At 57.0% G+C, this 230,686-nt stretch carries 187 protein-coding genes and 1 other RNA gene (1 of these 188 cut by a window edge); 113 read left to right on the top strand and 75 right to left on the bottom strand.

Going from position 1 to position 230,686, the window contains the following annotated elements; genetic code table 11:
- Positions 1-598 precede the first annotated feature (598 nt).
- Complete coding sequence (locus FEM03_RS09945; RefSeq protein WP_138086108.1) at positions 599-1,183, top strand: hypothetical protein; 585 nt, start codon at positions 599-601, stop codon at positions 1,181-1,183.
- A gap of 778 nt (positions 1,184-1,961) precedes the next feature.
- On the opposite strand, the gene FEM03_RS09950 is transcribed toward FEM03_RS09945, so the two are convergent.
- Complete coding sequence (locus FEM03_RS09950; RefSeq protein WP_138086109.1) at positions 1,962-2,879, bottom strand: PEP-CTERM sorting domain-containing protein; 918 nt, start codon at positions 2,877-2,879, stop codon at positions 1,962-1,964.
- Between the two features lie 679 nt (positions 2,880-3,558).
- Entirely contained in the window at positions 3,559-4,248 is a 690-nt protein-coding gene (locus FEM03_RS09955; RefSeq protein ID WP_138086110.1) for a hypothetical protein, read from the bottom strand.
- A 942-nt stretch (positions 4,249-5,190) separates the two neighbouring features.
- Here FEM03_RS09955 and FEM03_RS09960 point away from each other — a divergent pair.
- The 10 genes from FEM03_RS09960 to FEM03_RS10005 all read left to right on the top strand — a co-directional run bounded on the left by FEM03_RS09960 (position 5,191) and on the right by FEM03_RS10005 (position 17,834).
- The gene (locus FEM03_RS09960) at positions 5,191-5,937 is read left to right on the top strand and encodes a hypothetical protein (RefSeq protein ID WP_138086111.1); all 747 of its coding nucleotides are present in this window, start codon (positions 5,191-5,193) and stop codon (positions 5,935-5,937) included.
- Between the two features lie 128 nt (positions 5,938-6,065).
- Positions 6,066-6,359 carry a DUF7677 family protein gene (locus tag FEM03_RS09965; protein WP_138086112.1) on the top strand — a complete coding sequence of 98 codons (294 nt, stop codon included), beginning with the start codon at positions 6,066-6,068 and terminating at the stop codon, positions 6,357-6,359.
- Positions 6,360-6,479: 120 nt separating this feature from the next.
- Positions 6,480-6,962 (top strand): hypothetical protein, encoded by a 483-nt coding sequence (locus tag FEM03_RS09970; RefSeq protein ID WP_138086113.1) that lies wholly within the window; start codon positions 6,480-6,482, stop codon positions 6,960-6,962.
- Positions 6,963-7,019: 57 nt separating this feature from the next.
- Positions 7,020-7,529 carry a hypothetical protein gene (locus FEM03_RS09975; protein WP_138086114.1) on the top strand — a complete coding sequence of 170 codons (510 nt, stop codon included), beginning with the start codon at positions 7,020-7,022 and terminating at the stop codon, positions 7,527-7,529.
- 28 nt (positions 7,530-7,557) lie between these two features.
- On the top strand, positions 7,558-8,118 hold the full coding sequence (locus FEM03_RS09980; RefSeq protein WP_138086115.1) for a hypothetical protein: 561 nt from the start codon (positions 7,558-7,560) through the stop codon (positions 8,116-8,118).
- Positions 8,119-8,286: 168 nt separating this feature from the next.
- Positions 8,287-8,778, top strand: a complete 492-nt coding sequence (locus tag FEM03_RS09985; RefSeq protein WP_138086116.1) for a hypothetical protein — start codon at positions 8,287-8,289, stop codon at positions 8,776-8,778.
- Between the two features lie 660 nt (positions 8,779-9,438).
- Positions 9,439-9,813 carry an SMI1/KNR4 family protein gene (locus FEM03_RS09990; RefSeq protein WP_138086117.1) on the top strand — a complete coding sequence of 125 codons (375 nt, stop codon included), beginning with the start codon at positions 9,439-9,441 and terminating at the stop codon, positions 9,811-9,813.
- 1,075 nt (positions 9,814-10,888) lie between these two features.
- Positions 10,889-13,978 carry an excinuclease ABC subunit UvrA gene (locus FEM03_RS25145; RefSeq protein WP_138086118.1) on the top strand — a complete coding sequence of 1,030 codons (3,090 nt, stop codon included), beginning with the start codon at positions 10,889-10,891 and terminating at the stop codon, positions 13,976-13,978.
- A gap of 337 nt (positions 13,979-14,315) precedes the next feature.
- Complete coding sequence (locus tag FEM03_RS10000; RefSeq protein ID WP_166442755.1) at positions 14,316-16,874, top strand: tetratricopeptide repeat protein; 2,559 nt, start codon at positions 14,316-14,318, stop codon at positions 16,872-16,874.
- Positions 16,875-16,961: 87 nt separating this feature from the next.
- Positions 16,962-17,834, top strand: coding sequence for a histidinol-phosphatase (locus FEM03_RS10005; RefSeq protein WP_240772735.1), 873 nt, complete (start codon positions 16,962-16,964; stop codon positions 17,832-17,834).
- Here FEM03_RS10005 and FEM03_RS10010 read toward each other — a convergent pair.
- Complete coding sequence (locus FEM03_RS10010; protein ID WP_138086120.1) at positions 17,737-19,734, bottom strand: glycosyltransferase family 39 protein; 1,998 nt, start codon at positions 19,732-19,734, stop codon at positions 17,737-17,739. The two genes, FEM03_RS10005 and FEM03_RS10010, sit on opposite strands and share 98 nt — an antisense overlap.
- A gap of 87 nt (positions 19,735-19,821) precedes the next feature.
- On the opposite strand from FEM03_RS10010, the gene FEM03_RS24375 reads away from it, so the two are divergent.
- The 7 genes from FEM03_RS24375 to FEM03_RS10050 all read left to right on the top strand — a co-directional run bounded on the left by FEM03_RS24375 (position 19,822) and on the right by FEM03_RS10050 (position 25,460).
- Positions 19,822-20,355, top strand: coding sequence for a hypothetical protein (locus FEM03_RS24375; protein ID WP_166442756.1), 534 nt, complete (start codon positions 19,822-19,824; stop codon positions 20,353-20,355).
- 118 nt (positions 20,356-20,473) lie between these two features.
- Positions 20,474-21,325, top strand: coding sequence for a 3-deoxy-8-phosphooctulonate synthase (gene kdsA, locus FEM03_RS10025; protein WP_338089867.1), 852 nt, complete (start codon positions 20,474-20,476; stop codon positions 21,323-21,325).
- 7 nt (positions 21,326-21,332) lie between these two features.
- A complete protein-coding gene (locus FEM03_RS10030; protein WP_138086122.1) occupies positions 21,333-22,064 on the top strand; it encodes an LptA/OstA family protein in 732 nt (243 codons plus the stop codon).
- Positions 22,065-22,149: 85 nt separating this feature from the next.
- Positions 22,150-23,049: an LptA/OstA family protein gene (locus tag FEM03_RS10035; protein ID WP_166442757.1), complete on the top strand. Its 900-nt coding sequence runs from the start codon at positions 22,150-22,152 to the stop codon at positions 23,047-23,049.
- A 65-nt stretch (positions 23,050-23,114) separates the two neighbouring features.
- The gene (lptB, locus tag FEM03_RS10040) at positions 23,115-23,885 is read left to right on the top strand and encodes an LPS export ABC transporter ATP-binding protein (protein ID WP_166442799.1); all 771 of its coding nucleotides are present in this window, start codon (positions 23,115-23,117) and stop codon (positions 23,883-23,885) included.
- Positions 23,886-23,943: 58 nt separating this feature from the next.
- On the top strand, positions 23,944-24,540 hold the full coding sequence (hpf, locus tag FEM03_RS10045) for a ribosome hibernation-promoting factor, HPF/YfiA family (protein ID WP_138086125.1): 597 nt from the start codon (positions 23,944-23,946) through the stop codon (positions 24,538-24,540).
- 203 nt (positions 24,541-24,743) lie between these two features.
- Positions 24,744-25,460 (top strand): outer membrane beta-barrel protein, encoded by a 717-nt coding sequence (locus FEM03_RS10050; protein ID WP_138086126.1) that lies wholly within the window; start codon positions 24,744-24,746, stop codon positions 25,458-25,460.
- 142 nt (positions 25,461-25,602) lie between these two features.
- On the opposite strand, the gene FEM03_RS10055 is transcribed toward FEM03_RS10050, so the two are convergent.
- A complete protein-coding gene (locus tag FEM03_RS10055; protein ID WP_138086127.1) occupies positions 25,603-26,523 on the bottom strand; it encodes a hypothetical protein in 921 nt (306 codons plus the stop codon).
- Positions 26,520-27,032, bottom strand: coding sequence for a hypothetical protein (locus FEM03_RS10060; RefSeq protein WP_138086128.1), 513 nt, complete (start codon positions 27,030-27,032; stop codon positions 26,520-26,522). The genes FEM03_RS10055 and FEM03_RS10060 overlap by 4 nt, the downstream gene beginning before the upstream one ends.
- Positions 27,033-27,188: 156 nt before the next feature.
- Between FEM03_RS10060 and FEM03_RS10065 the strand changes: the two genes are divergently transcribed.
- From FEM03_RS10065 to FEM03_RS10085, 5 genes are all read left to right on the top strand, one after another.
- The gene (locus FEM03_RS10065; protein WP_138086129.1) at positions 27,189-27,911 is read left to right on the top strand and encodes an FkbM family methyltransferase; all 723 of its coding nucleotides are present in this window, start codon (positions 27,189-27,191) and stop codon (positions 27,909-27,911) included.
- 122 nt (positions 27,912-28,033) lie between these two features.
- A complete protein-coding gene (locus FEM03_RS10070; RefSeq protein ID WP_166442758.1) occupies positions 28,034-29,890 on the top strand; it encodes a GreA/GreB family elongation factor in 1,857 nt (618 codons plus the stop codon).
- Positions 29,891-29,934: 44 nt separating this feature from the next.
- The gene (gene eno, locus FEM03_RS10075; RefSeq protein WP_138086131.1) at positions 29,935-31,221 is read left to right on the top strand and encodes a phosphopyruvate hydratase; all 1,287 of its coding nucleotides are present in this window, start codon (positions 29,935-29,937) and stop codon (positions 31,219-31,221) included.
- Positions 31,222-31,270: 49 nt separating this feature from the next.
- Positions 31,271-31,618 carry an FtsB family cell division protein gene (locus FEM03_RS10080; RefSeq protein ID WP_138086132.1) on the top strand — a complete coding sequence of 116 codons (348 nt, stop codon included), beginning with the start codon at positions 31,271-31,273 and terminating at the stop codon, positions 31,616-31,618.
- A gap of 21 nt (positions 31,619-31,639) precedes the next feature.
- Entirely contained in the window at positions 31,640-32,785 is a 1,146-nt protein-coding gene (locus FEM03_RS10085) for an LptF/LptG family permease (protein WP_138086133.1), read from the top strand.
- Positions 32,786-32,860: 75 nt separating this feature from the next.
- Here the strand turns inward: FEM03_RS10085 and FEM03_RS10090 are convergent, their stop codons facing one another.
- The 3 genes from FEM03_RS10090 to ssrA all read right to left on the bottom strand — a co-directional run bounded on the left by FEM03_RS10090 (position 32,861) and on the right by ssrA (position 35,670).
- Positions 32,861-34,687 (bottom strand): hypothetical protein, encoded by a 1,827-nt coding sequence (locus FEM03_RS10090; protein ID WP_138086134.1) that lies wholly within the window; start codon positions 34,685-34,687, stop codon positions 32,861-32,863.
- Positions 34,688-34,702: 15 nt separating this feature from the next.
- The gene (locus FEM03_RS10095) at positions 34,703-35,119 is read right to left on the bottom strand and encodes a hypothetical protein (RefSeq protein ID WP_138086135.1); all 417 of its coding nucleotides are present in this window, start codon (positions 35,117-35,119) and stop codon (positions 34,703-34,705) included.
- Positions 35,120-35,315: 196 nt separating this feature from the next.
- Positions 35,316-35,670: a transfer-messenger RNA gene (gene ssrA / locus FEM03_RS10100) on the bottom strand.
- Between the two features lie 165 nt (positions 35,671-35,835).
- On the opposite strand from ssrA, the gene FEM03_RS10105 reads away from it, so the two are divergent.
- Both FEM03_RS10105 and FEM03_RS10115 read left to right on the top strand, forming a co-directional pair.
- Entirely contained in the window at positions 35,836-36,048 is a 213-nt protein-coding gene (locus tag FEM03_RS10105; RefSeq protein WP_206170953.1) for a hypothetical protein, read from the top strand.
- A 443-nt stretch (positions 36,049-36,491) separates the two neighbouring features.
- Positions 36,492-36,815 carry a hypothetical protein gene (locus tag FEM03_RS10115; protein ID WP_138086137.1) on the top strand — a complete coding sequence of 108 codons (324 nt, stop codon included), beginning with the start codon at positions 36,492-36,494 and terminating at the stop codon, positions 36,813-36,815.
- Between the two features lie 5 nt (positions 36,816-36,820).
- Here FEM03_RS10115 and FEM03_RS24380 read toward each other — a convergent pair whose 3' ends face one another.
- A complete protein-coding gene (locus FEM03_RS24380) occupies positions 36,821-37,234 on the bottom strand; it encodes an RrF2 family transcriptional regulator (RefSeq protein WP_166442759.1) in 414 nt (137 codons plus the stop codon).
- 112 nt (positions 37,235-37,346) lie between these two features.
- Between FEM03_RS24380 and FEM03_RS10125 the strand changes: the two genes are divergently transcribed.
- On the top strand, positions 37,347-38,702 hold the full coding sequence (locus tag FEM03_RS10125) for a replication-associated recombination protein A (RefSeq protein WP_138086139.1): 1,356 nt from the start codon (positions 37,347-37,349) through the stop codon (positions 38,700-38,702).
- 91 nt (positions 38,703-38,793) lie between these two features.
- Here the strand turns inward: FEM03_RS10125 and FEM03_RS10130 are convergent, their stop codons facing one another.
- Positions 38,794-39,600, bottom strand: coding sequence for a hypothetical protein (locus tag FEM03_RS10130; protein ID WP_138086140.1), 807 nt, complete (start codon positions 39,598-39,600; stop codon positions 38,794-38,796).
- A gap of 113 nt (positions 39,601-39,713) precedes the next feature.
- Here FEM03_RS10130 and FEM03_RS10135 point away from each other — a divergent pair, with 113 nt between their 5' ends.
- The 4 genes from FEM03_RS10135 to FEM03_RS10150 are packed head-to-tail and all read left to right on the top strand — an operon-like array spanning position 39,714 to position 43,338.
- Positions 39,714-40,499, top strand: a complete 786-nt coding sequence (locus FEM03_RS10135; RefSeq protein ID WP_138086141.1) for a YdjY domain-containing protein — start codon at positions 39,714-39,716, stop codon at positions 40,497-40,499.
- A gap of 33 nt (positions 40,500-40,532) precedes the next feature.
- A complete protein-coding gene (locus FEM03_RS10140) occupies positions 40,533-41,699 on the top strand; it encodes a prenyltransferase/squalene oxidase repeat-containing protein (protein ID WP_138086142.1) in 1,167 nt (388 codons plus the stop codon).
- 51 nt (positions 41,700-41,750) lie between these two features.
- On the top strand, positions 41,751-42,290 hold the full coding sequence (locus FEM03_RS10145) for a dTDP-4-dehydrorhamnose 3,5-epimerase family protein (RefSeq protein WP_206170954.1): 540 nt from the start codon (positions 41,751-41,753) through the stop codon (positions 42,288-42,290).
- Positions 42,291-42,294: 4 nt separating this feature from the next.
- On the top strand, positions 42,295-43,338 hold the full coding sequence (locus FEM03_RS10150) for a glycosyltransferase family 2 protein (RefSeq protein WP_138086143.1): 1,044 nt from the start codon (positions 42,295-42,297) through the stop codon (positions 43,336-43,338).
- 8 nt (positions 43,339-43,346) lie between these two features.
- Here FEM03_RS10150 and FEM03_RS10155 read toward each other — a convergent pair whose 3' ends face one another.
- Entirely contained in the window at positions 43,347-46,085 is a 2,739-nt protein-coding gene (locus tag FEM03_RS10155; RefSeq protein WP_138086144.1) for a helicase-related protein, read from the bottom strand.
- Between the two features lie 216 nt (positions 46,086-46,301).
- Between FEM03_RS10155 and FEM03_RS10160 the strand changes: the two genes are divergently transcribed.
- A complete protein-coding gene (locus FEM03_RS10160; protein WP_138086145.1) occupies positions 46,302-47,039 on the top strand; it encodes a PEP-CTERM sorting domain-containing protein in 738 nt (245 codons plus the stop codon).
- 26 nt (positions 47,040-47,065) lie between these two features.
- Here FEM03_RS10160 and FEM03_RS10165 read toward each other — a convergent pair whose 3' ends face one another.
- Entirely contained in the window at positions 47,066-47,947 is an 882-nt protein-coding gene (locus FEM03_RS10165; protein WP_138086146.1) for a phosphotransferase, read from the bottom strand.
- Positions 47,948-47,953: 6 nt separating this feature from the next.
- The gene (locus FEM03_RS10170; RefSeq protein ID WP_138086147.1) at positions 47,954-48,886 is read right to left on the bottom strand and encodes a hypothetical protein; all 933 of its coding nucleotides are present in this window, start codon (positions 48,884-48,886) and stop codon (positions 47,954-47,956) included.
- Between the two features lie 149 nt (positions 48,887-49,035).
- Here FEM03_RS10170 and FEM03_RS10175 point away from each other — a divergent pair, with 149 nt between their 5' ends.
- Entirely contained in the window at positions 49,036-50,106 is a 1,071-nt protein-coding gene (locus tag FEM03_RS10175; protein ID WP_138086148.1) for a YqhG/Tai3 family protein, read from the top strand.
- Positions 50,107-50,109: 3 nt separating this feature from the next.
- Here FEM03_RS10175 and tsaA read toward each other — a convergent pair whose 3' ends face one another.
- The 4 genes from tsaA to FEM03_RS10195 all read right to left on the bottom strand — a co-directional run bounded on the left by tsaA (position 50,110) and on the right by FEM03_RS10195 (position 54,120).
- Entirely contained in the window at positions 50,110-50,790 is a 681-nt protein-coding gene (gene tsaA, locus FEM03_RS10180; RefSeq protein ID WP_138086149.1) for a tRNA (N6-threonylcarbamoyladenosine(37)-N6)-methyltransferase TrmO, read from the bottom strand.
- Positions 50,791-50,796: 6 nt separating this feature from the next.
- Positions 50,797-51,393, bottom strand: coding sequence for a hypothetical protein (locus FEM03_RS10185; RefSeq protein WP_138086150.1), 597 nt, complete (start codon positions 51,391-51,393; stop codon positions 50,797-50,799).
- Between the two features lie 86 nt (positions 51,394-51,479).
- Entirely contained in the window at positions 51,480-52,571 is a 1,092-nt protein-coding gene (locus tag FEM03_RS10190; protein WP_166442760.1) for an amidohydrolase family protein, read from the bottom strand.
- Between the two features lie 448 nt (positions 52,572-53,019).
- On the bottom strand, positions 53,020-54,120 hold the full coding sequence (locus tag FEM03_RS10195) for a serine hydrolase domain-containing protein (protein ID WP_138086152.1): 1,101 nt from the start codon (positions 54,118-54,120) through the stop codon (positions 53,020-53,022).
- A gap of 122 nt (positions 54,121-54,242) precedes the next feature.
- Between FEM03_RS10195 and FEM03_RS10200 the strand changes: the two genes are divergently transcribed.
- Both FEM03_RS10200 and FEM03_RS10205 read left to right on the top strand, forming a co-directional pair.
- Positions 54,243-55,379: a hypothetical protein gene (locus FEM03_RS10200; RefSeq protein ID WP_138086153.1), complete on the top strand. Its 1,137-nt coding sequence runs from the start codon at positions 54,243-54,245 to the stop codon at positions 55,377-55,379.
- A gap of 166 nt (positions 55,380-55,545) precedes the next feature.
- Entirely contained in the window at positions 55,546-57,510 is a 1,965-nt protein-coding gene (locus FEM03_RS10205) for an FAD-dependent oxidoreductase (RefSeq protein ID WP_166442761.1), read from the top strand.
- 151 nt (positions 57,511-57,661) lie between these two features.
- On the opposite strand, the gene FEM03_RS10210 is transcribed toward FEM03_RS10205, so the two are convergent.
- Positions 57,662-57,847, bottom strand: coding sequence for an ATP-binding cassette domain-containing protein (locus FEM03_RS10210; protein ID WP_138086155.1), 186 nt, complete (start codon positions 57,845-57,847; stop codon positions 57,662-57,664).
- A 1-nt stretch (position 57,848) separates the two neighbouring features.
- Here FEM03_RS10210 and FEM03_RS24385 point away from each other — a divergent pair, with 1 nt between their 5' ends.
- The 13 genes from FEM03_RS24385 to FEM03_RS10270 all read left to right on the top strand — a co-directional run bounded on the left by FEM03_RS24385 (position 57,849) and on the right by FEM03_RS10270 (position 75,425).
- Complete coding sequence (locus FEM03_RS24385) at positions 57,849-58,007, top strand: hypothetical protein (RefSeq protein ID WP_166442762.1); 159 nt, start codon at positions 57,849-57,851, stop codon at positions 58,005-58,007.
- Positions 57,980-58,213, top strand: a complete 234-nt coding sequence (locus FEM03_RS10215) for a low molecular weight phosphatase family protein (protein WP_206170955.1) — start codon at positions 57,980-57,982, stop codon at positions 58,211-58,213. Before FEM03_RS24385 ends, FEM03_RS10215 begins: the two co-directional genes overlap by 28 nt.
- 107 nt (positions 58,214-58,320) lie before the next feature.
- A complete protein-coding gene (locus FEM03_RS10220) occupies positions 58,321-62,046 on the top strand; it encodes a DUF1553 domain-containing protein (RefSeq protein ID WP_138086156.1) in 3,726 nt (1,241 codons plus the stop codon).
- A 72-nt stretch (positions 62,047-62,118) separates the two neighbouring features.
- Entirely contained in the window at positions 62,119-63,378 is a 1,260-nt protein-coding gene (locus FEM03_RS10225; RefSeq protein WP_240772736.1) for a DUF1501 domain-containing protein, read from the top strand.
- Positions 63,379-63,395: 17 nt separating this feature from the next.
- Positions 63,396-65,486 carry a sensor histidine kinase gene (locus FEM03_RS10230; protein WP_240772737.1) on the top strand — a complete coding sequence of 697 codons (2,091 nt, stop codon included), beginning with the start codon at positions 63,396-63,398 and terminating at the stop codon, positions 65,484-65,486.
- A gap of 7 nt (positions 65,487-65,493) precedes the next feature.
- A complete protein-coding gene (locus FEM03_RS10235) occupies positions 65,494-66,117 on the top strand; it encodes a response regulator (protein ID WP_138086158.1) in 624 nt (207 codons plus the stop codon).
- 157 nt (positions 66,118-66,274) lie between these two features.
- Positions 66,275-67,216, top strand: coding sequence for a hypothetical protein (locus FEM03_RS10240; protein ID WP_138086159.1), 942 nt, complete (start codon positions 66,275-66,277; stop codon positions 67,214-67,216).
- Between the two features lie 107 nt (positions 67,217-67,323).
- Entirely contained in the window at positions 67,324-68,121 is a 798-nt protein-coding gene (locus FEM03_RS10245; protein WP_138086160.1) for a GntR family transcriptional regulator, read from the top strand.
- A 103-nt stretch (positions 68,122-68,224) separates the two neighbouring features.
- Positions 68,225-71,332, top strand: a complete 3,108-nt coding sequence (locus tag FEM03_RS10250; RefSeq protein WP_240772738.1) for a PSD1 and planctomycete cytochrome C domain-containing protein — start codon at positions 68,225-68,227, stop codon at positions 71,330-71,332.
- A 38-nt stretch (positions 71,333-71,370) separates the two neighbouring features.
- The gene (locus tag FEM03_RS10255) at positions 71,371-72,777 is read left to right on the top strand and encodes a DUF1501 domain-containing protein (protein WP_138086162.1); all 1,407 of its coding nucleotides are present in this window, start codon (positions 71,371-71,373) and stop codon (positions 72,775-72,777) included.
- A 24-nt stretch (positions 72,778-72,801) separates the two neighbouring features.
- Positions 72,802-73,677 carry an HpcH/HpaI aldolase family protein gene (locus FEM03_RS10260; RefSeq protein WP_138086163.1) on the top strand — a complete coding sequence of 292 codons (876 nt, stop codon included), beginning with the start codon at positions 72,802-72,804 and terminating at the stop codon, positions 73,675-73,677.
- Between the two features lie 106 nt (positions 73,678-73,783).
- Positions 73,784-74,713: a hypothetical protein gene (locus FEM03_RS10265; RefSeq protein WP_138086164.1), complete on the top strand. Its 930-nt coding sequence runs from the start codon at positions 73,784-73,786 to the stop codon at positions 74,711-74,713.
- A 31-nt stretch (positions 74,714-74,744) separates the two neighbouring features.
- Positions 74,745-75,425: a prepilin-type N-terminal cleavage/methylation domain-containing protein gene (locus FEM03_RS10270; protein WP_138086165.1), complete on the top strand. Its 681-nt coding sequence runs from the start codon at positions 74,745-74,747 to the stop codon at positions 75,423-75,425.
- Positions 75,426-75,447: 22 nt separating this feature from the next.
- Here FEM03_RS10270 and FEM03_RS24390 read toward each other — a convergent pair whose 3' ends face one another.
- Positions 75,448-75,600, bottom strand: coding sequence for a hypothetical protein (locus FEM03_RS24390; protein ID WP_166442763.1), 153 nt, complete (start codon positions 75,598-75,600; stop codon positions 75,448-75,450).
- On the opposite strand from FEM03_RS24390, the gene FEM03_RS10275 reads away from it, so the two are divergent.
- Genes FEM03_RS10275 through FEM03_RS10285 form a run of 3 tightly spaced genes read left to right on the top strand, consistent with a single transcriptional unit; the run spans position 75,599 to position 79,807 of the window.
- Positions 75,599-75,880, top strand: a complete 282-nt coding sequence (locus tag FEM03_RS10275) for a hypothetical protein (RefSeq protein ID WP_138086166.1) — start codon at positions 75,599-75,601, stop codon at positions 75,878-75,880. The genes FEM03_RS24390 and FEM03_RS10275 overlap by 2 nt on opposite strands.
- The gene (locus FEM03_RS10280) at positions 75,873-76,835 is read left to right on the top strand and encodes a PilW family protein (protein WP_138086167.1); all 963 of its coding nucleotides are present in this window, start codon (positions 75,873-75,875) and stop codon (positions 76,833-76,835) included. The genes FEM03_RS10275 and FEM03_RS10280 overlap by 8 nt, the downstream gene beginning before the upstream one ends.
- Positions 76,832-79,807 carry a hypothetical protein gene (locus tag FEM03_RS10285; RefSeq protein ID WP_138086168.1) on the top strand — a complete coding sequence of 992 codons (2,976 nt, stop codon included), beginning with the start codon at positions 76,832-76,834 and terminating at the stop codon, positions 79,805-79,807. Before FEM03_RS10280 ends, FEM03_RS10285 begins: the two co-directional genes overlap by 4 nt.
- A 48-nt stretch (positions 79,808-79,855) precedes the next feature.
- Here FEM03_RS10285 and pstB (FEM03_RS10290) read toward each other — a convergent pair whose 3' ends face one another.
- The 6 genes from pstB (FEM03_RS10290) to FEM03_RS10315 form a co-directional block, all read right to left on the bottom strand.
- Positions 79,856-80,695 (bottom strand): phosphate ABC transporter ATP-binding protein PstB, encoded by an 840-nt coding sequence (gene pstB / locus FEM03_RS10290; RefSeq protein WP_138086169.1) that lies wholly within the window; start codon positions 80,693-80,695, stop codon positions 79,856-79,858.
- A gap of 10 nt (positions 80,696-80,705) precedes the next feature.
- Positions 80,706-81,491 carry a phosphate ABC transporter ATP-binding protein PstB gene (gene pstB, locus FEM03_RS10295; RefSeq protein ID WP_166442764.1) on the bottom strand — a complete coding sequence of 262 codons (786 nt, stop codon included), beginning with the start codon at positions 81,489-81,491 and terminating at the stop codon, positions 80,706-80,708.
- 37 nt (positions 81,492-81,528) lie between these two features.
- Entirely contained in the window at positions 81,529-83,202 is a 1,674-nt protein-coding gene (pstA, locus tag FEM03_RS10300; protein ID WP_138086170.1) for a phosphate ABC transporter permease PstA, read from the bottom strand.
- Between the two features lie 57 nt (positions 83,203-83,259).
- Positions 83,260-85,584, bottom strand: a complete 2,325-nt coding sequence (locus tag FEM03_RS10305) for an ABC transporter permease subunit (RefSeq protein ID WP_166442765.1) — start codon at positions 85,582-85,584, stop codon at positions 83,260-83,262.
- Between the two features lie 129 nt (positions 85,585-85,713).
- Positions 85,714-86,673: a PstS family phosphate ABC transporter substrate-binding protein gene (locus FEM03_RS10310; protein WP_138086172.1), complete on the bottom strand. Its 960-nt coding sequence runs from the start codon at positions 86,671-86,673 to the stop codon at positions 85,714-85,716.
- Between the two features lie 297 nt (positions 86,674-86,970).
- A complete protein-coding gene (locus FEM03_RS10315; protein WP_138086173.1) occupies positions 86,971-88,167 on the bottom strand; it encodes an FG-GAP repeat domain-containing protein in 1,197 nt (398 codons plus the stop codon).
- A 91-nt stretch (positions 88,168-88,258) separates the two neighbouring features.
- Between FEM03_RS10315 and FEM03_RS10320 the strand changes: the two genes are divergently transcribed.
- Both FEM03_RS10320 and FEM03_RS10325 read left to right on the top strand, forming a co-directional pair.
- Positions 88,259-88,567 (top strand): Dabb family protein, encoded by a 309-nt coding sequence (locus FEM03_RS10320; RefSeq protein WP_138086174.1) that lies wholly within the window; start codon positions 88,259-88,261, stop codon positions 88,565-88,567.
- 226 nt (positions 88,568-88,793) lie between these two features.
- Positions 88,794-89,636, top strand: coding sequence for a YHYH protein (locus FEM03_RS10325; RefSeq protein WP_166442766.1), 843 nt, complete (start codon positions 88,794-88,796; stop codon positions 89,634-89,636).
- A gap of 70 nt (positions 89,637-89,706) precedes the next feature.
- Here FEM03_RS10325 and FEM03_RS10330 read toward each other — a convergent pair whose 3' ends face one another.
- Positions 89,707-90,156: a hypothetical protein gene (locus tag FEM03_RS10330; protein ID WP_138086176.1), complete on the bottom strand. Its 450-nt coding sequence runs from the start codon at positions 90,154-90,156 to the stop codon at positions 89,707-89,709.
- A gap of 149 nt (positions 90,157-90,305) precedes the next feature.
- Between FEM03_RS10330 and moaC the strand changes: the two genes are divergently transcribed.
- From moaC to FEM03_RS10350, 4 genes are read left to right on the top strand one after another with little or no spacing between them, the layout of a single operon-like run.
- Positions 90,306-90,758 (top strand): cyclic pyranopterin monophosphate synthase MoaC, encoded by a 453-nt coding sequence (gene moaC, locus FEM03_RS10335; RefSeq protein ID WP_138086177.1) that lies wholly within the window; start codon positions 90,306-90,308, stop codon positions 90,756-90,758.
- Between the two features lie 13 nt (positions 90,759-90,771).
- Positions 90,772-91,302, top strand: a complete 531-nt coding sequence (locus FEM03_RS10340) for a MogA/MoaB family molybdenum cofactor biosynthesis protein (protein ID WP_138086178.1) — start codon at positions 90,772-90,774, stop codon at positions 91,300-91,302.
- A gap of 21 nt (positions 91,303-91,323) precedes the next feature.
- Positions 91,324-91,743, top strand: a complete 420-nt coding sequence (locus tag FEM03_RS10345) for a secondary thiamine-phosphate synthase enzyme YjbQ (RefSeq protein ID WP_138086179.1) — start codon at positions 91,324-91,326, stop codon at positions 91,741-91,743.
- Positions 91,744-91,795: 52 nt separating this feature from the next.
- Positions 91,796-93,034: a Zn-dependent hydrolase gene (locus tag FEM03_RS10350; protein ID WP_138086180.1), complete on the top strand. Its 1,239-nt coding sequence runs from the start codon at positions 91,796-91,798 to the stop codon at positions 93,032-93,034.
- A gap of 9 nt (positions 93,035-93,043) precedes the next feature.
- Here the strand turns inward: FEM03_RS10350 and FEM03_RS10355 are convergent, their stop codons facing one another.
- The gene (locus tag FEM03_RS10355) at positions 93,044-93,358 is read right to left on the bottom strand and encodes a DUF3820 family protein (RefSeq protein ID WP_206170956.1); all 315 of its coding nucleotides are present in this window, start codon (positions 93,356-93,358) and stop codon (positions 93,044-93,046) included.
- 19 nt (positions 93,359-93,377) lie between these two features.
- Positions 93,378-94,598 (bottom strand): homoserine O-acetyltransferase MetX, encoded by a 1,221-nt coding sequence (gene metX, locus FEM03_RS10360; RefSeq protein WP_138086181.1) that lies wholly within the window; start codon positions 94,596-94,598, stop codon positions 93,378-93,380.
- Between the two features lie 146 nt (positions 94,599-94,744).
- Here metX and FEM03_RS24395 point away from each other — a divergent pair, with 146 nt between their 5' ends.
- Both FEM03_RS24395 and dnaA read left to right on the top strand, forming a co-directional pair.
- Complete coding sequence (locus tag FEM03_RS24395) at positions 94,745-94,963, top strand: hypothetical protein (protein WP_166442767.1); 219 nt, start codon at positions 94,745-94,747, stop codon at positions 94,961-94,963.
- 152 nt (positions 94,964-95,115) lie between these two features.
- On the top strand, positions 95,116-96,570 hold the full coding sequence (gene dnaA / locus FEM03_RS10365) for a chromosomal replication initiator protein DnaA (protein ID WP_138086182.1): 1,455 nt from the start codon (positions 95,116-95,118) through the stop codon (positions 96,568-96,570).
- A gap of 120 nt (positions 96,571-96,690) precedes the next feature.
- Here dnaA and FEM03_RS10370 read toward each other — a convergent pair whose 3' ends face one another.
- The 5 genes from FEM03_RS10370 to leuB form a co-directional block, all read right to left on the bottom strand.
- A complete protein-coding gene (locus FEM03_RS10370; RefSeq protein ID WP_138086183.1) occupies positions 96,691-99,186 on the bottom strand; it encodes a glycogen/starch/alpha-glucan phosphorylase in 2,496 nt (831 codons plus the stop codon).
- A gap of 75 nt (positions 99,187-99,261) precedes the next feature.
- On the bottom strand, positions 99,262-99,966 hold the full coding sequence (rsmI, locus tag FEM03_RS10375) for a 16S rRNA (cytidine(1402)-2'-O)-methyltransferase (protein ID WP_138086184.1): 705 nt from the start codon (positions 99,964-99,966) through the stop codon (positions 99,262-99,264).
- 117 nt (positions 99,967-100,083) lie between these two features.
- Positions 100,084-100,587: an LPS assembly lipoprotein LptE gene (gene lptE, locus FEM03_RS10380; RefSeq protein ID WP_166442768.1), complete on the bottom strand. Its 504-nt coding sequence runs from the start codon at positions 100,585-100,587 to the stop codon at positions 100,084-100,086.
- A gap of 98 nt (positions 100,588-100,685) precedes the next feature.
- A complete protein-coding gene (gene bamD / locus FEM03_RS10385; RefSeq protein WP_138086186.1) occupies positions 100,686-102,122 on the bottom strand; it encodes an outer membrane protein assembly factor BamD in 1,437 nt (478 codons plus the stop codon).
- 161 nt (positions 102,123-102,283) lie between these two features.
- Complete coding sequence (gene leuB / locus FEM03_RS10390; RefSeq protein WP_138086187.1) at positions 102,284-103,387, bottom strand: 3-isopropylmalate dehydrogenase; 1,104 nt, start codon at positions 103,385-103,387, stop codon at positions 102,284-102,286.
- Positions 103,388-103,510: 123 nt separating this feature from the next.
- Between leuB and FEM03_RS10395 the strand changes: the two genes are divergently transcribed.
- The 3 genes from FEM03_RS10395 to FEM03_RS10405 all read left to right on the top strand — a co-directional run bounded on the left by FEM03_RS10395 (position 103,511) and on the right by FEM03_RS10405 (position 105,813).
- Entirely contained in the window at positions 103,511-104,485 is a 975-nt protein-coding gene (locus FEM03_RS10395) for an MDR family NADPH-dependent oxidoreductase (RefSeq protein WP_206170957.1), read from the top strand.
- A 96-nt stretch (positions 104,486-104,581) separates the two neighbouring features.
- A complete protein-coding gene (locus FEM03_RS10400; protein WP_138086189.1) occupies positions 104,582-104,833 on the top strand; it encodes a Sec-independent protein translocase subunit TatA/TatB in 252 nt (83 codons plus the stop codon).
- A gap of 50 nt (positions 104,834-104,883) precedes the next feature.
- Positions 104,884-105,813, top strand: coding sequence for an endonuclease/exonuclease/phosphatase family protein (locus FEM03_RS10405; RefSeq protein ID WP_138086190.1), 930 nt, complete (start codon positions 104,884-104,886; stop codon positions 105,811-105,813).
- 28 nt (positions 105,814-105,841) lie between these two features.
- Here FEM03_RS10405 and FEM03_RS10410 read toward each other — a convergent pair whose 3' ends face one another.
- From FEM03_RS10410 to FEM03_RS10420, 3 genes are all read right to left on the bottom strand, one after another.
- A complete protein-coding gene (locus FEM03_RS10410; RefSeq protein ID WP_138086191.1) occupies positions 105,842-106,780 on the bottom strand; it encodes an N-acetylmuramoyl-L-alanine amidase-like domain-containing protein in 939 nt (312 codons plus the stop codon).
- 153 nt (positions 106,781-106,933) lie between these two features.
- Positions 106,934-108,355 (bottom strand): phytoene desaturase family protein, encoded by a 1,422-nt coding sequence (locus FEM03_RS10415; RefSeq protein WP_138086192.1) that lies wholly within the window; start codon positions 108,353-108,355, stop codon positions 106,934-106,936.
- 79 nt (positions 108,356-108,434) lie between these two features.
- On the bottom strand, positions 108,435-112,181 hold the full coding sequence (locus tag FEM03_RS10420) for an ABC transporter permease (RefSeq protein ID WP_138086193.1): 3,747 nt from the start codon (positions 112,179-112,181) through the stop codon (positions 108,435-108,437).
- Between the two features lie 65 nt (positions 112,182-112,246).
- On the opposite strand from FEM03_RS10420, the gene FEM03_RS10425 reads away from it, so the two are divergent.
- The 4 genes from FEM03_RS10425 to FEM03_RS10440 all read left to right on the top strand — a co-directional run bounded on the left by FEM03_RS10425 (position 112,247) and on the right by FEM03_RS10440 (position 120,973).
- On the top strand, positions 112,247-112,489 hold the full coding sequence (locus FEM03_RS10425) for a hypothetical protein (RefSeq protein ID WP_138086194.1): 243 nt from the start codon (positions 112,247-112,249) through the stop codon (positions 112,487-112,489).
- Between the two features lie 228 nt (positions 112,490-112,717).
- Positions 112,718-116,947, top strand: coding sequence for a protein kinase domain-containing protein (locus FEM03_RS10430; RefSeq protein ID WP_138086195.1), 4,230 nt, complete (start codon positions 112,718-112,720; stop codon positions 116,945-116,947).
- Between the two features lie 210 nt (positions 116,948-117,157).
- Positions 117,158-119,212, top strand: coding sequence for an ATP-dependent zinc metalloprotease FtsH (gene ftsH, locus FEM03_RS10435; RefSeq protein ID WP_138086196.1), 2,055 nt, complete (start codon positions 117,158-117,160; stop codon positions 119,210-119,212).
- 357 nt (positions 119,213-119,569) lie between these two features.
- Positions 119,570-120,973: a DUF1552 domain-containing protein gene (locus FEM03_RS10440; protein ID WP_138086197.1), complete on the top strand. Its 1,404-nt coding sequence runs from the start codon at positions 119,570-119,572 to the stop codon at positions 120,971-120,973.
- Positions 120,974-120,988: 15 nt separating this feature from the next.
- Here FEM03_RS10440 and dgt read toward each other — a convergent pair whose 3' ends face one another.
- Entirely contained in the window at positions 120,989-122,293 is a 1,305-nt protein-coding gene (gene dgt, locus FEM03_RS10445) for a dGTP triphosphohydrolase (protein ID WP_138086198.1), read from the bottom strand.
- 149 nt (positions 122,294-122,442) lie between these two features.
- Between dgt and FEM03_RS10450 the strand changes: the two genes are divergently transcribed.
- Positions 122,443-124,716 (top strand): heavy metal translocating P-type ATPase, encoded by a 2,274-nt coding sequence (locus tag FEM03_RS10450; RefSeq protein ID WP_138086199.1) that lies wholly within the window; start codon positions 122,443-122,445, stop codon positions 124,714-124,716.
- On the opposite strand, the gene FEM03_RS10455 is transcribed toward FEM03_RS10450, so the two are convergent.
- The 5 genes from FEM03_RS10455 to bcsA are packed head-to-tail and all read right to left on the bottom strand — an operon-like array spanning position 124,717 to position 134,190.
- Positions 124,717-126,078, bottom strand: coding sequence for a GGDEF domain-containing protein (locus FEM03_RS10455; RefSeq protein ID WP_138086200.1), 1,362 nt, complete (start codon positions 126,076-126,078; stop codon positions 124,717-124,719).
- Positions 126,079-126,138: 60 nt separating this feature from the next.
- The gene (locus tag FEM03_RS10460) at positions 126,139-128,676 is read right to left on the bottom strand and encodes a cellulose synthase subunit BcsC-related outer membrane protein (RefSeq protein WP_166442771.1); all 2,538 of its coding nucleotides are present in this window, start codon (positions 128,674-128,676) and stop codon (positions 126,139-126,141) included.
- A complete protein-coding gene (locus FEM03_RS10465; protein WP_166442772.1) occupies positions 128,673-129,782 on the bottom strand; it encodes a family 8 glycosyl hydrolase in 1,110 nt (369 codons plus the stop codon). Before FEM03_RS10465 ends, FEM03_RS10460 begins: the two co-directional genes overlap by 4 nt.
- 10 nt (positions 129,783-129,792) lie before the next feature.
- On the bottom strand, positions 129,793-131,940 hold the full coding sequence (locus tag FEM03_RS10470; protein WP_138086203.1) for a cellulose biosynthesis cyclic di-GMP-binding regulatory protein BcsB: 2,148 nt from the start codon (positions 131,938-131,940) through the stop codon (positions 129,793-129,795).
- A gap of 27 nt (positions 131,941-131,967) precedes the next feature.
- Complete coding sequence (gene bcsA / locus FEM03_RS10475) at positions 131,968-134,190, bottom strand: UDP-forming cellulose synthase catalytic subunit (RefSeq protein WP_138086204.1); 2,223 nt, start codon at positions 134,188-134,190, stop codon at positions 131,968-131,970.
- 406 nt (positions 134,191-134,596) lie between these two features.
- Here bcsA and FEM03_RS10480 point away from each other — a divergent pair, with 406 nt between their 5' ends.
- A complete protein-coding gene (locus tag FEM03_RS10480; RefSeq protein WP_138086205.1) occupies positions 134,597-135,259 on the top strand; it encodes a response regulator transcription factor in 663 nt (220 codons plus the stop codon).
- Between the two features lie 9 nt (positions 135,260-135,268).
- Here FEM03_RS10480 and FEM03_RS10485 read toward each other — a convergent pair whose 3' ends face one another.
- Positions 135,269-137,353: a sensor histidine kinase gene (locus FEM03_RS10485; protein WP_138086206.1), complete on the bottom strand. Its 2,085-nt coding sequence runs from the start codon at positions 137,351-137,353 to the stop codon at positions 135,269-135,271.
- A 502-nt stretch (positions 137,354-137,855) separates the two neighbouring features.
- Positions 137,856-138,635 carry a choice-of-anchor K domain-containing protein gene (locus FEM03_RS10490; protein WP_138086207.1) on the bottom strand — a complete coding sequence of 260 codons (780 nt, stop codon included), beginning with the start codon at positions 138,633-138,635 and terminating at the stop codon, positions 137,856-137,858.
- A 296-nt stretch (positions 138,636-138,931) separates the two neighbouring features.
- Here FEM03_RS10490 and FEM03_RS10495 point away from each other — a divergent pair, with 296 nt between their 5' ends.
- Positions 138,932-139,630 (top strand): response regulator transcription factor, encoded by a 699-nt coding sequence (locus FEM03_RS10495; protein ID WP_138086208.1) that lies wholly within the window; start codon positions 138,932-138,934, stop codon positions 139,628-139,630.
- Positions 139,631-140,176: 546 nt separating this feature from the next.
- On the opposite strand, the gene FEM03_RS10500 is transcribed toward FEM03_RS10495, so the two are convergent.
- Positions 140,177-141,193, bottom strand: coding sequence for a glutamine synthetase beta-grasp domain-containing protein (locus FEM03_RS10500; RefSeq protein ID WP_138086209.1), 1,017 nt, complete (start codon positions 141,191-141,193; stop codon positions 140,177-140,179).
- 197 nt (positions 141,194-141,390) lie between these two features.
- Between FEM03_RS10500 and FEM03_RS10505 the strand changes: the two genes are divergently transcribed.
- From FEM03_RS10505 to FEM03_RS10515, 3 genes are read left to right on the top strand one after another with little or no spacing between them, the layout of a single operon-like run.
- Positions 141,391-141,804 (top strand): protein kinase family protein, encoded by a 414-nt coding sequence (locus tag FEM03_RS10505; protein WP_138086210.1) that lies wholly within the window; start codon positions 141,391-141,393, stop codon positions 141,802-141,804.
- Positions 141,770-142,639, top strand: a complete 870-nt coding sequence (locus FEM03_RS10510) for a PP2C family protein-serine/threonine phosphatase (RefSeq protein ID WP_138086211.1) — start codon at positions 141,770-141,772, stop codon at positions 142,637-142,639. Before FEM03_RS10505 ends, FEM03_RS10510 begins: the two co-directional genes overlap by 35 nt.
- 50 nt (positions 142,640-142,689) lie before the next feature.
- The gene (locus FEM03_RS10515) at positions 142,690-143,130 is read left to right on the top strand and encodes a Fur family transcriptional regulator (protein WP_240772739.1); all 441 of its coding nucleotides are present in this window, start codon (positions 142,690-142,692) and stop codon (positions 143,128-143,130) included.
- Between the two features lie 291 nt (positions 143,131-143,421).
- Here FEM03_RS10515 and FEM03_RS10520 read toward each other — a convergent pair whose 3' ends face one another.
- Positions 143,422-143,898: a redoxin domain-containing protein gene (locus FEM03_RS10520; protein WP_138086212.1), complete on the bottom strand. Its 477-nt coding sequence runs from the start codon at positions 143,896-143,898 to the stop codon at positions 143,422-143,424.
- Positions 143,899-144,024: 126 nt separating this feature from the next.
- Between FEM03_RS10520 and FEM03_RS10525 the strand changes: the two genes are divergently transcribed.
- Together FEM03_RS10525 and FEM03_RS10530 are read left to right on the top strand one after the other, a co-directional pair.
- Positions 144,025-144,642 (top strand): nitroreductase family protein, encoded by a 618-nt coding sequence (locus FEM03_RS10525; RefSeq protein ID WP_138086213.1) that lies wholly within the window; start codon positions 144,025-144,027, stop codon positions 144,640-144,642.
- A gap of 38 nt (positions 144,643-144,680) precedes the next feature.
- The gene (locus FEM03_RS10530; protein WP_206170958.1) at positions 144,681-145,166 is read left to right on the top strand and encodes a DUF456 domain-containing protein; all 486 of its coding nucleotides are present in this window, start codon (positions 144,681-144,683) and stop codon (positions 145,164-145,166) included.
- Between the two features lie 71 nt (positions 145,167-145,237).
- Here FEM03_RS10530 and FEM03_RS10535 read toward each other — a convergent pair whose 3' ends face one another.
- A complete protein-coding gene (locus tag FEM03_RS10535) occupies positions 145,238-145,708 on the bottom strand; it encodes a Dps family protein (protein ID WP_206170959.1) in 471 nt (156 codons plus the stop codon).
- Here FEM03_RS10535 and FEM03_RS10540 point away from each other — a divergent pair.
- From FEM03_RS10540 to FEM03_RS10570, 7 genes are all read left to right on the top strand, one after another.
- Positions 145,707-145,991: a hypothetical protein gene (locus FEM03_RS10540; protein ID WP_206170960.1), complete on the top strand. Its 285-nt coding sequence runs from the start codon at positions 145,707-145,709 to the stop codon at positions 145,989-145,991. The genes FEM03_RS10535 and FEM03_RS10540 overlap by 2 nt on opposite strands.
- A 92-nt stretch (positions 145,992-146,083) precedes the next feature.
- A complete protein-coding gene (locus FEM03_RS10545) occupies positions 146,084-147,736 on the top strand; it encodes an ArnT family glycosyltransferase (protein ID WP_138086216.1) in 1,653 nt (550 codons plus the stop codon).
- 232 nt (positions 147,737-147,968) lie between these two features.
- Entirely contained in the window at positions 147,969-149,870 is a 1,902-nt protein-coding gene (locus FEM03_RS10550) for a hypothetical protein (RefSeq protein ID WP_138086217.1), read from the top strand.
- Between the two features lie 43 nt (positions 149,871-149,913).
- A complete protein-coding gene (locus FEM03_RS10555) occupies positions 149,914-150,945 on the top strand; it encodes an AAA family ATPase (protein WP_138086395.1) in 1,032 nt (343 codons plus the stop codon).
- A gap of 34 nt (positions 150,946-150,979) precedes the next feature.
- Entirely contained in the window at positions 150,980-151,891 is a 912-nt protein-coding gene (locus FEM03_RS10560) for a DUF58 domain-containing protein (RefSeq protein WP_138086218.1), read from the top strand.
- 166 nt (positions 151,892-152,057) lie between these two features.
- The gene (locus FEM03_RS10565; protein ID WP_166442774.1) at positions 152,058-153,917 is read left to right on the top strand and encodes a vWA domain-containing protein; all 1,860 of its coding nucleotides are present in this window, start codon (positions 152,058-152,060) and stop codon (positions 153,915-153,917) included.
- Entirely contained in the window at positions 153,917-156,535 is a 2,619-nt protein-coding gene (locus FEM03_RS10570) for a VWA domain-containing protein (protein ID WP_166442775.1), read from the top strand. The genes FEM03_RS10565 and FEM03_RS10570 overlap by 1 nt, the downstream gene beginning before the upstream one ends.
- A 9-nt stretch (positions 156,536-156,544) precedes the next feature.
- On the opposite strand, the gene FEM03_RS10575 is transcribed toward FEM03_RS10570, so the two are convergent.
- Together FEM03_RS10575 and FEM03_RS10580 are read right to left on the bottom strand one after the other, a co-directional pair.
- Positions 156,545-156,802 carry a hypothetical protein gene (locus FEM03_RS10575; protein WP_138086221.1) on the bottom strand — a complete coding sequence of 86 codons (258 nt, stop codon included), beginning with the start codon at positions 156,800-156,802 and terminating at the stop codon, positions 156,545-156,547.
- 80 nt (positions 156,803-156,882) lie between these two features.
- Positions 156,883-157,500 (bottom strand): YceI family protein, encoded by a 618-nt coding sequence (locus FEM03_RS10580; RefSeq protein WP_138086222.1) that lies wholly within the window; start codon positions 157,498-157,500, stop codon positions 156,883-156,885.
- A gap of 205 nt (positions 157,501-157,705) precedes the next feature.
- On the opposite strand from FEM03_RS10580, the gene glmS reads away from it, so the two are divergent.
- Together glmS and FEM03_RS10590 are read left to right on the top strand one after the other, a co-directional pair.
- The gene (gene glmS / locus FEM03_RS10585; RefSeq protein ID WP_138086223.1) at positions 157,706-159,556 is read left to right on the top strand and encodes a glutamine--fructose-6-phosphate transaminase (isomerizing); all 1,851 of its coding nucleotides are present in this window, start codon (positions 157,706-157,708) and stop codon (positions 159,554-159,556) included.
- Between the two features lie 3 nt (positions 159,557-159,559).
- A complete protein-coding gene (locus FEM03_RS10590; protein WP_138086224.1) occupies positions 159,560-160,399 on the top strand; it encodes a hypothetical protein in 840 nt (279 codons plus the stop codon).
- A gap of 200 nt (positions 160,400-160,599) precedes the next feature.
- Here the strand turns inward: FEM03_RS10590 and FEM03_RS10595 are convergent, their stop codons facing one another.
- The 3 genes from FEM03_RS10595 to hpt are packed head-to-tail and all read right to left on the bottom strand — an operon-like array spanning position 160,600 to position 162,496.
- Positions 160,600-161,652, bottom strand: coding sequence for a GNAT family N-acetyltransferase (locus FEM03_RS10595; protein WP_138086225.1), 1,053 nt, complete (start codon positions 161,650-161,652; stop codon positions 160,600-160,602).
- 41 nt (positions 161,653-161,693) lie between these two features.
- Entirely contained in the window at positions 161,694-161,939 is a 246-nt protein-coding gene (locus tag FEM03_RS10600) for a MoaD/ThiS family protein (RefSeq protein WP_166442776.1), read from the bottom strand.
- On the bottom strand, positions 161,936-162,496 hold the full coding sequence (gene hpt, locus FEM03_RS10605; protein WP_138086227.1) for a hypoxanthine phosphoribosyltransferase: 561 nt from the start codon (positions 162,494-162,496) through the stop codon (positions 161,936-161,938). The genes FEM03_RS10600 and hpt overlap by 4 nt, the downstream gene beginning before the upstream one ends.
- 33 nt (positions 162,497-162,529) lie before the next feature.
- Here hpt and pdxH point away from each other — a divergent pair, with 33 nt between their 5' ends.
- Positions 162,530-163,183, top strand: coding sequence for a pyridoxamine 5'-phosphate oxidase (gene pdxH, locus FEM03_RS10610; RefSeq protein WP_138086228.1), 654 nt, complete (start codon positions 162,530-162,532; stop codon positions 163,181-163,183).
- Positions 163,184-163,198: 15 nt separating this feature from the next.
- Here the strand turns inward: pdxH and FEM03_RS10615 are convergent, their stop codons facing one another.
- Together FEM03_RS10615 and FEM03_RS10620 are read right to left on the bottom strand one after the other, a co-directional pair.
- A complete protein-coding gene (locus FEM03_RS10615) occupies positions 163,199-164,167 on the bottom strand; it encodes a PEP-CTERM sorting domain-containing protein (protein ID WP_138086229.1) in 969 nt (322 codons plus the stop codon).
- A gap of 78 nt (positions 164,168-164,245) precedes the next feature.
- The gene (locus tag FEM03_RS10620; RefSeq protein WP_138086230.1) at positions 164,246-165,802 is read right to left on the bottom strand and encodes an SLC13 family permease; all 1,557 of its coding nucleotides are present in this window, start codon (positions 165,800-165,802) and stop codon (positions 164,246-164,248) included.
- Positions 165,803-165,952: 150 nt separating this feature from the next.
- On the opposite strand from FEM03_RS10620, the gene FEM03_RS10625 reads away from it, so the two are divergent.
- Positions 165,953-166,519: a right-handed parallel beta-helix repeat-containing protein gene (locus FEM03_RS10625; RefSeq protein WP_166442777.1), complete on the top strand. Its 567-nt coding sequence runs from the start codon at positions 165,953-165,955 to the stop codon at positions 166,517-166,519.
- Here the strand turns inward: FEM03_RS10625 and FEM03_RS10630 are convergent.
- Complete coding sequence (locus tag FEM03_RS10630) at positions 166,506-168,827, bottom strand: ComEC/Rec2 family competence protein (RefSeq protein WP_138086232.1); 2,322 nt, start codon at positions 168,825-168,827, stop codon at positions 166,506-166,508. The genes FEM03_RS10625 and FEM03_RS10630 overlap by 14 nt on opposite strands.
- A gap of 24 nt (positions 168,828-168,851) precedes the next feature.
- On the bottom strand, positions 168,852-169,505 hold the full coding sequence (locus FEM03_RS10635) for a tetratricopeptide repeat protein (protein ID WP_138086233.1): 654 nt from the start codon (positions 169,503-169,505) through the stop codon (positions 168,852-168,854).
- A 344-nt stretch (positions 169,506-169,849) separates the two neighbouring features.
- Here FEM03_RS10635 and FEM03_RS10640 point away from each other — a divergent pair, with 344 nt between their 5' ends.
- From FEM03_RS10640 to FEM03_RS10695, 12 genes are all read left to right on the top strand, one after another.
- A complete protein-coding gene (locus FEM03_RS10640; RefSeq protein WP_138086234.1) occupies positions 169,850-170,803 on the top strand; it encodes an ABC transporter ATP-binding protein in 954 nt (317 codons plus the stop codon).
- A 105-nt stretch (positions 170,804-170,908) separates the two neighbouring features.
- A complete protein-coding gene (locus tag FEM03_RS10645; protein ID WP_138086235.1) occupies positions 170,909-171,664 on the top strand; it encodes an ABC transporter permease subunit in 756 nt (251 codons plus the stop codon).
- A gap of 45 nt (positions 171,665-171,709) precedes the next feature.
- Complete coding sequence (locus tag FEM03_RS10650) at positions 171,710-173,854, top strand: Gldg family protein (RefSeq protein ID WP_138086236.1); 2,145 nt, start codon at positions 171,710-171,712, stop codon at positions 173,852-173,854.
- Between the two features lie 47 nt (positions 173,855-173,901).
- Positions 173,902-175,143 carry a DUF4340 domain-containing protein gene (locus FEM03_RS10655; RefSeq protein WP_138086237.1) on the top strand — a complete coding sequence of 414 codons (1,242 nt, stop codon included), beginning with the start codon at positions 173,902-173,904 and terminating at the stop codon, positions 175,141-175,143.
- Between the two features lie 88 nt (positions 175,144-175,231).
- Positions 175,232-177,010, top strand: a complete 1,779-nt coding sequence (locus FEM03_RS10660; RefSeq protein ID WP_138086238.1) for a PAS domain-containing protein — start codon at positions 175,232-175,234, stop codon at positions 177,008-177,010.
- 184 nt (positions 177,011-177,194) lie between these two features.
- The gene (locus FEM03_RS10665) at positions 177,195-177,866 is read left to right on the top strand and encodes a response regulator (RefSeq protein WP_138086239.1); all 672 of its coding nucleotides are present in this window, start codon (positions 177,195-177,197) and stop codon (positions 177,864-177,866) included.
- A 224-nt stretch (positions 177,867-178,090) separates the two neighbouring features.
- Positions 178,091-180,991: a PAS domain-containing protein gene (locus FEM03_RS10670; protein WP_138086240.1), complete on the top strand. Its 2,901-nt coding sequence runs from the start codon at positions 178,091-178,093 to the stop codon at positions 180,989-180,991.
- A 28-nt stretch (positions 180,992-181,019) separates the two neighbouring features.
- The gene (locus FEM03_RS10675; protein WP_138086241.1) at positions 181,020-181,415 is read left to right on the top strand and encodes a response regulator; all 396 of its coding nucleotides are present in this window, start codon (positions 181,020-181,022) and stop codon (positions 181,413-181,415) included.
- Between the two features lie 103 nt (positions 181,416-181,518).
- On the top strand, positions 181,519-184,134 hold the full coding sequence (locus FEM03_RS10680; RefSeq protein WP_138086242.1) for an FHA domain-containing protein: 2,616 nt from the start codon (positions 181,519-181,521) through the stop codon (positions 184,132-184,134).
- Positions 184,135-184,301: 167 nt separating this feature from the next.
- Positions 184,302-185,354, top strand: a complete 1,053-nt coding sequence (gmd, locus tag FEM03_RS10685) for a GDP-mannose 4,6-dehydratase (RefSeq protein ID WP_138086243.1) — start codon at positions 184,302-184,304, stop codon at positions 185,352-185,354.
- A 57-nt stretch (positions 185,355-185,411) separates the two neighbouring features.
- On the top strand, positions 185,412-185,954 hold the full coding sequence (locus FEM03_RS10690) for a sigma-70 family RNA polymerase sigma factor (RefSeq protein WP_138086244.1): 543 nt from the start codon (positions 185,412-185,414) through the stop codon (positions 185,952-185,954).
- Positions 185,938-187,371 carry a FecR domain-containing protein gene (locus tag FEM03_RS10695; RefSeq protein WP_138086245.1) on the top strand — a complete coding sequence of 478 codons (1,434 nt, stop codon included), beginning with the start codon at positions 185,938-185,940 and terminating at the stop codon, positions 187,369-187,371. Before FEM03_RS10690 ends, FEM03_RS10695 begins: the two co-directional genes overlap by 17 nt.
- 37 nt (positions 187,372-187,408) lie before the next feature.
- Here the strand turns inward: FEM03_RS10695 and ffh are convergent, their stop codons facing one another.
- Together ffh and FEM03_RS10705 are read right to left on the bottom strand one after the other, a co-directional pair.
- Entirely contained in the window at positions 187,409-188,809 is a 1,401-nt protein-coding gene (gene ffh, locus FEM03_RS10700) for a signal recognition particle protein (RefSeq protein WP_138086246.1), read from the bottom strand.
- Positions 188,810-188,851: 42 nt separating this feature from the next.
- Positions 188,852-190,132, bottom strand: coding sequence for a polysaccharide deacetylase family protein (locus tag FEM03_RS10705; protein WP_166442778.1), 1,281 nt, complete (start codon positions 190,130-190,132; stop codon positions 188,852-188,854).
- A gap of 309 nt (positions 190,133-190,441) precedes the next feature.
- Between FEM03_RS10705 and FEM03_RS10710 the strand changes: the two genes are divergently transcribed.
- The 5 genes from FEM03_RS10710 (at position 190,442) to FEM03_RS10730 (ending at position 195,975) form a co-directional block, all read left to right on the top strand.
- The gene (locus FEM03_RS10710; protein WP_138086248.1) at positions 190,442-191,092 is read left to right on the top strand and encodes a hypothetical protein; all 651 of its coding nucleotides are present in this window, start codon (positions 190,442-190,444) and stop codon (positions 191,090-191,092) included.
- 240 nt (positions 191,093-191,332) lie between these two features.
- On the top strand, positions 191,333-193,537 hold the full coding sequence (locus FEM03_RS10715) for a serine/threonine-protein kinase (protein ID WP_206170961.1): 2,205 nt from the start codon (positions 191,333-191,335) through the stop codon (positions 193,535-193,537).
- A gap of 93 nt (positions 193,538-193,630) precedes the next feature.
- Positions 193,631-194,092, top strand: a complete 462-nt coding sequence (locus tag FEM03_RS10720) for an acyl-CoA thioesterase (RefSeq protein WP_138086250.1) — start codon at positions 193,631-193,633, stop codon at positions 194,090-194,092.
- A 115-nt stretch (positions 194,093-194,207) separates the two neighbouring features.
- Positions 194,208-194,723: a hypothetical protein gene (locus FEM03_RS10725; protein ID WP_206170962.1), complete on the top strand. Its 516-nt coding sequence runs from the start codon at positions 194,208-194,210 to the stop codon at positions 194,721-194,723.
- Positions 194,724-194,742: 19 nt separating this feature from the next.
- Entirely contained in the window at positions 194,743-195,975 is a 1,233-nt protein-coding gene (locus FEM03_RS10730) for a phenylacetate--CoA ligase family protein (protein WP_138086251.1), read from the top strand.
- 88 nt (positions 195,976-196,063) lie between these two features.
- Here the strand turns inward: FEM03_RS10730 and FEM03_RS10735 are convergent, their stop codons facing one another.
- Entirely contained in the window at positions 196,064-200,788 is a 4,725-nt protein-coding gene (locus tag FEM03_RS10735; protein WP_138086252.1) for an inverse autotransporter beta domain-containing protein, read from the bottom strand.
- Between the two features lie 253 nt (positions 200,789-201,041).
- On the opposite strand from FEM03_RS10735, the gene FEM03_RS10740 reads away from it, so the two are divergent.
- Positions 201,042-201,731: an ABC transporter ATP-binding protein gene (locus tag FEM03_RS10740; RefSeq protein ID WP_138086253.1), complete on the top strand. Its 690-nt coding sequence runs from the start codon at positions 201,042-201,044 to the stop codon at positions 201,729-201,731.
- Between the two features lie 15 nt (positions 201,732-201,746).
- Positions 201,747-205,052 (top strand): FtsX-like permease family protein, encoded by a 3,306-nt coding sequence (locus FEM03_RS10745; protein WP_138086254.1) that lies wholly within the window; start codon positions 201,747-201,749, stop codon positions 205,050-205,052.
- 31 nt (positions 205,053-205,083) lie between these two features.
- On the opposite strand, the gene FEM03_RS10750 is transcribed toward FEM03_RS10745, so the two are convergent.
- Together FEM03_RS10750 and FEM03_RS10755 are read right to left on the bottom strand one after the other, a co-directional pair.
- Positions 205,084-206,046, bottom strand: coding sequence for an MJ1477/TM1410 family putative glycoside hydrolase (locus FEM03_RS10750; protein ID WP_166442779.1), 963 nt, complete (start codon positions 206,044-206,046; stop codon positions 205,084-205,086).
- 174 nt (positions 206,047-206,220) lie between these two features.
- Positions 206,221-207,597, bottom strand: coding sequence for a Gfo/Idh/MocA family protein (locus FEM03_RS10755; protein WP_138086256.1), 1,377 nt, complete (start codon positions 207,595-207,597; stop codon positions 206,221-206,223).
- A gap of 105 nt (positions 207,598-207,702) precedes the next feature.
- Here FEM03_RS10755 and FEM03_RS10760 point away from each other — a divergent pair, with 105 nt between their 5' ends.
- Positions 207,703-208,551, top strand: coding sequence for a hypothetical protein (locus FEM03_RS10760; protein WP_138086257.1), 849 nt, complete (start codon positions 207,703-207,705; stop codon positions 208,549-208,551).
- A 34-nt stretch (positions 208,552-208,585) separates the two neighbouring features.
- Here FEM03_RS10760 and FEM03_RS10765 read toward each other — a convergent pair whose 3' ends face one another.
- The 4 genes from FEM03_RS10765 to FEM03_RS10780 all read right to left on the bottom strand — a co-directional run bounded on the left by FEM03_RS10765 (position 208,586) and on the right by FEM03_RS10780 (position 212,621).
- A complete protein-coding gene (locus FEM03_RS10765) occupies positions 208,586-209,254 on the bottom strand; it encodes a hypothetical protein (RefSeq protein ID WP_138086258.1) in 669 nt (222 codons plus the stop codon).
- A gap of 103 nt (positions 209,255-209,357) precedes the next feature.
- A complete protein-coding gene (gene hemB, locus FEM03_RS10770) occupies positions 209,358-210,332 on the bottom strand; it encodes a porphobilinogen synthase (RefSeq protein WP_138086259.1) in 975 nt (324 codons plus the stop codon).
- A 42-nt stretch (positions 210,333-210,374) separates the two neighbouring features.
- Entirely contained in the window at positions 210,375-211,796 is a 1,422-nt protein-coding gene (cysS, locus tag FEM03_RS10775) for a cysteine--tRNA ligase (RefSeq protein ID WP_138086260.1), read from the bottom strand.
- A gap of 147 nt (positions 211,797-211,943) precedes the next feature.
- The gene (locus FEM03_RS10780; RefSeq protein ID WP_138086261.1) at positions 211,944-212,621 is read right to left on the bottom strand and encodes a hypothetical protein; all 678 of its coding nucleotides are present in this window, start codon (positions 212,619-212,621) and stop codon (positions 211,944-211,946) included.
- Positions 212,622-212,860: 239 nt separating this feature from the next.
- On the opposite strand from FEM03_RS10780, the gene FEM03_RS10785 reads away from it, so the two are divergent.
- From FEM03_RS10785 to FEM03_RS10820, 8 genes are all read left to right on the top strand, one after another.
- A complete protein-coding gene (locus FEM03_RS10785) occupies positions 212,861-214,132 on the top strand; it encodes an NAD(P)/FAD-dependent oxidoreductase (protein WP_138086262.1) in 1,272 nt (423 codons plus the stop codon).
- A gap of 649 nt (positions 214,133-214,781) precedes the next feature.
- Complete coding sequence (locus FEM03_RS10790) at positions 214,782-215,696, top strand: hypothetical protein (protein WP_138086263.1); 915 nt, start codon at positions 214,782-214,784, stop codon at positions 215,694-215,696.
- Positions 215,697-215,753: 57 nt separating this feature from the next.
- Positions 215,754-216,197: a hypothetical protein gene (locus FEM03_RS10795; RefSeq protein ID WP_206170964.1), complete on the top strand. Its 444-nt coding sequence runs from the start codon at positions 215,754-215,756 to the stop codon at positions 216,195-216,197.
- 142 nt (positions 216,198-216,339) lie between these two features.
- Positions 216,340-216,939: a hypothetical protein gene (locus FEM03_RS10800; protein ID WP_138086265.1), complete on the top strand. Its 600-nt coding sequence runs from the start codon at positions 216,340-216,342 to the stop codon at positions 216,937-216,939.
- 161 nt (positions 216,940-217,100) lie between these two features.
- Complete coding sequence (locus FEM03_RS10805) at positions 217,101-217,571, top strand: DUF4262 domain-containing protein (protein WP_138086266.1); 471 nt, start codon at positions 217,101-217,103, stop codon at positions 217,569-217,571.
- A gap of 86 nt (positions 217,572-217,657) precedes the next feature.
- The gene (locus tag FEM03_RS10810; protein ID WP_138086267.1) at positions 217,658-218,044 is read left to right on the top strand and encodes a hypothetical protein; all 387 of its coding nucleotides are present in this window, start codon (positions 217,658-217,660) and stop codon (positions 218,042-218,044) included.
- Positions 218,045-218,138: 94 nt separating this feature from the next.
- The gene (locus FEM03_RS10815; protein ID WP_138086268.1) at positions 218,139-218,366 is read left to right on the top strand and encodes a DUF433 domain-containing protein; all 228 of its coding nucleotides are present in this window, start codon (positions 218,139-218,141) and stop codon (positions 218,364-218,366) included.
- A gap of 58 nt (positions 218,367-218,424) precedes the next feature.
- The gene (locus tag FEM03_RS10820; protein WP_166442781.1) at positions 218,425-218,814 is read left to right on the top strand and encodes a hypothetical protein; all 390 of its coding nucleotides are present in this window, start codon (positions 218,425-218,427) and stop codon (positions 218,812-218,814) included.
- A gap of 114 nt (positions 218,815-218,928) precedes the next feature.
- On the opposite strand, the gene FEM03_RS10825 is transcribed toward FEM03_RS10820, so the two are convergent.
- The 3 genes from FEM03_RS10825 to FEM03_RS10835 are packed head-to-tail and all read right to left on the bottom strand — an operon-like array spanning position 218,929 to position 221,687.
- Positions 218,929-219,282: a VOC family protein gene (locus tag FEM03_RS10825; RefSeq protein ID WP_138086270.1), complete on the bottom strand. Its 354-nt coding sequence runs from the start codon at positions 219,280-219,282 to the stop codon at positions 218,929-218,931.
- Between the two features lie 18 nt (positions 219,283-219,300).
- On the bottom strand, positions 219,301-220,152 hold the full coding sequence (locus FEM03_RS10830; RefSeq protein ID WP_138086271.1) for a universal stress protein: 852 nt from the start codon (positions 220,150-220,152) through the stop codon (positions 219,301-219,303).
- 47 nt (positions 220,153-220,199) lie between these two features.
- Positions 220,200-221,687 (bottom strand): SulP family inorganic anion transporter, encoded by a 1,488-nt coding sequence (locus tag FEM03_RS10835; RefSeq protein WP_138086272.1) that lies wholly within the window; start codon positions 221,685-221,687, stop codon positions 220,200-220,202.
- Positions 221,688-222,095: 408 nt separating this feature from the next.
- On the opposite strand from FEM03_RS10835, the gene FEM03_RS10840 reads away from it, so the two are divergent.
- Positions 222,096-223,832: a hypothetical protein gene (locus FEM03_RS10840; RefSeq protein ID WP_138086273.1), complete on the top strand. Its 1,737-nt coding sequence runs from the start codon at positions 222,096-222,098 to the stop codon at positions 223,830-223,832.
- On the opposite strand, the gene FEM03_RS10845 is transcribed toward FEM03_RS10840, so the two are convergent.
- The 7 genes in view from FEM03_RS10845 to ccoN are tightly spaced (at most 39 nt apart) and all read right to left on the bottom strand, a layout consistent with a single transcriptional unit that may run on beyond the window.
- Entirely contained in the window at positions 223,824-226,244 is a 2,421-nt protein-coding gene (locus FEM03_RS10845; RefSeq protein WP_138086274.1) for a heavy metal translocating P-type ATPase, read from the bottom strand. The two genes, FEM03_RS10840 and FEM03_RS10845, sit on opposite strands and share 9 nt — an antisense overlap.
- A gap of 7 nt (positions 226,245-226,251) precedes the next feature.
- Complete coding sequence (locus FEM03_RS10850; RefSeq protein ID WP_138086275.1) at positions 226,252-226,971, bottom strand: sulfite exporter TauE/SafE family protein; 720 nt, start codon at positions 226,969-226,971, stop codon at positions 226,252-226,254.
- Entirely contained in the window at positions 226,952-227,122 is a 171-nt protein-coding gene (locus FEM03_RS24405; RefSeq protein WP_166442783.1) for a hypothetical protein, read from the bottom strand. The genes FEM03_RS10850 and FEM03_RS24405 overlap by 20 nt, the downstream gene beginning before the upstream one ends.
- Positions 227,088-228,524, bottom strand: a complete 1,437-nt coding sequence (ccoG, locus tag FEM03_RS10855; RefSeq protein WP_138086276.1) for a cytochrome c oxidase accessory protein CcoG — start codon at positions 228,522-228,524, stop codon at positions 227,088-227,090. The genes FEM03_RS24405 and ccoG overlap by 35 nt, the downstream gene beginning before the upstream one ends.
- A gap of 39 nt (positions 228,525-228,563) precedes the next feature.
- Positions 228,564-229,157: a cbb3-type cytochrome c oxidase N-terminal domain-containing protein gene (locus tag FEM03_RS10860; protein WP_138086277.1), complete on the bottom strand. Its 594-nt coding sequence runs from the start codon at positions 229,155-229,157 to the stop codon at positions 228,564-228,566.
- Between the two features lie 12 nt (positions 229,158-229,169).
- Complete coding sequence (locus FEM03_RS10865) at positions 229,170-229,367, bottom strand: hypothetical protein (protein ID WP_138086278.1); 198 nt, start codon at positions 229,365-229,367, stop codon at positions 229,170-229,172.
- Between the two features lie 12 nt (positions 229,368-229,379).
- A protein-coding gene (ccoN, locus tag FEM03_RS10870) for a cytochrome-c oxidase, cbb3-type subunit I (protein ID WP_138086279.1) crosses the window boundary here: on the bottom strand, positions 229,380-230,686 show its 3' portion. The gene runs 1,108 nt beyond the window's last position; the window shows 1,307 of its 2,415 coding nt (coding positions 1,109-2,415); the start codon falls outside the window, past its right edge; its stop codon occupies positions 229,380-229,382.

Here is a 230,686-nt window from a genome sequence, read left to right on the forward strand (position 1 = left end):
CCACAGTTGGACTGTTCGATTTCAAGTTTGGCCCAAGGCTCGATGTCATCGCTTCCGCTCATCTCCAGCTTATACCGGCAAAATCCCGGGCAGCCCAATTATTTAAGTTGTGTGTAACAACGAGGGCGTTGCCCCAGGCTGTCGTGGGGTCGCACCTTTGGTGCTCAAGAAAGATGCGGTAGGGATGCGACATGACGCTCTCGGCGTGATGTTTTACCCCGACGTGCCACATGGCCTACATGTGACTTTGCCCGATGGCTGATATTGGGAGCGCCGCCGTCCCGGGCGGCCTTTCATCCGACAATTCGAATCGAATTAGGCACGTGGTGCCAGGGATTAGGTAGCCGCCCGGGACGGCGGCGTTCCCGGGGGCGCCGTCTCCACCCAACGAGATAGGGCGTCAAGCAGGGTTGGCGGTGACGCCGAGGACGTTGCTCCATTCGAGGGTGGGCTGGTCGGAAAATCACAGCCAAACCTTTACCATGAGAGTGAAGTTGCAGTAATGTGCAGACGCATGAGGCTGTATTACTTGATGTTAACTTTGGCTTTTGCGGGTTGTGGATGGGTTCATTCATGTTTTGCAGACCCGCCAAAGCGGATGGTCGATCTTGAGGAGATCGCCAGGAAGGGGTTGCTTGAAGAAGGGCAAAAGGGGTTTTATGAGCTGTTCTATTTTGCGTCGGAAAACGAATATGCTCAGGAGACTCGTGTGGACATGAAAGAGATGTTTGAAGCGCATTTCAAATCCGGGATTGGAGAGGTGGAGGTTTGGTCGTTGAAGGAGAAGGATTTTCATGATTACGTGATGGGAAGTTTGACGATGGGAATTTTGAGAAGATCCCCGGGCATCCCGTTGGCGTTTATCAATATCAGTCCGAAGGATGAGAATGATCCGGAAGGGATGAGTTTGTGTTTCCTATTTGCCAAGGTGGATGATGGAGTCAGGGTCGTATTTGAGGAACCCACGGGGCGTGAGTCGCCATTTTTGGAGGATGGAGTTTCGGTTTGGAAGAAGAAGGATGGCGAATCGTTCCGTGGGAGATTCGTTCGGGTGTTGGATGGCAAAGCCTATTTCAGGAGCGACTTTATGGATGGGTTGGTGGTTCCAGTCGAGATGTTGGCGGCGGAGGATCGAAGCCGTGCGGAAGCGTTGGAACGGGCGGAGAAGAAGGGGAGTCGATGACGGTTTCGCGTCTGCGTTGGCCGGTGGCCGTCGGCGATGGGAGGGTGATAGAGCGGGCCTTCAGCCCTCATGGATGGTGGGTTGCCAATATACCTAGGGCGTTGCCCCAGGCTGTCGTGGGGGCGCACCTTTGGTGCTCAAGAAAGATGCGGTAGGGATGCGACATGACGCTCTCGGCGTGAATGTTTTACCCCGAGGTGCCACATGGCCTGCATGTGTCTTTGCCCGATGGCTGATATTGGGAGCGCCGCCGTCCCGGGCGGCCTTTCATCCGATGGCGAAGCGTGAAATCGAATGAGATTAGGCGCTGTTCCATTCGAGGGTGGGTTGGTCGGAGACGAGGCAACAGGCGCGGTATTCAAGGACTTGGGGCTGACCGGGGGTTTCGATGGAACGGGTGTCGGCGAAGGGGTTGAACATGCGGTGCCGAGGTCGGTCCAGAAAGCGGCGGCGGGGTTGCGGCTTTGCACTTTGATGCCTAGTCGAACAAAGGGCCGGACAATTGAATCGGAAAATCAGAACAAGACTTTGCGAGCGTTTTATGGGAACGCGGTATGGTTGGTTGGTCCGATGGATTTAATTTGGAGTGCTCGAATGGTCGAGGAGCTGATGCGAGACCATGGGGAGTGATGGTCGGTGGGGGGCTTGTATGGGTCGGGTAGTGACGGGATGGGGGTTTGTAAAGGAGGTTGCCTCTGCGACAGGAGGAAACCGAAGGATAACGCGTCAGTTCAAATCCGTTGATTTGCGGATTTGACGGCTGTGTCCGGGTGTCTTATCAGCGGGCGAAACCTGGCCTTCTTCTGCGGAGGAGAATGATCATGCCAGCCACGGCGGTGAAGAGGGCGCTTGAGGGCTCAGGAACGGCCGCGACGAAAGCATCGCTGAGGTCTCCCTGCAGGTCGAAGAGGGGATTGGTATTGTTTATAACCGAGACCACTGCGGTTGTCTGGTCGATCTCGAAGAACGAACCGTTGACTGCTCTAAAACCGTGGAGGGTATCGGTTAAAGGATCATAACCGAGTCCATTCATGAGGGAGGCTGCTGAGGAGGTGTTGAAATGGAATACTGTCGGGGCATTGCCGGCGATCGCTGCGGCGACGCTCGAATAGCGCAGGAGTGCTGTCTGGGTGATGTTGATGTTTGTTGCCGAGATCCAGAGGGCTCCGTTGCCGTCGATGCTAAGGTCTCCCAATTGGAGGCCTGACCAGCCGGTCGATCCTAAATTTAACGTCGTCTGACTGACAGCGTTGCCGCCATCAAGAGTCCAGGTGCTGAGAATGGAGGACGTTGTTACGATTCCCAGATACAAGCCGGAGCCACTGTTGTCGATGGTTGCTCCATAGACGGGGAAGGCGAGTTGATTGCCCAACGAGTTCAGAAGGATTCCTTCGTCCGTCAAAGAAGCCATCGGGTCAAGTGGATCGATCGAGTAAAAGCGTTGGCCAGCCGGATCTGTGGTGTCGATGACGTAAAAGCGCTGGTTTGCCTCACTCCACGCGAGTCCGTTGAGATTCATGCCTGTGCCGCTGTAGAAGGTCGAGGAGGCCCCTGTGGCGGTGTCAATCAGGGAAATGACATTGTCGGTGGCATGTCCGATGTAGGACTGAGCGGAAACAGACGATGCGGCGCAGAATATCCCAAACGCGGCGACCGAGCAGAAGTTGAAAACTTGTATTTTCATTGTGGTTGACATTTTCTATCGAGTGTTGGAGGGCAAGGACACAGGTGGCTCATAAGCGAAACGCCATGAGCTTGGAACTTCGACACGTGGGGAATGTCAGTCGTTTCTCATTGCATGGGGTTCGACATTTGATAAGATAAGCTAATACTTATGGCAAACAAAAAATGTGGTGCCAATGGAAAAAGTCGCACCGGCCAGGGCTGGGCACCCAAAAAATTTGGATTGCATTAGGCACAAATTTTCCAGCAGCCTGTTGGGCTCGTCAAAAGCGGCTTGAATTGGAGAGGCCATCTGAAATGGGGCGTCTCTTTGTTTGGGGTTGGGTTGGGTGGTGGCCCGGGTGGAGGGTGTGAGGATTTTTGGTATTATTACGGGTGTCGACGAAGGGATTGAGAACGGGGGATACTGAGGTCGATCCGGGCGACGGCGGGGGCGAGGGACGCCCTTGATGGTTATCTGAACAAGAGACGAATCCACTGTGAGGTGCGGAACTCTTTGTTCAGACTACGGGGACATTTGGCTATGGAGACGCTTCTAAGGCTTCCTTTGGGAGCGCCGTCCCGGGCGGCTCCTTGATCCGACGGCGAAGCGTGAATCCGGATTAGATTACGCGCGTTGTGCCGGGGATTTGGTAGCCGCCCGGGACGGCGGCGCTCCCGGGGCTGCCGTCGGTCACGTGGCGGTTCCCATCTCACGAAGGGCTGACGGTCACGACGAGGACGCTGCTCCATTCGAGGGTGGGTTGGTCGGAGATGAGGTAGCAGGCGCGGTATTCGAGGACCTGGGGCTGACCGGGGGTTTCGATGGGACGGGTGTCGACGAAGGGGCTGAACATGTCGGTGCCGAGGTCGGTCCACGAGGCGGCGGCGGGGTTGCGGCTTTGCACTTTGATGCCCGACCAGCCGGATTTGTTCCAGCGGATGATGACGTTGCCGGCGGTGGCTTTTTCAAGGGTCAAGGTGGGGGCGGTGGGTTTGGTGCCGCCGGGGGTGGCGTTGATGCCGAGGTCGGCTCCGATGGCGTCGCTGTAGTTCTGGTTCTTTTTGATTTCCTGGGCGATGCGGCGGAGTCGGACCAACACACCGGGGCCGACGCTCGGTGGGGCGGCGGCAATGGCCGGGGTGGTGGGAGGGTTGGCGGGGCTGCCTTCGGGTCCATCGCTGAGGAGGTCCTTGTAGGCAATGGCGCTGGCGAGGTAGTTGCGCATGGCGGGGACGCGGGTTTGCAGTTCGTAGAGAAGGGCGGTGCAATCTGCCTGCACGGCGCTGACGGCGGCGGCATCGTAATTCAAGGTCGTGGCGTGAAGCGCGAACTTGTTGGCGAACGCGGGGAGCCAGGTGACCAGGGCGGAATCGTTGACGGGGATGGGGCTGGTAGGCATAGGGGTAGTAGGGGGATATGAGGTTTGGTTGCAGGAAATTTTTTCCTTCGACGTGCTGAAAGCGAAAGCGGTGCAGTTGTAAAACAGTAGATTTTAATGGATCGGCGTCCGATGAGGATCGCGTAAGTGCGACTAATTGAACGCGCGCCTCTTCAGGAGCGGGTTCTGTCTTGTTGATGCGCGGTTGTGGAAAGGATTTGGAGCGTTGGAACTGTCAGTTGGACCGCTCCAATTGGATTCGGTAGGGTTGTAGAAAGCATTTGCCGCGTTCCAAAGCGGATTTGGAGGGTTCCAAAGGCGAAGTGTCGCTTTCCAGGAGGGAGTTGGGAGTTCCAAATCGAATTTGGAAGGCTCAAAAAGGGATTTGGAAGGCGACAGAAGGGAATGACGACGTTCCAAAAGGCATTTGGAGGGTTCCAAAAGAGAATTGCGCTGTTCCAAATGCGAGTTGCAGGGTTACAAGAGGGCGTTTGAGCGCGGCAAAAGATATTTGGAGCGTTACAAAAAGGAAGTGGAAGGTTCCAAATTGGATTTGGAAAGGCGCAGAAGGGAGTTGAAGGGCTACAAAAGGGATTTTCGATGTTCCCAAGGGAGTTGGAAGGTTCCGATTCAGATTTGGAGAATTCCAAAAGCGATTTGGGATGGGCAAATTGGCGCTTACATGGTTCAGATTCCAATGGTCTGACACACAGACAGTAATTGTCTTTCCCGCGATATTGATCCCTTGATACTATCAAGAATTTTGTTATTTGAAGTGTTAAATAACACGCAAATCCTCGCCTAAATCTCCATTTTTGAAGAATAACACCCGAATATCCGTGTTATTTTGCAGCCCCAATTCAGTTTGATCTCGATAAATCGACAAATTTGAAACATATAGGGTGATATTATTCTACAAAACGTTGTATTAACCTTCTGTTCGCTCAAATAATGATTCCGAGATTGAAACTGATCTCCCTACTGCCGCAGCTGATTGGTTTTGATCATCCCACTCTTTCGGAGGTGAGAAAGGTGATCTCCAAAGGCAAGGTCTCGTTTTCCGCTTTAACCCATCGATCACAGCTTTCCGACCTCAATAAGAATCAGGTCGCACTTGGATTCGCCTTCAACGCGGCCAAGGTTCCACTAATTCCTACAGCACCGACTATTGATTTTCCTTTGGCCCCTTTGGTGGCGAATGGGCGCCAACCGATTTCCACTCGACTGTTTATTGTTGATGGCTGGCTCTGGCGCCTAGTTTGCGAAGCACCCGCACGTCGATTCCCGCGGCTTTCGGTGCTTCATTACTCCGTGGACGATGGTTGGGATCCGGCTGGTGTTCCGATCTTGACCGAGCGTGACTACTCCGCGCTGACTTCTTCATTGCACGACTGGATTCGTGAGACGGCAGGAGAAAGACCGAACGGCGATCCTCAGTTCGAACTTCCGGGACTGCCAGATCTTGAATGTCTTTTTCAGCTATACAAGACAGTTCAGATTGGTGAGTGGACATGGGAAGCTCCCGACGGCAACTCCGAGATCATTATTGACGACAATCAGTTCATTGTCGTAGCCCGAGATGATGAGGGCAACTATCTTGCGATACGTAACAGCATGGATTCTATTTGGGAGCTTTCTCATGATGAGGCCCAGCCGATCAACCGCGGCAGCGACCTTCGCGAGATCCTGTCGTCAGCGAAACCGGAGTGAACAAGTCGTGGATGATCAATCCCCAACCGCTGTGCGGTTGACGCTCGTAGGCAATTCGAGCATCATTATTTCAATCCATCCGCCCGCTCGGTCGGGGATGACATCACTTAAACGTTGTGCCAAGAATTATGAGACTCCCATCTGGCGTTAGCGGCGCAATCCGAACATTTTCGTATTTCATGTCGAGCGGCACCCACTACATGCTGGAAGGCGTCGACTACATCGACCTCTACGGATCTGAGCCGAGCGCTATCGAGTTGTGCTATGCGATTTTTGCCAACGTATTGGAATACGACGAGGAAGGGAACGTGACGAATTTGAAGCATGCTGAGAAGAGGGCGACTGATTCGATACGCGCATACTGCGACTCAAGCTTTTCGGTTGTGCCTGCCTACGAAGACTGGGAGATCGAGCTTCACTAATGCACGAGACACGAGACAACAACGGGCACAACAAGCCGCTCCATCCAACGGCGGGTAACACTCCTGTTTGAATTCAGGCTTCCATCCCCGCCGTGGATGAGCTAGACGTTAGCTTAAAAAATGACACAAGACGAACTCACTGAGATTTTCCGCAGGCTGGGCGTGAGCAATCCCGCATCATGGGCAAGTTCTCAGATTAACGAAGGAATTCCTCAGCTTGGGCGATTTTTGGTGATTCGTGCGATGTGGGATTGCGTCACCCGCGCGGGGACGACGAATTGGATCGACTATGAATTGAAGCATTCGGCTGATACCCCGCACGCGAAGGCTCTGCAACAGATGCTCGACGCCGGAGTGAGCAGGGAGGCGATGACGGAGCTCGTTAGATTCAAGCAGGCTGAATCGCTTCGCGAGGTTTGCTATCTCCTTGAGGATTACACCTCCGTTCCGCAGAATTCGAATCCTGATACAGGAGAGGAATACGTCCGATGGAGTCTGCGCCAGTTGGATACGGAAGACCAACCGATGGCGTGGCCTATAGATGGTTTACACGAGTCCTTCTGGAGCCTCGATCCTGCGCTGCCCGAGAACCAACAAAGCTAACAAGGCGTGGAGCTCAAGGGCTTTCAGCCCTGAGCTCACTTCAATGTTCTGTGAAAAATGATGACTGCTGAAACGCCAGAGAAGCTCTTTTCGCGGATTACCGATCGCATGTCACTCTACGACGCTGGCACCTTCATCTTGGGCCTGGACGACGGAGACCTCTCGGAAGCCCAACGGGATTTCAAGCGTTGCTACGACCTCTGGCTCGGACTCGGGAACGGATTTTCAGATGTCTGCAACGGAACCTACCTCTCGAGCTTGCCCCGTGGTGTCGCCGCCTTCGAGAGACTCGGCGTGGCGACAATCGCAATTCCTGGAAGGCTTGTTCTCGCTCAGTTTGAAAGTCGGAATTTACCGACTACGGAGGAAGAGATTTCAGACTTCATTCTGGATGACGCTGACCTTGAGCGGCTTCGCCGTGCTATCGAGAAGATCGATGCGGAGTTTATAGATCAAATCTGGAACGACGGAGACAATATCGAGCAGAGCTTGATTACGCTTGCGTCGCGTCGCACACAACAAACCACCACAGAACAAGGCGTGAGACTCAAGGGCTTTCAGCCCTGAGTCCACTTCAACGTTCCCCCAACTTTGCATGGCCAGAATGCTGCCACAAAATCGAGTCGCGTGCATAGGGAAGATTCGAGAAGCGTTCGATTCCTGTCCCCGACCGACACCCGAACTACTTTCGCCGAATGGCGGCATTGATGGGCCATTCGTCCACAAGAACTGGGGCCATCTGACCAGAGACGACGTCGAGGCGCTTGAGTTCTTCGGGCATTCTTTGGGAGAGGACATCACCTACATGAGTTCGGTCGCATTTCGATATTTTGTTCCGTCAGTGATGATTCTGTTCTTGAGCCGTCCGGACAGCATCGATTTTGGAGGCTTCATTTCGATGGTCAGTCGATGTGAGTCAGCTTTCCAGTGTCGCGCAGATGGATACACCTACGGCCAGATTGCAATGACAAGGCCACAGGCCGAGGCTTTCCGCGAATGGTTTGGACAGTTGATGACAATTATACGGAAGTTTGATTTAGGATCATTTGAGGACGAGTATAAGGGACGGCTGCGTGCTCTCCGATCACGAGCGAAGACTTTCACACCGGACACCGATTATGATGCTTCCACGATTCAAGCCATCAGGCGGCGATAAACGCCCACCAAGGGCGAACGCTCAAGGCGCTGGTGCCAACCAACGGGGCTGCTGGGAGACAATATTTGTCAGACACTATTTGTCTGTCCCTTGATACCGCGAATTTTTTCTTCCCTTTGTCGTCGCCATCTCCTAATACTGGCAGCTTTAACCCCCATTTATTCTCTTATGTTTGGAGTCTATCTATCCTATTGGACCACGGTGTGCGTGATCCTGATCGCGATCATCATCGTGGCATCGCTGTCGGAGACGCCGTCTCGCCGCCGCTACCTGATCGCTGCATGGTCATTTGCCATTCTGAGTTTTGGCTCTGTGTTGATACGGGTATTTCCTCTATTTTTTGACATCCAGATGGCGAACGCCTTTGGACCCCGTTCGATGTCTTCCGCGGCCTACATTTTCCCTATCTTTGTTATCCTCGCTTTCGGATATCCAGCATTGAGTCTGTTTCCGTTCATGTCAGCCGAGACGGGCCGGAAGGTGGTTTTGGCGATTGTGGGCTTGGTGGTTCTGTGGTCGACGTTTTTGTTTCTCAGGACGATGATCCGCTGGCCGCAAAGTCAGGGCGGTGGCCCTGTGGCGGCGATCATGGCCTATTTTTATCTGCTGCTTTGGTGGCGGGTCTATGATCTGCGCCGTGCGACGGATGAATCCACCTAGAGCTTGGTCTCTGTTAAAGAACAGGTTGCAAAAAGACAGGGGACAACTAAGGGACGGACAATTAGAGCAAATTGACGTTCGCCAAGAATAAATCGCTTTCCAGAATGAGTTTCCTTTATCCAGCTCTCGGACTCGTTGCGGGCTTGCTCCTGATGGTAGCAGCCTATTATTCGTATGCTTGCTTCTCTTGGCTACATCTGCGGAAGATGGTTTGGGATTCGCTACCCGTGACCCCAGCCGTCCCCCATCGAAGACTGAGCACCTTCATTGCCCACCGAGTCGAGATGGGTTCCTCATTCTTCGCCATACGAGATTGCTTCTTGAGGGTGACATCCAACCTAGGCGGGATCAGCCTGCAACCATGGCTTCCTGTGCCTCGCACATCTTGCATATTCCTCACATGGGCCGATCTCTCCAGCATTGGGATTCGTCCTCCTCATCATTTGCTCGGCGCTACAGTTGGTGGCATATCGATTACGGTCTGGGTCACGCCCCGGCAGCTTGAGATTCTCCGGAATGACGGCTTTGGTGCCTTCCTGCACCACTAGCCAACAAACCCAATCAGCGAACAAGCCGGCACATGCGACGCCGAGGAAGCCGTCTGATGAATTTTGGGCGCTTGCCCCGGCGCCGCATGGCCTCTAACGTTCGGCAGAGAATATGAACCACAGCCAAGTTCAGAGTCTTGAAGGGCGGATCGGAGTTGCCCTACCAACCGCCTATCGTGACTACTTCATCAGTGCCACCGACAAACTCCTTGAGGATGCCATCATATTCGAGTCTCCGAGGTCTGGAGTGATCGATGAGATCCTTACAGCGGAAGATGTGCTGCGGAACGACGAAGAGGGGCGTATGGGCATCCCGGAGAAATCTCTGTTACACATAGGAGGGAACTTGCTTGGTGGCTACCTCTACCTCGATTTGTCCCCCGAGGGGTTTGGGAAGTTGCTCTACATGGAGAGCTACACTTTCAAGGAGACATTCGCGTCGTTTGAGGCTCTGCTGTCTGAGCCGAGGGAGAACCGAGAAGAATAACCGGAATGCCGAACAAAGCGCATCGTGCAACCACTACCAGCCGTTCAGTTTCGATGATTTCACCTGATTACAACCTCAACCCCGTGATCGACGTGTGCCGCCGCTGGTAGTGGTGCATGCGCTCATCGTTCGCCCAACTTTGCATGGCCAGCGTGCTGCCACAAAATCGACTCGCGTGCATAGAGAAGATTCGAGAAGCGTTCGATTCCTGCCCCCGACCCGAAAGACACTATTTGCTCGTCCCTTAATTCCGACTATAATGATGTCGCACCAACGGACTTTACGATCAAATAGTGAACCCATTGAACAAGAAATTTGCGCGCCGCTGGCAGAACTATCGCCAAGTGTGTCCGATAGAACGCCGTTGGCGATTTAATTCCAGATTTGGACGTAGTTATGTCCTCTTATTTGAAAGAGATATGTTTTCACCTCCTGGAGTTAAGGTGTCAGGCCTATCTGCTACGACTCACATGCCAGAGGAGTTTGGGGAATTGGTATTTGAGCATCACAATTTTCAAAGCAGAGGCGCCGAGCACTTCTTCTTTTCCGATGGCCAATTATTGAAAATTTGGAGTTACGATGGATATCAACCTTCTTGGCTAGAGATTAGACTCGGAGCTGTTCCAGTCCCGATTAAGAATGAGCGGTGGATATCGAGCTGTTCATGCGATGATTCAGAATGGAAGGAGTATTTGGACCGATTTCACGATGCTTGGAGAGCAGTCCAAAATAAATGGAGCTGATAGAGGTGCCGTGGCCAACCTCGGTCACTCCATACATGACTCTTCTCGATACCTCATCTGAGAAAATCACGATCCACAGCAGAAGAAACAGATTCGTTTTTCACATTCATTCGAGAGAGCAGACATTCTAGGGAGGTGCAGGGGGATTGAATCGGTATGGAAAGGGGGTGGGGATTGGCAGGGAGGCGTGGTGACGAATCTGATTTTGTAGGGCGATTGGAGTGGTCGCCCTACAATGGGGTTTCGAATAGAGGCGAAGTGAAACTTCGCGGTCCCGGTTTGCGGTGGGAGTTGATGGATCGGGGATTGCAGGGCATGTTGGGAATCCCGTTATGCCGAAGATTGATGATGTTGCTGATTCCAAACTGAGTGGGCTGGCTCCGCCAGAACCAGCACTTTTGCGTGATCCGGGGATCCGAGTGATCAGGGTGCGGGGGGCGAGGCAGCACAATTTGCAAAATATTGACGTGGATGTGCCGAGGGATCGGTTGGTGGTTTTGACGGGGGTGAGTGGATCAGGAAAATCGTCGCTGGCATTTGATACGCTGTATGCGGAGGGGCAGCGCAGGTATGTGCAGAGTTTGTCGGCTTATGCGCGGCAGTTCCTGGATCAGATGGACAAGCCGGAGGTGGATTTTATTGATGGGTTGTCGCCGGCGGTGGCGATTGAACAGCGGACGGTGGCGCATAATCCGCGGTCGACGATTGCGACGGTGACGGAGATCTACGATTATCTGCGGGTGTTGTATGCGGCGGCGGGGAGACCGCATGATCCGGTGACGGGGGAGGCGCTGCACAAGATGACGGCGAAGGAGATTGCGGATGTGATGCTGGCGCTGCGAGAAGGGGAGAAGCTGGTGGTGCTGGCGCCGGTGGTGGAGCATGAGAAGGGGGATTTCCGGGGGTTGTTTGAAAAATTGCAGCGGCAGGGGTTTGTGAGGGTGAGGCTGGATGGGGAGATTCATGAGCTGGAGGAGAGGATCAAGACGGTGAGGTCGGAGCCGCATTCGATTGAGGTGGTGGTTGACCGGCTGGTGGTGCGGGAGGGGATTCGGGGGAGGCTGATGGAGTCGCTGGAGACGGCGCTTAAGTGGAACCGGCATGAGGTGCGGTTTTTGCTGGGGAATGGGGAGGTGAGGAGCTTTACGACGGCGTTTGCGAATCCGTCGACGGGGTTGGTGTTGGAGGATTTTACGCCGAAGCATTTTTCGTTTAACACGCATGTGGGGGCGTGTCCGGAGTGTGAGGGGGTGGGGACGGTGATGGCGGCGGATCGGCATTTGTTGGTGCCGGATGAGTCGAAGTCGCTGAAGGATGGGGCGGTGAAGTCGTGGTGGGCGCGGCAGCCGAGGTTGAAGGGGCTGCATGATCGGGCGATTGAGGGACTGGCGAGGGTTTACAAGGTGGACATGGAGGTGCCGTTCAAGGTTTTGCCGGACAAGTTTAAGGAGGCGTTGTTTTATGGGACGGGGGAGGTGGCGGTGCCGACGGGGTGGAAGATTGATTCGAGCAGGCGGAGTTTGGCGAAGCCGTTTGAGGGTTTACTAATTCAGGCGGAGCGGTTGATGGCGGAGACGAAGACGGACAAGCTGCGGGCGATGCTGGCGAGGTTCATGAATGCGCTGCCGTGCAAGGTGTGTGGGGGGCGGAGATTGCGGCCGGAGGTGCTGGCGGTGCGGTTGTTTGGTGGAGGGGAGGGTGAGAAGGAGTCGGGGTTGGGGATTGATGAGTTTACGGGGTTGTCGGTGAGTGGGGCGATGGAGTGGATGCGGGGGTTGGTGATGACGGAGCAGCAGCGGGTGTATTGTGCGGAGTTGCAGGGGGAGATCGTGAAGCGGCTGGAGTTTTTGAGTGAGGTGGGGTTGGGGTATCTGACGCTGGATCGGGAGAGCGGGACGTTGTCGGGTGGGGAGTCGCAGAGGATTCGATTGGCGTCGCAGATTGGGGCAGGGTTGTCGGGGGTGCTTTATGTGCTGGATGAGCCTAGCATCGGGCTGCATCCGGCGGACAATGAGCGGTTGATCGGGACGCTGAAGCGATTGAGGGATTTGGGGAATTCGGTGCTGGTGGTGGAGCATGATGAGGAGACGATGCGGGCGGCGGACTGGATCATTGAGCTGGGGCCGGGTGCGGGTCCGCATGGGGGGAGGATTGTGTCGCAGGGGACGCCGGAGCAGGTGATGGCGGATGGGAATTCGGTGACGGGAGGGTTTTTGGGGGAAAGGCTCAAAATTGCGGTGCCGAAACATCGGGTTGCACCGAGGAGGTGGGAAGTCGGAGGTGGGAAGTCGGAAGTCGGAAGTGGGGAACGTCGAACGTCGAACGCTGAACGTCGAACTTCGAAGGGGGGAGGGCGGGAGGCGGAGGTGGGGGAACTTTTCGGGAATACTTCCGACTTCCGACCTCCGACTTCCGACTTTGACGACGCCTGGCTGACGGTGCATGGGGCGAGGGAGCACAACTTGCAGAACGTGACGGTGGGATTTCCGCTGGGGTGTTTTGTTTGTGTGACGGGGGCGTCGGGGAGCGGGAAGTCGTCGCTGGTGGACACGATTTTACGACGGGCGTTGATGCGGCATTTTCATTCGGCCAAGGATGAGCCGGGGAAGCATGAGCGGATTTCGGGGATGGCGGGGATCGACAAGGTGGTGGTGATTGATCAGTCGCCGATTGGGAGGAGTCCGAGGTCGAATCCGGCGACTTATACGGGGGCGTTTACGCCGATCCGGGAGTTGTATGCGCAGTTGCCGGCGGCGCGGGTGCGGGGGTATTCGGCGAACCGGTTCAGCTTTAATGTGGCGGGGGGACGAGGCGAGAAGGGTGGGGGGGACGGGGTGCTGACGATCGACATGCATTTCCTCAGCGATGTGCAGGTGACGTGTGAGCAGTGCCGGGGGATGAGGTATAATGCGGAGACGCTGGAGATTGCGTTTAAGGGGCGGAATATTGCTGAGGTGCTGGAGATGACGGTGGCGGAGGGGGCGCGGTTTTTTGAGAAGAGTCCGAACATTTTTCCGAAGCTGCATGCGCTGGAGCAGGTGGGGTTGGGGTATGTGAAGTTGGGTCAGAGTGGGGCGTCGTTGTCGGGGGGGGAGGCGCAGCGGGTGAAGCTGGCGGCGGAGCTGGCGAAGCGTGCGACGGGGCGGACGGTTTATATCTTGGATGAGCCGACGACGGGGCTGCATTTTGCGGACATTGAGACGTTGTTGGTGGTGCTGATGCGGTTGAGGGATGCGGGGAATACGTTGATTGTGGTGGAGCACCATTTGGATGTGATCAAGTGTGCGGACTGGATCGTGGACATGGGGCCGGGCGGGGGGACGAATGGCGGACAGGTGGTGGTGGAGGGGCCGCCGGAGGTGGTGGCGGCATGTGAGGGGAGTGCGACGGGAAGGTTTTTGAGGAAGGCGCTTAAAGGATAAGGGAGTTTCAAAAGGCTAAAGGATAAGGGATAAAGGCTAAAATGGGAGTAGGCGGTTGGGGCCGAGGGGGATGGAAGGGGACGTGGGAGGTTTGGATGGTGATGCGAAGTGCAACTTCGCGGTCCCTTTGCCGGATCGCTGTGCCGAATGTTGGATGGCTCGTGCCGGGTCTATCCTTTATCCCTTAGCCTTTATCCTTTCATGATCTGCCTGCTGACTACTGACGGCGTTCTGGAGAACGCCCCTCCTTGGCTATGCGTGCGGCTTTATCCTTTCATGATCTTGCTTTCTCTTGATGGGGTTTGCTTGATGGGGCAGAGTGGGCGGAATGCTGTTCTTGGGGCGAAAATTCGATGGTTTTAACGGGACTTTGGTCGCGTGGAGCTGGGGTGTGCTGGGTTGGATGATGATGGCGGCGGGAACGCAGGCGCTGGTGGATCGGCCGGAATATCAGTCGGCTTTGCGGGCTTCGGCAGAGGGACAGCACGAAGTGGCGGCGGTGAGGTTTGAACGATTGTGGAATGAAAAGGGGATGACGGGGAAGGCGAAGGTGAAAATGGCGGAGCGGTTGGTGGATGCCTGGCTGAGGTCGGGACAGGGGGATCGGGCATTGAGCTTTTTGGAGGAGACGGGTGAGAAGAATTGGACGGAGTGGGGGTTTTACCGGGGGCAGGCGTTGTTGCTGGTGCGTCGATTTCGCGATGCGGAGTTGCAGTTGAAGGCTTACCTGGAGTCAGGTGGGAAACATGCAGAACTGGCCCGGATGGCAATGGCGAAGTCGACCATTGCGCAGGGCAGGGAGAATCCGGGGAGGCGGGAGTTGCAGGATTTGATGAGTTCAAAAGACGCAGGGATGGCGCGCAGGGCCTGGCTGTTGTGGAACGAGTCGGACATTGTGGCGGGCAGGGCGGCCAATGTTTTGAAGCGACTTGAAGGGGAGAATGAGGATGAGGATCGGGAGGTGCTGTTTTTGCGGGGGTGTGCGTGGATGCAGACAGGGGAGACGAGACGGGCGCTTTCGGTGTTGAGATCGCTGGCAAAGGAAGGGGCGAAGTCGGGGATCAACAAACGGTTGAGAGATTCAGCACAGGTGCGAATGGCGGAGGCGTTTGTGTTGTTGGGGAATCCGCAGGAGGCGGAGAGGACGATGCTGAGGTTTCTCAATGAGGATGCGGAGAGCGATGCGCATGAGCCGGCCTTTGCGGTCCTGGATGGGGTGCGCATGCCGGAATCGGAGGCTACTTTGACGTTGCCGGCGTATGAGCGATGGTCCAAGAACGAGCAGGTGCGGAGTCGGCACGCGCTGGCTTTGTATTATCTGGCGTTGAACCGGATGGAGGGGAAACGACATCAGGAGGCGATGGAGCTTTTGGAGGAGTTTTTCAGGCGGTATCCGCTGCATGAGCGAGCCAATGAGGCGTTGCGTTTGTTGATGGGGGTGCATGGGACGTTGCGCAATGATGCGCGGGTTTTGGAGCTGGCGAATGAGTGGCGCAGGCGTTATGGAACAGGGGGGGAGGACATGGTGGATTACCTGGCGGCGATGGTGTTTTTTGAGCGGCAGGAATTTCCGGAGGCGATGGAGTTGTTTGAGCGGGCGTCGAACACGGCGCATGAATTGACGCTGGGGGTGCTGGCCCTTTATAACAAGGCGGTGTGTGCGACGAGGATGGGTCAGGAGCAGGTGTATCGGCAATGCATGGCGGAGTTGAGCAAGCCGGAGTCAGTGCTGCCGGAGTCGAATGCGCGCAACATGATGAATGTGCCGCGGGATCAGGCGGCGCATTTGTTGATCGAGAGGGGACTGGCGCTGGCGGCGCAGCGGGACGTGGCCGCGGAGACGACGTTGCAGGAGTTTATTGGGAAGTATCCGCAGCATCCGAGGCTGGCGGAGGCGCATCTGGCGCTGGCGGAGTTTTGTTTGTTGTCGGTGCCGACGAGGGCGCGGACGGCGCGGACGGCTTTGGATGCGGCGCAGAAGATTTCGCCGTTGCCGGAGGTGATGCTGGAGGCGCTGGAGTATGCGCGGTTGTGGTTGTGCGAGGCGGAGGGGAATCTGGCGGAACTGGCGGAGGTGGGGAATGCGTATTTGAAGAACTGGCCGAAGTCGACGAGACGGGATGAGGTGCGCATGAAGATGGCGCAGGCGTTTTATCGACTGGAGGATTTCGCCAAGGCGGAGGCGGAGTTTGAGTTGGTGGAGCAGGAAACGCCGGGTTCGCCTTTTGCGGAGGTGGCGTTGTTTTTTGCCGGGAAGTCAGCGATGAATCTGCCAACGGAGGGAGCGGAGCGGGCGTTGACGTTATGGGCGCAGGTGGTGGAGATGAAGGGACCGCTGGCAAGGGAGGCGCAACGGCAGCAGGCGGCGGCGAAGCGCCGGCAGGGCAAGGAGTCGGAGGCGCTGCCGGTGATTGATAATTTGCTGCTGGTGAAGGATCTGCCGGTGGAGGAGCGGCATTCCTTGTTGCTGGAGCGCGGGGAGTTGCTGGAATTGTTGGGGCGGACCGATGCGAAGCGGCTGGAGGAGGCTCAGCAGGTGTTTGAGGGGGTCGCGGAGGATGTGGCGGCGAAGCGGGAGACGCGTTGTCGTGCGTGGGTGATGCTGGCAAGGTGTTATCGGCAGGCGGGCAGGAATGCGGAGGCGCTCGAGGCTTATTACAAGGTGGTGGAGGCGTGTTTGGATTCAGTGCAGGCGGACGCGATGAATCCGTTGGAGTATCAGTGGTTTTACCGGGCGGGATTTGCCGCGTTGGATCTGATGGAGGAGGGCCGGCAGTGGCAGGCGGCGGCGGATCTGGCGGATCGCATGGTGGCGGTCGGTGGGGAGCGGGCAACGGAGGCGGAGTCGCGTGCGACGCGCATCCGGCTGGAACATTTTTTGTGGGAGGAGAAATGACAGTGGGCAGTAGGCAGTAGGCAGTAGGCAGTAGGCAGTAGGAGTTGAGTGAGCCCGGGGCGATGATTGTTACGTAATTTTTATATAATGACTGAGATGATGAAGGATGAGGTGATTTATGTGGATTCACACATGCACACGACATTGTGCAAACATGCATTTGGCGAGCCGGAGGAGTATGCGGAGATGGCGTTGCAGCGGGGATTGAAGGGGATGATCATTACCTGTCACGGGCCAATGCCAGACGGATTTTGGCCGCAGGTGCGGATGGATCTGGGGCAGTTTGAAGAGTATGTGGTGCTGGTGGAGCGGTGTCGGAAGGTCTATGAGGGACGGCTGGAAGTGAGGCTGGGGCTGGAGAGCGATTATTTTCCGGGGATGGAGGAGTGGGCGGAGAAGCTGCATGCGATGGTTCCTTTGCATTATGTGCTGGGATCGGTGCACTGGCAGGGGTCGGAGTATCGGGATCGGTATGGGGACACGGATGAAAAGGGGTTCAGAGTTTCGTATTTTGAGAATCTGGCGGCTTCGGCGGAGACGGGGTTGTTTGATTGCCTGTCGCACCCGGATTTGATCAAAAATTTCATGCCGGGGTTGTGGCGTTTTGAGGACTGGGAGGAGACGATTGCGGCGTCGCTGGACCGGATTGCGAAAACGGGGGTGGCGATGGAGCTGAACACCTCGGGATTAAACAAGGTTTTCAAGGAGATGAATCCGGGGCCCCAGATGCTGGCGATGATGGCGCAGCGGGGGATTCCGCTGGTGATTGGCTCGGATTCACACGTGCCGCACCGGGTGGGGGATCGTCATTTGGAGGCGCTGGAAATGGCACAGCAGGCGGGGTGGAAGACGATCAGCGTGTTTAAGGATCGGAAACGTCAGGAACTGCCGATTGTTGAAGTGAGGTCGCAGTTGGTGGCTGCTCAGAAGCAGGCGCAGGAGGTGGCGGAGTCTCGGTGAGCTTGGGCTGCCACTTGAAAATGCGATAGCTGAAGAGTTCTTCGAGGCCTTTGAATTCGGCCACGGGCAGGTAGTGCCCGGACTCGCGGATGTGCTGGGTGAGGTCGGGATTGCGCTGGGTGGTGGCGGTGACTTCGCCGCAGAAGAACACAAAGAGGGGGAGTTTTTGGGAACGGGCCTCGGACTCGAGGGCGAGGAGCTCGTCGAGGTTATCGAGGACGCGAGCTCTGGGCAGGTAGCTGGCGGATTGGTTGTCGCTGACGCCCCAAGTGGCGACGAGAGAGTTGGTGGATTGTTGGTTGATCCACTGCGCGGTTTGGCGGATGGGCTGGCGGTCGTGGTTTCGTTTGAGTTGGGTGGCGTCGTGAACGCTGTAGGCGTAGGCGGCGATGATGAGGGTCAGAAGAATGGGGGCGAGAAGGCGATGGTTTCTGGCGAGGGTGGTGATGCCAAGGCAGATGAGTAGGGCAAGGGAAGGGAGGATGAATACGTAGTGCCAGACGACCATGGGGCTGTTGTTGGCGGAGTTGTGGGCGAAGGAGAGGGCGGCGGCGAGGAGGGGGGCTACGATGGCGAGGCGTGCGGTGATGTTTTTGCAGCAGGCGGCGATGAGTCCGACGAGGGCGAGAAGGGGGATCAGAATGATGGCGAAGCCGGTGTGGAGCAGCCAGGGGGTGGTGTCGCGGAAGGCGGTCCAACTGGTGCCGAAATGCTGGTCGGGCAGGAGATTTTGATAGCCGAAACCGAGGTAGAGGGAGCAGAAGAGGTCGCGCAACCAGGCGCTGTCCATGGGATGGAGGCCGGTTTCCGCTTTGCTGAGATGGAGGAGGGCCTGGGGGATGCTGGGGGCGGCCCAGATGATGACGGGAATGGCTCCGATGAGGTTGAAGGCGATGAGGGTGGGAATGATGTTGAAGCGTCGGCTGCGGAGGAGTTCGATGAGAACGATCAAATTGGTGACGACGGCGAGGTAGATGGAGGCGGGGAAGCAGAGGAGATAGGCGGCTTCGCTGAGGCCGAAAAGCAGCCACCAGCGGATGCGGTTGGTTTGCAGGGCTTTGATGAGGCCGACGGTGTGAAGCAGGATGAAAAACATCAGTTCGCTGTAACCTTTGGCATCGGTGGCGTAGTGGACATGCCAGGGGATGAAGGCGAGCAGAATGGCGGAGGCGGCACCGAGGAGGGGGGAGCCGACTTGGGTTCCCAGCCAGGCGACGAGGGCAATGGAGGCGAGCGCGGCGAGCAGCGAAGGCAAACGCACGGCGGTTTCGCTGAAGGCTTCACGAGGTGCTCCGGTGACGGTGCGCCAGGTGTTGAGGCTTAGGCGGGTGAGCAAGGAGTCGACGAGGTGGTTGTTGATAAGCCGGTTGGAGAACAGCGTTTCCTTCCAGGTGACGGGGGTGAAGGCGAGAGTGCCGTCCTTCTGGGTTTCCCAGGCACCGTGAGCGAAACGACGCATGGCATATTCTTCGTCATTCCAGAGACTTTGCGAGAGTCGGGGAATGCCCTGCCAAAGGCAGATGGCCATGGCGGCGAGGATGGGGACGAGCCAGAGGCGGTTGGATCGTGGCTTGGGAGCGTCGACTTCCTTTGTGATGATCTTGGGAAGCCACCAACGATGGGTGATGAGCAGCACAACAAGGATGACGGCGCTGGCGAGAACGGCCCACCAGAGGCCGATGATGATCCATTCGTTCAGTTGCAGTTCCTGCCCTTTGGTGAGGCGTTTTTGGACGGTTTTGCCCCAGGGATTTTCGGCTTCCGCCAAATAAATCAGGCCGCTGATGAGAGCCACGGCGAGGGTGGCGAGGAGCGCGGCATTGGCTTTCCCGTAGCGAAGCGGCAGATTGAGGCACCATGAGAAGCCTGGAATTCGACGGGTGGGGCGGGGTGCTGACATGATACGTTCGTTTGACGCCTTGAGGGGTCGCTTTTATGTTGCGCATGCCTCCCGGCAAGCAACTGCATTTTCTCCTTTTCCATTTTTATGAGCGATACCTACCATTGGGCCACCCGTTTCGGCGAACTGTTTGTCAGCTGCTGCGACGAATACGAAGAGGGCAATCAGGAGTTCGGAGAGTGGTTCGACGAGGATGATTTGATGTTTTTGGAGTCGATCGGACACACGACTCGTGAAGTTTTTGATTTTGTGGAGGACTGCTGCAGCGCAGAGGGGGACGAGCCAACGCCGGAGACGGCGCTTTTGGTGGCGGCGGTGCGACGGGATTATTTTTTGGTGGAGCAGGGCGGGGTGGCGAGCACCAATGTGGTGAGTGCAGCTTCTCTTCCTCCGAAAGCGGCCGAGCTGGCCGGGGTGCCATGGCTGCCGCGAATCATTGCGAAGGCGGAGGCAAAATTGCGTGGCGAAATGGATCCGGACATCATGTTTGGCTGCGGCGGAGACCGGGCGTTTCTTTCCGAGGTGGGCATCCATCCGGCGGATTTCCTTCGGATGATCTGGGCGGCGAAGGGTGATCAGGACCGGGTGGTGAAGTTCGTGAAGACGGGCGAATACTCTTGATGAGGCCGTCGTTTGGCGGGGTGGTCATGCCACTTTTGGACCGGTTTGCTTTCAATAGTTTGTCACAACCCGGCGGATGTCCTACAATGGTCTTTAGCGTTCAATTCTCTTCCTCTCTGTGCCCAGTCATTCCCCAAGTTTCCTCGATTCACTTCCCATTGTCGACGTTGGTCGAGGTGTGAAACTGGATGGTTCCCAGTTGGTCTTTATTCTCGGTCCGTGTGTGATGGAGAGTGAGGCATTTGTGCGTGACATGGCGCGCCGCATTCACGAAATTGCCAGCGAATTGAAGCTGAAATGGATTTTTAAGGCCTCGTATGACAAGGCAAATCGCAGTGCCGGGGGCAGTTTCCGCGGACCAGGTTGCGAAGCGGGTTGTCGTTTGCTGGGGGAGATCGGGGAGGAGTATGGTATTCCGGTGACGACGGATGTTCACAGCGTGGAGGACATTGAAATTGCCTCGCAGTGGATCGATCTGTTGCAGATCCCCGCTTTTTTGTGTCGGCAGACGGACTTGATTCTGGCGGCAGGTCGCAGTGGTCGTGCGGTGAATGTGAAGAAAGGGCAGTTCCTTGCTCCTTGGGATGTGAAGAACATTGCCGACAAGCTGAAGTCGGTGGGTTGTGCAAATTTTGCTTTTACTGAACGGGGCACGACGTTTGGGTATCAGAACCTCGTGGCGGATATGAGATCTCTTTACTGGATGCGCGAGTTGGGTTGTAGGGTGATCATGGACGCGACGCATTCGGTCCAGCGGCCTGGTGGACTGGGCACCGCGACGGGTGGCGATGGCAAACTGGCTCCGGTGCTGGCGCGCGCGGCGGTGGCAGCGGGTTGTGACGGGGTGTTTATTGAGACTCACATCAATCCTGCCGAGGCATTGTCCGACGGCCCGAATCAAATTCCGCTCGATCAATTGCCTGAACTATTGCAACAGTTGCAACGTATCCACGAAGTCGTGACTGCCTGATTAGCCCATGAATTTTACTCGACCCATGTTCCTTCCCCTGCTGGCCTGCGCCATGCTGGTTTTTGCAGGCATGAATTTGAGTTGGGCGCAGGAGAATGACAAGAAGACGGACGTGAAGTCTGTGAATGGGTCCACTCCAGCCAAGCCGAAAGCGAAGAAGGGCAAAGAGGTTCCGGCGAAGGAAATGGAGGAAGACATGAAACCCGTGGTGCAGGGGCTCGGCGCGTTTGGTCAGCTTCTGCCGTTGGGTCGCAAGAATCTGGATGTGCAGATTCCTTCCTTTAAAGATGGCATTCCGAGTTCGATTTTGAAGGCGGAAAGTCTGACGCGGGTGGATGATTCGATGATGACGATGGAGCAGATGGACATCTGGCTTTACGGTTCGAATCGGGATTCTGACATGCGGGTGCAGCTGCCGTTGGCGGATTACAACATGAACACGCAGATTCTAAGCAGTGATGAGCGTAGCCGCATCAGCCGGCAGGATTTTCAGATGGAGGGTGATTCGATGATTTTTGACACCGTCACCCAGCAAGGCAAGATGACGGGCAGGGTGGAGATGATCATATTTAACACCAGCAGTCTCGTGGGGTCCAAGCCGGGGGCGGCGGACACGTCTGATGGCTCGCCTGCGGCTCCTGAAACATCTGGGCAAACACCGGAGGCTCCCGTCGCACCTGCACCTGCATCTGCATCTGGAGATGCCTCCAAACCATCACCTTCCAATGAGAAAAAGTAACTCGAACCTTTTCTGGCTTTTTTGCCTGTTAGCGCTGCCTGCGTGGTCAGCGACCGCTGAGACTGTCTCTGAAGAGGCAGCCCGCATGTTTCGTCAGGCTCAGCAGAGTGCCGATGTGGAACGGGATCTGCAACAGGGGCAGGGGGCCAATGATGCACGGGCGCAGCGTTTGTTTGTGCAGGCGCGCAATGGCCAGGGTCGGATGCCGGTGGATGCTGTGGAACAGGCCAGGCTGGATGCGGCATCGTCCCGATTGAAGGATGCCATGTCGAATGCATCGCCTGAAGGCAAGATTCTGCTGGCACAGAACGACGCCGCTCCTGCGGCGAGGTCTGCGCTCGCTGAGAAGTTGGTTCCGGCCAATGAGGTGACGATTGCCGATGTGGCGGGAGCGAAACCTGAACCCATGCGCGCCACTCCTTTGGAAGATCCGAAGAAAAAAGTGGGAGACAGCACAGTGATCAATTGCAGCGGAGCCGCCTTTTTCGACTCCAAAGAGGCCATCGGGGTGTTTAGCGATGATGTAGTAGTTCAAAATCCACAGTTTCACATCACTTGTGACACGCTGGAGGTGTTCATGAAAAAAGAGGGTGAGGCCAAGAAGGATGCTCCTCCGGCTCCGGCGCACGGAGCCGCCCCGGCGCTTCCAGGTGACAAACCGGCGGGCAACTCCATGGCGGATAGCGGCATCGAACGAGCCATTGCCAAGGGGCGCAAAGTGGTGATTCAGAAGCTCAACGCCGCCGGTGCGATTCAGATTGGGGTTTGCCGGCATGCGACTTACGAAGGCAGCAGCGGGGACATCATTTTGCGTGACTTTCCTCAGGTGCAGGACGGCGGCAGGGTGGTGACGGCTACGGATCGTTCAACGGAGATTATCCTCAGGCAAAACGGACAGTTTGAGACGAAGGGTCCCCACAAAACCGAGTTGTCCCGGGTGAATCCGAAGCCAGCGGCAGCAGCGGTGGCACCAGCGAATCCTTAATCACCCCATTCCAAGAGCATTTATTTACTGTGAAGAAAACCGGAAATTCAGGAGGAGCTGGCGGCATTGCCGTTGCGAACAAGACACCTGCAACGGCTGGTAAAAGCAAGGGGGAGGCATTGCTTCACACGCATGGATTGAAGAAAGTTTACGATGGTCGGGCGGTGGTAAACGGGGTCGACATCGAAGTGCGAAGCGGTGAGATCGTCGGACTGCTTGGGCCCAACGGTGCGGGCAAAACCACTTCATTTTACATGATCGTTGGTCTGGTCCAACCGAATGGTGGCGAGGTGTTTTTTGATGGCATCAACACCACGCGTGAGCCGATGTATAAACGGGCGCGCCTGGGGATGGGATATCTTCCGCAGGAGGAATCCATCTTCCGCAAACTGTCCGTGCGCGACAATATTCTGGCGGTGATGGAAACGCAGAATCTGCCCGCCAGTGCCCGCAAGGCGCAGTGCCAGCAGTTGTTGGAAAAATTTGGCATCGACCATGTGGCGGACAATCTGGCGTTAACCCTTTCCGGCGGTGAAAAGCGCCGGTTGACCATAGCCCGTTCTTTGGTGACGGAGCCGAAGCTGATTATGTTGGATGAGCCGTTCTCTGGCGTCGATCCGCTGGCGGTGGAGGACATCCAGAAAATCATCCTGATGCTTAAAGAGGCCGGTCTGGCCATTTTGATCACCGATCACAACGTTCGTGAGACGCTGGGGATTGTGGACCGTGCCTATCTGATCCACGAAGGCCGCGTGCTGTTGCACGGAACCAGGGACTACATCGTCAATCATCCGCAGGCCCGGGAGCGATATCTCGGCGAAAATTTCAGCATGTAATTGTCTGGCGTTGCGCGCCATCCATGCGCTAACCTTCAAATAACCAAGGAGTAAAACCATGCAAGTTCACAACGTAAACCTGCCCATCACCGTCACTGGACGTCACGTTTCTGTCACAGAAGCGATGCGTGAGTATGCACAAAAAAAAATCGAGCATCTGCACCTCGATTACCCCCGAATCATTGACGTCAAAGTGATTCTCGATGTGGAGAAAAAGGCGAGGCAGAAGGCGGAGATCATCCTCCATTGTGCCAATCATATTGTCATTGAGGTCGATACCGTAAGCGACGACATCTATGCGTCGATTGACGACTGCATCTCGAAAATGGCGAGGCGCATGCGCAAATACAAAACGCGTCTGCTGAAAAGCCATCACCGTCCAAGACAGGGCTCGATCAAGCACCTTGAGGAAACCGTGTTCCATGAGGATGCGATGGAAACGACGGATGAGCACATCGAGCCGGTGATCATTCACAAGGAGAATTATCGGGTCAAACCCTTGTTTCCCGATGAAGCGATCATGGATCTTGAGCTGAGCGAACGCCCTTTCGTGATGTTCCACAATGCGAAGAGCAACCGTATCGCCATCATTTTCCGTCGAAAAGACGGAGAATATGGCATGATCGAGCCCGATGCCGGCAGTCAGGCTGCTTAGGGTTTGAACGGAAGATGAGTCTTCCGTGTCGCTAATCTTTTTGTAAACCAACCGCCATCCAGCAATGGGTGGCGGTTTTTTTATGAATTAGAGCCAAGAAACTCAAAATAGGCGCAGCAAAAAGAAATACTTGCTAAAGTAGGAATTTCTGGAAAAATCGTCAGGAAACCCTAATAATCACAATTCCTAAATTGTTCGTGGCCATGAAAAAAATTTGTCTGATCGCTTTTCTCGCTTCCTCCATCGTGGCCGGGGTGCAAGCACAGGGATATGAAAGCCAGTATCCCTATGACCCTTACAGTCCGGCACCGCAGCCGCAGCCCAAGGGGCAGCAGAGCTATCAGACCTATGGTGGCAGTGGGGATTACGGTGGCGATTACAGCTCGCAGAGCACAAATAGTTTGCTCACCTATGGGTATTTGAGCGGGCATTACACGTATAACGATTTGAAGGATGACGACCTCGAAGGAGGCAGTGGCTTTGGGATCGATTTGAGCGTGGAACTCATGAAACCGCTGTTTTTACACTTTGGTTTGGATCGTTTAACGAGCGAGACGCCCGATGCGAAAGAGATCGATGTGACAAGTGTCACGGGAGCGGCGGGCTTGTATCTGCCGTTCGCCTCGCGTTTTCACATGTTCGGGGAAGTTGGGGTGAGGTATGATTTCGTGAACAGCGACTACGAGGTCGTTTACACGGACGATTTTGCGGTGTTTGTGCGTCCTGGGATTCGGTTTGCGGTGACTGACAAACTGGAACTGGGTGCGAGCCTGTTGTTTAACAACACGGACAATTACAACGAGTTCGTGGTGGAGATTGATGCGTTTTATGCGCTCTTCAGCTGGCTGGATGTGCATGCGGGGGTGGACTTCTCGGATGACATCAATTCGTATCAGCTTGGCGGACGCTGGCGCTGGTAGTTTTTGGTGGCCTGCCGTTTTGCCACATTCAAGACGCATGAGGCGTCCCGATAGGACGCCTTGATATTCCGCCGAAGTCCCCGGCACCCTGTGCCGGGCTAATATGAGTTGTCCCGTTGGGACAAAGCTTCCGGAAATTTATTTAGAGTGCGCCCAAGGAGTTTTTGCGCTTCAGGGCATGGCCAATGTTGGGCATGACGAGGAATATGAGGATGGCGGCAATGTGTTGGTTGAACGTCAGGTTCATGACGTAGAAAATGCCGACGTGGAGGGAAACAAGGGCGAGGCCGAACCAGAAAGCGAGCTGGCGGTTGATGAGAACGATGAAGGCAGTGAGTTCAAGGACCAGGCCGGAACCAAAGAAGAGGCGGGCTAGATTGGGATGGTCGATGATGAGGCGGGTTGCTTGTTCGAGCCATGCGGGCGGGGAGATCCCTGTGTCATAAAATCCCGCCCAGTTGTTTTTGAGCAACTGAACGGCGAGGTAGGGGACGCGGATCACCCACTGGAAGTCGGAAGCGATGAGTTTGACGATTCCGGAGACAACGTATGAAGCGGCGATGACTACGGTGGCGGTGTAGGCGACGAGTTGCTGTCGTTCCAGTTGGGGGGCAAGCAGGGTGCGTGTTTGCCATCGTAGCGCGCCGAGGGGGGTTCGTTGGGGCAGCAGACAGACGATGAACTGACCGAGGCACATGAGCGTGACGAGCTGCCAGCTGTGTTGGGTTTCTCCCTGAGAGTTAACGAGGGTGCCGATGCAGATGCTGTAGAAAAGCGCGGGAAACAATCCCAAAGCGGGGGCGATTCCGATGGTGTAGAGGAAAAGTCCGGCCATGACGATGGCCTTGGTGGCGAAACCTGGGGGATCGTCGGCAAGCCAGGTCAGGTCGACAAAGTTGGCGATGCCGGTGGGGTGGGCCTGGGTGGTGTAGGTTTTCGTTGCCCACTTGATGTTGTCAAAAACGAGAAACGAAAAACCGGCGCGGACGAGCCACAGCTGCCATTGCCGATAGGAAAAAGGATTTGGCTGCCACCAGGGACGGTAGGATTCGAGAGGTGTCATGAATCGGCGGGCGAGGTGGAGGGAATGACTAAGATTTGAGTGGCGAGCAGCTCGGGAACATGTTCGCGGACGTGATCCTGTTCGCGGTCAAATTCAAAGGTGCGGAGGTAGAGGCGTAGTTCGCGGGTGTCAGGATTGAGTCGTCTGTCGTTGAGGGCATAGATGAGGCTTTGAAGCACGATGGCACCGGCTTTCTGCCTTTCCGCTGGAAGAGCATCATTGATGTTGCGATTGCTTTTTTTGCAGAGTTCGCTGAGCTCCTTCTTGTAGCGTTTTTTGGCGCTGCTGGAGCTCGTCCTGAGCAGCGGTTTCATGGAGAGGGGCTGGTCGTTCTCGTCAGTGACATACATGACGTCGGCGTCGAGTCCGAAGTTGGAATACATCGGGAAATTGGAGAAGGGGAACTGTTCGCCGACGACATAGAGGAAGATGACAAGGGCGGTCATGTGGCGGAAGGGGAGCTTGAGCCACCAGCGCTTCCAGGTTTCAGATGAGGGAATTCGGATCATGGGACGACAGCCCTCTTGAGGGCGGAAAGGGGGGTAAGCCAACTTCGAAAAGGCGCAATGTCAATTGTGGCCCATCTGCATGGGCAGTGTTGAGAAGAGGGGAAATGATAAATTTACCATTTGCGAGTGTGTAATCTGGCGCTTTGATCTCGCTTCATGAAAAGCCGTTTCTTGTGGCGATCTTTTAAGTCCCGTTTTCGGGATCATGTGGCGGAACTGGCGGTGATTCGCGAGGCGGTGAAGCCAGGTGAGGTGATCGTTGATATCGGTGCCAACAAGGGAAGTTATCTTTACTGGTTGTCGCGATGGGTGGGCAATGGTCGGGTTTATGCGTTTGAGCCGCAAAGGAGTCTGGCCGAATATTTGCAGAAAGCCTGTGCGGCCTGTCGTTTGCACAATGTGACCATTGAAGCGAAGGCCGTTTCCTCACAGGCAGGCATGTTTGAGTTGCTGATCCCTGGGGAGGGTGATTCGCCGGGAGCGACGCTGAATCGGAAAATTACAGAACGTGAGAATTGCCGGTCGGAGCAGGTGGAGGTGGTGACCCTTGATGAGTATTTTCCTGCGAACGTGAGGATTGGCGCATTAAAAATCGATGCGGAGGGGGCGGAACTGGCGATCTTTGAGGGGGCACAGCGAATTCTTGCCGAACAATCTCCGGTGCTGGTGTTTGAGTGCGAGCAGCGACACTTGGAAAAGGGGACGGTGCAGGACGTTTTTGAATATCTTGGTTCACGAGGTTATCAGGGGCATTTCATCGATGGTCGCATCTTGCGTCCGCTGCAGGAATTTGATCTGGGCGTGCATCAAAATAACACGGGGGAGCGGTTTTGGGATGCGAAGGGTTACATCAATAATTTCGTCTTCAGAAAACGGTGAAGGGCGATGAGCGGAAAATGCCGGGGACGGCCTATTTTGCGAGGATCCGGCGAATTGGCCGCATGATATAGTGCGATAAACCTTTTGCGTGTGCCCCCCTTCTGTCTATGGTCTCCTCTCCCATGTCTCCTGAGGTTGAAAAATTGGTTAATGCCGGAAAGCTGTCGCGCGATGACGGTGAAAAATTGTCAAAATTAACCACTGGTGCGTTTTGTGTGCACAAAAGCTGGGGGGCGGGACGCGTGGCGGAATGGGACCTTTTGGGTGACAAGATTGTCATCAATTTCGAAGACAAAGCGGGTCATGCGATGAAGTTGAGTTTTGCGGTGGGGTCGCTGGAGGTGTTGCCGGATGATCATTTGCTGGCACGTCGGGTGGGCGATCTTGCGGGGTTGAAGGCTTTGGCAAAGAGTGATCCGGTTGGACTGGTGGTGGCGGCTTTGAAAAGCCATGGCGGCAAGATGTCGCTGGACACGCTGGAAAAATTCATGTCACCCAAGGTGCTGACCGCGTCAGAATACAAGTCGTGGTGGACGGCGGCGAAGAAGGCATTGAAGGACAAACGTCACATTGTGGTGCCAGCCAAACGCACGGAGTTGCTGGTGTTGCGCGAGGAGGATGCAAGTCCGGGTGCAGCGATGCTGCTGGATCTGGTCAACGCCCGCGATTTGAAAGCCAAGCTGGCGGCGGTTTCGCGTTTGATGAAGGACATTGATTTGGTGAATGATCCCGAGACGGAACTGAAGCCGGTGTTTGAAGAGATCAGCAGCACGGTGAGCAAGTCCTGGCGTTTGAATTTGAAGGATTCGTTGCATTTGCTGGTGGCCCGCGATGAGTTGCAGGACGAGGCCAAGGTGGCGGAGTTGCCGGCGGGTTCGTTAACTTTGGTGGAGCTGATGCGTGAGAACCGCGCCCAGTTGGCGGATGCCGTGAACGGTTTGCCTGCGGCATTTTTGGGACGTGTCTACCGGGTGTTTCCCCAGGCGTTTCCTGAGCGTGGATGGGTGGTCGAATCATTGAATCATCTTACCCGCACGGGTGGTCGCGCCGTGGCGGAAATTGCTTCGGTGCTGGATGCCAATGACGAGCTGGATGTGCTTGCGGAGTTTTTGAAGAAGGCGGTGCGCAATCGTCAATTGAGCACGGATCTTTTGATCTGGATGTGCAAGGAACGGAAAGGCAAAGCGGAGAGTGTTTTCGACATGGATCTTGGCAATGCAATTCTGAGTGCCTTGGAGGACGATCACATTGCGGGTGGTCCGAAACGCACCGGGCGTTTGAGTGATGCGTTTACGGAAGACGTGGGTCTGGTGCCGGAGATGGTGGCAGATGCGGATGCGGATGAAGTTCGTTTGTTTGGTAAACGCATTTTGGCGACGCCGGTGTTTGATGGATTGACCCGTCGTTCGTTGATGGGTCGTTTGATCAAGACGCGTCCAGAAATGCAGGCGCTGATGGACGAAGGTTCGCAGTCGACCGAGCAGATGGCCCTGGTGGTATCGTGGGAGAGCATGGAGCATCGCAAGCTGGAGCTGGAAGACCTAGTAAAGGTGCAGATTCCGCAAAACAAAAAAGACATTCAGATCGCGCGTGAGTATGGCGATTTGCGCGAGAACTTCGAGTATAAGAGCGCGCGTCAGCATCAGGCGGTGTTGTTGCGATTGCAGTCGAAGTATGAGCGTGAACTGCGCAATGCACGCGGCACGGATTTTGTTGGCGTCGGCACGGAGAGTGTTGGCATCGGCACGGTGGTGGACCTCGAAGATGTGGCCACGGGCGAGAAGGAAACGCATTCAGTTCTTGGTGCCTGGGATGGCAATCCGGACAAGTTCATTTTGTCTTACCTGTCGGAGATGGCGAAGGCGATCATTGGCAAAAAGATTGGCGAGGAGGCGGATATCCCCACGGATACCGCCGGGACCCGCAAGGTGCGGGTGACGGGTATCCGGGCGTATCGGACGGAACCGCCACTTGCGTAGTGTGCTAAAATTCAGTATGGCTTAGCCGATTTCGATTTAACTCAATGGACGACCTCATCATCAACCAAATTATCGGGCGTGAAGTTTTGGACTCACGCGGCAATCCCACTGTTGAAGTGGACGTTTATCTTGAAGGCGGCGCCATGGGCCGTGCGGCAGTGCCGAGCGGTGCAAGCACCGGGGAGCATGAAGCACTGGAACTGCGCGACGGCGACAAAGCTCGTTATCTCGGCAAGGGCACCATGAAGGCGGTCGCCAACGTGAATGACGTGATTGCGGAACACATCGAAGGTCTTGATGCAAGCGATCAGATCGGCATTGACCACGCGATGCTTGCGCTCGACGGCACCAGCACGAAGTCGAAGCTTGGCGCGAACGCGATCCTTGGCGTGTCGATGGCGGTCGCGAAAGCTGCCGCTGCCGCTTTTGGCCAGCCGCTTTACAAATACCTTGGCGGACCGAATGCCAAGGTGCTTCCGGTGCCGATGATGAACATCATCAACGGTGGCGCGCACAGCGATGCACCGATTGATTTCCAGGAATTCATGATCGTGCCCAAAGGTGCGCCGACCTTCCGTGAGGCATTGCGTTATGGGGCTGAAGTTTTCCATGCGTTGAAGAGCATCCTTCACGATCGTGGTTTGAGCACGGCGGTGGGTGACGAAGGTGGTTTTGCCCCGACGTTGAACAGTGCTGACGACGCTCTTTCCGTGATTGCGCAGGCGGTTGAGAAAGCCGGTTACAAAATGGGTGAAGACATCTTCATCGCGCTTGACGTGGCTTCCAGCGAGTTCTTCGACAAGGCCTCTGGCAACTACATCTTCAAGAAGTCCGACAAGAGTGTTCGCAACGCGCAGGAGTTGGTGGCTTACTACGCTGACTTGCAGAAAAAATACCCGATCATCTCCATTGAAGATGGTTGTGCGGAAAACGACTGGGACGGTTGGAAGGTTCTTACCGACAGCCTCGGTGCAAAAACCCAATTGGTGGGGGATGACCTTTTCGTGACCAACGTGGAGTTCCTTCGCAAAGGCATCGATCTTGGCGTTGCCAACTCGATCCTGGTGAAGGTGAACCAGATCGGTTCGCTTACAGAGACCTTTGACTCGGTTGAGCTGGCCCATCGTCATGGTTACACGGCGGTGCTGAGCCATCGTTCTGGCGAGACGGAAGATTCGACCATTGCCGACCTCGCGGTGGCAACCAACTGCGGTCAGATCAAGACCGGTTCGTTGAGCCGCAGTGACAGGATTGCCAAATACAACCAGCTTCTGCGCATTGAGCAGGAGCTTGGCGACAAGGCGATCTATGGCGGTCGTATGAAAGTGTAGTCTAGTCGAGGTTAGTTTTGGCTTAACGATTTATCTTCACACCTTCACCATGCTTGACGAGGATTTCGATGTTGAACAGTCGCAGACTGGGCGCTCGAAATTGCTGTCAGGTTTGGTGAAGGTGAATCGTTATTTGCTGGCGTTGCTGATTGTGCCGGCGGGATTGATTTATTTTTGGCCGCCATTTGAAGATCAGAAGGTGGCTTTGGAAAAGCTGGATGGATTGACGGTGCAGCGCGACTCGATGAAGGCGCGTGCGGCATTGATGGAACAAAAGCTGGAATTGATCCAGAAGGATGAGGACTATCTGGAGGCCATGGCCCGTGACCGCCTGCACCTTCAGAAGGATGGAGAGGTGATTGTCCGCTTTGAAGATGGCAATGGCCCGGTAAAATGAGGCTGTAAGGGTGAAGCTCACATGGGACCAAAGATTTTTGATCGTTATATCTGGCGTCAGGTGGCGTCTTCGACCCTGACCGGCGTGCTCGTATTGACGGGTGTGATGGTGCTGGGGAACGTGTTTAAGGAGATGGAGCGCCTGCTGGGGGATACGGTGGGACTGCCGATATTGCTGGTGTTGCAGTTCATCAGTTATGTGGTGCCCTATTCGTTGGTGTTCACGATTCCGTGGGCATTGCTGACGGCGATTTTGCTGGTGTTCGGACGCATGAGTGCGGACAACGAGATGACGGCGTTGCGCATGACAGGCATGTCCATGCCGCGCATTTGTCTTCCGGTATTTATCTTGGCGACGTTGATGAGCGGGTTGTGTTATTTTGTGAATTTGGAATTGGCTCCGCTGACGAAAAACAAGATCAAGCGACTGTTTTACGATGTGGCGTTGGATGATCCGGCGATGCTTTTCCAACCGGGGAAGGTGTTGGACCGGTTTCCGGGTTATCGGATTTACGTGGCCAAGCGCGAAGGCAACAATCTTGAGGGGGTGGAGATTTATCAGACCGACGGTTCGCGCAGTGAGAGCTATATTCGGGCAAAGAACGCCGAGTTGGAGATAACGCCGGGAGTCACAGATTTTATTTTGTTGCTGCGGGATGGTCAGGTGGAGACTTGGGATGGAGGCGAGGACGGGTCGTCAACAGATGTGTTGAATGATTTGCAGCCGGTGTCGTTCCGGGAGATGCCAATCACTTTTCCTCTAAGCCGGCTGCAGAAAAAGTCCGAAAAAGTCTCTAACAGCATGAAGACGACGGAGGCCCTTTGGCAGGAGGTGAAAAGCGGCGTGAGCACGGTGGACCAATTGCCGATGAACGAGAAGCTGGTGTCCTCTTCGCGAACTGAACTGTCGATGCGCTACAGTTTCTCGCTGGCGGCGGTGGTGTTTGTGCTGGTGGGGATTCCGCTGGGGATCACGGCGCAACGGAGGGAGACCTCGATTGGGTTTGCGTTGAGTTTGATCGTAGCGGTTTCGTATATTTTCGTGATCATTTTTGCGAGCACGCAGGCGGAAAAGCCGAGTTCGTATCCGCATCTGTTGATGTGGCTGCCGAATGTGGTGTTCATTGCGGTGGGCAGCCGCCTGTTTTGGAAACTGTGTCAGCGGTAGAGGGATAAGAAAGTAGAAGGCCCGTCCCGGGCCTTGGACGAAGCAAGGCTCGGGACGAGCCTTCAACTTTCTCGGCTACGGGTTTTGAGCGAGCTGCTCGACGAGGCGGTTGAGGCCCTGGCGGGCGTAATCGCTCTGGGGATACTGGCTTTTGGCTTTCAGATACCAGGCGAGAGCAGAGCCGGTTTGATGTCGGTCTTCACATTGTCTGGCGCGTTGTAGGGCGCCGACGAATTCAGAGGCTTTGACACTGAGGTCGGAACGAAGACGGGCGACTTCGGGATCTTCGGGGAATTCTTCGTAGGCTTTCTCAATGATCTCCCAGGCACCGGCGCTGTTGCTGTTCTGCGACTGGCTGTTGGCGGCGGCGATGTTGAGGTTGACCTTGTTGACATCGGTGAGGACTTTTTTGAGGATCTCCTGGCGGGCGGGATCGTCAAGGACGGAGGCGAGGTAGCGGCCCTGGTCGTTGTAGATCTGACGGTAGTTGCGCTGGGAGAGGAGGCGGTCGAGATCGATGGCGGCCTGGGTTTTGATGTCGGCGTTGCTGCCGATCATGTTGGTGAATTCGCGCAACTTGGGGTTGGTGGGCCACAGTTCGGCGGCCTGGGTGAGGGCTTCGGTGCTGCTTTTCTGGTCGCCCTGCATGGCGGCGACCTTGGCCTTGTTGAGGTGCATGTCGCTGACGGTGCGGGCGGTTTCGATGGCAGCCTGTGGTTTGCTGTAATCGAAGTCTTTGGCGAGGCCACGGAGCTTTTGGACCAACTCGGCGGCGAGGGTGTAATCCTTCATCTCCATGGCGGAAACGAGTTGGTGTCCATCGCGGGTGAAATCGAGCACGGCGAACTTTTTCGCGGCCGGGACGCGACGAACGCGCGGGAGGTATTCGCCGATCATGAGTGCTTCGCTGATGCGCTGGGAGGCGCTGGCGAGGTCGCCGCGTTCGAGGAGATATTCGAAGGCAACGATGGCTTCGTCGACGTCGCGGATCATCTCATTGGCAAAGGCATCAAGGGCGGAGATGGTGGGGGAGGTGCCAAGGGAGTCGGCAAACATTTGTTCGGCCGTGGAACCCTCTTTGATTTCAATCATGCCGCTGGGGTCGTTGGAAAAGATGTGGCGGTAGAAACGGCAGGCGAGGACCACGTGTTCGAAGCGCCGCTGCATGGCGAACTGGAGGATGATGGCCTGAAATTCGAGTTTGGCTGCGGTGATGTTGACCCCGATGGCAAGTTCGTTGGCCTTTATCTTTGCCTCGAGTTCTACGAGTTTGGCGGCGTCGCGGGCGAGCGCCATGGTTTCACGGGTTTCTTGGGTGGTTTCGCCATTCTTGAGAATGCGGTTTTGTAATGGAGTGCCGCGATCATTGCGATTGAGGAAATTTTCGTTGCGGATGCGATTGTCCATCGCGTGGTTGGTGGCGGCCAGACCGGCGGTGTTGCGTTGGGCGAGCCAGACACCGAAGATGGCGTTTGCCAGGGTGTCACACAGTTTGGCATCGATGGGATGAGACGCGGCGGCAGGGAGGAGAGCAACGGCTCCGGGCACGTTGGCACCGCGACCAGGCGAGAGGAGCTTGGTGATTTCTTCGAGAATGTCGCGATAAGCCTGATCTTCGGCTTCGTCGGCGGGGGGGCTGGCGAGGTATTTTTCCAGGCGGGCGCGGGACATGCGGGTGTTGGTGACACTCCACATTTTGCCATCCCAGGTGACGGTCTCGCTGCCGGAGTCAAAGCTGGGCAGTTCGTTGCCGAGGGTGCTCTGCTGTTTTGGCTGGCTGCTTGGAGGAGGGGCGCTGTCGGTGGTTCCGCCGCTGTTGCCCCCTCCCGGTGGCAGGACCTGGGCCTGAATGTGAATGGGGAGTGCTACGAGGCAGATGAGGAGGGCGATTTTCATTTTCATGGCCAGGTGGAGGAATCAGGCTTTGGTGAGTTCGATGACTTCGAGGATGCCGGTGCCGGCTTGCACAGTGACTTTGAAACTGAAACGTTGTCCGCGTTGGATATTGGTGCTGTTGAACTTGGAGGGGACAAGCACGGGGAGAGGGGACTGGCGGTTGCCTTCTTCGGCAAGGACACTGAACAAACGGCCCTGGCTTGAGCTCCAGTTGTCGAGTCGCTCGTCAACGGTGCCCTGAATGCGGTAGGTGTTGTTGCTGAGGGCGTTGGAGTTGTCGAGGTAATCGCGCAGGTCGAGCTCGGTCGTGCCGGTGAAATTGGTGGCAGTGCCCCCGTCGCGAAGCAGCGCAAAACCGCCAATGGCGACGATGGCTATGGCAGCGAGGATGCCGCCGAGTTGGAGAGGACTGAGGGTGGTTTTTGCGCGACGGGCCATGGGATAAGAAGGAGACAAGTGGACGGCCTCAAATGCTGGATGATTTCCCGGTGATAGGAAAGGGAAAATTCATGGTTGGTTTAATGATCGGCGGACTTTCGGCGAAGTTCTCTATCAGCCCATGTGGTCGTCGCGAATCTGCTTGAAACAAGTAAACCGCTCGAAGTGAGCGGTTTACAGCAGTTGGATTAAAAAATGGTGGAGGCGAGGGGAGTTGAACCCCTGTCCGAACCATCATCGATGAAAGCGTCTCCATGCTCAGTGAATGATTTAATCTCGACTCGGGAGCTGCCATTCACAGCATCTCCCTCGCCCAGCGTCCTGTTGATCTCGCCTTGGAACCGGTCGCCCGTTCTGTTGGCCAGCCTGTAAGTAGTCACCCCTCCACTGACCAGGCTTCAGCAGAGGAATGTCGCTGTCAATTAAGCAGCGAGTGCGAGCTCGTTAGAGTTTGCATTTAGAGTTGTTGATTCGATTTTTAACGCGGCCAACGAATCATCCGCGGCATGCAGCCTTCACTTCAGATCGCCCGTCGAAACCAGAACGCCCCCGAATTGAAAGTTGAACGTTTAGGGTATCATGGGTTGGGCGAATGTCAAGAAAAGGTGCAAGGGCGACATGCGTTGGTGGGGGAGGGTCCACGATAGAACAGGTGAGAATCATCATGTAGGGAGCGAATCCTTGTCATTCTTGCAAATCTGAAATACATTTCAGCCATGGTGACGTTGACTGAGATTGAAGCACAGGCTTTGCGGCTACCAGATGGTCAGAGAGCTGTTCTTGCGGCGCATTTGTTGGACTCGCTGCCCGCAGTTTTGCATGATGATGATGGCGGCATCGCTGAAGCGATGCTTCGGGATGCCGAACTTGATCGTGATCCATCCGCCGGTATGACCTTGGAAGAATTTAAAGCTGCTTTTGATCGTTGATGGAGGCGCGGGTCATTTTTCACCCACTGGTCCAGCAGGATATGGATGGTGTGTTGAGTTATTATAGCGAAGAAGCGTCCGTCTCGGTAGCGGATCGATTTTTTCAAACTTTTCTTCGAACCGTTGATCGAGCGTTGTTCAATCCTCAAGGATTTCACTTTGCCAACCGAGTCTATCGCAGAGCTGATGTCGCCGGGTTTCCTTATCATTTTCTCTATCGCGAGATGCCCTATGGGATTCGCATCCTGGTTCTTCGCCATGATCGACGACACCCATCTTTTGGCATGAAACGCCAGTAAGTGCGACTTTAGGCCGATTGCTTTTGAGTGAGGGGGCAAGGAAAGTTGCAAGGGGGCGATGGGTGGTTGGTGACGAGCAGGTTGTGAACACCGAAAGCGAGAAAAGCGCAAAAATCTTTCGGTGAGAGGGGTATTTGTAGACGTATGAACGAGCGGTTTTTGTCCCAAACTTTGAAACACAGCCTGTCTGAATGGACTGATGCCGATGTGGCGGCTTACTACGTTGCGATTGCTCTTGGTTTGGCCCCTGATCCAGGTGGTGAATGGAAGTTTTGGGGAGGCAAAAAATGGGTATTTTGGTCGGCCAATCCTCTTGGAGATGGGTTGTATCGGATTCTTGAAATGCTTACCGAGAACGGTGTGATCGAGAAGGATGGAGAGGAATCGAAGTATCGATGGAATCCGACTTATGATTGGGAACTTTATGTTGGACCCACGGGGCCTGACGTGGTGACGCCATCCGAATAGCGCTATCAGATCTCGAAATTGACGGCGCCTTGGGTTTGTTCTTTTTGCAGAATGTCGGTGATGGTGGTGTTGGTGAGCCAGGTTAACATTTCCTGCTGGAGTTCCATGAAGGCGGATTGCAGGGCGGGGCTTTGCGTGGTGCTGCCGGGGAGGATGTCGAGGGGGCCGTCGACGAGATGGAGGATTTCGCCGATGGTGATTTGGGCGGCGGGTTTTGCGAGTTGATATCCGCCACCGGCACCGCGTCGGCTGTGGAGGATGCCGCCCTTGCGGAGGATGAGGAGGATTTGTTCGAGAAACTTAAGGGGGATGCGTTCGTCGTGGGCGAGGGTTTGGATGGAGAAGGTGGTGCCGGGGGCGCTGCGACAGATGGCGAGCATGGCGCGTAGGGCGTATTCGGCTTTTTTGGAGATTTTCATGGAAGGGGTGACGGAATAATTCCTAGTAAAGCCATAGGGAAAGGGGTTTGCAACTGTGGATCGTTTGGATGTGGTCTTTGCGAAGTGTGGGGTTGAGGTTAGGATGGGGGGAATGTCTGATTTTTTTGAAGCGGCTGATCCGGCGGCGTTGACGCCGGCGCAGGTGCTGGCGGGTGCGCCTCTGCCGGCTCGGATGAGGCCGAGGTCGTTGTCGGAATATGTGGGACAGCAGCACATTTTGGGGGAGGGGAAGCTGCTTCGGCGGGCGATTTTGGCGGACCGGTTTTCGTCGCTGATTTTTTACGGTCCGCCGGGGGTGGGGAAGACGACGTTGGCAAACATCATTTCATTTGAGACGAAGTCACGTTTTGTGACGTTGAGCGGGGTGGAGAGCAATGTGGCGGAGATTCGTCAGGTGGCGGACATGGCGGAGAAAATGCAGCGACTGCATGGAAAAGGGACGATCCTTTTTGTGGATGAGATTCACCGGTTCAACAAAGCGCAGCAGGATGTGTTGCTTCCGCATCTGGAGCGGGGGACGTTGCGGTTCATTGGGGCGACGACTCACAATCCGTTTTTTTACATCAATAGTCCGCTGGTGAGCCGGTCGCAGCTGTTTACGCTGGAGGCGATCGGAGTGGAGGATTTGGAGCGGTTGCTGGAGAATGCAGTGGCGGATGAGGAGCGGGGGTTGGGGAAGTTGAAGGTGGATCTGAAGCCGGAGGCGAAACGTCATATTGCGACGATTTGTGATGGGGATGGGCGCAAATGTTTAAGTGCGCTGGAGATTGCGGTTTTGACGACGCCGCCGGATGAAGAGGGGCGGATTGTGATTGATCTGGCGGTGGCGGAGGAGTCGGTGCAGCAGAAAACCATTGTGTATGATGGGGATGGGGATGCGCATTACGACACGATCAGTGCGTTCATCAAGTCGATGCGTGGGAGCGATCCGGATGCGGCGGTGTATTGGCTGGCGAAAATGTTGTATGCGGGGGAGGACATCCGGTTCATTGCGCGGCGGATTGTGATTTGTGCGAGTGAGGACGTGGGGATGGCGGACAGCAACGCGTTGCGGGTGGCGATTGCGGCGCAGCAGGCGGTGGAGTTTGTCGGAATGCCGGAGGCGCGGATTCCGTTGGCGCATGCGACGATTTACATTGCGACGGCTCCGAAGAGCAACCGGGCTTATGTGGCGATCAATGCTGCGCTGGAGGATGTGAAGAACGGGCGAACCTTGGCCGTGCCGAAGTATTTGCGCAGCACGGCCTATAAGTCAGCGAAGAAGTTGGGGCATGGCGAGGGGTATCAGTATAGCCATGACAGTGAGGAGGGCTATATTCCGCAGGCGTATTTGCCAGAGGGGCGGCGGTATTATGAGCCGTCGGGGAATGGGATGGAGGTGAAAGTGCGGGAGCGGTTGGATTACTGGCGGAAGAGATTTGAGGAGAGTCGGAGCGCTGAAGAGTGATGCAGGTCAAATGGGGAGGGCGCACACATGCTTTCCACTTGTGCCACGCATGGGAAACAAGCTGATCAGTTGAAACTCATGATCAGACGGATCAAACTTCTTCTTTTTTCGCTTCGGTTTCGACCTCGGGTGTGGCTTTTGACTCGGCCTGGGACTCGGTGCCTTCATGCTCTGGTTCTTGAACCTTTTCGATCAGTTCCCCGGAGAAATTTTCCAGCAATCGCGTAAGCACCTTGTCGGCGCCTCCAAACTTGAGATCATCGATGACCGCTTTGCGCGAGGCCGCCTCCTCTGATGGTTTGTAAAAAGCGTAGGCGAGGCCTTTGTTGTCCCACTTGCGTTTGTCGACCTTGAAGACGGAATCGTATCGCACTTCCACCCCGTTTGGCATGACCATGTGTTCGGGATGCCCGATGAACTTCTTGTTCCGGTTCAGCAGTAACAGGATGCCCGTGAAGAATCCGCCCGCCAGCACCACGCCACCCCACCAAAATTGTTGTTCGATCTCCTCGGCACTGTATTTTTTGGGATCAGAAGCCCAGCCATATGGTGCAGCAAAATCGTCCCAGCGCGGTTCCTGCATTTGCGAACTTACCACCCATTGCTTTTTGCGAGCCTCCTCCATCCATAAAGTGATGGCTTCTGGGCCTGCGGCTTTTGCTTCCTCATACGAACCAGCGGCAGGTGGGGTGCCCGTGCCGACCACTTCGCGTTCGAACCACTCTTTGCGCTCCGCGACTTCATTTTTTTTCGGGTATCCCCATTTGCCGTCGTAAATGAAATAAAGGCCCATGCCGATGAACATGGCGGTCAGCAATCCCATGCGACGGTAATACCAGCGCGTCACGTGGCACACGATCGCCCCTTTATCATCTTTCGGCCCGGAAGTTTCGCTCATCCCTCCATTCAAAAACCAGAATCGCCCCATGTGCAAGACAAGATCGCAAGTTCACCGTGAACCTTGCGATGGATAGAGTTGCAAAAACCTTCAGTAATTCATAATCTCGCATCATGACTCGAATATTTCCCCTGCTTCTTTGCCTGTTTTTGGTCGCTGCCGTGGGCGCCCAGGAAGGGGCTGAGTCCCCCCGTCAAATGGCTCCCGATGCCGCCGGAGCCGCCATCGCCACCAGAAAACTCGAAGAGGCCAAACAACGGGTGCAAAAGACCGGGGAGAACCGTTACGAGATCGGGACCATCAAGATCAACAGCAAAACCCGCGAAATCACCTTTCCGGCTACTCTCAACATGACTGAAGGCCTGTTGGAATACGCATTGGTTCATGAAAATGGCAAAACCCATGAGAGTTTGCTCAGCACGAAGGTCAGCCCTACGGAACTCAATCTCGCCCTGCTTCTCGCCAATTATGAAGCCCATCTCGGCGATGCCGCCAAACATCTGCCTGACCTGTTGCCCGCCACCCGCTCTTTGATTGCCCAACCGATGGAAAACCCGGGTGCCAATCGCGTCAACATCACGCTCATCTGGAGCGATAAAGACGGGCGCGAGAAGCGCGTGCCCATGGCCGAGTGGATTCATGACAAAAAGACCGGAAAACCCCTTCTAACTCCCTACTGGTCCTACACGGGTTCGCTGGTGCGCGAGGTCGGTTTCGCGGCTGAATTTGACGGTTCGGTGATCGGCATCTATTTTGACATGATCGCGATGATCAACTGCCCCGTTCCGGGCAATGTCAGCGATGAAGTCTGGCAGGTGGAGACGCAGGACGTGCCTGCGCTTGAAACCCCGATTGTCGTGAGTATCACCCCGTATATCGCCGAGCCCCAAGCTCCCTAAGATCATTCACTTTTCCACGTTAAACCCATCATCATGAAAACTGTCTTTCTACTTTCCTTGATTCTCGCCCTCGGGGGCGCCAGTCCGTGCCTTCATGCCCAGACCAATGGCAATGCTTCGCTCAAGCAGGAGATCCAATTGTCCATCTCGCGTGGACTCGATTTCCTCAAGTCGCAGCAAAAGCCGGATGGTTCATGGAGCCTTTCCGAGGAACCCGCGATTTCCGCCCTCGTGCTCAGTTCTTTTATGGGCGATCCCAATCGTAAACCTTCCGATCCCGTGCCTGCCGAGATCGCCAAAGGTTACGCGCAGCTCCTCAGCAACGTCAAACCTGACGGCGGCATCTACGTGAAAGGTCGCGCGAACTACAATACCGCCATCGCGTTGCTGGCGCTCTCCCTAAATCCGCAGCCTGAATATCAGCAGGCCACTTTGGCGGCCCGGAAATTTGTGATCGGACAACAAAACGATTTCGACAAACCCGGTGAGACCGACAATGCATTTGACGGCGGCATTGGTTATGGCAAACCCGGGCCCAATACCCCTCCGCACGCCGATCTTTCCAACACGCACTTCGCCTTGGAGGCCTTGCATTACTCGAAAAAAATCTTTGAAGACAATGCCCCGCCTGAAGACAAGGAAAAGGATTTGAACTGGGCCGCTGCCATCAAGTTTGTCGAGCGTTGTCAGAATCGTCCGGAATCCAATGACCAGGCCTGGGCCAGCAACGATCCGAAAAATGCGGGTGGTTTCATCTATGAACCCGGCGTCAGCAAGGCCGAAGAGGACAAACTGCCCGATGGCCGTGTTGCCATGCGTTCCTACGGCAGTATCAGTTATGCCGGCATGCTCAGCTTCATTTATGCCGGGTTGACTCCTGATGATCCACGCGTTCAGGCTGCCCAACAGTGGCTGGCCGACAACTACACTTTGGAAGAAAACCCCGGCATGGGCCAGGAAGGCAAATTTTATTATTATCACACCATGGCGAAGGCGTTGAGCGTCGCCAATGTTGACACCTTGACCACCAAAGAAGGCAAGGCCATCGACTGGCGCAACGGTCTGGGAAAACACCTGCTGAACATTCAGAAGTCGGATGGTTCCTGGACCAACGACACTGGTCGCTGGATGGAGAGTGATCCAGTTTTGGTGACGTCTTATATCCTGCTCGCGCTTGAGCATATGTATCGCAGCCTGTAATGCACTGACATCTCGTTTAACCGATCCAGTTGACCAATCAGGCAAAAAGATATGTCCAACCCTGAGTTCAGCGAAGTTAAGCGTGATCCCGCTACCGTTTCAGCCACCGGCCAGCTGTTGACCCAGTTGCCTGATGGTGTGCGGTTTCGTTCCGCCGTCACTCATTTCGACGACCGCGGCAGTGTTTGCGAGCTTTTCGACGAGCGCTGGAGCTGGCATGATGAGCCGCTGGTGTTTTCTTACATGTTTACGCTGCGCCCCAACAAGGTGAAGGGCTGGGGGAAACACATGCTGCATGAGGATCGTTATTTTGTGATGTTCGGGGAGATGGAGGTGGTGATGTATGACACGCGTGAAGATTCGCCGACGAAAGGCTTGCTGGCGCGTGTGCATCTGTCGGAATGGGAGCGCCGGTTGATGTGCATTCCCATCGGCGTGTGGCATGCCAACTTTAATCCCGGGACGAAGGATGCGGTGATTGTGAACTTTCCCACCCAACCTTACGATCACGGCAATCCCGACAAATTCCGGCTGCCTCTGGACACCGATCAAATACCTTATCAGTTTCCTCCCGGGGTGAACGGCTGGTGAGCTTATGCGAGCCACCATCATCTGTCCCACCCACAATCATGGGCACCTGATTCATGCAGCCCTGCGCAGCGCCTTGCGGCAAACGCATCAGGATTTCGAATTGTTTGTCATTGGCGACGGGGTTACTGCGGAGACGCGTGAGGCGGTGCTGGAATCCATGCAGTGGGATCCGCGCTTTCATTTCGTGGAGCGTGAGAAATCCAGCCGGCATGGCGAGACTTACCGTCATGAAGTGTTGCAGCTGCAGGCCACCGGCGAGTTTGTCTGTTACCTCTCCGATGACGATCTGTGGCTGCCGCATCACCTTGGTTCAATGTGCGACGCCCTGCGGCGCTTTGACGTGGCCCATTCGCGCACCCTATGGATTCCGGTGGAAGGGATGATCGGCTCAAGCTTGGTGAACTGGTCGGCGGCATCATGGCGGGAGTGGACATTAAATCCACCGCGCAAAAATGGCGTCGGACTTTCCCAGTGCGGACATCGGATGGATTTTTACCGAACCCTCCCGCATGGCTGGCGCACCACCCCTCCGGATGCCTGGAGCGACCATTACATGTGGCAGCAAATCCTGCGGCAGCCGGGACGGGGAGCGACCGGCACTGGTGATCCGTCCACCATCCAGTTTCCCAGCCCGATCCGGGGTGGGATGACGTTGGCGGAACGTTATGAAGAGATGTGCGGGTGGGAGAAAAAGATGGTGTCTGATCCGGATGCACTGAGTGAAGAGCTGCGCGGATATGCCACGGACTGGGAGGCTGCATCTTATCTCTCCATGGAAAATGAATTGCGATACATGAAGGAGACCACGGTGGTAGATCTTCGCCTGCAACTGCAGCAGTTGCAGCAAGTTCAATGTGAGTGGACGCAGTCGATGGAACTCCAACGACTCGAAATCAATAAGCTCAGACAACGCGAGTCGGCGATGCGCGAAAAATTGATCAAAGCCAAAAGTGACCGTGAAAGGTGGAAGAATCGTTATGAGGGGCTTCCACGCTGGCTTCGTAGCGTGGGCAGACGACTCTCAGGTGGAGGCCGAAAGGGGAGTTAATTTTTCGTTCACGGCATTTGCCAGAGGAGACGGAGGGCGTCCAGTCGCAAGCGCGAGGCTCCGAGGGCGGTTTGGAGATCGGTCTGCTGCTTGCGCATGGCGTCGACCTCGGCGGGTTGCACGTGGTCGTTGAGCTTCTGCAGATCTTCCAGTCGCTCGATCTCAGCTTGAAGCTGGGTGTCCATGGTGCCGGTGGCGCTTTCGACGGCAGCAGTCATGCGCGCGTTGGCGAGGGCTTTCGCTTTTTTCAGCATGTCAGGGACGATCTTTTTCTTCACCACCCCGCGATCAAGCAGTTTGGTAATGTCGCCTTTTTCGAGTCGGGCACTGGCGAGGTCGGCGGTCTCTGTCTGGTCCTTCATGGCATGATCGACCACGATACGGATGGGCAGGGGAGGAAGGAACCGGTCAACATGCAACGCGGCAGGGGCGGGGCATTCAACGACGAAACAAGCTTCGAGCATTAAACCCTCACCACCGGAGGCACGCCAGACGGAGAAGGCGGAGTTGCCGTCTTTTTGTCCGAGAAGATGATCCAGCGCGCCGCGAACGAGCGGATGATCGGTGGTCATGAACGCGATGTTTTCGCGGCTCAGGGCGCGGGTGCGATCAAAGGTGACGGACAGGCCTTCCTCGGGCATGCCAGGAAGGGCATGAGTGGTTTTGTTGCCGGGAGTGATGAGGTAGGTGCGATGGCTGAGGTCCTCAACCTGAAGGCCAAAGCTGTCGAGGATTCTCAGGAAGAAGTCCTCGAATTCGCGGTCGGTGTCCTGCACCTGAATCTGCTCAATGATGTCGCTGGCTTTCTCGGGCTGGCAGGAACTGAGTTCGAGCAGCCGGTCATGTCCAAGCTCCATTTTTTTGCCGATCACCTGGTGTTGTTTGATGGAGTTCTTGATCAGCGCAGTGAGCTTCTTCGCGTCAAATTTTTCGATCAGAGGAGTGAGGGCGGGTTCGAGGGCTTTGACGATTTCAGAAGCGCCGTGAAGGCTTTTCTGAAAGGCATCCAGTCCTTCGTGATACCAGCGCGCAAGGAGTTCGCCGGTGGTGCCTTTGAGGTAAGGGACGTGGATGTTGATGGTGGAAGTCTGGCCGATGCGGTCGAGTCGACCAATGCGTTGTTCGAGCAGTTCGGGGTTCTGCGGGAGGTCGAAGAGGACGAGATGATGGGCGAACTGGAAGTTACGCCCTTCGCTGCCAATCTCGGAACAGATGAGAATGCGGGCGCCTTCTTCGTCGGCAAAGTGGGCGGCGTGTCGGTCGCGTTGCAGGAGGGTCAAACCTTCGTGAAACAGGGCGCTGTTGACGTTAATTTCGCGGAGGAGGCGTTCGTTGAGATCCTCGGCCATTTCACGAGAGTGGCAAATGAGCAGGACTTTGGCTTCGCCGAGGTCTTTGAGCAACTGGGCGAGCCATTTGACCTTGGGCTCGATGAGGTCGTCGTCTTTGGTCGACAGAGGATAGAGATGGGCCTGGCGTTCCGGGAAGTTTTTGAGCGCGGCGCGGGTGTTGCGGAACATGACACGACCAATGCCGAATTCGTCGAGGAGTTCGCTGACGAGAAGATGGCGGGCTTCTTCATTGCCACCAGCGAGATCGGCGCAGTGGCGTTTGATACGCTCGGATTTGCTGCTGAAGAGTTTTTGGTCGGCTTTGCTGAGAGCGCCACCTTCGAGGAGACGGTCGGCGGCTTTGGCGACGTGTTGGTAGTGCTCGGCTTCTTCGAGGAATTTTTCGAGGCTGGCGTAGCGATCGGGATCAAGCAGGCGCAGGCGGGCGAAGTGGCCTTCGGGTCCGAGTTGTTGAGGGGTGGCGGAGAGCAGGAGGATGCCGGGGGCTTTCGCGGCGAGCGCTTCGACGAGGGAGTATTCAGCGCTGGCCTCGGTGGGGGTCCATTCGAGGTGATGGGCTTCGTCGGCAATGATGAGGTCCCATCCGGCGGCGATGGCTTGCGAAGCGCGCTCGGGGCTGTTGGCAAGGAAGTCGAGACTGGCGATGACGAGCTGGCTATCGAGGAAGGGGTTGGCTTCGGCGTCGTTGGCCTGGATGGAGGCGCAGCGGTCTTCGTCGAAAATGCTGAAGAGCAGGTGGAAGCGGCGATAGAGTTCGACAAACCACTGGTTGACGAGCGGCTCAGGGAGAAGGATCAGGACGCGGTCGGCCCGACGGGTGAGGTGCAGCCGGTGAAGGATGAGACAGGCTTCAATGGTTTTGCCGAGGCCGACCTCATCGGCGAGGAGCACGCGGGGGAGGAGTCGAGAGGAGACTTCATGCGCGATGAACATCTGATGGGGCAGCAGGTCGACGCGGGCACCGACGTATCCGCGCACGGGGGAGTGGCGGATGGCGCTGAATTGTTCGAGGGCTTTGAGGCGCAGGTTGAAGGAGGCGGTGTCGTCGATTTGTCCGAGAAGCAGGCGTTCCTCGGGGGCACTGAAGCTGATGGCGTCAGAAAGCTCGGCTTCGGGAAGGTCGCGTTTGTCGGTTTTGTAGGTGAGCAGTCCGTTGCGTTCTTCGATGGACTGCACCACGAAATCGTCCCCGGAATGGGACTGGACGTGATCGCCCTCTTTGAATTGAACGCGCCTCAGTGGGGCGGATTTGATGGCGTATTGGCGGTGTTCGTTGGCGGCAGGAAAGAGCACTTCCACCACGTTGAAGTTGGCTTTGAGAATGATGCCGAGCCCGAGTTCGGGTTCGGTGTCGCTGACCCAACGTTGTCCTGGAACCGGCTTGTCTGTAGGCATTGCGTGATTTGAGGAAAGTGAAAAAATGAGGGGGAGCAGGTTATGCTGGTCTGTGCACGGTGCAATGCTTTTTACATCCCGCATTTGGCGCGTCGCAAATGGGGGAACGGAGGATGGGGTTGAAGGAAGCGGGTTGGGCTGCGCACCCTCGGTTCGCTGGCGATGCAGCATGGTAGTGGTTGACCTGGGGACATGACTTTTCTATGGTGACCTCCAATGAATAGGCTCTTTTATTTATGCGGATTCTTGCTGGCGGGGATTGCCCTGCCGCTGAATGCCGCGGTGTTGCAGCAGCAGATGGCCGGGGTGCTGGCTTTTGAGGCGGAGAGTTTCTCCACCTTGATCAATGGGCCGACGGGGAGCAATTTTTCGATCATTACGACGACATCCGGTGTCAAACCGCTGCCAGCAAACACCAATGCCGTAGGGGCGGCGATCTACGCCAACCGGTCTGGCGGTGCAGAGGATGCGTTTGCCACCTACCAACTGGCATTTACCTCCAACGGGACCTACAATCTCTATGCGAGATATTCGTTCTATGAGGTCAGCACCAACACGGACTATGGGCAGGAGGATTCCTATTACTCGCCTACGGCTTTTGGACAGGCGGCCACGACCACCGGTTCCTGGAGTGCGGAGTTTTTGAGCTTCGGAGGCTACCATCCCACGAACAATCCCAACGAAGGCGCGTTTTTTCTGTGGGATGCGGGTTTGTCCACCTATGTGATCACCGGAGCTTCGGAGGCTGACCCGGTGATGGTGACGTTTACCATTCGCATGCGAGAAGGGGGGACGGCGCTTGATCGTTTTGTGCTGACGACGACGCCTCAGACGATTGCCAACGGGCTCAGTTCGACGCTTGATGCGATGGTTTCAGTTCCCGAGCCTGGCAGGGCCGTGATGGTGATGTTGGGAGCCTTGGGATTGGTGCTGGTGCGGCGACGGAGCCGTTGAAACCGATGAAACGTCGCGACGTTTTTTCAAGATGAGCTGGCGGGAAGTTGTTGCAGCCAGTCGATACGGGCCTGAAGTTTTGCTTTTCGTTCAGGGTTGGGATTGGGGTAGAGGATCGGATACCAGGCGGACATGACGGCGGCGCGGGCGATGAGGCTGTGGTGTAGGGCGGTGGGGTCGATGTGGCCTCCGGCATGACGGTAGGCGCTGAGGATGGTTTCGACGGTGGGGTGGTCGTTGTCGAGAATTTGCGCGTTCCAGATGACGGACGCGAGGTCCCATTCGACGGGGCCGGAGAAGGTGTCTTCCCAGTCGGTCCAGAGCAGGCCGATGGTGGTGTTCATGAGGTTGCCCATGTGGGCATCGCCGTGAAGGGGTTGATGGGGGAAGGTGCTGAGGATTTCGAGAGAAGTGGTGAGGTGGGATTGGAGGAGTTGACGGGTGGGCGAGGGGAAGTCGTTGCGGGTTTGGAGGATCCGGAGGCTTTCGGTGAAGATGGCGAGTTTGGGAAGTGGCTCGGGGAAGGTGGAGAGGATATGGTGGCAGTGATGAAGGGTGCTGCCGATGGCTTGGGGTGCGGGCGGGGTGTTGATGGCGGTGACGTATTGCCAGAAATTGATGGGGTAACCGAGGTGTTGATGGGGGCCGGGTGGGAGGTCGGGATGGAGAGGGATGACCGGGGCACCGTGAGTGGTAAGGTGGTGGGCGATGGCGTTTTCGCGGGCAAACCATGCGGTGCCCTGGCGCGGGCCCTCTTTGTCCTGGACGACACGGGCGACGAGAGTTTCGGTGAGGCGAAGGACGAGGGTGTTGCCGTTTTGGAGGATGTCGCAGCGGTCGGGGTTGATGCCGTGAGCGAGGGCGGTTTCGGTGGCGGAGCGAATGGGGAGGTCGAGTGAGGATGGCATGGAAAATTAGCGCGGTGGCGGGTCGTCGGGAAGGGGTGGGATGCCGGCCCATTCTTGGGCATAGTGGCTGGCGACGCGCAGGATGTCTTGACGCATGGTGTGGATTTCGGGACGGGCACGCGAGAGGGCGAGGATCTCCAGCAACTCGCGGACGAAGTCGTCGGGGGAACCACCATTGGCGGGTTCGCGCAGGAGACGCGCGGTGGCGATCCATGAGCTGAAGCGGACGGCGGTTTCTCCGGCGAGTTCGTAGGAGGGGTCTTCGGCTTCAGGCGTTGCGTTGACTTCGCGGATGAGTTTGGCGAGGTGGCTTCCGCAGGCGGCGACTCCAGCTTTGAGCTCGGGTGCGGGGGGCATGGGCAGTTGGGTGACGAGGCGCAGCGCGTTGACAGCGGTGGGTCGGTCGGGGGAGATGAGGAGGGCGTTGATTTCGGCGATGTGACCGGGCTTGGCGAGGATGTGTTGCAGGGCAGTGGCACGAAGTTTGAGATCACCGCCTTCGCCGGTGTAGGGGAACCACTGGGGGATGGGTGCATTGGGTGGAATGGCGTCGAACAACTCCTGGGCGCGTTGTTTTTGGAGGGTTTCGTGGTCGGGTAGTGGCGATGTTGGCGGGTGGGTTTCGACGTGGGGTTCTGGCTGGCGGGGAGCGAAGAGGCAGGCGACGAGGGCGATCAGAGCGCAGAGAAGGATGTTGGTGCCGCCGGCCCAGACGAGTTCGGTGGCCATGCCAGGTCCGGTTTTGCGGGCGACGATCCAACCGATGATGGTGCCGATGAAGCCGGCGAGCAGGGCGTTGACGACGACAAAATAACCGGAGGCTCCTTCGCGCGAGGGGATGCGATACCAGTCGACGATCCCGAGGGCGACGAGCAGCATGCTGGCGAAGGCGATGATGCCGGCGAGGAGTGCCACTGTGATTGAAATGAGGTGGGACATTGATTGGGAGTTTATTTATGGGGTCTCGCCACGGATTCGGCAACTGGCGTATCAACGAGTTTTTTGCTGATGAGAACTTGCAACGGATGAAGGCTGGTGATTGAGTTGGGGCCAAGGAGTTTCTCCGAGATCGCACCTTTTTAATCCCGATGTCTGTCAATTTTTTGAGATGGTTTGTAGGTCTTATGGCCGTCACAGGCACGGTGGTTGCGGCACCGGTTGGTGTTGAGAGCCCGTCCAAGGCGGTCGAGGCGTTTTATGAGGAATTGATTGCTCGAAAAGTGAGCGGACTGCCGCAGGGGGAGGCTTGGACTGCATTGCAACCGCGTATGACGGAAGCATTGGTGGCGAGCATTGAAGCGGCGCGGAAGGAGCAGGCGAATTTCAGGAAGGCGCAGCCGGATGAAAAGCCGCCGTGGATTGAAGGGGATTTGTTCAGCAGTTTGTTTGAAGGACCGCAGAAGTTTACTGTGGGCAAGGTCGAAGTGAAGAAGGATCGGGCCTTCGTTTCGATTGGATTTATCTTCGAGAGTGAAGGTGAGACGTCGAAGTGGACGGACACGGCGCTGCTTCGAAAGGTTGGCAAAGGCTGGCTTGTCGATGATGTGTTTTTTGGTGGCGAGTGGGCTTTTGGAAGGAAAAGCACCTTGCAGGACGCGTTATCGCCTGAACCAAGTTCGGTGTCGCCTGACGGGCGGTTTGAGTTTGTGGCCTACAGCATTGAGGAGAACAATGAAGGGAAGCCGCCGTTTGGGATTGTGGAACGGGCGTCGGGGAAGCTGGTGTGGTTTTCGGAGGAGGATTTGGGCGATGTTTCGCGTCCAGAGGAGTGGGTGTTGTGGTCGCCTGACTCGAAACGGTTTGCCCTTGTGACGCGGGTAAGCACGCGGCGGCTCGGCACGTTTTTTTATGGGTTGGAGGGTGAGGGTTTTGTCTCATTGGCGTGGAAGGATGCGGGGAAGCTCGAATTGCTGGCTGATGCCAAGGTGGTCGCTGCGGGCAGGAGAGACGGCTTTACGAAGAAGGCTCAATGGGGGCAGATCATTGCTGACGACACACTGCCGGTGCGGTGGTTGGATGTGAATTCAGTGGTGGTGGTTCGTGCGATGGATCGGATTGTTACGGAGGAGGGCAAGGATGAGTCGACCGCTTCTGGCACGGCGCGGGTCATTCTTCGTTGGGATGCGAAGACGCGAGGGTTTTTGATGGTGGGGGAGTGACCATCAGAGTGGTTCGCATTTTTCTATGAGGCAGTGGGTGGCATGGAGGGTCCATTCGATGTGCCAGCCGTCGATTTCGGTGGCGTATCGGCGTGGGGATGGCGACTGATTTTCGTGGTAGGCGGGTTGGGGTTGCAGGGCGAGGGATTGCTCGATGATGCTGCGAGCGGGTTCGGGAGGTTGAAGAATGCTTTGCCACTGGACGGGGAGTCGGGATGGGGGTTCGTCGGCGAAGCTGCTGTAGGACTCGGGGATGGAGTCGGCGTAGCGGACATATGGCTTGATGTCGAAGACGGGGGTGCCATCGACGAGGTCGATGCCGGAGACATGGAGGCGGGGGGCGAGGGGGCCGTCGAGTTCCACGCGGTCGAGTTTGACGACGGTGAGGGTGAGCCGGTTGGGTCGGAAGGGGGAGCGTGTGGCGAAAACACCGCGTCGTTCATTGCCGCCGAGTTTGGGGGGGCGGACGGTGAGGGCGGTGGGTTCTTGGGTGACGAGATGGAACTGGGTGATGAGCCAGAGATGACTGAAGGTTTCGATGCCACGGATGGCTTCGATGCGTCGGTAGGCGGGTTCAAATTCGATGATGCCCCAAGCTTCCGGAACGAGTCCGGATTGACGTGGCACGCCAAATTTGTCGGTGTAGCAGGTGCGCAAGATGGCGATGGGCGTGATGGTGGACATGGATGACTATCGATGCAGGAGTTGGAGGATCAGACGCCACGCGATTTGGTCTGAGGCTTTGTCGGGATACAGGGTTTTGGAGGTTTCCCAGTCGTAGAACCTGCGTAGGAAGACGAGGAAGGTCGGTTCGTCGGTGAAGGTTTCTGAGGCATTTGACTCGCCGTAGTCCTGACGGTAGAAGTGGCAGTTGCGGTAGCCGATGTGCGTGCCGCCTTCTTTGTGTGAGGTGGTGTAGGTGGCTCCATGGCGCAGGGCATCGAGGATTTGTTGTTGGATGAAGGGAATGTTGTCGAGTTGCGTTTCGGCGTTGAGAGCTTCGGTGGCGAGTTCGCTGTAGCGGGTGGGGAGGCTTTCGTTTTTGGCGGAGGGGAGCGGTGTAAGGTCGCGGCTCCAGAGGTCGAACCAGCTTGCTGAGGATTTTTCGAAATACTCATGGGTGTCCGGTTTCATCTGGGACCAGGATAGCTGCATGAACAGGGTGTAGTCGTTGGTCGAAGAGCGGGCGGCTTGATAGTCGAGTTGGAAGGTGCAGGGGAGGCCGTTGTGTTTGCCGGCTGCGTGGAAGGTAAGATGACCTTTGTGCAGATTGGCTTTGAATGGCATGAGGTGATCGCGTTCCAAGGCGCAGCGCATTTGGTGCGGGGAGCGGGCATCGGTGAAATGGACGGTCTGCGAGGCGCTTTGCATCGTCAGGCAATCTGCCAGGTGAGTTCGATGCCCAGGCCGACGGACAGGGGGGTGACCGGGCCGTTAGGGGTATCGAGGAGGGAGGCTTGGGAGGGGGCTTTGTGCATTTGGAAGGTTTGGGTGGATGCGGGGAATTGGTAGAAGGCGGGGCCGTTGAGGCAGAGGAAGTTGGTGAAGGCAGATTGTCCTTCGGTGGTGGAGAGATCGAGGCCGGCTTCTTCAAAGGCCATGGCGTAAAGTTGTGGGGCAATGCCGCCGGTGAAGCAACCTGCGGCGCATCCGCAAGGGGTGGCTTTGGTGGTGTGCGGGGCGCTGTCGGTGCCGGCGAAAAATTTGGACTGGCCGGGTTGGGTGGCTTGTTCGCGCAGGGCGGCGCGGTCGTCTTGGAATTTGACGACGGGCAGGCAGAAGAGGTGATATTTGAGGCCCTGGATGAGGTGTCCGAGGGTGTAGAGAAGATGTTGCGGGGTGATGGTTGCACCGATGTGGTCGGGAGTGCTGGCGACGAACTCGGCGGCGGTGCGGGTGGTGATGTGTTCGCAGACGATGCGCAGTCGGGGATGGGCTTCGATGAGGCGCGGCATGCGTTCGCGATAGAAGCGGGTTTCGGCGTTTTGGGTGGCGTCGAGGTAGTCGGGTCCGCTGAGCGCGTGTTGTTCGCCGTGGATGCAGAGGATGATGCCGTGGTCTTCCATGGCGCGGAGAACTTCGCCGCCGATGAGGTCATCCATGGGCATTCCATGTTCGGCGTTGGTGGTGCCGTGAGGTGGGTAATATTTGCAGGCGCGGAGGATGCCGGAGGTTGCTCCATCGCGGATCATCTGGGCGGTGGTTTGGCGGGTGAGGTAGAGGGGGACGATGAGGTGTTCGAAATTGCCGGCACCAGCGGCCTTGAGGTCGGCGGAGTAGCTTTCGATGGACCAGCTATCGGGTTGGGCGCTGCCGGAAACACGGGAGACAGGAGGTTGGGTGTTGGGCATGGCGAGCGCTCCTGCGCAGCCCATGTTGAGATGGGCTTTGAGGTAATCGGCCATGGCAGGGCCTTGGCGGAAGTGGGTGTGGAGGTCGAACCATTTGGGGAGAGTCAGTGTCATGAGATGGGATGGGTTAAGTGGTAGCCTTGTTGGACGCGGGATCAACTGGGAGGTGATGCATGGATCGGATGGGCAGAGTTGACGGATGAAGCATATTGAGCCCATGAGCGAGACGGTGCCCTTTTCTTGAGCGTGAAGTTGAGAGGCGTTTGGCCGGTTGTGGGGACGGCTCAACTGGAACGGCTGCTTTCTACGGCGGAGCAAGGTAAGGTTTGAGAGAATGCATTGGGTGAGTATTAAAGGAAACAGGGGCAGGTGTGGGTGGTGGCTTTCGGAGCGGCTTACCTCGAAGCGACGTTCTGTCTAACATCTCTGGCAATGGAACGGACTTTTAGCCCTTCACCAATCGATTCACCCAACCTTGGGCGTTGCCCAAGGCTCTCATCAAGCTGCACCTTCGGCGCTCAAAACATAGACCCCAATACAGGTCGAAGATTCGCCTCCACGATCACTTCGTGGCTGGATGGGCAATGAGTCCGGTGCTTGCTTGTTGGAGTTTTGCGTGTTCGACTTGGTTGACTGGCAGTGGCTCGGGGCGGAAGGCGGGGAGAAGTTTGCTCCAGACGAGGTCGAGTTCAGCCTGCATTTGTCCGGTTTGGGCGGTGATGGCGATGACGGCGTCGTGTTCGGGAATGACGAGGCAGATTTGTCCGTCGCGTCCGTCGCCACGGTAGGCGTTGTGTTGGCTGCGCCAGAACTGGAAACCGTAGCCTTGCTGCCAATCAGGAGTTCTCGCGCTTGGGGCTTTGCTATTGTCGACGTGTTTTGAGGTGGCTTCGGTAACCCATTTTTCGGTGAGCAGGGGTTTGCCGTTCCACTGGCCTTTTTGCAGGTAGAGCTGCCCGAACTTGGCAATGTCTTCGGTGCGGATGAAAAGGCCGTAGCCACCGAGACTGTAACCTTCGGAAGTGGTGGCCCATTCGGGATCTTTGATGCCAAGGGGTTCGAACAGGCGCGGTGTTAAGTAGTCGGGAACGGTCTGTCCGGTGGCTTTGGTGACGATGGCGGAGAGCACATAACTTCCTGGAGTGTTGTAGCGAAAGTGGGTGCCGGGTGGGTGGGGCACGGGATGAGCAAGAAAGTCCTTTACGGACGGGCCTTGGTCGAAGGTGAACTTGGGTTCGACGTCGTGTCCGCCGCTCATGGTCAGCAGGTCGCGGACGCGCATGGCCTTGAGGTTTTCGCCGGGGTCGGCGGGTGCTTCCGTCGGGAAGAATTTCAACACCGGGTCGTCGAGGTTGAGTTTGCCTTCTTCGACAGCGAGTCCGACCGCAGTGGCGGTGAAGCTTTTGCTCAGTGACCACATGATGTGTTTTTTGTCGGCGGTCTCCGGATTCCACCAGGCTTCAGCGATGACTTTGCCGTGACGCACGAGCATGAAGCTGTGTAGGGTATGGATTTCTTTGTCGGCGGTTTCGATGAAGTCGCGGATGGCGGCGGAAGAAATGCCTTCGGCTTCCGGGGTGCTGCGTGGTAGTGAGGTGTCGGTTGCTGAAACGGGATCGTTTGAGACGAGGAGCAGAAGGAGCGCGACGGATGGAATCTTCATGGTGGGTTGGAAGTGGAGGCGAGTGGAATTTGAATGGGCCAAGTTACAATGAAAGCTTGGAGCCAGTCATGATTTTTCGTGTCTGGATGTTGCAACAAGAAGGTGCGTGAAGATATTGCTCCATGGCCTGGCGTATTGAGGAGCATGTAATTCGTGGGGAGATTGACAACCGGGTGCGGGGTCGTGTGGTAGGGAAGGTGTGGTTGTCGGGAGTTGGGCAGCCGTTGATTCTCGATTTGAAGGGGGACTGCCATCCGGATCTTGCGGGTTGCCTGCTGGGGTTTGAGAATCCGAGGGCCACTCCTATGCCTGCGGGTCCGCCTGCCACGCGTCAACGGGGAACGGTGGGGGACATGACCGCGGCGCGCAAGGTGCGTGTTTATGATGTTCCGTTGAGTGAGGCGCTGGCGATGATCAAGAGCGGTGGCAAGCCGCCGGAACACATGGCGAATTCGCTGTATCTTGAATGGTTCAGTGCGTTGAGCGGACGGGTGGTGATTGAAAGTGCGGATTATCGTTTGCAGGTTTCTGAGCCGGCCTGGTGTTTCAGCGCTGAGGAGTGGGCCGAGCGTGAACGGCTGACGGCGGAAGCGGCGAATCCCTTTGCCAATTCTTTTGATCAGGACGCGAACGAAGAACAGGAGCCCTGGGATGAGTTTCGGTTTGAGCAACTGCTCAGGGAGAGTGATTTGGCTGGGGAGAAGTATCGGAAGCTGATGGAAGAGTATATGGATCATCCTGATCGGGATCGGATCATCGCGCACGAGATGGGCTGGGAGGGGCTGGAGGAGGGCGGCGACGGCGATGAGAAGACATTGGAGGATGATGTGATGGCCGATGGGGATGATGAGGGCGACGATGAGGATTGGTCGTTTGGGGATCGGAACGTTCATCCCGTCGCGCAGCGGGCGCGTGACTTGCTGGATGCGTGGCTCGTCGATCATGGCGAAGATGACGGGGAGGAGGAGAAGCCGGGCGTTGAATTGATGGAGGCGTTGATGAGTTTGCGCGTTAAAGTTGATACGCACCTGGGTTTTGTTGTGGAGGAGGATCGCTCAATGGAGGCGGGCATGCTGATCGCGTGGCTCAAGCGGGACTTGGAGATTGCCAATCGTGCTCTCGCGGCGGTGGAGTTGTTGAATGATCATCCGGCTTTTTCGGTCGAGCGATTGAGTCATTATCGATCTGAGCTGTTTGCCATTCGTGAGGGGGTGCTCGGCGTCATTGCTGACTTGCGGGAAGGTGACGGGAGATGGTGATGGTGATGGCGGCGATGGTGGTGGTGGAAATAGAGCAAATATTGCGGCGGTTGGGCACGTTTGATTGAGTCTGGGTCGTCACCTTCATTTGATTTTTATGCGCTGCGCCTTCCTTGTTGTTTTGTTTTTATGCTTTCCTGTTTTATTTCCGGCTGCGGAGAAAACGTTGACTGCAGACATCGTGGTTTATGGGGATTCGCCTTCGGCTTTGTCAGCGGCGCTTGAGCTGGCGATTTCTTCGCAGGATGTTTTGCTCGTTGGTCCGGTGGCGCATGTGGGGGGGATGATGGTTGAAGGGTTGGGGCATCAGGATGTGGACTGGCGCAGTGGCGATGGTGATCCGATTGGAGGACTCACATCGGAGTTTTTTCTACGCATCGGAGAGGCTTATGCGCCGGGCTCCGGGAAACGGCGATTTGATTTTGAAGCGAAGGTTGCGCAACGGGTGATCAACGAATGGCTGGAGGAGCACAAGGTTCGTCAGATGCGCAATGCGAGGCTGGTTGAGGGGACGCAAGCTGTTGAAAAATCAGCAGGCCGTATCAATGCAATCAAGCTAGAAGATGGAACCCGGGTCGCGGGCAAGGTGTTTATTGATGGGACGGTGGAGGGGGATTTGATGGCGGCAGCGGGAGTGACGCATACCTACGGCCGGGAAGGGAATGCGGTTTATGGGGAGAATTTCGGGGGGGTGATCAACCCGACGAAGAAGGATCAGTTTCAGGTGAAGATCGATCCTTTTGTGGTTCCGGGTAATCCGTCGTCTGGAGTGATTTTTGGCGTGCAGAACGAAGGAGTTGGAGAACATGGTGCTGGCGACAAGGCGGCGATGGGTTTCTGTTTGAGGTTGCCGTTGACGAAGAATCCGTCAAACAAAGTTCCGATCACGGCACCTGATGATTATGATGCCAGGGATTATGAGATCTACCGACGGTATCTGGTTGCCGGGGGCATGAACGACTGGCTGAATGGTCCGGGGAACGTCGACAAAAATCCAACCAAGAAGCTGTTTGACCTAGGCAGTTGGCATGACCTTTCGGGGAATTTTTATGGGCGGAATCATGAGTATCCGATTGCCGACGCTGCTGGCAGAGAAGCGATTTATCGCGAGCATCAGCAGTATACGCAGGGGTTGATTTACTGGCTTTCGAACGATCCTGCCGTGCCTCAGGCGATCCGCGACGAATGGAGCCGATGGGGATTGCCTGCGGATGAATTTACCGACAACGGGGGCTGGCCGAGGCGGCTTTATGTGCGGTGCGCGAGGCGGATGATTTCGGACTATGTGATCACGGAGGCGGATGTTCGTCGGAGGCCTGTAGGATTGGTCACGCCGCGTCCGATGGTGACTGATTCAGTCGGCATGTGCTACTGGCCCATCGATTTCCACAATGCCCGCACGGTGATTCGTGATGGGGCGGTTTACAATGAAGGGGCCTATTTTGACCTCACCAATTACCGGCCTTTTGGGATACCTTACCGGTCGATTGTTCCGAAACGCAGCGACTGCGTGAATCTGCTGGTTCCGTCGGCACTTTCATCGAGCTACAGTGGATACGGGGCTTTGCGGCTTGAGTGGACCTTTATGGTGTTGGGTCAGTCGGCAGCGGTGGCTGCTGCGATGGCGGTTGAGGGTAATGTGGCGGTGCAGGATGTTGCTTATGATGAGCTGAAGAAGCGGTTGCTGACTCGAGGTCAGCGGCTTACTCCAGAGGACTCGGCGGTGGGGATTATCATCGACAATGCGGATGTGGAGGGTATCTCAATTACCGGGGCATGGGAGACTCATGTTGAACCTCGAAGTGATCTCGGGGGCTGGTTGCACGATGGGAATCAGGGGCAGGGAAGCAAGTCGGTTCGGTTCACGCCGGACATTCCCGAGTCGGGTGTTTACTCGGTGCAGGCGCGATGGAAGTCGGACGAGAAAAATGCGAGCGCGGTTCCAATGGAGATTGCTCATGCTGATGGAACCGCGAAACCTGTGGTCAATCAGCGGGAGAAAGGAAACCGGTGGAATGTGCTGGGGAGCTATGAGTTTAAAGTAGGAACTTCGGGATTTGTGAGCATCGGCAATGAAGGCGCTGATGGACGGGTGGTGGTCGACGCGGTGCGATTTGTGAGGGTGGAATGACCCAAACTTCTGAGTCTTTGCGTGGTGCAGCACTCAAAGACGCAATAAGGAAATCATTCGGCTGAGCGATAAGTTCCAACCAATAAAGTTGTTCTACGTCAATGATGCAGAACAATAGCCTGCAAAGCGACAGTCCGCACTGGCCTCGGCTTCAACTGAAGCGGCCGGTGATGTCTTCTTCGGTTTGTTTCTGGCCGGGGTTCTGGAAAAGCTGAAGGGTGGGGGCGTATTCGATCAGTTTGCCTAGGTGGTAGAAGGCGGTGCGGTCGGAACAGCGGGTGGCTTGTTCCATGTTGTGGGTGACCATGACGATGGTGAACTCGCTTTTCAACTGCACGATGAGTTCTTTGACCTTGGCGGTGGCGAGACTGGAAAAGGCGGCTGAGTTGTTGAAGGATGAGTCGATGCCGGTGGAGGTGGAGCATGAGGACCGGGTGATTTCGCAATACACGATCGAAGGGCATGAGACGTGGACGAATTTTTGGAGGCGGGCGTGACGACGGTGATCACGGTATGTGGGCATGCGGATCAGGCTTGTCCGATGTTTCCCGGGAAGGTGCGGCGGCATCATTTTCCGTTTGATGATCCGGCGCATGCAACTGGGGATGAGGAGGCGCAGATGGTGGTGTTCCGGCGGGTGCGTGATGAGATTCGCGCGGTGTTTGGCGCGTATGCGGCGGGCAGGTTGGATGAGCGGGGGTGAGCGGTGCTGGGGAAGTTGTATTCCTTTCGCGCACGATCGTGTGATGCGGTCTGGGGTGCGGGGGGGATGACCGGTGGGTATGATGGCTGACGATCTTTGCACCCGTTATGACTGTTTCTTCTCTTTCTCTGTGTTTCTCCGCCGTTCCAGGACGGTTGGGATGTTTGGTGATGGCAATTGTGGTTGGTGGTGGTTTGACCGGGTTTGCGTGGGGTGCTGAATCGGCAACGTTGGCTGCCAGATGGGCCTTCGATGGTCAGGATGTTTTGGGTGAGTGGCAGGGGCGGGGGACTCGTCCAGCACCGGGGCCGCGGGAGCCAAGGTATCCAGGTTTTGCGGCGGGTAATCAGGCGATGGAACTGGCGGGTAGAGACGCGGCGTTGATGGTGCCGGATGCGCCGGAGTTGCGTTTTCAGAAAGGCGATGGCATCACGCTCGAAATGTGGGTGAAGGTGCGCAAGATCCGTGATGGGCAGATTGTGCATCTTCTGGGCAAGGGGCGGAACGGCACGAGAGAGTTTGGCGACAAGAATCAGAATTACGGATTGAGACTAAACGGGATGAATGGTGGGGCGGCGATTGGGTTTATCTTCACCAGCGCTGCCGAGGATGGGCAGATGCCCAAGTGGCACCGTTGGTGCAGCAAGGAGTGGATGCAGATTGATACAGGCTGGCATCACATTGCGGTGAGTTACACTTTTGGTAAGAAGGATAGTTTGCGTGGTTACATTGACGGGGTGGAAGTTAGTGGTGGATGGGATCTTGATGGGGCCACGGATCGCGGTCCGGTAAGTGATGGTGATACGCTGGTGATTGGCACGGGTTATTCACGCGGACCGTCGGAGACGCTGGATGGCTGGATGGATGAGGTGGCGATTCACCGTGCGGCGCTGCCTGCGGCCGAGTTGAAGAAACGTTATGCCATGGTTCCCGCACCGGTCCCTGCGATGGACCGCAGCAGGTTGCAGGATGGTCGTGTGTTGGTGGAGTTGTGCGAGAAGGGGGTGCCGCAAAAAACGCAGTGGCCGGTGGAGCCGCCGGTGGCGACGGAGTCCTACTTTGAAGACGTGTTTGGGTTTGCTGATCTGCCGCAACGTTATGTGGGGACGGGAGTGAGGGGGGATCGGGCCGGGACTTTTTTGTTGCGTGCGTCGGCGTTGGTCAAGTTTCCAAAGGGCAGCAACCGGATGTTACTGCGGGGACGTGGAGCGGCGCGATTGTTTATTGATGGCAAGATGGTGTTGCAGACGGCTTTTCCCAAGCGTGGAAGGGATGGGTATGCGCTGCTTTCTGAGCAGGACAAGTATCTGAATTTGGGTGCTGATTTTCGGTTTGCACCACCTGGCAACCTTGAGGTGACGGGGGCTTTCACTGGAAATGATGAGTATCAACTGGTGGTGTTGGAGACGTTGGTGGGAGGCGGGGCCGGGGAGAGGCGTTACCGACCGGAGTTGGGGGAAACGGTGGTGGCGATTTCGCCGGAGGGTGCTGGTTCCTGGAAGCTGCTTTCTCCGGGAACGCGTCAGGTAACTTATACCGATGCGGGTTGGGAGAGTTATGAGAGGGAGCGGAAGGAGCATTTTGCAAAGGTGAATCGTGAAGCGCGCGCGGCCCGTCGTGGTGAGCATGCGGCTTATTGGAATGGACGCAGGGAGGCGGCGGATAAGTGGATTAAATCAACGCCGGAAGTGAAGGTTCCGGTTTTGCCAGCGGGTTTTCCGGCTCATAACGAGATCGATCATTTTATTGCGGCGCGCATCGTGGAAGTGGCGGGGGATTCCTCGGCTGGTTCAGCGGATGGCGTGGATTATTATCGGGATGTGCAGCCCATTCTGGAGGCGAAATGTTACAGCTGTCATCAGGGTGGCGATGCCAAGGGCGGTCTGAGCCTGGACACTTTGGCGGCAGCGCTCAAAGGCGGGAAATCGGATGGTGCGGCCATTGTGCCTGGCAAACCGGCGGAGAGCGCGGTGCTGTTGCGTGCCACGGCGGATCCAGATGACATCATGCCTCCGGAGGGCAAAGGGGAGTCGCTTAACCGGGCGGAACTGGCAACGCTTGAACGCTGGATTGCAGAGGGTGCTCATTGGCCTGATCTGCGTGTTTCGACGTTGAAGATGACACCGTTGACCGAGGATTTGACTTTCCTCCGCAGGGTGATGCTGGACACGGTGGGGGTGGTGCCGAGTGAGGCGGAGATTCAGGCGTTTTTGGAGGATGATGCACCGAATCGCAGAGAAGAATGGATTGATCGTCTGCTTGCTGATCCACGCTGGGCGGACCGCTGGATGGGATATTGGCAGGATTTGCTGGCGGAGAATCCGAACATTCTCAATCCGACCTTGAACAACACGGGGCCGTTCCGTTGGTGGATTTATGAGTCGTTGTTGGACGACAAGCCGATGGACCTGTTTGTCACGGAGCTGATTCGCATGGAAGGCAGCACGCTTTTTGGCGGGCCGGCGGGGTTTGGCATGGCATCGCAAAACGATGTGCCGATGGCGCAGAAGGCGATGATCGTGAGCAGTGCTTTTCTGGGGGTTGAGATGAAGTGCGCCCGCTGCCATGATTCGCCGGCGAATGTGACGAAACAACAGGAGCTTTTTGAGCTGGCGGCGATGATGGGCAGGAAGCCGATCAAGCTGCCTGAAACGAGCAGTGTGCCGCTGGATCGCATTCATCAGAGTGGGCGTGAGCCGTTGATCAAGGTGACGTTGAAGCCGGGCAGCACGGTGGTGCCCAAGTGGCCGCTCGGGCAGTTTAGTTCCGAGGGGGTGGCGGCTGCACTGGCGTTAAAGGCCGACGATTCGCGGGACCGGCTGGCGGCGCTGATCACGGCGCCACAGAATGCCCGCTTTGCGCAGGTGATGGTGAACCGTTTCTGGCAGCAGTTGATGGGACGTGGTGTGGTGGAACCGGTGGAGGATTGGGAAAAGGGGCGGCCTTCCCATCCGCAGCTTCTTGAGTGGCTGGGTCGTGAGTTTGTGCGCTCGGGGTATAACATCAAAGCAATTCAGCGGCTGATTTTGAATTCGCATGCCTATCAGCGTCAGGTGGATGAAACGTTGTCGGCTCAGGAGCCGCTGTTTGTTTCGCCCGCGCCGCGGCGGCTTGCGGCAGAGCAGATTGTGGATTCGCTTTTTGCCGCGACGGGAAAGCCTTTTGATGTGGAGGAAATGAGCCTGGACATTGATGGGGATCGAACGGCGAACATTTCGCTAACGCTTGGCAGCCCACGGCGTGCATGGATGCTGGCGTCGACTTCGAATGAGCGTGATCGTCCAAGTTTGATGTTGCCTCGCATTCAGGCGGTGGCGGATGTGTTGGAGATTTTTGGCTGGCGCGGGGCACGGGTGGATCCGGTGAGCAAGCGTGAGACGTCACCAAATGTGCTGCAACCGGCGATCATTTCCAACGGCACGGTGGGTGGGTGGCTTACCCGGCTGAGTGATGATCATGGGTTGACGGAACTGGCCTTGGAGGAGCAGAAGGTGGAGGTGCTGGTGGAGCGGCTTTTCCTGCGTTTGCTTACCCGCAAACCGACGGCGGACGAGCTGGAGATTTACGTGTCGCTGTTATCTCATGGATATAACGAGAGGATGGTTACGATGGAGAAACTTCCTGTCGTGAAAGCTCAGCCGCGAGTGCGGGAAAGGTATGTTAGTTGGTCCAATCATGTGGATGCGGAGGCGAATGTTTTGCGGGAGAAACACTCGGCACAGGCGAGGAAGGGTGACACCCCGACGAACCGGCTGGAGGCTGACTGGCGCAGTCGGATGGAAGATGTGGTTTGGGCACTGATCAATGTGCCGAGCTGGATTTCGGCTCCCTGATTTGACCGATAGAATTTGCTGAATACGATTATGAAAACGAATGCATCTCTAACTATAAGTCGCCGTCATTTCATGCAGCGGGCAGCTACTTTGGCAGCGACTCCATGGCTTGGTCAATGGGGCGGGGCGACAGAGTCAACGTCATTGCCAATGGGCAATGCTGAGCATTGCATCTTCGTCTGGTTGGGCGGCGGAATGTCGCAGATCGATACTTTTGACCCCAAACGTCGCGGCAATGCCAAGGCGTCGCCGAAGGTGGCCGGTTCAGACTACGCGGCGATCGACACGGCGGTTCCGGGGGTGCAATTTACTGAGCACCTGCCGGGGATGGCGCGGCTTGCGGAACGGATGACGGTGGTGCGCACGGTCAATCATCATGTGGTAGATGAGCATGCTTTTGCGACCAATCTGGTTCACACCGGGCGGATGATCAGCGGCACGGTGATTTACCCTTCGATCGGTTCCATCGTGGCCCAGCAGCGGGGTGCGGTCAGTGCGGATGTGCCGGCCTACATGCTCATGGGATTTCCGAACGTGAGTCGCGGACCTGGTTTTTTGGGGGCGAGACATGGGTATGTGTATCTGCTGGATACGGAGTCAGGACCGGCGGGGTTTTCCCGTCCGGAATGGGTGAACATGGACCGGGCGGACCGGCGGCAGGCTTTGTTGAAACCTTTGTTGGAACGGGCTCCGGCGGGCACGATGAGCGGAGAGTATGAGGTGGCTCAACGCGAGGCGCTGCGGCTTGCGGGGCCGGATTTCATGCGGCACTTCAAGCTGGGTGAGGAGCCGGATGTTTTGCGACAGAAGTATGGAGGTGAGTTTGGACAGCGCTGTCTGCTGGCGCGGCGGCTGGTGCAGGCGGGGGTGCGTTTTGTTGAGGTGTCGCACAACCTGAATTTCATCAATGGCACGGGCTGGGACACCCACAATGAGGGGCAGGTCAATCAGCACACGTTGGTCAAGGAACTGGACACGGCGATGTCGGCATTGATCGTTGATCTGGAAGAGAAAAAATTGCTCGACAAGACATTGGTGGTGATCGCCACGGAATTTGGCCGTCCAGCGGAGTTTGATGGTCGGGGTGGACGCGGGCACCAGGGGGCGGCGTTCAGCATGGTGCTGGCGGGTGGCGGATTAAAACATCGGGGGGTGTTTGGGGTGACGGATGAGCTGTCGAAAAAGATTGTGGAGAGTCCGGTGTCGATTCCAGATTTTCATGCGACGATTCATGCCGCGCTGGGGATTGATCCGCACCGGTCATTGATGGATGGCACCCGCCCGATTCCGATCACGGATGAAGGTAAACCTATTGCAGCGTTGTTTGGTTGAGGTGTAGGCTGGTGGGCATGGTCGAGGGCATCTGCATGAATGTGATGGGCAAGGCGGGTATCCGCTGGTCAATCATGCTGGCCATGGGCTTGGGTGGCGTGACAGGTGTTGCTGCTGAAGTTCCGGTGTTGAGAACGGCTTTGGAAGTGCGTTCGTTGCCTGTTGAGGAGGCGGAGAAGGGGCTTCCGGTGGAAATACGTGGCACGGTGATTTTTGTTGATCTGAAGATCGGTTCCGCACTGATCCAGGATGACACGGCCGGGACCTATTTTCGTGGCCATGGTCTTTCCGGACTGCGTCTGGGTGACGAGGTGGAGGTGAAGGGTATCACTTTTCCTGGTTTGTATCTGACGGGGATTGAAAAGGCGAGTTATAAGAAGCTGGGGCAGCGGCAAATGCCGGAGGCATCAACGGCCACTTACGGAGATTTGCTTTCCGGTCGGTTTCATTACCAGCTTGTCGCTGTGGAGGGAGTTGTTCATGCGGCGGGGGAGGCAGGGGATGGAAATCACGCCACGCTTCTGGTGGCGATGAATCAGGACTTGCTGGAAGTGCAGGTGTTTGCACTGCCGGAGCAGATGGATTCGCTGGTGGACAGTTATGTGCGCATTGAAGGACTGGCGGCCGGTGCCATCAACCATCGGCGACAATTGGTGCAGCCGGTTTTATGGATGCAGGATTGGGATCATTTGAAGATCGTGAAGACGGCACCGGCCATGGATGAGGTTCCGGCGATTTCGGGCAGCAAACTTCTGGCTTTTAAAGTGGTGGGTCAAGGGGGACATCGGGTGCGCGTGACAGGGACGGTGGTTGCGGCTTTTCCTGATGGCGACGTGTATATTCGCGATGAGGATACGGCAATCCGATTGCGGCTTCAGGAGCCGGATGGGTTGCGGGTGGGAACGCGGATTGAAGCGGTGGGGTTTCCCAAGATGCAGCAGTTCAACGCATCACTGACCAATGCAGTGGTGCTTGAGCAGAGGTTTGAGCAGGAACCTTCGGCGATCGATTTGAGGTTGAATGAGTTATTGGGTGGCGAGCATGATAATGAACTGGTGTCGATAAGTGCGACTATCTCCGGATGTTTCAGGACGGAGGAGGGACATGTATTGGTGCTGGAGGAGAAGGGCGCGACGATTCGTGCCCAGTCGCCGGTTTTGGAATACGAGCCGCAGATAGGGACTCGGGTGCGTGTCACCGGGATTTGCCAGGTGGAAGCCAACGAGATTGCCCATCATGGCGTGGTGTCGAGACCACGCGCGTTGAGTTTGCGCTGTCGCAGTGGCGATGATGTGATGGTGCTTAAATCTCCTTCGTGGTGGACGGCGCAGCGGCTTGCGATGATCGTTGGGGTGTTGTTGTTGTTGGTCAGTATGGCGGCGTTATGGATTGCGATTTTGCAGCGTCAGGTAAGTCGGCAAACGTCGGCATTGCGTCGGCGGATTGAACGTGAAGCGGCATTGGAAGAGCGTCATCGAATTGCGCGAGAGTTTCACGACACTTTGGAGCAGGGACTTACCGGGTTGATGCTTCGGCTTGAAGCGGTGCAGGCACGTGGGGTCAATGACAAGAGTGGACAACTGCTGCGTGCTTCGCGGGGGCTGGTTTCACAAATGCAGGCTGAGACACGGAGTTTGGTTTCAGGGTTGCGCGAGCCGTCGCAGGAGGGTGGGGATCTAGTTTCTTCTTTACGGGCGATGGTCGAGGAGCAGCCTGCCGGTTGCGGTCCCCAATTGACACTGGAGACGGATGCACGGCTGCCGCTTTTGCCCTCGCGCACCATTCATCATTTGCGCATGATCGCGAGGGAGGGGGTGACCAATGCATTGAAGCATGCAGACGCACGGGAGATTCGGCTCATGGTTGAGATGAGGGAGGGATGTCTGTGTTTGAAGATCGTCGATGATGGCCGTGGATTTGATCCCGAAGGGCCTTGTGCGGGTAGGGCGGGGCACTTTGGGTGTGTTGGCATTGAGGAGCGTTGTGAGAAGATTGGTGCGGTGGCGCGCTGGCTTTCGATACCGGGCAAGGGCACGACTTTGGAGATTAAGTTGCCGATGGAAAGTTCTGACCAACACGACCGTAGTCACTTGATCACGGAAGGTTGATTCTTTTATGCGCGCTCCACTAACGGTTCTTATTGTTGACGATCATTTTGTTGTGCGCAGCGGGTTGGGCGCAGCGCTCGAAGTGGAGGATGACATTCAGGTGATCGGTGAGGCCAAGCGCGGAGATGAGGCATTGGCGGCTTATCAGCGTTGGCAACCGAGTGTGGTGTTGATGGATTTGCAACTTCCTGGCCTCACGGGGGTGCAGGCGACGGCAGCATTGGTTGCTCATGATGTTAATGCGCGTGTTTTGGTTTATTCGACGTTTGTGCATGAGGATGATGTGCAGTCGGCGCTGGATGCGGGGGCATCGGGTTTTGTTCAAAAATCTGCGTCGCGCGACGAGCTGCTGAAGGCTTTGCGACGGGTGGCCGCTGGAGGAACGTATCTTCCGCCTGAGCTGGATCAACATCTCGCCAATCTGCGGTTGTGTGCCGCAGTGACCAGTCGCGAACGCGAGATTCTGGAGCTGATTGCCCACGGACATGCCAATAAACAAATTGCCGCGTTGTTTGAGATCTCTGAGGATACCGTCAAACGTCACGTCAGCCACATTCTCGAAAAGTTGGGCGCTCATGACCGTGCCCAAGCCACTGCCGAAGCCATTCGACGCGGGATCATCAAGGTGTGATCGGCAGGGCCTCACCATGCTGGGGGAGTGATGGATACGGATGTTGTCAAGCAATTCGTCATCACCCGATGGTGGACGGTGTGAAGGGTGACGGGGGCTACGGATTTTGGGATGATCGCGCTTCAAAGAAAAGAACCGCATCAATAAATTTGTTATTATGAAAGCCACTGTCGCTCAGCCGGATGAAGTTAATAGAAGCAGATACTGTATAGGAATCGTCGGCGGCAATCCCAACACCAACACCAACGCGAAGGCCAAAGCCGTGTGTTGCCTGATGGTGTTGACCTTGATGAGTTTTATCGCGCCCGCCCAATCGGCGGTCACTTTAGGACTGTGGGATTTTGACAATAATGCGGAATTGAATTTCTTAAACACCGCGCCGACCGCTGGCCCTTATGGAGGAAGTGTGTATTCAAATTCCGCTGGTGCTGTGGCTCAAGTGTCGGTTTCAAGCCTGACCGTGGGTTCTGGTTTGACTGGATCTTCGGCTGGAGCCATCAGCGGCACAGGCACCGCGGCTCCTCCGGCTTACAATGGGGTCAGAGGGGCGGATGGAAGCAATGTTTATGTCTTTCCTGCGTCCAGTGCGGTAACGGGATCTCCGGCGACGGCGACGGCGGCGGTGGACTATTTCAGCGTCACGTTGACGCCGGATGCCTCTAGTTGGCTTTCGGTGAGCGGGATCAGTTTTTATGCATGGGCCAACCAGAACTTCACATCAGGAAGTTATAGTTTTTTTGTGCAAAGCAGCCTGACGGGCAACACGATTTTGGGCAGTTTCACGAAGGTTCCTGGGGATGCGGGTGCCGCCGTGAACAACAACACGGCCCCGACAGATGCCAACAATTTGTATGCCTTTGATCTCAGTGGGCATTCAGAACTCACCAATGTCACCGGCCCTGTCACCTTTTTTGTTGGTGTGTATGGCAATGCCAACGGAAGTTTGCGGTTGGATGAGTTGCAGATCACGGGGAGTGTCGTTCCGGAACCCAGTCGGGCGATTCTGGTTGGGTTCGCTTTGACGGGATGTCTGTTGCAGCGTCTGCGTCGGAGAAAGTCTTGGAAAAATGGTATAAAGACCTCTTTTCCAGTCAGTTAGGCAATATCTGGCCGAGTGATGTCACTGATTATTTTTATTTTCGATTAAAAAAGTGTCGACACTATTGTGAACTAGGGATTAAACTGTCGACACTTCAATTTTCTGCCATGACAAAAAACCACATCCCACCTCGGCGAAATTTGGCCAACGAAATCGTTTCCCAATTGCGTAGCGACATCATTTCTGGCGTCGTCAAGCAAGGCGAAGCCCTTGCCGAACCGGTGCTGGCAAAACGTTTTGGGGTCAGTCGCGCTCCGGTGAGGGAGGCCATCATCGAACTGGAACGGGCAGGACTGGTGCAGTTTGAGAGCACCGGCAGGACCCATGTGAGAACGCTTGAGGAGAGGGACATTGCCGAAATCATTGAGACGCGGGTGGCGTTGGAAACGATGGGGGCGCGGCTGGCTGCCATTCATTGGAATGCGAAGGATTCGCGCTGGGTGGAAGCGAATATTGCGGCGCAAATGGAAGCGGCCACAGGGGCGGAATTCAGTCAGTTGGACATCGCCATGCATGAATACATCATGAAGTGCAGTGGCAACGGGCGTCTGGTGGTGTTGTGGCAAAACATTCGCTGGCAGTTTGAGATGGCGTTGACATATATTCACCAGCTCCAGGAAAAACTGGCCTATGATTTGCGCCGGTTCACGGTGACCTGGCATTGGAAGGTGCTGGAGGCGTTGGCGGCGCGTCAGCCGGAGATGGCGGCGAGGATGATGGGGCAGCACATCACGGGTGCCCTTGAATGGTCCATCCCAGGAATTTCGGAGCCGCCGCCCGGTGCGCGTCTTGCCCGGAATTACCGGCCAGGCATGAATGCCACCCGTCCTACTGATGATGACGATGATGCCAATGAAGAAATGATCGCCATTGCCAAGGCATTGGCCAGCAACCGGCCCTCGTAAACATCTGCCCATTTCCGCTGAAAAATTCCTCTATCTGACCCCCGCCATTCACCCGCTTCCACCCAGTTAAATGTCCCGGTTTTCCATCGCACCAATTACCCTATTGATTTTCTCCACGGCTACTTCCGTTTTGGGGGTCGATGACGCGCAGCGTGCGGCGATAAAATTTTTTGAGACCGATGTGCGGCCAATTCTGGTAAACCGTTGCTATGACTGCCATGGCGAGTCCAAACAAAAAGGGGGACTTAGGGCGGATCATATTGGCTATCTGAAGGCAGGCGGTGACACTGGTCCGGCATTGGTGCCTGGAAAGCCGGAGGAATCGACGCTGATGGAAGCGGTGCATTATAAGAATGAAGATTTTCAGATGCCCCCGAAAGAGAAACTACCGGACGCCGAGATCGCGGTGTTGGAAAAGTGGATCAAGATGGGCGCACCATGGCCGGACAATGACGCCAAGAAAGTGACGTTGACTGAAGGCGGATTTACTGAGGAACAGCGCAATTACTGGTTCTTCAAGCCGGTGGCCAAAGTGTTGCCACCCAAGGCTGGCGGAGAGTGGGTCCGCAACAAGCTCGACCATTTCATCGCTGAAAAACATGCTGAGTTCAAACTGTCGCCTGCACCAGAGGCGGGCCGGCATGAACTGGTGCGTCGTGTGTATTTTGACCTTCATGGTTTGCCTCCGACGAAGCAACAAATCGACGCGTTTGTGAATGACACCGATCCGAAGTCTTATGAGAAGTTGGTCGATCAATTGCTGGCGAGTCCGCGTTATGGTGAACGCTGGGCGCAGCATTGGCTGGATCTGGTGCGTTATGCGGAGAGTGATGGTTACAACCAGGATGCCTATCGTCCGTCGGTCTGGCCATACCGGGATTATGTGATCCGATCATTCAACGACGACAAACCCTACAATCGGTTTGTGCAGGAGCAACTGGCGGGCGACGAAATAGCCCCTGACGATCCGAATGTGCTCATCGGAACCGCTTACATGCGGCACAGCATGTATGAATACAATCTGCGCGATGTGCGTGGTCAATGGGATGTTATTCTTACTGATCTAACCGATACCACGGGAGAGCTTTTTCTGGGATTGAGCATGGGTTGCGCCCGTTGCCACAACCATAAGTTCGATCCTATCTTACAAAGCGATTATTATCGTCTGCGGGCTTTCTTTGCCCCGGTGCAATGGCGGGATGATTTGAAGTTGGCGACACCGGTGGAGAACCGGGCGTTTGAGGAACAACAGGCAAAATGGGAGGCGGCGACCGCCGGGATACGCGCTAGATTGGACGCCATTGAAAAGCCGCATGTCGAGGAAGCGGTCGAACGCTGGAGGGTTAGTTTTCCTGAGGACCTTCAGGCGATGACGCGCAAGCCTGTTGAGCAACGGAATGAATTGGAGAAACAACTCGCGGGGTTGTGCGAGCGACAGTTGGAATTTGCCCGCAAGGGGGTCAACGTGCTGGGTCGACTGAAAACGGACGAGGCCAAGAAGGAATACACGGCCATCAAGGAGGAACTGAAGAAGTTTGATCACTTGAAGCCGAAACCACTGCCGCATGCCTTTGTGGCGACGGATGCGGGTCCGGTGGCTCCACCCAACACGCTGACCAACCGCAAAGGTGAACAGGAAGTGGCACCGGGATTCCTTTCGATTGTGGCGCCTGAGTTGCCGCAGATTGAGGCGACAGAAACATCCACCGGGCGTCGCAAGGCGTTGGCAGACTGGATTACGCGTCCGGACAATCCGTTCACCTCGCGGGTGATGGTGAACCGCATCTGGCAATATCATTTCGGACGCGGCATCGTGGCGACCGCCAGTGACTTTGGAACCCTGGGAGAGCCGCCGACCCATCCGGAGTTGCTCGACTATCTTGCAGACAAATTCGTGGCAGGCGGCTGGCATTTCAAGCCGTTGCATCGGGAGATCATGTTATCCGCGACTTACCGCCAGACGGCGCGTCGTGAGCCGGACCAGAAGGCGGCGGAGATTGATCCAACCAACCGTTATTTGTGGCGCTTTCATCCTCGTCGGCTTGATGCGGAACAGGTGCGCGATTCCTTGCTGGCGGTGAGCGGCGAGCTGGATGCCAAGAGCAGCGGTCCTGCCGGTGATGGCAACGGCACCAATCGTTCGATCTTCACCATCAAAAAACGCAATACGCCGAATGAACTGTTGCGTGCCCTCGACATGCCGGGTGGCTTTGCCAGCACTTCGGAGCGTCAGAGCACCACCACCCCGACACAGGCGTTGCAGTTGCTCAATGGTGATTGGGTGATTGAGCGCTCCCGCAAGCTGGCTTCGCGAGTGGATAATGTTGAGGATGCCTTTCTCGCGGTTTTGGGCCGTCCACCAAGAGACAGCGAACGAGTGGCGGCGGAGAACTTCATCGAAAAACGGGTGTCCAAGTCAAAGCCTGTTTCAGCATCCTCGCAGGTTTCCGAGAGTTCATCGTCAGCAGGCGTCTTCAAAATCAAAAGTCCGCGTGAGCGTTTGTTGGTCAACACGATGGATAAAGAGGGCGATGAATTCACCGTCGAGGCGGTGGTGAAGCTCGACAGCGTCGACCCGAACAGGGAACTGCGCACGCTGGTGTCGCGTTGGGATGGTGGCAAGGGGAGTCTCGAATCCTTCGGCTGGAGCATTGATGTGACCGGCAAGAAGTCGCTCTACAAGCCGGGCAACCTTCTGATGCAGCTGGTTGGTGAGGATGAGAATGCGAACATAGGATATCAGGTGGTGGCTTCCAACATCCTCCTTCAAGTGGGTCGCCGGTATCATTTGGTGATTCGAGTCTCTGCTTCCCGTCACGAGGTGGCATTTACGGTGCATGATCTCGACACCCCAGGTGCGGTGGCGCAATCGGCGGTGGCACGCATGGACAACCTGGTAAAGCTAAGTCAGGGTGATTCGCCGATTGTTCTTGGGGGACTAAGCAAGCGCACGCCAACGCGGCAGTGGGATGGGAACATCGAAGCCTTGCGCATCATGGTGGGCAATGGCTCGGGAGGCGAGATCCAGCGCGATTCTGGAAAATGGGGGGCAGGGCTGTTTGTGTGGCGCGCGGAAGATCCGCCAAGTCCCCAGTTTGCCTGGAGCGGCATCGATTCCGAGGAGAGCGAGGCCAATCAACCCTTCCGTCAGGCAATGAATGACCTGTGCCAGATGTTGCTCAACACCAATGAATTTTTCTATCTGCATTAAAGCGGTTCTTCAATCACTCATCCTATCCTAGTCAAGTTATGTCCTGTTATCGTTACGATCATCCTACTTCACGACGTGATTTTTTACAAACTGCCGGTGGTGGTTTTGGTGCGGTGGCACTGGCTGCACTAATGAGTGAAAAGAGTGAAGCGGCGCCGGTTCTTTTGCCTCATCGTGCGGCCAAGGCCAGGAGTGTTATCTTTCTATTTATGGAAGGTGGCCCAAGCCATCTGGATACCTTTGATTACAAACCGCTGTTGAACAAGCTGGCTGGGCAATCGTTGCCGGGGAGCTTCAAGGCACCCCTCACGGCTGCGGGTGAGGCGATGTCTCCACTGTTGGAAAGCAAACGATCATGGAAACAATACGGGCAGGGGGGGTTGTGGGTTTCGGACTGGTTTCCCCATGTTGCCCAGCATGCCGATGATCTCGCCATGATCCATTCGTGTGCCTCCAGCGGCATCAATCACGCGGGCGGTGTGTGTTCGATGAACACTGGTTCGATCTTTGGTGGCCGGCCATCCCTTGGTGCGTGGGCCTCTTATGGGCTCGGTAGTGAGAACCGGAATCTGCCGGGTTTTGTGGTGATCAAAGACAGTGAAGCCACGGTGGTCAATGGTGTGCGCAACTGGGGCAGCGGTTTTATGCCAGCGGTTTATCAGGGGGTGGAGTTTAACTCTGAGGGAACACCGATCAAGTTCCTCGACAACCCGAAAGGGATGGACCGCGAGCGCCAGCGCGACCGGCTGGACTTTCTTGCGGAGCTAAACCGTGAGTTCAATTCCACGCGTGTCAGCAATACGGAGCTTGATGCCCGCATCAAAGGTTATGAACTCGCCTACCAGATGCAGGCCGAAGCCCCTGGAGCGGTGGATCTGAGCAACGAAACAAGCGCCACAAAAAAGCTTTACGGCATGGACGACAAAAACACGGCCACCTTTGGCAGGAACTGCCTGCTTGCCCGTCGGCTTGTCGAAAATGGGGTGCGTTTTGTGCAGCTCTACAGCGGTGCCGGCAGCAAGTGGGACAGTCACAAAGGCATTGAGGGCAATCACTCCAGGTTGTGCCATTCGGTAGACAAACCCATTGCTGGTCTGCTGGCGGATTTGAAGGCTCGTGGCATGCTTGAGGAAACGCTGGTGATCTGGGGCGGCGAGTTTGGTCGCACTCCCATGAGTGAACAGGGGGACGGTCGCGATCATAATCCGACCGGCTTTACCATGTGGATGGCCGGTGGAGGGGTGAGAGCCGGGCAGGCCTACGGTGCCACCGACGAACTGGGGTTGTATGCCGTGGAAGACTGTCTGCATGTTCACGACATCCATGCCACCATCCTGCATCTGCTGGGCGTCGATCATACCCAACTTGTTTACCATCATAAAGGGCGCCCGGAGCGCATCGACCAGAACGAGGGGCATGCGTATAAAAAGCTGTTGGAGGCTTGAGCAGGACCACTCACCAAACATTTTATGGATACTTCACCGCCTACTCAACGTCTCCCGCAATTTGGCACGTGGTTGCAGACCGGATCTCCCATTATTGCCGAACTCGCGGATGTGAGCGGTTTCGATTGGTTGCTCATTGATCTCGAACACGGCTGCGGAACGGATGCATCCGTGCTTCCGCAACTTCAGGTGATTCGCCGCGCTTCGGCCATCGTCCGTGTCAGCGCGCCGCATCCTGATCAGATAGCGCGAGCCCTCGACTGGGGCGCGGCTGGCATCATGGTTCCGATGGTGTCGACGGTGGAAAAAGCCGAAGCATGCGTTCGTTCCATGTATCATCCGCCGCGAGGGAATCGTGGGCTGGCGCGAATGGTGCGGGCCTATCAGTTCGGTCTGGAAAGTGAAACTCCACCGCCGCTTTTCTTTGCCCAGATTGAATCGATCGAAGGGGTGGAGAATGCCCGGGCGATTGCGGAAGTGGATGGGGTGGATGTCCTTTTTGTAGGGCCAATGGACCTGCAGCACAACCTGGATGCTTTTCCACACAACACCACGCGCGACTACGCCGCCTGCTTGCGGGAAGTCGCTGCGGCTGCGGCGTCAGCAGGCAAAGCCTGTGGTTTGCTGTTGCGGCCTGTTGATGATGCATCAGTGCTTCAAGATCTCGGCTTTACCTATATGGCCAGCGGCACGGACATCACGTTTTTGCGTGACAGCTACCGCAAAGTTCTTGAGTTGCAGTGGGGTAATCCTGGGAAAACGAATCGGTTGAACGGGTCTAATGGTTCAGCTCCTGACCTTCAAACTGCGCAGACACTTCTAACCAGCAAGAATGGTTCAAATGGAGGAATTGCCAAAGCCGAATCTGCCTCAAACGGACAATGGCATTCGAATCCATAAACCCTACATCGAAGCACCGAAGCATGTTCATGCTCCTCTGATTTTTGATCGGAGATACGTCAACCGTTTCAGTCAGTCATTCACGCAATCCTCACTTCGACATTCTATGAATACGACGCTTTCATCCTATAAAACGCATGAGTTCGGCAGGGCCAATATCCTGGGCGCAATTTTCATCGGAATTCTCCATTTTGGGCCCAACACGGAGGCTGCGGTAACTCTTTCTGTGAGTGGGATCTATGACGAGAACACGCGGGCTGCCAACACCATTGATGCAGAGGCCCCTGGCAATTCAGTGACACTGGCCGCCCATACAGCGGTTGTCAACGCGGCTTTTAATTTGGGCACAGGGGGAGTGATTAATTTCGACCAGCCAAATGGAGTCAATGCTGACGCGAAGGGTAATTCAGATACCAACAATGCCGGCTCAAAGACTTTGATCAACGTCAACTATGGTTCCGGAAAGAGTTTTGCGATCAACACTAGTCTGGAGTTTGACATGCACGTATTTACCAGTCTGGCCGCAATCTCCGGCAATCCAGGGTCTGGGGGGAATTCAAAAGGTATCGCTATGGCAGGGGGTTTGGGGCATGACTTAAAGCCAGGATGGTCGCTTGCATTCGGGCCAATCAGTGGAGGTGACCCTGGTGAAGCCATTACCACAATGAGCTTTGCCTTGCTATCTCGTGATTTCACCGGTGCTAGGGACCCTATGCAGGTCACCGTCGAATGGTTTCTCAACGGAAGTGCCACTCCCTCGTTCACACAAACCGATATGATTGATGACACCAGATATACCGCCGGTGGCGCAACTGGTGACGATACGTTTTTCTCCTACACTGCTCCAATTGGAACTTATATCAGTGGGTTTTCGACAATTTACGGAGGCACAGTGAATACCGACCGTCGCCTGGGCATTGATGACATTGGATTCACGACCTCGATTGTTCCAGAGCCTTCACGTGCTCTTTTTATGGGCATGGCGTTTGTTGGTTGCTTGATGAGCCGTCGTCGCGCGGGAGCAAATTGCGGCTGAGGCAGACAATTTTCCCCACTATCTATCTGCCATGGATTCGTTCCAGATATCCAACCGTCTTCGTGAGACTCGCGTTCGCGCCGGTTTCACCCTGGTGGAGATTCTTGTGGTGATGGTCGTCATGCTGGTCATCTTGACGGTGTCGTTCACTGGACTTGGTGGAGCGATGCGGGGGCTGGCATTGACGGATGCGGGTAATAAATTCACGCAACTTTGCGATGCGGCGCGGCAGCGGGCGATGAGTGCCAATGTGTTGACGGCGGTGGTCGCGGTGACGGCATTGGGTGTGCCCGAGGATGGGCGGGCGTTTTGCATTCTTGAATGTCCGCCGGGCGGGCCATGGAAACAGACGAGGGAGTGGGAATTTATTCCGGATGGGATGACACTTGATCTTTCGACCACGACCGAAAATTTGCAGACGTTTGCGGAGTTGTCTCCAGCAGTGTTTCCATTTAACGGCGGCACAACGGGGGCTCCGGTGGGATTCCGGAATCATAACAAACTTGCCGAGGGAACTTATGCGGCGCGAATTTTCCTGCCGGGTGGAAGTTTGAAAAATGCCAGTGAGCCAGCGAGGTTTCAGATTGTGGAGGGAGTGAGTTCTGGTGGGGAGACCACTTATAGTCAGGTGGGCGATGGGCAGACGCCGGTGAACTATTACAGGATCACGCTAATTGGGGCAACCGGAGGGACCAAGGTGGAGAGGCCATGATACACCAACGACCCCTTCGTTCTCAGCCTGCGTTCTCACTGGTGGAGGTTGCTCTGGCGCTTGCGGTGGCGAGCCTGGCCATCATGTCGGTGTTGGGGTTGATGCCGATGTTGATGAATTCGGAAAGGGAGAACACGGCGACGAGTGTGTTCCCGGCGATGTGTTCACAGGTCATGGGGAAATTGCGTGATGAAGCTTATCCTGCCGCGCTGCCGGAAGAGGTCCGTTTGATGTTTTTTACCGACCAGGGCACGCTGACTGGGAATCCGACGGATGCCGTTTATCGATGCGAGATTTCTCATCGGCCCCTGCCGGTGGAGGCCGCAAGAAGTGGTGGTTCCAATGCGCCGACACCCGGGCACCACTGTCACCTGGTAGAATTGAAATTCCGCTGGCCGGTGGGTGCATCGGCGGGAGATGTTCGAATTTTCCATGCCACTCTAGCCAATGACTGACCCCAATTCCATTCCCGAATCAAACACCCAGACGCGCCGGACCCAACGAGCAGGACCTTTCAGCGAGAAGGGTTTTACCTTGGTGGAAATTATGGTGGCTTCCGGGGTGCTGGGGCTGTTGCTGATTTCACTGGCTCAAGTTGCCAGCACGGTGGCCGATACCTGGAGCTCCGGTCATGCCCGGGCCGAGCGTCGTCAACATGGTCGTGCCATCGTTGATTTTATTGGCAAGGAGTTGCGATCGGCGGCGCTGCCGGTGCATCGGGAGGTGTTGAGTGGCAAGGCGGATTTGCAGTTCATGCTCAATCCGACCCAGGTGAGTTCGGAATTAAAAAATCCGCATGCTTTGTTCTGGCAGGCACCGGTGGCAACGGACACTGGGCATGGGTCCTTGGCCAAGCTGGGTTATTTTGTGCGATGGGATGGCAACAAGCCGATGTTATGTCGTTTGTTCATCAATCCGAATGACAGCAACTACCTGATTTATGATGAGGAGAAGATTGGTTCATGGATGAACGCAGGCATCAGCCAGTCGGGGACACCAACCTTGCAGAATGGATGGGTTGGACTCTTTGCGGAGAATGTGCTTGGCTTCTGGGCGCGCTGTCTTGATCGCAATGGTCAACCTATCACCCAGACAGGGGGGGAAGGGCTATTTGATTCGAGAGTCAGTTATACCAGCACCGTGGAAGGGGAGGCGACCACTTATCAGGCGCCGGTGCTGCCTTTCAGTGTGGAGATTTCCATTGTCATGGTGGATTCACGTTCGGCATCTCGATTTAACGCGGGAGTCAAGACGGCGATCATGGACATGGCAAGCCGGGCAGGCACGGTCAATGCCGCCACCTTTATTGAGGCGTTGAAAACCGCGTCGGCGCAAGATAGCAAGATGCTTCCGGTGTTGCGCAGTGCGGTGCCTTACCAAATGCAAGTTTACCTGGAGAATTCGCCATGAAGTTCAAAAGAGATGGGTTCCTGTCAGGGCGTTGCGGGGGAGCGGCGCTGATCATGACGGTGATTTTGCTGGCCTTGATCACCGTCATGGTGATGGGGTTTGCGAATCTGGTGCGGAATGAAACGGCGTCTGCCAGCTCCCATCAAGGGCGGGGGCGGGCACTGCTTTTTGCTCAGATGGGCACGGACATGGTGACTTCGACCCTGCGCAATTTGACGGCTGACCCCTCACTAACTTGGGCGAGCCGGCCTGGCGCACTTATCACTGCATTGCCTGAACATCCTACTAAACTGGTGGTGCAAACGGATTTGCATTCAGGCATGCCTTCAGCGCGTTTGCTTGATGTCACATCTGATGTTAAAGAGATCTTTCGCCCGGCCAACCTGAATGTGTCGACGCTGCATGACAATGGCAGCCATCTTATTACGGACCAGAGTTTGGCTGGTGGTTCTTCGCCGATTTCATTGCCATTGCGTTGGGTTTATCTTCGCCAGGATGGTTCGGTGGATTTTGCTGAGGAACCGGATTTGACGGACGAGGACAACCCCGTCACCGGACGTTTTGCTTATTGGGCGGATGATGAATCGAGCAAGGTGAACATCAACACGGCGTGGAAACGCAACGCCCCTGGGGACAGTAATACGGCGGAGAACTACAATTCGTTTTTTCCGACGCATCCCAGCGGTGTTGATCTGGCCAGTGTGTTTGCGGAGGCGGATTCTTCTCTTGATGCAGAGGCGGCGCGATTGAAGGCCGACTTTCTGCATGCTTACATTACTCCCAATCATCGTTATACCGACATGGCCGGCAGTGCGGGACGGTTCTTTAATGATCTTTCGGAAATGCGCCGGTTGGACCATCTGCCAGGGTCGCCTGGTGGGTTTGCGACGGCGTTGTCGAATTCGAAGTTTCAGCTCACGCATTACAATCATGATCCTGATACGACGTTTTTTAATGAGCCGCGATTTGTGCTTACCACGCAAGAAAAGTATGCGCCGCGCAATCCAGATGGAACGCTGATGAGAGATGCGAACGGGGTTCCTTATTTTCTTGATATTCTTAATGTGGCGAACAGCGATCCGGGCGAGGCGTCCAGTCAGAATCTTAGCCGGGTGAAACTCGACAAGACGATTCGCAAACTCATCACCTATCTTCAGCGGGTGGACTGGCCGATGACATCGAACGAGACGGCCAGTCTTCAGTCGAAATATTATCCCGGGACCAATGAGCTGCGGCTGACGCAACTGGCACTTAACATTCTGGAGTATGTGCGTAGTGCGGAGTCGTCTTTGGATCTGGTGGAGCCAATCCGGGGGATTATTGATTTGCCGGGCACTTATGGAACACCTGGTGCTTTTGTTGCCAATGCGCATGTTTCGGGGGTTATCAACGTAGGGTCCGGTGTGGCGAATATTTATAAAGGCAGCACGAGGAATCTTTTTATCACGGAGGTGTCGGCCTGGGTGGGAGATACTCCGGTGGTGCGTGGGGGAAATAACTACTGGCCTTGTGAATTGTTTTGCGAGATACACCTGCCTAAGCATGGCGGGCTGGAACAGATTAACTTGGCGGACGTGGATGGGAAGATGGTTTCGGTGGGATTTTCCACTTATCTGAAAAGTCCGGGTGAGTTCTTTTCACCGGATACCTTCGCGACTTTTACGGGGAAATACATTCCCTGTCATGCCACCACCATCATGGGGGGGAATACGATGATTGGGGCGGGGGAATACCGGGTGGTGCGACTTAAGACGGTGATCCGAATCAACAACAGGCCCACGACGATGCCGTTGCGACTGGGGTTGGCGTTGGGTCCTAAATTGACTCCTTCGCAGGTGGCGACTGAAGGGGTTCCTGATCCGGGTTCGGTGGTCAATCATGCGCGGCGGCTGGAGTTGGTGCCGGTGGGGCAGACCTTTACGATGACTTTGGATGGCGCTTCTGTCAGTCCAGAGAGCATCAGATCTTATGAGGTGACGGAATACAATGTGAACAGTGTGGCGCGCAGTTGGACTCATGATGAAAACGGCGTGCTGCTCCCGCGGTTGGATCATAGCTTTGGAAATGTGAACCAGCGGACGCTGGGTATCTTGGGGAAAGAGGCTTCCTCCTTGACGTTCCTTCCTACGGGTGCACCTGAGCTTGATGTCGACAAGGATGGTAAGTTGACGGACGTTGGGTTACGCATGCCGTATCCCAAAGGCCATGCGAAAAATCCTCATGGCATTGTGTATTCAGCGGGCGAGTTGGGGTTTATTCATACAGGGATTGAATCGAACCGGAATGCGACCACGGGTGGTGTGCCGTTTCGCACGTTGAGGCTGCAACCCAGCAGGCACGACACTTCGGTGGTGCCGGACTGGGCTTTTATGGATTTGTTTTCGGCTCCGGTGGTGGTTCCCAATGCGGTGCGGACGGTGTTTGCTCCGAATGATTCGGCGGTGGCGGGTCGGGTGAATGTGAACGCCTTGGTGGAGCCGTATGCGGACGTGACTCGGCACCCGCAACTCGCGGGTTCATTGGAACGTAATCTGCCGCTGATTGCCTTGCTTGCTGGGGTGCCAAATCCATCGGAGACGGATGAGGATCGGTTGTTAACCACGGAGCAGGCCAGGACAATTGCCGAGAACATTTATTTTCGTAGGCTGGCGAGCGGGGGGAAGAATTATGGTTATGCGGGGGCTTATGATTCGCCGGGAGAGATTGCGGAGATTGAGGGGGTGGCGGATCAGGGGGAGTTGTCGGAGTCGGTGCTGCGGGGGATTGCGAGTCTTGTGACGACGCGTGGCAGTGTGATCAGCATTTATACGATTGGTCAATCATTGCAACAGACGCGAAGCCGGGAGCTGATGGTGACGGGTGAGCAGCGACAGCGCACGATGTTGGAGGCGTTGCGCGAGTTGGATCCGACGACGGGTTTGGCGACGCAGGTGAGGTTCCGGAAGGTTGGACACAATGATTTGTATCCGTGACCGGGGGGGAGGGAATGGAGCCTCCTTGCGTCGGCTGCTACGGGTTAATCAACTGAAGCGGCCGGTGATGTATTCTTCGGTTTGTTTCTGGCCGGGGTTCTGGAAAAGCTGAAGAGTGGGGGCGTATTCGATCAGTTTGCCAAGGTAGTAGAAGGCGGTGCGGTCGGAACAGCGGGTGGCTTGTTCCATGTTGTGGGTGACCATGACGATGGTGAACTCACTTTTCAACTGCACGATGAGTTCTTCGACCTTGGCGGTGGCGATGGGGTCGAGGGCGGAGCAGGGTTCGTCCATGAGGATGATCTCGGGACGGACGGCGACGGCGCGGGCGATGCAGAGACGCTGCTGCTGACCGCCGGAGAGGCCGAAGGCGCTGGTTTGGAGGCGGTCTTTGACTTCGTCCCAGAGGGCGGCGCCTCGGAGGCTGGTTTCAACGGCTTCATCGAGGATGTTTTTGTCTTTAACGCCGGCGATGCGGAGTCCGTAGGTGATGTTGCCGTAGATGCTGTCGGGGAAGGGGTTCGATTTCTGGAACACCATGCCGACGCGTTTGCGCAATTCGGTGATGTCCTGGGTGGGGCGGTTGATGTCGTCGCCGTCGATGGAGAGGGTGCCGGAGGTGACGCGGGCACCGACGACCATGTCGTTCATACGGTTGATGCAACGCAGCACGGTGGACTTGCCGCAGCCGGAGGGTCCAATGAAAGCAGTGACCTGGCGGGGCGGAATGTCGAGGTGGATGTCGTAAAGCGCCTGCTGGGTGCCGTAGGAAAAGTTCACATGGTCGAAGCGGATTTTGGCTTCGGCGGCAGGTGTCGGGGTCGATTCGGACATCGCGGAACTGGGGCGGGCTTTGGTTTGTGGAGGTGATTCAATGGTGGCTTGCATGGCGGTCGGGTCAACTAAAGAGTCCGGAGATGTAGGCCTCGGTTTTTTTCTCGCGTGGGGCGGTGAAGATCTGGCTGGTCGCGCCGTATTCGATGAGCTGGCCCATGAACATGAAGGCGGTGTGGTCGGAACAGCGGCTGGCCTGCTGCATGTTGTGGGTAACGATGGCGATGGTGAACTCTTTCTTGAGGTCGAGCATCAGTTCTTCGATCTTCAACGTGGCGATGGGATCGAGTGCGGCGCAGGGTTCGTCCATGAGGAGAATCTGCGGCTGGTTGGCAATGGCGCGTGCGATGCAGAGGCGTTGCTGCTGACCACCGGAGAGGCCGTAGGCGCTTTCCTGGAGGCGGTCTTTGACTTCGTCCCAGAGGGCGGCGGAACGGAGGGAGCGCTCGACGACTTCGTCGAGTTCCTTCTTGCCGTTGCGACCGGCGACGCGGAGGCTGAAAACGACGTTTTCGTAGATGGTTTTCGGGAAGGGGTTGTATTTTTGGAACACCATGCCGACACGTTTGCGCAAGCTGATGACTTCGACGGTGGGATCATAGAGGCTGGTGCCGTCGATGCGGATGTCGCCTTCGTGATGGACGCCGTCGATGAGGTCGTTGAGGCGGTTGAGGTTGCGGAGAAGCGTGGATTTGCCGCAACCGGAGGGACCGATGAGGGCGGTGATTTCGCGTTCTGGGATGTCCATGCAGACATCGAAGATGGCTTGTTTGGCACCATAGTAGAAGTTGAAGTGGTCCACTTCAATCATCTTGGGATTGCAGTAGTCGGACGGCGCGGAGGAGCTCATGCTGCTGGAAGGCGAAGTTTGAGTGGCCGGTGGTGGATTAGAAAGTGCTGGCTGCATATTTCTTGCGGAGATTGTTACGGATGCGGATGGCGGCTACGTTCATGATGACCACGAGGAGGATGAGGAGCATGGTGGTGGCAAACACCATGGGTTTGGCGGCCTCGGAGTCGGGTGATTGGAAGCCGAGGTCATAAATGTGGAAGCCAAGGTGCATGAACTTGCGTTCGGCGTGAATGAAGGGGGCAGTGAGGTCAAGGGGCAGGGAAGGGGCGAGTTTGACGACGCCGACGAGCATGAGCGGGGCGACTTCGCCGGCACCTCGGGCCATGGCAAGGATGACGCCGGTGAGGATGCCTGGGAGGGCACTGGGAAGAACGACGCGCTGGATCATCTGCCATTTGGAGGCTCCACAGGCGAGCCCGGCTTCGCGAACTCCGCGTGGGACTGCAACCAGGGCTTCCTCGGTGGCGACGATGACGACCGGGAGGGTGAGGAGGGCGAGGGTGAAGGAGGCCCAGAGGACACCGCCGGTGCCGAAGGTCGGGGTGGGGAGTGCGGAACTGAAGAAGAGCTGGTCAACGCTGGCTCCGACGAAATAGACGAAGAATCCGAGGCCGAAAACACCAAACACGATGGAAGGGACACCGGCGAGGTTGTTGACGGAAATGCGCACGGACTGGACGAGAAGTCCTTGTTTGGCGTATTCGCGGAGGTAGATGGCGGCAATGACTCCGAGCGGGGTAACGAGAACGCTCATGAGGATGGTCATGACGAAGGTGCCGAAGATGGCGGGGAAGATGCCGCCCTCGGTGTTGGCTTCCCGCGGTTCGTCGACGATGAAGTTCCACAGGCCTTGGATGAAGTGGCTGACCTTGCCGAGGAAGCTAAGATCGTTGGGCATATAGTAGTGGACGATCTCGCCGATGTGCTGGGTGCGTTCGGTGTTGTCGGCCAGTTTGTAGACGAGGGTGTTTTCGTGCTGGCGGGCGCGAAGCGCCTGGGCTTCCTTGGCAAGAACCTCGTAGTCGGCCTGGAGGGCCGCGCGCTTTTCAGTAATTTCGGCGAGCTTCTGTTGTTTGTTCGAATCGTTGCCCTGGGTGAGGACTTTTTCGTCGAGTGCGAGGCTGGAGAGCTTGTTGTTGATTTTGCCGATCTTGCCCTTTTCGACCTTCTTGATCTCGCCGCGGCGATTGTTGACCTCTTTGACGACGCGTTTGAATTCGGTCTGAAAGGTCGGGTCGGTGGCGGAGATCACCCTGCCATCGACAAGTTTGAGGGAGACGGGGAAGAAGATGGAATCACCGTATTCCAAACGTTCGGCCATGTAGATGCCGGAGGGTTTGGTCTGGTTGCTGATGCTGTTGACATCGAGGTAGCGGAAACCGTTGCCGTAGGCGTCTTTGTTGCCGGTGAAGAAAAGGTATTCCTGGACGATTTCGCCGGGTTTGGTGGGGTCGCGCCGTTCCTGGGTTTTGCGGACCTCACCGGCAATGACTTCAGCCTTGCCATTGGCAGTGGTGGTAAACTGCAGGACTTCGCGGGGCCAGAAGACCACGAGCCCTTGGATGAGGATGAGCAGCATGAGGCTGATCACCATGATGATGCCGGTGGTGAGTCCAAGGGCGGAAAGCCAGACGTTGGTTTCACCGAGCTGGGAGTTGGAGACACGGGCTCCGGGAACGCCGAATTTTGGTTTTGCGATGTCGTGCATGAAGGGGACGTGCTGAAAGGTTTCGCGAAAGGTTGGGTGCGTGCGTTGCGGTGGGGGTTAGACGAGCTTGAATTTTTCGCGCAGGCGATGACGCATGATTTCGGCGACGGTGTTGAGGGCGAAGGTCAACATGAAGAGCACCATGGCACCGAGGAAGAGAACTCGGTAGTGGGTGGAGTGGACGGGGGCTTCGGGGAGTTCCACGGCGATGTTGGCGGAGAGCGTTCGCATGCCGGTGAAGATGCTCATGTCGATGATTGGAGTATTTCCGGCGGCCATCACGACGATCATGGTTTCTCCAACGGCGCGACCGAAGCCGATCATCAGGGCGGAGAAGATACCGGCGGAGGCAATGGGCAGGACGATGGTGCGGACCATTTGCCAGCGGGTGGCACCGAGGGCGAGGGAGGCGGCCTTGAGTTGTGGCGGGACGTTGCTGAGAGCGTCTTCGGTGATGGTGAAGATGATGGGGATGACAGCGAAGCCCATCATGAAGCCGACGCTGACGCAGTTACGCTGGTCGTAGGGAGTGCCGGTGACGTTGGGCCACCAGAGGCGGAAGTCGGCGATGGAACGACCGGTGCCGGGATCAGTGACCACGAACGCCCAGCTTTCGAGCCATGGTCCGAGCGACCAGGCGATCCAGGCGAGGAGAGCCATGGGGATGAGGAGCAGGAGGTATTCGCTGCCGACGGGGACTTTGGCGCGGACACCGACAGGGAGTTTGGTGTAGACGAGGCCGAGGATCATGACGCCGATGGGCAGTGAGATGATGGTGAGCAGGATGGAGGGGATTTTGTCCTCAATGAGCGGGGCAAGCCAGAGACCGGCAAGGAAACCAAGAACGACGGAGGGGAGGGAGGCCATGATCTCCATGGCGGGTTTCACGATGGTCTTGATGCGCTGGGGCAGGAAGTTGGCGCTGTAGATGGCGGCGAGGAGAGCGATGGGGACCGCGAAGATGAGGGCATAAAAGGTGCCTTTGAGGGAACCGACGATGAGGGGAATGAGGGAAAGTTTGGGTTCGAAGTCGTCGGTGCCGGAGGTGGACTGCCAGGTGTATTCGGGCTGGCTGGCACCTTCATACCAGATTTTGCCGAAGAACGCCCTGATGCCGGATTCGGGGTGTGGGTCGTGGTAGAGGTAGCGGTGCAGGGTGCCTTCGGTATCAAGGAAGAACAGGTGCTCGCACTTGCTGTCGAGGATAGCGTCCTTGATCTGGAAGGGGAGCTTCTTTTCCCAGCGCACGGATTCGGAGGTGGTGTGGCGCATGGAGACGTAGTCGCCTCCGGCGCTCATGAACACCTTGTTGCGGAGGCTGTTGGCGAAGAAGGTGGTGGCGTTTTCGAGTTTTGGGAGGGTTTTGATTTGACCGTAGAGACGCTGGGTTTGTTTGATGCCCTCGGGGTTGGTGATTTCCTGGTTGTAGAGGCTCCAGACTTCCTGGTGGCCTTCCATGCTGGTGACGACGACGGAGACGTCGCCAAAGACGAAGCCGATGCTGGCGATGCGTTTGTCTTCGAATTCGCTGAACGGCTGAAGTTCCTGGCGGAGCTGGAGGTTGGTGCCGTTGGTGATGTGGAAGTAGTAGAGGCGGCCTTCGGTGTCGGTGACCATGACGCTGTCGCCGACGTTGGAGGCCATGATGCGGTCGGGTTTGCCTTTGAGGAAGGGGGTGAGGTCGAAGTTGCCGCCAACGGTGGGGGCGCTGGAACCCATGAGGCCGCGCCGGGAGACGATGGTCATGGCGTGGACTTGGGGGGTGCCGTCGACATCTTGAACGGCGGCGAGGACTTTGGCGGCTCCGCCATCGCCGTAGGAGACGGTGGTGAGGGGTTTGCCGGGGACGCCGAGCGGGTAAAATTCTTCCATGGTCACTTCGGCGGTGATGGCGGGAAGGTCGTCGGCTTTGACGGCGAGCTGGCTTTTGTAGCCGACACGGAAGGAGCCGATGCGGCCATCGGTGGTGCCGATGACGACGCGGTTGTGGCGGGCTTCGAGTTTGATGGCGTTGGATATGACGCCTTCGGGAAGAGGCACGGGCATTTCCTCGAGTCGGGCGTCTTTGGCTTCGAGGTCGGCGAAGCGGAGGGAGTTGCCGTCGAAGAAGAAAGGTTTACGAGCCCACTCGTCGACGCCGATGACGCCCTTGCCGGTGATGCCAAGGGGGAAAGATTTTTCCTCATGAGCCTCGGCACCGCCGAAGAGCGGGAGGATTTCCATGAGGATGAAAAAGAAGATGCCGAAGACGGCAACGATGATGCCAAGGCCGCCAATCTGGATGGCGCGGGTCATGAAACGGTCGAGCAGCAGGGTGCTTTTGGAGGCGAGGAAGCGCTCGGGCACGGGGCGGGAAGAGGTCGGCGACGGCTGGTCAGGCATGACGTGTTGGCGAAGTGGGAGTGTTGGGAGAGAGGTAGGGATGGGGAGCTTGGATCCGATCATCCAGCCGGATGGAAGTGGGAGAAAACATCGGCCAGCGTGGAAGCTGGCCGATGCAGAAGGAAGTGATTACTTCACGAATTTGACGGACTCTTCGGAGACCGCAGCTGGGATTGGGAAGTAGCCGTCTTTGATGACGATTTCCTGACCGGCTTTGGACACGACGTATTTGATGAACTCTGCGGTGAGAGTGTCAGCAGGAGCGTCGGGTTTGCGGTTGATGTAGAGGTAGAGGAAACGGGCCAGTGGGAAATCACCGCTGATGCAGTTCTCGTAGCTGGCTTCGAAGAACTTACCGTCTTCAGTGCCGAGGGGCACGGCGCGGACGCCGGAGGTCATGTAACCGATGCCCGAGTAACCGAGGCCGTAGATGTCGCTGGAGATGCCTTGCACAACGGCGGAGGAACCTGGCTGCTCTTTGACGGTGTTTTTGAAGTCACCTTTGGCAAGAGCGACTTCTTTGAAGAAGCCGTAGGTGCCGGAGGCGCTGTTACGTCCGTAAAGGCTGATGGCGCGGCCTGCCCAGTCGGAAAGACCAACTTGGTCCCAGGTGGTGATGTCCTGGCCACCGGCTTTGCGGGTGCTGGAGAAGATCGAGTCAACTTGGGCAAGGGTGAGGCCTTTGATTGGGTTGTCCTTGTGGGCAAACACGGCAAGGGCGTCAACGGAGACTTTGATTTCAGTTGGCTTGTAGCCGAACTTTTTCTCAAAGGCGTCGATTTCTTCAGCTTTCATGGCGCGGCTCATAGGAGCGATCTGGGCGGTGCCTTCGATCAGCGCAGGAGGGCCGGTGGCGGAGCCTTTGCCTTCGATCTGCACGTTGACGTTAGGGTAGAGGGCGTTGAAGCCTTCAGCCCAGAGGGTCATGAGGTTGTTGAGGGTATCGGAACCGATGGAGTTGAGGTTACCAGAGACGCCGGAGACCTGTTTGTATTCGCCGATGGCGGCGTCAACGGTAGGCTTTGCAGCCTGAGCGAAACCTGCGACGCCAGCGATAGCGAAGAGGGGAAGAATAATATTGGGTTTCATGCTGTTTATATTCAGTCTTGTGTTTGGTGAACCGGATGGTTCCGGCACCCCGCATCAATCGGGAAACGGGGCACAGGGGCAACCGGGGGAGGGTGAACAAAACGTCACAGAGGGGGTTTTACGTAGGTAGATTTGGGGGTGGAATGTCACACAACGCGGGGTTGGGTAGAGGCGTGTAAAACGAAAAATCGTGTTCGTCCGATGAGGGTTGAACACGATTTTTGGGAGAGTTCGAGGCTCGATCCGAGCCTTGGATTCGGGAGGGAAAAGGCCCGGGACGGGCCTGCTACTTTTATATCAACCTTCGTTCCAGAGGATGTGGGTGCCGGATTTGCCGGCGCAGACGACGTCTTTTTTGCCGTCGCCATTGAGGTCAACCACACGGATTTGCAGGCCGATGCCGGGTCCGCCTTCGGCGATGGTGAAGCGCTTGAAGGTTTTGGTCTCCTTGTTCCACTTGAAGTAGTAGATCACGCCGGGGTCGTTGTCGCCGGGGTCGTTGCCGCTGTGTCCGCGCACTCGGCGACCGGTGATGAGTTCAGGCTGGCCGTCACCGTCGATGTCTTCCCATTCGAGGGAGTGGGGTTGGGAGAATTTGTTGTCGATAAGATGGGTGCGCCAGTTGGTGCTGCCGTCCTTGTTGTCGTCGCGACGTTCCTCCCACCAGAGGCCGTAGTTGTGACCATCGCCCCAGATGATGTCGGCGCGACCGTCGCCGCTGAGGTCGACCACCTGCATGGGGCAGCTGGCGTGGACAAAGGTGAAGTCGTTGTGGAGTTTCCAAGGCTGGGTGGTGGCGTCTTTGGCGGGGCGTTCATACCAGCCATTTTTGAAGATGATGTCTTCCAGTCCGTCGCCATTGATGTCGCCGAAACCGAGGCCGTGGCCATTGGTGGATTTGCCGGCGGGGTGGATGATCCACTGCTGCATGGCGGGTTCGCCTTTGTCGTTTTTGATCAGTTTGTAGCAGGCCATGGGGTTGTCGTCGTTCCAGGAGTTGACGACGAATTCGGGGATGCCGTCGCCGTCCATGTCGCGGAAGGTGGTCCACTCGTTTTGCTGGAGTTTGGTGTCGATGAGCACGTGTTTTTCCCAGGGCGTGCCGTTGGCAAGGCCTTCGGTGCCGGGGTTTTTGAACCAGGAAATTTCTCCATCCATGAAGGAACCGCTGACAATGTCGATCCAGCCGTCGCCGTCGACGTCATAGGCGTGCTCGGCGTTGTTGGTCATGTAGTCCTTGCCGAAGGGAAGCAGTCTGCGGAGGGGTTTTTTCTCGGTGAAATCGGGTCCGGCATACCAGTATTCACCGGCGCTGATGTCAAGTTTTCCGTCCTTGTTGTAGTCGGCCACGGCGCAGCCTTCATTGTTGTCGACGTGGAGTTGCTGGACGCGGAATTTGAGGCCGGCGGGTTTGGCGTTGGCGTTTTGGGCGTGGGCAAACGTCAGCGGCGAGCTGAGAGCAATGGTGAGGAGGGCGGCGTGGCGGAATTTCATGGAGATGAGTGTATCAAAACGCTTTTCAGCGGGGCTGTCATGCTTCAAAATGATTTTTCAATCGAATCACCTCATCGCACCCATCTCTCTCATGTTTCATAATGTTTATTTTTGGCTGAAGGCGGACACGACGTCGGAACAACGCTCGATGTTCGAATCGGAATTGATCAAGTTGAAGGAGATTCCTTATCTGGTGCATGGTTTTGTGGGCAAACCAGCGCCGACGGAGGAACGTCCGGTGACGGATCATAGTTTTGATTATTCACTGACGCTGCACTTCAAGAATCTGGAGGATCACGATCATTACCAGACGAAGTGTGAACGTCATCTGCACTTTGTGGAGGTGTGCAGGCCGTTGTTTGACCGGGTGGTGGTGTATGACACCTCGCCGATTCATTGATGGGGACGGGCCGCGCCGTTGTTATCTGCAATCCGAAAATCCCAGATAGGTGAAGTCGGCTTAAGTAAGCGAACGTTGACTGAGACCACCCGATTTCAACGTCATGCTTACCTCAACCGTTTGTCCTAGGATCGATCCACGCTTGTTGGTTCTACTCTGGCTTGTCTTTTTCTCGTGCTGGTCGTTCCTGGCCGCGCACCCAGATCACTCCGTCAACCAGCGCGGTGTGGTCAAACCTGTTCCATCCACCCAGGCCGCACCCGCTGATGCGACGGTTACGATCACCATTGAGGGTGACAAACGTGTCATTACCGCCAACGGCCTGCCTGACCATGCCACCGGTCGCTTCCCCAATCGGGACAATCCACACCGCATCACCGCCCAGCGCTATCAGTTCACGGTGCCGCTCTCGCCTGTTCCTGCCCCCCAACCTGTGCCACTCGTGCGCCAGCCTTTCGGCATCGCGCTCAACGGTGTTGTCTTCGATCCCGGCACGGCTGAGACTTGGCAAAACGACCGCGACTCGGGCTGGCACTACGAGGCGCTTGGAAGTGCGTTTTCGCTCGGTCTAGACACGAATCACGGTCACGTGCAGCCATCGGGAGCCTATCACTATCATGGCATTCCGGTCGCTCTGCTTGAACGCCTCTCCGGCGGACGACCGGGTCTCACGCTCCTGGGATGGGCAGCCGACGGATACCCAATTTACGGTCGCTGGGGTTACCGCGATGCACGGGATGCCGCCACCGAGATCGTTGTCCTGCGCTCCAGTTACCGCCTCAAATCCGGCTTGCGTCCGACCTCGAACGGGCAACCCGGATGCACCTACGATGGGGTTTTCATTGAGGATTTTGAGTTCGTCGCTGGCTCCGGCGATCTCGACGCGTGCGGAGGCCGCTTCGGCGTCAGCCCCGAGTTTCCGAAGGGCACCTATCATTACGTGCTCACTGATGACTTTCCTTTCGTCCCGCGCCTCTTTTACGGAACGCCGGATCCGAGTTTTGCCCGTCGTGGTGGCCCTGGCCCGAACAACGCCCGCCGCCCGCCGCCTCGCGGCAACGCGCCTTGATGCCTTCATTTCATTGATGGCGCCTCCGTTCTGGAGGGGAAGCCGGGAATCGAATGTCCGCGATACTTTTTCAAGGGGTGATGGCCCAGGCGCTGACGCGGCTGTTGGTGAATTCGGCCCATTTACGCTCAAAAGGGAGGTAGGTGACGGTGGGCTGGTAGTAGATGCCTATGTCGTGGTAGTAGGGATGGCCATAGCCATGGTAGCCGCCGCCGTATCCATAACCATAACCGAGGCTGGTGCTGTGGACGGCATCATAACCGGCATAGCTCCAACGTTCGGTTTTGGTGCCTTGACGACTGCCACCAGATTTGCGGTTGGGGTTACCCCAGGCAAGGAAGACGGCCTGTTTGCTCATGCCTTCGGAGATTTGGCCGGTGGCGACGAGGCGTTTCTGGGACTCAGGAAGATCGTTGTAGATTTGCGGGTTGTGTTCAATGCGTTTGGCGATGGGAGACACGCAACTGGCCAGCAACAAGGCACAAAGAGCGGGGAGAAGGTAAACAATGTTCTTCTTCATGGGATAGGATTTTCGATTTGCGGAAGTTGCACGCGAAATGAGCATTACGTCAAGAGGATAGACCGAGGTGGGGGTGTTCTGTTCACTTCCCCGCGCGAGGCAGTGGAAAAATTTGGCAGCGTTGACGGGCAGGTGTTAGGGTGGAGGGAATGTCGCTTACACATATCAATGAACAGGGCAAGGCCAGCATGGTGGATGTGTCTGCAAAGCCGGTGATGGCGAGGGAGGCAGTTGCCAGGGGGCGGATTCAGTTGCAGGCGGCCACGTTGGAGTTGATCCGGCAGAATGAAATCAAAAAAGGTGATGTGCTGGCGGTGGCACGGATCGCGGGCGTCCAGGCGGCGAAGCAGACGGCGAATTTGATTCCGTTGTGTCATCAGTTGCCGCTGAGCAAGGTGGGGATGGACTTCGAGTTTGAGGAAGACGGGATCAGCGTGACGGCGGTGGCGAAGACGGCGGCACAAACAGGGGTGGAGATGGAGGCGTTGACGGCGGTTAGTGTGGCGTTGCTGACGATCTACGACATGTGCAAGGCGGTGGACAAGGCGATGCGGCTTGACGGAGTGCATTTGGTGAGCAAGACGAAGGAAGTCATTGAGTGAGCTGCCTAATTTTATGAATGCTGTTTTCCAAAGTCCGCTGGTTGGTATCGCTGCCAATGTTGCACCGATCCTAGTGGGAATCGTGACGGTGTCGGATCGTGCGAGTGCCGGTGAATACGAGGACCAGGCGGGGCCGGCGTTGCAGGGAGTGGTGGAACAGCGGGGATGGAAGGTGTTGGCGCAAGCGTTGGTGCCCGATGAGATCGGCATGATTCAACAAGCTGTGAAGTCGCTGGCGGCGCAGGGATGTGGCTTGGTGTTGACGACCGGTGGAACGGGCATGGCGGAACGCGATGTGACACCGGAGGCGTTGCGTGGGTTGATGCGGGTGGAGTTGCCGGGTTTTGGGGAGTTGATGAGGATGAGGTCAGTGGCGTTGACGCCGAATGCGATTTTGAGCCGTTGTCTGGCGGTGGTGGTGGAGGATGCGCTGGTGATTGCACTGCCGGGCAAACCGCAGGGGGCGGTGGATTGTTTGGGGTTTGTGTCAGGAGCGGTGCCGCATGCGGTGAAACTGGCGCGGCGTGAACCCACCAGTTGCTGAAGCAGCATTGAAAACCGAGGCATGAATGCACACGCTGAAACTTTTGGCATCAACACCCGGGGCAAAGGGACGTATGAAATCACCGAGCTGGCACAGCGGGTGGTGCGGGCCAGTGGGATACGGACTGGAACAGCCACGGTGTTTGTGCAGCACACGAGTTGCAGTCTGGTAATTTTCGAGAATGCGGATCCATCGGCGCGGACCGATTTGCATGCGTATTTCGATCGCCTGGTTCCAGAAGATGCGCCGTATTTTGTGCATACTCATGAAGGCCCGGATGACATGCCGAGTCATTTGCGCATGGTGCTGACAAGGACCAGTGAAGTCATCCCGGTGGTGAATGGGGAACTGGCGCTGGGGACCTGGCAGGGATTGTTTTTGTTTGAGCATCGGCGGGCACCGCATGAGCGAAAGATCGTGGTGTCTGTTTTGGGAGTTTGATTCCTCAATTTTCGCGGTAATGGATGGCATGACAGATGATCTGAGCAGGTCGATGATTTCACCCACGCGCACGATTGACGAGTTAAAGGAGCTGCGGGCGTTGACGGGGGATGAGGAAGGGGCGCAGCGGCTCGCGTTTACGGATACCTGGGTGGTGGCAAGGTCGTGGTTAATGAGCAAGCTGCAGGAATTGCCGGTGGAAACGCATCGGGATGCGGCGGGCAATTTGTGGAGCACGCTGAAAGGGGAGTCGGAGAAGGCGGTGTTGATTGGCGGTCATATCGATTCCGTTCCGAACGGAGGCTGGCTGGATGGATCGTTGAATGTGCTGGCGGGATTGGAGGTGCTGAGGCGGGTCGCGGCGCAATACGATGGACGGCCTCCGGTAACGGTGAGGTTGGTGGATTGGGCGGATGAGGAAGGAGCGCGTTTTGGCATGAGTCTGTTTGGATCCTCGGCTTGCGCGGGGAGTCTGGATGTGGAGGTGGCGCGGGGATTGGTGGACAAGCAGGGGGTGAGTTTGCCGGAGGGTTTGCAGCGGGTTGGCATTGATTTTGAAAAGGTGAAGGAGAGTCATGCCGAGTTGGAAAATGCGGCGGCTTATGTGGAGTTGCACATTGAACAGGGACCGGTGCTGCTGGATCTGGATCTGCCGTTGGGTGCGGTGCTGGGGACGTTTGGGGTGGAGAGGAATGCGATCATTTTTCGAGGTCAGGCGGCGCATTCAGGAAGCACGCCGATGAATCGTCGCAAGGATGCTTTGCTGGCGGCGGCGAAGATGAGTTTGGAGATTTACAACATCGCGGAATTGCATGGCGGGGTTTGCACGATCGGGTCGTGTGTGACGAAGCCGGGGATTGTGACGAGTGTGGTGGAGGAGTGTCGGATCACGCTCGATCAAAGGCATCTGGATCCGGCTGCCTTGGCGGAGATGTTGAAGGATGCGCGGAAGGCGAGCGAGCGGTTTGCGACGGAAGGGAAGGTGGTGGTGGAATGGGAGCCGATCTGGTCGATCCCGCCGCGTCCGTTTGATGAGGCGTTGATCGATTTTTGTGATGAGGCGATCAGGGAGACGTGCGGGGTGTCGCATCGATTGCCGTCAGGGCCGTTGCATGATGCGGCGGAGATGGCGGGGGCGGGGATCCCGACGGTGATGATGTTCACGCAGAGTTTGCATGGGATCAGTCACAACAAGATCGAGGATACGAAAGAGGAGCACTTGGAGTTGGCGGTGCTGGCCTTGGACCGGTTGGTGGGCAAGGTGATGGAGAGGGTGGCCGCAGCGAGCTAAGAAGGACGCTCAGTCATCGCTGGCACGCCATTCGCGCTGGCGGGGTTTGCGGAACTGGGTGGGGCCGCCATTGGCTTTGCGTAGGGGGTCGAAGGCGGTGTCGGAACCGTCGGCTTTCATTTGATGCACGATACGAAGCAGTTCGCCAAGCCGACCTTTTGGCCAGGAGTTTTTGCTGGCAAACCAGCCAAGGTATTCGGCGGGGAGATCGTAGATGGGGACGCCATCGGGTGGGAAGGATGCAGGGCCGTATTTACCAAACGGCATGCGCATGGTGCCGATGGCTTTGAGGTCGTCCACCATGCGTTGTTGGATGTCGTCCATGGAGGCGCGATAGGTTTTTTTACATGCCGAACTCGGTGGCTTCTTCGCGTTCTTCGATCGGGGGCAAACTGGCATCGGCCTGCATGAGGGTGTAGGCGAGATGAGGGGTGTAAAGCTCGGGTTCGAGAAGGAAGGAGTCGTGGCCTTTGTCGGAGTGCGTGGTGATGTGCATCACGGGCACCTGACTAGTTTCGAGCGCGCGGACGAGTTCGGCCTGTTCTTCCGGGTAGAAGCAGAAGTCGGAGTCGATGCTGAAGACGAGCCATTTGTGTCCGGCGGCGGCGGAGATGGCGAAGAGTTGTTCAGTGGTTTCAACTCCGGCGGCACGCAGGGGATCGTAGCGAAGCCAGAGGTTGCAGATGCGCAGGTAGGTGTTGGCATCAAATCGTTTCACGAACTTGCGACCTTGATGAAGCATGTAGCTTTCCACATTGTGGCTGAGCTGATACCAGCCCAGGGCATTGTTGCGTTGCTGCACTTCGCCACGGGCGCGGCGCTCGATGGCATCGAGATGGACAAACGTTTTGTGGGAGATCATGCGTGCAAGAGCAAGGCCGAGTTCGGGCGCTTTGCTTTCGTCGTAATTGCCGCCCTGGAAGTGGGGATCGTTTTCAATCGCGAGGACCTGTTCAAAAACGGTGAGCCGACTGAGGACGGTGGTGCGCAGACCGCTGGCGCAGGAGATAACCAGGTGCACACGCTCAGGGAACATGGTGGCGAGGTTGAGCGTGAGGAGTCCGCCGATGGAGTTGCCGAGCACGGCGTGGAGTTTGTTGATGCCGAGTTGATCCAGCAATCGCACTTGGGAACGAACGACGTCGGCACTGGTGACTTGAGGGAAGTCGGGACCGTAGGGGTTGCCGGTGGCAGGGTTGATCGAGGTCGGACCGCTCGTGCCGTAACAACCGCCAAGGTAGTTGGCGCAAATGATGAAGAACTTGTCGGTGTCGAGCGCCTTGCCGGGTCCGATGAAGAGGTCCCACCAGCCGTGTTTGCAATCATCGGTCCAGCGCTGGCTGGTGCCGGGAACGCTTTCACAATAACCGGCGGCATGTTGTGTTCCGGAGAGCGCATGGAACAAAAGAATGGCGTTGTTTTTGCGGGCGTTGAGGGTGCCGTAGGTTTCGTAAGCGAGGGTGAGGTCATCCATCACGGAACCACTGTCAAAGGCGAACGGCTGGCCGGGCGTAGCGATGCGGGCGAACTGAGCCTGCGTGGTGAAGGAAACGGATGCTGACATGGAACGGGTAATGATGAATGGGATACGCAAGCGGGCAAGTGCAATCGCGGTGGGAGTTCCCGACGATCAAAGGCGGTGCGTCCAGAGGAGGCGTGGGGCCGAGGTTTTTTGATTAAATCAGCGGCAATTGAGCCGGGCTTCGTCGATTGAAAGTGTCAAACAAATGCCACTTTATCCGTGACCATTTCAAACAAATTAAGGAAAAAAGCAGAGCGAGTGGTTGGGTGACGGGAAGACAGGTCGGAACTTACTTTTTGAAAGTTTTTTATGATTATTTGAAAGCTCAAAAAGCAAGCAGAGAAATGTTTAAAATTTGCAAGGAATGGCTTGTTCAATGGCCAAGTCGCGCTACAAAAGAGGCATGATTTTTGAGAATTCTCTTCCGCGCTTGGGCAACAGTTCTGGGTCTCCCAGAGTGGAGTTGGTGGGGACGGGAATCGTTTTGTCGGCGCGTCGTGGGTAGGCGGTGAAGTGGACCGTTTGGAATTGAGAGAAAGTTGATCGGAGCGATTGCGTCATGGAAGAATCTTCTGCTGGCTGGTATCAGGGCGGCTCGAAACATCATCTCGAGATGATGTGGGAGCGCATCAGCCATTTGTTAAAAGAGCGTGTGGGCGGTCTGTTGTATGAGCGTTGGCTTGCGGATCTTCAGTTGCTGTCCCTGCAAGGCGGCAAAGTGGTTTTTGAGGTGCCGAGCATCATGCATGAATGCTGGATCTTGGACAACTTCATGCCGGTATTGGATGGGGTGTTGCATGAGGTGTTGGGCACCCGGTGTGAGGTGGAATTTGTCGCCGCCGAGGCGAAGGACCGGCGTTCGTCGCCCATGCCGGTGATGGAGGCGGCGCGTTCGATGGAATCGGCACCGGTGGTGAAGGAAGTGGTGGAACTGACGGCGGGTCCGTTGTTCCAGGGCGACCAGCGTTTGTTGAAGTCGATCAGCACGGCGGGGATCAATCATCGCAACTCGTTCGATACCTTTGTGGAGGGGCCAAACTGCTCCTATTCTTATGCGGTGGCGCGTGCGGTGGCGGAGAAGCCGGGCAAGACTTACAACCCGTTGTTTTTGCATGGTCCGGTAGGGCTTGGCAAAACGCATTTGATGCAGGCAATCGGCCAGGAAATTTTGCGCACCAAGTCGCGCAAGGTGGTGCGTTATGTGACGAGCGAATCGTTCACGAATGAATACATTGATGCGCTTCGGCACGGCAGTGTGACGGACTTTCGCAAGAAATATCGCAAGGTGGATGTGCTGTTGATTGATGACATCCAGTTCTTTGCGGGCAAGGGCAGCACCCAGGAGGAGTTTTTCCACACGTTTAACGATTTGTTCAACAACTTCAAACAGATCGTGCTGACCAGTGATCGTGCGCCGAGTGAGATTCGCAATTTGGAAAGTCGGTTGGTGTCCCGCTTTGAGTGGGGCATGGCGACGCAGATTGAGTCGCCGGATTTGGAGACGCGCATGGCGATCCTGAAGCAGAAGACCAGTTACTGGTCGGTGCCGGTGGAGGACTGGGTGCTGACGTTCCTGGCGGAGAACATTCGCACCAACATTCGCCGCCTTGAAGGGGCCTTGATGAGGGTGGCTGCGCACGTGTCGTTGAACACCGGTAAGCCGTTGACACCGCCAGTTTTGGAAGGGTTGCTGCGCGATATCTTGGAAGAGGCAGATGCAAAGAACATCACCATCGATTGGATTCAAAAAGTGGTGGCAGAGCATTTTGATGTGAGGCTTGCGGACATGACCGGCAAGCGACGCCCGGCGAACATCGCAGGTCCACGGCAGCTGGCGATGTATCTGGCGCGTGAGTTGACCAAGAGTTCTCTGGTGGAGATTGGCGAGGCGTTTGGTGGTCGCGATCACGGCACGGTGATTCACGCCTGCAAAGCGGTGGTGAAGCGTCTGGAGCAGGAGGAGTTTCGTCGTCTGGTGGGGCAACTGACTGAGAAGATCAAGCGAATCGGATGAGGCAAGGTGGGGGGAGACCTCCCCAAAGAGTGAAGCGTTTGGCGCTCTCGAAGTGCCATGCATGGCGCAAAAAAACCGTGCAGCTTGGAGGCTGCACGGTTGGCTCGAACCTGATGAAGTTTACTGCACTTTGATGCTGGGGAGATTCCAGATGTCTTTCGCGTATTCAGCGATGGTGCGATCGCTGGAGAAGAAGCCCATCCTGGCGGTGTTGAGGATGGCCATTTTGGTCCAGTGGGTTTGATCGGCGTAAGCGGCATCGACTTTGGCTTGGGTGTCGACATAATCGCGGTAATCGGCGCAAACGAGGAATGGGTCGCCATGGTCGAGGAGGCTGTTGCGCAGCGGCTTGAAGTCATCGGCGTTGCCGGTGAAGTAGTCGCTGGCGAGCCAGTCGATGGCGGCGCGCAGTTCGGCATCGGCCCAGTAGAAATCATAGGGGTTGTAGCCTTTGGCATACAATGCTTCGACCTGCTCGACGGTGAGGCCGAAGATGAAGATGTTTTCGTCGCCGACTTCGTCTTTGATCTCCACGTTGGCACCGTCGAGGGTGCCGATGGTGAGGGAGCCGTTCAGCGCAAGCTTCATGTTGCCGGTGCCGGAGGCTTCTTTTCCTGCGGTGGAGATTTGCTCGGAGAGGTCGGAGGCCGGGATGATTTTCTCAGCCAATGTGACGCCGTAGTTGGGGAGGTAGACGACCTTGATCTGGTTGTTGATGCGTGGGTCGTTGTTGACCTTCTCGGCCAGGGCATTGATGGCGTGGATGATGTTTTTGGCGAGGAAATATCCTGGCGCGGCCTTGGCACCGAAGATGAAGACCCGCGGTTGGATTTTCAGCTCGGGATTCTGCAGCAGTCGGCGATAAAGGGTGACGATGTGCAGCAAGTTGAGGTGCTGGCGTTTGTATTCGTGAAGACGTTTGATCTGGACGTCGAAGAGGGCGTCGGGACTGACTTCGTATCCGGTGAGCTTGAGGATGATTTCGCAGAGAGTGACTTTGTGGCCGCGTTTGATGTCGCGATAACGCTGCTGGAACTCTGGGTTGTCGGCGAAAGCTTCGAGGGCTTTCAATTTGGAGGCGTCCTTGGTCCAGTCGGTGCCGATGGACTCATTGATGAGGGCGGTAAGCTCCGGATTGCAGACCATGAGCCAGCGGCGGAAAGTCACGCCGTTGGTCATGTTGAGGAACTTGCCGGGATAGAGTTCGTCGAATTCAGGGAAGAGCTTTTCCTTGAGAAGGCGGGTGTGCAGGGCGGCGACACCGTTGGTGGCGTGTCCACCGACGACGGAGAGGTGGGCCATGCGCACGGCTTTGGCACCGCGATCGTCGATAATCGAGAGCTTCTGGAGTTTTTCGAGGTCACCAGGCCATTTGACGGCGACTTCGTTTTCGAGGAAACGCTGGTTGATTTCGAAGATGATTTGAAGGTGGCGAGGGAGAACGCGACCGAAGAGGGGGACGCTCCAGGTTTCGAGGGCTTCGGGAAGAAGAGTATGGTTGGTGTAGGAGAATACTTTTTGGCAGATGCCCCAGGCGTGATCCCAAGTAAGACCTTCCATGTCGAGAAGCAGGCGCATGAGCTCAGGAACCGCGACGGCCGGGTGGGTGTCGTTGAGCTGGACCGCAACTTTATCGGGGAAGAGGTTCCAGTCGGTGTTGTCGCGTTTGAAGCGGCGGATGATGTCGTGCAGGGAGCACGATACGAAGAAGTATTGCTGAACGAGGCGGAGTTCCTTGCCGGATTCGGTGGCGTCGTTCGGATAGAGGACTTTGGAGACGGTTTCGCCGTTGGCTTTTTCCTGGATGGCTTCGACGTAGGCACCCTGGTTGAAAATTTCGAGATTGAACTCGTCAGAGGCGCGGCTTTCCCAGAGACGGAGAAAGTTCACGGTGCTGGATTGGAAGCCGATGATGGGGATGTCCCATGGAAGGCCGATGATGGAGCGGGTGTCTTCCCAGACATAGCTGGCATTGCCGCAGTCATCAAACTGCTGGGTGACATGCCCGTAGAGTTTGACGGTGACGCTGTATTCAGGGCGGACGAGTTTCCAAGGGTTGCCGTTGCGGGTCCAAGCGTCGGGTTGTTCGATCTGTTTGCCGTTGACGAACTCCTGGCGGAAGAGGCCGAATTCGTAATGAATGCCGTAGCCGACGGCCGGGAGGTCGAGAGTGGAGAGGGAGTCGAGGAAGCAGGCGGCGAGGCGTCCGAGACCGCCGTTGCCGAGACCCATGTCGGGTTCTTTATTGACGATGGATTCAAGGTCCTGGCCGAGTTCGCCGAGGGCTTGTTTGGCGGTGTCGTAGAGGCCGGTGTTGCGGAGGTTGTTCTCCAAAAGGCGACCCATGAGATATTCAAGGGAGAGGTAATGGACGCGGCGGACGTTGAGGCGGCGATGTTCGGCCATCGCTTTGAAGGAGGTGTTGAGGGCGCGGTCGCGAACGGCGAGGCAGGTGGCGATCCACCAATGCTGCGGTTGGGCGGCGGGAAGGGAGTGACCCAGGGTGAAAAGGAGATGGCTCTCGATGGATTTTTTTAGCGAAGCGCAATCGTTTTGGGTGAGAAAGTCGTAAGGCTGGTCGGTGGGGGTGGTATTGGGATCGTAGGTCGTTGACATAAAAGTGGCGGAGTGGGGTGGAGGGTGTGAAAGGCGAGGAGGGAGACTGGCTTCAGATTAGGCGGGGCACGTTGGTCATGCTTCGGCGCGGATCATCCAGTTGGGAAGATCGCGTGGTGCGATGACGAGGGGGATTTCGCCTTTGGGTGTTGTGGATTCATAGTGTTCAAGCACGGACTGAGCCGAACCGCGATGGAATTCCTCAAACATTTTGGTCAGTTCCCGCGCAACGACGATTCGGTGATCGGGTCGACAAGTGGCGGCCATTCGGAGGGTGTCGACGAGGCGGTAGGGCGATTCAAAATAGAGGCTGGTGCATTCGCGATCCATGGCGGCGATCACTTCCTTTTCGCGCTGGCCTTTTTTGTGGGGGAGAAATCCGCCGAAGTAGAAGGGGACCGTGGGAAGTCCAGAACCGATGAGGGCGGTGAGGACGGCGCTGGGGCCGGGGATCACTTCGATTTCATGACCCGCATGGATGGCGGCATGAACGAGGCGCTGGCCGGGATCTGAAAGGGTGGGGTTGCCGGCATCGGAGACGAGGGCGATGTTTTTGTCATCGGTGAGTTTCTGAAGAAGTTCGGGGATGCGTCGTGCTTCGTTGTGTTCGGTGAGGGAGAGCAGGGGACGGTGAAGGCCGTGATGCTGGAGGAGGCGTCCACTGTGGCGGGTGTCTTCGCAGGCGACCTGGTCGGCGAGGCGCAGAGTTTCGATGGCGCGCAGGGAGAGGTCGTTGAGGTTGCCGATCGGGGTGGCGATGAGCTGGAGTTTGCCGGGCATCGAAGGAATTTTGAATGAGGAATTTTAAATTTTTAGATGGGGAACAGGGAATGGGCAGAAAAAAGGCGCTGCGGATGGCAGCGCCTTACGGGAATCATCATGGAATAGAAGGCAGGATTACCAGCCTTCGCTGATCTGGCTGGCCATGGAAGTGGACAGGTTTTCGGCAGCATCCGCGAGACCTTGACGCTCGGAAAGTTGCACGTTGGGATCAAGAACAATGTTGGACTGACCGCGGGCGGAACCGGCGTAGACAGGGAGACCGGCGCTGTCTTCAATGGTGTAGTTAACTTGAAGACGCATCAGCAGTTCGCTGGTGCGAAGGGTATTGCTGCGGGCGGAGCGGAACTGGCTGCGCTCAATGGTGGTGATGGTTCCGCGAAGGACGGCGTCGGCCTCGCTGACGGGAACGATCTGATAGGCGCCATCCATCTGGATTTTTTTGATGAGAGCGTTGGTCGCAAGGACTTCCAGGCGGGGCTCAAGCGTGTCGTTTTTGAAGGTCGGCACGGCGAGCTTTTGAATGCCGGCAAGTTGCGAAGGCTTGCTCGATCCGAGTTGGTAGCCAGAGCATCCGGTGAGGGCGAGAATGAGAACGGGCAGGCAGAGGAATTTCTTCATGGACGATGGGTGAATGGGAGAGAGGAGTGCTTGGGAGAAGGATGCCAGAATCAGCCGATGACAATCAGGAGACGGTGGGAGTGCCGTCCCCAGTTTGGTCATGGCTTGGGTTCCGTGACTGGTTCAGGTGTTGCTGCCGGAGCCGGTGCTGGTTTTTCTTCTGCGGCAGGAGCGGGAGTTGGTGCAGCTTCAGATGCTGGTGCAGGAGCTGGTGCGGCAGGAACTGGAAGCTCTGGCGTTGGAGCTTTCATGTCGGGAGCAGCAGCATCAGGGGCAGGAGGGACGGGGAGAAGGAGCGGGTTGGTGCCTTCAGCAGGTGGGAGGAGCATGCCTGGCTGCGTTTGATCGGCAGGACGAACGGGAAGATCTGGCTCCACAAGGGGGATGGGCTGGAAGTTGTCTTCTTCGATGCGCATTTCGGATTTGCGGGACATTTGAGCGATGACAGGGGCTGGAGGACCAGCATATTCGTCACGGTTTTTAATTTGGGTGGCCGCTGGAACGGTGAAGTTTTGGTCCTGCATGGCAGGGGTATTCTTCATTTCCTCAGGGTAGGCTGAGGTGATGGCGGCGAGACGCTCGCGAGCGGCAACGGCAATCTCGGGCGAGCCGCTGGTGAGGGCCTCATTGTAATAGATGGCGGCTGCGGCGGGTTTGCCGGCTTTCTCGTAAAATTTGGCGACTTCGAGCGACTTGAGCGCGAGGGCTTCGTTGCTCTGGCTGAGGAGGGCTTCGGCTTCGCTCATGCGTTCGCCATCGGGATTGGCGAGACGGTAGGTTTCCAAAGCATCTCGGGTGGTGTTGAGATTGGCACTGTCCTGGGTGCGCTGGGCAGCGGCGCTGCTGATGGCACCGATACGGAACTGGGCTTCAGAGGCGAGCTTGGTTCTCGGGTAGTTTTCGACGACGGTTTGAAACGCGATGTTGGCGTTGACCTTGTCGCCGTCGTCCTGGTAGACTTCACCGATGGCGAACTGGGAATAGGAGGCATACTTGCCGTAAGGAGAGTTGCGAATGACACCCTGATACATGGTGACCAGCTCGCTGCGGTCCATCTTCATCGGAATGAGCAACAAGGTGGGCTGCTTTTTGCCGGCGCGGGCTTCTTCAGCAATTTGAAACTGCTGTTCGATGGCGTTGTCGAACAAAGAGCTCTGACGGTAGTCGGTGATGAACTTTTGGAAGGCTTCAAAGGCGTCCTTCAGTTTATCCTGGGAGCGAAGGATGGAGGCGTATTCAAACTGGGCGTTGGCGGCGCTGTTGGTGAAGCGGTAGCGGCTGACGATGTCGCGGTAGATGGAAAGAGCCTTGCCTGCGTCGCCGGTGGACTGGGCGGTTTTGGCGTCGCGCAGCATGGCTTGGGCGGCGGCTTCCTGGGATTGTTGCTCGGAGGCGGAAGGGACGCTGTCAGGGGTCTTTTTGAACCAGTTGACAGGGTTGAGTTTGCTTTGGGCGGCAAGCGGAGTGTCGATTGCTGTCACGGCAAAAACAGTGGCGGTCATCAGGGCGACACGAAAATAAGGCTGCGCGTTCATTATGGTGGCGAAACTAAGAGAGGCTTTTGTGGGCGTCAAGGGATTCGGAATGCGGATTGCGGAAATGGGGGCGGGGCTTTGGAAGTCGGAGGTGGGAAGTGGGAAGTCGGAGGTGGACTTGTTAACTCCGCTTTCTGCCTCCGACCTCCGTCATTGATGGATCAAATGGCCGCGACGATGGCACTGCCGATTTCGGCGGTGTTGACTTTGCGGGTGCCTTCAGCGCCGCTGTAGATGTCGCCGGTGCGGAGGCCGTCATCGATGACCTTGCGAACGGCGGCTTCGATGGCAGCGGCTTCTTTTTCGAGTCCGAGGGAGAAACGCAGCAGAAGGGCGGTTGAGAGGATTTGCGCAATCGGGTTGGCGATGCCTTTTCCCGCGATGTCGGGGGCGGATCCGCCGGAGGGTTCGAAGAGGCCGAAGTAGAGTCCGTCGCCTTTGGCCTGACCGAGGCTGGCGCTGGCAAGCATGCCAAGGCTGCCGGTGATCATGGCCATTTCGTCCGACAGAATGTCGCCGAAAAGGTTTTCGCAGAGGACCACGTCGAAGCTGCGGGGCTGTTTGATGAGCTGCATGGCGGCGTTGTCGACGTAGAGGTGGCTGAGTTTCACGTCGGGATAGTCCTTGGCGACTTCTTCAACCGTGGCGCGCCAGAGGATGCCGTTTTCAAGAACGTTTGCCTTGTCGATGGAGGTGAGTTGTTTGCGACGGCCTTGAGCGGCCTTGAAGGCGACATGGGCGATGCGCACAATCTCGCTCTTTTTGTAGATCATGGTGTCGATGGCGGTCATTTCACCATCTTTTTCGCCACGGAACTTGGGCTGGCCGAAGTAGAGGCCGCCGGTCAGTTCGCGAACACAGAGCACATCGAAGCCGCCCGCGATGAGCTCCTCTTTTACGGGAGAAGCGTGGGTGAGGCTGGGGTAGCAAATGCTCGGGCGAAGGTTGGCGAACAGTCCGAAGTGTTTGCGGAGGGGGAGGAGGGCACCGCGTTCGGGTTGTTCATTGGGGGGAAGGGTTTCCCATTTTGGGCCGCCGACGCTGCCGAAGAGAATGGCGTCGCTGGCTTCGCAGGCGGCGAGAGTCTCGGCAGGGAGGGCTTTGCCCACGGCATCAATGGCGGCTCCGCCGACGAGTTGTTCGGTGAATTCAAAGCTGGGACCGAATTTTTCGCTGATTTTGGCGAGGACGTGGCGTGCCTGGGCCATCACTTCGGGGCCGATGCCATCACCGGCGAGGACTGCGATCTTGTAAGGGGAACTCATGGGAGGGTTTCCTTGGATGGGATTCGAGCGGTGCGCAAGGGCATTTCATTGTGGCTACCCAGCGAAGTCGGCAGAAGGATGATTCTGCTTTCGATGATCGGAGTTTTGGTTTCTACTAAGGGAATGCGTCTTGTAATTCATCAAAGTGGGGTGCCGTCGGAGGTGGTTTTTTTGGAGGAGTTTGAAGCGGGGGAGCCGCAGGGGCATGAGGTCCGGGTAAGAATGTTGTATGCGCCGATCAATCCGGCGGATTTGAATTTCATCGAGGGGACCTATGGAAAGGCACCGAATTTTCCGGCCGTGCCAGGTGTTGAGGGTTGTGGACGGGTGGAATCGGTTGGGGAGGCGGTGGAATCTCTGGAGGTGGGGGATTTGGTGATTCCGTTGTCGGCCTGGGGTTCGTGGACGACGACGATGGTGCTGGCCGAGAATCAGTTCGCGAAATTGCCCAAAGATTTTGATGAGGTGCAGGCGGCGATGCTACGGGTGAATCCGACGACAGCATGGCGGTTGTTGCATGAATATCGACTGCTGGAACAGGGTGACTGGGTGGTGCAGAATGCGGGGAATTCCGGGGTGGGCAGGGCGGTGATTCAAATTGCGAAGTCGCAGGGGTTTCGAACGATCAGTTTTGTGCGGCGGCAGGAGTTGATTGCCGAATTGAAGGCGTTGGGCGGTGACGCGGTGTTTTTGGATGATGCGGAAGGAGTTCGGTTGGCGTTGGAGCTGGTGGGCGAGGAAAAAGTGCGATTGGCTCTGAACGCGGTGGGCGGTGACAGTGCGTTGCGGTTGATGGAGGTGGTGTCGGTGTCGGGAGCGGTGGTGACGTATGGGGCGATGAGTCGTCGAAGTTTGAAAGTCCCCAATAAGTATTTGATTTTCAAGGACTTGGAGATCCGGGGCTGCTGGTTGAGCCGGTGGATGGATCATGCGAGTTCGGCGGAGATTGCGGAGGTGATGCAGCCGCTGGTGGCGATGGTCATGAAGGGGGATTTGCTGCAGCCGGTGGAGCGGGTGTTTGAGGTGGGTGAGTATCGGGAAGCATTGGCGAGGGCGCAGGAGTCGGGCCGGGCAGGGAAGGTATTACTGAAGTTTTAATGATATGGAAGATGTCAGGGATGCGTATTTATCGTAGGCGCAGGGACGAAACTTCCCATTGCGTGAACCCGTTAAAGACCTTATTATCTAGTTATTATGAACCACCCTTTCCTCGCCATCGGTCCTCTCGGCACCACGGAAATGATCATCATCGCAGTGTTGATCCTTGTGCTGTTTGGTGCCAAAAAACTTCCTTCTTTTGCCCGCAGTCTCGGGAAGAGCATGGGGGAATTCAAGAAAGCTCGTGAAGAGTTTGAGCATGAATTGACTACTGCTCAGGACGAAGCTGCCCGCCCTGTGACAAAAGCTCCTGAGCAGCAGCGCATTCCTACGACGACGGACGCGTAATTCCCGTTTTACTTCTTGCCAATATCACCGCTTCATGTTGCCTGTGGGCCATGAAGCGGTTTTGTTTTTTGCCTGGTGTCATCGGAGTTTTGCTTGGGCTGATTGTTGACCTGAGTGCACAAGTCGTTCGGGAACCGGGTGAGGTGGTGTTTTGCGCCTACAACGTAAAGAACTACTTGAAGATGCAGCGTTTTGTGGATGGACAGCGGACGGAAGGGGTGGGCAAGCCGGAGAGGGAAATCAAGGCGGTGGTGAAGTTTTTGACGGAGATCAATGCGGATGTGGTGGGTTTGACCGAGATTGGGTCAAAGGAGGATCTGGAGGATCTGCGGTCGCGATTGAAGAAGAACGGGATCGACTATCCGCATGTGGAGCATGCGCATGGCGGCGACCCGGTGAGGTGTCAGGGGTTGCTGAGCAAGTTGCCGATTGTGGCGAGGGATTCGCAGAAGAGTCTGACGTATAAATTGGGAGAAGTGGTGTTTCCTCTGCAGCGGGGGATTTTGGATGTGACCTTGCAGACGGCTGGTGGAGCTCGGTTCCGCTGCATGGGGGTCCACTTGAAGTCGAAGCGGGAAGTGCCGGAGGCGGATGAGTCATTGATGCGTCGCAATGAGGCGGCGTTGTTGAGGCAGCATGTGGAAGCGGTTCTGGTGAAGGCACCGGAGACAGAATTGTTGGTGTATGGGGATTTTAACGAGAACAGTCATGAAGCCCCGATGGTGGAACTGAGGGGGCGGTCACGTGCGGAGTTGTCGCTATCGGATGTCAAACTGGTGGACACGCGCGGCCAGACCTGGACGTATTATTGGGCGGCTGCGGACGTGTATTCGCGATTTGATTATGTGCTGGCGAACCGGGCGTTGATGAAGCGGGTGAACATGAAAAGTTCTTATGTGTATGACGTGCCAGATTTTTTAACTGGCAGCGATCACCGGCCGGTGGTGGTGAAGTTGGGGTTTGGGGATGTGAAAAAGTAGAAATCCACCAAGGCCCGGGACGGGCCTTCTACTTTGTGGTGAGGCGTTGCAGATTGGCGAGGTAGGTGGGTTTCTCTCGGATGGTCTGACTGCGGGGCAGCGGACGGGCGACGATGATACCGATGTGGCTGTTGAACTCGTGGAGGTAGCCGGAGATGGATTTGTCGATGACCACTTTTTTGTAATTGCGCGAAGCGTGCATGAGGCGCATGACGCCGTCGCTGCCGCGATAAGCGAGGCCGACGTGGGAACAGTGACCGCCGGTGTGTTTGGTGACGATGCCGATGATGTCGCCGGGCTGAATGTTTTTTTCGATGGCGGCAACCTTGGATTTGTGGATGTAGCGGAAGGGCAAAGCGCTTTCGCGGGCTTCGATTTTGGCCATTTGTGGCAGCAGCGAGGGGTTTTTGCGGAGATACCGGTAGCCTTTCCAGAGCACGGTCATTTCCTGGCATTTGCGACCGACGAGGGAAACGGTGGGGCCGACTTTGGTGGTCACCTTGACGACGTTGCCGCGGGCTTCGTTGTCGTAATACCATTCGGCGAGGTAGTGGATGCGGTCCAGGTAATTGCCATTGCAGACGCCGCCGCGGTAGCGGGTCCATTCGATTTCGGCGAGGAGATCGGAGGGGGTGTAGGTGGGTTTGGGCACTTCGATCATGCGGGCAAGGCCGAGGGCGATTTCGAAGAAGGTCCAGCAGTCGAGTCCGGAGAAATTGGCGGAGGCGGATTCGGTGTGATCGTGGATTTCAAGGGTGTAGCCGACGTAGGGTGTGCCGCGCATGGCAAGGCCGAACTTCGCAACGCGTTCGCCCATGGGGAGGGCACGCCAGTTTTGTTGTTGGGCAGTGGCGACGATTTTGTTGAAGGCGGTTTTGTTGGGAAAGGTGAGGGATTGGGGAAGGTGTTCGGCGGCGGGGGCGAGGGGGGCGAGGAACAGGAAGGTGAGAAGGATGAGGCGGGGCATGGGATTGGGATTTGGGGACGTTGGGTGTGGCGAAAGCGGTGTCGACGACGCCAGGATGGCCTTGGCATCTTGGCCACCGCAGTCCAAAAATCGGCGGGACTGGAAATGTGGATACCTTAAGTCTGCGCTCTAAATGGCGATGAGACGAGATCTTTAGGCGGCTACGTTTGAATTTTTCTTGATGACACACTCCGCAGCCCAGTAGCCGCACATGCCGTGGACACCGCCGCCGGGGGGGGTGGAGGCGGAGCAAAGGAAGATTTTTGGGTTGGGAGTGGCGTAGGGATCGATGAGGCTGACAGGGCGGGTGAGGAGTTGCCGCCAGTCGGTGACGCCACCAACAACGTCGCCGCCGATGTAATTGGGGTTGTAGTGCTCCATGTGCTCGGTGTTGAGCACGTGGGCGTCGAGGATGGTGTCGCGGAAACCGGGGGCAAAACGTTCGATTTGGGCCTCGATGGCGGGCCGCATGTCGCGGGTGCAGCCGTTGGGGACATGGCAATAGGTCCAGGCGATGTGCTGATCTTTGGGGGCGCGACCGGGGTCGGTGATGGTGGGTTGGGCGACGAGGAGGAAGGGATGCTCGCTGGGTTTGCCTTCCCACGCGGCGCGTTCGGAGGCGGCGACTTCGTCGATGGTGCCGCCGACGTGGACGGTGCCGGCTTTGCGACAGGCTTCGTTGCGCCAGGGGATGGGGGCGTTGAGGGCGTAGTCGATTTTGAAGACGCCGGGGCCGTGGCGGTAACGGTTGAGTTTACCGAGGTAACGTTTGGGCAGGGAATCGGCGCAGATCTTGGCGAGGTTCTTGGGGCTGATGTCGAAGAGGTAGGCGTCGGCGTCGGGGAGGTCGGTGAATTTGGTGACGGGAGTGTTGAGCTGGATTTTGCCGTTGAGAGATTTAAGGATTTTGATGAGGGCTTTGGTGATGGACTGGGAGCCGCCTTTGGGGATGGGCCAGCCGCCGACGTGGGCGCTCATTTGCAGCATGAGGCCGATGGCGGAGGTGAAAGGGTTTTCGAGGGCGATGACCGAGTGGGCGGCGTTGCCGGCGAACAGGGCACGGGCTTCGGGGGTGGAGAAGTATTTTGCGAGGAGGGTGGCAGGAAGGGCGGCGGGAATGCCGAAGCGGGCGGCCGCGAGCGGGTTGGTGGGGATGGCGGCGGGGCGGAGGAGGTCGGAATAGAGGTCGAGGGCGTTTTTGACGAGGGGTTCGAAAAGGCGGCGATAGCGTGGGGCATCTTTGCCGAGGGCGGCGGCGGTTTGGCTGAGCGATTGGTAGAGGACGACGGCGTGACCGGGGGTAATCGGGTGGGCGAGGGGGATTTCGGGATGCAGCCACTTGAGGCCGTGCGATTCGAGGTCGAGGCTGCGGAGGTAGGGCGAGGCGACGCCCATGGGATGGACGGCGGAGCAGACGTCGTGATGAAAGCCGGGGAGGGTGAGGTCTTTGGTGCGGGTGCCACCGCCGGGGGTGTCGGAACCTTCAAGGACCGTGGTTTCCCAACCGGCCTGGGCGAGGCGGATGGCAGCGGTGAGTCCGTTGGGGCCGGAGCCGATGATGATCGCAGTGGGCACTTTGAAAGGATGAAGGATGAAGGCGAAAGGATGAAGGATGAAGCGAAGTAAAACTTCGCGGTCCCTTTTCAATTATCAACTACACTCTGGAGAGTTGTCGGCGGAGGGCGGCGTGGACGGTGATGATGACGCCGATGAGGGTGAGGATCATGATGACGAAATTCAGCCACAGGGTGTTGATTTTGATCTCCTGCCACCAGGGTTTCTTTTCTTTCACACCTGTGAAGCTTTGCACGGCTTCAAGGGTGTTGGGCTGAGGGAGGGGTTTTTCTTTTTCCTGAATGAGGCTGAAGGTTTTTATGGTGCCGAAGAAGACGTTGGGGGTGGACTCTCGACGGTAGTCTTCGCGTTCCATTTCGGCTTTGGTGACGAGGTCAAGAACCTTGCGGTTGACATAAATTTCCTCGGCGCTGACGCTGTTCCTGCTGCTGTGATCGGCGGCGATTTCGGGATCGAGTTTGCCGGTGGACAGGACTTCGTTGATAATGTTGCCAAGGCGGCTGCTGACAGCTTGTGGATCGCGGTCCTGGAGGCCGGAGACAACGGCGAGGGCTTGTTTGGTGACGTCGAGTTCTTCGCGCTGGGCTTCGGTCATTTCCACGTCTTCGGGGAGGTTGATGAGGGTCTGAATGCGTTCTTCGAGTTTGCTCTGGGCACTGCTAAGGGGGTTGAGTTTGGCCTGGGCGATGATGGCGCTTTCATAGGACCAGCGAAGCGGCATGATCTGGCAGATGAGGGGGACTTTCAATTTGCTGGCTTCGACGGGATCGCCGCCCTGTTTCTCGATCCATTGACGGATGGAGTAGACGAAGTCGAGGTTGCGGTTCATTTCCTCGTATTTGATGAGGGCGCCGCCGAGGATGATCTGCGGGATGAGGAGAAGCGGGATGATGTTGAGGGCGGTGCGGATGTCGTGGACCAGCGTGGAGACGAGCAGGCCAAGACAGACCCCGGTCAAAGAGGTGAGGAACATCCAGAAGAGGTGGATGGTGAACATCTCGCGCAGTTCCAGGACGGCGTTGCCGATGAGCAGATAAATGACGCACTGGATGAGGGAGAAGGTGGAGAGGGAGAGGATTTTGCCGATGATGTAGTAGCTGATGCGCAGATTGTGATTGCGCTCGCGGCTGAGCATGGGTCGGTCGCGGATGATTTCGTCGGCGCTGTTGGTGAGGCCGAGGAACATGGCGACAACCAAGGTGAGGAAGAGGTAGGTGGGGATGTGGAAGGCGCTGGCGAAGGTGTAGGTGGAGTCGTCTTCGGAATAGCGAAGCACCATCGAGATGAGCAGCGCGAGGGTGGGGGCTTCGAGAAGGGTGGTGAGGAGGTTGGCGCGGTTGCGGAGTTTGCTGAGGAACGCACGTTTGACCATGGTGGCGAAGAGGATGGTCTCTTCGCGGAAGGTGTGCTGGGGGGGGATGGGGAGCTTGCGTTGGGTATGGGCGAGCGAGTCGAGAAGGGTGGCGTCGCGGTTGGGGCTGGGGGCTTCAACGGTTTTGGGGGCCATGCTGTGCATGACGGAATGGGTCTGGAAGCGGTCGCGCCAGAAGTTGGGGGGGAATCGGCGTGCGGCGACCATGTGTCCATCGCCGGTTTGTTCGTGGATGACGTCACCGCTGATGTCGCGAAGAGGGGTTTCAAGCACGTCGAATACCAGGTCGGGCGTGACGCTGTCGGGCATGGGCTGTGCCTGGGGTTCCTCGATCTGGCCGGTTTCTTCGTGGAGGGCCTGCCAGAAGTATTCGAGCATGCCGCGCGGGGTGCCGAAGAAGGCCATTTTGCCGCCTTTGTCGAGGAGCAGGGCCTTGTCGAATTTTTGCAGGAGTTTGGTGCTGGGCTGGTGGATCGACGCGAAAACGATCTTGTTTTTGGCGAGGTTGCGGATGAGGTCGAGGACGTGTTCGGAGTCTTTGGAGGAAAGGCCGGAGGTGGGTTCGTCGAAGAGGTAGACGTCGGCGATGCCGATCATGTCGAGACCGGCGTTGAGGCGTTTGCGTTCGCCACCTGAGAGGAATTTTTGCTGCGGAGTGCCGGCCAGGCGGTTGCGGAGTTCGTTGAGGCCGAGTTCGATGAGTTTGGCGTCGACGCGTTTGCGGCGTTCCTCACGCGGAAGGTGGGGGCAGCGGACGGCGACGGAGAAGTCGAGGTTTTCTTTGACCTTGAGGAGGGTGTCGTAGGCGTCCTCCTGGGGGATGTAGGCGATGTAGGGACAGAGGTTGTCGAGGTTTTCGTAAAGCGGGTGGCTGTTGAGCAGAATGTCTCCGCTGCGGGGTTTGAGCTGGCCGCCGAGGGTGCGAAGGAGGGTGGATTTGCCGCAACCGGAGGGGCCCATGACGCAGATCATTTCACCGCGACGGGCGAGCAGGCTGATGCCGTCGAGGGCGGTGTCCTGTCGGTCGTAACGATGGCCGACTTCGCGGAGTTCAAGTTGGCGGACGACGTTGCGTTCCTCTTCGATGATGCGGTCGGCAAAGTGGCAGCGGAGGTATTGGCCTTCGCCGAGAATGATGGTGTCGCCGTCGTGGAGGAGGGCGCGTTCGCGAATGGTGTGGTTGCCGACGTAGATGGGCCGGTCGGTGCGGAGGATCTCGAGTTCTCCGGTTTTGTCCTCGTAATGGATGACGATTTTGAGGAGGATCTCACCTTCGCCGTTTTGGGTGAGGAGGATGTCGCCTTCGTCGAGGAGGTCGGGGTTGTTGGAGACGAGGTAGGTGTTGCGGGAGCCTTCAAGGCGGAATTGTTCTCCGAATTCACGGGCGCGGCGGCGCAGTTCGTGGAGGGAGATTTCGATGTCGCCCTGGGCGATGATTTTGTCCTCGATGGAGGCTTCAATGGAGGTGCCTTCTTTGAGGGCGAGGCCGTTGATTTTGGCGTCGGTATCGCGCAGGGCCTCGATGAGGACGGTAAGGCCGAAGGAGATGCGCAGGTTGGTGCCGCGGCTGCGGGTCTGGGTGATTTCGGCGGAGCCTTCTTCGGTAAGGGTCAGGTAGAGCTGGGTGCCGGTGAGGTTTTTCTTGGCGTTGAAATAGGAGATAAGGTCGGCGTAGTCGAGGGAGATGTCTTCGAGGACGAGGCGTTCGCTGGTGTAGAGTCGGGAAAAGTCGCCGGGACGCAGGATACGGGAGCGGACGAGGATGTTGACGGAGCCGGTGTTTTTGAGGAGGAGGAGGTTTTGGAAACGGAAGGCGGTGACGTTGCAGCCGGGACTTAGGGAGCGGAGGAGGACGTCGCTGGGCTGCTGCGAGGCGATGCGAAGGGTTTCAAGAGGCTGGCCGCTTTTGGTGCGGAAGTCGGTTTCGTCGGAGGGTTTGTCTTCGGCGTTGAGCTGGTAAACGATGTCAATGGCCTGGGCAGCGATGCCCAGGTTGGTCATGAAAAGGTAGAATTCGACAAGCTGCTGGCGGGAGTTTTCGGAACGGGAGATGAGCAGGTAGAGCTGAACGCCGAGGAGGATTTTTTGTTCAACGGATAGGCTGCGGGACAGTTCGCGAGCGCGTGCGGAGAGATCCTGGGGTTTTTGGAGGGCTTCGAAGTAGATGCGGCGCAGTTCGGAGTAGATGGCCTCCGGGTAGTCGTAGCGCATGAAGCCGAGGGAGGAGTCGATCTCTTCCTCCATGATTTCTCCGTCAATCATGGAGAATCCGGCGAACACTTCCATGAGCACGGGAAGCATGGAGCTGTTGACGGTTTCGGGGGAGAGTCCGCGCAGTCGGCGCAGGGCGCGTCGCCACCAGGGCTGGCGGGCGCCGAGGACGCTGGCCATGGCCTTGCTCGCCGCGCGGGTGGGGCGCTGGGTGGGTGGCGTTGGCTCGGTGATATGACTCATGGGCGACTTGTAAGAGTAGGCGTTAGGCGTGCTGGCACAAGGCGCAAATTGGCGGATGTGAAGGGTTGACTGGGGGTGTGGAGGAACGGGTGGATCAGGCCACGGGGACCTGGTTGCTTGGCAGCATGGCGATGGCGTTGTCGCGGATTTCGACGCCGAGTTTTCGGACGCACTCCGGCAGTCAAGGGCGAGACGAGGAGGGGATGCGGGGGGAATCGAATTTCCGTGCAGGATCTGAACCCCACATCAAGAAGTTTAGACGGCCGTTTCGACGCAGCAATCGGCTGGAGGTGGAAGTGTTGCTGTAAGACAATGCCTTATCGTTGAGGGGATGTGCATTTTTGTGTCTACTTGGCACGAAACTTGTGCTCGATTGAACAAGTGACATGCTAAACTTTGGGTCGCGGGGCGATCGATGCTTTGACATTTCTTTTCTTGATCGGTGCTATTTGTGTCGAAAAATTCGCCGAGAAGATAAGAAATAAGTGCCGTTAATATGGGTAACAAGGCATGTGACAAGTTAACTAATTCTTAAGATGAATGATCTACCCATTGACGGTGATTCGGGGGACGTAGAAGCTGACTTTCAGCTGAAGAGACCGCAATCGGGTTCGCGACCGTCGGTGTATTGGGAGCCACCAACATTGGGCGAATTGCAGGAGATGTTGCCGTCGTATGAGTTTTTGGATCTTTTGGGACGTGGAGGTATGGGGGCGGTGTTCCGGGCGAGGCAGCTTTCTTTGGACCGATTGGTGGCGATCAAGGTGTTACCCGGGGATGTTTTCGATGATGAGGATGCGACGTTTGTGCAGCGTTTTCAAAACGAAGCGCGGACGATGGGGCGGATGAATCATCCTGGCATCGTCAACGTGTTTGACTTCGGAGAGGCGGTGGGAACGGGGTCCGGGCAGCGGCTGTTGTATTTTGTGATGGAGTATGTGGAGGGGACGGACGTGTCGAAGATGGTGTTGGATCAGGGGCGTCTGGCACCGGCGCATGCGCTGGCCATTGCGGCGCATGTGTGTGATGCCCTGACCTATGCCCATGGTCATGGGGTAATCCATCGCGACATCAAGCCGGCGAACGTGCTGATCAATCGCGAGGGGCAGGTGAAGGTGGCGGATTTTGGTTTGGCCAAGGGTGCGGAAACTGAGGAAAAGTTGGGCATGACGCGGCAGGACGTGGCGCTCGGGACGCCGGATTATGTGGCGCCGGAAGCACTGGTGGTGGGAATGGAGTCGGATCATCGCGGGGATCTTTATGCGGTGGGGGTGATGCTTTACAACATGCTGACCGGAGAAATTCCGCGTGGGATGTTTCAGTTGCCGAGCGACAAGGTGGGGTCGGATTCACGTTTTGATAAGATCATTGTGAAGGCGATGCAGGCGGATCGGGAATTGCGATATCAAAGTGCGGGCGAGATTCGTCGAGCGCTGGATGAGATTCTGACGACACCGATGGTAAAACTCGAGGCGGACGATGACGACATTCCGAGAGCAGTGTTGGCGGATTCTCGACCGATGGGTCAGCGTCCGGGGCCGGGCGGGGGTGTGGGGCGGCATTCCGGGCCGGTGAAAGTGCAGGGCCAAGCGCATGCGCATGGCCAGCAGGTTTTGCCCCAGCGGAGGACGGCTCCGGTTCAAGTGATGAAGCACGAGGAACCCACAAAGCCGGGGTGGTTGATTCCTGCGTTGGTGATGGTGCCGGTGTTGGCGGTGAGTGGGTGGTTTTTGATGAAGCCTGCGGTGAAGGTGGAATCGCGCGTCGGTGGGCCTGAACCGGTGCTGGTCGTTGAAAAGGCTCCTGTGGAAGAGGGGCTTTATCCTCGAGGCAAATGGGTGGGAGTGTTTACGAAGGCGGCGGATGTCGCGAGATTCACGCAGGGGGATAGTCCTGCCATGCGGTTTGATCCTGACGGGGGGATGAGGTTTGCCAAGTATGTGTCGTTGGCGGTGCCTGAGGCCAGTGGCAAGGATTGGGGGATTCGCGCCAGGTTTCGGATGATGAAGGATCGGGATGTGGAGGTGAAGCTGCGCAACAGCGCGAATCATTTTTATGGAGTGAGGATCAAGAAAGGGATGGCATCGTTGGTGTATCATCGGCGGCATGATGACAAGGCGATGGCGGGAATGAGTTTTCCGGAGCCGATCAAGCTGGATTTTTTGCGTGAGAATGAGGAGTTCGACGTGGAGTTTTTTGCCGTTGGAAAACGGTTGGTGGCGAGGGTGGCAAATCGATATTTGGGCAGGGCGGTGGATGATAAAATTGAGCAGGGCGAACTGAGCATTTATGGGTGCATGAACGTGCGGAACATTCAGGTCATGAGGCTTGATGGGATGGAGGAAGGGGAGGCGCTGAGGCTGGCGCGGGTGGACCGGATTGGGGTGGATGTGAGTCCGGATGCGGTTCCCATTCGTCGTCCATCGGCACCACCGGCATCGAAACCAATGCTGGCTGAAAGCACAGGCGGGGTGAAAGTGTTTCCGCCAGGCGAGTGGGTGCGGTTGTTTGAAAAATGGGAGCAGCTGCCGACCAAGTTGCGGCAGGATGGAGAGTCGAAAATGGAGGCAGATGGATGGCTCACGACAAAGTATGATTTTCATTTGAATGACTTCAAAGTGAGGAATGGCGGGATACGCGCCACCTTCCGTAAGGTGGATGGTTTGCCTTCGCCAATGTTGCGGATTCGCATGAACAACGATCCGACAGGCGGAGGTTATGAGTATGCGATCGCCGGTCGCCGCAAGGTTCGCGTGATCCAGAGAGGATCGGGGGCTTTTGTAACGGACATCGCGGGGGAGACGGCTCCCAACGCGGCTTCAGTGGTCGAGAATGGTGGGGAGTTTAACCTGGAACTGTTTGCCGTCGGTTCACGTCTGTGGGGTCGGCATAACGGCGAGGTGGTAAGTGTGGCGGATCATGACCGCTGGAGTGAAGGCTTCATGGCGTTGTTTCCGAAGAACCAGCCGGTGCGTGGCATTGAGGTGATCAATCTGGATGGATTGTCGGAGGCGGAGGCGCTGGCGAAAGTGGGGCTTGATGAGAAGGCGGCGGCGGATACTGGCGGAAAAATGCTGGCGGCGGGGAAAACCCAAGAGGGAGATCTGCGCGGGCTGCCGCCCGAGTTTGCCGAGTTGCAGAAGCGCATGGAGGGGTTGATGACGGAGCGTGTGACCGGTCCGTATGAGCAGGCGTTGAAGAAGTTGAATGCGGGTTACCTGGTGGCTCTGGGACGGGAGGACACCAATGCCCGGCAGGCGGGCAATCTGGATGAAGTGTTGGTTTTTCAACAGGCCGCAGCGCTGGTGAAGTCAGATGCCCTTGCGCTGGTCCCGGCGGAGGATGGAGCGGGGGTGCCGGAGGTGCTCAAACGACTACGCAGCACGTGGCGGGGGACCTATGCGGGTATTGTCCAGACACGTGAGGGGGCGGCGAAGGGATTACAGTCCCAATTTGATGCAGCGCTGGTGAAGCTGGAGGCTACCTTGACGCAGCAGGATCGGGTGCAGGACGCTTTAGCGGTTCGCGGTTGGCGGGAGGGGATGATGAAGCCGGGACAGGCGGGGACGATGGCAACGGCGGCTTTGGAGCAGGTGAGTTTGGAAACGAAACCGGTGCCGGCATCGCCTGCTCCATCTCCAATTCCAACTCCAACTCCAGCTAAAGAGGTTCCCAAGGTTGCGGAGGCTAAAACGCGAGACACGGAAGTTGCAGCGGGACCGGGAGATGCAAAAGCGGCGGCGTTGATGGTTTTCAGCAAGGAAGGCACGGTGGAGATTCAAGTGGGAAGGGAGGTTCGCACCGCGAAGGCGGAGTCGGACCTGCCCGAGCGGGGATTTGAATTGGTGGGTGTCCGCATGGTAGGGGCGGCGGCGAATCGTCGTCCCATTTCCAAAGAGGAGATGCAAACTTTGGGTGGGTTGCGGGAATTGAAGGTGTTGCGGATGGAGTATATGAATGTGGAGGATGAGGCCTTGCGGGTTTTGGCCAGCCTTTCGGCCTTGCGTGAGCTGGTGATGAGGGAGAATCAGTCGATGACAGATGAAGGGCTGGCCATTTTGGGGACACTGAAGGATTTGGAGCGGCTCAACCTTGAGGGGTCGCGGCAAGTGACCAGTGCAGGGATTGGTCATTTGCGAGGACTAAAGAACCTGAGGGATTTGCACCTGGCGCATTGTCCGAAGCTGGATGTCGCGATGCTGCCTCATCTCGCTGACATGAAATCGCTGACCTTGCTGTCGCTGCATGCCTGCCTTGCGATTGCGGGCGAGGATCTGGAGAGGGCGATTTCATTGCCGTCCTTGAGGTCAACCTCTTTCAGCGCGTCCCAAGTGGAAACTCCCATCGATCTGAAGGCCGCCAAATCACTGATGACCTGCCGGTTTTATGGGAACAATCCGAATGATTTAATGACCGAGGTCGAGATGATCACTCTCACTTCTTCCCCCAGTGTGAATCATCTTTTGCTGGATGGCAGGATGCTGAACGAGGGTCATTTGGTCAGGCTGGGCGAAATGCCGGGGTTGACGAGCGTCATGTTTCAGAATGTGGCGCTGCCCGGGAGTGGACTGACTTCCATCAAGGGAGGAAGAATTGAGCGGGTGGGGCTGCGTGGGATGAGATTTACGGATGGAATGCTGGCGGAGATGGCGCAGATAAAATCTCTCAAGGTGATCGAAATCTTTCCGGGCACCCAGGTAACGGCCGAGGGGTTGGCGAAATTCTCCAAGCTGCGGGCCGATGTAAGAATCGATCATCGGAGCTAGCCAGGGCGTTGTCAGATGGAAGGAGATTTGGGGGCTTTAGAGTGGCACAACTCGCAAGTCGGGCGATTGAACGTGAAAAAACTGTGTTTGGTGGAGATCAGTGCACGTATTCAAACTTGAACGGAAAAGTAGCCTTTGGTGTCTTTTCTTTGCCACATCCTGCTTAGGGTGTATGCTGCCCGGTATTTTCTCTTTTCGCCCCTAATCTCCATGCTTGACGAAGACCCTAACGCCCAACGTAACAATCGCCGCGCTCCAGAACCTCAGTTTAACTGGAAAGGTGTCGTGTTGCTTGGTGCCTCCGCCCTAATCATTGCCTGGGCATTTTTCCTGAATCAAGGTGGTGGGATGAGCGATCCGCCGATTGACTACATGAAGTTCAAGGAGTTGGTGGTGCAGAATAAGGTGCTGTCTTCGACGAAGAACCCGCTTTATCTGGTGGAGAATCCATCCAAGCGTGAGCAATACATTCAGGGTTCTTATGACAACGGCGCAAAGGCCGATGGGAAGCCTGACATTCGTGAATTCACCACGCCGGTGAACATCGCCTATCAAAAGGAGGAGATTGCGGAATTGCTGAAGGACAAAAAGGATCCAGACGGCAACGCGCTGACCTTGACCCCGAGATATTTCTCTGATCCAACGGGCATGATTTTCATGACCTTGCTGCCGATTTTGATCTTGGTGGGCTTGTTTTTGTTGATTCGGCAGCAGATGAAAATGGCCGGCCGGGGAGCGATGAGCTTTGGCAAGAGCCGTGCGAAAATGCTTAATCAGGATCGCAACAAGATCACGTTCAAGGACGTGGCTGGGTGCGATGAGGCCAAGGAAGAGGTTTGGGAGCTGGTGGAGTTCTTGAAGGACCCGAAAAAGTTCCAGCGTCTCGGTGGTAAGATTCCAAAAGGCATTTTGATGGTGGGTTCCCCAGGAACGGGCAAAACCTTGCTGGCCAAAGCGATCGCGGGTGAGGCCGATGTGCCGTTCTTTAGCATCAGCGGTTCGGATTTTGTGGAGATGTTTGTGGGCGTTGGGGCGAGCCGTGTGCGCGACATGTTTGAGCAGGGCAAAAAGAATGCGCCTTGCTTGATCTTCATTGATGAGATCGATGCGGTGGGTCGTCATCGTGGTCACGGCATGGGCGGTGGTCATGACGAACGTGAACAGACGCTCAATGCGATGCTGGTGGAGATGGATGGTTTTGATACTCAAGAAGGGGTCATCATCATTGCCGCCACCAACCGTCCTGACGTGTTGGACCCTGCGTTGCTTCGTCCCGGTCGTTTTGACCGTCAGGTGACCGTGAGCCTTCCCGATGTGAAAGGTCGCGAGGAAATTTTGAGGGTGCATGCGAAGCGCGTGAAAATGAGCGAGGCGGCCGATTTGAACAAGATTGCCCGTGGCACTCCCGGTTTCTCGGGTGCGGAACTGGCCAACATCATCAACGAAGCCGCGTTGCTTGCTGCCCGCCGTAACTTGAAGGCGATCGGAACGCCGGAACTTGAAGAAGCGCGCGACAAGGTGCGCTGGGGTCGTGAACGTCGCAGTCTGGCCCTGAGCGAGAAAGAAAAGGAGAACACGGCTTACCATGAGGCGGGTCACGCGATCTTGATCGAAGTGCTCGAACATACCGATCCTTTGCACAAGGTGACCATCATTCCTCGTGGTCCATCGTTGGGCTCCACCATGTGGTTGCCTGAGGAAGACAAGTTTACGCATCGCAAAAGCGAATTGTTGGATGACCTGGTGGTGGCCATGGGTGGTCGTGTGGCTGAAGAGATTCAGTTCGGCGACGTGACCAATGGTGCCATGGGCGACATTCGTCAGGCGACCAACATTGCCCGCAGCATGGTTTGTGCCTGGGGCATGAGCGACAAGCTGGGAATGGTTGAGTATGGCGAGGGCGAAAGCGCGGTGTTTTTAGCCCGTGATCTGGGGCGTTCCCGCAACTACAGCGGAGCTACGGCACAGAAGATTGATGAAGAGGTGAAACTCTTCATTGATGAGGCCTACAACAAGGCGCGTGCGTTGCTGCTACAGCACAAGGACAAGTTGGATGCGATTGCGCATGCGCTGCTTGAGTATGAGACCTTGGATGGCAGCCATATTCGTGAAATCATGGAGACCGGACGAATTCAGAACCCACCGCAGTCGCCCAAACCGCCAACGCCTCCTCCGGTGCAAAATGCTCCGGCTGAGCGTCCGGTCAATTCGCAGGAGGATGATGATGGTGGCCTTCCTGGTGGAGTGATTGGAGTGCCTGCCTAAGGATTGCAATTGACCTTTGATGGACCGCCGTTGCCGATTTGGCGACGGCGGTTTTTTGTTGGCTTTGGAAAGGCGCGGCATCTCTTGAATCCAGTGTTTCGAAGCCCAACGTTCTGCTTTCGTAATTCGGCGCATAGCGCTGTGGAGTGCTGCGGCTTGCCGCAGCTGTTTCAGAACCGGCCTGCCGGTTCGTGTTTGATGGTCCCGACCGCGGCGCAGCAGGCTGCACCCACCTACAGCGGCGGCAGGCCGCAGCAGTCCACGACGACTGCGTCGTAGGCCGGGCCAGGACGCGCTTGTCTTCTGCTGAGCAATGTGATTGGAAATATCGTTGGGTTGGGTTACGTAGATAAGACAATGGCCAATCTTCTCTTCCGACGTGATCCGATGTCCCGGCGTTCTGTGCTTCGGGGCATGGGAGCGACGATTGCTTTGCCGTTTTTGAATGCGATGGCTCCAACGGCAAGAGCGGCGCAATCCCAGGCGCAGGCTTTTCCGGTGCGGATGGGGGTGGTGTTTATGCCGAATGGGGTGCATCCACAGAGATGGACACCAGAGGGTGCAGGGCATGATTTTAAGCTGTCACCAATTTTGCAGCCTTTGGAGAAACATCGCGGTGACATCAATGTGCTGACGAACCTGGGGCATCACAACTGCCGCGAAGGTGACGGGCATTATGCGAAGACGGCCAACTGGTTGACGGGAACGCCGATTGCGAAAACGACGGGCAAGGATCTGCGTTGCGGGGTGAGCATGGACCAGTTTTTTGCCCGCGAGATGGGGCATCATACGAGATTCCCTTCGCTGGAGATGGGCACGGAGCCGGTGATGACCGGGGTGGATTTTAACGTGAACTATACGATGTTGTATGGTTCGCATATTTCGTGGAGAACGCCGACGACGCCGTTGCCGCCGGAGATCAATCCGCGATTTGTTTTCGACCGTTTGTTCCGTGAAAACGCGGATCAGCGCAAGGCATCAGCGATGGAGAACAAGAGTGTCCTTGATTTGGTGTTGTCGGATGCGAAGTCGTTGCGCGGTCGGGTGGGGCAGGAAGATCAACAGCGGTTGGACGAGTATTTGGAGAGCATTCGCAGTGTCGAGCAACGCATTGAGGCGGACATCGCGCGGGTGGCGAAGGGGGACAATCTTGATCCCTTGGCGCAGGAAGAATTGGCGCGTTTGGACAAGCGGATTGCTGCAGCGATGAAAGACAAAAGTGATCCCGGTGGTCGGCTGCGGTTGGATCATACGGAGCATTCGCGACTGATGCTTGATCTGATGACGCTGGCTTTCTGGAGCGACAGCACGCGGGTGAGCAGCTTCATGTTTGGTTGGGCGGTGAGCAGCAAAAGTTTTACGTTTTTGCCGGGGGTGAATCATAGTCACCATGAAAACTCCCATCACGAAAATCATGCGGACAAGCTGGAGCAGTATCAAAAGATCTGCACCTGGCATGTGGAGCAGTTCAGTTATTTGATGGATCGGATGAAGTCGATCAAGGAAGGCGAAGGAACCTTGCTGGACAACACGATGTTATTGTTTGGGTCAAGCATGCGGGATGGCAATGCACATGATCCGCGCAACCTTCCGCTGGTCCTCGCCGGTGGTGGGAACGCGGGGGTGAAAACGGGTCAGCATCTGGTGGCCGAGAAAGACACGCCGATGTGCAATTTGTTCCTCAGCATGCTGCAGGGAGCAGGGATGAACGTGAAGGAATTCGGCGACAGCGCCGGGGTGTTGAAGGGTTTGACTGCTTAAGGTCAGCGAGGTGCCTTAGAGCATCTCGCTCAGCGTCTGACTGTTGATGTCGAAGAGGCGTTGGTGGGTGCGAAGGGCGGTGCGGTCGGTGAGGCTGGAGAGCCAGTCGCAAATGAGGCGGGCACGGGTGCGTTCGTCTTCGGCTTGTTCGATGGGGGCGGCGATGTCGGCAGGGAGGAGTTGCAGTTTGTGTTTGGCCGGACGCTCGATGTAGCGGTCGCGCAGGGCTTCGAAGAGACGTTCAAGAACGGTGCTGGCTTTGAAGTCGAGTTGGTGGAGCTGGGGGGTGTTGAAGACGAGTTCAACAGCGATGCGTTTGTTGAGTTTAGCGCGGGTGCGTTCGGTTTCGTCGATGACAAGCTTCCATTGGTGGCGCTGGGTGAAGCGACTGAGATGATTGTTGTCGGGAGCGAGGGTGCAGGCACGAATGTGTTGTCCAATGCAACGGCCGAGTCGGGATTCGACGCGTTGGTCACGCATGGCTTTGAGGAGGAAATCGAGGTGATCGCTTTGGATGGTGTTGAGCGATTGATTGGCTGCCCAGGCTTCGAGTTTGGGGAGGGTGATGAAGCCGGTTTGAATGGCGTCGGCGAGGTCGTTGATGGAGTAGGCGGTGTCGTCGGCCCAGTCCATGATCTGGCATTCGATGCTGCGGAATTGGTTGCGGAGTTTGCCGGGTGGCAGGTGATCGGGGAAGGGTTGATCGTGCAGGACGAAGTTGAGGATGGGGGCTTGTTCGTCGTAGAGGTAATGGTTTTCGGAGTTGGGAGTTTCGTGCTGAAGGGTTTTGTATTTGAGGATGGCATCGAGCAGGGCGCGCGTGGGATTCATGCCTGCGCCGCTTTCGGCAAAGAGGGTGTTGGTGAGGAGTCGCAGGGTTTGGGCGTTACCTTCAAAACCTCCGTAAGGTTGCATCAGTCGATGCAGCGCACGCTCGCCGGTGTGGCCAAAGGGGGGATGGCCGAGGTCGTGGGCGAGGCAGGCGGCTTCGACAAGATCGGAGTCGATGGTGATGTTCGCGTCGCTGGTTTTGCTGAGCCAGTGGACGATGGAGCGTCCGATTTGGGCGACTTCCAGGCTGTGGGTGAGGCGGGTGCGGTAGAAGTCGTATTCGCCGATGAGGAATGAATGGAAGACCTGGGTTTTCCCCTGAAGTCGGCGCAGGGCAGGACTATGCAGGATTCGGTCGCGGTCGATTTGAAAAGGGCTGCGGTGCTCGGTGCTGGTGGAGGTGGATGATTGAAAACGCGGTTCGAAGGTTTCGCTGTCGGAGCGTTGGTAGAAAGGGGGGTGGGCTGGCGCTGGAGAAGTGGATGACATGCGGAAAAGAACTCGTGGCGATGTTTTGAGGGGATGGCAAGGGGGAATCGCGTCGGCAAATGGCGGACGTGCGCGGGAGTCTCAGTATCTTTACATGTGGAAAACGTGCAATCACTTGTGAACGGTCAGGAGGTTCCTATGTTGAAGACATGAGTTCCAACACCCGGCATGAGGCATCGCTTGATCCGGCGGTGGACTGGGCCGATGGGCTGGCGGCGTTTTTGATGGAGCAGCAGGGGGTGGAGGCGGTGTTGTTGGATCGGGATGGGCGCAAAGTGAGTGTGGCGACGCTGGGGAAGGTGGATGAAGAGGTGTTGAAGGTGCGTCTGGAACGGGTGTTGCGCGAATTGGATGTGCAGTTTGGCGGGAAGCATTTACCGAGTTTCTCACTGCCGAGGTCTGGCGAAGTGGTGTTTGGGGTGCGCAAGATGCCGGGTGATGGGTTGTTGTTGGAGAAACCGAGTTGTCCGACGGCACCGAGATTGTGGAAGTGGCGGGAGTTTCAATGGCCGGAGGCGGAGAAGATTGAGGAGCAGAGTCGTGAAGAGTGGCAGACGCTGGCGATCCAGGCGGGGATTTGCGGGGTGGCGTTGGTGGCGGGATGGTTGCTACAGAAGACTTTGCCGATGGCGTGGCCTTCAGTGGTTTTGTTTGTGATCTCGCTGGTGGCCGGGGGATGGGATGCGGCGAAGGAAAGTTGGGAGAAGGTGCGCAAGGGGCAGTTGGACATCCACTTTTTGATGTTGTGTGTGGCCTTGGGGGCGATGTCGATTGGGGCGTGGACGGAGGGGGCGTTGTTGTTGTTCTTGTTTTCGACGTCAGGGGCGTTGGAGCATTATGCGTTGCATCGGACGCATCGGGAGATCAACGCGCTGACGAAGGCGGCTCCGCGTCAGGCGCGGGTGTTGCTGGCGAATGGGAGGACGGAGGAGCGGTTGGTATCGGAATTGAAGATTGGGGATCTATTGTCGTTGCGACCGGATGAGTTGTTTGCGGTGGATGGGACAGTGATGGAGGGCGAGTCGGCGGCGGATGAGTCGAACTTGACGGGCGAATCGGTGCCGGTGGGCAAGGGCAAGGGGGAGCAGGTGTATAGCGGGACATTGAACTTGTGGGGTTCGCTGACGGTGCGGGTGGACAAGTTTGCGTCGCAGAGTTCGTTGCAAAAGATCATTGCATTGATCGAGAACGCGCAGCATTTGCGGGCACCGAGCGAGCGATTTACGGACCGCTTTGGGACGCGGTATACCTGGCTGGTTTTGGGGCTGACGACGTTGATGTTTTTTGTGTGGTGGTTGGGTTTCAAGCTGCCTCCGTTTGTGAATGCGGGCGAAGTGAGTAGTGCATTTTACCGGGCGATGACGTTGCTGGTGGTGATGTCTCCCTGTGCACTGGCGTTGAGCATTCCATCGGCGATTCTGGCGGCAATTGCCTGGGGGGCGAGGCACGGAATTTTGTTCAGGGGTGGCGCGGCGATTGAAAAACTGGCGGAGGTGGATGTGGTCTGTATGGACAAAACCGGGACGCTGACGGAAGGGGAGTTGCGGGTGACGAAGGTGGAGAGTTTTCCGTCGGGTCGGGAGGTCGAGGTGGGGGAGATCGCGTTTGCGCTGGACAGTCGTTCGAATCATCCGATTTCAAGGGCGATCGGGGCTTATGGCAAGGCGCAGGATTTGAATTTGCAGGAGGTGGTGGACTTTCAGCGCATCACCGGCGCAGGACTACGCGGGGTGGTGGGAGGCAAGGTTTGTTATGTGGGACGGCGGGAGTTGATGGCGAATGGGGATTTTTCGAAGTGGGTGAAGGAGTTGCCCGAGACGCCGTTGGGGTTCAGTGAGGTGTGGGTGTTGAGTCCGGAGGTGCTGGGCAGGATTTTGTTGTTGGACACGATTCGTGAGGACTCGAAGCGGGTGCTGCAAGAATTGAAGGCGGAAGGTTTGCGCACAGTGATGCTGACGGGTGACAGGGCGGGCGCGGCGGAGGAGATTGCACGCGAGTTGGGGTTGGATGAGGTGCGGGCGGGGTTGCGTCCGGAGGACAAGGTGAAGGCGGTGGAGGAGTTCACCAAACAGGGGCGCAAGGTGGCGATGGTGGGGGATGGGGTGAATGACGCGCCGAGTCTGGCGGCGGCTTATGTGAGTGTGGCGATGGGCGCGCGCGGCAGTGATGCGGCGCTGGAGCAGAGCGACGTGGTGTTGATGAAGGACGACATCGGCCGGTTGGTGACGGCACGCGATTTGAGCTTGAGGGCGCGTGCGGTGATTCGGCAGAACCTCGCGATTGCGCTCGGGGCGATCGCTATTGCTTCGGTGGCGTCGCTAGGTGGCTGGTTGCATCTCACGGCAGGGGTGATTGCGCATGAGGGAAGCACGGTGGTGGTGTGCTTGAATAGTTTGCGGTTGTTGTTGCCGCTCAGGAAGTGATCAGATCATGGGGCTGAATTCGGGGAGGGGCTTGAGTTTGGTGCGTTTGGCGTGGTAGAGTTGGACGTCGGCCAGATGCAAAAGATGTTCGAGGGAGGACTGGACCGGGACGGAGGCGAGTCCGATGGAGGCGGCCACATTTAACGAGACACCGGCATTGGTGGTGAGGTGGCTTTCTTGCAGAGTGATTCGAAATGACTGGCACTGTTGGGCGGCGAACTGGGAGGAGTTGGAGGAGGAAACGGCGAGGAACTCGTCGCCTCCGATTCGAAATAGTTCCCACTGATGCTGAAGCTGTTTGCGGGCGAGGCTGGCGATGTGGCGGATGGCATGGTCGCCCGTGACGTGACCGTGGACGTCGTTGATGCGTTTGAGATCGTTGAGGTCAATGAACATGACCTGGAGCATGGCGTCGGGACTGGGATGCCGCTTTTGCTGGTTCTCGATGAATCGTTCGAGGGCTCGGCGGTTGCCGAGTCCGGTCAGTCCGTCCTGCATCGAGAGGCGGCGCAGTTCACTTTCGAGACGCAGGGTTTGCAGCATCGCGGCCATGCTTTTTTGGGCAACGAGAAGGCGGACGTTGAGGTGATCGGGAGTGATGGGTTTGAGGATGAAATCGTCGGCCCCCACATCGAGAATGCGGTTGAGATTGGCGGCACGGGAATCGGTGGTGAAGATGAGCAGATGGTGGCGGGAGCGAAGGCCGGTGGCCCGCAGTTGGCGGCAGAATTCGAGGCCTTTCATTTCGCCAAGCATCAGACCAAAGACCACCAGCGAGGGGTTACAGGTGCGCAGGTGATCGAGTGCTGCAGAGGCGGTCGAGAAGCGGATGACGTCGAGACTTTGATGTTGGGCAACGAACTCGACGAGCTTCATCGCGACGAGATCCTCACCGACCAGCACGAGCGGGGAGATGTGGCCCTGGGCAGAGGGAAGGCGGGCGTAGGGGGCGTGGGATGGGGGTTCTGAGGGGTGCGGATGAGATTGGGTGGGTTGGGCGCGTTGGTAGATTCGGAGGGTTTGAATCATTCGATCAACGGCGCTGGTGAGGGTCTGAACGGCGAGATCAAGTTGATGCGTCGATTGGGATTGAAAGAGGTTTTGAATGAGCCGGCTGGTCTCAAGAATGTGGTCGGATTGATAGACGAGACAGCTGCTGCGCAGGCGGCACATGGAATGGTCGACCTGGTGCTGATTGCCCTTCTGGAAGGCGAGGTTGAGGTCGGTTAGGCACTTTACCGACTCGTCGATGACGAGGTCGACCAGCTGGTGGAACAGGTGTCGCCCAGTGTCTTCGGACCACGACAGGGACGTGGTGTAGTCGGTTTCGTTAAGGGCCGTTCGGAGTTTGAGATGGGACATGAAGCGGGATTCCGGGGTTCATGCAGCGAGTGGGGCGCGGCGCTAAGAAAGTTGATTTGTTTATTGCCAGGGTCGGGTGAGGTCGAGGACGTGGAGGGCGCGACGTTTTTCGAAGTGGTAGGTGAGTCCGAGCGAGATGGACAGTTCGTCGTAGTTGGAGGTGCGGGCGGCGAGCATGTTTCCCCACAAGCTCCACGAGTCACCGAGCAGATAGGTGCCCTGGAAGGAAATGTAGCCAATAAAGGAGCTGTCAGTGGTGCTGGGGTAGGTGCCGGTGGAGTCGCCTTCGAGGGGGAAGATGGAGGAGGAGTCTTGATCGGCGCGTTGAAATCCGGCCCCCATGCTGCCGCCGAAGAGGACGTCTTTGCCGAGTTCGGACATGAAGTCGGCTTTGAGGAAAACCTGCACGTGGTTCTGCGGGCTGAAGTAGCCGCCGTGGCCAAAGGTGTATTGGTTCAGGTTGCGGGCGAAGGTGCTGTAGGTGAGCAGGGGGCCGACGCGGAAGTAGCTGAAATCGTTGACCTTGATGGGGCGCACGATGGAGGCGGTGAGTCCGAAGTGGCCGTTGTCGGGCACGTTGGTGCCGAAGTAGTTGGCGGCTTTGATGGTGCCGGTGAAGAGGCTTTTTTCGTTGATCCAGTGACTGAGTTCGCCCTGCACCCCGGCGGCGCGGACTCCGCCCCAGGAGAGCTGGTTGACTTCATCCCGAAAGCCGACGGCGGAGAGGGAGGATTCCATGACGGGGTCGACGAACGCGCGGAGTGTCCATTTGCCTTCATCGTGATCGCGGCTGATGGAGGCGGAACCGAGGATGCTGGTTTCGACGTTGCTGTTGGTTTGCAGCACGCCAAACGAGATGGAGGGATTCCACAGCGACTCCCACTCAAAGGTGAAGCGCGCGGCGACACCACTGAAACTTTGACCGGCGGCTTCGAGGATGCCGTTGTTGTTGGGATTGGAGATTAAGGCTCCGCCATCCCAGAAGTATTGAATGACGTCGGCCTGGAAATACCCTTCCTTGGTGGGGATGCGGGCGATGACGCGAGGGGCACCGATGACGTCGGTCTGGCGTTCGGTGGTTTCACCGGAGCGGGTGGAGGCGTCGAAACCGAAGAGAATGCTGGGGGCATCGATGCCGGTGTAGATACCGTAGGTTTGCGGATCGAGTTCGACGGCTTTGCGGATGCGGCCCTGACTGAAGTAGGCGGGGGCGAGGTAGCGGGTCTGATAAACTTGTTCGAGCGGGCCACCGAAGCGGTCGGCGAGTTCCTTGAGACGGTTCCAGCGGGCAAGTTGGGAGAGAGCGGCGTAGAGGCCTTCGGCGCTTTCTTCGTCGACACGTTGGGTGTAGAGGTTTTCGAATAAGATGGCGGCGCGTTCGATTTGACCGGCGCGCAGGTTGGACCAGGCGAAAAGCATGGCTTCACCACGGGTGAGTTGACGGGTTTCGGAGGCTTCTTCGAGGGATTGTGCGGCGGCTCCCGATTGGTTGGACTTGGAGGCGGCCACGGCTTTCTGGATGAGCACGTTGGCGAGGAGCTGGGACATGCGAGGGTCGGCGTCGGGCTTGAGTCGGGCGATGGCTTCGGCCTGGGCGAGATTACCACGGGAGAACTCGGCCATGGCGAGTCCGTAGTAGGCCTCGTTGAGTTCGGGGTCCCATTCGATGGCAAGTTCGAACCAGCTGGAGGCGGTGTCGTAACCGGACTGGCGGTAGCTTGCCCAACCTAGGGCGGAGGCGAGTCCGGCATCGCGCAGTTCCATGGTTTTGTTGGCGACTTCTTCAAATCGGCCCTGACGCAGCATGAGGCCGTAGTCGACAACCGGAACGGGCAGGGGAGTGGCGGTCGGAGGCGGAATGGCGGGCAGGGGGGCTTCGGTGATCTGGGGATCGGGGATCATTTGGGCGTCGGGATAGGTGACGCCGCTGTTCGAGCTGGGGCCGGTGTTGGGTAGTTGGGTAACGGGTGCGGCGGGCAAAGGAGGACGGGGGCCGCTGGTGAGAGGCGGCTCGGGGAGACTGGAGGGGTAACCGTCGCCTTGTCCGATCATGGTGGGGTCTTCTTCGGCGTAAGGGAGATTGCCGGCGAAGAGGCCGGGTTCGACGATGGTGTATGGTTGAGGTTGTGGCTGTGATTGTGGCTGCGGCTGCGGATACGATGAGGGAGTGGGAACGGACGGGGCTCTTTGTGGAGCGGGTGCGAGTGCGGGAGCTGGGTTGGCACCGGGATTGGCTTCGACCAGAAGCCATTGTTTGTCGCCGACGGGCATGCCGGCAATTTGCGAGGCGGGGATGACGTAGTAGGTGCGACCATCGATGACGGTGGTCATGGGCTGCTGGCTGTGGATGGGAGCAGGCGGAGGCGCGGCGACGGTAGTTTTAATGTTGGGAACGATGGGGGTCGACGTGGATTCGGGCGTTTCGTTCCCGGTGGTTGGCTGGCGGTGAACGCGGTTGATGCGATCGATTTGAGGAGCGGCGGTTGTTGGTGCAATGGGGTCAAAAGCCCGGGCGTTCTGAGTCAGGGTGGCGGCGAGGAGGGAGATGGTCGCGAGATGCCGATGCTGGTGCCGTGTGATGGGAGGGATGGAGGTCATGGGACAAGCGATTGTTGATGGACGATGCGGACGAGCAGAAGGAGGGCGGCGGAATAGTAGCCGTCGGCGGGGTCGACGATCCATTGGTCAGGATCGCGTTCGCGTCCGGTATTCAGCGAGAGTTCGTAGATGGCGCGGATGCCGGGGAGGGCGGGGTCGTGACCCTCATGGGTTTTGAGGTGGATTTTGCTGGGCAGGTTGGCTTCGGTGAACTGGGTCCAAGACGCACGCAGGGCCTGGTTGAGGGCGGGTGTCTGGTTTTGCAGACCGGCCCATTGAAGGTAGAGCGGGATGCGGATGGCGTTGTAACCAAAGACGGGTTCGTAGCGTTCGGGAAGGGTGATGGGTTTGCCGATTTCCACCCAGTCGGGAGGGAGGTTGAATTTGCCGAACTGCCAGTCGTTGAGCCACTTGATGCCGTCGTTGATGAGTCGCTGCCAGACTTCGGAATCGACGGGCTGACTGGCGAATTCCTGAAGGGCTGGAAAAACCCAGTAGGAGGGGTTGGTGATGACGGAGTTCTTTTCAACGAAGCCGACCTGCCCGGGCAGGAGGATGAGCCGGCCATCGAAACCGACCACAATCATATGCTGGCGAAGGTCTTTGATGATGGCGTGTGCGGCTTCGGTCCACGCAGGATTACCCCACATTCGGGAGGCACGATAAAGCGCCCAGGCGATGAGGATGTCGCCGTCGCTGGCGTTGTTGGGGTCGAGGACTTTGGGCTCTGCTTTGGTCTCGGTCTCAGAAGATGGGATGCCCCAGCTCCAGGCGAAGAGGCGGTCGGATTCGCGCACTTGAAGATTTTTTTGGGTCCAGTTCCAGATGGACTCAAACGCGGCGGGATCCTGAAAATAGGTGGCGAGCAACATGCCGTATCCCTGGCCTTCGGAATGGGTGATGTTTTGATTAACGGTGTCGATAACACGACCGGAATCGATGAAGTGGCGTTTGAAGACATCCCATTGAATTTGCATGGTGAAGGGGATGGTCGGGGCGGTGGTTTGCGACTTGAGGGGCAGCGGCAGGGAGAGGAGAAAAAGCAGCAGGACGCAGCTCAACGCTCTTCTGAGGGAAGAGGCGGGGAGTGGTGTTTGCGGGTGCATGAAGTGGTGTTTATGAATTGCGATTGCCGGCATTGGCGAGTCGGTGGACGAGCAGGGCGAAAAAGAACAGGATGCCCAAGACGATGGCGATCCACGAGTAGCGGATTCCTTGGGTCCAGCTGGGGAGGGACGTTTGGGCGAGGGAAGGCGATGTCTGGGTCGCTTTGTCCTGGCCGGGTTCGAGATGAGCAGGGAGAGTGGGAAGCATGACCTCGACGGTTCCGGTGCTGCGGTTGATCCAGGAGACTTGTCCGCTCATGCGCTGCCAGAGAGGGCTGCTGACCCAGTCGGAGACTTTGGTGGCGAGACCGGGTCGGTCGGGGCCGCTGACAATGAGCCAGTTGGCCTGTTCGAGACTGGAGGGTTTGAGCAGGGCGACGATGAGGCCGTCGTCGCTGGGTGTTTTTGAGACCGGCGGGATGACATCGGGGATGGTTTCAAAAGCCACGGCGGTGGGACGGCTGCCGTTTGACCAGCGGCTGTGGAGGTCGTCGGTTAATGGTTTGCCAAACAGGGCAGGAGGCAGGTTGAGGAGGTCGCTGCGGTCGCAGACGGCGATGACTTTCTTGGCATTCGTGGGAAGGCCGAGGGTGAAGCGGGTTTCAAGAAGAAGGGTGTTGCTGACCTGACTGAGCTTGGCGAGCAGGTTCCAGGTGGCCAGGAGCAGGTCGTGACGGCGGCCCATGATGGCGACGGTGATGCCAGAGCCGTCGGGATTGGTGACAAACGGGTAAGCGGCGCGGGCGAAGTTTTGCAGGCTGGTATCGGGCTGGAATCGCGAGGCGGGCGGGGCGGTGAAGCGGGATTCTGGGCTGATCAAAACATGGGGTGGGTTCCAGTCGCTGACGATGCCCGAGGTGTTGGCGAGCTTGAGGTTGGCGTGGTTGAGTCCGGGTTTAAGGAGGGAGGCTGGAATGTGGAAGTGGAGACTGCCTTGGGCAAGACTCTGGGCTTGCTGGCCTTGTCCGTCCTTTGATCCGTTATAGCGGATGACTTCGCCGTTGAGTTCGAGGACGAGATGGGTGTCAGGTGGGGCTTCGCCGAGGAATGAGAGGAGAAGGTCGAGTTCAACGTTGCGGTCGCTGCCATCGTTTTCAGCGACGAGGGCGCTGGTGAGGAAGTCGAATTTGGCATGCCAGTGATTGTGGATGGAGAGTTCGGTGGTGAGGATGCCGAGGTCTTTGAAGCTGGTGATGGTGCCGGGGAGGATGGGGCTGCGTCTCACATAGGCGGCAACCTGGGGAAGTCGCAGGCCCTGGATGGTGGCGCCGGGGGTTGAGGGCATCGGCTGGTGGACGAGGCCGAGGGTGATGGCGGCTTCGAGCACCTCGGCATCATTGCGTCCGGTGACGACAAGGAGGAACCCCTGACCGCAGACGGGACTGGCGCGGAAGAAGAGGCGAGGGCCGGTGACGCGCTCGATCTCGACGGGTTGCAGGAGGTCGGCGAGTTCGGCAACGGTGCCAATGAGCAGGGTGTCGTTAAGATGGGAGGGCTTTTCGGTCCAATGAACAACGGGCAAAGTGTTGCCCATGCGAAGGGCGGCTCCTTGGATGGCGAGGGCGGCGGTGCGGGTTTTGATTTCGTTGAGATCTTCTTCCAGTCGGTAGCCGGGGAGGCAGAGGTGGAGTTGGGGACCGTAGGCGGCCTTGTCGCCGAAGAGGTCGTTGAGCATGCCCAGGGTGGGCACCATGGGCACCCAGGCGCCGGAGATGACGAGGCGGGTTTCTTTGATGTCGAGGGCCATCTGGCGCAGGCGCAAAGAGATCTCATTGCGACCGGAAAGGATGGCGCGTGGATCGATCTCGAGAACGGTGGATTGATCGGCTTGCGGCCATTGGTTGGTAGGCTTGGTGAGCTTGCCGTTGATGCGGATTTCGAGGTCGGATGGCAGGCGGTCGTGGCGACCGGAGACTTCGATCAAGACGGAGCGGATCTCACGTCGATAGCTGTGAACATAAGTCATGTTCCAGGTATCGGAGGTATGCCAGACGGTTTTCTCGCCGGTGATACGATGGACAAAGTCGACGCGGGTGGCCTGATCGCCTTGGGCTGAGGTTTGAGCGTGGCTGAGTGTGAATGGCAGCCATAGCAACAGCATTCCCCACAGGCTTTGCCTGATGATGTGGTGTTGGGGAATGGTTTTGGCTGGGAGCATGAAAAGGTTTCTCAATGGTCTTTGGGTTTAGCGGTCCATGGGGTTGGATCGCATCGAGAAAAGCTGGCGGAATCCGACCCGCAAATTTCTGGCGTAGCCGAGGAGGGACAGTCGGCCGACGTAGAGAAGGGTGCGAATGATGCCGGGGGCGTGCTCTTGTCGGCGTTGTTGGAAGTCGACCCACTTTTGGCTGTCGCCATAGAAAAGTCGCACGGCCGTTTCTAGGGTGGTCCAGTCGCCTTGATAAAACCGGGTGCCAAGCAGTGCCCTGGTGGGGCCGAGGTCGGGGGACATCACTTTGCGAACCATTTCGACTTTGAGCGTGGCGTTCGCACCGATGATTTCGATTTCGGCAGGCTGGGGGAAGGCGGGATTTTTCAGGGCGTCACGGGCGATGTGAATGCCGCAGCCGGAAGCGGACATGTCGGCGAGGGTGCCCTCAATGATTTCGTCGCCGTGGCGGATGCGGATGGGGGCCGAGACGGGGAAGCGGGGAGAGGAGCGGAGCTGGCGGGTTTCGGTCATGACGCCCAGGGCGCAGCCGAGCAACGCGAGGTTGAAACCTACCCAGAAAAGGGTGATCAAAGTGGGGGCAAATTCCGTGTCGGGAAAAGTGAGCAGTTTGTAGACGCCGCGGGTGGCGCAGGCGAGGTTGATGGCGAGCAGCACGTAAAACGGGATCGCCATTTTGGAGATAAAAGCGCGGTTCAAGGTCTGTGCTTTGGGCGTGACCTTGAACCGGCCGGATTTGGGGCGGAAAAGTGCCTGAATGACGACGGGGAGGCAGAAAACCGATTGGACCAGTTCGTAGATTTCGGAGATGAGAATCCAGCGGGTGCGTTTAAAAAGATAGTGGGAGATGACGATGACCGTCAGCATGTAGGGCACGACGAAGGCGATGAAAGTCTCGTAATAGGCGCGGTAGATTTGCAGGTCGAAGAGCAGGAAGGCGGCGGGTGCCAGCATGTAAGTGAGCCTCGCGAAGGGAAAGAACCAGAACTGGCAGCTGCTGAGGTAGCAGAGGCGTTGGGCGGCGCTGAGTTTTGACTTGCGGAAGATGGGACTTTTGAGGCGGAAGATTTGGATCATTCCCTGCGCCCAGCGCATGCGTTGGACAACAAACGCATCCACGGTTTCGGCGGCCAGTCCGGCGATCATGGGTCTTGCGAGATAGGCGCTGTGGTAACCGCGTGAGTGGAGTTCGATGGCGGTTTCGGCGTCTTCGGTGATGCTCTGGCCGCTGAAACCACCGGTGATGTTGAGCCATTCACGACGCAGCACGGCGGCGGAGCCGCAGAAGAAGGAGCTGTTCCAGCGGTCGAGGCCCTGCTGGATGTTGCTGTAGAACATTTCGTTCTCGCTGGGCATGGTGTCGAACGTCATCAGATTGCGTTCGAAGGGGTCGGGATTGAGGAAAAAATGGGGCGTTTGGACGAGGAAGAGTTTGGGGTCTTCGAGGAAGAATCCGACGGTGTTTTCGAGGAAGTCGGCGGTCGGAACGTGATCGGCGTCGAAAATCACCACGAGGTCGCCATTGGTGTTGGTGAGGCCGATGTTCAGGTTGCCGGCTTTGGCGTGCTCGTTTCTTTCGCGGGTGAGGTAGGTGGCACCGAGTCGTTGGCAGAGGGCGGTCAGTTCAGCGCGTCGATTTTTAGCCTCCTCGGCGAGCAGAAGGTCTTTTTGATTGCACTTGGCGTCGGTGCCACCGTCGTCAAGCAGGTAGACATTGACGATGCCGTCGTAACGCATCTGGCGGGCGGCAACGAGAGTGATGGCGATAAGGTCGGGAGCTTCGTTGTAGCTGGGAACGAGCACATCCACCGAGGGAAGTTGGGCGGGATCTTTGCCGGTGAGCGGGATGGATTCGCGTTTTTTGGGATTGGCGTTGACCGTGAAGGTCATCATGATGAAAGCGATGCCATAACATTCGGCGAACAGAAGGATGACGGCGCAGGTATAGCTGACCGGGTCGTGATACTCCATGGTGGTGCTTAGCCGCCAGACGAAGTAGCGGATCACAGTGAATCCCCCAATGGCAAGGATGAGGATGCGGATGAAGGGAGTTTCAGGCAGGAATCGTAGGACAAGCAAGGTGGCTGCCAGAATGCCTGCGAGGGCCATCTGGTTCTGAACGTCGGCTTCGGCATTGGCCAGCAGAACCGCCGCCAGACCGGCAATCAGCGCGAGAGCGATGGAGAATGAGGATGCAGAAGGAGCGGTTGAGGAGGATGTCGGACCAGATTGGGTCATGAAAAGGAGATGATGGCCGCCGCTCCCTTGAGTGAAAACACGAGCAAGGTGGTGGCTGCCATCGGGATGGGATTATGCAGTTAAGGACAGGTGGATGGGGAAGAATAGGTGAAGGCGAAACGGAGAATTAGTGAACTACCTGCCTGCAGCTTGAAAAGTTACTTGCTGCTTCGCAAAAAAACATTGTCCTTTAGGACAGATTGATTTCGGCAATTGTGCCGATGCTTTTTTGCGTTAGCAAGCTAAAATGGCCCAATCGTTTTGGATGGCGTGAAAGAGCACGTTGTTTCCACCAGGCAGGAGACGGAGAACAGACACTTTATTCTTGGTGAATCCCGTGCTGTAATGGAGGCGAATCAGTTGAGGGGGCAAGGCGAAGTCACCTATTCGATTTCAATGTATTGATATGAGCTACCGAGCAGACCATTTTTCCAGAAGTGTTCAAGAGTGCGTCTATGTGTTGGATGATGACCAGTTGCTGGTCCGGCTGATAGCACACATTTTGGAGAACGAAGGCTACCAGGTGTTGTCGTATACTTGTCCGCTGGAATTCTTAAAGCTACGGTCGACAGCTCCAATTTGTTGTTTGTTGGTGGATTTGGAGATGCCTGGTATGAGGGGTTTACAGGTGCAGAAGGAGATCAAGGATCGCGGTTGGACGATGCCGCTGATTTTCATGTCGGCGCATGGAAGCATCGGAGAGGCGACGGAAGCGATGAAGTTGGGGGCCGTGGATTTTCTGGAAAAGCCCATGGTGGATCAGCGACTAGTGTCCGTGGTGGAGGATGCGCTGGAATCCTGCCGACAACGGAATCGGATGGTGGGTGAACTGAATGAGGCGCGTGACTGGCTGGACAACATGACGGAACGAGAGAAGGAGGTGATGAAGCTGCTTCTAGCAGGCTACATCAACAAGCAGGTGGCGGCGACTTTGGGGATTACAGAACGCACGGTCAAGGCGCACAGGGCGAGCATCATGGAGAAATCGGGAGTGGATTCGCTGGCGTTGCTGGTGCCACTGGCGATGAAGTCGGGTCTGACCACGGAATCCCGGGTGGTGATGAGCTGAATGACGCGATCAAGACTTGTCCGGCAGCGGCCCCGTCGGGAATGTGACGGTCACTCGGGTGCCGCCTTCTTCCGGGCTTTCAACGATGAGCTGGCCATCAGCTGCGCGGATGAGGTCGTGGCAGAGGGTGAGTCCGACGCCGATGCCAGATTCACCAGAGGTGCCTTCGGTGCTGGTTCCTGGCCCTGCGAACAAGGCTTTCAGGCGGTCGGGTGGAATGCCGACGCCGTGATCGCGGATGGTGACGGTGATGGTTTGGTCATCGTCGGATCTCCAGGCCGTGACATCGATGGTCGAACCCGGGTGGGAGTATTTGATGGCGTTGCCAAGGAGATTGCGAAGAATCACCTGAGGGAGTGAGTGGGGGACTTTTGCGTGCAGATCGGTTGGAATGGAATGGTTGAGGGTGATGCGTTTCCGGTCGGCATTTTCCCTGAGGTCATTCCAGGCGAGGAGCAGCGAGGAACTTAGGTTGACGCTCTTGTTTTTGGTCTGCTGGCGCTCGAGTTGGGATCGGCCCCAGGTGAGGAGGTTGGTGAGCAGGTCGAGCTGGAGGCGGCAAGCCTGGCTGACTTTGGCTGCCCAGTCGGTGATTTCGTTTTGTTGGAAGGTGGGGTCGTATTTGATGAGGCGGGCGAGGGAGTCGAGGGAGATGGCGGGTCCACGAAGGTCATGGCCGATGATGGCGAGGACGCGGTCGCGATCCTGGACGGCGTTTTTGAGTTGTTCGCTGAGTTGTTGCAGTTCCTGGGTGCGGCGAAGGACGTCGGCTTCGAGGTCGGTGGAGTAGTTGATGTGGAGCAAGTAGTGTTCTTCGCGGGTGAGGCGGCTGCGATAGATGAGGCAGAAGGAGAGGAGGATGAGGCTGAGCGCGTTGCCGATGAGGACGAAAAGGCACCGCTGGTCGACCCAGGCGACGGAATCATGCTCGAGGATGTGGTAGACGCTGAGCCCCGCACCGTAGGGCACGCAGGCGAGGACGAAGAAGAGACCGAGGGCACCGCCGCGTCGCCAATTTCGGGCGGCAGCCGTCATCAGGAGAAAGAATCCCAGCCATCCAAAGACTCCCAGGATGAACATGAATATCGGAAGGATGGTTGGAAAAAATCCCGCCACTGGCGTGAGGGGAATGAACATCCAGATTTTCGCATTGAGCTGCAGGAGCCGGTCGATGGAGGGATCGGTGCGTTTGGTAGACAGCAGGGCGCGGATGAACTGGAAAAGGAAAGGGACGGAGGCGCAGATGAGAACGCCAGCGAGGATTTCGGCGATGGGGAGGGGGCTGAAAGGGAGGTGCAGGCTGAGGGCGTTGCGACCAAGCATGGTGCCGAGCCCATGGAGGAAGACGAACATGAAAAAATGCCATTGTTCGGGCTGTCGATGAAGGGCGAAGCGGAAATAACCATGTGCAGCGACGGTGAGCCAGGTGAAGGAGTAGCAGGCGAAGGCGGCGTAGAAAAAACGCTCCCAGCTGAGGTAGTGGTCAAGCATGGGCCACCAGAGAAACTTGGAGGGCATGCGATGGTAGTCGGTGACGAGGAGATAAGCCCGCTTGGTCTCTCCCGGCATGAGGGTGACGTTGAACGCATGCCAACGGAGCGGATACTCAAGCCCCTGCTGCGGCCATGGCGGACCTGCCTTCGAGGAGGTCCAGGTTCCGTCGGTTTCGCGTTGGTAAAGGACGGCATCGTCATACACACGGCGGATGAGATCAAAAACGCCGTGCTGAAAGCGGTCGGTGGGATTGGTGAAATCGAGTCGAAACCAGCGTTGATTGTGAGCTTTTTGATTGAGCTGGTCTGCCTTTTTTGAGGGAGGCAACGGCACGAAGATGCCGGTGGAGTCCAGCACAATGACTTCCTCCAACGTGTGCGTGACCTGCGGGAACTCGTCGGGAAGGTAGGCGGCGCGGACAATATCGGTGTCAGGAATGGTGAGAGCCCAGCTACCCTTCAGGGTGGCGATGGAAAGGCCGTAAAAACAGGCGCCAACCATGAGAATGATGCACACCAGAATGGCAATGGACATCCACGCCGGCGTAGGCAGCGGTGACAATTTCATGCCTTCCACAGGCCGGTCAGGCGGGGAGCTCATGAAGCTTTGATACGATTTTCCATTAGCCAAGCGAATGAATAGACTCGCTTATAAGCTACACTTAATGTTGTGGAGAACAACAATAAGGAAATGGGCACTCAAACCGCGTGTCTTAAATCGGTGATGGTGTCGCGATTTTCGCGGCAAACCTGCCAAGGCCAATGACCGGTTCGGTCTGGGGCCCCGGCGTTCAGCGGGGAGATGGCATTGGGGCCTCGTTCCAAAGACCAGTCAACGAACCGGTGATTTGCGGCTCAGGGCGGGATGGGAGTGAGGTGAGGGAAAAAGAATATTCAACGCCCTGACTGGTGATGAAGCGAACATTGATGGAAGTGTTTCCACCTTTGCCTGAAGAGGGAAGAACCACATGCGAATGCCCTGGGGGGTTAGACCAAAGGGCATTCGGCATGTGGCAATGGGGGTCGGGGATTTTTAGGGGTTTACGGGGATTTTTGATGGTAGTCGGGGGAAATGGGTGGGCTTGGGCTTGAGTCTAAACCCCTCAGCGACGACGGCGGAAGATGCACAGGGCACCTGCGGTGAGGACCAGCAGTGCGCCGCTGGGTTCAGGAACAGGGACCACCGGAGGGGTCACAGTGAATTTGCCGACGAGGTGTGCAGTGGCAGATTTGCCCTCTTTCACATGAAACTGGTCAATGCTGCTAAATCCGTCTCCAGAGACCGTTCCAAAGCCAAGTTGCAGGGAATACGAATTGCCCATGGCATCCTGAAAGTTGAGCGGGGCGGAGGTGTTGCCCAGCACAATGATGTCGGCATCGGCGTAGGGATCGCCGGTGTTGGTGGTGTTGGTCAGGATTTGGGTGAACACCGTGTTCTGGTCTGGCAGGCCCGCCGGATTGACGAACGAAAACTCCAGCATGAGGTCGACCGACTCAGCTTCAGTGCCGGCGATGATGGTGCCGTTTTTGTAGTAAAGGTCACCGAGGGTGAAATAGGTCTCGGGTGAGATCTCGTTGAAATCAAAACCGTTGAATTCCAATTTCGAGGGGTGGCTGTGTTCGTCAGCGGTTCCCCACATGAAGCTTGAGCCGCCATCATAAATGGACGAGACCATGCCACTGGGACCAGCGGGATTTTGGAATTCGCCTTGCACCGAACCCGTGAAGGCTGATGTTGTGGGGGTGGCTTGGGCGGAGGCAGTGCCAACGGCCGTGATCCAAGCGAGCAAGAGGGATGCCTTGACGGCATTTCTGGTCAGACGGGACTTGGGGGCGATGGCCGGACGAAGAGTTTGGTTGGGGGAAGAGGGATTGGGTTTCATGTCCGGCAAACAGACACCGATTCAAAAATCGGCGCTATTGCCCATGGGTGACGTGGCCCAAGATGCATTGTCCTTTCGTGCAAAGGATACATCCAGGGAATTTCGGGACGAAATAAAGTAACCCGTTGAAAATGAAATAAATCCACTAGGTCGTCGCTGTTCGAATCGAAGGCGTAAATTAAGTATAAGCGGGTTCAATAGATCGACCGAGCCAGTGTCCGACGGTTGGCCGTCACTGAAAATTCAATCATTTCATCTGACGATACAAAGTCTGGCCAAACGCGATCTCATTGTGCGTGTTTTCAGAAAATCCCTCTATGTCCTTAAAGATAGACAGCCATCTAAACCGCTCCGACGTCACCTCCTCAATCAAACAGAAATTCGTCATGATTCTTGACGATGATGAGTTATTTAGGAGGCTAACCGAGTCTCAATTGAGAAGGCAGGGTTATCAGGTGAGTGCGTTTGAGAGGTCGGAAGAGCTTTTGCAGACACGGCCGCCTGGGCGCCTCGGGTGCGTTATCATGGATTTGAAGTTGCCTGGAATCAACGGCAGGCAGGCATTTCGCGAGTTGATCGCCGCCAAGTGGCAGCTGCCGATCATTTTTGTCTCCGCTTTTGCCACCATTCCTACCGTGGTTGATTTGATGAAAAGCGGAGCGGTAGATTTTTTAGAAAAACCTGTGGAGGACGTCCGACTGCTGCGTTCGGTGGAGCGCGCGATGCGGTTGGCTGAATTGGGAATGAAGCGTCAGACGGAGGCTCAATCGGCGATGCGGTCGGTGAGGTCGTTGACGGAGCGTGAAAAGGAAGTGCTTACACAGGTGGTTTCGGGAAGGATGAACAAGCAGATTGCTTGTGAACTGGGGATCAGCGAACGAACCGTGAAGGCGCATCGAGCGAACATCATGGAAAAAGTGGGGGTCGACTCGGTGGCCCGGTTGGTGCCCGTGGCCCTGCAGGCGGGGATTATGCCATTGCCGATGCCGGATTGAGGAGTAAACCGTTTTTAAGCAGCATCTCTGAAAGCGCCTGATGGGAATGCAGGGAGTGGAGATCGGCAAGTCACCAAAGGGAGCGATGGCGGGTGATGCCCACCTGTCGTCCCGGACGGACGATTTATACCAGCCCGGCATGTAATGCGGGGTGGCGTTTGCGACAGGGGATAGCGTCCAACAGGGACGCTTTATTCGCGGAAAGGGGCGGCCTTCAGTGTGCATGATGCGTTCCTTCAGAACGCCAACTCCGATTGTGCAAAACCCGGCACCTTGTGCCGGGCTCTTATGAGTCGTCCCGATGGGACGGGGAGGAGGGGCAATTGGCGTGGATTGGTGAGGCGACACTGGTGCGTTTCGAGCCTCGCAATTGAAGATTTTTGAACGATGACAGGATCGGCTTCTTGTCGGTGAATTTGAGAAGGTATATCCCCGAACTTCGATACCATCAGGCGCAAAAAAACGGTGCCACCTAGAAGGGTGACACCGTTTGATTAACTGCTCGGATGGAAGATCGCCAGAGGCAATCCTTCATCGATCCGATTCTTAGACTTCGACTGAGGCGACGGTCTTGAGAATGCGGGAGGCGATGGCGTATGGATCGCCTTGGGAGTTCGGACGGCGGTCTTCAAGGTAGCCTTTGTAGCCGTCGTTGACGAAGCTGTGAGGCACACGAATGGAAGCGCCGCGGTCGGCGATGCCGTAGCTGAACTTGTCGATGGACTGGGTCTCATGCAGACCGGTGAGGCGCATGTGGTTGTCGGGTCCGTAGACGGCGATATGCTCGTCTTTGTATTTCTCAAAGGCGGCCATGAGTTTCTCGAAGTATTCTTTGCCGCCGACGGTGCGGAGGTATTCGGTGGAGAAGTTGGCGTGCATGCCGGAGCCGTTCCAGTCGGTGGCGCCGAGAGGTTTGCAATGGTATTCGATGTCGATTTCGTATTTCTCGCAAAGACGCTGAAGGATGTAGCGGGCAACCCACATTTCATCGGCGCATTTTTTGGAACCTTTGCCGAAGATCTGGAATTCCCACTGGCCTTTGGCCACTTCGGCGTTGATGCCTTCGTGGTTGATGCCGGCGTTGAGACAGATGTCGAGGTGTTCTTCGACGATCTGACGGGCAACACTGCCGACGTTGCTGAAACCGACGCCGGTGTAGTAAGGGCCTTGAGGAGCTGGGTAGCCGAACTCAGGGAAACCGATGGGTTTGCCGTCCTGGTAGAAGAAGTATTCCTGCTCGAAACCGAACCATGCGCCCGGATCGTCAAGGATGGTGGCGCGGAAGTTGGTTGGGTGAGGGGTGACTTTGTCGGGCATCATGACTTCGCACATGACGAGCACGCCGTTGATGCGGGTGGAGTCAGGATACACGGCGACGGGTTTGAGAACGCAGTCGGAGCTTTTGCCTTCGGCCTGTTGGGTGGAGCTGCCGTCGAAACCCCAGTAAGGAAGTTGTTCGAGGGTGGGGAAATCGGCGAATTCTTTGATTTGAGTTTTGCCGCGGAGGTTTGGGACGGGGGTGTAACCGTCGAGCCAGAGGTATTCCAGTTTATATTTGGCCATGGATTTGATATTGATATGTTGGTTTTGGAGTGCCGAAGGGCGATGGTCCCACACCCGGAATGACCGACTGGGAGACTGGGACTAGGGTAAAGCATGGCGTGTGCCAGTTGGATAGTGAAATCTTTTTGGGAGGGCGGATTGTCGTGCGTTTTTTCACGAGCTTGCCAGGGGACGGGGATGATGGAAGGATGATGGGAATGCACGAGATCAAAGACACACAACGGGCGCTGGTGCGGATTGGGTATGACGGGAGGGTTCACAAGACTTTCCGTGGGCCAAAAGCGGAGGAGCGGTTTGCCAATGAGGTGCGGGTGTTGCGCTATCTGGAGGAGCGGGGATGTGATTTTGTGCCACGGGTGCTGGAGGTGGATGAGGAGAGTCTGTATATGGTGACGTCGAATTGCGGGTCGCGGGTGGATCATCTGGGCGAGGCGCGGATGGCGGAGATTTATCAGGAGCTGGAGGGGTTCGGGGTGCGGCATGAGGACGCGTTTTTGCGCAACATCACCTACCGGCGTTCGGATGGGCGGTTTTGTGTGATCGATTTTGAATTTGCGACGATTTTGGATGAGGTGAATGACGCTGAGCAAGGAGGCAAGGCCGGTGAGTGAGGCAAATGAGGGGGCGGGACAGATGGTGCATTGGTCGGGCATGACCCATCGGGGGCGGGTGAGGGCGAACAACGAGGATGCGTTTCTGGCGCTGACCTTTGATGCAACAGGGGTGAGGTATTTGGGGAAAATTGGCGAGGCTTCACTGGGGGGGGCGGATTTTGTGTTCGCGGTGAGCGATGGCATGGGCGGGGCGCAGTCGGGGGAGTATGCGAGCCGGATTGCGGTGGAGAAGATCACCAAGTTGCTGCCGCGCAGTTTTCATCTTTCGGCGCAGCATCTGGCCTCGGGGTTTCAGGACATTTTGGCGGAGGTGTTTCATGGGATTCATGAAGAGATGACGAGATTGTCGCGGTGTTATGAAGAGTGCCGAGGCATGGGCGCGACGTTGTCTATGGCGTGGTTTTCACCGGGATGGATGTATTTTGGTCACATCGGGGACAGCCGGATTTATTATTTGCCAAAGGCGGGCGGGATCAGGCAGGTGACGAATGACGACTCGCACGTGGGCTGGCTGCGGAGACAGGGGAAGATCAATGAGCGGGAACAGCGGACGCATCCAAGGAAGAATGTGCTGCAGAAGGCGCTGGGGGCGGATCACCAGTTTGTGGAGCCGCAGGTGGGCGCGGTTGGCTGGGAAAAGGGCGACCGGTTTTTGTTATGCACGGATGGTCTCATCGATGGATTGTGGGATCACAGTCTGGATGAAGTGTTGCGTCAGCCGGGATCGAAGATGTCGGCAGTGCCGGCGCAGCGGTTGGTGGAGGAGGCGTTGGATGCCTCGGGAAGGGACAACATCACGGCAGTGGTGGTGGAAGTCGGAGGAGACGTGTGAGGTTTTGAGTTCGATGTTGCAGAGCGGCGGGGATTGGAGGAGTTTGCGGGATGTCTTCCGCCCGCGCTTCAAAAATGCTTCATGATACGGTGGCCCGCTGCCGGGAGCTGGGTTTGCGGCGAACCTGGGCATTGGAGGAATTGTTGAAGCGGTTGATTGCGAATTCCAAACCGCAGACGCTGGCGGATTTGGCGGAGGCTCCGGAATTGAAGGATCGATGTGACAAGGCGACGATTTTTAGATTGTTGGTGCGGCTGGAAAAACACGGGATTTTGCGACGTTTGGGGCTGCATGACCGGTCGGCTTATTACACGCTGATCGAGCCGGGTGAGCACAGCGATTACCTGATCTGCACGCAATGCGGGGTGATCGAGACGCTGGACATTGCCTGTCCGGTGGAGGCGCTTGAGGCCAGGATTTCGAAGGAATCAGGGTTTAAGAAGCTCTATCATGAGTTGGAGTTTTTCGGCGTTTGTCCGAAGTGTTTGTAGATGTAGTCGGGAGGGCGCATTTTGGCCTTTCCCGTCCCGTTGGGACGACTAATTAAAGCCCGGCACAGGGTGCCGGGTTGCGATTGGGATTGGATTGCGTCCTACAGGGACGCTTCATGCGCGGTGCGTGTTGACCCTCAATGCACATGAGGCGTTCCTTCAGAACGCTTAGATCAATGCGACTAACCCGGCACCCTGTGCCGGGCTAATATGAATCGTCCCGTTGGGACGGGGAATTATGCGTTGAATGCTGCCACATTTGTTGGGGGTTTTGGCTTGCGAAACTTCGAATTACAGAGCGGCGAGGGCGGCTTTGATGGCTTCGAAGTTGGGGAGGTCTTTGGGGGTTTCGGTTTGCTCGGCGTATTGGATGGTGCCGGATTGGTCGATCACAAAAGCGGCGCGGGCGGAGGTGTCGCCGATGCCAGCAAGACCGGGGAAGAGGACGTCGTAGGCCTTGGTGGTTTCTTTGTTGAGGTCGCTCACCAGGGTGATGCCGATGTTCTCTTTGTTGGCCCAAACTTCCTGGGCGAAGGGGCTGTCGACGCTGATGCCGATGACGTTGGCGTTGAGGTCGGAGTAAGCGCTGAGTCCGGCGGTGATGTCGCAGAATTCCTGGGTGCACACGCCGGTGAAGGCGAGGGGGAAGAAGAGAAGGACGGTGCTTTTGCTGCCGAAGCTGGCGCTGAGGGTGACATCGACGAGATCGCCGGTGGTTTTGGATTTGAGGGTGAAGTCTGGAGCTTGGGTTCCGATGGAAAGTGGCATGGTGAATTGATGATTTGAGATTGATGACTGATGATGGCGTGGCGAGTGTAGATGGGGATGGGGGCGGGTCAAATGGCTTTGGCTGGGGCTTGACTTTGGGGTGGAGCCTAGTGAGGTGAGGGGGTGATGTTGAACGATGGTTTTGATGTGCAGGAGATGACGCGGTTGATTCGTCATCGGCGTTCGGTGAAGCCGGTGGACATGGATCCGGGTCGGGTCGTGGAGCCTGGCTTGTTGATGGAGTTGTTGGAGAATGCGAACCATGCGCCGACGCATGGATTGACGGAGCCCTGGCGGTTCACGATATTTCAGGGTGATGCGCGGGCAGAACTGGCCGGGGTGATGCAGCGGATTTATCGCGAAACGACGCCGGTGAACGAGTTTCGAGAGGACAAGATGCTGAAGATGGGGCAGAATCCGCTATTGGCTGGAGCGGTGATCAGCATCGGCATGGCGCGGCAGGCGGGAGGCAAGATTCCCGAGATTGAGGAGATCGAGGCGGTGGCGTGTGCGGTGCAGAACATGCATTTGACGGCGAGTGCGGCGGGATTGGGGGCTTACTGGTCTTCACCGCCATTGGTGGAGACGCGGGAGTTTGTGGAGTGGCTGGGACTACGGACAGGCGACCGGTGTTTGGGGCTGTTTTATGTGGGTTGGCCGAAGCCGGGTTTTGTGTGGCCGAAAGGTTTGCGCAAACCGGTGGAGGAGAAGTTGATCTGGCGGGGGGAACTGCGGAGCTCATGATGGAGGACATTCCATCAATGATGTCGGGAGCCCCGTGGATGGCGTGGGCTTCTTGGGTGTTGGTGGGGCTGTTGATGCTTGCGGGACTGGCGGGCACGGTGCTGCCAGTGATTCCGGGGCATTTGTTGATTTTTTTGGGGGCGGCGGCGAACAAGTGGTTGAATCCGGAGCAGTCGATGAGCTGGGGCGGGTTGATCTTGATGTTGTTACTGCTGGTGCTGGCTTACGTGGTGGATTTTTTGAGCGGGGCGTTGGGGGCGAAGCTTTTTGGAGGGAGCAAGTGGGCTTTCTGGGGGGTGCTGTTGGGGGGATTGGTGGGGCTGTTTTTCGGATTGCCGGGTTTGATCATTGGACCGCTGGCGGGGGCTTTTGTTTTTGAAGTGCTGTTTGCGAAAAAGCGGTTTACCGCAGCGACAAAGTCGACGGTGGGCACAGCGGTAGGGACCACGGTGGGTTTGGGGGCGAGATTGTTGATAGGAGTCGGGATGGTGGTGTGGTTTGTGGCGGATGTGTTTTACTTGTGACATGAAAAAGCCACATCCCGAATCGGGATGTGGCTTGGCTTGTGAATTTTTGAACTCGAAGTTCGCTAAACTTATTTGAGGAAGCTGTTGAGCATCCAGAGCGTTTTCTGGTGAGTTTGACGACGCTTGACGGCGAGGTCTTGAGTTTCGAGATCGTCGGCTTCAGCGGCGGCGTTTTCAACAGCCTTGGCGGCGGCGGTGACTTTTTCGTTGCCATCAATCAGATGGGCCACGAAGTCCTTGGCGGGAAGGCGACCGACAGGAAGGGTGGAGAGTTCGGAGAGTTCCGCGAGGCGCTCAAGTCCGCCTTCGGAGTAAGCGCCAAGGGCGCGAACGCGCTCGGCGATTTCGTCGATGGCAGTGAACAACTCTTCGTATTGAGACTGAAACGCGGTGTGGAGCTGGAAGAAATCGGAGCCTTCGACGTTCCAATGAGCGAGATGGGTTTGTGCCATCAGCGCGTAGCTGTCGGCGAGGAGTTTTTGAAGCGAAGCCGTTACTGGATCGGCGGAGACTGATGCGGGTGCATTTTTTGTAGCCATGGTCATAAAAGGTTTAACGTGGGAATTGTCCGTGGTGGATGTCACTTTCGCAAGTCTTTTCCCTGTGCTAGGATTGCATGAAATGGCCAAAACTCTTTGCGACTGGAAAAAGCACGAAATCGTTGATGATATCGATGAACTTTTGTTGCTGGTTCGTGATCCACGTTATGTATGTCGAAAATGCGCGAGGGTGGCTCATTCGGACAAGCATCTTTGCAAGGCGATGGCATTGCCGAAATTGAAGGATCTTGAGTTGGAAATGCTGATGCCAGCAGGTCGCTGAGGTTGATCAGGTGGGGCTTGCGCTGTGCGTTAGTGGTATTTTTACTTTCGTCGTTGCATGGTTGGCGGGTCGTTGCAAGGGGTGAGGTTCTGATGACTTCTTTGCGCGCCTGTCTGTTTCTGGTTCTGTTATGGGCCGTGGTTTATTTGCCGGGCCTGGGGAGTCAGGAGATTCGGGGGGAAGAGTGGCGAAGAATTCTTCCGGGGAGGACAATGTTGAACACGGGAGAGTGGGTGGTGCCGCAGATCGGTGGGAAGCCTTATTTGAGGAAACCGCCGTTGATCAACTGGATCAGTGCGGCGAGTTTCAAGGTCACGGGCGTGCAGAATGAGTGGTCGGCGAGATTGCCGAGCGTGCTGACGGTGCTGGCGGCGGCGTTGGGGATGTTTTTGTTGTTGAGGAAAGCGCTTGGCGGGAAGGCGGCGTTGGTGGGGGCGGTGTTCTTTCTGGGAATGGCGGGGGTGGTGGAGAAGGGTCGGCTGGCGGAATTGGAGATCTATTACATTGCGTTCACCGGACTGGCGTTTGCGGGGTGGCTGGCGGGTTTGATGCGGACCGTGGGTCGGTGGTGGTCGTGGACGATGGTGGGGGTGTTTTTGGGATTGGGGATGTTGATCAAGGGGCCGGTGCATTTGCTGTTCTTTTACACGCTGGTGATTGGTGGATGTTGGGGTGCGGGGCGCTGGCGTGGATTGTTCTCTTTGGCGCATGTCTGGGCGCTGGTGCTGTGTCTCGGGATTTTTTCGGCCTGGGCGGTGCCGTTTGCACAGGAGTATGGGAAAATGGTGGGGGTGAGCGCGGGAGAGGTGTTGGACTATTGGAAGGATCAGATCGCCAGCAGAACCACGTCCAGTTCAGAACCGACGGAAGTGGAAGATGAATCGATGCCGATGGAGGGTTTTCTGACCCGGGTTCCCGGGGCAGCGGCGTTGTTTTTGCCATGGGTGTTGGTGGCGTTGTTGGGATGGAGGAGGCGGGATCGGGAGAAGGCTTTTGAAGATGAGGATAAGCGGCGCCTGTTCGTGGGGTTGGTTTGGGGCGCCTTCGCGGGTTGGTTGATCATGATGCTGATGCCGGGGGCGATTTCGAGGTATGTGGCTCCGTTGTTTGCGCCGGTGGCGATTCTGGCCGGTTGGTTTTTGACGGGATGGTGGTCGGGAAATGGCGGAAACGTGGGAATTTGGTGGAGAAGAGTTTTGCTGGTATTGGTGGTTCTGGCCGCTGCGGGAACGGTGGTTTTTGGAGTGATGTTGTTGGGGTCGCATGGGGGCGTGGCGGTGCTGGGGATCGTGATGGCGGCTGCGTTGGGAGTGGGCATCTGGTGGGGACTTCCGCAGGATGCGTCGTTGTTGAAGTTGAGCACCTGGACCACGCTGGCCCTTGGTTTGGGGGCGTTGATGGTGGTGCTGATTGATATGAGGCGTGTGGAGATAGTGAAGCCGACGGCGTTGGCGATGCGTGCGGTGATGGAACCGGCGGAAGGGCCGTTGTATTTGTTCCGACTCGGAGCAACGCCCTATTTGTTTTATCTGCCGGAAGATGCGGTGGAGGTGGTGGATCGGAAAACGATTCCGAAAGGGAAGCTGCGTTGGATGCTGACGGATGCAGAGTCGTTTGAGCGATATGGCGCGAGATTGCAGCGGGATCACGGCGCGGCGGAGGTGCGCGGAGAATTTTTCGGAACCTGGGGGGCGCGGGAGACGGGGGAAAAGATGCTGATGATCCGATTTGCCGGAAGCGAGTGATTTGGCAAGTGACACGTCTTGGGTGGCGGTCTAACATGAACTCCGACATGACAAATTTGCGCATGAAGGATCTGGTGAAACGTTTGCTGGCGGATGTTGATTCCGACGGCGGGCGATTTGGATTAAATCGAAACGGACGGAAGAGGCAGTGGTCGAAGGTCGTTGTTAAAGCATTTCAGGAACACGGAATGAGATGTGCTTGTGTTGAGTGAGTGCGTGAATGAACCATGACATGACCAGCGTCGAAATTCCCCTCTCGAAAACCGTTTCGTCAGCTCCGGCGGGGTCGACCTTTTCGGCGGCATCGGCAGCGGTGGTTCGGCGGATGGTGTTGAGGAAGTGGGTGTTGGGATTGGTGGATTCCTGGTGGTGGATGGTGACGGCTTTGATGATTTTGGTGGGATTGCGATTTCTGTTGGGCAATGACCTTGGCGGAGTGGCTACGGCAGCGGGGTTGATGGGTGCCTGGGCTTTGGCAGTGCTGTTGTGGGTTTGGGTGAAGCGGCCGGGTGCTTATGCGGCTTTTGCGTTTTGGGACAAAAAGGCGGGAAGAGCGGATGCTTTTGCGAATGCGTGGTGGCTGGAGCAGCAGGTGGAGCCAAGCATGGGGGGAAGGTTGCATGTCGGAAGGCAGCGGGAATTGCTGGAGTCGGCCTTGAAGTCGATGAAGAAGGACATTCCGTTGCCAGATGGCCGGAAGTTGTTATTGCCGCTGCTGGCGTTGGCAGGAATGTTTTTTGTGCCGTCCGTAGGAGGCTGGCGGGTGGTGGAGCCGGAGCTTTCGGCGGAGGCGAAAAAGCTGGCTGGGACGGAAGGACGGAAGCTTGAGGAGCGGAAGCTGGACGCGGACAAGATGGGCGGATTAACGGAGGTGGAGAAGGAGGAGGTCAAGAAGCTGCAGCAGAAGGTGGACGAGACGGCGCAGTCGTTGCAGGAGGATGGCTCCAAGAGTGCGCGGGATGTTTTGTCGGAATTGGAAAAGCGTGCGCGGGATGCGGAACGACTGGCGGAGAAGATGGGTGCGGGGGATGCAGCCTGGGCTTCAGATCAGATGGTGGCGGAGATGCGTCGGCATGTGGACACGGCAGAGTTGGGGGATGCTGTGGCGGCCAGAAGTGCGGACAACACGGCCAAGCAGGCGGAGGGTTTGGCGGAGCGATTGAATGATGAGAAGTTGACAGAAGAGGCGCGTGAACGGTTTACAGAGACGTTCAAGGAAATTGGCAATGCGGGGTTGCCTGAGGACAAGGAGCGGACGGTGGGTCAGCATGTGATGGCGGCAGATCGGAACATGACGCAGTCGCTGCCGAAGGAGGCGGGCGGGGAGATGGAGGCGCTGGCAGACAAGATGCGGACGCTGGCACAACGGGACAAGGCGCGGGAGCAGTTGGAGAAGCTGGCGCAGCAGTTGCGCGATTCGGGCAGCAGCATTGCCGGTCAGGGTCAGCAGGGGGGGATGCAGGAGCTGGCGGGGAATTCGGACGAGGGGCAGCAAGGCCAGCAGGGACAGGGTCAGGGGCAGTCGATGACGGCGATGCCGAATGCGCCGTCGATGTCGCCGATGCAGATGCCGGGGATGGATTCGCAGAATTCGCCGGGGCAGCAAGGGCAGGGTCAGGGGCAACAGGGACAGAAGGCGCAGATGATGACTCCGGTGCCGGGAGCCGGACAGCAGGGGCAATCAATGGCGGTGATGCCGGGTGGGACTGAGAAACCGAAGGATGGTCAGCCGATGCTGATGGCACCAGTGCCGGGCAGTCCGCCTCCCCCGCCGGGTCAGCAGCCGAATGCGATGATGATCATGGGGGTGATGCCGGGGATGAGTCAGGGTGGGTTGCAGTCGGGCAACGGAACGACGGATTTGGGCAAACAACCCGGGGCGGATGGAAAATCGGCGGCGGGTCAGTCGGGAATGGTCAATGCGCAGCGCAACGCGGAAGGGACGTCGAGTGTGCGGACGATTGAGGGTCAGGCTCGCAAGGAGGAGGCGGGTCGGAGTTCGCAGGAAACGGCGCTGGAGGCGATTGCGGCGGAGGAGAGTGCTCTGGACGATGCTGCGCTGCCTGCGTCGCGTCGGGAACAGGTGAGGCGGTATTTTAATGAATTAAGAAAACGCTTTGAGCGTGGAAGTTGAAGAAGATTATTACTTTATTTATTTTTTATATTTTATGAGTGAAATGAAAACTGCTGATGAAAAAAGTGTGGCTTCTGTGGCGGGATTGGAGGAGGAACTGGTCAAATTTCGGGAGTTGTTCGGGGCGTTAAAGACGGAGATTCAGAAGGCGATTGTGGGGTATGATGATTTGCTGTCGGACACGTTGATTGCGATTTTTAGCGGGGGTCATGTGTTGCTGGAAGGGGTGCCGGGATTGGGGAAGACGTTTTTGGTGAGGGTGATTTCCGAAGTGGTGGGGCTTGATCCGGGTAGGGTGCAGTGCACGCCGGATTTGATGCCAGCGGACATTTTGGGGACGCACATTGTCAACGAGGATGCGAATGGTCGGAGGGTGTTGTTTTTTGAGAAGGGTCCGGTGTTCAAGAACTTGCTGTTGGTGGATGAGATCAACCGCGCGACGCCGAAAACGCAGGCGGCTTTGTTGGAGGTGATGCAGGAGCATGCGGTGACGGCGGGTGGGGAGCGTCACAAACTGCCGGAACCATTTTTTGTTCTGGCAACGCAGAATCCGATGGACATGGAGGGGACTTATCCGCTGCCGGAGGCGCAGTTGGACCGGTTCATGTTCAAGATCAAGGTGCCGTTTCCGACCTTGGATTCATTGGTGGAAATTTCGCGGCGGACGACGAATTATGATCAACCCGAGCTGAAGATGATCATGACGGGGGCGGAGTTGTTGCGGTTGCAGAAGGTGCTGACGCAGATTCCGGTGGCGGATCCGATTGCGGCTTATGCTTCGAAGCTGGTGCTGGGGACGCATGCGGATCAGGAGGGCGTGTTGCCGGCGGTGAAACGGTATGTGTCGTATGGGAGCAGTCCGCGTGGATTGCAGGCGCTGGTGCGGGGGGCGCGGGTGTGGTGTGCGGTGAGGGGCGGAACGGCGGTGAGCACGGAGGACATTCAGCGCGTGGCACTGGTGGCGTTGCGGCATCGGATGATTCTGAATTTTGAAGGCGAGGCGCAGCAGGTGAAGGTGGATGGACTGGTGGAGGATTTGTTGAAGCAGGTGGAAACACCGGGTTCAAAAGGATGAAGGATGAAATGTTTTGAAGGGGAAAGGATGAAGGATGATGAGCGAAAAGTTGGCGGATGAAGGGCTTTTTGATGCACAATTTCTGGATCGGTTGAGGACGCTGGCGTTGCGGCTGCGGAAACGTCGGGCGTTGATGAAACGCGGGGCGCAGAGCACTCCGGCGACGGGGTTTACCAGAGAGTTCAAGGATTACCGGCACTACACGGCGCGGGATGATTTCCGGGCGATTGACTGGCGCTTGTATGCACGGTTGGAGAAACTTTTTGTGCGGTTGTATGAGGAGGTGCAGGAGCTGCATGTTCATGTGGTGGTGGACACCAGTGCGTCGATGGCATTGCCGTTTGCGGAGAAGCGCAAGCAGGCGCTGAGGTTTGCGGTGGCGTTGTCGTATTTGGGACTGGCGGGCCAGCATCGGGTGAGTTTGTATCGGATGAGCGACACGACGCGGCAGGAGCTGGCGCCAATGCGGGGGCAGGGGAACATTGAAAAAGTGATTGGGGCGGTGTCGAAGTGGGAGTGTGAGGGGTTCACGGATTTGGACAAATGTTTCTCAGAGTTCCGTCCGTCGCGTCAGCGGTATGGGATCATCTTTGTGGTGTCGGATTTTTTCGGAAGGGAAGCAGGCACGGCGGTGGAGGCAGTGCAGCGGGCGGCGGGTTGGCCTGGGGAGACGCATTTTGTGCAGATCATTCATCCGCAGGAACGGCAACCGGACTTGGAAGGGGAAGTTGAGCTGGCAGATGTGGAAACCGGGGAGCGGCGCCGCTTCTGGCTGACCAAGCGGGAGGTGAAGGCGTATACGGAGATGTTTGATGCGTTTACGGAGAGTCTGTCGAATGCGTGTGCAGGTCGGCAGATTGATTTTTTTCAGTGCACCAGTGATGAGCCGTTTGAGGAAAGGTTTCTGGATATGTTGATGAGGGGATCGGCTCTGGCGGGAGGGTGAAGGAATGAAATGACCAATGAACAATTTTCAATGACCAAGGAAATGTCTAATGAACGAAGCATGAATGGCGCTGGCCGATATCCGAAGGGTGAGGGCGCCTCTTGGGGTATTGGAGATTCGGGTTTTCCTTGTTCAATGGGATTTGGTCATTAGTCATTTTCCTCCCATGAGTTTCCTAACACCACAATGGCTGCACCTGCTCTGGCTGGGACTGATCCCGGTGGCGCTGTATCTGTTTCGCAGGAAGGCGAAGCGGGTGCGGGTGTCGACGCTGTTGTTTTTTAGGTCGCTGGCGCGGGAGCATCAGGAGTCGGCTTGGTTGCGGAGGTTGAAGCGGTTGTTGTCGTTGTTGCTGACGTTGCTGGTGATTTTGATGGCGGTTCTGGCGCTGGGGAGACCGTATCGGGAGGCGGGTGGGGAAGTGCCGAGGAGTTTGGTAGTGATGCTGGATCGGTCGGCTTCGATGGCGGCAGTGGACGGGGAGGGGATGAGTCGGCTTGAGGTGGCGAAGGGGCTGTTGAGGGAAAGGTTGAAGGCGTTGCCGGACAATGTGATCACTTCGCTGGTGGTTTATGATGGGAAGGTGGAGGTGGCGCAGTCGAGGAGCACCAATCGACGTGAGTTGTTGAGGTTGGTGAACGAGGTGAGGGTGGTGCCGGTGGAAGACAAGGTGGACGGAGCGCTGGCGGTGGCGAAGCGTTTGGGGGCGTTGGATGCGCCGTCGCAGATCTGGCATGTGAGTGATCGGGCGGCGGAGGGAGCGGTGGGTGATGAAGACTCGAAGTATCGGTTTGTTGATGTGGCTTTGAAACAGGGTGAGGCGGTGAATGTGGGGATCACGGCGTTTCAGATTCGTCCGGCTCCGATGGCGCGGAATCGTTATGAGGCGTTTGTGGAAGTGGCGGCGTCGGGTTCGAATGCGGGATTGGTGCAGGTGACGCTGGAGACGAGGCTGGATGGTCGACCGGTGCAGTTGCGGGAGCTGGAAATGGCGCCGGGATCGAGTTCGCGACTGGTATTGCCATTGGATGGAGGACGGGGTCAGCGGTTGGAGATGGAAGCGAAAGCGAAGGGAGATGTTTTGGCTTGGGATAATTTGGTGATGTCGCCGCTGCCAGAGGTGCGTCCGCTGGTGGTGGCCTGGCTGGCGAAGGAGCCTGATCCGTTTACAGAACTGGCGTTGTCGTCGTTGCTGGCGGAGGAACGGATTCAGGTGTTGAAGGGTGGGGAGAAGGACTGGCCATTGAAGGACAAGCCGGACTTGTATGTGTTTGAGAATTGGGTGCCGGAGACGTGGCCGACGGATCGTCCGGCGTTGGTATTGAATCCTCCGACGGCATCGGGTCCGGTGCTGGCGCGGCGTTTGGATCTGGCGGTGCCTCATGAGGCGGTGCGGGCGGTGCAGCCGGAGCATCCGTTGTTGTTTCGGGTGGTGAATGCGCGGGTGGCGGTGACCCAGACGACGGTGCTGAATGTGGCGGAGACGTTGGAGACTTTGTGGATGGCGGGGAATGAGCCGGTGTTGGTGGCAGGTGAGGCGAATGGTCAGCGATTGGTGATCACGGCGTTTCAGCCTTCCAAGAGCGAGCAACTGGCATTGTTGCCGGCGTTTCCGTTGCTGGTGGGGAATGCGATTTACTGGTGTGTGGAGGGAAGCGGTGATGCGATGGGGTTGCGGGCCAAGCATACGGGCGGGATGGCGGAGGTGAAGCCGGGGGAGGTGAAGTGGCAGTGGTGGGATGGGAATGAGTTTGGCGAGACGATGGTGGAGGCGAAGTCGGGCTGGCTGGCGCTGGACCGGGTGGGGTTGTTTGAGGATGGAGGCGGCGTGATGGGATCGTCGTTGTTGTTGAGTGCGCGGGAGAGTGAGGTGCCGGTGGCGGTGGCCAAGGAATCTGTGATTGTTGAAGATGGTGAGAAGGAGCGTTGGGCGGTGGGCGGAAGCTGGTGGGCGGTGTTGTTGTGGGGGGTGCTGGGGATGTTGTTGCTGGAAAGTTGGTTGTTTCACCGGGAGGCGGTGTATTGATGTTTATGGATTGGGAGTCGCCGTTGATTTTGTTGCTGATTTTGCCCGCGCTGGCGTTTTTGCTGTGGGCAGAGCGTCGTTCGGCACATCCGATGCCGGCGGGTCGGAAGCGGGTGCTTCTGGTGGTGAGGGCGCTTGGGGTGATGCTGGCGCTGGTGGCGTTGGCGGGCCCGGCGGAGGTGGTTTTGAGCACGCAACGGGCGGTGGTGCTGGCGGTGGATTGCTCGCAGAGTTTGGGGGAGGAAGGGGTGAAGTCGGCGATGGAGAAAGCACGCGGGGTGCTGGCGGATTTGCCGGGCGAGGTGGACGTTTCGGTGGTGGGATTTGGGGCGGAGGCGAGGTTGTTGTCGGTTGAAGATTTGAAGGCGGAGGATGGGGGGAAGTTGCAGGAGTTGATGAAGTTGGGTGGGGCGCAGAGCCAGTATGCGGAGGCCTTGGAATTTGCGCGCGCGATGTTTCCGGCGGGAACGTCTCGGCATGTGGTGATGATTGGGGACGGGCATGAGACGCGCGGAAGTTTGTTGGACTCGTCGCGGGAGGCGTCGTGGGGTGAGGTGCAGGTGCATGCGGTGCCGGTGGCGGGGGTGAGGAGGCCGGATGTGAGGTTGAGGTCGCTGACGCCGAATCAGTCGCGATTGCATGAAGGTGCGGCGCTAGCGCTGACGGTGGAAGTGGAGAGTGCGCTGGATGGGGCGGGGTTGTTGAAACTGTTCGAGAATGGGGTGGAGGTGGAACGACGCAGTGTTGCGGTGAAGACGGGGCAGGTGTTGAAAGAGGTTTTCACCAGGCATCCGAACACGCGGAACATTTATAAATATCGGGCGGTTCTGGAGGGTTTTGCTGAGGACACGATGACGGCGAACAATGAGGCACTGGCGATTGTGGATGTGCGTGGTCGGCTGAGGTTGTTGTATGTGGAAGGGGATCCGTCGGAGGGTCAGTTTTTGATGCAGGCGATGGAGAAGGAAGGGATTCAGCTGGAATTGCGCGGGGTGGAGTCGATGCCGACTTCACCGCAGGACTTGAGTGGGTATGATGGAGTGATTCTTTCGGATGTTCCGGCTCACCGGTTGGGCGAGGGGGCGATGGTGGCAATTCGGGATTATGTGGACAAACTGGGCGGCGGTTTTTTGATGTTGGGCGGGCCAAATTCGTTTGGTGTGGGTGGATATTACCGGACGCCGATTGAAGATGTGTTGCCGGTAAGGTTGAAGTCGCCGGATGAGGAGGAGAAGCAGAGCAGTGCGCTGGCGCTGGTGATCGACCGGTCGGGTTCGATGGCGGGGGAGAAGCTGGAGATGGCGAAGAATGCGGCGATCGCGACGGCGGAGGTGTTGACCAGGAATGATTCGATTGGGGTGTTCGCTTTTGACAGCGAGGTGCATGTGGTGGTGCCGATGACTAGGTTGACGTCCACGACGGCGGTGGCGGGTCAGATTGCGGGATTGACGAGCGGTGGTGGGACGAACTTGTTGCCCGGGATGATTGAGGCGCGGAATCAGCTGCAAAGGGTCAAGGCGAAGATCAAACACATGATCATTCTGAGCGACGGGCAGACCAGTGGTCAGGGTTATGAAGCGCTGGCGTCGCAATGCAGGGCGGAAGGGACAACGATTTCAACGGTGTCGATTGGCGAAGGCGCGCATGTGGGCTTGATGCAGGCGGTGGCGAGTCTGGGCGGGGGGCAGTCTTACACAACATTGGATGCGAGCAACATCACGAGGATTTTTACGCAGGACACCTTGATTCACACGGGTCGGATGATTCGCGAGGATGCATTGGAGCCGCAGATGGTGGAGCGGCATGCGATGCTGGCGGGGTTTGAGAAGTTTGAGCCGCCGCCGTTGCTGGGATATGTGAAGACGTTGAGGAAGAGCACGGCGCAGGTGCCCTTGGTGACGGATACCGGGGAGCCGTTGCTGGCGCATTGGCGGTATGGTTTAGGCAAGGCGACGGCGTTTACGTCGGATGCGAAGAGTCGGTGGGCGAGTTTGTGGATCAGTCGCTGGAGTGGGTTTGGGCAGTTTTGGTCGCAAGTGTTGCGGGAGACGGCTCGACCGCCACAAGGTCAGGGCATGGATTTGCGAACGGAGAATCGCGGCAATGTGACGCGGGTGAGCGTGGATGTATTGCAGGATGCAGGGACGCGGGGCAATGAGGCGGAGGTGACGGCAGAGGTGTTTCATGTGCCGGCCGATTCGCTGGGGGCGTCAATGGATCCGGTGAAGACGCTGTCATTGCGGCAGTCGGGTCCCGGATTGTATGAGGGAGATTTCGAGCCGGAAGAGAGTGGCGTTTATCTGGTGCGGGCGCAGAGCGGTGCGCAAATGGTGACGGCGGGCTTGGTGTTTAATCCGAGCAGCGAGGCGAGTTTGGGGACGGTGAATGACAAGCTGTTGAGGGAGGCGGCGAGACTGACAGGGGGAAGTTATCTGGATGGGGACCTGAAGTTGGAATTGGGTGAGGCGAAAGCACGTCGATATGTGGAGCTGTGGCCGTATCTGGTGATGGCGATGCTGGCGTTGTTTTTGGTGGATGTCGCCGTGCGCCGTTGGGAGCATGTGACGGGAGTTGCCGAGATCATCGTGGGTTGGTTTTGGGGGAAGCGTAAAGCCTGAAACGCCGGGTTACTTGGTGGTGGGCTTTTTTAGGATGAAGAGGCTGATGGAGAAAAGGACGAGGGAGGCGATCAACGCGGCGGCGAGGAAGTCGATGCCGGGGAGGAAGCGGTCTTCAAAAGTGGGGTAGGTGAGTTCGAGGATTTCGTCGTATTTGTCGACCTGGACGGTGGTTCTGGTCCAGCCAAGGTGAGCACCTTTGAGGAACCAGAAGAGGGTGCTGCCAGTGGCGATCAGGGCGGATAGTAGGAAAAGAATGGGACGCATGGTTGGGGAGTGAAGTGGAGATGAAAAAGCCGCGACATGGGGATGTCACGGCTTGGATTTGAGATGGGAAAGTATCGGGCTCAGGCTTTCGGGCTGGCTCCGGCAATGGCGAGGGTGATTTTGATCTCGTCGGAGACTTTGTCGGTGGGGGCTTCGGTGTTGATGCCGAAGTCGCTGCGCTTGACGACGAATTCGCTGCGGATGACGAGGAGGTCGCCTTCGGTGCCGGGGAGACGGGCGGAGAGTTTGCCGGGAAGGAGGGTGACGGTGACAGGGATGGAGATTTCTTTTTCCACGCCGTTGAGGAGGAATTTGCCGCTGACGGTGGCGCTGTGTTTGTTGCCTTCCGCTTTGTGATCGCTGAGTTTGTCGAGGGAGAATTTGATGGTGGTGTTTTTGGCGGTGTTGAGCCATTTTTCGCCATGCATGTGCTCCTTCATGACAGGGTTGCCGACGGTGAGGGAGGTGGCGTCGATGACGATTTCACCCTTGGTGGCTTCAGGTTTTTCGAGGTCGATGGTCACGGTGCCGGAGACGCCGTTGGCGGTGCCGCTGATGGTTTCGAGCGGGGCATCAAGGAGGAAGGTGGCGTGATTGACGCCTTTGGCATCGGTGAAGTCGAAGGTCTGCGGGGCGGCATGGGCGAGACTGAGGGTGCTGGCGAATGCGAGGGTGGTGAGAAGGTGAAGGTGTTTCATGGTCTGATGAATGTTTTGATTGGGTTGTAGCGCGCCGAATGAACGGGCTTCCTTACGAAACGTATGGGGCTGGCGGCTGGTTTCGAATTTTCTGGTGTGGCAGGGGGTCTGAGGTTGGTGGAGGCCGCAAATATTGCTGTGGTTCAGTGTTTGACCCTGCTGGGAGCCGGACTAGACTGCGTTTTGCTTCAAACTTATTTTTCTTATGTGTGGCATCGTTGGATACATTGGCAATCGTCAGGCGAGTCCGATCCTTTTGGACGGGTTGCGCAGGCTTGAATATCGTGGATATGATTCTGCGGGGATGGCTTTGCAGAATGGCGATGGACTGAATGTATTGCGACGGGCGGGGCGGATCGAAAGTTTGCGGCAACTGGTGGCGGAGAAGGATCCGCAGGGGAAGGTGGGGATCAGTCACACGCGTTGGGCCACCCACGGGGCGGCAACCGATGAGAATGCGCACCCGCATTTGGATCAGTCGGGAAGACTGGCGCTGGTGCACAACGGGGTGATTGAGAATTATCATCCGCTGCGCGAGGCGATGAAGGCGAAGGGGCATGTGTTTACGTCGGAGACGGACACGGAGGTGTTGGTGCATTTGATCGGACAAATTTATGACGAGAGCGAGGTGGAGGATGTGGAGCGCAGGTTGGTGGATGCGATGCGTTCGGGGCTGGCACTGGTGAAGGGAACCTATGGGATTGCGGCGATTCATGCGGATGCACCGGATATTGTGGTGGGGGCGAGGTTGGGGAGTCCGCTGGTGGTGGGGCTGGGGACGGATGAGCATTTTTTAGCGAGCGATGTTTCGGCGATCGTCGCGCACACGAGGGATGTGATTTATTTGAATGACTATGACGTGGTGAAGATTTCGGCGGATGGATTTGAGGTGAGTTCCTTGGAGGGGGCGGCTGCGAAAGTGCTGGTGAGCCGGGTGGATTTTACGGAGGACGAGGCGGAGAAGGGGGATTTTGAGCATTTCATGCTGAAGGAGATTTATGAGCAGCCGCAGTCGCTGAGAAATGCGATGCGGGGGAGGCTTTCGCGTGAGGAGGCGACGGCGGTGCTGGGTGGGTTGCAGATGACGCCGCGGGAGCTGCGGCAGGTGGACCGGATTATTTTGGCGGGGTGTGGGACGGCGTATCATGCGGGGATGGTGGGAGAGTATTTGATCGAGTCGATGGCGAGGATTCCGACGGAGGTGGAGATCGCGAGTGAATTCCGGTATCGGAATGTGCCGACGGGGAAAAACACTCTGCAGCTAGTGATTTCGCAGAGTGGCGAGACGATTGATACCTTGGCGGCGTTGCGTGAGGCAAAGCGCAAGGGGATGAAGTGTCTGGGGATTGTGAACAACGTGGCGAGCACGATTGCGCGGGAGACGGACGGGGGGATTTACATTCATGCGGGTCCAGAAATCGGGGTGGCGGCGACGAAGAGTTTTACCTCACAGGTGGCGGTGATGACGTTGCTGAGTTTGATGCTGGGGCGGATTCATCATTTGAGCAGCACGGATGGGTTGGAGATGATTGAAGAATTGGAGGCGATCCCGGACAAGATCATAAGCATTTTGCAGCAGGCGGATCACATCAAGCAGATCGCGAACAAGTATGCGAATGCGGAGGGGATGTTGTTCATGGGACGGCAGATGAACTATCCGGTGGCGCTGGAGGGGGCGCTGAAGATGAAGGAGATCAGCTACATTTATGCGAGTGGGCATCCGAGTGCGGAGTTGAAGCACGGGGTGATCGCGCTGGTGAAACCAGAGTTGCCAAGTGTGTTTATCGCGCCGCATGATGCGGTGTTTGAGAAGAACATCAGCAACATTGAAGAGGTGAAGGCGCGCAAGGGCCCCGTCATCGCGGTGGCGACGGAGGGGCATCCGAACATTGAGAATGTGGCGGATGATGTGATTTATATTCCGCGTTGTCCGTCGTCGTTGAGTCCTTTGCTGACGGTGGTGCCTTTGCAATTGTTGTCCTATTACGTGGCGGTGGCGCGGGGTTGCGATGTTGATAAACCGCGCAACCTTGCGAAGAGTGTGACGGTTGAATAGGTGATGAAGCTTTCCTCCTTCCTCATCATCACGGCATTGGCTTTTGGGCTGGTGCTGGAGAGTTTGGGTGCGCAGGCGGTGCTGAAGGAGATTCCTGAGCCGGCTTCAGTTTCGGGTGGGGAAATTGGTGGGAAGCCGCCTGAGGTGGGGGAAATTGGCAATCATACTTTACCGGCGGATTTTTTAGATCGGGTGAGCCTGGAGGCAAAGGCCCGGTGGCGTTCGCTTTATCGTGAAGCGGCGGCGGCGGCTCCTCCGACGGAGAGGTTGAAGGTGGCTTTCACGCTGGGGGGACTGCTGGCGGACAGTCATCTGGCATTTCAGGCGGGTGATGCGCAGCAGTTCAAGAACATCAATCAGGACGTATTGAGGTATTGCAGTGCATTGGGATTGGCCGACAAGGTGACGCCGCTGGTGATGAGTGAGAGCAAGATGGCGGAGGGGCAGGAGTGGGTGGCGGTGAGGCCGATGCTGCATGAAAAACGGACGTTGGTGGAGAAACTTTTGGGGGAGCAGCGGGATGAGGATCAGGCGACGCTGGTGAATCTGGGGATGTGGTTCAGGCTTTTTGAGATTTCGACTGATGCGGTGATATCCGATGTGGAGGCAAAGGACCGGATGGTGTGCATTGGGTCAATGGAATTACTGGATTCGCTGGCGCTGCGATATGAGACGTTGAGTGAGAAGGCGCGTGAGGATGAGTCGGTGGCGGTGATTGGGAAGATTTTTGGTCAGTTGTTGCGCAAGTGGCCGTTGGTGGTGGACGGCAAACCGACGGATGAGTTGGTGGGTTTTACGGCGGAGAAGGTGAAGTCGGTGAACGAGAAGCTGACGTTGAAGTGACGGCGCAAGATGGGGCGAGGGCGGTGGGTGATGGAGCGGGTTTTCCGCGCATGAGGCTTCCTGACAGGACGCTGGTTCTTCACGAATTGGAAAACTTGGCACCTTGTGCCGGGCTGTTATGAGTCGTCCCGTTGGGACGGGGAGACGAGTGACTGAGAAAGCTACGGATGAGCCTTTTTGCGGATTGAGGAGTGATGAGATCAGAGCTCGCGGGACATGAGGTGATCATCCATGACGAAGCCGTTGCCGATGTCGGAGCAGATGGAGGATTGAAATTGATAACCTTCACGAAGGTAGGCGCGAATGGCGGCGTGGTTGTTTTTGTTCACGCGCAGCCCTATGGTTTGCAGTTGCTGGGCGGCAGCGGATTGATGGATCCAGCGAAGGGCATGGGCGCCGACGCCGTGGCCGTGGTGTTCGGGAAGGAGGTAGAGTTTGTGGAGGAAAGCGGAGGCGTTCGAGGGATTGGGTTCCCAGGCGAGGTAGCCGATGTCGGTTTGGTCGCGGCGGATGATGGCGTAGTGGATGCCGCGTTCTCGCATTTCCTGGCGAAGGATGTTGGGCTCATACATGGTGTCGAGCATGTAGCGAATTTGCTCCATGCTGATGATGGCTGGATAGACGACGGGCCAGATTCGATTGGCGAGGAGGGCGACGCGAGGGAGCTCGTCGGGAGTGATGAGTTCGAAGTCGATGGGCGCGGGATTTGTCGCGACGAGCTTGGATGGCTGTTGGATCCAGGCAAGCGCATCGAGCCAAGCGGCGGTGTCATCGTTGGGGCTGAGGAGGCGCAGATATTGTTCGATGTCTGCACGACGGGGTTCGATGATGCCTTCTTCGCGGATTTGTTTTTCGTCACCGGGGAATTCGGCTTCGGGAAGGATTTTACAGGCGAGATACCAGCAGGCCCAGGCGCGCCAGGTGCGCAGGGTTTTGTGGGGTTCGACCATGCGGGTGGCGAGATGCTGGTAGTGCCGACGCGGGTTGCCGATGAAGGCGTCATCGGGACGATGGGTGAGGATCCAAGCAACGGCTTGATAAGGTTGCCAGGGGTTTCGCAGAGAAACTTCGGGAAGGTTGCAGGAGAGGGCGCGATTGATGAGAAGGAGAGTCTTGGCAGGGAACTGACTCAGCCAGAGGGTTTGGGCGTAGTGAAGGGCGGTGTGGTAAAATTTTTCGCTGCGGTCTTTACCGAGGGCCTGGATGTCCTCTACCGTGTAGGGACGGTCGGGTGAAGGGAGGAAGGGAACCATCGATGAAAGGATAAAGGATAAGGGATAAAGGCTAAAACTTTTTAGCCGCCTTGAACCGGCGGCATGATGGCGATTTCGGCGTGGTTGGGGAGCAGGGTTTCGCGGGGGGAGTATTCCTGATTGATGGCGAGAAGGAGGCTTTGATCCCACTCTTTCAGGGCGGGCCAGTGCTGGTAGAGTTCTTCGAGGAGGTGGTTGAGGGTGGTGCCGGGCTGGATGGGCCAGGGGGTTTCGGCGGTGCCGGTGAGGTCTTTGAGGACCGAGAAGAAGAGGACGTTGACCTTCACTTGAGGTTGTCGGGGTTGAGGATGCCGATGCAAGGAAGGTTGCGGTAATGGCCCTGGTAGTCCATGCCGTAGCCGACGACGAACTGGTCTTCGATTTCGAAACCTACGTAGTCGGCGTGGATGTCGGCTTTGCGGCGGGCTTCTTTGTTGAGAAGGACGACGGTGCGGAGTTTTTCGGGTTGGAATTCTTCGATGAGACGGTCGCGCACGCTGGCGAGGGTGAGGCCGGTGTCGAGGATGTCGTCGATGAGCAGGACGTGGGGAGTTTTGAGGGCGAAAGGAAGTTGCTGGGCGAGCTGCAGCCGGCCGCTGCTGGTGGTGCCGCCGTGGTAGCTGCTGACGGTGAGGGTGTGGAGCTGGATGGGAATGTCCATGTGGCGGAGGAGGTCGGCCACGAAGAAGAGGGAGCCGTCCATGAGGGCGACGACGCTGAGGTTTCGACCTTCGAAATCGCGATGGATCTGATGGGCGAGCTGGGTGACGCGGAGCTGAATTTGAACGGGGTCGATGAGGACTTGTTCCAGATCGGAAAGAACACCTGCGGTGGAGTGGTTCATGTGGTAGGTTTGGTTGACTACTTCCTCTCTCAAATGCAATCTGATGGCAAACCAAATCTGGCCGATCTTCGGCTGAACTATGTGAAAGGCGATTTGCTGGAGGCGGAGATTCCGGGCGATCCGCTGGAGTTGTTTGCGCGATGGATGGAGGATGCGCTGGCGGCGGGGGTGGTCGAGCCGAATGCGATGACCCTGGCGACGGTTTCGGCGGAGGGACAGCCCTCGGCGCGCACGGTTTTATTGAAAGGGTTGGATGGACGCGGGTTTTCGTTTTTCACCAACTATGGGAGTCGGAAGGGACGCGAACTGGAGGGGAATGCGAAGGCGGGGCTGGTGTTTTTTTGGAAGGAATGTGAGCGGCAGGTTTGTGTGCGGGGAGTGGTGACGAAATTGGGTCGCGAGGAGTCCGAGGTTTATTTCAAGAGCCGACCCTATGGAAGTCAAATTGGGGCCTGGGTGAGTGAGCAGAGTTCGGTGATTTCGGGGAGGGAATGGCTGGAGGCGCGCGATTTGGAATTGCGGACGTTGTATCCGGAGGGGCAAGTGCCGCTGCCGGAGGACTGGGGCGGCTTTGTGCTGGCACCGGCAGAGATTGAGTTTTGGCAGGGGCGTCCGAGCCGCTTGCATGACCGGATTTTGTATCGGCGGGACAGGGAGGGGTGGAAGATGGGACGGTTGAGTCCGTAACGGCGGGCAAAGAAACTAGGGTCGACGGCGAACGAGGCAGAGGCTGAGGCCGAGGGCGAACAAGGCGGCGCGGGTGGGTTCGGGGACGGCGGTGGCGATGTCGTTCCAAGAGGTGGAGATACGGAATTCGTCGAAGGTGACACCACGAGTGGTGGGGGCGGTGGCGGAGCCGTTGGGGGTGCCGGTGACGAAAAGGCTGGAGAGTTCGAAAGCGGCGTTTTGTGCAACAAAGAAGTCGCCGGTGAAGGACGCGGCGGCGGTGTTGAGGCCTTCAGAGCCTAGCTGGGGGTTGACGTAAAGAGTGAGGGTGTCGACAACGGCGTTGGAGGTTTGTTCGACTTTGAGAACCAGGAGATGGGTGGTGTTGGTGGCGAGGGCGGAAGCGGTGTTGGTGACGGTGCCCGCGGTCCCAATCGTGGTGCTGGTGCTGACGAAGCCGAGTCCGTTGGTGTCGATGCCGAATCCAAAATGGGGTTTCACGCTGCTGCCCAAGGTCTGGGTTTGGAAGAGGATGGGCTGATTGGCGTCGAAGCTGACGAGGACGCTGAAATAAAGGGTGGAGGGAAGGGCTCCGGTAACGCTGATGTCGCGCGAGTAGGTTTTGGCATCCGGGGCACCGGACACTCCGTTGCGAAAAAGAGAGGCGGAGCCGGCGGTGGTGATGAGGCTAATGGAATCCGCGGAGGTGTAGGTGAGGGAAGTGGCTTGGGCGCGGAGATAAACGCCACTGCTGGTGAACTGGGCGGTCGTCCACGGGTTTTGGAAGCCGAGGGTGGTGGGGTTTTGTCCGCCGTTGTCGGTGGTGGGGTTGTTAAAATCGCGATAGGCAATCGCGATCTGGCGGTAGTCGCCGGTAGTGCGATATTGATCGGATGCTGGAGTGGCTCCACCGCTGGCGAAACCGTCGTGGACGAGGATGGCAGCTTTGCCAGGCACGACGAAAGTTACCAGGCCAAGAAGGGTGATGGCTGCGAGGTGTTTCATCGGGGTGATGTTAGTCGATTTTTCGGCAGGTGGGCGAGATAATTTTTGGGAAGTGGGGGCGGCATGGTCCGGTGATTTTCATGGAACGGATTTGGTCACCATGAATTCGGCAAAGGCCCAGCGGCCGATGGTCCACATGAGGATGGGGATGAGCAGGGCGAAGAGGAGGTCGACCCATAAGCCAGCGCGGAACATTCTGGGGAGGGTCACGAGTCCAGAACCGTAGGCAACGGCATTGGGCGGGGTGCCGACGGGAAGGGCGAAGTCGGCACTGGCGGCAATGGCAACAGGAACGGCGAGGAGGATGACGGGCTGGTTGATGCCGATGGCGAGGCCGGAGATGACGGGAAGGAAGGCGGTGGCCGTGGCGGTGTTGCTGGTGAGGGCGGTCGCAACAATCATGACGGCGGTGACGATGAAAACGATCACAAGGGCGGGCCAGCCGGCCATTCCCTGCATGGCGATGGCGAGGTTTTTGATGACGCCGGTTTTTTCCATGGCGGCGGCGAGGCTGAGTCCGCCTCCGAACAGGATGAGGACGTCCCAGGGAAGTTTTTTGAGGCAGGTGTGGTCGAGGACGAAACTGCCGCTGCCTTTGCCGCTGGGGATGAGGAAGAGCAGAAGGGCGCAGCCGATGGCGATGACTTCATCGGTGATGAGGGCACCGAGCGACCAGGGGTCGGTGGCGATGGCGGGAGGGGGGGCTTTCCACAGTTCACGGCTGATCCACAGGACGATGGCGAGACCGAAGACGGCGCAGACGGACCACTCGGCCTGGCTCATGCGACCGAGGCTTTGACGCTGGGTCGTGAGGGCTTCTTTGACGCCGGGCACTTCCTGGTTGCTGATGCGGAAGCTGAGCCGGGTGAGGATGAGTTGGACGAGGGGCAGGGAGATAAGGATGAGGGGGACGCCGATGAGCATCCACTGGCCGAAGCCGATTTCGATGCCGTGCTGATTTTGCAGATGGGCTTTGAGCACGGCGTTGGGCGGAGTGCCGATGAGGGTGCCGATGCCGCCGATGTTGGCTCCGTAAGCGATGGCGAGGACGAGGGCGGCACCGAGCTCGCGGTTGCCGGGGGTGTCGCCTTGCTGGCTTTTGAGGAGGGCATAGACGCTGACGCCGATGGGGAGCATCATCATGGCAGTGGCGGAGTTGCTGGTCCACATGCTGAGGAAGGCGGCGGCGCAGAGAAAGCCGAAGAGGATGGAGCGGGGCCGGGTGCCGACGGAGGCGATGATGTTGAGGGCGATGCGGCGGTGGAGGTTCCATTGCTCCATGGCGATGGCGAGCATGAAGCCGCCCATGAAGAGGTAGATGATGGGGTCGGAATAGGGGGCGGCGGCCTGTTTCATGGTGGAGATGCCGAGGAGGGGCAGCATGAGCAGGGGCAGGAGCGCGGTGGCGGGGATGGGGATCGCTTCGGTGATCCAGAGGGTGGCCATCATGAGGGCGAGGAGGGCGACTTTGCTGCCTTCGGGGCTGAGGCCGAAGACGGGTGGGCCGAGGAACATGCCGATGAGGAAGAGCATTGCGAGAATCAGGCCGGAACGATGCCGCCAGCCGAAGCCGTCTTCGATGGGATTGCCGTGTTCGTCATGCACGGAATTTTTTGGTGGATGCGTCTGGCTCATGAAGGGGGGAATGCTGGCGCGATGGGGGCGTGGCTGTCAATGTGGAACTTCGGCGGAGCGGTTGATTGCGAGAGTGTCGGGATTCGGAACGTTGGTGTGGATATGATTCGATGGTTTCCAACTTGGTGCGCGGTGCTATTTTTTCCAGTGATGGGGTGGGCGCTGGAGGAGTCGGATTTGCAGGGGTTCATTGATGAGGCAATCAAGGCGGGTGGTGGTGAGGTGGTGGTTCCGCCGGGGGAGTATGTGATCAAGAAGGGATTGAAGTTGGTGGACGGGAAAGGGATTCGACTGGCGGGGATGGACAAGGAGCGGACGGTGTTGCGCTGGGAGGGGGAAGAGGGCGGATGGCTGATTTCAGTCACAGGTGGGGCCTCGGAGAAGGTGTCGATTGGCAAGTTGACGCTGGAAGGCGGGAATGGCGTGCTGATCGATGGTGGGAAAGGGGCTGAGGTGAGGGATTGTTTGTTTCAACTAGGGAAAGGGGATGGGGTGCTGCTGAAGTCGGGAGAGGGGGCGGTGGTGGAGAGTTGTTCGTTCCGGGATATTGCTGGAGTGGGGATCAAGGTGGCGGTGGTTGCGAAGGGAGCAGTGGTGCAGGGGAATTGGCTGACTCGGTGCGGGACGGGGATCGGGGTTCCTGAGAAAAGCGACGCGTTGGTGTTGAGCAATGAGTTGGTGGATGCGGCAGCGGGCGTGAAGGCTATGGAAAAGTGAGGGGAGGTTGGTCGCCTCGGAAGGGAGTGAGCTGCATTTTTTCGGGCCAGATATCGAGGGTGATGGCTCCGGTCTGGCTTTGGTCGAGAAGGGTGATGTCGAGTCGGTTGCAGGCTTCGCGAAGGGCGGGGCGGATTTGTTGTTCGATGGGGAACTGGGAGTGGGAGGAGATGATCGCGCGAGGTTGCACGGCGTGGAGGAATTCGGGAAGCATGGAGTGGTCGTCGGTGTGCTGATTGCGGATGATCAAGTCGCTTTTCAGAGCTTCGGGAGGGAGGGTGGCGAGGAGATGTTTTTCGGCGTTGAACCCGGCGTCGTTGCACCAAAGAATACGGTGTTTGCCAATGTGGAGGCGGGCGATGAGGGCGTTGTCGTCGGCTCTGGAACTTCGCCAGTTGTTTGGCGGGAAGAGGATTTCGATGTGGGCGGGGAGGGTGGGATCGGTGGTGATGAGGAGGGGTTTAGGCGCGGTGATTTGTTGCCAGTTACCGATGGTGTTGGTGTTCGGACGTTTGAAAGGGGCGCTGATCTCACGCAGGCCGTAGTAAGTTTGCAGGGAGGGGGTGCCGCCTTGGTGGGCACTGTCGGCGTGGCTGATGAGAAGGTGGTCGATACGGTTGATGCCTTGATGGTGAAGGAAAGGTTGGAGGATGAACGGGAACTGACGGATGGACCCGGTGTCGAGAAGCCAGTTGGTGTTGCCGACGCGAAGATGATTGGCGGCATCGCCCCCGGGGATGCGCAGCACGGTGAGCTGGGCGGGGGGACGAGGAAGGAGGTCGAGAGAAGGGACGTAGATATGACCGCCAGGGACGAAGGCGAAGAAGTTGGCCATCCAGAGAATGGCGGTGGCGGATTGTTGACTGATCCAGGCGAGGGTTGGTTGGATGAGGGAGAAGATCGGTCCGGCGAGGATGAGGCGGCTGATGGTGAGCGATAGGACCACGACGGACCAGGGAACGAGGAACAGATTGGCGATGAGGCCGATGGGAGTGAGGGTGTTGAAATGGTAGAGAATGAGGGGGACGCTGCCGATCCAGGCGGAGGCGGAGACGCTCAAGGTGCCGGCAATGGATTGACGGATTTTCCAGATGGCCTGCTGCGGGAGGCTGAGCAGGTTTTTCGGAATGAAGGGGTCGGGTTCGGTCCAGGGACGAAGGGGGCGCGAGAAAAACTCGTTCAAAATGGCGATGGAGGCGAGGACGCCAAAGGAGAGCTGGAAGCCGGCACCGAAGAGCTGATCGGTGTTGAGAAGGAAAAGGATGAGAGCGGAGGCACCGAGGGTGTTGAGGAGATCGGACCGGCGATTGGCGGTCATGCCGAGAAGAAGCACGGTGGCCATGATGGCGGATCGGACGGCGGAAGGGGGGAGGCCGGTGATGAAGGTGTAGCCGAACAGCAGGGGGATCAGGAGGGGCGGTTGCATGCCGCGCGAGATGCCGAGGCAGCGCAGGAAAAACCAGAAAATCATGCCGATGATGGCAACGTGCAGGCCGCTGACGGCGAAGATGTGGAGGGTGCCGCTGAGCCGGAAGGGGATTTGCATTTCCGGGGTGGCGGTGTCGGAGGTGCCGAGGGTCATGGCGAGCAGCACGACAAGCTCGGGGGCGTCGGGTGGGACGTGCTGACTTAGGGAGTCGATGATCCAGGTGCGGCAACGTTCGGAGGTTTCGATGAGTTTGGATTTGAAGTCCCAAGTGAACGGGGCGGCGGTGAGAACATGGGCGACCTGAAATTGACCGATGAGGCCGAGTCGGAGATCGTAATCGGGTTTGTTAAACTGGCCGGGATTGTCGGGTGGTAGCGGCAGTTGCATCCAGCCAGTGCAGCGGTAATGGCCGACTTTGAGGGTGACACCCGATTCGAGGCGCAAGGAGAAGTAGGCGGGCCGGGCGTTGGGAATGGTGTGGCCAGGGGCGTGGATACTGGTGGCGCGAAACAGGGCTTCGCCGGGTTCAAAGCCGGGAAGGCTGCGACGCAGGGGTTGTTCGATGACTCCTTCGATTTCGACCCAGGTGGGAGCGGGCTGCTGGTGGAGCCACTGGTGCCAGGGGTGATGGCGGGTGCTTTGAAGTCGGTGACCGTGGGCCAGCGTGGCGAGGACGAGGACGAACGGAAGTGCAGAGATCCAGGTGCGTTTCCAAAGGACAATGGCTCCGAATGTCAGAAGCGAACCGACGATGGCAGGAAGTGGCATCCTGCCATTTGGCAGGTGATCGGCAATGAGGATGCCGACAATGGCGGCCAGGGCCATCGCCAACAACGGGCGCGGTTTGCTTAGTTCACGCCAGAGGGAGTTTTGGTTCATCCGTGCTGCCGCAACGGGAGCATTCTAGACGCCACCTTGGGCACTTTGTTTGGCTCGCTGGGCCTGAAGCTCCTTGAACTGAATTTGCTCCAGTTCGTTGATCTTGTGCCGGGCGTTGGCGCTGTGTCGGGTGCCGGGGAAGTTGCCGGCGACCTGCTCCAGAATGTCCTTGGCATGTTCCCAGGCCTTTTGATGGAAGTAGATGTCGATCATGCGAAACATGAGGAAGGCGGCGTTGTCCTCCGACCAGGCCTTGGCTTCGAGATGGCCTTGCAGGAAGACGATGGCGTTGTCGGGCTGTTGAAGTTTGTCAGTGTAAATTTTGGAGATTTCGGAGATGGGATAGGGATCATCCGGCTTTTCAGCGATCATTTTTTTGAATTCGACGATGGCCCCCTCGTAATCACCGGAAGCCATTTTTGCCACGGCTTTCATGCTGCCGTCCTGCTTGACTTCTTCTCCGGAGGAATACATGGCGGTGCCCACGGCATCACCGATGCGGGGCAGGACCACCGTGACAAAAAAGATGCCGCCGACGATGGCGAGACTGATGATCGCGATGAGCGGATACATGGGGTTCTCCTGCCATTCGGGCGTGCTCCATTTGCTCATGATATAAAGCACGGCCAATGCGAAAAGGCCGGCAATACAAAGGTGGATGACGGTTCGGGTGCTCATGATGAGGTGAGATGGTGGTGAGTGAACCATGAACTTAATGAATGGGATGGATCATGGGAAGAAAAAACATGAAACGGTTTCTTCGGGCGTAGGACCGGGATGTTTGGCGCGGGTGTTCAAATGATGCCGCAAATGACGGTCAATTGGTGCATCTGGTGAACGATGCTCGAAAGCGGGTGATGAAGTGAACATGTTGTATTGACGAAGACTTTGCAGAATTCGCTTGAACTCGGAGGGGGTTTTGCTCTAAAAACTTCCCAACATGAGGTGAAGGTGGTTGCAAACTCGTTCATCCCATGCGCGTTTGATCTCACTCAACGCAAAAAACGTCTGATCCTCACGACATGATAAAAGTTAATAACCTCAAAAAAACATTTGGAACCAAGGTCGCCGTTGATGGGGTGACCTTCAGTGTCGAAAAAGGCGAAGTGCTGGGATTCCTCGGACCCAATGGTGCTGGCAAGTCCACCACCATGCGCATGGTGACGGGGTATTTTCCTCCAACTGAAGGGGAAATCAGCGTGGGCGGTGTCGACATGCTGACCAATCCCGAGCGGGCGCGTCGCAGCCTGGGTTATCTTCCTGAAAACGCACCGCTTTATCCTGACATGAGCGTGCTGGGCTTTCTCGGCTTCTGTGCAGAACTGCGTGGTCTTTATGGCGACGCCCGCAAGAAGGCAATTGACCGTGTATTGGAGACCTGTTTCCTGGAGCCGGTGCGGCATCAGAGTGTCGACACGTTGTCGAAAGGGTATCGGCACCGCACCTGTTTTGCGCAGAGCATCATTCATGATCCAGAGATCTTGATTCTTGATGAGCCGACCGATGGATTGGACCCCAACCAGAAGCACGAGATCCGCAATCTGATCAAACGCATGGGTCAAAACAAGGCCATTGTTTTTTCCACCCACATTCTTGAGGAAGTGGAGGCGGCCTGCACCCGGGCGATCATCATTGACCGTGGCAAGGTGGTGGCGGATGGCACGCCCGATGAATTGAAGGAACGGGCACCGGGCGCGAATGCGGTGAGGCTTGCCTTGCGCGGGGTTGCCACTTCAGTTGTGGTCGCGGAACTGGAAAAACTGGTGAGCGTCGACAAGGTGGAAGTCACCGAGCGCGGTGAAAACAGCTTCGCAGGCCGTGTGGTTCCCAACCGCAAGGTGAAAGTGGCGGACCTGGCTCGCGAGATCGGTGATTTGGTGGCGTCGAAAGCCTGGAAGGTCGAAGAACTGCATCGCGAGGAAGGACGCCTGGATGAGGTGTTCCGGGGGATCACCCGTTCGGATGTTGCGGCTTGAGTCCGGCATTGCCGTTGTCCGCTGGTTCTCGATGAGCCGGAGACTTTGGCGGCTTCAATTACCAACCCATTTTACTTCTCTAATCAACGTTTTCATTTTTCTCTTATGAACCCTTCAAAAAACACGCTCGCGATCTTTAAGCGCGAGTTCTTTTCCTACTTCAACTCCCCGGTGGCTTATGTCATCCTGGTGATCTTCCTGCTGGCGGCTCAGGGCTTTACTTTCTTCCTCGGCAACCGGCTTTTGGAAAGCAATGACGCGTCGCTGACTCATCCGTTCTTCATGTGGCATCCGTGGATTTACATGGTGCTGGCCCCTGCGGTGGGGATGAAGTTGTGGTCGGAGGAGCACCGTTTGGGAACGATGGAGTTGTTGATGACGATGCCGCTTTCCCCCTGGCAGGCGATCTTGGGCAAGTTCCTCGCTGCGGCGGCGGTTTGGGCAATTGCGCTGGCTTTGACATTCCCGGTGGTTTGGACGGTCTCTTATCTCGGTGATCCTGATCCAGGTCCGATCATCAGCGCCTATCTTGGCAGCTATCTTTATGCGTTGAGCTGCCTTGCGGTGACGAGTGCGGTAAGTGCCTTCACACGAAGCCAGGTGATTTGTTTTGTGGTGTCAGTGGCGATCTGTTTGTTGCTGACGGTATTTGGCTGGCCGCAGATTACCGATGCGATTTTGAAGATCGTGCCAAGCTGGCTGGAGTGGCTGCTGCACCTGGTCTCCTATCTCTGTTTGCTGACGCATTTTTACGAGATGTCCAAGGGTCTCGTGGTGCTCAGCGATGTGCTGTATTTCCTGAGTGTGATCGCGATTGGACTGATGGTCACGCACTTCGCCATTGAGTCACGTCGCTCATAACCCCGTCGATCACGCTATTTTACGAACGTTCATTTTTCGATTCCTATGAAAAAATCTACATCCCTGCTGACACTGCTTTTGGTGACCGCGATTGTGGTGGTGCTTAACTACATCGTTGGTGGTTTGCGTTTTGGAAACGCACGCGTCGACCTTACTGAGAAGAGCATCTACACCCTTTCGGAAGGCACCAAGAAGATCATCAATGGTCTTAATCCCGACAAGCCGGTGGCGATCCGTCTCTACGTGACCCGCGATGCCCGCTTGATGCCGCAAGGCGCGCAAAACTACGCCAATACGGTGGAGGATTTGCTGCTGGAGTTTGAGGAGGCCAGCAATGGCAAGATCAAGTTGGAGAAAATCGATCCGCGCCCAAACACGGAAGATGAAGATCGTGCCGTGGCGGATGATGTCCGCGGACATGTGGTGAATCCTGAGGGCGACAAGGCCTATTTTGGATTGGTGGTGCAGTGCCTTCAGCAGAAAGAGGTGCTTGATCCGGGTGATGAAACCAAGCTGGAATACGAAGTGGCGCGTGCGCTTTCCAAAGTTTCCAAGACCACGCGTCAGGTGATCGGCGTGATGAGTCCGATGCCAATTGCCGGTCCGGAATTCAACTTCCCGGCGATGATGCAGCAGCAAAATCAGCCGCAACCTTGGTTGGCCATCAAACAGCTGCGTCTCGACTATGATGTGCGCGAAGTGCCTTCTTCGGGTGAGCCGGTGGATGCGGATGTGAATGTGCTGCTGGTGCTGCATCCGGCGGACATTTCACCCAAAGCGGAGTTTGCCATTGACCAGTTTCTGCTGCGCGGAGGCAAGGTGATCGCTGCGGTGGATCCACAATCTTTGGTGAGCGAGCGTTATAACAACCCGGGTCAACTGGGTCGTGCGCCGTCCACATCGGTGGGTCCCAATTCGGATCTGCCCACGTTGTTTAAAGCCTGGGGCATTGGTTACAGCAAGAACCTGGTGGTCGCTGACATGACCTTGCGTATGGCGGCAGGACAGGGCCGTGCCCAGCCGACGTTCTTGAACATCGGCGGCGAATTTTTGAATCGTGATGAGCTGGTGACCACATCGCTGGATCGGGTGGACATGTATTCGGCGGGTGCCTTCAACATTGAGAAAAAAGAAGGGCTGACGGCTGCCACTTTGGTGCAGTCATCGGAGAACTCGGAACTGATTGACAGCGCCATTGCGGAAAAGGCGCGCAACGAAGGTCTCACCAACTTCCAGGCTTCTGGAAAACAACGCAACCTGGTGGTGCGGTTGACTGGCAAATTCCGCACGGCGTTTCCAGATGGTCCGCCACCGGACAAGACACCATCGGACAACATGCCCAAACTTCCGGGCGAAACAGGGGGAGCCGAGCAAGACGCTGGGGCACCCGCAACTGCGACGGCAACTGAGGCCAAACCTGCCGCAGAGGCAGCATCTGCACCGGTGGCTGCGCCTGCTCCTGATCCGACTCCCGCTCCTACCCCTGCTCCGGTGGTTTCCGAACCAGCGACGCCAGCGCCAGCGCCAGCTTCTCCACCGGCTCCTGCCCCAGCACCAGAGGTGGCTGCTGAACCTCCGGCTGCTGCACCCGAAACAAAACCGGCTGCTGCAACGGCGGATGCCAAGCCTGCCTACCTCAAGGAATCCCAGGGCGGTGAAGGGGTGGTGTTTTTGCTGTCGGATGTCGACATGCTTTATGAAGGCACTTATCTCGCTCAAGATCGCAGTGGAAGGATGCTGAATGGCAACCTGCCGCTGTTGTTGAACATGGTGGAGATGCTCGCGGGCGGTGTGGATTTGATTGCCGTGCGCAGTCGTGCTTCCACCGGTCGTCCATTCACGCGCATCGAAAAACTCAATTCGCAGGTGGAGGCCGAATACCGTCCTCTGATTGAGCAACGCAATCAAAAGCTCAATGAGATTGTGCAGAAGATTGCTGACATGGGGGGCGTCAAAGAGGAGCAGGGCATGGTGGTGTTGAACATGAACCAGGCCCAGCGCAAGCAGTTGATCGACGAACAGGTGAACATCCAAAAGGAGGTTCGTGAACTTCAAAAAGCACAAAACCGTCGCAAAGAGCGGCTTGAGATGACCATCACGTTGCTGAACCTGCTGGCCGTGCCGGCGTTGGTGATTGCGTTTGGGGTGGTGATCGCCGTGCGTCGGCGCGCCATGCAGGCGGCTCGTTGATTGGTTGTTGTTTTGATCTGTTGATTTCCCGTTACTGAATTTTTGTCATGAAAAAATCTGTTGTTCTCTTTGTATTGCTGGCTGGTCTGGTGGCCTTTGCCGTTTTCTATCAAAATAATCGTGACCAGCGCATGAACTCGGCGCGTCTGGTGGGCGTGCCGATGCGCGAGTATTTGTTTCCCGAACTGCCGGTGGCGGAGATCCGCAAGATTCGCATTCGAGGGGGTGATGAACAGGTCAATCTGGAGGTTGATGGCGAACGCTGGGTAGTGAAGGAGCGGAACGGCTACGCGGCGGCTTTCGAAAAAATCAGCAAGGAGGTGGAGGCGATTTCGCAGGTGAAGATCAACGGCAAAAACGAGGTCGGGCCGAGTGCTCTGGCGGAGTTGATGCTGCTTCCGCCGGCAGAGAATGTGGACCCCAACACCACGGGTTTGCAGGTGGAGTTGATGAATGCCAGCGGCGATACTCTGGCGAGTTTTGTGGCGGGTGACTCCACCCGCACGACGGGCGGGGCCAACAGCGGCAACTGGATGGGCGGGGTGGAGCAGCGGTATGTCAGCACCACCAAGGATGCGAACACGGTTTGGATGATCAATGACATCGTGCAGAGTTTGACGCCTGATCCAAAGCAGTGGCTGAGCAAAGCGTTCATTGACGTGGCAGGTGTGCAGGGAATTGGGGTGAAGTCGGCAGACCCGGCGAAGACCTGGACGGTGGGCCGGGTGGATGAGAATGGAGCATTTTCCCTGGAAGGTGCGGCGGCGGGGCAGGCTTTGGATGAAACCGTCACTGCCGGGTTTGGCTCGGTGTTGACCAATCCGGTTTTTTCGGATGTGCATCCTGCGGAGAAGGCCGCTGAGTTGTTGAAAGACGCGATGGGAGCGACATTGATCACCTTTGACGGTTTCGTTTATGATGTGAGAATCGCACCGAAGAAAGCCGAAGAAGGCGCGGAAGGGGCCGACACGGTGTATTTTAGTTTTGTGGTGAAGAATGACATTCCAGATGCGCGGCCAACGGTTGAGGGGGAGAAGGAGGAAGACAAGAAGATGAAGGATGAGGCTTTTGCGGCGGCGGTCAAGGCAACCAGGGAGAAGCTGGCGAAGGAGAAAGCTTTTGAAGGCTGGGTATTTGAACTGCCAAAGGCTTCGGTCGAGGTATTGCTCAAATCACGTGCTGAGTTGATTGCCAGCAAGCCTGCGGGAGAAGGTCAGGGACAAGGACCAATGGGACAGCCTGGGCTTCCATCGAGTGGTCCGTTGGCATTCCCTCCGCCACAACGGTGACTCTTTAAATCTTCCCACCATTCGAATCCGCTTTCATGGGTGCATTTGATCTTGCACCTTGGAGGAAACCCGGCTGTCATGCACGAGCATGAAACCGAGCTGGTTGATATTTCCGCCGCCACTGCGCGTCAGCATTCCATTATTGGTGCTGGCGTTCAGTCTGGTCTACGATGTGGTCAACACCTGGGTGTTGCTAAGCCGGGAGACCAGAAAGGAATATCGTCGGGTTCAGCGGGTGGCTTTGGCCCAGGCTGCCTGGCTGAGCGATGCGGTAAAAACTTTTCATCTTTCCGACAACGGCTTTCCTCTGCTTGAACGGGATGTGAGGATGCTGGTGGAGGACAGCAAGGTGCCGATGGCGGTGGTTTTTGATGAGAACCTGAGGGTGAAGTATGCCACGCAGAAAGAATGGGTGGGGCAGGATCTTGAGGACTTAGAGGTCAAAAATGAACTGGTCAATTTGGTGATGGAGGCAGCGAGAACAGGGGGTCCCTTGGTGGCTACGCTATCCAGAACACGGGTCGCGGCAGCGCACCCGTTGGCAGCAAGTGCCAATCAACCACCGGGCTGGGTAAGTGTGGTGACGCGCGATCCCTCGGAAGCGGTGAGGGAGGAGCAGTGGGACGCAGTCAAGCAGGGCGGGATTTCTGCAATTTTGCATCTCATTGCGTGTATCGGACTCTGGTGGGTGCTGCACCGGTTTCTGTCCCAGCGCGTGGCGCAGTTGCTGGAAAGCTCGAGGCAGCTCACGGGCGGGGCAATCAATGCTCAACCCATGTCGGGTCGCGATGAGTTTGCGGAAATCGCAAGGGCATTGCGCGCGAGCGAGGACATTTTCAAACAGATCGTGGAGAACATTCGTGATGTGATTTTCATGATGACGGCGGACCGACGGCAGGTGCTTTATGTGAGCCCGGCGTATAACGACATGTGGGGGGCGGACCGTCTTAAGTTTGGCAGCAATCCGCTGATTTTTTTGGAGCAGGTGGTCGAGGAGGATCGCGAACTGCTTTTAAAAATGCTGGACCCATTCATGCTGGGGAAAAAGATTGTGGATTGTGAGTATCGGATTCGCAGGCCGGATGGGGAGATTCGCTGGCTGGAGAGCCGGGCGTTTCCTGTGTTGGACGAACATGGGCGCATGCATCGGATTGCTGGTTTGACGACGGACGTGACGGAGAGGAAAATGCTCGAGCAGGAGGTGCTGGATATTTCTGAAAAAGAACGTCGGCGCATCGGGCATGATTTGCATGATGACGTGTGCCAGCGGTTGGCTGCGGTGAAACTGGGGGTGGAGATGATCGGAGACAAGATTGCTGCCGGGAAGCTGGACGAAGCGCGGCAGATGGCGCAGTCGAGCAGCAAGCAAATTGGTGAGGCGGCGACGCTGGCGAGGAATCTTGCGAGGGGATTATCGCCGGTGAATTTGGAGGGTGAAGGGTTTTTGCATGCCATCCAGAAGTTGACGGAAACCTCGCAGCATCTGTATTCAGTGCCAATTCGTCTGGATAGTCCTGACTATCTGCCGATGCAGAATGCCACGACGGCGACTCACTTGTATCGGATCGCCCAGGAGTTGATCAACAATGCGGCCCGTCATGCGGGGGCGTCGGCGATTGAGGTGCTGTTGCGGGTGGAGGGGTATCAGCTTCGCCTGCAGGTGGCCAATGACGGCCTTTCATTCAAGGGGGATGAGTCGAGTCAGAAGGACGATGGGATGGGGCTGCGAATCATTCGGTATCGAGCGAATGCCATCGGGGCCAATTTGCAGTTTCTTCCTCGGAAGGAGCCGAACAGCGGCACAACCGCCATCTGCCTGGTGCCTTTGGCAGCATGCGCGGCTGCCAAAAAAAATGTGGTGAGTTGAGTGACGCGGTTTGCAGTTTGAGTGTGCCTCGCAATGGTCTGACGCTGAATAACTTACGAATTTTCTTGCCCGAAACGGCACCAGAAACTTAAGATCATATTCCCCAGATTAGTATTTGCCTGACCTGGATAAGTGTTATCCTGATCAAACAAAAACCAAAGACCCTTGTCTATAAGAAACAATTATGAGTGAGAATCTGCAAAGAGTAGCAATCGTCGATGATCATCCGATGTTGCGTGAAGGTTTCGAGTCGCTGATTGAAAGCCAGCCTGATCTCACGCTTGCGTGGGCGGCTTGTGACACACAAACAGCGCTGCAGAAGCTGGAAGTGGACAAGCCGGACATGATCATGGTGGATATTTCCTTACCGGGAAGAAATGGGTTGGAGTTGATCAAAGACGCTTTGGCGCTGCACCCGTCCTTAAATATTTTGGTGATCTCGATGCATGACGAGACCTTTTATGCGCAGCGTGTTTTGAAGGCCGGTGCACGGGGATACATCATGAAGGTGGCGGATCGGGAAACGCTTTTGCAGGCGATTCGAACGGTGCTTACCGGCCAGCGGTATGTGAGTCCGGCGATGAGTGCGCAAATCATGGAAGCGTTTTCGGGATATGGAAGTTCGAAGGCGGTGGACGGAGTTCAGCGTCTCAGTGATCGTGAATTTGAAGTTTTTCAATTGATCAGCGAAGGCAAGAGCACGCAGCAGATCGGCGACATTCTCAACATCAGCGTAAAAACGGCGGAGGTGCATCGGGCGCACATTCGGGAGAAGCTGAATCTGGAAGACGGAGCATCGGTGCTGCGTTTCGCGGTGCGTTGGGCGGAATCGCAAAGACTTGGACTGAGTCTCTAATGAAGCAAGTCTCGCAGAGCGGGGCTCTCTTCACTTGTTAAAAAATCGGAGATTGATCTGGTGGGTCTTGCGCCCGCCTGACTTCTCTGATTTTCTTTTTCCGGGTCTGACCAGGGTGATTTGATCTGCGGATCGGGCATTTTCAGGAGATCAGAAAGTATTTTTAAAGAATATATTCGATAACTATGGATAATGCGCGAACGTGCTGAGATCTTGATTCAAGAATGGACCCCCACGTTCTACATTTTAACAGCGACATTCGTCTCGATGCTGGGAGAGCAGATTCTCATTCGATGCTGGAGGGAAAGGGGGGGCTGAAGTTGGTCGGGGAAATCGCCGAACATCCGTCGTCCAGGGAACTGGTCCGGACTTTGAATGAGCGTGTGAATCTGGCGGTGGCGATTGGTGGGGTGGGCATTTGGGAGATTGATTTCCACAGTGGCCAAATCCTATTTAACGAGCAGATGCATGTCATCTATGCGATTGGAGTGACGGGGTTTCGTGCGCAGGTGCCGCCGGATACGTTTGGAGGAAGCTTTGCCGAATGGGTGAAGGTGATGCACCCCGAGGATGTGCCGGGTGTTTTGGAAGTGGTTTCACGATTTAAGGAGAACAAGGGCACGGTGGAGTTCGAGCATCGGATTTTAAGACCATCGGGAGAGGTGCGCTTTGTTCGCTCTCTGGCCCAAGTGCGCTGTGATGAACAGGGCCATGCCATTCGGGCGGTGGGCACCACGGTGGATGTGTCAGAGCAGCGGCGGCTGGCGGAGGCATTGGCGAATGAAAAGGAACGTCTGGCTCTGGCAACTCAGGTGGGTGGCAGCGGGGTTTGGGATGCGGACATTAAGACAGGGGTATTTTTGTGGGACGAGCGGATGCATGCGATCTATGGCCTGCAACCGGGTCACTTTTGCGGCAGCGTGGAGCAGTGGCTGTCGATCATTCATCCCGAGGATGTGAGGGAGGTGAAGCGTGATTGGGAGGCGGCGGTTGCGCAGTGTGGGATTTACACTGGTGAATTTCGGATTTTGACTCCGGGTGGACAGCTGCGACATATTCGTGCTTCGGCGCGGGTGTTTGCCGGATCGGACGGGGCTCCGCTGAAGGCGGTGGGGATCAACTGGGACATCACCGAGCAGAAGTTGCTGACTGAAGCACTGGTGAGCGAGAAGGAACGTCTTGCGCTGGCGACGCGTGTGGGTGGGATTGGAATTTGGGACGTGGATGTCAGGACGCGCCGGATGTGGTGGGATCCACGCATGCACGAAATGTTTGGGGTGACTCCCGAGGAGTTTGGCGGAACGCAGGAGGAGTGGGGGAATGCGTTGCATGCGGATGATCGCGAAAAGTCGATGAGGCTTTGGACTGAATCGATGATGCAGAACCGCGTGTTTGATTCGGAGTTCCGGATCGTTCAACGCAAGACAGGTGAAGTTCGGCACATCCGGGCGCTGGCGCGATTTGTCTACGACGAGCAAGGGAATGCGGTGCACAACATCGGGATCAATTGGGATGTGACGGAGGAGCGGCTGGCGTCTAAGGAAATGCGCCGTGCGAAGGAGGCGGCGGAGGCGGCGGAACGGACGAAAAGCGAGTTCATGGCATCGATCAGTCATGAAATCCGCACGCCGATGAATGGCATCATTGGCATGGCGGACCTGTTGATGGACACGGATTTGACACCAGGGCAGCGGGAGATGATGGCGGTAATTCAGCGCAGTGGCGACAATCTTTTGGTGATCATCAATGACATTTTGGATTACGCGAAGATTGAGGCGGGCAAGGTGCGGATTCATGAGGCACCGTTCAGTTTCGAGGCGGCGGTGCAGGAAACGTTGCAGCTGTTGGGGCCGCAGGCGAAGCTGAAGAAGATCGCGCTGCATGGGGAGATCGATCCGACGTTGGAGGCGGAGCTGATGGGTGACAGTGGACGGGTCAAGCAGGTGATTACCAATCTGGTGGGCAACGCGATCAAGTTTACCGAAGTAGGCAGTGTTTCGGTGGTGGCGAGGGCGTTGAGTTCGGTGGATGGCACGGTGACCTGTCGGGTCGAGGTGCGGGATACCGGGGTGGGGATTCCGGAGAAAATGCATCCGCATTTGTTCCAACCGTTCAGTCAGGCAGATGGCAGTTCGACGCGGCGGTTCGGCGGCACGGGGCTTGGATTGGCGATCAGTCACCAACTCGTGGAATTGATGGGAGGACGGATTGGGTTTGAAAGCTGGGAAGGCAACGGGACGATGTTCTGGTTTGAGTTGTCGTTGATGTATGCTGACGGGGGAGAAATGGCCTCAACGGTCCATGATGGTGATCCGGTGACGTGGACGGTCCGCGAGTTTCGTCCGCTTCGTCTTTTGCTGGTGGAGGACAACGAAGCGAACCAGCGGGTGGCGTCGTTGTTGCTGGAGCAGTATGGGCATCAGGTGTCGATCGCGGGCAATGGGCTGGTGGCGATTGACATGCTGTCGAGAAGGAATTTTGATGCAGTGTTGATGGACTGTCAGATGCCGGAGCTGGATGGTTATGAAACCACACGTCGCATTCGTGCCGGCGAGGCGGGACTTTTGAATCCGCACATTCCGATCATTGCATTGACGGCTTCCGGGATGCCGGGGACACGGGAACGTTGCGTTGCAGCAGGAATGGACGATTATGCGCTGAAGCCCCTGAACCGCAAAGTATTGACCAATGTATTTCACCGTTGCGGCATGACACTATCCAAGGAATCTCTGGCATCTGCGGCTTCGCATTCATCTGTGGCGGAAAATTTAGCGCCAATGAATCCGGTGCTCGATCCGGCGCAGCTCGAGCAACTGGGGCAACTGCGTCGTCCGGACGGCAGTTCGCTTCTCAGGGAGGTGGCGTCGATGATGTTGGCGGAAATGCCGGATCGGTTGACGTCGCTGGCGGAATTTTATCGGAGTGAGCGATTCGCAGAAATCGGGCCGCTTGCCCACAAGATAGCGGGCAGCTGCGCCAGCATTGGTGCGGTGGCTTTGCGAAAGCGGGCGCAATCGGTCGAGCACGCAGCGCGTTCGGAACGCTGGCGGCGCATGCCTGAACTCATTGGGTTGATGCATGAGGCGTGGATGGAGCTGGAAGTGGAATTGAAAAAGATGATCTGACCATGGTTGCCAACGGGAATTGTGTGAGATGAAAATTCTGGCAGTTGAAGATGACCCGGTGTCGCTGATGGTGCTTGAAGCATCATTGGTTTCACTTGGGCATGAAGTGTTGACGGCGATCAATGGGCATGAGGCGTGGGAGGTGCTTTGTCGGCAGTCGATCAGAGTGGTGATCAGTGATTGGGAAATGCCGAGAGTGAATGGCTTGGAGCTTTGCTCGTTAATCCGGAATCGGCAGAGGCAGGGAGCAGCGCCGGTGCATTTTGTTCTGCTGACAAAATCGACCGCTTCAGAGATGAACCGTGAGAAGGCTCGTGAGGCCGGAGTGGATGACTTTTTGGAGAAACCGTTTCTTCAGGCAGATTTGGTTCGATGTCTGGCCAACTTGGGGGAAGCGGCAAGCGGGTCCTGGTCCGTGACCTAGCGCCATTTGCGACGAAGTGCTCCTAAATTGTTAATATAACTTAAAAGTTTGCTTACTTTTCATTATTGTTGTAATTACAATTTCGTAAGATGCCTATTTCAACATGGCCAAACTGACATTCATCCTTCAGGACGGACAGGAAGTCGAAGTGCTGCTGCGCAAAGAGATCACGATCGGACGCAGTGAGGACAACGAAGTCGTTGTTGATGCACCTCTGATTTCGGCACGACATGCTTGCGTTAAACGTGCGGGACCTGGAGATTTTGAAGTATGCGACCTGCAGTCAGAAGGCGGCACTTTTGTGAACGATGAGAGGGTGGATCATCAGGTGCTGGAGCATGGGGACCGTTTGACCTTTGGATTGGTGGAAGCGGTGTTTGCGCGCGAGACTGAGGATTCTCGATTCGATTGGCTTGAATCCGACGGGGTTGGATTGGAGGAACCGATGGCCGTGAATTTGAACGAGCATGGGCACGGGCACGGGCGGGCGTCGAAGCTTGAAAAGCTGGATCTGGACATGATTGCTGCCATGGAGCGGGTCGCCGCCTGTGAGGCTGAGTTGTCGACCAAGGAGAACAGGCTTGTGGAAGTCCGATCGACGCTCACGCAGGCGGAAGAGATCAGCCGTGATCTTCTGGATGAGTTGCAGGTGTTGGAGACGCGCAGGGACACGCTGATGGGGCAGTTGAGGGATGCGCATGGCAGGCTTGAGGCAATGCAGGCGGCTTTTACACAGGCGGAGGAAGGGCGCGCAATGCATGAGGAAAGACTGGTGGGATTGAAGGAGGAGATATTGCAGGCGGAAGAGGCGCGCGCTGTTGCGGTGGATAATCGCGCCAGGGCCGAGGCTGATTTTGCGGTGGAGCATGAACGGTTGGAGGAGATGCGTCGGGAGGCGAATGATGCGGGCGAACGGCTGGTAGTGGTCACCGGACAATTGCAACAAGTGACGGAGGAGGAGCGGCGCAGAGGCGATGAGGTGGAACGGTTGCTGGAAGAAGAGCAGCGCCTGGTGGCAATGACGGCGGACATGGCTGAGGTGGAAGCACAGCTTGATCGCAAACAGAGGGCATTCTCGGAACTGAATGCCGAGTTTGATTTGAAGCATGATCAGTGGCTGGAGTTGTTGAATCAGCATGAAACTTCGGCGGCAGAGTGTGATGAAATGCGGAACAGGCATGCGGAGACTGCCGTGGCGTTGCAGGCGGTATTGATGCAACGGGATGAGGCCTCCAATAGTTTGGAAGCGATTTGTTCGGAGATAGATGGGGCGGTGACCCGGCTTGCGGAGGTGTCCGCGGAATTGGTTGGGCGACAGGGTGAGGTGAACGCTTTTCAAGGTCAGCTGGTGCATTTGCAGTCGACACGTGACGCGATTCAGCAGCGGGTGGATGCCTTGGTGGGCAAGGAGCAGTCATTGATCGAAGCCAGTGCGAAACTGGAACTGGCGATAGCGTCGGAAAGGGAACTGCAGTCCTCTATCGCGATGCTGACCGCGCAACGTGCGGATGACGAGAGGAACCTCGCCAAGATTACGCTGAGTTTGGAACGGTTGGAGTATGACGCCGAGCATGAAGCGTTGAAGCTGCGTGATCTGCAAGACCAGACCTCGTCCGAGCAGGGCAGGCTGGTTCAAGTGTCCGAAGAGTTGACCAAGGCGAGCGAAGGTCTGCAATCCGTTTACCAGGAGACAACTAGGGTTAAACAGGAGCTGGAAGGATGCCGACTGGATCTTGAGACCGAACTGAAGCGATTGACGACGGAAGTCGAGACGATGGCGGTGCGGCTGGATGAGGTCAGCCAACGCCGCGCAGAGATCGCCCGGCAATGTGAAGAGCTTGCGGATACGGAGCAAAAACTGGGAGGAGTGACGTCTGAGCTCGGAGACCGGTGCGCGGAGAAGGTGGCGTTGGATCAACGAATCGCGGAACTGATGGAGCAACGTGAGGGCTTGGAGCATTCAGTGGATGGTTTGACCATCAAAGAGGAGGCTTCGAAAGGGCGGTTGGAAATCTTGTTGCAACGCGAGCAGGCGCTCAAGCAAAGCATCGATTCATTGGGTCAGGAGGAGAGGGTGGATCGTGAGCGGTTTGAAGCGATTCAACATTTGATTGTTGAGGCAGAACGGGAGAAGCGAGGCCAGGCGGACCGGCTGGAGCGTGAAGTATTGCTGAAGCAGCGTCAGTTGATTGAGATTGAAGACAAACTGGACCCTCTGCTGCGGTGGAAGGAGACGATGGACCAGAGATATGCGCGTTTGCAGTCGCTGCCCGATTCTTCCGATGAGGCGAATGCACTTTGGCAGCAACTTGAAGCGGATAAAGTTCAAGCGGGGCAAATTTTTAACCAGTCGGGTGGTTCTGGGACGACTTCGTATCAGCATGGGCCGGCACTTCGTGGCCACGCCCGTCAACTTGAGGCAAAGATTCGCCGGGATGAAGAACGGCATGCGACCCTGCGACGCAAGGTGGAGCAACTCGAGGCCGAGGAGACGGAGCGCAGTGGTCGCTTGAGCAATTTGGAGCGGCGTCTTGCCATGCTGCGGGTGGACATCGCGCGGGTGGAGCGGGAGAACGTGGAGCTTGAATTCGAGGCACCCGAAGCAGTAATCGAGCCTGATGTCGTCAAGGGCAAGGGAGTTTTGGGCAATATCATCGAAGGAGCCAGGACAAAACTTAGGCCGATGCGCTCACCGAATCAAGTGGGGGCCCAACGCTGATTTGACAAATGCGAATCCGGCATCAACCGTGTTCCGGTATCCTCAAATCAGCGGAGGAAAAATGCCGTCTCTGCTGGGTTTCTCGGTTGCATGGCACAATTTGCGCGTCTATTTGAATTAAACCCGCTAATGAATCACTGATTATTTTTTCAACTATTAGCACACCAATGCCCACCGCACTCATCACCGGGATCACCGGACAAGACGGCTCATATTTAACGGAACAACTACTGGCCAAGGGCTATACGGTGCATGGGATGATTCGCCGTGCGAGCAACTTCAACACGCAGCGGATTGAGCATTTGCTGAACGATCCCGCCATTCATCGCGAGCGGCTGTTTCTTCATCACGGGGATTTGATTGACTCCAGCAACTTGAACCGTCTTCTTGAGAAGATTGCGCCTAACGAGGTTTACAATTTGGGGGCACAGAGTCATGTGAAGGTCTCGTTTGAAGTGCCCGAATACACGGCAGAAGTGGATGGTGTTGGCACTTTGCGTTTTCTTGATGCCATTAAAGAGACGGGACTGGAAAAGCGGGCTCGCTTTTACCAGGCTTCGACGAGTGAGCTGTATGGTTTGGTGCAGGAGGTTCCACAAACCGAGAAGACGCCGTTTTACCCCCGCTCGCCTTATGGAGTCGCGAAGTTGTATGCGTATTGGATCGTGGTGAACTACCGCGAGTCTTATGGCTTGCATGCTTCGAACGGGATCTTGTTTAACCATGAGTCACCCCGTCGTGGAGAGACTTTTGTGACGCGCAAGATCACCCGCGCAGCGGGTCGGATCAGCGAAGGATTGCAGGATGTGCTGGAGCTTGGCAACCTTGACTCGCAGCGTGACTGGGGTTTTGCTCCAGAATACACGGAGATGATGTGGCAGATTTTGCAGCAGCCGGAGCCGGGCGATTATGTTTGTGCGACCAATGAAATGCACACGGTTCGTGAATTTTGCGAACATGCATTCAGCGCGGTGGGGATTGATTTGACCTTTGAAGGCGAGGGCGTGGATGAGGTCGGACGTGACAAGGATGGAGTGGTGCGGGTGAAGGTTTCGCCGAGCTATTTCCGTCCGGCTGAGGTGGAGTTGCTGATTGGTGATCCGGCAAAAGCCCGTCAGATTTTAGGTTGGGAGCCGAAGGTGACCTTTAAGGAGTTGGTTCAGATCATGGCGAAGTCCGATTTGAAACTGGCGCAGAGGGAAAAGCTTTTGGGAGAGTAGGACGGGGCTGGAAAGAAAGTTTTGTCCAAATCTGACTTCGTCGGACTAGAGTGGGTGATGAGCGCACCTGATCCGACGGAGGAGTTTGTTTTTTTGCTGGGCAGACACGAGCGTCTGCTTCGTGGCTACCTGCGCGCGCTAATTCCGCATGCCCAAGATGCGGATGATGTGTTGCAGGAAACGAAGCTGCGTTTGTGGCGGGCATTTGATCAATTTGAGCGGGGCACCAATTTTGCGGCGTGGTCGCGCAAGGTGGCATTTCATCAGGTGCTGGCTTTTAGGAAACGCAAGAAGCGCGACCGGCTGGAGTTTTCGGAGCAGTTTTTGAATGTGGTGGCGGATGAGTATGAGAATCACGAACCGGTATTGATGCGTCGGGATCAGTTGTTGCAGGAATGCCTGGCGAAGCTGCCGGGGGATCACCGGCAGGTGCTGCATTTGCGATATGCAGAGCAGTGTTCGCTGGATGACATGGCGTCGAAGTTGCAGCGGACGGTGGCGGCAATTTATCGTCAGTTGAGCCGGGTGCGGCAGGCGCTTCATCAGTGTGTGGAAAAATCATTAATGATTGAGGAGGAGGGTTATGAACCAAGATCGTGAGGAAGTGAAAGAAGTTGTTGAGCTGGCGAACCGGATGCTGGACGGGCGGTTGACAGCGAAAGATCAGGCGAGGTTGGAGCATCTGGTCCTGTCTTCGCAGGAGGCGAGGGTTGCTTATGTGGAGCACCTGCACCTGCACGGAGTTTTGCAGGAGTCGACATTTCGGCAGGTGGAGACGCTTTCCGAAGTGCTCAAGTTGGAACCCACCGCTTCGATGCCAATTCGCAAGAGACGAGGGTTGCCGCATTGGTTGCCGATTGCGGCGGCTTTTGTATTGATGGGATTGGGTTGGGCATTTGGTCGATGGCATGTCCCGACGCAGGTGACCTATGCCCGGTTGGTGGAGGTGAAAGGAGCGAGGTGGGATGGCAACCGGTTGCCCACCGTGCCGGGCGTGAGCATTGCGGCAGGACGATTGAAACTGGCGGCAGGGCTGGCGACGATTGAGTTTGATCGGGGTGCTAGAGTGACCATGGAGGGACCGGCGGAGCTGGAGATCGTGAACGCCGAAAAGTGTTTTCTTCATGAAGGAACCCTCACGGCGCACGTGCCGCCTCAAGCAGTGGGATTCGTGGTGGATACCAGGCATGCGAGGCTGGTGGATCATGGCACCGATTTCGGGGTGAGTGTTGGCGGGGAAGGCGTGGCGCAAGTGAGGGTGTTTGATGGCAAGGTGGAGTTGCAGCATCATGTGAGTGGGAGGAGTCTGGAGTTGCTGACGAGGCAGGGGGCTCAAGTGGGAAATGGCGATTTTGAAAGAAGCGAGCGGGAGGAAGATGACACGGGCGCACTGAGTCGAAGGCATCAGGTCCCGGAGGGGGCCGGGGTGATGATGCTGAGCACGGCAGAAGGAGGCGGGCGTGCAGGGTATGCATGGTCGCCGGGAACGGATCTGCATTTTTCGAAGCAATTGTTGATCCTCAAATATTGTGATCGACCAAGTTTTCGACGCAAAGCTTGGTTGGGATTTGATTTGACCAAGCTGGGCGACCGCAAAGTGAAGTCGGCGAATTTGACGCTGATGTTTGAAGCGACGGGTTGGGGTTATGCGTCATTGCTGCCCGACGCGGTCTTCGCGGTTTACGGGGTGAATGATGACTCTTTGGATCAATGGCGGTCGGACGATTTGCAGTGGTCCAGTGCCCCCGCGAACGATGTTGATGGGGCAGGGGCTGACTTGAGCAAGGCGGTGAAACTGGGTTCGTTCACGATGCCGGCGGGGGTGTTGGATGGGGCCTTTTCGCTGTCTGGAGAGGCGTTGAGAACGTTCTTGAATGATGATCGAAACCGGTTTGCTACTTTGATGGTGGTGCGCGAAACCTCGGAGATTGGAGGTGGCGGTGTGGTCCACGGTTTTGCCGGCAACGAGCATCCCATGTTGCGTCCCCCGACGCTGTATCTGGAGTTTGAGGAGTGAGGAATGAAAGGCCCGGGACGGACCTTCTACTTTTTGATTAAAATCGGAATTGTTTGGGGCGCTTGGGTTTGCCCATTTTGCCGCCGCCCATGCCGGGCATTCCAGGCATTCCGGCGGGCAGACCTCCGCCGCCCATCATGCTGCCGGCAAGGTTGCGCATCATGCCTTTGTTTTTCATCATGTTGCGCATCATGTCGAACTGCTTGAGAAGCTGGTTCACCTCCATGACGCTGCGACCGCTGCCGTTGGCGATGCGTTTGCGGCGGCTGCCGTTGATGATGTCGGGCTTGGTGCGCTCTTTGGGCGTCATGCTGAGGATGATGGCTTCGACGTGGCGGATGCGCTTTTCATCGACGTTCATGTCCTTCATTTTGCTCATGCCGGGGATCATGCCCATGATGCCTTCGAGGGGACCCAGTTTACGCATGAACTTCATCTGATTGAGGAAGTCGGTGAAGTCGAACTTGTTTTCCTCCATGCGTTTGGCCATGCGCATGGCTTCGGCTTCATCGATCTGTTCGGCGGCTTTTTCGACCAGGCTGACGACGTCGCCCATGCCGAGGATGCGCTGGGCCATGCGGTCGGGATGGAAGACTTCGAACTGCTCGATCTTCTCGCCGACACCGATGAACTTGATCGGCTGTCCGGTCACCTGTTTCATCGAGAGGACGGCACCACCGCGGGCGTCGCCATCGAGTCGGGTCATGATGAGGCCGGTGACGCCGACGGCTTCGTGGAAAGTGGTGGCGACGTTGACGGCCTGCTGGCCGGTGGCGGCGTCGGCAACGAGGAGAACTTCCTTGGGCTGGATGACATCCCGAAGATGCACCAGTTCTTCGAGAAGCGCGGCGTCGATTTCCTGTCGACCGGCGGTATCGAAGATGGCGGTGCCGCCGCCTTGTTGGTCGATCCACTTGAGGGCGTCCCTGGCAACTTTGATCGGATCTCTTTCGCCTTCGGCGGGCTGATAGACGGGAACGCCGATGCTCTCGCCGAGGACGGCGAGTTGCTTGACGGCGGCGGGTCGGAAAACGTCGCAAGCGATGAGCAGGGGACGTTTGCCCTGCTTCTTTAGATGGGCGGCGAGCTTGCCGGAGGTGGTCGTTTTACCAGCGCCGTTGAGGCCGACAATCAGCAATCGTTGCGGATCGCTGAAGTTGAGGGTGGCAGTTTCTGAGCCGAGAAGTTTGACCAACTCGTCGTGGAAAATTTTGACAATCTGTTGTCCGGGCGAGACGGAACGGAGGACTTCCTGGCCGAGGGCCTGGGTGCGGACGGCTTCGATCAGGTCTTTGGAGACTTTGAATTCGACGTCGGCCTCAAGCAGGGCGAGGCGGATTTCGCGCAGGGCATCGGTGACGTTGCTTTCGCTGATCTTGCCGTGTCCACGGAGCTTTTTGAATGTGGATTCGAGTTTTTCCTGAAGGCTGGAGAACATGGATGAGTGGGAGGTGGTGATCGGATGGGATCGGAGTCGGAATCAGCGGGCGGCGGTCTCTTTCGATCCGGTATCGAATTCGGTTTGGGGAGCGTAGCTGGCGTTGCGGTCGATGTTGAACTGCCAGTTGAGAATCTCGTCCTTGTCGGCTCCGACGCGGCGGAAGGTGAGCGTGGCGCTGCAGGACTCGAGTCGAATGCGTTGGGGAACGCGATAGCTGATGATCTGGGAGTTGGGATCGAAGATGGCCGGGACGGTGCCGAAGCCGGCGATGCGGAGCACAATGCTTTCGGGAAGCACGGGACCGATGCGCGAGAGGTCGGCTTGCAGCACGGGGCGCCTTTCGGTGATCGTGCTGTTGGGAGCGGGCAACAGCTCGACGAGTTTTTCGCCCTTCTCATTCACGGCGTCGGTTTTGATGAACTTGCTGTCGGCAATTGCGGCGCCGAGTCCGCGGAAGCTGGTGGCCAGTTTAAAGTTGCCGTCGCTGTCGCCCAGTTGGGTGAATCGAGGGATTTCGCCGTTGGGCGTGTCCCAGGTGGTTTTTTGGGGATTGACGGTGACGGCGGCTTCATAACCGGTGTCTAGGGTGAATTTGACGACTTCTTCGTTTTTGTTTCCGTAGGGGTAGGCGAGGGTGGTGCAGGTGACGCCGAAGGTGGATTCGATCCATGTTTTCGAGTCGCCGATTTCAGCCTGAAGCCAGGCCTGATATTGTTCGGCGTTGCGACCGCGTTTGCCGAGGGCGAGGGCGTCGTGGGAGAGGGTGTGACTGCCGAGTTCACCCCCATGGGCAAGCATGTCCCTGACCTGTTCCAGGGTCATGGATCGACCGCCGGTGCCGACGAATTTTTTGTAGAGGTAGAGGACGAAGGGGTAGTTAAACTCCTTGAGGACCGGAAAGGCGTGTTCGTAGGTGCCCAGCCAGCCGTCGTCAATGGTAATGACCACGGCGTTGTCAGGGATGTTTTTTTCGCCGCGTTTCCAGGCGAGGAGGTCGGACATGGAAATGACGGGGATTTCCGCGTCTTTGAGGGCCTGCATCTGGGCGCGGAACTTCGGCACGCTGATGGTCATTTCGTTGCGTGGGATGCGGGGGGTGAAGTCGTGGTAGAGAAGCAGGGAAACGACCGAGGATTTGTTCAGTTCGAACTCGACGGCTTTGGGAACTTCAACGTCGATCGGGGTGAGCACGTCGGAGGTGGCAAGGGTGTCCTGCAAACGTTTTTCTTCTTCAGTAAGTGGGGGCTCTTCAATCTGGACGGCTTTGGGGGGTGGTTTGGGAAGGAATTGTTCAAGCTTCTCCAGGCAAGAGGTGAGCAAAAGCGGAGTGAGCAGAAGCGCGAGCCAGGATGCTCGGGAAAATCGAGGGTTGGGAAGGCTAATCTTGGGGCGTGACATGATGGCGGAAGGGCAGAAAATCGCGTTGAAGAGCGTAGCACAGCGTGGGGAGGTGGAAAGGGGAAAAGAAACTGTCTGGACTGGAGACGGTGGGGTTGGTGGATGGCGATGGCAGGATGTGAAGTGCTTGAACGAGAGGGCATTGCGGGGCGAGGATGGGAAGCGGGGAAAATTGTTGAGGGGAATGAGTGACTGGCGGCGTTTTCCTATGTAGCTTTTTCAGCGACTGTTATGATGATGATCACGAAGATGATAAAATTTGCCGCTTTCCTTTTGTTGTTTGGCATCGCCAGCGTTCAGGCGGAGTCGAAGTCATTCGAGTTCAACTTCGACGACTGGCCGGAGGGGCAGCCGAAGGAGGAGGCGTTTGTGGTGGACGGGAAGTTTTCGATCACGGCGAAGGATGGAAACAAAGCGCTGGTGGCGGAGGTGGGGGAGCTGGTGGAAGCCTGCGTGTTGTTGGGGGATTCGGCCCGGGGAAGCGCGAGCATTCAGGCCAAGGTCTTTTCAAGCAGGAAGGGGCGGAGTTTACCGAGATACAGCATCGGGGTGCATGGGCAAAGCGGGTATCGTCTGGTGGTGGCCCCGGCACAGAAGCAGTTGCAGTTGACGAAGTCTGATGAGGTGGTGAAGTCGGTGCCGTTGGAGTGGCCGAATGAGGCATGGTTTCATGTGAAACTGGAGGTGAAGCAGCTGGGGGAGAAACAATGGACAATCACGGCGAAGGCCTGGGCGGATGGGGTGGAGGAGCCGACGGAAGGGCAGATGGTTCATGAAGACGCGACGTTGCGGGGACAGGGCAAGTGTTCGTTGTGGGCGACTCCGTATTCGGGAACGCCGATCTATTTTGACGACGTGAAAATAGCGATTTCGTTGGAATGAAAGCTGCGCTTTACCCTTGGGTTGAGCACTGTTCATTCCGTTACAGGTCAGAATGCGAGAATTTCCATGACGCCTGAAGATCCTCATGAAAGCGAGCAACTGGATGCTCGCTTGAGACAGATGCTTGAGCTGGGATTGGGTCCCATCGAGACGCGTCCTACAGATCATGTGGATTTGGGTTCGGGACCAACGTCGGGAACGAGACCTTCGGTGCACTGGGATCCGCCGACGATCGAGCGCATGCAGTCGCTTTTGCCGCAATATGAGTTCATCGCTTTGATTGGTCGCGGAGGCATGGGCGCGGTCTACAAGGCAAGGCAAAAGTCTCTCGATAGGATCGTGGCGATCAAGGTGTTGCCGGGAGATATTCTGGATGAGAATGATGCAAACTTTGTGCAGCGTTTTCAGAATGAAGCGAAGACGATGGCGAGGATGAATCATCCGGCGATTGTGGATGTGTATGATTTCGGCGAGACGCGTGAGCATCTGCTCTATTTTGTGATGGAGTATGTGGAGGGGACGGACGTGGCGGATTTGGTGAAGGCGCGCGGGAAGTTGTCGCCCCAGGTGGCCTTGACGATTGCTGCACATGTGTGTGATGCATTGAGTTATGCGCACAATCGTGGGGTGATTCATCGCGACATCAAACCGGCGAACGTGCTGATTGATCGCGATGGCCAGGTGAAGGTGGCAGATTTCGGTCTGGCCAAGGCGGTGGATCAGGATGGGTTGTCGGGTTTGACGAGCACCAGAATGACGATGGGCACGCCGGATTACGCCGCGCCGGAAGCGTTGATGCTGGGGATCAGCGCGGACCATCGTGCGGATTTGTATGCGGTGGGGGTGATGCTGTATCACATGCTGACCGGCGAGATTCCGCGCGGTCGGTTCAAGGGGGCGAGCACCAAGGTGAGCAGTGATCCTCGGTTTGACGACATCATCAATCATGCGATGGAGACGGAGAGGGAGGATCGCTACCAGAGTGCTGCGGAAATCCGGCAGGACCTGGACAAGATTCTGACCGCTCCGTTGGTGAGGGAAGGTGAACTGGTGAGCACGGCGGCGATGCCGAAGTCGTTCACTTTACAGCCTTTAAAGTGGCAGACGCTGATGCCGGTGGAACCGGTTGGGACCGCTGAGGGGCATTCCGTGCTTCCGAGCAAGAAGGCGTCACGCAAAGTGTTGATGGCAGGTGGGTTAGTGGTGGCTTTTATGAGCATGGGGATTGGGTCGCTTGTGGTTTGGAACGGGGTAAAGGAGACAGCAGACGAGAGCTTGGTCATGGTGGAGGCGAGCCCGGAACTGAAGCCGGTGTTTTCGAGTCTGGCGGAAGGATCAGCCGGTTCATCACAGGCTCAAACCCAGCCACTGCCACCGTCTGGTGGCGAAGACTCCCAGTTGAATCGAACGGCGGCATTGATGGTGTTGAGCAAAGGGGGAAAGGTGACCATCGAGCAAGGGGTGGAGCGATGGGAGGTTTGGGAGGAGAATGACCTTCCGCCGGGTTCGTTTGAGCTGGTGGGCGTGAAGATGGGAACGCAGGGCGGAAGAACGATTCCGGTTTCCAAGACGGATATGGACATGCTTTCTGGCCTGACAAGGCTGGAGCAACTGGAGCTTTATGGCGCGACGGTGGTGGATGCATCGCTATCGATGCTGGGAAAGTTGCCAGGACTGAAAATGCTGGCGCTCAACCAGTGCAAAAGTTTAACGGATGGGGCAATGGTCCATGTGGCGGGCGTGAAAGGTCTGGTCAGTTTCGCGGTCGATGGTTCGACTGGAGTTGGGAGTGCGGGGTTGTTGCATTTGATGCAGTTGAAGAAATTGGAGTCCTTGCATCTTTCCAATCTTCCTTATCTGGATCATGGGGTGTTGCCCGTGTTGCTGGAATTACGCGGACTCAAAACGTTGCACCTGCATGGGTGCGAGAACGTGGAGAAACGTTTTGTTGAGTCGTTATCAGGATTGCCGGAGTTGTGTGAGGTCTACCTAAGCATCACGCAGCTGGCATCCGAGGTGGAGATGAGCGGATTCAAGTGTCTGCGGACGATGCGGCTGTATGATTATGATGCAGTGAAAATGATGGACGGGGGGATGTTGCAGAGTTTGGGGACGCTGCCGCAACTGGAGAGTTTGCAATTGGTGCGGCTGGAGTTGTCGGAACCGCAACTGGAGACCATGGCACGCTGGCCCGCGCTGAGAGTGCTGTCACTTGACGAGGTGATGCTGCCGGATTCGGGATTGGCGGGTCTGGCGCAGGGGGCCATCCATCGGTTGGAGATTGGAGAAGGTGATGCCGCAGTTCACCGTGCTGCGCTGGCATCGCTGACGGGGTTGGAGTCGCTCAAAGAGTTGCAGATTTCTTACCGCGCGGGCCTTTCCGGGACGGAGATTGAGGCGTTTCGTCAGGGGCGGCCTGATGTGATGGTGGAACGCAAAAAATAAGGGGCGAACGCGATTGAAGTGGGGGGTCAATGTGTGGAAGAGGCTCACAATCAAGCTTGATCTTTGCTGCATTCTTTTCCATCGTGACGCCTCATGGCGCATCGATTCATCTACACTGACCGGGTTCAGTTCGCGGACACGGACATGGCGGGCATCATGCATTTCGCGAACTTTTTTCGATTTGTAGAGCGGGCAGAGCATGCGTTTTTTCGTTCGGTGGATTTGAGCATCGTGGAGCGCCGGGAGGACCTTCCGGATGAGGAACGGGTGGGATGGCCGCGGGTGCATGCTTCTTGTGACTACCATGCGCCATTGATTTTTGATGACGAGGTGCAGGTGGAGATCATCATTGAAGAAGTGCGTTCCAAGTCGCTGCGCTATTTGTTCAGGGTGCGCAAGCAGGATGGCTCGCTTTGCGCGCAGGGTCACATGGCGGTGGTGTGTGTGCGCAAGGATCGTGAGACAAGGAAGATGCGTGCAGTGGACATTCCCGAACGTATCTACAGCAAGATTGAAGCAGCCCCGCCGGAAGTGTTGAAACGTCCATTGCCATGAGGCGCGGACTGTGGCATCTGGAGGCCGGGCAGAAATTGATTCATTCCAAACTAAACACGTGAACCAGAAAGAGAAAGGAACCAAAAAGCGCATGTCTTGGCCGGTATTTGCACTGATGACAGTGCTGTTTTGGGGGGTGTATGGGGTGCTTTTGCACATTGGACGCAGCAACATGCCGCTTGGGGCGGAGGCTCCGAATGCTTCGTTGAAGGCTTTTCTGCTGGTGGGGGTGGCGTATTTTGTGGTGGCCATTGTGGGACCGGTGATTGTGTTGATGCGCAATGGCACCAACTGGAGTTTTAACGGCAAGGGGATCGCATGGAGTTTCTTTGCCGGCACCGCAGGAGCGATTGGGGCGTTTACCTTGATTCTTGCCCTGGGGGCGGCGGCGGCGGCGAAGGTGGCTTCGCCAGCGGCGGCGGTGATGCCGATTGTGTTTGCGGGGGCTCCGATTGTGAATGCTTTTGTGGGGATGATGATGCATCCGCCGGAAGGGGGACTAAAGGCGATTCCATTGCCTTTCATTCTGGGGATTTTCATGGCGGCAGGCGGGGCTTTTTTGGTGGCGAAGTTTAGTCCCTCGGCCCAAGCTCCGGTTCCCAAGCCTGGGGCGGCGCAGGCGAAACACTGATGATCCCATATTTGAGCGCATGGCGGACGTGATCCTTCAGCAGGCAAAACTGGAGCGACTGTTCTCCCTAGTGCGCGGGATGACGGACAGTTTTTATGGTCGTCGGCTTGCGGGTTACAAATTGAACTGGCACAACTTTACGAGGCTGCCGTTTACCACCAAAGACGATCTGCTGCATGACCGGCTGATGCATGCGCCGTTTGGTTCCAATTTTACCGGACCATCGGCGGAGTATACGCGATTTTGCCAGACGAGCGGCACGAGCAGTGGTCAACCCATGGCAGTTCTCGACACGCCGGAGAGCTGGAACCGCATGCTGGACTGCTGGCGACAGGTGTTTCGTGCGGCAGGGTTGAAGCGCGGGGAGGACCGGGTGTTCTTCGCGTTTTCGTTTGGTCCTTTTTTGGGATTTTGGACGGCCTTTGAAGCAGCGGCAGGTGAGTATCTGGCAATGCCGGGTGGGGGACTTTCAAGCACGGCAAGGTTGGAGACGATGGCGCGGTATCAGGCGACGGTGTTGTGTTGCACGCCGACTTATGCGCTGCGATTGGGCGAAAGCATCGGAGCTCCTAGCGGGGTGGGGTTGGATCAACTGGCGGTGAAGAAAATCATCGTGGCCGGTGAGGCGGGCGGAAGTTTGCCGACGACGCGACAACGGCTTCGGGAGTTGTGGGGCGGGGCGCAGATCTTTGATCACCACGGCATGACGGAGGTGGGCCCGGTGAGTTATGAAGATCCACACCACGAGGGAAGCCTGTGTGTGATCGAAGATGCCTACCTTGCCGAAGTGCTGGATGGCGAGGGACGTGAGGTGGCGGATGGACATGAGGGCGAGCTGGTGCTGACGACGTTGGATCGTGTTGCTTCGCCGTTGATCCGGTATCGCACCGGCGATTGGGTCTGCAAGCAGCGGATTGATGGCCAGTTGTTCCTCGAAGGCGGGATCCTGGCACGCTGCGATGACATGGTGGTCATCCGTGGCGTGAACATTTATCCAAGTGCGATTGAAAACGTGGTGAGGCGGATGCCCGAGGTGGCCGAGTTCATGGTGGAACAACGCCGGGTGGACAGCATGGAGGAGATCGAAGTGTTGATCGAAGCGCATGGTGGTCAGGATGCGGCGCAACTGGCACGTCGGCTCGAAGGACGCTTGAAGGACACCTTCGCCCTGCGCATTCCGGTGCGAGTCGCGGAGGCGATGACGTTGCCGCGGTATGAGTTCAAATCGCAGCGGTGGCGGCGGGTGGGGTGATTTCAGTCCTCCGGCATGATTCAGGCATAGAAAATCCGGGGCAATGCACTGGCATCACCCCGGAAAGATAAAGTCTTAGGCGGATATTTTACGGATTGATGTTGCCTTCTCCGCGGTTGGCGGCACTTCCGCTGCCGTTGGCTTCTCCAGTCGATTCACCGCCGGTATTCCCGGTGATGCCGCCGTTCAAGTTGGCATCGCCACCATCACCAAAGGCTGGGCCCGCACCTGAGCCATTGCCGCCGGTAACCTGGGCGCGGATGGCAACGCCGATGGAATCCGTGATGGTGTTGTTGAGGACGCCGCCGTTGAGGGTGGCATTGCCGCCGTTGGAGAACGCGGCAAAGTTCCCTCCGAGCATGTTCACGTCAATTCCGAACGACCCGATGGTGGTGAGGATGTTGCCCACGATGCCGCCGGAGAGCGAGGCGGAACCGCCAGAGGCGATGACGATGGCGTTTGCACCGATGATGTCGACATCAATGCCGATGCCACCGATGACGGTAAGTTCGTTGGTGCCGATGCCCCCGCTGAAGGTGGCGGTGTTGGTGGTGCCCGTGTTGGCGGTCAGGTTAACCATGATGCCGTTGCCATCGATCTGGTTCAAGATGTTGCCATTGATGCCGCCTGCGAAGCTGACCGGACTGATGAGGCTGCCGCCGGTCAACTGAACGTCAATGCCGTCGCCGGTGACATTGGTGAGACGGTTGCTGTTGATGCCTAGGGTGAACGAGGCGAGGCCACCAGCAAGGCCGCCGTCGAGGTCAGCGACGATGCCCGTGCCTCCGATGTTTTCCAGGGTGTTATTGAACACCGACCCGTCAAAAGTGGCGCTGGCGAGGTCTCCGCCGAAGACATCGATTTCGATGCCGTTGCCGACGGTGTTGGAGATTTCGTTGGAGTAGAGGGAGCCTTGGAAGATGGCATCGCCTCCGGCGGTACCGCCTTCGACGGATATGTAAACACCCTGACCAGCTCCATCAATGACGTTGCTGTAGACGGCGCCGATGAACTCGCTATCGACTCCGAGGCTGGCGTCGATGACGAATGAGATCGCAGAGCCAGCGGTGTTGTTGATGAAATTTTCGCCGATGCTTCCGGAGAAGGTGCCAATCCCGTCGATTTCAACGTCGATGCCATTGCCGCCGTTGCCGGAAAGCTGGTTGCTGTTGATGCTGCCGTTGAAGGTGGCACCGCTGGACAGGCCAACGAGGATGCCGGTGTCGAAGTTGTCGTTCACGATGTTGCCGTTGATTCCAAAGTCCACATTGGCGAGCAGATCGGCATCCACTTCAATGCCGTCATCGCCGTTGTCGGAAGCGGTGTTGCCCGAGATGCCGCCGTTCAACTGGCCGGCGGAGATGTTGGCGTAGATGCCGTCGCCACTGTTGTTGGTGGATTCATTGTTGTTAATGCCACCGTTGAACTCGGCGCCAGTGACTTCGAGATTGATGCCGTTGAGACCGGAGGTGAAGACGGTGTTGTCATCCATGCCACCGTTGAAGGTGCTGGCGAGGTTAAGGATGGTGGTGATGCCGTTTGCATCACTGAAGCGCACGATGTTGTCATTGATGCCACCATCGAACGTTGATGCGGTCATCTCGGTGTCGATGCCATCGCCGCCGCTGCGGGTGACGAAGTTTTCGTTGATGCCACCAGCAAACCCAGCGGTTTGAAGGGAGGTCTGAATGCCGTCGTTGCCGCTGAAGGCGACGAAGTTGTTGTTGATGCCTCCGAAAAAGAGGGCGGTTTCCACATCGGTGTCGATGCCGTCATCGCCGCTGACGCCGACGATGTTTTCGTAGATGCCGCCAAAGAAGGCACCGCCTTCAACGGAGGTGTAGATGCCGTCTTCCTCACTGAAGCCAACGAGGTTGTTGTGAATGCCGCCAAAGAATGCGGTAAAGTTGGAGATTTCGGTGTCGATGCCGGTTTCGCCGGAGAAGGCCACGATGTTGTTGTGGATGCCTCCGAAGAAGAGAGCGCCGTCTTCCACCGTCGTTTCAATGCCTTCGTTGTCGCTGCGGGTGATGAAGTTGTCGTGGATGCCACCGACGAAAAGTCCGAGCGGACCCACCGAAGTGACGAGGCCGTCGCCACCGCTGTTGTCGATGCGGTTGTCACTGAGGCCGCCGAAGAAGGCGGCACCGCCGATGCTGAGATCAATGCCATCGTCATCGCTGCCGCGAATTTCGTTGCTGGTGATGCCGCCAAAGAAGAAGGCAAGCGGGCCTAGGTCGATGTTGATGCCGTCTTCGCCGCTGTCGAGAATTTCGTTGCCGGTGATGACGCCGCTGAAGATGGAACCGTAGACGTCGCCTTCGATGCCGTTTTCCTGGTTGCCATCGAGGAAGTTGTTGGCAATGGAACCGGAGTAAAGGGCGAGGGGACCGACTTCGAAGTCGATGCCGTCGTTGCCACTGTTGGTGATGTTGTTGAACTCAACTTCGCCGGAGTAGAGGCTCAGTCCGCGCACAAAGTTGCGGATGCCATCGCCGAGGTTGTCGTCGATATCGTTGAAGGTGATGGCACCGCTGTAAACGCCGCCTGCGCGGACGGTGTTGCGAATGCCGTCCAGATCGTTTGCGGAGATTTCGTTGAACGAAATGTCTGCGGAGATTTCCCCACCCAGGCTGGCGCGATTGCGAATGCCGGAGCCGGTATTGCTGGTGATGTTGTTACCGATTATGTCGACCGCATACTCACCACCGAGGCTGGCGGTGTTGGAGATGCCGTTGCGACCGTTGCCGATGATGTCGTTTTCGGCGATGATGCCTTCGAGGATCGCCCCGCCGAGGACGCGGGTGCGAATGCCGTTGAAGTCGTTGCCGGTGAAGCTGTTGTTGATGATTTCAACCAAGGCTTCGGCTCCGTTGGTTGCGACGATGGAAACGCCATTGCGATCATTGTCTTCGATGTCGTTATCTTCCAGGAAGGCGTAGCCAGGGTTCAATGGATCGTTGAAGATCAACAGCACCCCATTACCGCCGTTGTCGATGATGTCGTTGTTGGTGATGATGGCAGTCGTGTTGGATGGGTTGATGACCACCACACCGGTGCCTGCGGTTCCGGTGACGATGTTGTCGTTAATGAAGACATCGGCGACATCGAGGGTGAAGATGCCAGTGCCTTGGGCGGCGAGGGTGGAGGCGATCTTGACGCTCGTGTTGACGGCGGGATCATAGCCGGTGGTGATTTCGTAACCCTGGATGGCGAAGGAGTTTTCGCTGCTGCCTGCGATGAATTTGGCGGCATCAGCGGCGAATCCACCTTCAACAACCGGGCGGTCACCGGTGCCGAAGATGGCTCCGTTGAGGCTGCTGACAATCGGGGTGATTGAGCTGATGAAGCGCGTGGGGCCGCTGACGTTGACGCTTTCAAGATAGTTGGTGCCGCCAAAATTGAGGGCACCCTGGGTGTAGACGTTCCACACACGCTGGGTTTCCAAATTTCTGGTGCTGGCGAGATCGGCCCCTTCCTGAATGGTGTCGAAGGGGAGTTCTGCGGTGCCGTCTTCAAGCATCGTGCCACCGGTTTCGATGCCGTTGCCGATGGTGCCGCCGCTGTTGACGAAGATGAGGTCGCTGGCAAGGATGAGTTGTTGTTTCGATTGGGAAACCACGCGAGTGACGCGACGCACCCTGGTGGAAATGTCTTCTTTCTCGAGCTGGACGGCGGAGGCGACATTGATGTTGGCGTTTTGACGAGCCACAGGCTCGGCCATGCGTTCAGCAAGGTGGCGGCGGCGGGTTTTGAAGGCATCGCCGATGCGATCCCACATGCCCTTGCCGTCGCCGAGGTCGCCGCCTTCAAAGGGAATCTGCAATTGAACGCCGACGGTCCAGTCGGAACCCGTGAGCTTCTCGTCTTCATACCAAGTGCCGGAAATGATGAGGGCAGGAACGGGGCGCATTTCGATGCCGGCTTTCCAACCTTCGATGTCGCCATTGCCACCCTGGGAGGCGCTGAAGGGATTCTTGAAGCTGTAGTAACCACCAATGAGCTTGATGTCCATGTAGCGATCGACCCATGGCACGAGCACCGCCATTTGGGCATCCCAGCCTTCCATGCCTTCCTCGTAGCGGTGGAAGAGACGGTCGATGGTGGTGGTGCGGGTGGTGGTGGTGGCGTAATTGGTCAGCAATGCATCTTGCGCAATGGTGTTGCCAGTGGCGTAGGGATCGCTCGCCGCGGTGGTGCGGCTGAAGTTGCGGGTGCTGGACGATTGATTGACATCGCGGGTGCGGAATTCTTCGGCGAGTTGTTGATCGGAGAGCGGGATGTAGTAGTTGCCGCGAACCTCAATATAACGGGTGCCAGCCTCAATGCCGACGCCGAGTTGCCAGAATTCATTTCCAGCCCGGGTGTGAAGCATGTCGATGAATGCATTGGCTCCAATGAAGAATCCTTCCTCCATGAATCCTGCCTGATGTCCGTCATGCTCGGTGAGCAGGTCGACGGATTGGTTGCCGAAAAGGTAACGATAGCCGAGGCCGAGGGATGCACCGGTGACTCCGCCCTCACCCTGGGAAAGGTAGGGCTCGGCAAACAGCATGCCACCGCTCAACGTGGTATCGGCACCCAAAGTGCTCCACAATGGCGCGACGATGGAGAAGCTGCCTTCAAATTGTTCGTCGTTGCCTTTGACTCCAGCCGTGATGGTGCCGAGATAAAGGGGATCCCCCTCCGGGATGATGGCTTCTTTCTCCGATTTCGCGGATTTGGAAGAACGCAGCAGTGTTCCTGCGTTGCCAAGGCTGAGAGGGAGCAGCAGGGCCAGTAAGGGCAGCTTGAGCAGTTGGTTGAGTTTCATGTGGAGGAGGGTGACTAATTTGGAGATTGATGCCTCAGGAGGTGAAGGGGAGAGCCTTGGGGAATTTGCTTAGTATTAGTAAATCTGCACGCAAAATGTGCGGCAATTTATGCAACTTATGCACAACAAAAAAATTGGTGTTCTTTTGAGCGCGAGGAGATGGGCGGCACATTGAAACGAGAAAGTCGTCAGTTCCTGTAACTGGCGTTCGTAATGATTGACTTGGCAGAGCAACCTTCGTTTATCTTATTCCATGCCGATTCTTGAATTGAGAAATGTGAGCAAATCCTACGGCGAGCCGGGTTCGGCGAATGCGGTCGAGATTTTGCGTGATGCGAACTTGGTGATTGAAGCGGGTGAATCGGTGGCAATTACTGGTCCTTCGGGTTGTGGAAAAAGCACCGTTTTGAATCTGCTGGGAACTTTGGATGAGCCCGATCGCGGCGAAATAGTTTTTGATGGAGAGGTGATCAAGGGGGGCTCCATTGTTCAGTTGAGCAAATTGCGCAGTGAGAAAATCGGGTTTATTTTTCAACTGCACCACCTACTTCCTCAATGCACGGTGATGGAGAATGTGCTTTTGCCGGCTCAGGCATTGGCAGAGAAACCGGACTTTGCGGTGGTGGAAAAGCGGGCGAAGGAGCTGCTTTCTTTGGTGGGTTTGGACCAACGGTTGAAGTGGTTTCCAGGTCAATTGTCGGGCGGCGAGCGTCAGCGGGTGGCGGTGGTCAGGGCTCTGATCAATCAACCAAAAGTGATTCTCGCGGATGAGCCGACCGGAGCGCTGGACGAGACGAACGCGAATACTTTGACTGATTTGATGATCAATATGTCGGAGAAATTCGGCATTTCTTTAGTGCTAGTCTCACACAATCCGGATCAGGCGCAGAGGATGAAACGCGTGCTCAGACTGCACGAAGGCAAATTTGAATCCGTGAAGTAGGTTTTTGTGGAAATTATGAATGCACGTGGATTGGCTTGGCGGAGTTTTCGCTTTTATGCGAAAAGTCATCTTGGATTGTTGGTGGGTGCGTTTCTAGCGAGCGCGATTTTGAGTGGTTCGATGGTGGTGGGCGACTCGGTGAGGGCGAGTTTGAAGCGGGCGGCGATGCAGAGGTTGGGCGGGGTCGAGACCTCGCTGGTGGGCGGCGATCGATGGTTCACTGAGGAGCTGGCGCGAGGAATGAACGCGGCACCGGTGGTGCTGATACGAGGCAACGTGAGCACGGGTGGTGGTGAGTCGAGGGCGAACGCAGTGCAGGTTTTAGGAGTCGACGAAACGTTTTGGAAGCTCGGTCCGGAATCGGAGATTGGGGAACTGAAGTTGGGTGCCAATGAAGTGGCCTTGAATGAGTCGCTGGCTGCGAAGTTAAAGTTAAAAGTGGGTGATACGGTGGTGGTGAGGTTTGAGGCACCGAGTGCGATTTCACGCGATGCGCCGCTTTCGGGAAGCACGAATGAGGAGATCGTGTTGCGGCGTCAGGTCGGCAAGGTGGTGACCGGTGAGCAGTTTGGGAATTTTCAACTGGCAGCTTCGCAGGTGGCACCGGACAACTTGTTTGTTCCGATGAAAGAACTGCAGGAAGCGGTGGAGCGGGTGGGCTTGGTGAACCTGATGCTGGATGGGACCGGCGGTTCGAAGACGGTGGATGCACAGGTGAAATTGGAAGATTACGCGTTCCAGTTGAAGCGGGTGGAGGGACGCGAGAAGTCTTGGAAGATCAGCACGGACCGGGTGTTTCTGGATGAGGTGGTGGCGGACAAGTTGTTGAAGGCGATGCCGGGTAGCGAAGGTGTGCTGACGTATCTTGTGAATGGATTGAACTCGCCGAAGTCGGAGAATCGCACGCCATATTCCATGGTGACCGCATCGACCAAGGTGATCCCAGCGGGTGAGCGTGAAGGCGCGGGGGATCGAGCGACGATCACTCAATGGCTGGCAGAGGATCTAAATCTGGCAGTGGGAGATGATTTCACGATTCGTTATTTCACCGTGGGGATGGGCCGGGAACTGAAGGAAGAGAATGCGACATTCAAGGTGGCGTCGATTTTGCCGATGGACGATGCGTTGGTGAACCGCAGCTGGACGCCTAATTTTCCGGGGGTGTCGGACGTGGACAATTGTCGCGACTGGACGCCGGGGATTCCGGTGAAGCTGGATGCAATCCGCGACAAGGATGAGAAGTATTGGGATGACTACCACGGGACACCCAAGGCGTTCATTGATCTGGCTAAGGGGCAGGAGTTATGGGGGAATCGATTTGGCAACTTGACCTCGATTCGCTTTCCTGACACGGGCCAGGACGAGGCGGCTTTGCGTTCGGAGTTGGTGAAGCACCTCAACTTGGCGGACATCGGATTGGTGCCGACGGATGTGCGGGGAGCAGCGTTGGCGGCCGCGGAGGGGAGCGTGGATTTTGGGGGATTGTTCATCGGGCTCAGTTTGTTTTTGATTGCGGCGGCCCTGGTGTTTTCAAGTTTGTTGTTTCTGTTTTCGCTCGAGCGTCGCGTTTCGCAGATGGGTTTGTTATTGGCGATCGGATGGACACCGAAGATGGTGCGTCGGGCGGTGTTGAGTGAAGGAGCATTGGTGGCGCTGGTGGGGGCGGGGTTGGGACTGTTGGGCGGGGTGGCGTATACCAAACTGGCGCTGGCGGGACTGAACGGGGTGTGGTCGGAAGCAACGGTGGGGTTGAAGCTGATTTATGGGACGAGTGCGACGACACTGGTGATCGCGTTTTTGGCGAGTGTGCTGGCCAGCATCGGGACGTTGTGGTGGTCGAGTCGGAGGATGTTCAAGGCGACGGCGCGGGGTTTGCTGACCGATACCTGGCAGGGCGAAAATGTGGCGGGCGCGAAAAAACGCGGCACCGGTATGAAGCTGTTGAAGTGGCTGCCGTTGGGATGCGTGTTGCTGGCGGTGGGATTGTCTTGGATGGGTTCGCAGGCGACCAGTCCTCAGGAAATGGCGGGCATGTTTTTCGGCGCGGGTTTTCTGTTGCTGGCGGGTGGCTTGATGGCGATTCGCAAGCGGTTGAATCCGGTGGCGAAAGAGCAGGCGTCGAACATGCGACAAATCGGCGTGCGCAACATCTGCCGGAGACCGGGTCGGAGTCTGGCAGTGATGGGGATGATGGCCGGAGGGATCTTTTTGGTGATCGCGGTGAATGCATTCCGACTTGGAGCAGGCGGAGATGATTCGAAGCGCGATTCAGGGACCGGCGGATTTGCATTGTTGGGGGAGTCGACCTTGCCGGTGTATGAGGACTTGAATGCAGAGGTGGCGTGGGATGAGTTTGCGTTGGATGACAAGTTGATGTCCGCAGCGGGAGTGAAGGTGGTGCCGTTTCGGGTCAGGCAGGGAGATGATGCGAGTTGTTTGAATTTGAACCGTGCGCAGACCCCGGTTTTGACGGCGGTGAATCCGCAATTGATGGTGGACCGTGGGGCATTTGTTTTTGCCAAAGGCGGGTGGGAGGAGTTGTTGACGAAGTCGCCGGAACAATGTCTTGGACATTCGCGCACGGCGGCGATGGTGGAGGCTCCGATCCCGGCCGTGGCGGATCAGGCCACGGCGATGTGGGGCTTGGGCAAGGGGGTGGGCGACACGCTTGATTACACGGATGCGAGCGGAAAAGTGTTCAAGGTTCAGTTGGTGGGCTTGCTGGCGGGCAGTGTGTTGCAGGGCAAGATCGTGGTGAATGAAGCTGACTATCTGAAGAAGTATCCCGATGCGGCAGGGTATCAGTTTTTTTTGATGGATGTGGCTGATTCGGCAGCCACGGAGAAGGTGCAGACACATCTGACAAGGCAGTTGGAATCACGTGGGCTTGCTTTGGAAGGAGCGGGGCAGCGCCTAGCGGCGTTCAATGCGGTTCAGAACACATACATTGGGATTTTCACGGTGCTGGGGGGACTGGGGGTATTGTTGGGAACGGCGGGATTGGGCGTGCTGGCGATGCGCAATGTGTTGGAACGACGCAGCGAGTTTGGTTTGATGCAGGCGTTGGGATTCCGCCCCGGCGTATTGCGGTCCATGGTATTTGGCGAACACGTCGCATTGTTGGTGATCGGACTGGTGCTGGGCCTGGTCAGCGCGGCGGTGGCGGTCTGGCCTAATGTGTCGCAAAGTGGCAACGCGCTGCCGGTGGGATTTTTGCTGGTGTTGAATCTGGGGATTCTGGCGTTTGGATTGATCGTTTGCTGGCTGGCCGCGACGCTGGCTTTGCGCGGGAAGTTGCTGGATGCGTTAAGGCGGGAGTGATTTGTATTCTGTTGACCGAGATGATCCGCGACTACTTGGACTGGCCCAAGGTGGTTAATGGACGGTCGGTGAGCAATAGGACGAAGCCATTTTTTTCCGCGAGTTCAAAGGCGGAGGCATGAATGGCCTCGGATTGGGGATAGTCGACCACAAGGATGGGTTTGTTGTGCGGTTTGAGCTTTTCCAGAAAGCTGATGATGTAGCGCGATTCCTTTTCAGTGCGGAGTGTGGCGTCCTCCACAAACAGATCTTCAATGGCAATGCCGCTGATGAGTTCGCGGTAGTTTTTGTCTTCAAGCAACGAGGCCGCGTTTTGGGGAATGACCAAAAAATCCTTTTTCCGGGTTCGTGACCGATCGGCAATCGCGCTGATCCAGGCAATCATGTCCTGACGGTAGGTGTTGCCGGTTTCAGGATTGGGACGGTGATCGAGCCAGGCTTTTTTTGGAGCATCGTATTCGTAGAACTCATAGGCATCGACAATGTCGAGATAGATGCCGTCAAATCCTTGTGCGACGATCCTGTCGATGATCGGAAGGATGATTTTTTGCCATTCGGGTTGCCAGTAGCGCACGCGATAGTTGCCTTTCCAGTCGGGATTTTCGATGTTGAGGAAGGATGGTGCGGTTGGATCGGGGCGACCATCTTTGTCGGCGTCCCAGTGTTTTTGCCAGTAAGGGCGGTAGTCTTCCGCCTCGCCGATGGACAAGTAGGCTACGACACGTCGATCGGGTTTGCCGCTTCGGATCGTGGCGATCTCCTCCGTGGTCCAGTCGCCGTTGGCAGTGGAGCTGTAGGCCTGATCCATGACGATCAGATCGCGGTCGCTGGTGGCGAGCTGTTGGGTTGCTTCAGCACGATTTTTGTTCAGTTGATCGGCTTGCAGCACATAGGCGAAGGATCGAGGCGCAAACGTCGGTTGGTCAGCTTGCGAACTCTGGGCGAGGACGAGCAGGAGGGCGAGGGCGGTCGTGGAAATGGTGCGATGAGCCATGGTCATACGTCAAGGAAAGGATGGGCAAGGGGGCACTCGCAACCTGCGCACACTCAATCGGTCTCAATCTTTGTGGATGGTTGTATTCGTAGATGGCTTGGGGCGCCTCGGATCCGGGCTCTCGGCAGGATGCCGAGAACGACACGCAGGATGCGTGTGCTACCCAAATACGGGTTACGCTTCGAGCTTCCACGGACCGCGATATTCGCGACCGAGTTTGGCGGTGGCTTCGGGATCATTGAGGATTTGTTCTTTCTCGGGGTCCCATTTGATGGGGCGGTTGAGTTGAAGGGCGATCAATGACAGGTGGCCGGGAACGGCGCTGCGGTGGCCGGTTTCGGCGGGACAGACGGTGGGTTTGCGGGACTTCACGCTGTCGAGGAAGTTGCGGTGATGGCCGGGAGTTTCGTAAAGACGGGTCTTGATGACGTCGTCGCCAAGTTTGGGGGCTTCGAAGCCGTCGACGATGGTTTCCTTGCCGTCCTTGTCTTTGACGCGGCGTTTGACGGCTTTGCGGATGTCGTCGCGGGAGGCATCAAAACCTCCGCGGTCAACCCAGACCCAACCGTCGGCTCCGATCCATTTGGTGCCCATTTTGATGTCGGGAGAACCTCCGGCGATGGTCATGACCGTGCCGTCGGCGTATTTGCATTCGCTGCGGTATTTGGTGGCGGTGTTCCAGACGGCGTCGGCAGGGGGGAACTGGGCTTCGATGGGAGTGACTTCGATGGGGCCGGTTTGGTCAGCTCCCATGCCCCAGTGGGCGATGTCGCAATGATGTCCGATCCAGTCGATGAGCTGTCCGGCGCCGATGTTGTAGTCCCATCGCCAGTTTTTATGGACGCGGGCTTCGATGTAGTCCTGCATTTTGGCGGGTCCGATCCACATGTCGTAATCGAGTTCGGCAGGCGGTGGGGTGACGGCGGTTTTGTCGCCCGTTTTGGCGAAGTCGTTGTGACCGGAGGGGAGTCCGACATGGACTTCCTTGAGTTTGCCGATAAGGCCGTTGGCGACGATTTCGGCAGCGATGCGGAAGCGGTTGTCGGATCGTTGTTGGGAGCCGGTTTGGAAGATGCGGCCGAAGCGCTGGACGGCACTGACGATGGCCTGTTGTTCGGCGATGGTGCGGGCGAGCGGTTTTTCGCCGTAGATGTCCTTGCCGTTCTTGGCGGCTTCGATGGCGGTGAGGGCATGCCAGTTGTCGGGCAGCGCAAGCATCACGGTGTCGATGTCCTTGCGCGCCATCAGTTCGCGGTAGTCGGCGTAGGCTTTGCAGTCGGTATTTTTGTAGCTTTCGTTGATGGTGTTGACGGCGGCGTTGAGATTGCGTTTGTCGACATCGCATGCGGCGACGATCTGGCAGTCGGGTTGACCGAGGAAATTGCGGGCGTTGCCGGGTCCCATCATGCCCCAGCCGACGATGCCCATGGTGATGCGGTTGCTGGGGGCGTTTTGCCCGAAAACGCTGGAGGGAACGATGGCCGGAAAGCCGAGTGCGGCTACGCCAGATTGGAGAAAATGACGTCGTGTGGGACGGGAAATGCGCTTCATGGTGCGGATGCTAGGGAAATCGGGGTGGATTTGGAAGTGTTTTCCTTCGCTTGCCCCAATTTTTGCCTTGCTTGTGTGGTGGAATTCAGAGAGGGGTTTTGTATTATGAAGCAAGCGAAGGCGTTGATGATGTTGTTGGTGGTCACCTTGGGGGGAATGGGGGCCTGGGTTTGGAATACGAAGAACGATTTGAAAGAGGTGGAGGCTCAGGTGGAGCAGGCAGAAAAGGCGAGCCTGGATGCGGTGGCGGCGAAGGAGTTGCAGATGAAGCAGTCAATTTCCGCGATGGAGCAACAGCATCAAAAGGATGTGACGGCGATCATGGAAAAGCATCAGCAGGAGTTGGATGTTTTGCGTGATGGCGAACGCAAACGCATGGCGGAGTCGTTCAAGGAATTTGGGGATATCCTGGATGGGAACAAGAAGACGGTTGAGTATATCGATTTGCTGGAGAAAAAAGTGAAATCGGGGCAGTCGGTGTCCGCTGCGGAAGCTCAGAAGCTGGCGACGATTGCGACGGGTTTGTCTTATTTGCAGAAGCAGTATGAAAAGCCGTTCCAGGAGTTTGGTGAGCTGGAGGCTTATCTGTCGAAGCGGGCGGATGCGAATGTGGAGACACCGAACATGCGCAATGCGTTTTGGAAACGGATGTTCAGCCGCAATTTCCGTGAGCAGGAGCGGGAGTTTTACCGGACGGAAGGCGAGCGTCGTGGATTCCAAGAGGCGAGCCGTCGTTTTGATGACGCCTATGGCAGTGCGCAGAAGCAGATGAAGTCAGTAAGCTTGGATTTGCAAAAATCCCTGGGGTCGATTCAGCAATTGATCGATGAAAAGAAAGCGCCGGAAAACTTGGATTCGTTTTTTGATGAGGCTCGCAAGGCCTTGACAACGCATCAAAAGCTGTTGGACTTTGTGCCGGATGCACCGCCGCAGACGGATGGGGTGAAGCCTTGATGGCGGCGCTTGTCCATTATGATCTCACTTCACTTCACTTCACTCTTTTGCGGGTGAAGAGGAGGGTGCTAAAACCGAGAAGGATTAGCGCGCCGAGTCCAGGTTCTGGAACGGCGGCGGCCAGGGTGATGTAGTCAAAATAGGCATCGCGGGAGGGGTCGTTCCATGTGCTGTTGACTCGAATCTGAAGAACGTCGCCAATGTCACTTGCCTTGGCGGTGTAGAGCAGGCTGAAATCGGTGAATGCATTGGTGTTATCGTTGACGGCTCCAATTCTGGTCCGGCCGAGATCGCCGCTGGTGACGAGCGCGACGTTGTCGGTAACGTTGAAGAGTGAGATGGTGTAGTTCGAATTTTGACTGGCATTGGCGTTGAAGGCGGAGCCGCTGAGTAGGAAGGCTTCGCCGAAATCCATGGTGCCGGTGAGGTCGAGGGTCCAGAGAAAGCTGCCAGCGGTGGTGGCGTTGAGGTAAAGGGAACCGTCGCCTTTGACACCGTCGCCACCGAAGGTCAGGCCGCTGTCGGCAGAAAAGTTGTCGAAACCGGTGGTGGACCGGACAGCTGGAGCCGTGGTGTTGGTCCAGCCTTGAATGCTGTTTACTCCAGTGCTGGCGCTGGCGCTGAAGTTGCTGCTGTATAGGGTGATGGCCGCGTGTGCGGGGGTGAGGAGGAGACTAAACAGTAGATAAGGGAGGAATTTCATGACCGACTGGCCGTAGTAACCAGATCCATGCCATGGAAGAAGGGGGAGGGTGGTTTGCTGCTTTAACGGATCGTTTTGTCGGGAAAGCGATCTTTGGGCCGCTTTAAGGACTGGATTGCAGCCAGCGGGCGACGTCCTTGGCGAAGTAGGTGAGGATCATGTCGGCTCCGGCGCGGCGGATGCTGGTGAGTTGCTCCATGGCGAGTTTTTTCTCGTCGATCCATCCGCTGGCGGCGGCGGCTTTGACCATGAGGTATTCGCCGCTGACATGATAAGCGGCGAGTGGGAGCGGGGTGATCTGGCGAATTCGATAGAGGATGTCGAGATAGGGCAGGGCGGGTTTGACCATGAGGATGTCAGCGCCTTCAGCTTCGTCGAGTCGGGCTTCGCGTTCGGCTTCGCGGCCGTTGGCGGGGTCCATTTGGTAGGTTTTTTTGTCGCCGAATTTGGGGGCGGAATCGAGGGCTCCGCGGAACGGGCCATAGCAGGCGCTGGCGTATTTGGCGGTGTAGGACATGATGGAAATGTCCGTGAAGTTTTCGCTGTCGAGCGCGGCACGAAGGGCGGCAACGCGTCCGTCCATCATGTCGCTGGGGGAGATGATGTCGGCTCCGGCACGGGCGTGGCAGAGGGCCTGCTGACAGAGGGCGATGACGGTGGGGTCGTTGAGAATGATGCCGTTGTCGTCAACCAGGCCGTCGTGACCGTCGGCGTTGTAAGGGTCGAGCGCAACGTCGGTGATGACGGTGAGTCTCGGATGGGCGGCTTTGAGGGCTGCTATGGCGCGGGGAATGAGGCCATCGGGATTCCAGGCTTCTTCGCACGCGCGGGTTTTGAGCGATTCGGCAATGGCAGGAAAAAGGACGATGGCGGGGATGCCAAGAGCATGGGCTTCGCCGGCTTCCTTGACGAGTCCGGCAAGACTCCAGCGCGTGCAGCCAGGCATGGAAGCGATCGGTTGGTCGTCGTCGCCTTCATGGAGGAAGAGGGGAAGGATGAGGTGCGAGGCGGTGAGCTCGGTTTCGCGAACGAGACCACGAATGGATTCGGTGCGGCGATTGCGGCGAGGGCGGATCATGGAAAGTCGGAGGTGGGAAGTCGGAAGTCGGAAGTTCAGAGGTCACGCTTTCGTGATCGTGTAGCCTTCTTTGCTGTCTTTGATGAGCCAGCCTTTGGATTCGAGTTCTTTGCGGAGCGTGTCGGAGGTGGCCCAATCTTTGGATTGTTTGGCGTTCCAGCGTTGCTCGGCGAGGGATTGGATTTCGGCGGGGATGTCGGATTCGGTGATGGTGGCCAGGGCGGGAAGTTCGATGCCGATGGCGTCGAGGATGAAGTGGAAGCCGAGGAAGGGGTCGTGTTGTTCTTCGGGGGTAAGTGAGGCGATTTTGGTTTTGTTGAGGGTGCCGAAGATCTGACCGATGGCGCCGGGAACATTGAGATCGGCAAGAAGGGCACTCCAGGCGGAGGCAAAGGGGCCGGGGTTTTGATGGGCGATCAGCTGGAAATGGGTAGGTTTCGCGAGGCTGGTGACTTCACGCAGGCTCTGTTCAAAGCGCGCGAGTTTCTGCAATGCCTCATGGGAGGAATCGAGGCTGTGGAGCGTGAAGTTGAGAGGCTGGCGGTAGTGACCGCTGAGCAGAGTGTAGCGCACCACGGCGGGGCTGAAGCCGCGGTGGCCGAGATCGGCGAGGGTGTAGAGATTGCCTAGGCTCTTGCTCATTTTGCCGCCGTCGACCATGAGGTGTGCGGCGTGCATCCAGTGGCGCGCGAATTGGCCGTTGGTCGAGCAGCAGCTTTGGGCGATTTCGTTTTCGTGATGGGGGAAGATGAGGTCAACGCCGCCACCGTGGAGATCGAAGGTTTCGCCAAGATATTCAAGCGCCATGGCGGAGCATTCGAGGTGCCAGCCGGGTCGGCCAGGACCCCAGGGGCTTTCCCACTTGTTGTCGCCGTCTTCGGCTTTCCAAGCTTTCCAGAGGGCGAAGTCGGCAACGGAGTCTTTGCTGTATTCGTCACTGTCGTTGGCGCTCGGGGCGGTGCCGGGTCGGAGTTCGCGTTCGTCGAGATGGGAGAGTTTGCCGTAATTGGGGAAGGAACTAACGCGGAAGTAGATGGAGCCGTCGGGAGATTGATAGGCATGATCACGATCCATGAGGGTCTGAATCATGGCGATCTGATGGGGGATGTGCTGGGTGGCACGGGGCTCGACGTGGGGGGCGAGCAGGTTGAGGGCGTTGCAGTCGGCATGGAACTGGGTGGTCCAGTAATCGGTGAAATCGGTGAGCGTTTTGCCGGCGGCCTGGGAGTCGCGAATGGTTTTGTCGTCGACGTCGGTGATGTTGCGCACATGCGTGGTGGGTGTGCCGCTCAGCTCAAGGACCCGGCGCATGACGTCCTGATTGATGAAGGTGCGGAAGTTCCCGATGTGGGCGGGGCCGTAGACCGTGGGACCGCAGCAGTAGAATCGCAGCGTGCTGCCATCAGCGGGGGTGACGGGAAGATTTTTGCCGGTGAGGGTGTCGTGAAGATGAAGCACGGTCATGGAGGTGGGCAACATGAGGGCTCCCGCACATTTTGCAACGAGACAGAGATGGTGCTCGTGCGGAGTGCTCGATGAACAGGTCCGCGATGCGGCTTTTTGAGTGGCAGGTCGTCCTGGAAAAGCGGTGCTGAGCCCCGCACACCAAAACTAACTTCCGAGGTGGAGGTATTCGCGGAGGGTATGGTTCATTGCGCGCCTGACGGGCGGGAAGGCGGCGGAGAGTTTGGTCAGGACGTTGTTGAGGGCGAACTCCTCGGCGAGGATGTGACGACCGGCGGCTTCGAGATGATTGACGACGACCTGCTCGTAAAAATTGACGTCAGGAGCTCCCCGGCGTTCGGCGCGGTGGCTGATGAACGTGGGGAAGAGACAGGTCAATACGAGGAACTGATTGGCGCAATGCACGTGAATGAAAAACCGCTCGGAGCCGCTGGCTTTGTCGAGAGCCTGGAGGTAATCGAGACTGTAAAACATGCCGGCACTTTCGCTCGGAGGGGTTTCGTGAACCTTGGCGGGCAGGCCGAAGTCGGCACATACCACGGCGATGTAGTCGGCCACTTCGATGTCTTCAACGCCGATGCGTTTGAGGGTGTGTCGGGCGGCGACGAAGAAGAAAAGAGCAGGGGAAAGGACAGCGGCGTGGCGGTTCACACAAACGGCTTCAAAAAGCTTGGGATGATCGAGCACGTGGCGGACTTCTTCCGGATCATCGCAGAGGGCGGCGAGGCCTTCGCGACTTCGTTCCGTGAGCGCGAGCGCGTCGAGGATGAACTGCCAGTCGGCGGCTGTGAACCGATACCATGAACCTGTCTTTGGAAACCGCATCGTCATAGGTGGGAAGCGTTGGTTGGATGTTCAGTTGAAGGAATAAGCATTGGCTGTGCCATCTCCCATCGTTGTCGTGATGGGGGGAGGATCGACATGACTGATGGAGTCTGACAGCGGTTGAACGGATTTGTTGCAGGCGAGATGAATCGGCGAGGTGGATGGATTCAGTCGAGAGGGTGATGAACGTTTGCAGTTTCGCCATCCGGCGGCACAATGCCTGCGTAGTTTTTAACAACATGAGCATTACCAAGAAGTCCGATGACGCCCTGCCGCATGTGGTGGTCGTCGGTGCAGGATTTGCAGGGCTGACGGTCGTCAAGGCGCTCGCGGGCAAAGCGGTGAAGGTGACGGTGATTGACCGTGAAAATCATCACTTGTTTCAGCCGTTGCTGTATCAGGTCGCTTCGGCTGGCTTGTCACCGGCGAACATTGCGCAGCCCATTCGTTCCATTCTTAGCAAGCAGAAGAATGCCGAAGTGTTGATGGCGACCGTGACTGGTATTGATGTGGCAAACAGGCAGGTGCTGGCAGGCGAACGCAGCATTGGCTATGATCATTTGGTGGTGGCGACCGGGGCGCGGCATTCTTATTTTGGTCATCCTGAGTGGGAGGAGTTCGCACCGGGGTTGAAGACGCTGGACGATGCGCTGGACATCCGGCGTCGATTGCTGGAGGCTTTTGAAAAGGCGGAAGTGACGACGGATGCTCTCGAACGCGAACGTTTGATGACCTTTGTGGTAGTGGGCGCGGGACCAACCGGCGTGGAGATGGCGGGGGCCATTTCAGAGATTGCAAGGGAAACCATGGCGAGCGATTTTCGCACGCTAGATCCCAATCAGACCAAGGTGATTTTGCTGGATGCAGCGGATCGAGTGCTGCCGTTTTTTGATCCGAAACTGTCGGAGAAAGCCAAAGATCAATTGGAGAGTTTGAACATCCAGGTGCGACTCGGGGTGGCGGTGCAGGGATTGAATGCCGATGGCGTCACGACCGCGAGCGATTTCATTCATACACGAACCGTGATTTGGGCAGCAGGCAACTCGGCATCGCCATTGGTGAAGCAGTTGCCGGGAGAATTTGATCGGGCGGGGCGCATTCACGTGACGCCGGAATTGCATTTGAAGGATCATCCGGAGATTTATGTGATCGGCGACACCGCGCATTGTGTCGGTCCTGGCGGTGCACCTTATCCCGGAGTTTCGCCCGTGGCGATGCAGCAGGGCAAGAAAGTGGCGGAGAACATTCTTGCACGGATCAATGGAGATCCGGCGAGTGAGTTCAGCTATTGGGATCGCGGCAGCATGGCAACCATCGGGCGACATCGCGCCGTCGCGGATGTTCACGTGATGAAATTTGGCGGATTGCTGGCTTGGCTGGCCTGGGTGTTCGTTCACCTGGTGTTTCTGATGAGCTTTAAGAACCGCATTTCCGTTTTTCTGATCTGGGTCTGGGCTTATTTCACGAGGCAACAGGGAGCGCGATTGATTACCGGGAAACGGGGCGGGTGAGGCAGGCCTGAAGCGGTTCGCCCCCTCGGATTCTTAGTGACGCGTAGTTAGCACTCGAAGGAGGGGGACATTCTTGTCCTCGTTATTTTCAACCCCACGTTGAGAGTCCTGCCTGCTCTTCAGTAAACCAATCAATTCGTGGGAAGGTGAAATTCTCTTATGCGAGAGATAGACATCGGCAAGCAGCATCCGGAAGGGCGCATGTAGTGTTTGGGAAGACACGTGCAGCGTCTGTGATATTGCCTCTCGCATCAGATCATCTTCATTTTCAGAGGGGAGCCAACTCACATCTCGAAATGAATCCGTGTGGTTTGCCAATTCATTTGCGATGATAATACGAGGGCAATATCAGCGGATACCTTTTTTGACGAGTGAAATAACATGTGAATGCTCGCGTAAAGCTCCATTTGAAAGAATAGCACCAAAATCCGTGTTATTTTGCAGACTAAATCCATTTACACCGTGAAATACCTTCAACATTGAAGGATATAAGGGGATATTATTTTGCAGAATGTCGTATCACCTTGTATTCGGCTCAACAACTGTCTATTATTTCATCGAGCTACAGTGGTCAAGCCGTCGAAACCGCACATGAATATGACGGCATCACCCAAGTAAACCGATGAGGCCGATATTTCACTGCCTAGTTTTGATCACCCTAACACTGTCCTCCTCCGGCATTGCTCAGCTGGATCCGGGTCAAGTCCCCCAGTATTTTGATGAACTGCCCGCGGCGCTACGGGAGGCCGCCCAAACGAAAAAGAAGATCATCCTCTATACCGGGACCGCTCATCACCTTCGAACAAGCAGTCCTCGAGAGTATTTCTTTCGTCACTTTGCGGAACCAAACGTCGCAGTAAGGCATGCGATTAAGGATTGGCTTGTTTGCGAACAGTTCGTTCTGGAGCCGATGTCTAAATCGGGCCGAAATAACCCGGATTATCAGAAGCAAATGGCCGCCCGTTTCGACCCGCTACACGCCAAATACGACATCCGATTTTTAACGCCAACCATCACGCTTTTGGCTGAAGACGGCAGGAAGATTGCTGGCCCGTTCCAACCCTCCGATTTGCCCTCACTCGCCCGCCATCTTGAACCTCCGCAAGTAGCGAATGCGACGGTTGTTGCAAAGTCTAAACCGTTTGCAATTTTCGCAGGCCAAGATATCGACGCAGCGGAACGGGCCGACAGACGTCTGGTGGCTCTCACACCATTTCTTACTGTCACTAATTACTACTACTTGGGCGAAGAACTCCAGTTTGAGCTCAAGGAATTAGCTCTGGATAAATTTGAGGACCAAGGACGATTTCACGTCGTGATCATTTACGCCTCGGGGCGGTTCAAACCTCAATTGCCTCCCGGTCATAGTCCGGTCCTTTTACTCGATGGGAAGTTCTTTCGGGCAGGATCTGGTCGCATTGACCCAGCAGACATGACCACGCGTGGAGTCGGGGTAGTTCCAGTGACTCCAGGCGACGATTGGATATCCATCAGTATTGACAACAAAGATCAGCTCGAATCGTTGACCAAAGAACTTCTGCAATTGAAAGCGCTGCCGCGATAAAATCCTCTTCGAAAGCTATGGAGCCGGGCAATTCAGAAATTCACCGACGGATTGGAAATGCACTTGGAATTAGGGGTTGGACCAATGCAGCGCTCTAAACAAACATTCATTCCCAAAATGACGTCGTTTTCGCCCAAGTCGACGAAGTATCTTCAGGTAGGCCATTTTTGGATGATTCCGATTGATGATCGTCGGTGTGCATGTGGCGTGGTTCTGGCACTTGTCAAGAATGGGGACGGCAAATTGGACTCGCGATCATTCCTCGCCGGCCTTGTTGACTGGACAGGGCGGACAGTGCCTGATGAAGATAGTATCCAGGGCAGGCGGATCGTGGTGGAGCGGTTTACTCATATCAAGACCATTCAAATGAGTGGTGGGGAGGTGATTGGTAAAGTCGAGCCGTGGTGGGATCGGTCCAGTGAGATATCCAAGGACGACAGCATTCCGTCGGCTGGCTACAATGTGCTCACCATTCTGGCCAAAAAGCTCGCGAGCACTTAAGCTGCAACCTGCTTCAATTCAGTGATCACCATCGCGGACGACGCCTTTCGTTCTTCAATCTGGACGTCTTACTTCCATCGTGTCACACTGCAAAGACCTACCCGAATTCCATGCCCGCGACTCTCCATGCCCGCGACTCTCCATGCCCGCGACTCTCCCTGACTGCGACGAAGTGTTCTCGATGTTTTTTGATCGCTGGTATGACGACGATGATCGTCAGCGCAAGGGATTCACCCACACGAGGCCCGACATGATGGTCGCTTTTCGTCCGGGATATGCCGCACTCGATCTCAGCCCTCTCTCCGACGCTTCTCAGAAGAAAGTCATGGCGAGGATTTCGACGATGTTTCAGACTTGCAAGGCTGATTGGCCCTCCTTCCTCCCGGTGTCCGGCGACATCGATGAGAGATGGATTGATGCTTTCGACAATCATTTCAACGCTGGTCGCATTGCAGCACTGATTGAAGAGGCGGACCCGGAGGATTTTGCGAACTCATACGTCGTAAGTGTTTGTCAGTTTGGGGCGGTTCTGGGCCACGTCATGAAGCTGAAGGAACCACGATTACTATGGGTGCCGGATTGGCCCTATTGGGAGAGCAGCTTATATGATCCCGTCACCGGCCAGGTGATTCCACCTTTTCATTGGGCGATCAAGAAGTTCAGCAGTTATGGAGTGGACGACGGCTATGTTGCGAAGATAGGATGCATGTTGGACGCACTTAACGATTCTGCCAGTCCATGAGCATCGACACATCAGGAGCGTGGTGGACCAGCACTGCCGCAGTTGTGGAATTCTAGGCTGCTTTGCCGGGTGGAAAGTTGGATATGGAGACTCTGAACACTTGATTATAAAAGCATGAGGAGGCAAAATCGATTGCACTGCAGATCGCACCAAAATCACCGATGAGCCCGGAGTCCAAACAAGCGTTTTTCGAAAGGCAAGAGCGAAACATCGCCCTGCACGGATTCACGACGGTTTCGGTGGTGGGGGAGGCCCATTCGTTCTCTTATACTGTCGGCCTGCACAAGTCGTATCATCATCCCGAAATGTTGGTGTTCGGGCTGCCGCCAAAGATTGCTCAGGGTGTGTTGTCTGACATTGCACGCAAGGTGAAGGAGGGGGAACCGTTCAACTTGTCGAAGCCTAATGACAAGCTCTTGGAGGACTGCAATGTATTCTTTGTTGAGGTGCCAAAATCAGCATTTTCGAATTACGTCCTCTCAGCCATTCGATTTAACGGCGAACAGGACTTCTCCCTTTTTCAGATCGTATGGCCATCGGGTCTGGACAATCGTTATCCATGGGATTTAGAGGCTGATCCGGAATTCGTGGCTTCGCAGCCTGTTCTGGGAGTGCCCGCCTTTAAAAGTTGAAATGGGATGGAGGACTTGAAGCATATTTCCTGATGGAAGGGAAGTTGTAATCGACCGGAGTCGAACGTAGCCGCAGAGATTTGCCGATGTATCTTCGTTTCCAAACCTCGATTTCCGATGTTCAGTCCGGGAGATCGACTGGCATTTTTGTTGCCGCCCATGAGTTTCGGGACAGCAACAGGATTTCTGTCGCCGACGAGACATGGTTGCGCGAATACCTTTCTTACTTCAACCAGCATCTCGAGATTCCCGATTGTTTGAAAGATCCAGGGCATCGTCGGGCGATCAGTTGGCTTAAAGAGGGAAGCAAAATGATCGGACGTGTCTGGGCTCTCAAAGCTTTTTTGGAGGAGCATGACATCTTTATCGAGGTTATCACCACACGAGATCCTAGATTGGTGGTTTATGAATACGGTCTTCAGGTGGTGGCGAGGCCGAGACGGATGTCCCCTCCTGCCCCGGCTCGCGCCTAGCCGAGCGATGTGTGAATGAAGTTCCCACCTGAATTATCCATTGCGGTAAAAATCGCTGCTTGAGAATGAGGCTTCTTTGGGGCAAGGTAATACCATGGATTCACGCCTTCAGATTGATCCTGCGATTTGCCACGGCAAGCCGGTGGTCAGGAATACTCGAGTTTTGGTGTCTACCATTCTCGGTGCGTTGAGCGGTGGAGATTCCATCGAGACTATTTTGGAGGACTACCCCTCGATTTCGAAGGACGATATTTTCGCTGCATTGGAGTTTGCGGGGCAAGTCACCGAGTATCAGGTTCTTGAATGCGACTCGGTGGAATGAAACTTTTGTTCGGCTAGGATTTCCCTCTCAAGTGAAGCGATACGCGTCCATACGAATCTTGTTTGTCCTTCTGCTAATGGAGGCTTGGTTGTTAGTGACCTATCTGGAACCGTATGGATTTTTACGCTTTGTGATTTGGGGGGCATGGATTTGGGCTTGCAGTCCTTATCAAAAGCTCAATTCAATTTCCAAACGCCCATTGGCGCACCGGATTTCCGTTTGGATTCTGATTTTGTCCATGTTCGGATTGTTTTTTTGGCAATCTCATTTACTGAATCGGAAAGAGTTGGATTGGCCAACCACGGCATTTTTTATGGCCATGGCGCTGGCATGGGCGTTGCACTTCTGGTCCAAGGTGACTGAAGCGTCGGAAGACGAAGTTAAAGAAATTTTTGGTTATTGTATTGGGACATCCTATTTCCTTCGACATCAAGAAGGCGATAGGTGAGATGGAAAGGCTGGGAGCTTGCGGCTCTGTGAAAACGAACTTTTCCAGATCATTACCGTCTTGTCCGGCGGCGGCTGAATGTCAACCAGGTTGGGGATATGAATATTGAGTTTCTCACTTGTCTGACCAAACGGCGAATTCGTTTTGGCTGGGTTCGGTGAAGTGGAAGCGGCGGCCGCCTGGGAAGGAGAAGATGGGTTTGATGATGGTGCCACCTGCGGCTTCGACTTTGGCTTGGGTTTCTTCGAGTCGCTCGCTGTAGAAGACGATGAGGGCGGCACCGGTGGTGGTGGTGGAGGCTTGGTCCGATTGAAAGAAACCGCCGTCGAGGCCCTGGTCGGAGAAGGCGCAATAGGCGGGGCCGTAGTCTTCGAAGCTCCAGCCGAAGGCTTCGATGAAAAACTTTTTGGTTTGTTCGAGGTCGCGGGAGGGGAGCTCGACGTAGTTGATTTTTTCGTGGTTGTTCATAGAAAAATGGGTTTGCGGCTAGCGGAACATCAATACGGAAACGAGGCAGGTGCGGACCATGGTTGTGGTGGTGCTGCCGAGAAGAAGGTGGCGGATGCGGGTGTGGCCATAAGCTCCCATGACGAGGAGGGGAATCTCGGCCGATTTGAGGGTGGCGGTGATGCCTTCTTCGGGTTCGCCGGGATTGAGGTGCGGGATGACCTGGTATCCGGCGTTGCTCAGTTTTTGGGCGGCGTTTTCGAAGGCGGGTGGGGTTTGGGCGTTGCTGATGCCAGCCATGTAGAGGTGGCAGGTGAGGCCTTGGAGGAGGGGTTGGTTGATGGCGTAGGTGACGGCTTTTTCGGCGCTGGGGCCGCCATCGAACGCGAGGAGGAACTTGTCGATGGGGCGGAACGATCGGGAGGTGACGAGAACGGGTTGGTGGGCGCTGCGAATGATGCGCTCAAGGTTGCCGCCTAGGTGCATGGTGGCGAAGTCGGCGGATTTGCCGCGTTTGCCGATGACGAGAAGTTCGGAGGTTGGGGTGTATTCAGCGACGGTGTCGACGAGGGTGCCGTGACGTTGTTCGATGTGGATGTTGGTGAGTCCGGTGGCGCGGAGATGGCGGTCGGCTTCGGCGAGGATGGCGTCGCCACGGAGCCGGGCGACACGGGATTTGGCTTCGTCGAGGGCGACGAGTTCGGCCAAAAGGGCTTGCTGGGCGTCGACCATGAGGCTGCCGCTGAGGTCGGCGAGCGAGGCGCTTTCGCGGTGGGGATCGAGGGTGTGGAGGACATGGATGCTGGCCTGGGTGCGTTGGGCGACCCAGGCAGTGTGATCGTAGACGCTGGGGGAGTAGTTGGAGCCGTCGGTGCAGGAGAGAATGGACATGGGGAAAGGATAAAGGATAAAGGATAAGGGATAAAGACTTTGGGAGGTTAATGGCTAAGGAGTTTGTCGAGAGCGCCGGGTTTGTCGTGGATGGCGAGGCGGTCGACGAGGGTGGCGCTGGCGTCGTTGAGACCTTGAAGGACAACTTCGGTGCCTTCGCGGCGGAATTTGAGGACGATTTTGTCGAGGGCAGTGATGGCGGTGATGTCCCAGATGTGGGCTTGGCTGACATCAATGACCACTTTGTTGAGCACTTCGCGGAAGTCGAAGGACTTGGCGAAGCTGCTGGCAGAGACGAAGAAGAGCTGGCCGCGCACGAGATAGGTGCGGGTGCGGGTGGGTTCGTCGAGAGTGGAGGTGACGTCGACAATTTGGGCAACTTTGCGGGCGAAGGTGAGGGCGCTCATGAGGACGCCGACGAAAACGCCGAGGGCGAGGTTGTGGGTGAAGACGACCACCAGGACGGTGGCGATCATGACCATGCTGGAGCTTTTGGGATGGGTGCGGAGATTTTTGAGGGAGGCCCAGTTGAAGGTGCCGATGGACACCATGATCATGACGGCGACGAGAGCAGCCATGGGGATTTTCGCGACCCAATCACCGACGAGGACGAGGAGAAGCATGAGGAAGAGTCCGGCAACAAAGGTGGAGAGGCGTCCGCGACCGCCGGATTGGACGTTGATGACGGTTTGTCCGATCATGGCGCAACCGGCCATGCCACCGAAGAAACCGGCGACGATGTTGGCGATGCCTTGTCCGGAACATTCGCGGTTTTTCTGGCTGTCGGTGTCAGTGAGGTCGTCGACGATGGACGCGGTCATGAGGGACTCAAGCAGACCGACGACGGCGAGGGGGAGGGAGTAAGGAAGGATGATCCAGAGCGTTTCAAGATTGAGGGGGACATCGGGGAGGAAGAAGGTGGGAAGGGTGGTGGGGAGTTCGCCCATGTCGCCGACGGTGCGGAGGTCGAGTCCGGTGATGAGGGCAAAGGCGGTGAGGACGATGATGCAGACCAGGGGGGAAGGGACGGCTTTGGTGAGGAGGGGGAGGAGGTAGATGATGGCGAGTCCGGCGGCGACCATGGCATACATGGGCCAGCCGGTGCCTTTGAATTCGGGGAGCTGGGCGAGAAAGATGAGGATGGCAAGGGCGTTGACGAAGCCGATGGTGACGGATCGGGAGACGAACTTGAGGAGGTCGCCAAGCTTGAAGATGCCGGCAACGATTTGGAACACGCCGGTGAGCAGGGTGGCGGCGAGGAGGTATTGGAGGCCGTGGTCTTTGACGAGGTTGACCATGAGCAGGGCCATGGCCCCGGTGGCGGCGGAGATCATCGCGGGCCGGCCCCCAACGATGGCGGTGACGATGGCGATGCAGAAGGAGGCGTAGAGGCCGACCTTGGGGTCGACCCCGGCAATGATGGAGAAGGCGATGGCTTCAGGGATGAGGGCGAGGGCAACAACGAGGCCGGCGAGGAGATCTTTGTGAATGTTGGAGAACCATTGTTGTTGGGTAGTTTGCCAGAAGGATTGCATGATGAGTGGGTATTTTTGCTGAAGGATGAAGGAATGTTGAGGAGTTGGGGAAGCTGAGGCGGGAGCATGGAACTCCCAGAGGTGAGCGCAGCAGACCGGTGTTTGAAGGAGGAAGCCGGATTTGATGAGGCTTCGAAACGGAGACGCGGTGATGCTTTGCCCTGAATGGCGGGCAGAGGGCGGCTCGTTGAAAAATTTAAGGCGGACTAAGTTTCACCGGGATGGCTGGTATCGAGGTCTTCAATGGCGGGGGCGGGTATGGTAGGGACTTAATGGGAGGGCGCAAGGCGAGATTGGATTTTCATGGCTTCGGGGTTGCCTGAACTTCGGTGCCTGCTAGGTTCGCCCGGATTTGCCTCCAGGCGGTGGTGTTTGTATTGCTGGTGAGGTGGCTTGAATTTTTGAACCATGTCGCGATTGAATACTTTTTTGAGGGTTTGGGGATGGGAGATTGTGGGTTCGGTGATGTTTGGAGTGGTGGTGTGGTTGTGTCTGCCGGATCGGGTGGTGACGATTGATGATGACTATGGGTATTTGAGGTCGGTTCAGGAGACGTGGGAGAAGGGGCGGCCGTGGACGAATGAGTTTTTGGTGCCTTTTGCGGCGACGACATCGCTGCTCACGTGTTTGTTGTATGCGGTGTCGGGCGGGAGCATGATGGTGGGGGTGCATGGGGCCCTGGCGTTGTCGGCGGCGGTATTTTATGGAGGGCTTGCGGCCTTGGTGAGGATGGCGGGGGTTTCACGCTGGCTGGCGGCGTTGGTGTCTTTTTTGGTGCTGACGGGCCCGACGGTGTTTTTCATGCTGCTGATGTTCACCTCGGTGCCGCTGTATTGGGCGGGATTGGTGATTTGTGTGGTGGCGGGGGTGAAGAGGAACTGGTGGCTGTTTTCGGTGGCTTTTGTGTTGTCGATTGCAACGCGGCAGAGCGCGCTGGTGTGGCTGGCGATTCCTGGCTGGCTGTTGGTGGAGGAGGTTTGGGCAGGGCGGAAGCAGTGGCCGAAGCTGAGTTTTTCGTGGGGTCCGGTGCTGGCGATCGGAGTGGGGCTTGCGGCGTTTGTGCTGCTGAAGTTGGGGATGAATGAGACAAACGGTCAGCGCGTGGCCGATGAGGCGATGCGGCAGATGCCGGGAGGCGGGGTGAAATCGTTTTTGGGGGTGTTTGCAATTTTAGCGGGGTATGGAACCGCATCGTTTTTGCTGGGGATGGGTCGGGGCGAGGTGGTGCGGCGGGTCATGTGGGTGCCTGCGGTGTTGGTTGGGGCGGCGGGTGCGTGGCTGGCGATCTGGTCGTTTGAGCAATTGACCTGGTCACACAGTTGTTATCTGGATGGCTGGACAAAGCCGGTGTTTGGAATGATGGGCACGGTCGCGGGATTGGGATTGATTTTGTTTCCGCGGTTGCCGTGGTGGCCAGCTTTGTGGGCGGGACTGGGAGCGTGGTTGCCGCAGCTCATTTATGTGAGCGGATTTGATTATTATTATGTAGAGACGTTTTTGTGGGGATTGGTCGCGTCGTTGTTTGGAACGGTGGCGTGGAAGGCGAAAGGGGCGGGATGGTTGGAGTCGGGATTGGTTCGAGGATTGGGGGTGTTGGTGGCGCTGGCGTTGGTGGGGTGGAATTTGCGTTGTGTGGCGAAACACAAGCTGAGTCAGGATCGGGTATCGGCTTTTTGTCAGGTCTATGAGAAGGCTTTGGATGAGGGATTGTTGAAGCCGCATGAGGTGGGGTTTAGTCCGTTTGGCTACACGGGTTGGTTGTTTGATGAGTATTACCTGGCAGGTGGGGGCCGCAGTCCCGGTGCCTTCGTTTCGTATCGGGATGATTGGAATGGGGAACGTGGAACGGGGGTTTTGTCGATTTATCCGCGCGAGTTTCGCAAGTATCGGGACTGGCTGCCGGCACAGAGCAGCAAGACGTTGAGGGAGAGTCCCGACGCGGTGCTGGTGACTTCAATTGACGCCAAGATTTTGTGGTTCTGGAAAGCGAAATTTGAGATCCGACGCGTGCACAGCGACGCCAAGCGCGATGATGTGGTGGAGCTGGATTATGACCGGTATGTGCGCCAGCCGTTTCCGCTGAATGATGAGGAATGGCGAAAATTGATGGCGGGGGATCGCACGCTGGGCCGCTCGTTAAAATGAGAGGGCCGGGCGGGGTGCGTCGATGGAGGGAGCCGGGATGTGGCGGGCAGATGGTGGCATCGCGGTGGTCTGGCCTGGCGGTTTGCCGAAGATGGCGCGGGCGATGGCGAGGGTGATGGCGGAGCTCGCAGGCATGAGGATGGCGGCGAGGAGGGGGTTCATCATGCCGGTGAGGGAAAGAAGGATGGCGGCGAGGTTGTAGAGAAGGGCGAAGGCAAAGACGCTGCGCACGGCACGACGTCGACGATGGGCGACGTTGAGCAGGGTGGGGATGAAGCGCAGGCTGTTGCCGAGGAAGTAGAAGTCGGCTTTGTGTTCGAGGAAGTTTCTGCCGGTGACGGGGCTGCCGGCGCAGAGGGCGGCTTCGATGGCGAGGCTGTCGTTGGCTCCGTCGCCGATGAAAAGGGTGTCGAGTTGGTTGAGGCTGTGGACGCGTTGGGCTTTGTCTTGTGGGGTCATCTGACTGTGCCAGTGGGTGGGAGGGATGTGGAGGGTGCTGGCGATTAGGGCGACTTTTTGTTCACGGTCGCCGCTGAAGAGATAGAGGTCGTGACCCTGTTGATGGAGTGTGTTGCAGGCTTGGATGGTTTCGGGTCGGAGGGCGTCGGTGAAGGTGAAGATAGCGAGGGTTTTTCCATCGCAGGTGAACTCGGTGTCGCCGGGTTGTTGGGATGGAGTGATGCTGCGCCAACCGGGTCGACCGAGAGACCAGTGGTGTTGGTCGTCGTCGATGTAGCTGAGTCCGAATCCGGTGGTTTCGGTGATGGTGATGGGGATTTTGACGGTGGTGGTTTGGATGGGGCCGATGTGGTCGAAGAGGCTGCGGCTGACGGGGTGGAGGTTGCTGGTGGTGAGATGGTGGAGGGCGTGGCGTTGTTCGACGGTGAGTTGGCGGAGGGCTTCGGGATTGGTGAGGGTGGGGTTTTCGAGGGTGAGGGTGCCGGTTTTGTCGAAGATGATTTTTTTGATTCTGGCGAGTCGGGGCCAGAGGTTGGAGGTGCGGACGAAGACGCCGAGACGCTCCATCCAGGAGGCGGCGAGGTCGTCGGCATAGGGGGCGGCCACGCCGAGGGCACAGGGGCAGGAGACGACGAAGACGGAGATCATGACTTGGAGGGCAAGTGCGATGTCGTGTCCGTTGATCCACCACCAAGAGGCTCCGCCGATTCCGATGAGGATGACGATGATGAGGTAGGCACGCATGAGGGCGGCGTTGAAGAGCGGGGCGTTTTCTGCGGGTTCGCGGCTTTGCAGAAGGCGTTGCAGAAGGGATTGGGACCAAGTTTCGCTGGCGGTGACGTCGAAACTTTGGGTGCCGATGTTGAGGGCGCCTGAGGGGATGTTTTGGCCAATGGTGCGGGTGGCGGCCTGGCTTTCCCCATTGATCCATTCGAGGCTGAGGGATCCCTCTGGAGAGATGAGCAGGGAGTCGACGGGGCAGATGTCGCCGGGGTTGATGCGCAACTGATCGAGTGGCTGGATGGCAGCGAGGGGAATGGATTCGGCGGTGCCGGAGGTGGCGATGCGGGTGATTTTTTCGGGGATGGCGCTGGATTGGAGGAGGCGGCGGCGGTTGCGTTCGAGGGCAACCTGTTGGAGCCAGCGTCCGCCCAGCATGAGGAAGATGAAGATGGAGACGAAGTCGAAGTATTTGAGGGTGGGAATGCTGGCGAGCCAGCCATACATGGAGCCTGCCCAGGCGGCGAGGATGCCGAGGGTGATGGGGGTGTCCATGTGGAGGAGACCGAGGCGCAGGGAGAGGTAACTGCGGGTGGCGAAGTAGCTGCCGCCGACGAGCAGGGAGAGGGTGGCGGAGCAGGCGGTGATGATGTCGAACCAGGACGCGAACATGAAGTCGCGGTCCATGCCGAGGTAGGAGGGAAGGCTGAAGGCCATGGTGTTCATGGCGAAAGCGGCGCAGAGTCCGAGGCGTTGGTTGAAACTGCTGGATTCGACTTGTGAAGCAGAGGTGGGGTCGGATTTACCAACGAGATAGCCGAATTGTTGAAGAGTTTTGGCGAACTGGATGAGGTCGAACTGGCGGGGGTTGAAGTCGAGGTGGAGTTCGCTGCGCGAGGTTTGGATGTGGAGGTGCTGGGCGCCGGGTTGGGTGGTGAAGAGGTGATTGATCAACCACACACAGCCAATGCAGGAGATGCCCTGGACGGCGAGGGTGAGGTGGACGTCCTTGTTCTCGGTCGGCGGGATGAGTTCGTCGAGCCAGGAGTAGTCGCGTTCGCGCAGGGTTTGGGGGTTGACGGGCGGGAGGGGTTGTTGACCGCGGAGGTCGTAGAACTGGTCGAGGCCCTGCTGATGGAGGAGGTCATGGACATAGGCGCATCCAAGGCAGCAGTAGTCGGCGGCTGCGGTGTTGGAGGGGATGGCGTTGCCGCAATGAAGGCAGTTGGGCATGGTCAGATCATTGGGGGACGCCGGTGATGAGGGACGGGTGGCAGCAACTGGTGTCGGGTTCACCGGTGAAGGTGCCGCGCAGGCGCCAGATCATGATGAAAACGGCGAGCAGGGCGAGGCTGCGCTGAACCTGGCGGAGACGGACGGGGGTGAGCTTGAGGTTGAGCCATTGCAGTTGGGTTTGCATAAGCCAAAGGAGGGGGAGGGTGCCAAAGCCGAAGGCGAGGGCGAAGCTGGCACCACCGATGGTCGAGCCGTTGGCGACGGCGAGGCCAAGCATGAGGTAGAGGGGTCCACAGGGGATGAGCGGGGTGGCGAGGCCGATGATGATGGCGCGGTGAAAGGGGGGACGTCGCAGGGCCCAGAGTTTGAGGCGGGCCATGGGCATGGTGAGGAAGCGAGGTTTGGGAAGCCAGCGTTCGAGGCCGAAGGCGATGATGATGAAGAGGCCGACCAAAAGCCAGGGGAGGATGAGTGCGGGGCCATGTTGGAACCACTGCATGGGCATGATGCCGATGGTGCCTGCGATGGCTCCGATGACGGTGTAGGAGAGGAGGCGGGCGGCGTGGTAGAGGGTGGTGTCGCGGATGAAGGGGGTGGGTTTTTGGGAGCTGGCTTTGCCTGCCCAGGCACAGGCCATAGGGCCACACATGCCGACACAGTGGAGACTGGTGACGAGTCCTGCAAAGAAGGCGGTGGCGGTGGTGTCAATGGCTGGCATCGGCATCAACGTGAGGGGTGGGGAGGGGGATTTTCTCAGGCTGGTTATTGACGGCGATGGTGATGAAACAGGTCCAGACGGTGATGAGGACGAGGAAGGCCAGCACGATCCACAGCCAGGGTTTATTTGAGATAGTTTTGCGGATTGAGGTAATCATCGTTTTGTATGCGGGGGTCGGGGCCGAGGAACTCGACGGCGCGGGTGGCGGTGGCTCCTTTGGGAAGGAGTTCGGTGACGTGGATGAGGGTTTTGATCGGGCCGTCCTGGTAGTTTTGTTTGGGGAGGGTGAGGACAAGGATGCGGATGGATTCGGCGCCGGGAGCGACGGTGACGGGATCGTTGGTTCCGCTGATTTGCAGTCCAGCAGGGGCGTCGGGGGGAAGGGTGATTTGGTAGTCGACGTGGATGTTGCGTTTGTTGATGATGCGGACCTGGAACTGGTTTCTGATCAGGTTTTCGGTGAGGAAATAAGGGGCACCGGTCATGCGCGTGGAGGAGATGCGCAGGGGTTTGATGGTGCTGAATCCGAAGGCAAAGACGATGATGCCGATGGCGAAAAAGACGGTGTAAAGGAGGGTGCGCGGGCGCAGGTAGCGGGTTTTGCCGCCTTGCAGGCCGACCATGGAATCGAAGCGCACCAGTCCGGTCGGTCGCTTGAGGCGGATCATGACGTCGTTGCAGGCATCCACGCAGGCGGTGCAGCCGATGCATTCCATTTGCAGGCCGTTGCGAATGTCGATCCCGGTGGGGCAGACCTGGACACAACGCAGGCAGTTAACGCAGTCGCCGGCCGGGGCGTCGGGGGTGGATTTGCCACGGGGTTCGCCGCGAATTTTGTCGTAACCAATGACGACGGTGTGGTCGTCGGTCAGGGCGGACTGGAGTCGGCCATAGGGGCAGAGGATGATGCAGAATTGTTCACGGAACCAGCTGAAGGAAAAGTAGATGGCACCGGTGAGGAAGAGCATGATGCCGAACGCGAGGAGGTGCTGCGTGGGCGGACCCTGCATCCATTGGTAGAGGGTGCGAAGGGAGATGAAGTAGGAGATGAAGATGTGCGCGATGAGGGTCGATAGGAGCAGGTAGATGCTGTGTTTGAGAAGGCGCAGGCGGATCTTTCTTGATGTCCAGGGGGCACTGTCGAGTTTGCGACGCTGCACGGCATCGCCTTCGATGAGGCGTTCGACCCGGCGAAAGATGTGTTCGAGGAAAACGGTGTAGGGACAGGTCCATCCGCACCAGACTCGGCCGAAGAAGGCGGAGAGATAATAGAGGGAGAAGGCGAGGCCGGTGACGACGAAAAAGCCGAGCCAGAGGTCCTGGGTGGCGAAGGTGATCCCGAGGAAGTGGAAGCGGAGATTGGCGGTGTCGAAGAAGACGGCGGGGTGGCCGTTGATGGGAATCCAGGGGAGGGCGATGTAGACGAGGATGAGGACCAGAGCGGTGAGGCGTCGCCAGTGGGCGAAGGGTCCGCGCACGTCGGCGGGGTGCAGCATCTGCCGCGATCCATCCTTGGCGATGGTGGTGACGCTGTCGAGATTGGGGGTGATGGGGGGCATGATGGGGTTGGGGAACCGCCAGTAAGTGACCTTGTTTTCTTAGTGAGAGGGTGAGTCGGCGGCTTTGGTGATGGGTTGGCCTTCCTTGTGATGGCTCATGATGTAGGCGACGACTTCGACGACGCGTTTGACGCCGAGTTGGGGTTCCCAAGGGGGCATGCCTTTGGAGGCATCGGGGGATCCTTTGCGAACGATTTTGAGGACTTCAGTGGGGAGGCCGCCGTGTTTCCATTCGACATCGGAGAGGGAAACGCCGGGGAGTTTTGTGCCGGCAAGGGTGCCGCTGAGGTCGGGGGCGTGGCAGGCGGCGCAGTTTTGTTGGAAGGTGGCTTTGCCGGCTGCGATGGTGGCGGGGTCGAGGGACATTGCCCAGAGTTTGGGGTCGTCGAGGGATTCGAGTTCCTTGAGCCGGGTGTTGTCGATTTTTGCCATGGCGTCGTTAATGCGTTCCTCATCGGATTGGATGACGCCGAGCTGGTAGTAGGCGAGCCAGTAGAAGACGAAGAAGGCGATGGCGATGTAGAGGGTGAAGAGCCACCAGTTGGGGAGTTTTTGATCGTATTCCTGGATGCCGTCGTAGACGTGGTCACGCAGGATGGGGGTGTTGGGATCGGGGTTGGGGGAGGAGGACATGGGGGGAGGGGTTCAGGGGTTTTTGTCTTGATTGGGGGTGGGGTTTGCGGGAGGGGCGGGGTCGAGCGGGAGTTGGGCGATGTGGTTGATGAGTTCCTTGCGCGTGGTGAGGGCGCGAAGGGAGCCGATGATGAAGGCGGCGAAGGTGAAGATGAAGGCGATGATGGGCACGATGCTGGCCCAGTGGTCGTAGAAAACGCGGTGGAACATGGGGATGGTTGGTTAGCGTTGGGTGGTTTGCAGTGGTGCGGGAGGGAGAGGGGCGGGGCGGTGAAGGTCGGGAAGGGCGGGCGCGAGCGGAGGAGGGGTGTAGGGAATAATCTCGGGCACTTCTTTTTCGACGTTGTCTGCCTGTCCGACTTTTTGTAGATAGGCGATGAGGGCGATGATCTGGGTGTCGGGCATGGCAAAGGCTCCGGCGTTTTTGAGGTCGGTGGCAATGGCGATGCCTTGTTCGATGGCACCCTGTTCGATCTCGTGTTTGTTCATGGGGGGGTAAGGAACGCCGAGTCGGGTTTGCACGGCGATTTTCGCGGGCAGGCCTTTGATGTCGGTTTTGTTTTCGAACAGCCAGGGGTAGGCAGGCATGTTGGAGCCGGAACTGACGGCGCGCGGGTCGAGCATGTGGTTGAAGTGCCAGATGTTGGGGTATTTGTCGCCGATGCGGGCGAGGTCGGGTCCGGTGCGTTTGCTGCCCCACTGGAAGGGGAAGTCGTAGATGCTTTCGCCGAGTCGCGAGTAGTGTCCGTAACGAAGAACGTCGGGCACCATGGTGCGGATCATCTGCGAGTGGCAGTTGTAGCAGCCTTCGCTGACGTAGAGGTCGCGTCCGGCGAGTTCGAGGGGTGTGTAGAGTTTTTGCAGTTTGTCCTCGACGTTTTTCGCGCGGTTGACGGTGATGGTGGGGAGGATTTGGATCATGCCACCGGCGGCGACGGCGAGCAGGGTGAGCACGGTGAAGGGCATGTAGTTCTCGAGGAGTCGCTGATACCAGAAGCTCCAGGTCTGGCCGCTTTTGCGGAAGCGGTTCACGGCCATCCAGCTGAGCCAGAGGCTGCTGATGAGGGCGGCGAGGTTGGCTCCCGGGGGAAGGAAGAACCAGAGGGACATGAAGAGCAGTCCGAGGAAGGTGAAGGTGAGGGGGTCATTGATGAAGACGTCCTTCCACTTCATGGTGTCGTGGGTGGAGCTGGCGGGAACGTTAACCTCACGGGTTTCGTTGTAGGGTTTTCCGCTGCGGATGGTTTTATAGAGGTTGTAGCACATCAGCGTGAAGCCGACGAGGTAGAGCAGGCCGCCGAGTGCCCGCATGAGCATCATGGGGCGGATGGCGTTGAGGGTTTCCACGAAGTTGGGGTAGGCGAGCACGGTGCCGCCTTCGGTGGTGGCGTTGAGCATGAGGCCTTGCATGATGCCGGAGACCCACATGGAGGCGACGTAGAAGAGGATGCCGATGAGACCGATCCAGAAGTGGAAGTTGGCCATGGCGATGGAGTGGAGTTTGGTGTTCCAGAGTCGCGGGGCGAGCC

This window comes from Phragmitibacter flavus, assembly GCF_005780165.1.
GTDB lineage: Bacteria > Verrucomicrobiota > Verrucomicrobiia > Verrucomicrobiales > Verrucomicrobiaceae > Phragmitibacter > Phragmitibacter flavus.

Excerpts from the sequence above, each read along its gene's own strand:
- FEM03_RS24405 (WP_166442783.1), bottom strand. The coding sequence starts at position 227,122 with ATGATTACCTCAATCCGCAAAACTATCTCAAATAAACCCTGGCTGTGG.
- FEM03_RS10560 (WP_138086218.1), top strand. The coding sequence starts at position 150,980 with ATGATGAGCGAAAAGTTGGCGGATGAAGGGCTTTTTGATGCACAATTT.
- FEM03_RS10490 (WP_138086207.1), bottom strand. The coding sequence starts at position 138,635 with ATGAAACCCAATCCCTCTTCCCCCAACCAAACTCTTCGTCCGGCCATC.
- FEM03_RS10640 (WP_138086234.1), top strand. The coding sequence starts at position 169,850 with ATGATAAAAGTTAATAACCTCAAAAAAACATTTGGAACCAAGGTCGCC.
- FEM03_RS10230 (WP_240772737.1), top strand. The coding sequence starts at position 63,396 with ATGGTCGAGGGCATCTGCATGAATGTGATGGGCAAGGCGGGTATCCGC.
- FEM03_RS10580 (WP_138086222.1), bottom strand. The coding sequence starts at position 157,500 with ATGAAACACCTTCACCTTCTCACCACCCTCGCATTCGCCAGCACCCTC.
- FEM03_RS10270 (WP_138086165.1), top strand. The coding sequence starts at position 74,745 with ATGGATTCGTTCCAGATATCCAACCGTCTTCGTGAGACTCGCGTTCGC.
- FEM03_RS10840 (WP_138086273.1), top strand. The coding sequence starts at position 222,096 with ATGTCGCGATTGAATACTTTTTTGAGGGTTTGGGGATGGGAGATTGTG.
- FEM03_RS10590 (WP_138086224.1), top strand. The coding sequence starts at position 159,560 with ATGAAGCTTTCCTCCTTCCTCATCATCACGGCATTGGCTTTTGGGCTG.
- FEM03_RS10410 (WP_138086191.1), bottom strand. The coding sequence starts at position 106,780 with ATGCCCCGCCTCATCCTTCTCACCTTCCTGTTCCTCGCCCCCCTCGCC.
- FEM03_RS09990 (WP_138086117.1), top strand. The coding sequence starts at position 9,439 with ATGAACCACAGCCAAGTTCAGAGTCTTGAAGGGCGGATCGGAGTTGCC.
- FEM03_RS10725 (WP_206170962.1), top strand. The coding sequence starts at position 194,208 with ATGACAGTGCTGTTTTGGGGGGTGTATGGGGTGCTTTTGCACATTGGA.
- FEM03_RS24385 (WP_166442762.1), top strand. The coding sequence starts at position 57,849 with ATGAGTTCTTTGACCTTGGCGGTGGCGAGACTGGAAAAGGCGGCTGAG.
- hemB (WP_138086259.1), bottom strand. The coding sequence starts at position 210,332 with ATGATCCGCCCTCGCCGCAATCGCCGCACCGAATCCATTCGTGGTCTC.
- FEM03_RS10645 (WP_138086235.1), top strand. The coding sequence starts at position 170,909 with ATGAACCCTTCAAAAAACACGCTCGCGATCTTTAAGCGCGAGTTCTTT.
- FEM03_RS10805 (WP_138086266.1), top strand. The coding sequence starts at position 217,101 with ATGAGCCCGGAGTCCAAACAAGCGTTTTTCGAAAGGCAAGAGCGAAAC.
- FEM03_RS10105 (WP_206170953.1), top strand. The coding sequence starts at position 35,836 with ATGGTGACGTTGACTGAGATTGAAGCACAGGCTTTGCGGCTACCAGAT.
- FEM03_RS10595 (WP_138086225.1), bottom strand. The coding sequence starts at position 161,652 with ATGGTTCCCTTCCTCCCTTCACCCGACCGTCCCTACACGGTAGAGGAC.
- FEM03_RS10155 (WP_138086144.1), bottom strand. The coding sequence starts at position 46,085 with ATGCCTACAGACAAGCCGGTTCCAGGACAACGTTGGGTCAGCGACACC.
- lptE (WP_166442768.1), bottom strand. The coding sequence starts at position 100,587 with ATGAAGAAATTCCTCTGCCTGCCCGTTCTCATTCTCGCCCTCACCGGA.
- FEM03_RS10750 (WP_166442779.1), bottom strand. The coding sequence starts at position 206,046 with ATGGCTCATCGCACCATTTCCACGACCGCCCTCGCCCTCCTGCTCGTC.
- FEM03_RS10745 (WP_138086254.1), top strand. The coding sequence starts at position 201,747 with ATGAATGCACGTGGATTGGCTTGGCGGAGTTTTCGCTTTTATGCGAAA.
- FEM03_RS10510 (WP_138086211.1), top strand. The coding sequence starts at position 141,770 with ATGACGCTGAGCAAGGAGGCAAGGCCGGTGAGTGAGGCAAATGAGGGG.
- FEM03_RS10655 (WP_138086237.1), top strand. The coding sequence starts at position 173,902 with ATGAAAAAATCTGTTGTTCTCTTTGTATTGCTGGCTGGTCTGGTGGCC.
- bcsA (WP_138086204.1), bottom strand. The coding sequence starts at position 134,190 with ATGACCCAATCTGGTCCGACATCCTCCTCAACCGCTCCTTCTGCATCC.
- FEM03_RS10005 (WP_240772735.1), top strand. The coding sequence starts at position 16,962 with ATGACTGAGATGATGAAGGATGAGGTGATTTATGTGGATTCACACATG.
- FEM03_RS10420 (WP_138086193.1), bottom strand. The coding sequence starts at position 112,181 with ATGAGTCATATCACCGAGCCAACGCCACCCACCCAGCGCCCCACCCGC.
- FEM03_RS10060 (WP_138086128.1), bottom strand. The coding sequence starts at position 27,032 with ATGATCCGAATTCCCTCATCTGAAACCTGGAAGCGCTGGTGGCTCAAG.
- FEM03_RS10575 (WP_138086221.1), bottom strand. The coding sequence starts at position 156,802 with ATGCGTCCCATTCTTTTCCTACTATCCGCCCTGATCGCCACTGGCAGC.
- FEM03_RS10315 (WP_138086173.1), bottom strand. The coding sequence starts at position 88,167 with ATGAAATTCCGCCACGCCGCCCTCCTCACCATTGCTCTCAGCTCGCCG.
- FEM03_RS09945 (WP_138086108.1), top strand. The coding sequence starts at position 599 with ATGGTCGATCTTGAGGAGATCGCCAGGAAGGGGTTGCTTGAAGAAGGG.
- FEM03_RS09950 (WP_138086109.1), bottom strand. The coding sequence starts at position 2,879 with ATGTCAACCACAATGAAAATACAAGTTTTCAACTTCTGCTCGGTCGCC.
- FEM03_RS10170 (WP_138086147.1), bottom strand. The coding sequence starts at position 48,886 with ATGTCCCACCTCATTTCAATCACAGTGGCACTCCTCGCCGGCATCATC.
- FEM03_RS10330 (WP_138086176.1), bottom strand. The coding sequence starts at position 90,156 with ATGAAGAAGAACATTGTTTACCTTCTCCCCGCTCTTTGTGCCTTGTTG.
- FEM03_RS10795 (WP_206170964.1), top strand. The coding sequence starts at position 215,754 with ATGCACTTGGAATTAGGGGTTGGACCAATGCAGCGCTCTAAACAAACA.
- FEM03_RS24375 (WP_166442756.1), top strand. The coding sequence starts at position 19,822 with ATGAGCGATACCTACCATTGGGCCACCCGTTTCGGCGAACTGTTTGTC.
- FEM03_RS10815 (WP_138086268.1), top strand. The coding sequence starts at position 218,139 with ATGGATTCACGCCTTCAGATTGATCCTGCGATTTGCCACGGCAAGCCG.
- FEM03_RS10125 (WP_138086139.1), top strand. The coding sequence starts at position 37,347 with ATGTCTGATTTTTTTGAAGCGGCTGATCCGGCGGCGTTGACGCCGGCG.
- FEM03_RS10185 (WP_138086150.1), bottom strand. The coding sequence starts at position 51,393 with ATGCCATTCAAAGCCAATCTGCACAAAGGTCATCTTACCTTCCACGCA.
- FEM03_RS10660 (WP_138086238.1), top strand. The coding sequence starts at position 175,232 with ATGAAACCGAGCTGGTTGATATTTCCGCCGCCACTGCGCGTCAGCATT.
- FEM03_RS10865 (WP_138086278.1), bottom strand. The coding sequence starts at position 229,367 with ATGTTCCACCGCGTTTTCTACGACCACTGGGCCAGCATCGTGCCCATC.
- pstB (WP_138086169.1), bottom strand. The coding sequence starts at position 80,695 with ATGCAAGCCACCATTGAATCACCTCCACAAACCAAAGCCCGCCCCAGT.
- FEM03_RS10755 (WP_138086256.1), bottom strand. The coding sequence starts at position 207,597 with ATGAAGCGCATTTCCCGTCCCACACGACGTCATTTTCTCCAATCTGGC.
- FEM03_RS10055 (WP_138086127.1), bottom strand. The coding sequence starts at position 26,523 with ATGACACCTCTCGAATCCTACCGTCCCTGGTGGCAGCCAAATCCTTTT.
- FEM03_RS10070 (WP_166442758.1), top strand. The coding sequence starts at position 28,034 with ATGTCTCCTGAGGTTGAAAAATTGGTTAATGCCGGAAAGCTGTCGCGC.
- FEM03_RS10455 (WP_138086200.1), bottom strand. The coding sequence starts at position 126,078 with ATGTCCCATCTCAAACTCCGAACGGCCCTTAACGAAACCGACTACACC.
- FEM03_RS10320 (WP_138086174.1), top strand. The coding sequence starts at position 88,259 with ATGTTTCATAATGTTTATTTTTGGCTGAAGGCGGACACGACGTCGGAA.
- pstB (WP_166442764.1), bottom strand. The coding sequence starts at position 81,491 with ATGAGCTCCTCCGCGCCGTCCGACTACTGCAATCCCAAGATGATTGAA.
- FEM03_RS10620 (WP_138086230.1), bottom strand. The coding sequence starts at position 165,802 with ATGAGCCAGACGCATCCACCAAAAAATTCCGTGCATGACGAACACGGC.
- FEM03_RS10370 (WP_138086183.1), bottom strand. The coding sequence starts at position 99,186 with ATGTCAACGACCTACGATCCCAATACCACCCCCACCGACCAGCCTTAC.
- FEM03_RS10670 (WP_138086240.1), top strand. The coding sequence starts at position 178,091 with ATGGACCCCCACGTTCTACATTTTAACAGCGACATTCGTCTCGATGCT.
- FEM03_RS10310 (WP_138086172.1), bottom strand. The coding sequence starts at position 86,673 with ATGAAACCCAATATTATTCTTCCCCTCTTCGCTATCGCTGGCGTCGCA.
- ftsH (WP_138086196.1), top strand. The coding sequence starts at position 117,158 with ATGCTTGACGAAGACCCTAACGCCCAACGTAACAATCGCCGCGCTCCA.
- FEM03_RS10465 (WP_166442772.1), bottom strand. The coding sequence starts at position 129,782 with ATGCACCCGCAAACACCACTCCCCGCCTCTTCCCTCAGAAGAGCGTTG.
- ffh (WP_138086246.1), bottom strand. The coding sequence starts at position 188,809 with ATGTTCTCCAGCCTTCAGGAAAAACTCGAATCCACATTCAAAAAGCTC.
- FEM03_RS10650 (WP_138086236.1), top strand. The coding sequence starts at position 171,710 with ATGAAAAAATCTACATCCCTGCTGACACTGCTTTTGGTGACCGCGATT.
- FEM03_RS10570 (WP_166442775.1), top strand. The coding sequence starts at position 153,917 with ATGTTTATGGATTGGGAGTCGCCGTTGATTTTGTTGCTGATTTTGCCC.
- FEM03_RS09975 (WP_138086114.1), top strand. The coding sequence starts at position 7,020 with ATGATGACTGCTGAAACGCCAGAGAAGCTCTTTTCGCGGATTACCGAT.
- FEM03_RS10440 (WP_138086197.1), top strand. The coding sequence starts at position 119,570 with ATGGCCAATCTTCTCTTCCGACGTGATCCGATGTCCCGGCGTTCTGTG.
- FEM03_RS10800 (WP_138086265.1), top strand. The coding sequence starts at position 216,340 with ATGCCCGCGACTCTCCCTGACTGCGACGAAGTGTTCTCGATGTTTTTT.
- cysS (WP_138086260.1), bottom strand. The coding sequence starts at position 211,796 with ATGACCGTGCTTCATCTTCACGACACCCTCACCGGCAAAAATCTTCCC.
- FEM03_RS10085 (WP_138086133.1), top strand. The coding sequence starts at position 31,640 with ATGGGACCAAAGATTTTTGATCGTTATATCTGGCGTCAGGTGGCGTCT.
- FEM03_RS10540 (WP_206170960.1), top strand. The coding sequence starts at position 145,707 with ATGGTCATAAAAGGTTTAACGTGGGAATTGTCCGTGGTGGATGTCACT.
- FEM03_RS10675 (WP_138086241.1), top strand. The coding sequence starts at position 181,020 with ATGAAAATTCTGGCAGTTGAAGATGACCCGGTGTCGCTGATGGTGCTT.
- FEM03_RS10625 (WP_166442777.1), top strand. The coding sequence starts at position 165,953 with ATGGGGTGGGCGCTGGAGGAGTCGGATTTGCAGGGGTTCATTGATGAG.
- FEM03_RS10780 (WP_138086261.1), bottom strand. The coding sequence starts at position 212,621 with ATGCGGTTTCCAAAGACAGGTTCATGGTATCGGTTCACAGCCGCCGAC.
- FEM03_RS10500 (WP_138086209.1), bottom strand. The coding sequence starts at position 141,193 with ATGGCCAAATATAAACTGGAATACCTCTGGCTCGACGGTTACACCCCC.
- FEM03_RS10135 (WP_138086141.1), top strand. The coding sequence starts at position 39,714 with ATGACTCGAATATTTCCCCTGCTTCTTTGCCTGTTTTTGGTCGCTGCC.
- FEM03_RS10175 (WP_138086148.1), top strand. The coding sequence starts at position 49,036 with ATGTCTGTCAATTTTTTGAGATGGTTTGTAGGTCTTATGGCCGTCACA.
- ccoG (WP_138086276.1), bottom strand. The coding sequence starts at position 228,524 with ATGCCCCCCATCACCCCCAATCTCGACAGCGTCACCACCATCGCCAAG.
- FEM03_RS10730 (WP_138086251.1), top strand. The coding sequence starts at position 194,743 with ATGGCGGACGTGATCCTTCAGCAGGCAAAACTGGAGCGACTGTTCTCC.
- FEM03_RS10665 (WP_138086239.1), top strand. The coding sequence starts at position 177,195 with ATGAGTGAGAATCTGCAAAGAGTAGCAATCGTCGATGATCATCCGATG.
- dgt (WP_138086198.1), bottom strand. The coding sequence starts at position 122,293 with ATGTCATCCACTTCTCCAGCGCCAGCCCACCCCCCTTTCTACCAACGC.
- FEM03_RS10530 (WP_206170958.1), top strand. The coding sequence starts at position 144,681 with ATGGCGTGGGCTTCTTGGGTGTTGGTGGGGCTGTTGATGCTTGCGGGA.
- FEM03_RS10095 (WP_138086135.1), bottom strand. The coding sequence starts at position 35,119 with ATGGCCCGTCGCGCAAAAACCACCCTCAGTCCTCTCCAACTCGGCGGC.
- FEM03_RS10145 (WP_206170954.1), top strand. The coding sequence starts at position 41,751 with ATGTCCAACCCTGAGTTCAGCGAAGTTAAGCGTGATCCCGCTACCGTT.
- FEM03_RS10035 (WP_166442757.1), top strand. The coding sequence starts at position 22,150 with ATGTTTCGTCAGGCTCAGCAGAGTGCCGATGTGGAACGGGATCTGCAA.
- FEM03_RS10130 (WP_138086140.1), bottom strand. The coding sequence starts at position 39,600 with ATGAGCGAAACTTCCGGGCCGAAAGATGATAAAGGGGCGATCGTGTGC.
- FEM03_RS10150 (WP_138086143.1), top strand. The coding sequence starts at position 42,295 with ATGCGAGCCACCATCATCTGTCCCACCCACAATCATGGGCACCTGATT.
- eno (WP_138086131.1), top strand. The coding sequence starts at position 29,935 with ATGGACGACCTCATCATCAACCAAATTATCGGGCGTGAAGTTTTGGAC.
- FEM03_RS10350 (WP_138086180.1), top strand. The coding sequence starts at position 91,796 with ATGATTTCACCCACGCGCACGATTGACGAGTTAAAGGAGCTGCGGGCG.
- FEM03_RS10255 (WP_138086162.1), top strand. The coding sequence starts at position 71,371 with ATGTCCTGTTATCGTTACGATCATCCTACTTCACGACGTGATTTTTTA.
- FEM03_RS10835 (WP_138086272.1), bottom strand. The coding sequence starts at position 221,687 with ATGCAATCCTTCTGGCAAACTACCCAACAACAATGGTTCTCCAACATT.
- FEM03_RS10845 (WP_138086274.1), bottom strand. The coding sequence starts at position 226,244 with ATGCCCAACTGCCTTCATTGCGGCAACGCCATCCCCTCCAACACCGCA.
- FEM03_RS10850 (WP_138086275.1), bottom strand. The coding sequence starts at position 226,971 with ATGCCGATGCCAGCCATTGACACCACCGCCACCGCCTTCTTTGCAGGA.
- FEM03_RS10280 (WP_138086167.1), top strand. The coding sequence starts at position 75,873 with ATGACTGACCCCAATTCCATTCCCGAATCAAACACCCAGACGCGCCGG.
- FEM03_RS10345 (WP_138086179.1), top strand. The coding sequence starts at position 91,324 with ATGAATGCACACGCTGAAACTTTTGGCATCAACACCCGGGGCAAAGGG.
- FEM03_RS09980 (WP_138086115.1), top strand. The coding sequence starts at position 7,558 with ATGGCCAGAATGCTGCCACAAAATCGAGTCGCGTGCATAGGGAAGATT.
- FEM03_RS10505 (WP_138086210.1), top strand. The coding sequence starts at position 141,391 with ATGCACGAGATCAAAGACACACAACGGGCGCTGGTGCGGATTGGGTAT.
- FEM03_RS10235 (WP_138086158.1), top strand. The coding sequence starts at position 65,494 with ATGCGCGCTCCACTAACGGTTCTTATTGTTGACGATCATTTTGTTGTG.
- FEM03_RS10220 (WP_138086156.1), top strand. The coding sequence starts at position 58,321 with ATGACTGTTTCTTCTCTTTCTCTGTGTTTCTCCGCCGTTCCAGGACGG.
- FEM03_RS10520 (WP_138086212.1), bottom strand. The coding sequence starts at position 143,898 with ATGCCACTTTCCATCGGAACCCAAGCTCCAGACTTCACCCTCAAATCC.
- FEM03_RS10050 (WP_138086126.1), top strand. The coding sequence starts at position 24,744 with ATGAAAAAAATTTGTCTGATCGCTTTTCTCGCTTCCTCCATCGTGGCC.
- FEM03_RS10285 (WP_138086168.1), top strand. The coding sequence starts at position 76,832 with ATGAAGTTCAAAAGAGATGGGTTCCTGTCAGGGCGTTGCGGGGGAGCG.
- pstA (WP_138086170.1), bottom strand. The coding sequence starts at position 83,202 with ATGCACGACATCGCAAAACCAAAATTCGGCGTTCCCGGAGCCCGTGTC.
- FEM03_RS10810 (WP_138086267.1), top strand. The coding sequence starts at position 217,658 with ATGTATCTTCGTTTCCAAACCTCGATTTCCGATGTTCAGTCCGGGAGA.
- FEM03_RS10140 (WP_138086142.1), top strand. The coding sequence starts at position 40,533 with ATGAAAACTGTCTTTCTACTTTCCTTGATTCTCGCCCTCGGGGGCGCC.
- FEM03_RS09955 (WP_138086110.1), bottom strand. The coding sequence starts at position 4,248 with ATGCCTACCAGCCCCATCCCCGTCAACGATTCCGCCCTGGTCACCTGG.
- FEM03_RS10550 (WP_138086217.1), top strand. The coding sequence starts at position 147,969 with ATGACCAGCGTCGAAATTCCCCTCTCGAAAACCGTTTCGTCAGCTCCG.
- FEM03_RS10830 (WP_138086271.1), bottom strand. The coding sequence starts at position 220,152 with ATGTCCATTCTCTCCTGCACCGACGGCTCCAACTACTCCCCCAGCGTC.
- FEM03_RS10225 (WP_240772736.1), top strand. The coding sequence starts at position 62,119 with ATGCAGCGGGCAGCTACTTTGGCAGCGACTCCATGGCTTGGTCAATGG.
- FEM03_RS10480 (WP_138086205.1), top strand. The coding sequence starts at position 134,597 with ATGAGCTACCGAGCAGACCATTTTTCCAGAAGTGTTCAAGAGTGCGTC.
- FEM03_RS10080 (WP_138086132.1), top strand. The coding sequence starts at position 31,271 with ATGCTTGACGAGGATTTCGATGTTGAACAGTCGCAGACTGGGCGCTCG.
- gmd (WP_138086243.1), top strand. The coding sequence starts at position 184,302 with ATGCCCACCGCACTCATCACCGGGATCACCGGACAAGACGGCTCATAT.
- FEM03_RS10275 (WP_138086166.1), top strand. The coding sequence starts at position 75,599 with ATGGGGAAATTGCGTGATGAAGCTTATCCTGCCGCGCTGCCGGAAGAG.
- FEM03_RS10690 (WP_138086244.1), top strand. The coding sequence starts at position 185,412 with ATGAGCGCACCTGATCCGACGGAGGAGTTTGTTTTTTTGCTGGGCAGA.
- FEM03_RS10720 (WP_138086250.1), top strand. The coding sequence starts at position 193,631 with ATGGCGCATCGATTCATCTACACTGACCGGGTTCAGTTCGCGGACACG.
- FEM03_RS10245 (WP_138086160.1), top strand. The coding sequence starts at position 67,324 with ATGACAAAAAACCACATCCCACCTCGGCGAAATTTGGCCAACGAAATC.
- bamD (WP_138086186.1), bottom strand. The coding sequence starts at position 102,122 with ATGAACGCGCAGCCTTATTTTCGTGTCGCCCTGATGACCGCCACTGTT.
- FEM03_RS10450 (WP_138086199.1), top strand. The coding sequence starts at position 122,443 with ATGAGTTCCAACACCCGGCATGAGGCATCGCTTGATCCGGCGGTGGAC.
- FEM03_RS10515 (WP_240772739.1), top strand. The coding sequence starts at position 142,690 with ATGTCTTCCGCCCGCGCTTCAAAAATGCTTCATGATACGGTGGCCCGC.
- FEM03_RS10305 (WP_166442765.1), bottom strand. The coding sequence starts at position 85,584 with ATGCCTGACCAGCCGTCGCCGACCTCTTCCCGCCCCGTGCCCGAGCGC.
- FEM03_RS10405 (WP_138086190.1), top strand. The coding sequence starts at position 104,884 with ATGAAGCGGTTTTGTTTTTTGCCTGGTGTCATCGGAGTTTTGCTTGGG.
- leuB (WP_138086187.1), bottom strand. The coding sequence starts at position 103,387 with ATGAGTTCCCCTTACAAGATCGCAGTCCTCGCCGGTGATGGCATCGGC.
- FEM03_RS10065 (WP_138086129.1), top strand. The coding sequence starts at position 27,189 with ATGAAAAGCCGTTTCTTGTGGCGATCTTTTAAGTCCCGTTTTCGGGAT.
- pdxH (WP_138086228.1), top strand. The coding sequence starts at position 162,530 with ATGCAATCTGATGGCAAACCAAATCTGGCCGATCTTCGGCTGAACTAT.
- FEM03_RS10860 (WP_138086277.1), bottom strand. The coding sequence starts at position 229,157 with ATGTCCTCCTCCCCCAACCCCGATCCCAACACCCCCATCCTGCGTGAC.
- FEM03_RS10010 (WP_138086120.1), bottom strand. The coding sequence starts at position 19,734 with ATGTCAGCACCCCGCCCCACCCGTCGAATTCCAGGCTTCTCATGGTGC.
- FEM03_RS10190 (WP_166442760.1), bottom strand. The coding sequence starts at position 52,571 with ATGACACTGACTCTCCCCAAATGGTTCGACCTCCACACCCACTTCCGC.
- FEM03_RS10555 (WP_138086395.1), top strand. The coding sequence starts at position 149,914 with ATGAAAACTGCTGATGAAAAAAGTGTGGCTTCTGTGGCGGGATTGGAG.
- FEM03_RS10030 (WP_138086122.1), top strand. The coding sequence starts at position 21,333 with ATGAATTTTACTCGACCCATGTTCCTTCCCCTGCTGGCCTGCGCCATG.
- FEM03_RS10545 (WP_138086216.1), top strand. The coding sequence starts at position 146,084 with ATGACTTCTTTGCGCGCCTGTCTGTTTCTGGTTCTGTTATGGGCCGTG.
- FEM03_RS10165 (WP_138086146.1), bottom strand. The coding sequence starts at position 47,947 with ATGCCATCCTCACTCGACCTCCCCATTCGCTCCGCCACCGAAACCGCC.
- FEM03_RS10460 (WP_166442771.1), bottom strand. The coding sequence starts at position 128,676 with ATGACCTCCATCCCTCCCATCACACGGCACCAGCATCGGCATCTCGCG.
- FEM03_RS10240 (WP_138086159.1), top strand. The coding sequence starts at position 66,275 with ATGAAAGCCACTGTCGCTCAGCCGGATGAAGTTAATAGAAGCAGATAC.
- FEM03_RS10400 (WP_138086189.1), top strand. The coding sequence starts at position 104,582 with ATGAACCACCCTTTCCTCGCCATCGGTCCTCTCGGCACCACGGAAATG.
- FEM03_RS09965 (WP_138086112.1), top strand. The coding sequence starts at position 6,066 with ATGAGACTCCCATCTGGCGTTAGCGGCGCAATCCGAACATTTTCGTAT.
- FEM03_RS10340 (WP_138086178.1), top strand. The coding sequence starts at position 90,772 with ATGAATGCTGTTTTCCAAAGTCCGCTGGTTGGTATCGCTGCCAATGTT.
- FEM03_RS10430 (WP_138086195.1), top strand. The coding sequence starts at position 112,718 with ATGAATGATCTACCCATTGACGGTGATTCGGGGGACGTAGAAGCTGAC.
- FEM03_RS10265 (WP_138086164.1), top strand. The coding sequence starts at position 73,784 with ATGAATACGACGCTTTCATCCTATAAAACGCATGAGTTCGGCAGGGCC.
- FEM03_RS10200 (WP_138086153.1), top strand. The coding sequence starts at position 54,243 with ATGGCCTGGCGTATTGAGGAGCATGTAATTCGTGGGGAGATTGACAAC.
- FEM03_RS10630 (WP_138086232.1), bottom strand. The coding sequence starts at position 168,827 with ATGAACCAAAACTCCCTCTGGCGTGAACTAAGCAAACCGCGCCCGTTG.
- FEM03_RS10715 (WP_206170961.1), top strand. The coding sequence starts at position 191,333 with ATGCAGTCGCTTTTGCCGCAATATGAGTTCATCGCTTTGATTGGTCGC.
- FEM03_RS10195 (WP_138086152.1), bottom strand. The coding sequence starts at position 54,120 with ATGAAGATTCCATCCGTCGCGCTCCTTCTGCTCCTCGTCTCAAACGAT.
- FEM03_RS10470 (WP_138086203.1), bottom strand. The coding sequence starts at position 131,940 with ATGCTCCCAGCCAAAACCATTCCCCAACACCACATCATCAGGCAAAGC.
- FEM03_RS10785 (WP_138086262.1), top strand. The coding sequence starts at position 212,861 with ATGAGCATTACCAAGAAGTCCGATGACGCCCTGCCGCATGTGGTGGTC.
- FEM03_RS10160 (WP_138086145.1), top strand. The coding sequence starts at position 46,302 with ATGAATAGGCTCTTTTATTTATGCGGATTCTTGCTGGCGGGGATTGCC.
- FEM03_RS10115 (WP_138086137.1), top strand. The coding sequence starts at position 36,492 with ATGAACGAGCGGTTTTTGTCCCAAACTTTGAAACACAGCCTGTCTGAA.
- FEM03_RS10710 (WP_138086248.1), top strand. The coding sequence starts at position 190,442 with ATGATGATGATCACGAAGATGATAAAATTTGCCGCTTTCCTTTTGTTG.
- glmS (WP_138086223.1), top strand. The coding sequence starts at position 157,706 with ATGTGTGGCATCGTTGGATACATTGGCAATCGTCAGGCGAGTCCGATC.
- dnaA (WP_138086182.1), top strand. The coding sequence starts at position 95,116 with ATGGAAGAATCTTCTGCTGGCTGGTATCAGGGCGGCTCGAAACATCAT.
- FEM03_RS10090 (WP_138086134.1), bottom strand. The coding sequence starts at position 34,687 with ATGAAAATGAAAATCGCCCTCCTCATCTGCCTCGTAGCACTCCCCATT.
- FEM03_RS10565 (WP_166442774.1), top strand. The coding sequence starts at position 152,058 with ATGAGTTTCCTAACACCACAATGGCTGCACCTGCTCTGGCTGGGACTG.
- FEM03_RS10615 (WP_138086229.1), bottom strand. The coding sequence starts at position 164,167 with ATGAAACACCTCGCAGCCATCACCCTTCTTGGCCTGGTAACTTTCGTC.
- FEM03_RS10825 (WP_138086270.1), bottom strand. The coding sequence starts at position 219,282 with ATGAACAACCACGAAAAAATCAACTACGTCGAGCTCCCCTCCCGCGAC.
- hpt (WP_138086227.1), bottom strand. The coding sequence starts at position 162,496 with ATGAACCACTCCACCGCAGGTGTTCTTTCCGATCTGGAACAAGTCCTC.
- FEM03_RS10695 (WP_138086245.1), top strand. The coding sequence starts at position 185,938 with ATGAACCAAGATCGTGAGGAAGTGAAAGAAGTTGTTGAGCTGGCGAAC.
- FEM03_RS10635 (WP_138086233.1), bottom strand. The coding sequence starts at position 169,505 with ATGAGCACCCGAACCGTCATCCACCTTTGTATTGCCGGCCTTTTCGCA.
- moaC (WP_138086177.1), top strand. The coding sequence starts at position 90,306 with ATGTCGCTTACACATATCAATGAACAGGGCAAGGCCAGCATGGTGGAT.
- tsaA (WP_138086149.1), bottom strand. The coding sequence starts at position 50,790 with ATGTCCACCATCACGCCCATCGCCATCTTGCGCACCTGCTACACCGAC.
- FEM03_RS10395 (WP_206170957.1), top strand. The coding sequence starts at position 103,511 with ATGCGTCTTGTAATTCATCAAAGTGGGGTGCCGTCGGAGGTGGTTTTT.
- FEM03_RS10765 (WP_138086258.1), bottom strand. The coding sequence starts at position 209,254 with ATGAAATTCCTCCCTTATCTACTGTTTAGTCTCCTCCTCACCCCCGCA.
- FEM03_RS10680 (WP_138086242.1), top strand. The coding sequence starts at position 181,519 with ATGGCCAAACTGACATTCATCCTTCAGGACGGACAGGAAGTCGAAGTG.
- FEM03_RS24390 (WP_166442763.1), bottom strand. The coding sequence starts at position 75,600 with ATGACCTGTGAACACATCGCCGGGAACACACTCGTCGCCGTGTTCTCC.
- FEM03_RS10740 (WP_138086253.1), top strand. The coding sequence starts at position 201,042 with ATGCCGATTCTTGAATTGAGAAATGTGAGCAAATCCTACGGCGAGCCG.
- FEM03_RS24380 (WP_166442759.1), bottom strand. The coding sequence starts at position 37,234 with ATGAAAATCTCCAAAAAAGCCGAATACGCCCTACGCGCCATGCTCGCC.
- FEM03_RS10735 (WP_138086252.1), bottom strand. The coding sequence starts at position 200,788 with ATGAAACTCAACCAACTGCTCAAGCTGCCCTTACTGGCCCTGCTGCTC.
- FEM03_RS10260 (WP_138086163.1), top strand. The coding sequence starts at position 72,802 with ATGGATACTTCACCGCCTACTCAACGTCTCCCGCAATTTGGCACGTGG.
- FEM03_RS10535 (WP_206170959.1), bottom strand. The coding sequence starts at position 145,708 with ATGGCTACAAAAAATGCACCCGCATCAGTCTCCGCCGATCCAGTAACG.
- rsmI (WP_138086184.1), bottom strand. The coding sequence starts at position 99,966 with ATGCCCGGCAAACTCCAGCTCATCGCCACCCCGATCGGCAACCTCAAC.
- FEM03_RS10525 (WP_138086213.1), top strand. The coding sequence starts at position 144,025 with ATGTTGAACGATGGTTTTGATGTGCAGGAGATGACGCGGTTGATTCGT.
- FEM03_RS09970 (WP_138086113.1), top strand. The coding sequence starts at position 6,480 with ATGACACAAGACGAACTCACTGAGATTTTCCGCAGGCTGGGCGTGAGC.
- FEM03_RS10485 (WP_138086206.1), bottom strand. The coding sequence starts at position 137,353 with ATGAGCTCCCCGCCTGACCGGCCTGTGGAAGGCATGAAATTGTCACCG.
- hpf (WP_138086125.1), top strand. The coding sequence starts at position 23,944 with ATGCAAGTTCACAACGTAAACCTGCCCATCACCGTCACTGGACGTCAC.
- FEM03_RS09985 (WP_138086116.1), top strand. The coding sequence starts at position 8,287 with ATGTTTGGAGTCTATCTATCCTATTGGACCACGGTGTGCGTGATCCTG.
- FEM03_RS25145 (WP_138086118.1), top strand. The coding sequence starts at position 10,889 with ATGCCGAAGATTGATGATGTTGCTGATTCCAAACTGAGTGGGCTGGCT.
- FEM03_RS10760 (WP_138086257.1), top strand. The coding sequence starts at position 207,703 with ATGAAGCAAGCGAAGGCGTTGATGATGTTGTTGGTGGTCACCTTGGGG.
- metX (WP_138086181.1), bottom strand. The coding sequence starts at position 94,598 with ATGTCAGCATCCGTTTCCTTCACCACGCAGGCTCAGTTCGCCCGCATC.
- FEM03_RS10355 (WP_206170956.1), bottom strand. The coding sequence starts at position 93,358 with ATGGACGACATCCAACAACGCATGGTGGACGACCTCAAAGCCATCGGC.